Genomic DNA, 211,661 nt, shown 5'->3' with positions numbered 1-211,661 from the left:
CTCGGCCAGCGCCTCGGCGGCCGGATCCTGCCTGGGCTCACGGCAGGGCACGGCCTGGACAAAGCGGGCGATCATCCGGGCGTCCAGCTTGTCGTTCTTGGCCGCCACCCCACAGGCCTGGGCAAAGCGCCTCAACCGGTAACCGCTGACCATCCGCACCGGCAGACCCGCTGCCTGCAACCAGCGTACGACGCCCCGCTCATATCCAGCCGTCGGCTCGATGCCGATGGCTTTGACCGGCCGGCCGGTCAAAGCCCGCTCCAGCGCCGCCCAGCCCTCCGGACTGTTGGTGAAGGCGAGAACCTCGCCACTTTCCAGAACCACGACGTCCAGCCGATCAGCCGAGACATCAATACCGACAACAACGCCTGTCTGTGGCATCCTCTCATCCCTTCCTTGCACGTTCGCGGTCATGCCGCATGCAACTGTTCGGGTTTGGAAGAAGGCGACAGCGGCCCCTGCTCATCCACGGGATCACTCCTGAGGGCATACGGGCTTACTGCCGTCGCGGGCGGTCGCTGCTACGACCGCCCGCAATCGGCACAATGACAGATCGCAAACACACAAGGGCAGCGCCGGCTCATCCGATTACCCAGGTTCTGGCGCGGTTCGGCGCGATCGCTAATCTTCCTTGGCCGGCTCTGCCCTCATCCGTCGGCCTTCGGCCGCCACCTTCTCCCGACAAGCGGGAGAAGGAATTATAAGGTCGCCATGCAACCCCACATCGCCGCCCTCACCCTCGTCGTCAAAACCTACGACCACGCCATTGCCTGGTACCGCGACAAGCTCGGCTTCACGATCGAGGACATCGCCCTGGGCGGCGGCAAGCGCTGGGTCACCGCAACGCCGCCCGGCGGCGGCTGCGCCCTGCTGCTGGCCGAAGCCGCCAACCCAGAGCAGGCCAGCGCCATCGGCGCCCAGGCCGGCGGCCGGGTCTTCCTGTTCCTGCACACCGACGACTTCGCCCGCGACCATGCCGCCATGACCACCGCCGGCGTCACCTTCCTGGAAGCGCCGCGCCACGAGCCCTACGGAACCGTCGCCGTCTTCGAAGACCTCTACGGCAACCGCTGGGACCTGCTGCAGCCCCAGCCTTGATCGTTCGACGCGCGGCCGCCACAGGCCCCGGACGCCCCGAGCAAAAAATATAATTTAATTCAATGGCTTGCTGAATATGTCTAGACATATTCAGCCTGTCGAACGGCCGCCGCCACGGACCCACCGGGGGGCGTTGGTCGCGCCGGCGCGCTTTCGGCCAACAATCCCCGCGCATCGACCAACACCCCGACCAACGCCGCGGGCGACATCCGCGCAGCCCCGGCCCACGCCAAAACCAACAGGCCATGGGGTCTGGCCCGAATTCCGCGCCCTTCGGGCGGCGCCGGCTTATTTTGTTGGTCGCTCGGCTGGCGGTATAATGCCTGGCCGCTTCGATAACTGACCTAGAACGGCCAGTTGTTGCGCTCGCGGCTGTAGGACAGGTAGCCGAGGTTGGCGCCCAGCCGCAGGCCGACGCCGGTGCGGATCGGGGCCAGGACGATGCCGTCGGCGCGCTGGTAGTTCACGCCCAGGCCGCCGACCAGATAGGCCGAGCCATCGACCCCCGGATAACGGCGGAAGATCATGTCCGGGTAGTAGAGATTGTAGCAGAGGGTGAAGACGCGGGAGGCGTTGCCGCCCCAGTCGAAACCGACCGAAGGACCCTGCCAGAAGACCTCCATGGTCGGCTTGTCCTTCATGTACATCAGGCCGCGGCCGTAGCGCAGGCCGGCGACGACCGCGCCGCTGCCCTCTTCGCCGGCGATGTAGGCCGTCGGTTCGCCCTGGTCGCGGAACACCCGCTCGACCACCTGGCCAACGGATTCGGCGGCCACGCCGAGGAAGTCGCTGGTCTGGTTCTTGATCTCGCCGACCGTGTAGGTCTCGATGCTGCGGTCCTGGGTCACCCCCGGATCGGCCCCGTTGCCCGAGGTCGAGGCGCAGGCGGTGACGCCGACGGTGGCGAGGCCGGAAAGAATCAGGCTGCGGCGGTCCATGGGGGTCTCCTGCTGGCGAGGCGTTTCAAGTCCCACGCCTTTGGGACGGGTTTGGGGCGGAGAGGTAAACGCGCCGTTAACCATGTGGGCCTGAGGAGGAATCATGCGGCGATACCTGACCCGGCTGATCTTGAGCTTCCGCATCCTGCCGGACGCCGCCGGCTGGACCTTCACCGCCCTCGTCGGCCTGCCGGCCCTCCTGGCCATGGCCGCCATCGGCCTGACGACCGGCCTCTACGCCTTAAGCCCCGGCGACCTCGCCGCCCTGCCCATGACCCTGCTGACCGTCTTCTTCGTCCCGGCCATTGGCGAGGAGGCCGTCTTCCGGGGCCTGCTGCCCTCCCGCGCCGAGACCGCCAACCCGGCGCCGCCCATCACCGTCTCCACCCTGCTCTACGTCCTCTGGCACCCCCTCGAAGGCTTCACCTTCCTGCCCGGCGCCCGCGACCTGTTCGCCCGCCCCGACTTCCTGCTCGTCACCGGCCTGCTGGGCCTGGCCTGCGCCCTGACCCGCTGGCGCACCGGTTCAATCTGGCCGGCGGTTCTCCTCCACTGGGCCGCTGTGGTTGTCTGGAAGACCTGGCTCGGCGGGCCTTCGCTCGACTCTCTCGGATAGCGTCCGAATCCGCCTTGCCCGGATCGCTCCGCCCCCCTACAGACCCGGCAACATTCCTCCCGCGAAGAGTCGTCCGATGAAGCTGCTGGCTGGCAACTCCAACCGAAGGCTGGCGGGCGCTATCGCCCAGTACCTGGACATGCCCCTGACCAAGGCCCAGGTCCGCCGCTTCGCCGACAACGAGGTCTTCGTCACCATCGACGAAAACGTGCGGGGCGAGGACGTCTTCGTCATCCAGTCGACCAGCTACCCGGCCAACGACAACCTCATGGAACTGCTGATCTGCATCGATGCGCTGAAGCGCGCCTCGGGCCGGCGGATCACCGCGGTGCTGCCCTACTTCGGTTACGCCCGGCAGGACCGCAAGACCGGCGGCCGCACCCCGATCTCGGCCAAGCTGGTGGCCAACCTGATCACCCGGGCCGGCGCCGACCGGGTGCTGACCATGGATCTGCACGCCGGCCAGATCCAGGGCTTCTTCGACATCCCGACCGACAACCTGCTGCCCTCGCCGCTGATCGCCAATGACATCGTCAGCCAGTACGGCCGCAAGGCCAGCGAGCTGATGATCGTCTCGCCCGACGTCGGCGGCGTGGTCCGGGCCCGGGCCCTGGCCAACCGGCTGGGCTGCGACCTGGCCATCGTCGACAAGCGCCGCTCGGGCCCCGGCAAGAGCGAGGTGATGAACATCATCGGCGACGTCTCGGGCCGCGCCTGCATCCTGTTCGATGACATCGTCGATAGCGCCGGCACCCTGTGCAACGCCGCCAAGGCCCTGACCGAGCACGGAGCCACCGAGGTCAGCGCCTATGTCACCCACGGCGTCCTGTCCGACCCGGCCAACCAGCGCATCGCCGACAGCGTCATGCGCGAGGTGGTGGTCACCGACAGCATCGAGCAGCCCGACTTCATCCAGGGCAACAGCAAGATCCGCCAGCTGTCGAGCGCCTCGCTGATCGGCGAGGCCATTCGACGCATCGCCAACGAAGAGTCGGTTTCCAAACTGTTTGATTGATTTGAACAATCGGCCGCGTCGCTATTCACGGTCCGTCAAGCTATGGTTAACGCCCGGACGTCACATTCCCGCCCGGAGCGACATGCTATTGACCGCCCTGTAGGCTCCGGGGAAAGCTTTCGACCATGACCAACAGACATTCCGTGCTGGCCGGCCTTGCGGCCCTTGCCGCCACTTTCGTGCTCGCCGCCTGCTCGACGCCCGAACCGCCGCCCGCCCCTGTGCTGCCGCCGCCCCCGCCGCCGCCGCCGGCCATCAGCCTGTCGGCCTCGCTGTTCGAGGAAGCCAGCGCCTGGCGCGGCTACATGAGCCGGGCCGCCGCCACCCCGACCGACTTCGCCGACGCCACGGTGGTCGCCAGCTCCCTGCGGGCCGGCGCCGCCTATGAGCCCAAGCAGCTGCTGCGCGGCTCCATCGCCTACGCCGCCGTCATCGCCCTGCAGGACCAGGCCTACGTCGCCAACATCCGCACCTACGCCGTCGATCCCGCGCAGCGCCAGCGCATCGCCGCCCAGATCCTGGCCAATCCCTGGACCGTGACCAACTACCCCGGCGCCGACCGCGCCGCCGGCCTGATCGTCTCGGCCCTGGGCAATGACGGCACCAAGGTGCTGCTGACCGGCCGGGCCGTGAAGCAGTCGGCCTATGACGTGCAGCGCCAGAAATGGTCCAAGGAATTCGTGCCCAACCGCGAAGGCCGTCTGGCCGACGTGCGCGTCCTGTCCTCGACGCCGATCCGCGGCGACATTGAGGAGGTCGGCCGCATGCAGACCGCCAGCCTCGGCGGCGGCTCGCCGACCGGTCCCGACGGCATCGTCGGCCAGACCGCCAGCGCCCCCTATTCGCCCGTGGTCGTCCGCGGCCTGGCCCTGGCCGCCCTGGCCGCCCTGGGCGAAGCCGGCGACGACAAGCTGATCGGCCTGGGCCCGCTGTTCACCGACGAGCCCTCCATGTTCTGCCTGAACATGTCCAAGCTGATGCTCTACCAGTGCCTGGCCGCCGCCAAGCCGCACTACGAGGACGTCTTCTGCCTGGGCCAGCACGTGCTGATCGACACCGGCCAATGCACGCTGAAGAGCGCCGGTGCGCCGATGCCGATTGAACCGCCCAAGCCGGTGGTGGTGGTGGCGACCAAGGCCCCCGCGCCCAAGGCCCCGGCCAAGCCGGCCGCCAAGCCCAAGGCCAAGGGCGGCTAAACAGCCTGGGAATCCGACTCCGGGCCGTTGCACTCACAGTTCAAAGAGTGTATCGACCCGGACCCTAAATTCACCGACCGTCGCCGCGCGGAGACTTCGCGCGGCGGCTTCGTTTTGAGACTGCAAGAACAATGGCCGAGATCGTCCTCAACGTCGAAGTCCGCGACCGCACCGGTACCGGCGGCGCCCGTGAAGCCCGCCGCGGGGGCAAGGTCCCTGGCATCCTGTACGGCGGCGACAAGGCCCCCGTGGCCATCGCGGTCAAGGAAAACGAGTTCCGCAAGGCGCTCTACACCGGCAAGCTGCTGGGCCACCTGGTGACGCTGAAGTACGGCGACGAAAGCCAGCCGGTCATCGCCAAGGACGTCCAGTTCCACCCGGTCACCGACAACCCGCACCACTTCGACCTGATGCGCGTTGACGAAAAGGGCACCGTGAAGATCAACGTTCCGGTCCACTTCAAGGGCCAGGACGTCAGCCCCGGCCTGAAGAAGGGCGGCTCGCTGGAGATCGTCCGTCACGAAGTCGAGCTGAACTGCCCGGCCAACGCCATTCCCGAAGAACTGGTCGTCGACCTGTCGACCAAGGAAATGGGCGACACCATCCGCATGAGCGAGATCACCCTGCCCAAGGGCGTGACCTCGGCCATCGCCGACCGCGACTTCGTCATCGCCACCCTGAAGGTGTCGTCGGCGGCCCTGTCGGAAATCAACGACGAAGCCTCGGGCGAAACCGAAGCCTAAGAGCGCCTGGCGCCGAAGACTTTTGGAATGCGGTCAGGCGGCGACGCCTGGCCGCATTCTGCATAAGGGGACCCCGCCATGCTGCTGCTCGCCGGCCTCGGCAATCCGGGCGAACGCTATGCCCGCACCCGGCACAATGTCGGCTGGGTGGCCGTCGAGGCCATCGCGCGGTCGATCGGCGCCTCGCCCTGGCGGGCGCGATTCCAGGGTCTGGCCTGCGAGGGAACGGTCGGCGACCACCGCGTCCTGCTGCTCAAGCCCCAGCAGTTCTACAACGAGAGCGGCCGCTCGATCGGCGAGGCGGCCAAGTTCTTCAAGATCGCCCCGGCCGACGTCATCGTCTTCCACGACGAGATCGACCTGGCCCCGGGCCGCTTCCGGATGAAGACCGGCGGCGGCGCGGCCGGCAACAACGGCATCCGCTCGACCATCGCTTCCATCGGCCCCGACTTCCGCCGCGCCCGAATCGGCGTCGGCCACCCGGGCGACAAGGAACTGGTCCAGGGCCATGTGCTCAGCGACTTCCACAAGGTCGACCGCGACTGGCTGAACCCGATGCTGGAAGCGATCTGCGACGCTTTGCCCTTCGCCCTGGAGGGTGACGACGAGCGCTATCAGGCCGAGGTTCTGCGCCTGGCGCCGGCGGTGAAAGCCGATCCGCGCCGGGCCTTGCGCGACAACGATTGACAGGCGGGCCTTCCACCCCGAGGCTCGGTCTATGACGCATCGCCTGAGGATCATTGCCCGACGAAGCTAGCCGGCCTTCGTCCCTGCTCGCCGCCCGGCGCGCGTTCGGCATTCCATCCTCGACCTACGAGTTTCCACTCATGAGCGCAGAAGCCCTGCCTCCGATCCCGGCCCTGTCGCCACGCGGCGAAGGCTGCCAATTCGTCCTCTACGGCGACGCCTGTTCCGGCGTCGCCGGTGCGCCGCATGAGGCCACCTTCGCCCGCGTGAACAGCGTGGTGCGGCGGCTCGCCCCACCGCCGGAGTTCATCGTCTTCCCAGGCGACGAGGTCATCGGCCTGACTCTCGACGAGACCGAGTTGCGCGCCCAATGGCGCCACTGGCTGGAGGTCGAGACGGCCTGGCTGGACCGGGATGCGATCCCCGTCTGGCACGCCACCGGCAACCACACCGCCTATGACCCGATGAGCGAAAGGGTGTTCAGCGAGGTGCTGGGCATGCCGCGAAACGGTCCGCCGGGCCAGGAGGGGCTGTCCTATGTCGTCCGCCGCGGCGACCTTCTGATCGTTTTCGTCCACACCCTCTGGTCCGGCCTTGGCGGCGAGGGCTACATCGACGTGGCCTGGCTGGAAGCCGCCCTGGCCCAGCATGGCGACGCGCGGCGCAAGATTGTCGTCGGCCACCATCCGGTGCATTCGGTCAACGGCTTCTCCGGCGTCTGTCAACGCGACATCGATCCGGAATGCGGCCGCGCCCTGTGGGCGGCGCTCGTGCGGGCCGGCGTCCTGGCCTATGTCTGCAGCCACATCCTGGCCTTCGACGTCCAGGTCCGCGAAGGTGTCCTGCAGCTATGCACGGCCGGGGCCGGGACTGCTCACCGGATGCCGGAGGGGATCGAATACCTCCACTGTGTCCAGGCGGCGCTGGACGATGCCGGACTGCGCTACCAGGTGCTCGACGACACCGGCGAACGCCGCGAGCAGCTGGCCTGGCCGCTGCCGCCGCACCTCGCCAAGACCAGGCTCGCCCCCGGCCGCCAGATATCGCCAATCGAGACTCGCCCGAGTGACACGGCGGTGATCGATCTCTCGATCCAGGGGATCGCGGCCTTGGACGCCCCCGCGCCGCAGACTCTGTTCTGCACCCATGGTCCCGGCCATCTGCCCATGCTCTGGCTCGGCCTGCGCGGGCCCGAGCAACGTCTCACCGCCATTGTCGCCCGGACGCCGGGCCGCAGCCCCCACTTCTGGCATGGTCCCAGCTTGGTTGGCGGCGAGCTCTTCACGCTCGACCTGCGCCTCTGCCCCGCCATGGGCCCCGGTGGACTGCTCTGGCGGCGAGACAAAGAGCAGCCCTGGTCCTCGCTGGTCGGCGCCAGTCCGACGGGCCTCGAAGGCCTTTCCTGGCCGGGCCTGTGGAGCATCGGCGAGGGTCCGAGCGGCGACACCTTCCGGGGAGAGGCGCTTTGCGTGGACTGGGGCGTCAGCCAGTTCACCCTGGAGGATTCCCGCCTCTCGATGCGCGGCTCGGATTGAGCTAAGGACGGTCCCGGGGGATAGTTCAAACCATGCTTTTCGGTATCGGCTTCAGCCTCGTCTTCTCCATCCTGCTCTGCGTCCACGTCGTGAAGACGGGCAAGGAGATGTACTGGCTGTTCATCATCCTGGCCTTCCAGCCGCTGGGCGGCGTCGTCTACGCCGTGGTCTACATCCTGCCGGAGCTCACCGGCGGGGCGACCTCGCGCCGGCTGCAGCAGGCCGCCAAGCAGGCGCTGAACCCCGAGGGCGAGTACCGCGCCGCCCAGGCCCTGGTCGAGGACAGCCCCACCGTCGCCAACCGCATGCGCCTGGCCGCCGCCGCCTCCGGGCTGGGCCGCCATGACGAGGCCGAGCGGATGTACGCCGACGCCGCCCACGGTATCCACGCCGAGGACTCGGCCCTGCTGTTCGGCCGCGCCCGCGCCCTGATCGAGCTGGACCGTCCGGCCGAGGCCCTGCCCCTACTCGAGAAGCTCGGCGAGCTGGGCGAAGCCGGCCGCACGCCGCAGGCCGCCCTGCTGATGGGCCGCGCCCACCACATGCTGGGAAACGCCAGCGAGGCCGACACCGCCTACGGCTGGGCCGCCGGCCGGCTGCCGGGTCTTGAGGGTCTGGCCCGCTACGCCGCCTTCCTCGCCGAACAGGGCCGGACCGCCGAAGCCGATGAGGCCATGGTCGAGATCGAGAAACGCGCCAGCCGCGCCAACACTCAGTTCCGCAAGGAAGCCCGCCACTGGCGCGACTTCGCCGCCGAGGCGCTTGGCAAGGCGTAAAGCGAGCAGGGCCTGAAAGGTCGCCTTTACGGGCAGGGCGTGCTAGGTCGCCCGACCTTCTTCACCTGCCGGATTCCAAAGCCTAAGCCATGGCCCTGAAAGTCGCGATCGTCGGCCTGCCCAACGTCGGCAAATCGACCCTGTTCAACGCCCTCACCCAGACGGCGCAGGCCCAGGCGGCCAACTATCCCTTCTGCACCATCGAGCCGAACGTCGGCGACGTGGCGGTGCCGGAGGCGCGGCTCGACAAGTTGGCCGCCATCGCCGGGTCGAAGGAGATCATCCCCAGCCGCATCAACTTCGTCGACATCGCCGGCCTGGTGCGCGGCGCCAGCAAGGGCGAGGGCCTGGGCAACCAGTTCCTGGCCAACATCCGCGACTGCGACGCCGTGGCCTTCGTCGCCCGCTGCTTCGAAGACGACGACATCACCCACGTCGAGGGCCGCATCGATCCCTTGAGCGACCTCGACATCATCGAAACCGAGCTGATGCTGGCCGACCTCGAGAGCCTGGAAAAGCGCGTCCCCAACCTGGAGAAACGCGCCCGCCAGGACAAGGACAGCGCCAACACCCTGCGCCTCTGCAACCTGGCCCTGACCCAGCTGAACGCCGGCCGCCCGGCCCGCACCGCCGACATCTCCAAGGAGGACGAGAAGGCCTGGCACATGCTCCAGCTCCTGACCTCCCTGCCGGCCCTCTATGTCAGCAACGTCGACGAGGGCAGCGCCGACAAGGGCAACAAATATTCCGACCTGGTCGCCGAGCGCGCCGCCAAGGACGGCGCCAACAGCGTCGTCATCTCGGCCCAGATCGAGAGCGAGGTGGCCATGCTCGCCGCCGAGGAGCGCGAGGAGTTCCTCGGAGCCCTGGGTCTGGAAGAACCCGGCCTCAACCGCCTGATCCACGAGGCCTACAAGCTGCTCGGCCTGCAGACCTATTTCACGGTCGGCCCCAAGGAAGCCCGCGCCTGGACCATCCACGTCGGCGACACCGCCCCCCAGGCGGCCGGCGTCATCCACACCGACTTCGAAAAGGGCTTCATCCGCGCCGAGACCATCGCCTTCGACGACTTCGTGCGCCTGAACGGCGAGGCGGGGGCCAAGGAAGCCGGCAAGATGCGCTCCGAAGGCAAGGAGTATGTCGTCAAGGACGGCGACGTGATGCACTTCCGGTTCAACGTTTAGGGCCTACGCCCCACCCTTGGCTGTCATCCTTCGGTCGGCGAAGCCGATCCGGAGGACCCACCTGTCCGCCAGGCGCATGGATGGTCCGGGTTGGCTCTGGCGGTCGTGACGGATCGCAGCCTCCAGGCGGTTCCGCCTCCACGGTGGGTCCTCCGGATCGCGCTTCGCGCGACCGAAGGATGACAGGATGGGGTGTGGCTCCCTAAGTTAGCCCCATGTCCCCCGCCGACCGCCTCGCCCAGTTCATCGACGCCGCCACCCGCGTCGTCGTCTTCACCGGCGCCGGCATCTCCACCGAATCGGGCATCCCCGACTTCCGCAGCCCCGGCGGCGTCTGGTCGAAGATGAAGCCCATCTACTTCCAGGATTTCGTGGCCAGCGAGGCGCGCCGCCGCGAGGCCTGGACCCGCGCCTTCAACGGCACGGCCGGCTGGACCGGTCGCAGCCCCAACGCCGGCCATGACGCGGTCGCCCGGCTGGTCGCCCAGGGCAAGGTCTCCAGCGTCATCACCCAGAACGTCGACAACCTGCACCAGGACAGCGGCATTCCCGACGACCGGGTCATCGAGCTGCACGGCAACGCCTCCTACGCCACCTGTCTCGACTGCGGCCTGCGCCACGAGCTGCATCACCTGAAGCCCGCCTTCGTCGAGCGCGGCGAGATCCCCGCCTGCCGGTCCTGCGGCGGCCTGGTCAAGACGGCGACCATCTCCTTCGGCCAGCCTATGCCGCTGGGCCCCATGACCCTGGCCGAGGGCGAGACCATGGCCTGCGACCTGTTCCTGGTGCTCGGCTCCTCCCTGGTCGTCTACCCGGCCGCCGGCTTTCCGTTGATGGCCAAGCGCAACGGCGCCCGGCTGGTCATCGTCAATCGCGAGCCGACCGAGCAGGACCCCTACGCCGACCTGGTGCTGCATGAGGAGATCGGCCCGTTGATGAGCGGCATCGTGCCCTGACCTCGCCGCTAGACTTGGGCGAGAATTCTTGCACTCTGTCGCCTGGGGTGTGGGACGGGATCGTCCATGGGAAGTCACGCGGCGCTACCGCTCGTCCAGGCGTTCGGCGGCCCCATGGCCAAGGCGGATGTGCAGCGCGTCGCCGACGCCGGGGTCGCGCGCGCCCGGTCGCCCCTGCCCTATGCCGACCGCATCGGCCGCGCCTTCGGGGCCAACCACAACATCAGCGGCGTCCGCACGACAATCGGCGGCTCCGCCGCGACCGCCAGCCAGGCCATGGGGGCCGCCGGCTACGCCACCCGGGACCGCATCGCCTTCGCCAGTCCACCGAGCCTGAGAACGGCGGCCCACGAGGCGGCCCACATCATCCAGCAACGCGGCGGCCTTGCCCTGCCCGGCGGCGTCGGACGGCCCGGCGACGCCCATGAGCGCCACGCCGACGCGGTCGCCGACCGCGTGGTCGCCGGCCAGTCGGCCCACGACCTGCTGGCCCCCTATGCCGGACCGCAGGCCAAGCCCGGGACGTCGGAGCCGGCCGTCCAGATGCTGTGGATCGGGCTGAAGCGGTCGCCCTGGCTGCGGGGTTACGGCCAGTGGGAGATGGCCGGCGGCTCAAAGGGCCCAGCCACCAAGGTTTCGGCCAAGAACCTGAAGCTCAAGGCGGGCAAGAAGGTCGCCAAGACGAAGAACCCGGCCCGGGCCAATCCGGTCGGCTGGCTGGCGCTCAAGGCTGGCAACCTCACCCACGGGCGCGGTCCGCCGAACTATGTGCGGATGCATTTCCTGAACGGGCGGCTGGGCGGCAGCGGAACCTACAAGGGCAACCTCGCGCCAGGCTCCTCGACCATGAACAGCCGCCACAGCAATCAGTTCGAATCGCCGGTGATCACCGCCCTCAACAAGGGGGCCATCGTCCACAACTATATCGTCGACTCCACCTACCAGGCCGGGGTTTCACCGGTCGCCGCGACCGCCGCCCTGCAGAACACGACGCTCAAGGAGATGGACTGCTTCGCCGACTGGACGACGAGCAAGGGCGTCTGGAACAAGCTCGCCGTCACCATCAAGGAAGCCGCTGGGATCATGACCAAGCCGAACTGGTGAGACCGCCGGGCCGCGATTGATCTGCCGGCGGGGCGGGAATAGTCTTTTGGCTGCGTTTCCCGCGATGCGTCTTGGGGCTGTACTTTCGAATGTCCACGCGAAGCCGCCCGCCCCCCATCCTCCAGGCGCTCGGCGGCGTCACCTCCCTGGCGGATGTGCAGCGGATCGCCGACAGCGGCGTCAAGCACGCCGGCTCAACCCTGCCCCACGCCGAGCGCATCGCCCGCGCCTTCGGGGCCAACCACAACATCAGCGGCGTCCGCTCGGTGGTCGGCGGAGCCGCCGCCGCCGCCAGCCGGGCGATGGGAACCGAGGGCGGCTACGCCACGCGCGAGCGCATCGCCTTCGCCCGTCCGCCGTCCCTGCGGGTCGCGGCCCACGAGGCGGCCCACATCATCCAGCAACGGAGCGGCCTTGGCCTTGCGGGCGGCGTCGGCCGGCCCGGCGACGCCCATGAACGCCACGCCGACGCCGTCGCCGACCGCGTGGTGCGCGGCCAGCCGGCCGGCGACCTGCTGGCGCGCTACGCGGGGCCCATGGCCAAGACCGCTGAAGGCCCGGCCGCCATGCCAACCGGACCGGCGCCCGGCGCGGGGGCGCCGGCTGTGCAGATGTGGAGCGGGCTCAGCAACGCGCCCTGGATGCGAGGCGTGGGACGATGGAAGTCCAACATGATCGGCGGCGTGGTCCGGCACATGACGGCTGAAAACCTCGAACTCAAGGCCGGCAAGGCAGTGGGCGCCGGCGCCAACCCGCCGAGCGCCAAGCCCAGGTCCTGGGGAAGGCTGAAGGGCTGGAAGATGATCCATCCCAGCACCAAGCCCGGCTATGTGCGCATGCACATGCTGTCCGACCGGCTGGGCGGGCCGGGAGACGAGAAGGAAAACCTGGCGCCCGGCACCAACGCCATGAACCAGAAGCACTACAACCGGGCCGAAAAGAAGCTGATCAATATCCTCGATAACGGCGGTGAGATTTTCAAATACACGGTCAGGGCCGACTATCAGAACCCCTCGGCCAAGCTGAAAACCCCGACCGGCGATGAGGCCTGGGAAGAAACGCTCCGCCGGCTGGTCTGGCGCGCCAACTACCAGATGCCGGTGGGGCCCAAGAAGAGCACCTTCGGCGTCATCCGCGAGAAGGACGACCTGGACACCAAGGCGAACTGGACCAAGCACTGATGGCCCGTCCGCCCCGCTCGCCGCCGTCACGGCTCTCCGAAAGTGTCCTCTGGCCTCGCCTGCGGACCTTCTACGAGCAGCGGGGCCCGCGCGCCTGGAACGACGATGGCGTGCCCAACCATGTGACCATCAATCCCGGCATGGCCATGCGCTATGCCCATGTGGCGCTGCGCTACGCCCAGGACTGCCGCCGCCTGAAGCTGGCGACGGCGGCCCGGCCGTTCCCGGTGATCGAGCTGGGGGCCGGGTCGGGTGGCTTCGGCTACCGCCTGGCCCTGGCCCTGACCAGCCTGCGGCGCGACCTGGACCTGGGGACCCTGCGCCTCGCCCAGGTGATGAGCGATCTGGCCCAGGCCAACGTCGACAGCTGGCGCGAGCAGGCGGGCCTGGGGCCCCTGCTGGCCGCCGGCGAGGTCGAGGCGGCGCGGTTCGACGTCCTGGCCGGAACGGCGGTCGGGCCGGTCGGGCGCCAGGCGGTCAATCCGCCGGTCTTCCTGGCCAACTACCTCTTGGATTCCCTGCCCATGGACCTGTTCAAGGTCAGCGGCGGCAGGCTGTACGAGGGCCTGGTCAGCCTCACCGGTCTGCCGCAGGGCGAGGAACCGGCCGACCTGCAGGGGGTCGGAATGACCTGGACCTACCGGCCCGCGCCCCTGCCCTACTATGGCGACGCCGACTTCGACGCGACCCTGGCCGACTGTCTGGGACAGGGCGAGTTTGGGGGCGAGGGCGACTACTGGATCCTGTTCCCGGTCGGAGCCATGCGCTGCCTGCGCAATCTGCGCAGCCTCGTCACCGGCCCGATGCTGGTGGTCGCCGCCGACCTCGGCACCACCCGCTTCCCGGCCTTCGCGACCGTCGAGCCCGGGCTGATGATGCCGGGGGCCTTCCTCTATGGTTCGGTCGATTTCGGCCTGCTGGCCCGCTACGCCGCCAGGCTGGGCGGCGACTACATGCACCAGCCCCGCGACCGGTCGGTGAACATCGCCCTGTTCAGCTTCGGCCAGCCGTTCGCGGCGCTGAACGAGACCCGTGTCGCCGCCGACACCTTCTTCGGCCTGGTGTCGCATTCGGTGATCAGCGAGAGCATCCGCCACATGGCCGAGGCCGGCGTGCCGCCGCCCCTGCCGCTGTTCCTGGAACTGGCCGCGGCCGGCAGCTTCGACCCCTCGGTGTTCGACGCCATGGTCGGCCTGTTGATGGCCGAACACGCCGCCGGCCTCTATCCGCCGCAGCTGTGGGACGAGTTGATCGAGATGGTCGACCGCTTCGCCGACAATGTGTTCGCCACGCCCGGCGGACCGGACACCTTCTTCAACATCGCCAGCCTGCTGCAGCAGATGGGGCAATATGGGCGCGCCATCGACTATTACCGGCGGTCCGAAGCCCTGTTCGGCGAGACCAGCGCCGGCCTCTACAACATCGCCCTCTGCCGCTGGTTCACGGGCGACGAGGCGGGCGCGACGGCCGGCCTGGCGCGGGTGCTGGAGATGGACCCGTCCAATGTCATGGCCCGCGGCTGGCTGGCCCAGATGCGGCACGAGGCCGCCAAGGCCGCGCCGCCGGCCGAACCGGCGGCGCCGAAGCGACGGTCCCGCAAGGCCGACCCCATCCTGTCCGCGATCCAACCCGGCGACCACGGCGCCTTTCGCTAGAGCAGGGCGCGATTTGATGGAATCAAATCGCTTGCTCTAGCTTCTTCATGGTCGCGCGTTTGGTCCGATAACCGGTTCCCACCTATCGGAACGCGCTCTGAAGGCGCCGATCAGGTCCGCCCCTCCCCCCGCTTTGGGGGATGACCCTGACGGGCGGGATGTCACTCTGGCGCAAGACCGGAGTTTCCCGATGCGCCTGATCCTCTGCACCCTCGCCCTGGTCGCCGCCCTCGCCGGGCCGGCCATGGCCGCCGACCAGATCGTCCCGGCCACGGCGGCCGGCGCGCTGGAGCCGCATCGCGGCAAGCCCTGGACCACGCCCCTGAACACCTGCGCCGGCTTCCACGTCTTCAACGGCCGCCGATTGAGCGAGGCCGGCGACGACGATGGCGGCTGGGCCGCCTCCGGCAAGGCCGCGGAGTTCCTGGTCGCCTCGGCGACCCGCTACAGCACCGATCGCGGCATGACCTACGACCAGGGGATGGCGGCCGCGAAACCGAAGGTCGAGAACTACGCGACGGCGGTCGCCTTCAACGAGATCGACGATACCTTCGTCGCGGACTGGACCAAGGCCTGCGACCAGATCCTGGCCGGCTATCGCAAGGCGTTCGGCTAGCCGAGCCGACCAGACCTGGAGAACGCCCATGCGCCGCCTGATCCCCGCCCTCGTCCTGGCCGCCGCCTTGGCCGGTCCAGCCCTGGCCGGTCCAGCCCTGGCCGCCGACAAGGTGGTGCCCGCCGACGCCACAGGACAGCTGGAGGCCTACCGCGGCAAGCCCTGGTGGGAGCCGATGCTGTTCTGCGCGGCGATCTACATGGTCGAGGCCGACAAGGCCGCCGAAGCCGGCGAGACGGCCAAGGTCGATCCCGCCAGGACTCGGGCGGCCGGCTTCTTCGCCTCGGCGGCCACCCGCGTTTCGGAGGACCAGGGCAAGAGCTTCGACGAGGCCATGGTCTTCCTGCGCGGCGGCCTGACCAGCCGGATGATGGCCGTCACCTATTCCTGGCACACGCCGGCTCAGTTCGAGGGCTCGCACAAGGCCTGCGCCGAGATGGAAGCCGGTTACGAGAAGGCTTTCTGACGCCGCTAGCCAAGTCGGCGGGAGGGCAGCACAGTGTCGGCTTCCAAAGGGGGCGATCCATGCGGATGCTGATATTTGCCGCCGGGGCGATGGCGGCGATGGCCGGCCCGGCGGCGGCCGAGACCTTCGTGCAATGCGACGTCAGGCTGGCGCTGCCCGGCGGGCGGCTGGAGGCGCGGCTGTTCGGCGACGGCAAGAGCTTCCGCAACGACGGCGAGGCGACCCTGATCGTGCCGGTCAGCCGCGAGAACCTGGTCGCCGACCCGCCCCATGCCTTCGATCTCGCCGACCCGGCCGGCCAGACGGCGGAGTACCGGGTCCACCTGCGCTACGAATGGATTGGCCAGACGCCGCCGGCCCCGTTCAGTAAGGCCGGCGCGAAACACCCCTGGTGGCCGGTCGGCGACCTGTTCGTCGGCCCGCCGCTGCCGGCCAGCGCCACGCCCGACAAGGACTGGACCTACGTCGCCTGGGGCTCGAACGGCGTGGCGGTGAAGTCCGGAAACTACATCTACATGACCAGCAGCAGCACGCCGCACCGGGCCGAGGTCGGCCTGAGCTACGAGCGCTCCGACAACGAGGCCGAGGCCACCCGACACCTCGACACCCGCGTCGCCTTCATCGAGGCCCTGTCGGCCGGCGATACGTTCGTGCTGGTCTTCCTGAACCGCCAGAACGCCCGCCTCGGCGCCGCCCAGGTCGACACCACCCTCTTGAAGGCTCTCCCAGACCTCTCCGACCGCGCCTTCGAGGAGGCCGCGCGGATGCAGAAGGCGGGGCAGTGCATCGTGAAGAAAATCTAGGGTTTCTCCGTCGGCCGGTCGTGCGATTCTGAGGCCAACAAGAGGAACGCCGATGACCGACCGCATCACCCTGACCAGCCCGCACGACGGCTTTCAATTCGAGGCCCTGCATGCGGCGGCGCAAGGCGCACGGCGCGGCGGGGTGGTCGTCATCCAGGAGATCTTCGGCCTGGACCAATATGTCGAGGCCGACGTCGGCCGCTGGTCGGCCCTCGGCTTCGAGGTCATCGCCCCGTCGATGTTCGATCGCGGCCAGAAGGGCTTCACCGCCGAGCATGATCCCGACGGGGTCGCCGCCGGCGTCAAGCTGGCCACCGCCAACGGCCCCGACAACGCCATGAGCGACGTCCAGGCCTGCGTCGACGCCCTGAAGGACAAGGGCCCGGTGTTCATCGTCGGCTACTGCTACGGCGGCACCATGGTCTGGCTGGCCGCTTCGCGCGTCACGGGCCTGGCCGCCGGGGCCAGCTACTACGGCGGCCAGGTGGCCGGCATGGCGCGCCTGCCGCTGAGCTGCCCGGTGATCGTCCATCTCGGCCGCAAGGACGCCCACATCCCCGCCGACGAGGTGAAGGATAAGGTCACCGCCGCCCATCCGGACGTGCCGGTCTACATCTACGAAGCCAGCGGCCACGGCTTCAACAACGACGGCCGTCCGGACTCCGACCTCGACGATGCGAAGCTGGCCCGCCAGCGGACCCTGGCCCTGTTCGAGGCCAACGGAGCGGGCTGATGGGCGAGACCCTCAAACTGACCAGCAAGTTCGACGGCTTCAGCCTCGGCGCCTACCACGCGCCGCACCAGGACGCCCGGCGCGGCGGCCTGCTGCTGATCCAGGAGATCTTCGGGGTCACCGACCATATCCGCGAGCTGGCCGACGGTTTCGCCGCCGACGGCTACGAGGTCATCGCCCCCAGCTTCTACGACCGGCTGGAGCCTGGCTTCGAGGCCGACTACAGCCAGGAGGCGGTGGCCAGGGGCGTGCAGTATTCCAACGCCACCCCCTGGAACCAGGTGGCCGGCGACTGCCAGGCGGCCATCGACCAGCTGAAGGCTCGCGGCCCGGTGTTCGTCGCCGGCTACTGCTGGGGCGGGGCGGCGACCTGGCTGGCGGCCTGCCGCTGCGAGGGCGTCACGGCCGCCAGCGCCTTCTACGGCCGCCGGATCAGCGAGCTGAAGGACGAGACGCCGCGCTGTCCGACCATCCTGCACTTCGGCAAGACCGACGCCTCCATCCCGCCCGAGCGGATCGAGGAGATCCGCGCCCTGCACCCGGAGCTGCCGATCTACCTCTACGACGCCGGCCACGGCTTCTTCTCGGACCGCCGGGCCGACTACCATCCCGACAGCGCCAAACTGGCGCGCTTGCGGACCCTGCAGCTGTTCCACAGGTCCAGTGGGAACAAGGGGGAGGCGTAGGGCTACTTGGGTCCCAGACCGCCTTCGGCCGGCCATTTGGTGTCGCCGACCCGCTTGAGGTTGATTTCCATGAACTGCATGCCGGCGCCGCCGTTGGGCACATATTCGCCCTTCTCCACCCAGGTCCCGTCCTTGATTACGGCGGTGTAGCGGATCACCGCGTTCGGCCCGGCCGGAATGGTCCAGATGAAGCCGTCGGCCGTGGTCTCGAACGGGAAGTCGCCCTGATAGCCCCGTGTGTAGGAGCGCATGGTCAGGGTCTTCTTGTCCGGGTCATAACTGATCTGGGCAAAGGCGTTGAACACCTGCTTGCCGTCCTCGAAGCCGCGGCCCTCGATCACCTTCACCGTCCCGTCCAGCATGTCGCCGGCCCGCTCGGTCTGCACCAGCACGGTGCGTTTGCCGGTGCGGTCGGCGATCCAGGCCGTGCCGCGCCATTCCCCATCAATGCGGGACAAGGGCGCCAGAGCGGCCTTCTGGGCCGCCATCCGGGCGGTGATGGTCGCCTCGTCGGGCTGCTGAGCCAGGACGGTCCCGGCGGTCCCAAGGGCGGCACCGAACGCGATGACGAAGCTGACGGTAGCGAACAGACGGCGCATGGCGATCTCCCCAGATGATGAGAATGATACTTTGTCTTGCAAAGTTCTCTACGTCAAGCGGCCTTGCGGGATCGTTTCGGCTTCAGCCCTGCTTTCGGCTTCCCGCCTCCGGCCCGGCGGATCAGGGCGTAGCGCAGCCAGATGGCCAGGGGGATGATCCAGTAGCAGAAGCCTGGCAGGTAGGGCGCGGCCCGCAGCGGACCGAACGCCGCCACCAGGGCCGAGACCAGTCCGGAGATCAGGCAGAACAGCCAGATCACCGCCGAGTCGGCGGCGTCGGCCTGCCCCTCTGGCGTCGCGCCCAGCCGGTCGCCGACTTTGGCCGTATGCCGGAACAGCAGCACGAACAGCAGCGACAGGAAGGCGAAGCCGATGCCGTAGACGACATAGAGCAGCTTCAGGTCATCGAACGAATTGATCAGGGCCGAGCCGGGCAGCACCCCGCGGCTCATATAGTGGAAGCCGGAGCTGACCAGCATGCGCAGCGGAAACACATAGACCAGCACTGAGAACACCACGCCCAGGCTGAGCAGGGTCGACAGGGCGTCACGCGTCGGGGCCAGCCGGCCGTAGTTGCGATGCGCCTGCCAGAACACCGCCACCAGGGCGAAGCAGGCGGCGCTGGTCGGGATGTTCAGAAGCGCCGTCTGCAATCCGCCGATCGAGACGATCGGCTCGGCGCCGGCGATCAGCAGCAGGGTGACGGCGAAGGCGAAGGCCGCATCGACGAAGGCGTCGAGCCGCTTGCTCTCGGTGGTCTTGCTCTCAGTCGTCCGGGCGATGTCGGTCATGGCTGCCCCCTGCCTTGCCGGTGTCAGCCCTTGCGTAGCGCGCGACCGGCGATGGCGTCCAGCTTTGCGATCATCGCCGGGTCGCGGGCCGAGGGCGCGGTGATGATGGCCTGGTCGAGATTGCGGTCGATCGGGGAGGGCTCGCGGCTCGTCGGCAAGGCGCCAGCCAGAGCCACGACAAGGCCCTGGGCCCGGGCGGCGTTGGCGCTCAGCACGGCCAGCACGTCCGTCACCTCGACCCCGGCCTCGTCCTCCCGCCAGGCATCGTAGTCGGTGACCATGCCGACACAGGCGTAGGGCAGCTCGGCCTCGCGGGCCAGCTTGGCCTCCGGCATGCCGGTCATGCCGATCACCTGCGCCCCCCAGGACCGGTAGAGGCGGCTCTCGGCCCGGGTCGAGAACTGCGGGCCTTCCATGGCGAGGTAGGTGACGTCTTCGGTCACCCTGGCCCCGACCGCGCGGGCGGCCTCGGCGGCGAGCCGCGACAGGCGCGGACAGGTCGGCTCGGCCATCGACACATGGGCCACCAGGCCTTCGCCGAAGAAGGAGCTTTCGCGGGTGAAGGTGCGGTCGATGTACTGGGCCACGGTGACGAACGTTCCGGGCGACAGCGCCTCGGCCAGCGACCCGACGGCCGACAGAGCCAGCAGGTCGGTGCAACCCAGCCGCTTGAGGGCGTCGATGTTGGCCCGGGCGTTGACCTCGGTCGGCGACAGCCGGTGGCCGGGTCCATGGCGGGGCAGGAAGGCGAGGCTCACGGCGCCGAGGCGACCGGTGACGATGGGACCGGAGGGCTGGCCGAAGGGAGAGGCCACCTCCTGGGTCTGGCGGTCTTCAAGACCCGGCAGGTCATAGAGGCCCGAGCCGCCGATGATTCCCAAGGTCCAAGCGGTCATGATTTTCCCCGTAACCTCCCTCCCCGAATTGGGGAGGGCAGGCCGAAGGCCGGGTGGGGAAGTAGGTCACCGCATCCCAACAGCCTCTGCCGACAGCCCCACCCGACGCGCGTACCGCGCGTCTACCCTCCCCATTCGGGGAGGGAGGACTACCCCGTGATTGCCGCCGCGTCCTTCTCGCCCGTGCGGATGCGCAGGGCCTGTTCCAGGTCGAGCACGAACACCTTGCCGTCGCCGATCTTGCTGCTGTTGGCCGAGCGGACGATGGCCTCGATCACCGTGTCAACGATGTCGGCCGGCACAGCGATCTCCAGCTTCACCTTGGGCAGCAGCTTCACCTCGTACTCGGCGCCGCGATAGACCTCGGTCTTGCCCTTCTGGCGGCCATAGCCGCGCACCTCGGTCACCGTCAGGCCGGAGGCGCCGGCCTCGGTGACAGCGTCCAGCACCGCGTCGAGACGGCTGGGCTTGATGACGGCGACGATCATCTTCATGGCGCGGATCCTTTGCGACGCTCGCAATAGCTAGGCGCGCGGAGCCCCGCCGTCAAAGGGCTGATCTCGTGAAACGCGCCCCGACGGAACCGGCGCCAAAATTCCGGGCGCACGGCTGCGGATCCGCGCCCGCGAGCCGCGTGGCTTGACGGCGAAGGTCTGTTTCACCGCCTCCATCAGGATCACCCCGGCGAAACCCGGCCACAGCCGCGCCCCGACCTGCTCAAAGCCGTCGGCCCAGCGCGCCGCCCAGGCAAAGGGCGGCGCGTAGAGCGCGCGCGTATAGCCCGTCGGCTCCAGCCCCGCCTCGCGCAGCAGGTCCTCCAGCTGGCCGCGGGTGAACGGCCGGCCGTGGCCGAACGGCGTGCCCTCGGCGTTTGACCACAGGCCGTTGCGCGCCGCCGCCGCCACGATCACCCGGCCCGAGGGGGCCAGCACCCGGCAGACCTCGCTGAGCAGGGCGCCGGCGCTCTCGCTCTCCTCCAGGGCGTGGACGCAGAGGATGCGGTCGAACAGGGCGTTGGCCAGAGGCAGGGCGAATTCGTCGGCCAGCACGGTCAGGTTCCCGCGCCCGCCCGGCCAGACCTCCACCCCCTGCTGCGCCGGCATGGCGGCGATCACCCGCCGGGCGCGGGGCCGCAGCGGATCGAGGAAGGGCGTCGCATAGCCCAGGCCCAGCACATCGAGGCCGGCGGCGTCGCCCCAGGCCTCGACCACCTTGCGGCCGAGCATCTCACGCGCCGCGCCGCCCCGGGCCGAGGCGTAGAAGGCGCGAAGTTCCAGCACGTCGCGACGCATTGCGTCTCCCGCTTCACTTGTCAGGCAATGTAAGGTGCGCGACGCGGCGGCGTCACCCGCTGTCGTTTGAATCGCAGTTTGAGGCGAAGGCATGACCCTGACCGTCCGGCAGTTCCCCTGCCTGTCCGACAACTATGGCTTTCTCGTTCGCGACGACGCCACGGGCCAGGTCGCCTGTATCGATACGCCGGACGCGCAGGCCATCAAAGCCGAGCTGGCCAAGGCCGGCTGGGGCCTCGACCTGATCCTCAACACCCACTGGCACCCTGACCATGCCGGCGGCAACGAGGCGCTGAAGGCCGCCACCGGCTGCACCGTCGTCGGCCCCGCCGAGGTCGCCCGCATCGCCCCGCCCGACCGGGTGGTGGTTCACGGCGACCATGTCATGCTGGGCGAAACCCGCCTGGACGTCATCGACACCGGCGGCCATACGCTCGGCCACATCACCTATTTCGATGCGGCGGATCACATCGCCTTCGTCGGCGACACCCTGTTCGCCCTCGGCTGCGGCCGCTTGTTCGAAGGCGACGCGGCGCAGATGTGGGCCAGCCTGCAGCGCGTCGCCGCCCTGCCGGAGGACACCACCGTCTACTGCGCGCACGAGTACACCGCCGCCAACGCCCGCTTCGCCCTGTCGGTCGACAAGGGTCCGGCCCTGAAGGCCCGCGCCGAGCAGATCTTCGCCGCCCGCGAGCGGGGCGAGCCGACCGTGCCGACCAGCATCGCCCTGGAGAAGGCCACCAACCCCTTCCTGCGCGCGCCGCTGCTGCGCCCCGACATCGCCGACCCGGCGGAGGCCTTCGGGGCCGTGCGGGCGGCCAAGGACGCGTTCAAGGGGTGATCAGCGCTTCCGAGATCATCAGCCTGCTGGAGCTCGCCCCCCACCCCGAGGGCGGCTGGTTCAAGGAAACCTTCCGCGACGAGCCCGGCCCCGACGGCCGCGCCAAGTCGACCGCCATCTTCTTCCTGCTGCAGCCCGGGGAGGAGAGCGCTTGGCACCGGGTCGACGCGGTCGAGGTCTGGCATTTCTACGACGGCGCCCCGCTGGCCCTGAAGCTGGCGCGCGAGGGCGAGACGGCCATCACGGTCAAGCTGGGCAAGGACCTGGAAGCGGGCGAGAAGCCGCAGGTCTTCGTCCCGGCCGGCGTCTGGCAGAGCGCCGCCTCGACCGGCGACTGGACCCTGGTCGGCTGCACCGTGGCCCCGGGGTTCGACTTCTCGGGCTTCGAGATGGCCGTGCCCGGCTGGGAGCCTTACCCAAGGTCAGCATAGGGCGTGTTGTCGCAGCGACGGATCGCCTGATGGCGCGCAAGGTGCAAATCCTCGAAACGGGTCGTTCAACCGCGAGGCGACACGTTCCATGTCCGACTGGGGATCCGATCCCGAAGCCCGACGCGGCCTGCAGCGACTGATCTTCCGCTGCGCCTCCGACTATTTGCTCGACGAGATCGGCCTGCTGACCGCCCGCCATGACGGCGACTTCATCCGGGCGGTCACCTGGCTGGCCCTGGTCCAGGCCTCGGCCGATCCCGAGCGCGGCATCTCGGTCCGCGCCCTGGCCCGCTCCCTGAACCTGCCGTTCGAGACCGTGCGCCGCAAGGTGCGGGATCTTGAGGAAGCCGGCCTCTGCATCGCCGCCCGCGATGGCCGCCCGCTGGCCGCGCCGGTCGCCGAAGCCGTCGCCCGGACGGAGGCGGCGCGGGTCTGTGAGGGCTTTGGGCTGCTGCTGGGCAACCTGGCGGCGCTGGGCGTCACCGCGGCCACCTTCAACGGCGGCCCCCTGCCCGCCCCGTCCAGCGACCAACTGCAGGCCCAGCTCGCCGCCCACCGCCTGATCCACAACTACTTCCTGCGCACGCTCGAGGCCGGCGTCGGGCCGCATGAGACGATGTTCAACGCCCTGGTCTTCGTCGCCGCCATGTCGGCCAACGCCGAGCGGATCACCTACGACCCGGCCCTGGCCCAGCGCTACGCCGGGGCCGATACCCCGCCGCCGGACAATCTGCGCCGCGCCGCCAAGCCGCGCGAGATCGCCGAGCGGCTGAACCTGCCCTACGAGGTGGTGCGCCGGCGGCTGGTCGAATTCCTGGAACGCGGCTGGGTGGTCAAGTCAGGCTCGGGCTATCTGTGCACGGTCGAGCGGATGCAGGAACCGGCCCTGCTGGCCGGCGCCTACATGATCGTCCAGCGGCTGGGCCAGCTGGTCCAGTCGGTGGCGCAGACGGGCCTGGCCCTGGAGGCGCGGGCCGACGCGGCCTGAAGATTCTGGGAAAAGGCTGGGGGGTCGCCCTGGTCAAGCCTCGAGCTGCCGAGCTCGGCGGGCCTGACCAGGGCCTTTGCCCTCCCCCCGAAGGACGGCCGCAAAATGTAGCCAGTTCCGTTGGGGTCCAAGGGCCATGTGACCCGAAATAGGGAACGCCCGCTCAATATGGGCGAGGTGTTACCCGCGGGACACTTTTGTGGCGCAAGGCCGGATCGTTTAGCGCGCGGCCGCGAAGACGATGCGTTCCGACGACGGCCGACCGCTGACCCCCAGGCGCGGCGTGACCACCACGATCAGCACCCCCTGGCGCAGGATGACGCCCGGGCGCGGGCCCTCGGTCAGGAACACCAGGTTGACCCGGCGCAGCTGGGCCTGGCCTTCCGGGGTCCTGGACATCCGCACCAGGCCGTCGGTCGTCACCACGGCGGCGTCGGCGATCAGCGCCGAAGAGGCGGTCGAGGCCTCGGCCTGAAAGGGAATCTGCCGCCGCGCCGCCTTGCTGACCACGGTGCTGGCCACGAGCAGCCGGCGCATCAGCGACTTGTAGTCCACCGGCGCCAGGCGGATCGGCCGAGTCTCCCCCGACAGGGCGGCGGCGGCCCCCTCGCGGCGCTCGGGAGTGAACAGGATCAGCCCGCCGACCTTGGTGTCGCGCAACACCACCCGGCCGGCGTCGTTCTTGTAGAGGGTGTCGCCCCGCGCCCCGGTGTGCGGCTCCAGCACCCAGATCTCGTTGCTGCCCTCGAAGCGCAGCATCGGCTTGGCGGTCGAGCGGTCGAGGGTGAAGGCCTGGCCGGTTTCGGAGACGTAGCGGGCCACCGGCGGCGCGGCGGGGCGGTTCTCCGGCTTGCCCGGGAACAGCATGTCCCCCAGCGACCCGAACGGCGAGCCGCCGCCCTTTGGCTGCGCATGCACCGCGGGCGCGGACAAACCGGCGATCACCGCCGCCAGCGCCAATGCGGCGGCTGGATATCTCGCACCTCTTACGGCCATGCCCCGGTGTCTGCACTCCGACTGGGGCGAATCTTGGACTGGGAAACGGCGCCGATCAAGGCGCCGTAGGGTGTGGCAGCGCAAGCACACCCCTCCGCCGGCAAGCGTAAATCCGGGGACACTATATAGATTTCCCGATTTCGCCTGGCGGAAGTCGCATCGCTGGTCGTCCAGGAAATCTATATAGTGTCCCCGGATTTACGGACACCGACGGCGAGTGGTGTCGCACCGCCGGCCTGCCGTATCAAGCCGCCAGATACTGCCCGCCGTTCAGCGTGAACGTCGCGCCGGTGACGAAGCCCGCCCGTTCGCCCGCCAGGTAGGAGACCATGTCGGCGATCTCCTCGCCCTTGCCCAGGCGCCCGACCGGGATGCCGGCGATGATGCCGTCCAGCACGTTCTGCGGCACCGCCGAGACCATCTCGGTGTCGATATAGCCCGGGCAGATGACGTTGACCGTGATGCCCTTCTTGGCGTTCTCCAGCGCCAGCGCCTTGGTGAAGCCGATCAGCCCGGCCTTGGCGGCGCTGTAGTTGGTCTGGCCGACCTGGCCCTTCTGGCCGTTGATCGAGGAGATGTTGACCACCCGGCCCCAGCCCTGGTTCCGCATGCCGTCGATCACTTGGCGGGTCATGTTGAAGGCCGAGTCCATGTTGACCCGGATGACCTCGCTCCACTGCTCGTAGGTCATCTTGTGGAAGAAGCCGTCGCGGGTGATGCCGGCGTTGTTGACCAGCACGTCGATAGGCCCCAGCTCCGCGGCCACCAGATCGGCCGCCCGCTTGCAGTCGTCGAAACTTCCCACATTCCCTTTCACCACCATCACGCCCAGCTCGTCGGCGCAGGCCTTGGCGGCCTCCTCGTTGCCGCTGTAGCCGGCGGCCACCTTCATGCCGTCGGAGACCAGCCGTTCGACGATGGCCCGGCCGATGCCGCGCGTGCCGCCGGTGACGAATGCAACCCTGCTCATGATGTTCCCTCGCGCTTCGTTGATTGGCCCCACCTTAGGCGAGGCTGTGGCCGTGGTCTCTGTGGAGTTGTGGTGGTCAGAGCGCTTCCAGGCACATGGCCACGCCCATCCCCCCGCCAACGCACAACGTCGCGGCGCCCTTCTTGGCTCCCGACCGCTGCATCTCATGCAGCAGGGTGGTCAGGATGCGCGCGCCGCTGGCCCCGATCGGGTGGCCGATGGCGATGGCGCCGCCGTTGACGTTGGTCTTGGCCGGGTCGAGGCCCAGCTCGCGCACCACGCTCAGCGACTGGGCCGCGAAGGCCTCGTTGCTTTCGACCAGGTCGAGGTCGCTGACCTTCCAGCCGGCCTTTTCCAGCGCCTTCTTCATGGCCGGGATCGGCCCGGTGCCCATGATCTCCGGCTCGACCCCGGCGTGGGCCCAGCTGGCGATGCGGGCCAGGGGCTTGAGGCCCCGCTTCCTGGCCTCCTCGGCCGTCATCAGCACCAGGGCGGCGGCCCCGTCGTTGAGGCCCGAGGCGTTGGCGGCGGTGACCGAGCCTTCCTTGGTGAAGGCCGGCTTCAGGCCCGAGACGCTGTCCAGCGTCGCGCCGTGGCGGATGTACTCGTCCTTGTCGACGATGGTGTCGCCCTTCCGGCCCTTGATGGTGACGGGGGCGATCTCGGCGTCGAACTTGCCAGCCTTCTGGGCGGCCTCGGCGCGGTTCTGGCTGGTGACCGCGAAGTTGTCCTGGTCGGCGCGGGTGATCTGCCAGCGGGCGGCGATGTTCTCGGCCGTCTGACCCATGTGGTAGCCGTGGAAGGCGTCGATCAGCCCGTCCTTGATCATGGTGTCGACCATGCCCAGGTCGCCCATCTTGGTGCCGTTGCGCAGCTGCGCCGCGTGCGGGCTCTGGCTCATGCTTTCCTGGCCGCCGGCGACGACGATGCTGGCGTCGCCCGAGGAGATCTGCTGCGCGGCGAGCGCCACGGCGCGAAGACCCGAACCACACAGCTGGTTGACGCTCCAGGCCGGGCTTTCGACCGGGATGCCGGCGTTGACCGCGGCCTGCCGCGCCGGACCCTGCCCGGCGCCGGCCTGCAGCACCTGGCCCATGATCACCTCGTCGACATCGGCCAGCGCGATGCCGGCCCGTTCCACGGCCGCCTGGATGGCGATCTTGCCCAGCTCATGGGCCGGCAGGCTGGACAACGCCCCGTTGAACGAGCCGACAGGGGTGCGGGCGGCGGAAACGATGACGATGTCGGTCATGGCGGGGCTCCGGTCAGCGCTGTGGGCGGTCGCATGTTGCGCCGCCGCATTTTTTGGGCGAGCGCACCATGCCCAAACCCTCTGCCTGAGTCATCCGGTCACGGCGATTTGGTTGGCTTTTTCGCAAATGCGAGCAAGGGTGGCGCAAAGCTTTCGCTTACGCGATAGTGCGGCGCAAGATACGCGGCCTGACCGCACAAGAACGGGAACGAAATGTCCGACAAGTCCGACGCCGGCAGGGAGGCCGGCGACAAGGTGGTGATCAAGAAGTACGCCAACCGGCGCCTCTACAACACCGCTTCCAGCTCCTACGTCACCCTCGAACACCTGGCCGAAATGACCCGCGAGGGCACCGACTTCGTGGTCTTCGACGCCAAGACCGGCGAGGACATCACCCGCTCGGTCCTGACCCAGATCATCTTCGACGAAGAGAACCGCGGCGACGGCAAGAACCTCTTGCCCATCCAGTTCCTGCGCCAGCTGATCGGCTTCTACGGCAACCAGATGCAGGCCTTCCTGCCCAGCTACCTGGAGATGAGTCTGCAGACCTTCGCCCAGCAGCAGGAGCGCATGCGCGCCCAGTTCGGCGGACCCTTCGGCCAGGCCACCGGCATAGCCGGCTTCGAAGACCAGGTGCGCCAGAACATGGTCCTGTTCGAGCGGGCCATGAAGATGTTCTCGCCCTTCGCCTACGGCCGCGGCGAGGACCCCGCCGCCGGCGCCGCCCCGGCCCCCGCCGCCGCGCCGCCCAGCGATGACGACAGCCTCAATGAGCTGAAAAAGCAGGTCGAGGCGATGCGGGCCCAGATCGACAAGCTGGCGTCGAAGTCTTAACCCGTCTGACCCATACTGAGGGCCATGACCGAACGGCTCGACCCGACCAGGCCCTACGGTGACCGTCGCCAGTACGAGCGTCGGCGCGAGGACCGTGACGCGCCGGAGGCTTCGGCGACGGAAGCGGCCTCCAACCTGCCCGTCCCGGTCTCCGCTCCCCACGCCCATGAACATACTTCGCCGCCGCCGCTCGACGGTCAGGCGGCGTTCGCGGCGCAGCTGCTCGGCCAACCGGGCGTGAAGCGCGGGCTGAAGGCGCCGGGCACGGTGGAAACGGCGCGATCGGCGTATCTTGAGACCGAATACTCCGGCCCGGCCGACCGCCGGCCCCCAAAGGGCCTGATCAAGAAGACGGCGATCTAGACACAGGGGTAAGGCGCTGACGCGCCTCCCTCCCCTTTTTGGGGAGGGACAGACGGCGAAGCCGTCAGGGTGGGGAAGTCGGATGCCCGCCCACCCAGAGCCAACCGTCCAGGCCCCCCAGACCCCTCACCGTCCCAACTTGAACCTGAGTTCCCCACCCTGCGAGGCTTCGCCTCGCTGTCCCTCCCCATAAAGGGGAGGGAGGAACCACGGCGCGTTACCGCGCCAGCTTGGCCTCCAGCGCCGCCACGCGCCGTTCCAGCTCGGCAATCCTTGCCAGGGGGTCACTTCCCGGCACGGGCGTCGACACCCCGGCGCGCACCGCCGCCTCCACCGGCGACACCCCCAGCAGCTCGGCAAACGCCGCCACCTCGGCCGCCGACAGCTCGCGCTGATCCTTGAACACCAGGGCCAGATCGGCCTCGCTCATGCCGGAAACCGCCGCCAGCACGGCCCTGGACAGGCCGCGCTCGGCCAACCGCGCCTCGTACCAGTCGACGTCGAAGAACAGGGCCAAAGGGGAACACTCCAACTGGCGCCGGTCTTGCTTAACCGGGTGATAACCCTGTTTCGGAGCCCAAAGTGACCAGCATCCTGATCAAAGCCATGGACGTCGCCGTCGTCGCCCTGATCTTCACCATCCTCACCTAGCCGACATCGCCCCCAGGCCCGAAGTCGATGTCGCGACGGGCGGCGACGATGGTGACGATGAAGCCGGCCAGCACATCGAGCAGCACCATCACCGTCATCAGGAAGAAGGTGGAGGTCGCGAAGGCCGGGGCCAGCAGGAACTCCACCAGGCAGATGATGAACAGCAGCATCGACAGTGAGTGGTTGATGATGGCGATGCGCCGGCTGGTCGTCGATTTCAGAAGCTCGATGAACAGCACCACCAGGCTGCCGGCCAGCAACAGGTCCGACAGGCTGACCGCCCAGGGCGAGCCCGACGTCATGGTGATGGTGAACAAGGGCCCGGTCAGCTGAAGCTGGGCGTCCTGCGATCCGAACCCGCCCGGCAGGGTCAGGACGATCAGGTTGTAGACGACCACCGGAATGGCCAGCAGCGGAAACGCGGCGAACATGGCAAAGCCCCCTTCTCGCATCCGGCCCGGCCGGCGCTGAGCTCCAACAGTTAACGCGTTTTTAGGGGCGGGTGAAGCAACCTCGCGGGGCCGGGGAAACAACCATATGGTGCGCTGGAACCCTGGACGTTGATTCGCGTTGTCGTCGGTTGAACCCGGGGTGCGTCGCGAACCGGCGGCGAAACCCGAGGTCGGGGGGCGGCATTGAGCAGCAAGGTCGGCGGAGGGGGTTTAGTCGGAGGGGTCGTGCTCCTCCTCGCCTGCATCCTGGCCGGCGCGGCCCAGGCGGCGACCACGGACGCCGTCGGCGACACCCCCGATCTCAGCCGGCTGAGCCTGGAGGAACTGACCGACCTGCAGATCACCTCGGTCTCGAAGCGCACCGAATCGATCAGCGAGGCGGCGGCGGCGATCTACGTCGTCTCCGGCCTGGACATCGATCGCTCCGGCGCGGTCAGCCTGCCCGAGGCCCTGCGGCTGGCCCCCAACCTGCAGGTCCAGCAGATCGACTCGGCCAACTACGCCATCACCGCCCGCGGCTTCAATTCCAAGGAAACCGCCAACAAGCTGCTGGTTATGATCGACGGCCGCAGCATCTACTCGCCGCTGGCCTCCGGCGTGCAGTGGGACGCGCACGACACCCCGCTCAGCGAGATCGACCGCATCGAGGTGATCAGCGGCCCGGGCGGCGCCCTCTACGGCGCCAACGCCGTCAACGGCGTGATCAACGTCGTCAGCAAGAGCGCCTTCGACAGCCAGGGGCTGCTGGTCGATGTCTTCGGCGGCGAGGACGAAGGCCAGGCCACCGTCCGCCACGGCGGCCTGATCGGCCAGGCCGGCGCCTACCGCGTCTATGCCAGCCGGTTCGTCCGCCGCTCCAGCTACCTGCCGTCGGGGGCCGAGACCGGTGACGACTTCGAAGGGGCCCAGTTCGGCTTCCGCACCGACTGGCGCCTCGGCGACGACACCCTCACCGTCCAGGGCGACGCCTATGACCGACAGGTCGATGGGCTCACGGTCGGCGGCGACTTCACCGGCGGCAACCTGCTGGGCCGCTGGACGCACGCCTTCGGGGACAGCAACCACCTCGAGCTCCAGGCCTACTACGACCGCAACATCCGGGATGACCTCTCCGGCCTGAACAGCGACACCCAGACCTGGGACATCGCCCTGCAGCACGCCCTGACGCCGTTCGCCGGCCACGACATCGTCTGGGGCGCCGGCTACCGCTTCATCGACGACGAGGTCATCAGCCCGCCGACCTTCTTCGCCTTCCTCGATCCCGAGCAGCGCGACCTCTACCAGGCCAACCTGTTCGTGCAGGACCAGTGGCGGCTCAACGACGCCCTCACCGTCACCCTTGGCCTGAAACTCGAAACCGGGTCCTTCCGTGACATCGAACCCCTGCCCTCCGTGCGCCTCGGCTGGCGGCTGGGCGACAAGGCCTTTCTGTGGGCGGCGGCCTCCCGCGCCGTGCGGGTGCCCTCGCGCATCGACCGCAACCTCACCGCCCCGGGCTTCCTCGAGGGCGGCTCCTTCCAGCGCGAGGAGCTGTGGGCCTATGAACTGGGCTACCGCGGCCAGCCCACGGCCACCACCACCCTGTCGGTGTCGCTGTTCTACAACGACTACGACGACCTGCGGACGGCCGACTACACACCCGTGACCTTCGTGCCGTTCCGCCTGGCCAATTCCGCCCGCGGCACGACCTGGGGGACCGAAATCTGGGCGACCTGGGACGTCACCCCGATGTGGCGGCTCAGCGCCGGCCTGTTCGCCATGCAGACCGACTTCGAGCTCAAACCGGGCAGCCGCGACATCACCTCCATCGCCTCGCAGGGCGACGATCCCGATTTCCAGGCCACCCTGCGATCGCAGGCCGACCTGACCGAGACCGTCGCCTTCGACGTCTCCCTGCGGGCGGTCGATGACCTGCGCCTGGGCACGCCGTCCTACGTCGAGGCCGACGCCCGCCTGGGCTGGCGGCTGAATGAGAACCTGGAGCTGTCCCTGGCCGGTCACAATCTCCTCGAAGAGATGCACTACGAATCGGACAACGCCGGCACGCGCCGGCAGATCGGCCGGACGGTCCACCTTGGTCTGCGCTGGAGATATTGATTGTCCGTCGGCGCGCGTCAGTTGGGATGGAGGGGGGCCTGGGCCGGTGCGCTGATCGCCTCCCTGTGTCTGGCTGTGCCCCTTTCCCTTCTCGGCGACGTCGCCAGCGCCCGCAGCCAGTCGCTCGAATACCCGGTCAAGGCCGCCTACCTGCCCAAGTTCGCCCCCTTCGTGGACTGGCCGCCGCGCAGCTTCGCCGCCTCTGACAGCGCCTTCGTCATCTGCGTCGTCGGTCCCGATCCCTTCGGCGCCCTGCTCGACAAGGCCGTGGTCGGCCAGAAGATCGGCGAGCATCCGGTGGTGGTCCGCCGCATCGCCGCCGCCAGCCGCGACTGCCACGTCCTCTACCTCGGCCAGCTGAACGGCCAGCAGGTCAAGGACGCCCTCAAGGTGGTGCGCGGCGCCCCGGTGCTGACCGTCACCGACGGGGCCAGGCAACCGACCCACGGCGTCGTCCACTTCACGATCAAGGACAACCGGGTGCGGTTCGCCATCGACGACCAGGCGGCGGCCGACAACGGCCTGACCATCAGCTCCAAACTGATGAGCCTGGCCCTCAGCGTGCGGAGACGGGCATGAGCCGGACCCGGCCGATCATCCGTCGCTGGAAACAGGCCCTGACCTTGATCAGCGCCGTGGCGCTGCTGGCCGCCGGGGTGCTGATCGCCCTTTACTCCGAGAGCATCTACCGCGACCGCCTGCGCAGTGACCTGGCCTCGCAGGCCCGGGTGCTGGCCGCCACGGTCAGCGCCGCCGTGGTCTTCGACGACCGCAGCGCGGCCCAGGAATACGCCAACGCCATGGGCTCCAACGCCGACATCGAGGCGGCCAGCATCTTCGACGCCCAGGGCCAGCGGATCGCCCGCTTCGCCCTGCCGGGCGGCTACCTGGCCAGCTACGGCGAGGTGGTCTCCGGCCGCCGGCCCTTCGACGGCCGCATGGCGGTTACCGCCCCGATCACCCAGGACGGCAAGAGGATCGGCCTCGTCTACCTGCGCACCCAGCCGGAACCCATGCTGGCCATCCTGGCCCGCCACGGCGGCACCGCCATGCTGGTGCTGATGGCCAGCCTGCTGGTCATGGTGCTGGGCTCGGCCCAGGCCGCCGCCCTGCGGGCCAACCGCCTGCTGCAGGCCAAGAACGAGGACCTCGCCGTCGAAATCGCCGAGCGCGAAAAGGCCGAGGAGGCTCTGCGACAGAGCCAGAAGATGGAGGCCATGGGCCAGCTGACCGGCGGCGTCGCCCACGACTTCAACAACTTGCTGATGGTCGCCTCGGGCGGCATGGACCTCTTGGACCGGACCACCGACGAGACCCGCCGCACCCGCCTGCGCGAAGGTATCCGCCAGGCCCTGGACCGCGGCGCCAGCCTGACCCGCCAGCTGCTGGCCTTTGCCCGCCGCACGCCGCTGCACCCCGAGGTCGTCGATGTCGCCGAGCGGCTGGAGGGCATGCGCCTGCTGCTCGAACGCTCCCTGCGCGAAGACATCAAGGTCCGCATGAAGCTGCCGGACGACCTGTGGCCGGTGGAGATCGACCCCGGCCAGCTGGAGGTCGCCGTGCTCAACATGGCGGTCAACGCGCGGGACGCCATGCCCCAGGGCGGCGAGATCACCATCACTGCCGAGAACCAGCAGGCCGCGAGCCCGGAAGAGGGCGGCGAGGAGGGCCACGACTTCGTCAAGCTGGGCATCTCCGACACCGGCGGCGGCATGTCGCCCGAGGTCATGGCCCGCGTCTTCGAGCCTTTCTTCACCACCAAGGAGGTCGGCAAGGGCACCGGCCTGGGCCTCAGCCAGGTCTATGGCTTCATCCGCGCCTCCGGCGGCGCCATCCGGATCGAGAGCGCGCCGGGCAAGGGCGCCCAGGTCTTCCTCTATCTGCCGAGGTCCGACAAGCCCCTGCCCCGCCGCCCCGCCGCCAACCGGCCGCTGGTCGCCCGGCCGGGCGATGGCCGGGTGCTGGTGGTCGAGGACGACGAGGGCGTCGCCGCCTTCGTCTGCCAGATGTTCGAGGAACTGGGCTGGAGCGTGCGCCGCGCCCCGACGGCCGGCAGCGCCCTGGACCTGATCGAGGCCGAGGAGCGGTTCGACCTGCTGTTCTCCGACATGGTCATGCCGGGCGAACTGGACGGCATCGGCCTGGCCCGCAAGGTCGCCGTGCTGCGGCCGCAGCTGCCGATCCTGCTGACCACCGGCTACAGCGAGGCGGCCATCGCCGCCTCGAACGAGGGCCTGCGCCTGCTGGCCAAGCCCTATCGGCTGGAAGATCTGGCGGCGGAGCTGGACATGCTGCGCGGAACGGACAGGGCGGCCTAGGGACCGTCACAGCAACGACCTTGCATAGGGGTTGCTTTTAAGCACGCATCGAAGATGAACTATTAGTAATAATGCAGATGGCGTTGAGATTCCGCTCTGATTGCCATCATGACCAAGAAGTAACTTCCGCAAGACCGGCGACAGCTATAGCCAATCTCCCCAGTTTCGGGGCGTCGTCCCCGCTGTGTTGGGGGATACGCTGGTGACTTCGCTTCGGTCCGGTCTGCTTGTCGGCGCCGCGCTCGCGGCCATGGCGGGATCCGCCTTCGCCCAGACCTCCGCCTCGCCCCCCGCCCCGCCCCCGCAGGGCGAGCCGAAGCCGGCCGCCCAGGCCGCGCCCGCCAAGGAAGGCGAGACCTCGAAGGAGGTCGAGGGCGTCGTCGTCAGCGGCCAGGCCAACGAGGTCCGCACCTCGATCGACTCCACCAGCTACAGCCTGGCCAAGGACTTGCAGGCCACCACCGGCACCCTCGCCGACGCCCTCCGCAACGTCCCCAGCGTCGATGTCGACCCCCAGGGCAACGTCTCCCTGCGCGGCGATTCCAACGTCACCATCCTGGTCGATGGCCGCCCCTCCGGCATGCTGTCCGGCGACGGCCGGGCCCAGGCCATCTTGTCGCTGCCGGCCGACCAGTACAGCCGCATCGAGGTGATGACCAACCCCAGCGCCGCCTACAGCCCGGAAGGTTCCGGCGGCGTCATCAACCTGATCACCAAGCCCACCGCCCCCAAGCCCGGCGTGGTCGCCACCGGCAACGTCCGCGCCAACCTCGGCGACGAAGGGCGCTGGAACCTCGGCGCCGGCGGCTCCTGGCAGAAGGACAAGCTGACCCTCAGCGGCGACGTCAGCTACCGCCACGACCGCGGCCAGCAGACCAGCGACCGCACCCGCGACCGGCTCGATCCCCTGACCGGCGACGTCCTGTCCACCACCCGCCAGACCCAGGCCTTCGGCGGCCCGGCCAATGTCGCCATCGGCCGGCTCGGCGTCGAGTACCGCCTGGGCAAGGTGATCCAGCTGTCGGCCGAACTGCGCGGCAACGACATCGACAACGTCGGCGAGGGTCCCGAGACCCTGGAGACCGTCGACGCCCTCGGCGTCACCACCGCCGCCTACGGCCGCGACCTGAAGTTCGGCTTCCAGGGCGACAATCTTGGCGCGACGGGGCGGATTCTCAGCCGCTTCGCCGAGGGCCACGAGTGGACCAACGAGCTGCGCCTCGACCGCAGCCGCGGCCACGTCGCCTTCGATTCCGTCTACGACTTCGACATCCCGGCCGCCCCTGACCTCTACGAGGCGACCGACAACCGCTTCAACCTGTTCATCGTCGGCTTCACCAGCGCCTACGTCCGGCCGATGCCGGGCGAGGGCAAGCTGCGGGCCGGCTACGAGCTGGAGACCCGGGACGTCACCTTCCGCCAGGCCACCTCCCGCGGCCCGGCCCCGAACGCCATGGTCCCCGACCCCTTCGTCACCAACCGCTTCGAGGTCGACCAGCAGGTCCACGCCCTCTACACCACCTACGAACGCCCCTTCGGCAAGCTGTCGACCCAGCTGGGCCTGCGGGTCGAGTACGCCGACCTCGAACTGCGCTCGGTGACCGGCGGCGTCACCGAGACCCAGGACTATCTGCGCCTCTACCCGACCCTGCACCTGAACTACCAGCTGACCGACGCCCAGTCGCTGAAGGCCAGCTACAGCCGCCGCATCCAGCGCCCGCCGCCCTTCCTGCTCAACCCCTTCACCAGCTACCAGGACCCGCTGAACCTGCGCTCGGGCAACCCGGACCTGAAGCCGCAGGAGACCGACGCCTACGAGCTGATGTACCAGCTGCGGCACAAGGGCGCCTTCTACCAGGCCACCCTCTACTTCCGCGACACCGACAAGGCCTTCACCGAGGTGGCGACCGACGTCGGCGGCGGCGTCCTCCTCACCCGGCCGGAGAACCTCGGCTCGCGGCGCGACCTGGGCGTCGAGCTGGTCGCCAACGGCCCGTTGACCAAGACCCTGAAGTACAACGCCAGCCTCAACCTCTACCGCCAGGAGATCGACGCCGCCGGCATCCCCGGGTCGAGCGACCGCTCCGGTACGGTGGTCAGCGGCCGCGCCAGCCTCAACTGGCAGCCGACCCCTGAGGACTTCCTGCAGATCTCCGGCTTCTGGCAGGGCGAGAGCCTGCTGGCCCAGGGCAAGCGCGAGGCCGGCGGCATGCTGAACCTCGGCTACCGCCGCAAGCTGAACGACAAATGGGCCTTCCAGGCCACCGTCCGCGACCTGCTGGACGACTTCGGCGACGTCACCCGGTCCGAAACCGCCACCTACGCCGACCGCACCGAACGCACCTTCGGCGGCCGGGCGATGTTCATCGGCTTTACCTACAGCTTCGGCGCCGGCCCGAAGCGGGAACAGCCCCCGCAGTTCGACTTCTCGGCGCCTCCGACAGGGGGCTGAGCCGGGGCGCGACATGCGGGTCGGCTGGGCGTCGGAGGAGGTCGGCCAGCTGCGGTGTCACCGCGGCGCCGGGCGGCTGAATCCCGTCAGTCGACCCCAACCCGCCCGCCAGCCGGCGGCCCAGTCGATCCGCTTGCCGGCCGGCGCGGCCGCGGGGTCCCGCCCGGCGCCGAACCAAAGGGCGTACAGGGCGGGCAGGAAGAACAGCGTCAGCGCCGTGCCCACCAGGGTGCCGCCGATCAGCACGACCGCCAGCGTTCCCCAGAAGGTCGACAAGGTGAGCGGCAGGAAGGCCAGCACAGCCGCCAGGGCGGTCAGCAGCACCGGCCGGGCGCGGCGGACGGTCGCCTCCACCACGGCGTCCCCCTGGTCCAGTCCCCGGGCCCGCTCGGCCTCGATCTGGTCGACGAGGATGAGGGTGTTGCGCATCAGGATGCCGGCCAGGCCGATCAGGCCGAGGATGGCGTTGAAGCCGAACGGCATGCCCATGATGGCCAGCGCCGGCGCCGCCCCGATCAGGCCCAAGGGCGCCGTGGCGAAGACCAGGCCGGTCATCTTGAAGGACCGGGTCTGGAGCATGATGACGGTCAGCATCAGCAGGATCATCACCGGGAAGATCGGGGCCAGCGCCGCGTTGGCCCTGCCGGACTCCTCGACCGTGCCGGCCGTGGCGATGGCGTAGCCGGGCGGAAGCGAGGCCTTCAGGGCCGCGAGCTTGGGCAGCAGCGCGGCCGTGACGACGGGCGGCTGAACCCCCTGCGCGACGTCCGCCCGCACCGTGATGGTGGGCTGGCGGTCCCGGCGGAGCAGGATGGGATCTTCCCATTCGGTGACCAGGCTGGCCACGCCGGAGAGCGGCACGGAGCGGCCGTCCGCGGTGGTGATGACCAGATTGCCCAGGTCCGCGAGATCTTCGCGTTCGTCCTTGGCGGCCCGCACGACGACGTCCACCGTCCGCTCGCCGACCCGCATCTGGGAGACCGTCGCGCCGGAAACCAGGGCGCCGACCTGCTGCGACACGCTGGCCGGATCGAGGCCGAGGAGCCGCAGCCGGGCTTCGTCGAACCGCAGCCGGACGATGGGCGCGCGCTGGCCCCAGTCCAGATTGACCTCATGAGCGCGCGGTTCGGCCCGGACGATCTCGGCGGTGCGCGCCGCGATCGACCGCACCCGGTCCAGGTCCGGGCCAGAGACCCGGAAGGCGACGGGATAGGCGACGGGAGGCCCGAACAGCAGGGTGTTCGCCCGGACGCGGGCTTCCGGATAGGCCCCCGCCTCGATGCGGGCGTTCAGGGCGCGGCGCAGGGCGTCGCGGTCCTTGTGCCCGTCGGTGAGGATGATCAGCTTGGCGAAGGAGGGGTCGGGAAGCTCGGGGTTGAGCGACAGGAAGAAGCGCGGGGCGCCGGCGCCGATGTAGGAATCGACGAACCGGGTCTGCGGCAGCTTGCGGACGTCCGCCTCGATCCGCTCGACCAGGGCCTGGGTGGCGCCGATGCTCGTGCCCTTGGGCATCGACACCTCGACCAGAAGCTCCGGCCGATCCGAGACCGGGAAGAACTGCTTGGGCACGACGAGCGCGAGCAGGACGCCGGCCAGCAGGAGGGCGGCGACCACGACCAGGGTCACGCGGCCACGGGCGTTCACCGCGCCGCGCACCCAGGACCGCAGCCGTTCGTAGCGCGGGGTCGCGTAGATGGCGTCATGGCCGCCCGGCTTCGGTTCGATGCGGGGCAGCATCTTCAGGCCGAGGTAGGGGGTGAAGTAGACGGCGACGATCCACGACACGAGCAGGGCGAACGCCACGATCCAGAAGATGTTGCCGGCGTACTCCCCGGCGGCGGATTGGGCGAAACCAACCGGCAGGAAGCCGATGACCGTGACCAGGGTGCCGGCCAGCATCGGACCGGCGGTCGCCCCCCAGGCAAAGGTCGCGGCGGCGACGCGGTCGAGGCCCTCCTGCATTTTGACCACCATCATCTCGATGGCGATGATGGCGTCGTCGACCAGCAGGCCGAGCGACAGGATCAGCGCCCCCAGGGTGATGCGGTCGAAGTCCCGGCCGGTCACCAGCATGATGACGAAGACGGCCGCAAGCGTCAGGGGCACGGCGGCGGCGACCACCAGCCCCACCCGGAAGCCCAGCGCGATCAGGCTGACGATCATGACGACCGACAGCGCGACCGCGAACTTCATCATGAACTCGCCATAGGCCTCCTCGATGTTCTTCGACTGGTCGGCCACCTGGGTGAAGGTCAGCCCGGCCGGAAGCTCCTCGCGCAGGGTCTCGACGGTCTCCGCCAGGGCCTCGCCCAGCTTGGTGCCGTTCCAGCGCTCGCGCATGACGACACCCAGGACGACGGCCGGCGCGCCGTTGTGGCGGACCAGGTAGGAGGCCGGATCCTCGTAGCCGCGACGCACCTCAGCGATATCGCCGAGCCTGAAGCTGCGGCCATCGATGACGATCGGCGTGTTCCGCACCGCCTCGACGCCGTCGAAGGCGCCCGACACGCGGATGTTGACCGATTGCGCGCCGGTCTGGACGGCGGCGTCGCCGGTCAGCAGGTTCTGTTGCGACAGCGCTCCGATAAGGCGGTCCGGCGCGATCCCCAGGGTCGCCAGCCGCCGGTACGACAGCTCGACATAGATGCGCTGGCCCTGCTCGCCGATGATATTGACCTTCTTGACGCCGTCGACCTGCAGCAGCCTTTCGCGCAGGTCTTCGGCCTCCTGCACGAGCTCGCGATGCGGCATGCCCGCGGCCTGCAGGGCGAAGAGGCTGAAGTAGACGTCGGAAAATTCGTCGTTGACGATCGGACCGATGACGCCGCGGGGCAGGCGGATCGCCTCGTCCTGCAGCTTCTTCCTGGCCTGGTAGAACTCCTCCGGAACCGCCGCGGGCGGGGTGGTGTCCAGCAGGGTCACGGTCATGTTGACCACGCCGGGACGGGCCGAGGTCTCGACGCGGTCATAGTAGCGAAGTTCCTGCAGCCGCTTTTCGAGGCGGTCGGCGACCTGCTCCTGCATCTCCTTGGCCGTGGCTCCAGGCCAGACGGCGGTGACGGTCATGACCTTGACCGTGAACCCCGGATCCTCGGCGCGACCGAGGTTGAAGAAGGCGAAGATGCCGGCGGCGAGCACCGCGATGATCAGGAACAGGGTGACGGAGGGGTGGCGGACGGCGACCGCCGAGAGGTTCGGAAACTTCACGACCGCACCGCCGCGCCGGAGGTCAGACGCACCCGCTGGCCCTGGCGCAGCAGCTGCGCGCCGAGGGTCACGATACGCTCGCCCTGAGCCAGGGAGCCGGCGGCGATGGCGGCCTGCTCCTCGCCCAGCGCCATCACCTTCACAGGCCGCAAGCTCACCCGCCCGTCCCGGACCACCCAGACGCCCGGGCCATGCCCGTTGTCGAACAGGGCGGAGAGGGGGACCTGAACCTGCGCGGTCGTCGGTCGCTGCAAGGCCACCGTGACCGTGGCGCCCAGCGGAATGTCGGTCCGGTTCAGGACGAAACGGGCGTCGAAGGTGCGCGACAGCGGATCGGCGGCGCCGGAAAGCTCGCGCAGCTGCGCCTGCATGGGCTCGTTGGATCCGTACAGCCAGGCCTGCCCCTGGCGGGGCAGGTCCCTGACCTGGGTCTCGGGGATGGACAGCGCCGCCTCCCGGCTTCCCGACCGGGCCAGGCGGGCCACGATCATGCCGGCGGCGACCACCTGCCCCGGCTGGGCCATGACCTCGGTCACGACCCCGTCGGCGTCGGCGTAGAGGGTGGCGTAGCCGGCCTGGTTCCTCGCCTGGCTGGCGCCGGCCCGGGCGGCGGCCAGCGCGGCGCGGGCCGACCGGGCGTTGGCGAGCGCCAGGTCATAGGACGACCGCGACACCGCGCCGGCCTCCAGCAACCGGCGCTGGCGCTCCTCCTCGGCGACGGTCTGCGCCAGCCGGGCCTCTGACGCCTGGACCTCCTGGCCGGCGGCGCCGGCCGTCAGCTGCAGGTCGGACGGATCGAGCCGCATGAGGGCCTGCCCCCGACGGACCGTCTGGCCGGGATCGACCAGCCGCTGCACCACCTTGCCGCCGACCCGGAAGCCGAGGTCGCTCTCGGTGCGCGCCCGGACCACCCCGGTGTAGCGCAGGGCGCCCGCCTGGGCGTCGCCGACCAGCGCAGTGCGGACGAACAGCGCCGGCTCTTCCTTCGGGGCGTGAGGGCTGCAGGCGGCTAGGGCGAACGCCAGCAGCAGGGGCGCGGCGCGGGATGGGGAGACGACCATGAGGGAGCTCGCATGAGGTTACCCGCCGCTCCTAGCGCCTGCCGCTCCCAAAATAAAGATGAAAAATGTTGTTATCTGTCATTTTATATCGACATGCCTTTAGATAACAGCGTGCAGATCCGGTCGCTGGTATCCGCCAGGTCCTCTTTGGAGAACATCTGGATCATGAGCGGATTCCACACGCGCGAGAGGGCGGCGCAGACCGTGTCGGCCAGCTCTTCCGGATCGGACTTGGCGAAGGCGCCGGCCCTCTGTCCGTCCATGATGATGTGGCGCACCGCGCCGCGAAGCCCGTCGAGATAGGCATCGATGACCGGCCATCGCTCACGCGCCGCGGTGGCGCAGAGTTGGTTCATGCGATTCTCGCTCAGCGTCAGCCGCTTGGTGTCCTCAAGCACGCCGCGACTAAGCGTTTTCAGCACCTCCCCGGCATCGCCTCCGGCCCGCGCCGTCGTCCAGGCGCGGTCCTCGATGACCGACAGCTTGCGCTCGGCGATCGCCTCGTCGAGGGCCTGGCGGTTGGGAAAGCTGCGGTAGAGGTTGGCCGGCGACATCCCCAGCTCGTGCGCCACGTCGCCCAGCGTCGTCTTCTCATACCCGATCGCGTCATAGAGCCGCTCGGCGACCTCGAGGATCTCCTCGCGCCGATCGACCGTCGGCCGGCCAGGGCGCTTTGGGGCGCTTGCGGAAGGCGGGCTATTGCTTTTCATGAAAAACGTTCTATTCCATCATTCTATATCAAACAAGGTGCATGGCCATGATCGCCCGCGTCACTCTGGTTCTGCTTGGCTCAATAGCCCTTTCCGCCTGCGCGGGCCATCCGTCCCCGCCCCCCGAGGTGGCCGTGGCGCCGAGCTTCCGCGCCGCCACGCTGGAGACGGCCGGCCTGAAGACGGCGGAGGTGGAGCGCAACTGGTGGCGCGCCTTCGGCGATCCGACCCTCAACCGGGTCGTCGAGCAGGCCCTGCTGGGCAATCTCGACATCGAGGCGGCCGCGGCCCGGCTGCAGCAGGCGGCCGGCGCCTCCCGCATCGCCCGCTCCAACCAGCTGCCCTCGGGGACGCTCGGCGCCTCGGCCTCCACCCAGCGGCAATCGCTGAACGACCCGCTGGCCCGGATCGCCTCGGCCTTTCCCGACTACGATCGCACCAGCAGCCTCTATGGCCTCAGCGCCGCCGCCTCCTGGGAGCTGGACCTGTTCGGCAGGGTGGCGGCCGGCCGGCGCGCCGCGGTCGCCGACCAGGAGGCCGCCGCGGCGCAGCTTGACGACGCCCGGCTGACCGTGGCCGCCGAGATCGCCACCGCCTACATCACCGCCCGCGAGCTGCAGGCCCGCCGCCAGATCGCCCGGGCGCGCATCGACACCAACGGCCAGATCCAGGCCCTGGTCGCCCGGCGGTTCACCGAAGGCTCGGCCTCCCGCTTCGAACGCGACCAGGCCGACGCCGACCTGGCGGGTTCGCGGGCCGGGCTCACGCCGATCGAGGCGGCCCTGGACGAGACCTACAATCGTATCGACCTGCTTTCGGGACGCTCGCCCGGCCATGCCGCCGCCCTGCTCGGCGAGGGGGCGATCCCCTCGGCGCTGGCGGTCACCACCCAGGACGGCCCCGCCGGCCTGCTCGTCCGCCGGCCGGACATCCATGCGGCGCAACGCCGTCTGGCGGCCGCGGACGCGCGCGTGGCCGAGGCGCTGACCGCCTACTACCCCCGCCTGTCGATCCAGGGCCTGGTCGGCCTGCTGTCCTCGGACTGGTCGGACCTGTTTTCCGACGACTCCGTTCAGTCCGCCGGGTCCGCGACCGTGTCGGGCCGACTGTTCGACTTCGGCGCCGCCCGCGGCGGGGTGGAGGGCGCGCGCGGGCGAACCCGCGAAGCCGCCGCCCTCTACAAGGCCACGGTGCTGCGGGCCGCCGGCGAGGCCGAGGACGCCTTCTCGAGCGTGTCGCGCGGCAACCGGCATGCGATCGACCTCGCGCAAAGCCGCTCGGCGCTGACCAGCGCCCGGGACACCGCCCTGACCGCCTACAACCTCGGCGGCCTCAGCCTGAAGGACGCCCTCGACGTCCAGCGGCGGCTTCTGGACGTCGAGGAGGCCAGCGCGACAGCCCAGGCCGACGCCACCCGGGCGTCGGTCACCCTCTTCCGGGTTCTCGGCGGCGGCTGGTCCGGCAGCCTGGCCTGGACCGGCTGACGGCCCCCAGGGGCCACGGTTTTCGGGGACTGCAGCCCCATCCGGGCCCCAGTGACGACCGCACCGAACGCACCTTCGGCGGCCGGGCGGTGTTCATCGGCGTCGAGGGGCTGAGGGACCGCGAGAAAAAGTTCACGGGGCTGTCGTGAGGCGCCCGGGTCGTTCGTCCTCTAGGGTGTGAACAGTCCGGAGAGCGACCATGGCCAAGACCGTCCCGACCATCACCGCCTTCAAGGCCTCGCCCGACCGCGGCCAGGGCCTGGCCCGCGACATGCGGGTGCGCTGGGCGCTGGAGGAGGTCGGCCAGCCCTACGAGGTCCGCCTTCTGACCTTCCCCGAAATGAAGGAGCCCGCCCACAAGGCGCTGCATCCCTTCGGCCAGATCCCCACCTATGAGGACGGCGACCTGACCCTGTTCGAGTCGGGCGGCATCATCCTCCACATCGCCGAACGCCATCCGGGCCTGCTGCCCGACGCGCCGAACGCCCGGGCCCGGGCAATCACCTGGATGTTCGCCGCCCTCAACACGGTGGAGCCGCCGATCTTCGACCGCAGCCTCGCCACCATCCTGGAGCGGGACCAGCCCTGGTACGAGCACCGCCTGCGCGCCCTCGACGAGATCATCCGCAAACGGCTGGACGACCTTGCCCGCCACCTTGGCGACGCCGACTGGCTGGACGGCGCCTTCAGCGGCGCCGATCTGTTGATGGTGACGGTCCTGCGCCGGCTGATCAGTTCGGGCATTCTGGAGGACTACCCCAGCCTCGCCGCCTACATCGCCCGCGGCGAAGCCCGCCCCGCCTATCGGCGCGCCTTCGACGACCAGCTGGCGGTCTTCACCGCCGCATCGCGCGGCTGAACCCCACCAGCCGGCCCTGGCGCTCGTCCCACAGGGCCAGCCGCAGCGCCCGCCAGCCGCCGGCCAGATCGACCCCCTTGCCGGTCAGGCCCGGGTGATCGCGCAGCACCTCCGGCAGCCGGTAGAAGGGGATGCGGCTGGCCAGATGGTGGATGTGGTGGACCCCGATGTTGGCGGTCAGCCAGCGCAGGGGCGCGGGCAGGGCCAGGTGGGAACTGCCCTGCAGGGCGGCGTCGAGGGCGGTCCAGTCGGGGTGGCGCCGCCAGGAGGCGCCTTCGAACTGATGCTGCACATAGAACAGCCAGACGCCGATGGTGGCCCCGACGATGACGATGGCCAGATGGGCCAGCAGCGCCGCCGGCGAGCCGGTCAGGGCCACCTCGCCGCCGATCAGCGCCGCCAGCCCCAGGCTGTTGCCGATCACGCTGCGCCAGGCGGCGGCGTCCTTCATCAGGCCGATGGGAATGCGGTGCTGCAGGGCGAACAGATAGACGGGACCCAGGCCCAGGATGACCAGCGGGTTGCGGTAGAAGCGATAGGCCGCCCGCCGCCGCCGCGACAGGGCGCGGTACTCCTCGACGGTGAGGGTCTCCACCCCGCCCAGCGAGCGCCGGTCCAGGTCGCCAGAGGTGGCGTGATGGATGGCATGGGTGCGCCGCCAATAGTCGTAGGGGGTCATGGTCAGGACGCCGATGGCCCGGCCGGTCCAGTCGTTGGCGACGGCGGACCGGAACCAGGAGCGGTGGCCGCAGTCATGCTGGATCATGAACAGCCGGACCAGAAAGGCCCCGGCCGGCAGGGCCAGCAGCAGCCCCCACCAATGACCTTCGGCGACGCTGGTCGCGGCCAGGATCCAGAGGATGGCCAGCGGCAGCACCGTTATCCAAAGTTCCCAAAGGCTACGGCGCGGGTCGGGCGATTGATAGGCGGCGAGGGCATGGCGAACCCCTCGGTCGTCTGGAAATGGGGGCATGGGGGCTCTGGCTGCGCGCCGCAAAGGGCGCGCCATGCAGGAGGTAAGGCGTGGGGTGGGGGTTGGTTCCAGGCGACCTAGGCGCGCCGCACATAGGCGACGAACATCCGAACGAGCTCTTCCTCGAATTCGGCCGATTGGGGCAACGGGGAATCCGCCAGGAAGGCGCATTGGATGGCGCCGAGCATGGCGCTGACCAGCACATAGCCCCCGGTCGGGCCGAGATCGCGGATTTCGCCCGGGGCGAACTCGGCGAGCACCTCGCGGACGAAGTCGCCGAACACGTCGTGCCGTTCCTTGACGTGCTCGAACTCCCGCCGGTCGAAGCGGCTCAGCAGCATGGCCTTGACCTTGTCGCGGTAGGCGCAGTTGCACTGAACCGTGCCCCGCACAATGATTCGGGCCACGGTCTCCAGACCGCAGGGCGCGGCTGCGCGCACCGCCGCCAGCATGTCGTCCTGGGCGATCTTCTGGCCGTGATCGGCCAGCGCCGACAGGATCGCGCGCTTGTCGGGAAAGTACTGGTAGACCGTTCCGACGGAAAATCCCGCCCGCTCGGCGATGTGGTTGGTCGTCAGCCGCGGGGCGCCCTCCCGTTCCAGGATATGCATCACCGCCGTCAGGATGGTCCCGACCGTTTGCTGCGCCCGCACCTGCGTCGGCCGCTTGCGCATCTGTGGTGAAACCAGCGCCAAAGTCCTGCTCCCAAAGTTGAACCCCGACGCCAGGAAACCTGGCGCCTAGGTCGGGATGGAAGAAATTTATCTCACGATTTCCGATAGATACGCCTTCGTTCGGGTCGCCATGCCGGGCCAGGGAAAAGCGAGTTGAGGGCGCCCGGATATCCCCGATAGTTCCTGCAGATAATAGGAATGATCCTCTCACCCAGGCGCGTCAAGCGCGGCGGGCGGGGGCGTTCCGACAAGCACGACAGAGACCGCGAACCATCGCGGCGTATCGGGAAACAGGGGGAGGACTTGACCATGAACACCTCGATCGAAGGCTCGCGCCAGCTGCGCGGGAATGACCCGGCTCGCCTGCGCCGGCGGCTGCTCGCCGCCTCCGCCATCGCCCTGGCCCTCACCGGCGGCGCCGTCGCCGGGGAGGCCCAGGCGGCGCCCGGCGACGGCAATGAGCTGGAGGAGGTGATCGTCACCGCCCGCAAGCGTGAAGAGAGCATCCAGGACATCCCAGTGGCGATCACCGCCATCTCGGCCAAGCAGCTCGACCGCTACGCCATGCGCTCCATCGAGGAAATCTCGGCCGGCACGCCGCAGCTCACCGTCACCCGCGGCAGCAGCGGCAGCGGCGCGACCATCAGCCTGCGCGGCATCGGTTCGACCTTCACCAGCATCGGCGTCGAGCAGTCCGTCGCCGTCATCGTCGACGGCGTCTATTACGGCCAGGGACGGATCATCAACGAAGGCTTCTTCGACATGAAGCAGGTCGAGATCCTCAAAGGTCCCCAGGCTCTGTTCTTCGGCAAGAACGCCACCTCGGGGGTCTTGTCCTTCACCTCGGCCGATCCGGGTAACCAGTTCGAGGCCCTGGGCCGGGTGGGCTATGAGTTCACCTCCCGCACCCCCTCGGTCGAGGCGGTGGTCTCAGGGCCTATCAGCGACACCGTCGGCCTGCGGCTGGCCGTGCGCGGCGCCCGCATGGAGGGCGGCTACGTCGAAAACCTGGCGACCGCGACCTCGGTCACCACGCTTGATGTGGGCACCTTCGCGACCACCACCCACGCCGTGCCGAAGCCCCGGAAGGACGTTCCGGCCGAACGCGACCTGCTGGCGCGGCTGACGCTGCAGTGGACGCCCACCGAGACATTCGACCTGACGCTCAAGGCCTCGGCCGACCGCTACCGGGTCACCAACGCCACCTGGAACAACGAGATCATCGCCTGCCCGGTCGGCGGCCACTCGCAGGTCAGCCCCACGGAAGTCTGTTCCGCCGACTGGAAGATCCGGCAGAACGACGTGCCGGCCGACATCGCCAGGACCAACCCGATCCTCGGCCGCCAGGGCGGCCAGCTGTACCAGGACTACGATTCCTACGGCCTGACGGCGACGGCCAACTATTCGCTCGGCGACGTCGATCTGACCTCGGTCACCGGCTTCCACCACTTCGTGAACTACTTCCTCGGCGACTACGACAGCACCGGCATGGCCGACGGCGGCACCTGGGGCGCCGAACGGTCGGCCTATCGCGCCTTTTCCGAAGAGGTCCGGGCCCAGACCCGCTTCGACGGCCCGCTCAACCTGCTGGTCGGCGGCTACTACCAGACCACCCGGCTGGACTTCCACCAGCTGGTGATCTTCTCCGGCGCGCTCGAAGACCCGCAGGCGCCCGACTCGGCCCTGCGCTACATAACGCTGGAGAAACTGGGCCGGACCGACGGCGAGACCTTCGCCGCTTTCGGCCAGCTGATCTGGACCTTCCATCCGCAATGGGAGCTCACCGCCGGCGCCCGCTACACCCATGAGACCAAGGAGTCGGTCTTCAACCAGCCCTATGTGATCTCCCTCTACCAGCCGGTCTTCGCCCAGAACGCGCCGCTGCTCGGCGACCAAAGCTTCAACAACCTCTCGCCGGAGGCCACCCTCACCTGGCGGCCCACCGAGGACTGGACCCTCTACGCCGCCTACAAGCGCGGCTTCAAATCGGGCGGTTTCTCGATCAGCGCCCTCAACAGCAAGATCGGCAACACCACGGCGGCCGACCTGACCTTCGGTCCTGAAAAGCCGGAGGGCTTCGAGGGCGGCGTGCGGGCGACCCTGCTGGGGGGCGACGTGCGGGTCTCGCTCGACGCCTTCCACTACCGGTATTCCGATTTCCAGATCGACTACTTCGACGCCATCAACGTCCAGTACATCACCACCAACGCCGGGGCGGTGGTGACCCAGGGCCTCGAAATCCAGGGCGAATGGGCCCCGCCCGCCATCCCGGGGCTGAAGCTGCGCTCGACGGTGGCCTACAACCGGGCCCGCTACGAGGACTTCGGCGGCGCCCCCTGCTACGGCGGCCAGTCGATCGCCGAGGGCTGCGTGACCCTGCCGAGCGGCCGCACGGTGCAGGACCTCAGCGGCAAGGCCCCGGCGGCCGCGCCTCGATGGACGGGCGCGGTGCTGGCCGACTACGAGAGCGCCCCGGTGGGCGACCTGGTCTTCGGGGCCTCGGCCAACCTGCGCTTCTCCAGCAGCTATCTCGGCGGCCCGTTCGGCAATCCGAACGGCCGGCAGGAGGCCTATTCGGTCTTCGACCTCGCCCTGCGCCTTGGCGGCGAGGACGGGCGCTGGGAACTGGCCCTGGTCGGCAAGAACCTCGGCGACGAATACGTCGCCACCTCGATCAGCGACGCGCCCACCTCGGGCAGCGGCACGGGAACGGCGGTGTCGGTGCATTCCGACCTGCTGGCCACCCCCAACCCGCCGCGCACCGTCGCCGTCCAGTTCAGCCTCCGATACTAGCCCCCAGGATGGACCCCAGCCCCCAGCCCGTCGTCCTGCAGACGCCGCAAATCCGCCTCTCGGGCCGTCTGGCCAGCCCGAACCGGCGCCCGCCGCGCGGGCTCGTCATCGCCCTGCCGGGCGGCGGCTACACGGCCGGCTACTGGGACAGTCCCGTGGAGGGCCAGTCCCTTCTGGCCCTGGCGGCCGACCTGGGGTTCCTGGCCCTGGCCCTGGACCGGCCTGGCTATGGCGCCTCCCAGGGCCACCCGCCCGACCGCCTGCGCGTCCTCGACCAGGTCGGCTATCTCTACGAAGCGATCGAGGCCTGGCTGGCGAGGCAGGCCTTCGAGGGCCCCGTCTTCCTCATCGGCCATTCGCTGGGCGGCATCGTCGCCCTGATGATGGCGGCCGATCCACGGGCCTCGCGGCTGGCCGGCGTCGATGTCCTGGGCGTGCCCTTCCGCTACCGGCAGGACGCCGCCGGCGAGGCGACCCAAAATCTGCCCCGGGCGGAGGCCCATGTCCCCACCCCTTCCGAGGATCTCCAGCGCCTTTTGCTGTTCGGCCCGGACGGGACCTATCCGGCCGCGGCCTTCGCCCACCACAAGACCTGCCTGCAGCCCATGCCCTGGGCCGAGTATGAGGACGGCATCGCCGCCCCCGCCTGGTGGCCGACCGTGCTGCCGACCATCACCATCCCCGTGCAGTTCACCGTCGCCGAGCATGAGACCATGCAGCAGACCGGCTGGCCGATCCTGAACGAGGTCCAGGCCCTCCTCAGCGCCAGCCCGAACGCCCGCGTCGACCTCCTGCCCGGCGCCGGCCACAACGCCAGCCTGCACCACCCGGCCCGTGCCTATCACCTGCGGGCGCTGGCGTTTTTCGAGCAGTGCCTGGCTTCATCAAGGCCATGATCGACTGGTGGCGATCATGACTTCGGCGTGCTCCAGTACGGCGTCGACATTCGTGAGAGTGAGCCGCTGAGCCGCCGGTGCGAACTCATCGACTAAATTGGTCACGTGTCGGCTTACTGCCTGGCGGAAGTCCTGGTCTCGATCGCGTCCCGCCCCAAGAGCGACGGATGGGTCGAGTATCGTCATGACCACCAAGTCGTAGTCGTTCATATGCGCCCTGGCGATCGTGCGCAGTTGATCCATGCGCCGGGTATCGATGGTGCGATGCGAAATCTCGAGGGCCGCTAGTAAATAGCTGAACGGGTCCAAGATCGGACGATCAACAAGGATGACGTCGCAGGTGAGAGAAAGCTCTGCTTCTCGCCGCAAGCCTTCGGCCATGATCCACTGGGTGCACTCGACCGTTTGGGCGGTCAGGATGGGAAAGCCCAATGAACGCGCCTGAACTGCCAAGTCCCCGACCCGACCTATCGTCAAGCAATGCTTGGCGAGTCGGGCCTCCAACGCGTTGAGAAACGTAGATTTGCCGGTGGAGTGAGTTCCGGTGATCGCAAGCTTGAATGGCGTGCTCATAGGAGTTGCGGCTGACCCGATCCAAGAATATTTGCGGCTGCGATAAGGTCTACACGTCCGCCCGCCTGGGCCCGCCCAACCAGATCGACAAACACTAGTGCGGTCAGCGTTGCATCGAACAGCGCCGAATGGTGGCTTTGCCCGGACCTGCGGGTGGCCACGGCGGTGTGGCCCAGCGTCTCCCCCAGGGCCTTCAGGCTATGGGACGGGAGGTTGGGCAACACAGCTCGCGAAAGGCGCAGAGTGTCAATCGCCATCGCCGGCGACCAGTCAGGCAAGCCGCGAGACAGGATGTCGACCTCGACCTTGACGTTGTGGCCGACGATGGCGGCGTTGTCCAACCAACCCATGAGATCGTCTTCGATGTCGGCGAGCAACGGCGCATCGCTCACATCTTCGTCGGTCAAACCATGGATGCGCGAAGCGTGGGGCAAGATCGGAGAAGTTGGCTGAATCCGCCAATGCCGGACGGCTTCCGTCACCTGAAGGTCCACCACTTGGACCATAGCTAGTTCGACAATTTCGGGCGGACTGCCGCCGTTTCCCTCTACATCGATCACCCAAAATCGCGTGCGCTCTAGTCCCATCCTACCTCCGCTCGGCCGTGACGACGGGGCAAATGCGGCTGACTGCGATCGTGCACCTGATAGTTCAAGGCGTGCTGGATAAAATAGCGCTGTTGCTCGCGGCTAGCACCTACTTCGATCCTTCGCTCGTCGATGGATATGTCGTCTGGGTCCAGTCCAGCAAGAGCAGCCAGCTTTGCGACCGAGCCCATATCCGGCCGTCGGTGAGCGGCCGCACAAATCGCCGCCTGATTTGCCGGACAGATGTCGCAAACGTCCGGCAGACCGTAGTGCCCGTTGAAGTCGGTCACCCCGTGCGCATAGCCGACGCCACAGGACGTCTTTCGAAACAAAGCCACGCCATCTAGCGCGCGCAGTACCCGCTGCTCCAACACCTTCGGCAGGATTTTCCGGCGGGGGACATCATCGTAGAGGTCGGGCACGCCCAGTCCGCGAAAGTGTGCTCGGATTTGTTCGCGATGGAATAGGCCGGTGAACACCGTCGCGTCGGCAAACGAAGCCAATAGGCGGGCACGGGAAAGATGTGTTTCGCTGTCGTTCACTCCAGCGATCAAAGGCCGCCAATAGAAAATCTTCCGCGTTCGAGCGGCGTGCAGCGCGAGAGTCTTTAGCGACGCCTCGGCGTGGGTACTGCGGACTGGCTCAATCCGAGGGTCGTCAATACCTGACCAAGTGACGAGGACCGTCAGCTTGAGATTCCGAAGTCGTTCAAGGCGGAGTATGTCGGCCGGCAATACCCGCCAACGCGTGATTACCAAAACGTGGTTAGTTAGCGCGCGAGCGTCGAGAAGGTCGAGGGTTTCGAACAGGTGCTCCTTGACCCCCGGCAAGAAGGGGTCCGTAGCTTTGTTGAATATTTGAATTGGCGTGACGTGAGCTCGAAACGCCCAATGGTCGGTGATCGCATCGACCGCACTGCGGTCATCCATAACCAAGTGCGGTCGTTTCATCTCATAGTTGTCATACAGATGGCGAATGCAGTATCCACAGTCCAGCGGGCACCCGATCACATGATTCAAGCTAAGACCAGATTTCCGGTATTCTACGACATCCTGAAGTGAGGCCGGGAGATTGTCAGGTGCTCGGCGCAAAGTGGTAGGCATGAGGGCGAACCTAGAGGCCCGAACTGCAGCAGAGGCTCGCAGCCGGATGGCTATCTTGGACCCCATCAGCCGAAAGGGCCATGGGTCGTGGTCGCGCAAAGCACACTCCATGAGGGCGCCCCCACTCGACTGGTTTCGATAACGATCTCAGGTCATCCGCGAGCGCGGCGGCTCCGAACCTTCTCTTCAGAGGGTGGCGTGTGTCCCATTTTCAGGCCCGGCCAAACCGATCTTTGCTCCGCCGGCTTCAAGGTCTAATCTTCCCCCTGCAGCCGTGGATGGAAGCCATGAGTGACGCCGTTGGCCCTGGCGACCTGGTTCTGTGCGTCAACGCCGCCCCGAACCATGTCACCGGAATGCCCGTGCCCCTGGTGGCCGGGGAAACCTATCGTGTTGTCGAGGTCATGGGCTTTGCCTGCCCCTGCGGACGGTCCGACGCCCTGCTGGACGTCGGCGTCGATTTCGCCTGGTGCGAGACCCGCTTCCGGCTCCTGCCCAAGCCGAAGGCCCGGGAAAAGCCGCGCCGCGTTTCGGCGCCCAGGGACAAGGAGACGGTTCGCTGAACCGCCGGCCCTACCCCGCGATCATCGCCAGTAGCCCCTGTTGCCCCTTCACCTTGCGCCCCTGCTGGTCGGTGCTGTCGCCGACGTTCCAGCCCTCCGGGCAGTCGCCCAGCAGCCGGTAGCGCCGGGTCTGGCGATAGCCCTCTGCCCCGCTGACCGGCTCGGCCGACTGCACGGCGGTGAAGTCGCGGGTCAGGTCGCCGCTGACCGCCGCCGTCGTCACCCAGGTCTCGCCGTTCATGTCGCAGCGCTGGATGCGCACGCCGTTCGACACCACCTCGGCGCCGAGCGGCCGGCAATAGGCGTCGCCGGCCGTCACCGCCGGCCGCGCCAGCCCCTCGTGGATGCGGCTGTCGGCGCAGACCTTCACCGCCACCACGCCCTCGCGGGCCGGCACCACCTCGACAGACCAGAGGTGCGGCGGATCGATCGCCGCCTGCCGGGCGCGGTACTTGGCGGCCGAGGCCTTGCCGTCGCAGGCGGCCAGCAGGACGCCGAACAGGAGGGGCGGCAGGAGAAGGACGGCGGGGCGCATGGAAGAGCTCCAAACTACATATATAATTCAATGAAGTTACATTTGTAGACCGCCGTCAAGCCTGTCGAGCCATCGAGGGCCGCCAATATGTCTAGACTTATTCATCCGCGGAAACGGGGACACATTGAATTGCCGCGGGCGCCGTCGACAGAGCCCATCCAACGGTGCGCGGCAATTCAATGTGTCCCCTCTCACCATCGGTCAAAGGGAGGTCTTCGATGGGTTGGGTCGGCGTCAAATGCCGTCCTAAGAAGGGTGTCCGGTAGGCCCTATGCGCCCCTTCAACCTGTTGAATAACCACAATAAACACCGAAGCGCCGGCCCGACGTCCGTGCTATGATCGCTTCGATCCGACAAACCACCCCGAGAGGAGGCCCTAGACCTCGTCCACACCCAGCGGATTGCGCGCCCGGGTGTTGAGCCACATGACGCCCAGCAGGTCGCTGACCGAGGCCTTGAGCCGGCCCCAGTTGTTGTACTTCGAGACCCCGGTCTCGCGGTGGCGGTGGTTGACCGGCTCGAACGCCACCTCATAGCCCTCGCGCAGCATCAGGGCGGGCAGGTAGCGATGGATGTGGTCGAAGTAGGGAAGCCGCAGGAAGGCCTCGCGGCGGAAGGCCTTCAGCCCGCAGCCGGTGTCGTTGGCATGGTCCTTCAGCAGGCCCCGGCGGATGCGGTTGGCCCAACGGCTGGCCCAGCGCTTGGCCTCAGAGTCCTGGCGCTTGACCCGCTCGCCGCCGACCAGCGCGAGTTCGATGGGCGAGGCCTTCAGCCGCTCGGCCAGGCGCGGGGCGTCGGCCGGGTCGTTCTGGCCGTCGCCGTCGAGGGTGACGATGATCGGGCCCCGGGCCTCCAGGATGCCCGAGCGGATGGCCCGGCTCTGGCCGCTGTTCTTGCGGTGGCTGAGCACCCGCAGCTGCGGGATCTCGGCCTTCAGCGCCGTCAGCCGGGCCTGGGTGTCGTCCTTGCTGGCGTCATTTACAAAGATAAGCTCGTAGGATCGGTCGCCGAAGGCGGCGGCGATCTCGCGGGCCAGAAGCGGGGCGGCCTCGCCCTCGTCATAGACGGGCACGACGATCGAATAGTCGGGGGTGCTCATAAGCCCCTAATAGAGCGGGTTTGGCGGAAGTGGAAATTCCCCGTCTTCCGATCATCCCGACGCAAGTCGGGGCCCAGTGTCCACAGGCGGACGGGGCTCGGCTCTGATCAGCGCCAGCCTGTCTTCTGGTTTGCCAGCTGGGTCCCGACTTTGGCTGGCGCCGGACTTCGTTTCGTCGGGATGATCGGAGATTGAGAGTGCGGAGTTATGCGAGGCCAATCGCCAGTGCTATCAACCACGCCATGAGCCTCGAATCCCGTCTGGACATGCTGGCCAAGGGCTGGCGCGGCCCGCTGGTCGCGGCCTTTGTCGCCTTTCTCGCCGGCCTGCCCGGCCTGATGGCCATGCCGCCGATCGACCGCGACGAGGCCCGCTTCAGCCAGGCCACCGCCCAGATGCTGGAGAGCGACGACTATGTCGCCATCAACTTCCAGGACCGGCCGCGCGACAAGAAGCCGGTCGGCATTCACTGGATGCAGGCGATCAGCGTCGCCCTGTTTTCGGACGTCGAGAACCGCGACATCTGGCCCTACCGCCTGCCCTCGCTGATCGGGGCCATGCTGGCCGCCGCCGCCTGTGTCTGGGGGGCGAGGGCCTTCTGGAACGAGCGCACGGCCCTGCTGGCCGGGGCCATGTTCGGCTCGAGCTTCCTGCTCAGCACCGAGGCCTTCATCGCCAAGACCGACTCGGTCCTGGCCGCCTGCGCCACCATCGCCCTCGCCGCCCTGGCCCGGATGTACGCCGCCCATCGCAGCGGCGCGCCGCCCCCAAGCTGGCGAACCAAGCTGATCCTCTGGCTGGCCATAGCCATCGGCATGCTGGTCAAGGGGCCGGTGGTGCTGATGGTCCTGCTGCTGACCCTGGCGGCGCTGTGGGCCTGGGACCGCAAGGCCGGCTGGATGAAGGACATCGGCTGGGGCTGGGGGCTGGTGCTGATCCTCGGCATCTGCGGCCCCTGGGCCCTGGCCATCAGCGTCGCCACCGACGGGGCCTTCTGGGGCTCGGCCATCGGCGGCGACCTGGCCCCCAAGCTGGTCGGCGGCCACGAGCGGCACGGCGGCCCGATCGGCTACCACCTGCTGATCTCACCCCTGATCCTGTTCCCCTGGATCCTGCTGGTCCCGGCCGCCGTCATGCTGGCCTGGAAGCAGCGGACCGATCCGGGCGTCCGCTTCGCCCTCTGCTGGCTGATCCCCACCTGGCTGCTGTTCGAGATTCTCCCCACCAAGCTGCCGCACTACACCCTGCCGACCCACGCCGCCGCCTACTGGCTGATCGCCGCCGCCATCATGGCCGCGCCGCAGCGCTGGAGCCGCATCGCCGGGGTCGCCCTGCTGGGCCTGGCCAGCGTCGTGCTGGCCGGCGTCGCCATCTACGGCATGACCGAATTCGGCGACGGCCCGGACCTCCTCTGGGCCATCGCCACGGCCGCCGTCTTCCTGGCCACGGCTATCGTCGGCGGCGTGATGCTCTACCGCAGGTCCAACCTGCAAACGGTGTTGGCCGTCGGCGTCATCGGCGCCCTCGGCCACGCCCTGCTGGTCGGCCAGCTGATGCCCCGGCTGGAGCCTCTGTGGCTGGCCCCGCGCCTGGCCATGGCGCTGAAGCGCACCGGTCTCGACCCCCAGGTCGGCCGCACGCCCGGGCCCATCGAGACGGCCGGCTATTCCGAGCCCAGCCTGGTCTTCGCGCTCGGCACCCGCGCCGGCCTCGGCGGCCCCGAGGACGCCGTCCGCGCCCTGGCCGAGGGCCGCCCCGCAATCGTCGAAAAGCGGGAGCAGAAGGAATTCCTGGCCTTGATGAAGGCGCAGGGCGTGCCCATTGATCCGATCACCCGCCTGAAGGGGTTCAACTACGCCAAGGGCGACGAGATGGACCTGACCATCTATCGGGGCCTGCCGCGCGCCACCGACCTGGCCCGCCAGCCGGCCGCCGCCACCCCCGCCTCGCGGGGCCCGGTGGCGCCGGACGTGAACCGTGATGCGTTGAAGGAAGAGACAGCCGAATGACCCGCCTGATCGAAATCGTCGAAGTGGGCGCCCGCGATGGCCTGCAGAACGAGAAGGCGATCCTGGAGGTCGCCGACAAGGTGGAGCTGATCACCCGGCTGGAGGCCTGCGGCGTCAAACGCCAGGAGGTGGTCAGCTTCGTGAACCCCAAGCGCGTGCCGCAGATGGCCGGCGCCGAGGAGATCATGGCCGCCCTGCCCGTCGATCCCACCCGCAGCCGCATCGGCCTGGTGCTCAACGAACGCGGCTGGGACCGCTGCGTCGCCGCCGCCTGCGACGAGGCCAACGTCGTGGTCTGCGCCAGCGACGGCTTCGGCATCCGCAACCAGGGCGCCTCGGTCGCCGAGCAACTCGACACCCTGGCCGCCATCGCCGCCAGCAAGGCGGCCAATGGCGGGCCGCCGATCACCCTGACCGTCTCGGTCGCCTTCGGCTGTCCGTTCGATGGCGAAGTGCCGCTGGACACCGTCGTCTCCATCGCCCGGGCCGGGGCCGCCTTGAACGTCGATGAGATCGCCCTGGCCGACACCATCGGGGTGGCCGACCCCTGGACCGTCCGGCGCGCCGTCGAGGCCGTCCGCGCCGTCACCGGCGACACCAAGCTGCGCCTGCATTTCCACGACACCCGCAACACCGGCCTGGCCAACGCCTTCGCCGGCGTCGAGGCCGGGGTTGATGTGCTGGACGCCTCGGTCGGCGGCCTGGGCGGCTGCCCCTTCGCTCCCAACGCCACGGGCAACATCGGGACCGAGGACCTGGTCTACATGCTGGAGCGCGCCGGCTTCGAAACCGGCCTCGATCTTAACGGCCTGATCGAAACCGCCGGCTGGATCGGCGAAAAGATCGGCAAGAAACCGGCCTCCTCGCTCTGGCGGGCCGGCGTTTTCCCCCGGGCGGCCGCCTGACCCCTTAATTTGGCCGCGACATCCCGTCGCCGGCCGGCTTGAGTCAAAGCGTCGCGCCCACATTGTGAGTCATTGCCGCCACAACCTCGCCCAACCCCTGTGCCGTAAGGCTTTCGAGACCCCCGGACGACCGATCACGAAAGAGTCAACTCAAGCAGGACTCGTGTTGCGGAATCACCCGCTTGCCCCCGATTCGCAAATCGGCTTAACGATTCTTTCCAACGGGCCGTTCACCATTAACCAGTCTTAAACCGACCCCGCCGGAAGTTAACGGCGGGCAGGGGCGGCGGATTCCGCCCGGTGCAAGATTTTTACGGGCCGCTGGGCGCGGGGAGAGATATTGATGCGGGTTCTGCTGATCGAGGACGACAGCGCCACGGCGCAGACGATCGAACTCATGCTCAAGTCCGAAGGGTTCAACGTCTACACGACGGACCTGGGCGAGGAAGGCGTCGATCTGGGCAAGATCTACGACTACGACCTCATCCTCTTGGACCTCAACCTGCCCGACATGAGCGGCATGGACGTCCTGCGGACCCTGCGCAACGGCAAGATCAACACCCCGATCATGATCCTGTCGGGCACGGCGGAGATCGACACCAAGGTCAAGACGCTCGGCGGCGGCGCCGACGACTACATGACCAAGCCCTTCCACAAGGACGAGATGGTCGCCCGCATCCATGCGGTGGTCCGTCGCTCCAAAGGCCACGCCCAGGCGGTCATCAACACCGGCGAGATCGCCGTGAACCTGGACGCCAAGACGGTCGAAGTCGCGGGCGCCCGCGTCCACCTGACCGGCAAGGAATACCAGATGCTGGAGCTGCTCTCCCTGCGCAAGGGCACGACCCTGACCAAGGAGATGTTCCTCAACCACCTGTACGGCGGCATGGACGAGCCGGAGCTGAAGATCATCGACGTCTTCATCTGCAAGCTGCGCAAGAAGCTGGCCACGGCCAGCGGCGGCCAGCACCACATCGAGACGGTCTGGGGCCGCGGCTACGTGCTGCGCGACCCGCAGGACGGCGTCGTCGCCGCCTGAGTTTTCTGAGTTTCGACGACGGAGACGCCCGCCCTCACCGGCGGGCGTTTTCGGTTTTCAGGGTATCCGGACGGTCGGCGGGAACGCCTTCTCGCAGACGGCCCGGGCCGCCTCCCCGCCGCCGGCCTCCCGCCGCGCCTTTGCGATCCTCAGCAGGGCCCGCTGGCGGCGAACGATCTCTTCGGACGGGGCGCCCCGCTCCAGCATGTCCGAGAAATGGGCGCTCAACAGGGAGCTGACCGCCGCGCCACGCCGGGCCCGATTGCCGTCATCGGCCCCTTCAAGCTCGGCCATGCTCCAGGCAAGGCAGTCCTCCAGCGATCCCGGGGCCAGCTGTTCCCCCGCGGCGCCAGCCGGCGCGCTGGACCAGAGGAGGAGACCGACGGCGAGCGCGATCATGGACGCGACGCCCCAAGGGCCGGCCGCATCGCCTCGATCAGCGCCGCGCAGCTCTGGCGCTGCCGGACCTGGGCGGGATCGCCGCGCAGCCGGGCCGCCCGGTTCCGGGCCTGGTCAACCTCGCCCAGGAAGTCGCCAACGCCTGTCTGGCCCTCGATGAGTTCGGTGCTGGCCATGCTGTACCAGAAGTCAGCGAAGGCCCGGGCGCGGCGACCAGGATTGGCCTCCAGGTCGTCGAGCGCCAAGCCGAGACAGGCCAACCTTTCCTCCCAACCGGGCATCGAGATCGCCTCCTGATAGGGGCCTTCCGGCAGGGTGAAACTCATCGGCACCAGCTCCTCGGTCTCGACCGGCTTGCCGTCGATGGTCTTGGGCCTGATCCTGGCGTTGGCCAGGATGCGCAGCGACGCCGCGCCGAACCCGTAACCGGCCGGCGTCTCTTCGGTGACGACGCATTTGGTCAGCCGGCCCTCGACCGTGATCGTACAGCGAATCTTGGCCGTGCCTCCGACCCCGGCCTTCAGCGCCGCTTCGGGATAGAACCGATCAACGTCCGCGCCGCTGGGCGGGACCGCCCAATCGGCTTCGACGACGACCGGCTTGGCGCGAGGCGCGGCGGCGCCTGCCAGCACGGCGACAAGCAGAATCGAAAGGACGGACGCCAGGCGCATGGCCGCATGTGAGATGGCCGGCGGCCCCAATGCAACCTTCGCCCCGGCCGAGCCCAACCCGCCCCTTGCGCCAGGCCGGGCGTCATGGCCCCCTGCGCGCCAAGGGGAGACGTCATGAGCAAGGACTGGATGCGGAGCGGCTGGCTGGCGCTGGCGCTGCTGGGAGCGGCCCTGCTGGCCTGGCAGGGGACCATCACGCCGAAGCCCGCGCCGGCCGGCGCGCCAGCCGGCGCCTTCTCCGCCGGGCGGGCCCTGCGCGACATCGCCGTCATCGCCCGCGAGCCGCACCCGATCGCCTCGCCCGCCAACGCCAAGGTCCGCGACTACCTGCTGGGCCGGCTGACCGAGCTGGACCTGTCGCCGACCGTCCAGGAGACCAACGCCCTCAGTTCTTCGCCCGACTATCCGCAATGGCTGGCCGGGGCCCATGTCCAGAACCTGATCGGCGTGCTGCCCGGCAGGGACCGCAGCCTCCCGGCCCTGATCCTGATGAGCCACTACGACAGCGTGCCCGGCTCGCCCGGCGCCGCCGACGACGCAACCGGCGTCGGCGTCACGCTCGAAGTCATCCGCGCCCTCAAGGCCAAGGGAACACCGGCCCGCGACGTCATCGTCCTGATCACCGACGGCGAGGAGTGGGGCCTCAGCGGCGCCGAGGCCTTCTTCGGCCAGCACCCGTTGGCCAAGCACACGGGCCTGATCATCAACATGGAGGCGCGCGGCGGCGGCGGCCGGGCCAACATGTTCGAGACCGGGGCCGACAACGGCGCCCTGATCGACCGCTTCAAGGCCGGCGCCAAGGGGCCGATCAGCAGCGCCCTGGCCGTCTTCCTCTATGAGAAGATGCCCAACGACACCGACTTCTCCGTGCCCAAGCGGATGGGCCTCAGCGGCCTGAACTTCGCCTTCATCGGCCGCCAGTTCGACTACCACTCGCCGACCTCGACGGTGGCCAATCTCGATCCGGGCTCGGTGCAGTCGATGGGCGAGCAGGTGCTGGCCGCCTCGGGCGACCTGGCCTTCGCCCCCAAGCTGCCCGGCAAGGCCCCCAGCGCCGTCTACAGCCAGACCTTCGGCGACCATGTGCTGGCCTATCCGCCGGTCATGGGCTGGCTGGTGCTGGCCCTGTGCGGCGGCCTGTTGATCCTGGCCGGGCGGCGGGCGCGCGCTGCCGGCGAGCGGCTGGACTGGCGTGACGGCCTGAAAGGCGCGGCCGGCGGCCTGCTGGTGCTGGTCGAGGTGGCGCTGGCGCTGAACCTGGTCCGGCGCGCCACCGGCGTCGGCTTCGGCTTCATGGAGCAGCGCGCCATCCTCGCCGGCTGGCCGCTGTGGGAGGCGGCCATCTTCGTCATCGGCCTGGGGCTGACCCTGATCGTTCCGATGAGCATCGGCCTGCCCGCCAAGCGGCGCTGGCTCCTGTTGCCGGCCGGCGCGATCATCGGCGCGGCCAGCAGCCTGTTCGGCGGCTTCGATCCGATCGGGCTGGGGCTGGGCGTCGCCGCCGGCCTGCTCGCCATGGCGGTGGTCGGACGGCCCGTGCCGCGCAACACCGCCTGGGCCGGCGTGCTGTGCCTCGGCCTTGTCCTCGCCGTGGCGCTGCAGGTCTTCGCGCCGCAGACCGCCTTCCTGGTCGCCTGGCCCCTGACCCTGGCGGCGTTCGGGGCGATGGCCAGCCGGTGGGGCGCCGATGGGCGCTGGACTTCGCTGCTGGCGGTGATCGCCGCCATCGTCTGCGGCTGGCTGGGGGTCTATGTCCACCTGACGGCGCAGGGGCTCGACTTCCCGGCCCTGCTCGGGGTTTTCGCCCTGCTGGCCAGCTTCGTGCTGTGGCCGCTGGCCCTGCCGGCCCAGCACGGCGAGGCAGGCTGGAACGAGAAGGCCCGGCCGATGGTCTACGCCATCACCCTCGTGGCCGTCGTCATCGGCTATGGCCTGGCCATGGCCGGGTCCGCGAATCCCTGGAGCGGGCGCTATCCCCGTGCCTACAGCGTCACCCATGCGACCGACAGCCATGCGGGCAAGGCCTGGCTGGCCTTCATGGACGACAAGCCACTCGGCCGGCCGTTCACGGACATCGCCGCCAAGGACATGGTCAAGGCCAGCCTGCCGCCGCTCTACGACCAACCCGCCTTCATGGTTCCGGCCCCGACCACGCCGGTCGCCGCCCCCACCCTGGCGAGCCGCATCGAACCGGACGGCCGGGTGACCGTCGTGCTGACCCCGCCGCCGGGAGCCCGGATCGCGCGGATGAACCTCAAGCTGAGCGCCGCCGTGAAGGACGTCACCCTGCAGGGCCAGCCGACAACATGGCTCGCCAAGCCCGGGGAAACCTATCACCTGCGCTGGGTCGGCCCCAGCCTGCCGATCACCCTTTCCTTCCGGCCGGTGAAGCCGGACGCGGGGCTGGCGGAGGTCGACTACGGCACGGTGCTGGAAAGCTGGCCCGCCGGCGCCCGGCCCCTGCCCGGCCCGATCATTCCGCTGATGCCCTGGGGCACGAGCGGTTCGACCGGGGTGACCGGCAAGGCGATCGTGCGGTGGTGATCGGCCCGGCTTGACACCCTTCATATAATTCCATATTTCCTGAATTATCGAAATATGGAGAGCCCCATGAAACGCCTGCACCTGCACATCGCCGTCGATGACCTCAGCCGGTCGATCGGCTTCTATTCCACCCTGTTCGGCGCCCAGCCGGCGGTGGTGAAGGACGACTACGCCAAGTGGATGCTCGATGATCCGAGCGTGAACTTGGCGATCTCACGGCGCGGCCGGCTGGCCGGCATCGACCACGTCGGGGTCCAGGCGGACAACACCGCCGAACTGGCGCAGATCGCCACCCGCCTGAAGGCGGCCGGCGAAACGACCTTCGACCAGGAAGCCACCACCTGCTGCTACGCCAAGTCGGACAAGAGCTGGGTAGTCGATCCTTCCGGCGTGCGCTGGGAGACCTTCCACACTTTCGGCGAAGCCACTCGCTACGGCGAGGATGAGCCCCGCGACGAGGCGGCCGCCGCCCCAACCGCCGGCGCCTGCTGTGGGTGAAGCGAACAGCGAGTCCGGTCTCGCCGGACTCGCTTCTTTCGGCTATTCCGGAAGCATGGAACAAACCGACGCCGTGTCCGCCCTTTCCGCCCTGGCCCATCCGGGGCGGCTGGCCATCTTTCGGCTGCTGGTCCGGGCCGGGCCGGCGGGCATGGCGGCCGGGGAGATCGGCCGGGCGGCCGGCATGCTGGCCAACACCCTGTCGTCCAACCTCGGCATCCTGACCCAGGCCGGCCTGGCCGCCTCGCGCCGCGATGGCCGCTCGATCATCTACCGCGCCGACTATGAGGCCATGGGATCCCTGCTGGCCTTCCTGATGGAGGACTGTTGCGGCGGGGAGCCGGCCATCTGCGCCCCGGCCATCGCCGCCGCGCAAGGCAGCGCCTGCGCCGCCAAATCCTGCTGAGCCGATGACAAGCACCCGACGCCTGGCCGCCGAGGCCCTGGGAACCGCCCTGCTGCTGGCCGCCGTGGTCGGCTCCGGCGTCATGGCCGAACGCCTGGCCGGCGGAAACGTCGCCCTGGCCCTGCTGGCCAACGCCATCGCCACCGGGGCGGCGCTGGTCGTCCTCATCACCGCCTTCGGCCCGATCTCCGGGGCCCATTTCAACCCCGTCGTGACCCTGGTGATGGCCCTGCGGCGTGAGATCTCGCCCGGGGACGCCCTCTCCTACGTCCTCGTCCAGCTTCTCGGCGCCGTCGCCGGTGTCTGGGTCGCCCACGCCATGTTCGACCTGCCGGTCTGGCAGGTCTCCCAGCATGTCCGGGCCGGCCCGGGCCAGTGGTTCAGCGAGGCGGTCGCCGCCTTCGGGCTGGTGGTCGCCATCCTGGGCGCCGCGCGATGGCGCCCCGATCAGGTGGCGATGATCGTCGGGCTGTACATCACCGCCGCCTACTGGTTCACCGCCTCCACATCGTTCGCCAACCCCGCGGTGACCCTGGCCCGCAGCCTGAGCGACAGCTTCGCCGGCATCGCGCCGGCGTCCGCCCCGGCCTTCATCGCCGCCCAGGTCCTGGGCGCCCTGGCCGCCTGGGCGCTGATGGGCTGGCTGATCCCCAAGGAGAGACCCGCATGACCGTCACCGTCTTCCACAACCCCGCCTGCGGCACCTCGCGCAAGACCCTCGAACTGCTGCGCGAGCGCGGCATCGAACCAACCGTCGTCGAGTACCTGAAGGCCGGCTGGAGCAAGCCTCAGCTGAAGGACCTGCTGACGACCATGGGCGCCTCGGCGAAGGACATACTGCGGGTTCGCGGCACCGAGGCCGAGGCGCTGGGCCTCACCGCGCCGGACGCGGCCGAGGACGACATCCTCGAGGCCATGGTCCGCGATCCCATCCTGGTAAACCGCCCGATCGTCGTCACGCTCAAGGGGGCGGCGCTTTGCCGGCCGCAGGAGAAGGTGCTGGACCTGCTCTGAAAGCCGTCCGCATTCGGCCGTTTGTTAACCTCTAGCGTGACAAATGGACCGAAGCACTGAATATTGCTTGCCTTTCTATGGGCCAACCGGGCAAAAACCGGCCCGTGAATTGCTGGGGGGCGTCTCAGCCGTACCATTCTGAAGCGACAGACCGATCCTTATCGAGAGGCCCGGTCCGCGACGGGGGAATGAATGCAAGAATTTGATCCGCGACGCCCGACCACCCGCATCGCGCCCAAACTGTTTGTCGGCGTCGCCGGCTTTGCCGTCCTGGCCTTGGCCTGGCGCATGGGCGAGCCCGCGCAGACCACCATCACCCCGCCGATGGACCCCGCCGCCTTCGCGGCCCTGCAACACATGGCCTTCGCCCAGGCCGAGGCCCTGCCCGGCTTCAATCGCGGTGAGAGCATCGCCGTCGAGGTCCGCCCCGGCGAGACCCTGGAAGACGCCGTGCAGCGCACCGGGGTCGGCGAGGCCGACGCCCGCGCCGTGATCAAGTCGCTGTCGGGGGTCGTCGACACGGTCAACATCCGCGCCGGCATGGACTTCATCGCCTCCGTCGCCCGGCCCGAGAACAAGCGTGGCCCGGCCCGGCTGATCGGCCTTTCCATGCGCACCGGCCAGGCCAAGACCATCACCGTCTCGCGCACCTTCGACGGCGCCCTGCGCCTGCGCGAAATGGCCGAGGAGGTCCGCGAGGAAACCACTGTCGCCTGCGGCGAGATGAAGGGCAGCTTCCATGAGAGCGCCAGCGTCGTCGGGGCCAACTCGGCCATCGTCAGCCAGGCCGCCAAGCTGTTCAGCCACAAGATCGACTTCAGCCGCGACATCAAGGAAGGCGACGAATTCTGCCTGGTGTTCGACCGTAAGGTCACCGACAGCGGCCGCACCATCGAAGCCGGCGACCTGCAGTACGCCCAGGTGAAGGGCATGAAGTTCTACGGCTTCACCCGCACCGACGGTAAGGTCCAGTTCTTCGACGACCTGGGCAAGAACATCAAATCGGCCCTGCTGCGCACGCCGGTCGACGGGGCCCGCATCACCAGCAAGTTCGGCATGCGCCGCCACCCGATCCTCGGCTACAGCCGCATGCACCAGGGTATCGACTTCGGGGCCGGCAGCGGCACCCCGATCCTGGCGGCCGGCGACGGCACCATCGAGATGGCCGGCCGCTATGGCGGCTACGGCAACTGGGTGAAGATCAAGCACGGTGGCGGCTATTCGACCGGCTACGGCCACATGTCGCGCTACGCCAAGGGCATCCGTCCGGGCGTGCACGTCAGCCAGGGCCAGGTGATCGGCTACGTCGGCTCGACCGGCGCCTCGACCGGCCCGCACCTGCACTACGAGATCTTCTTCAAGAACGCCCGGGTCAATCCGATCGGGGCCAAGGTGCCGACCGGCTCGATCCTCAGCGGCGCCGACGTCGCCCGCTTCAAGGCTTCCAAGGCCCGTCTCGACGGCTTGTTGGCCGCCCAGGGACACGACACCAGCAGCCCGACCAAGAAGCTGGCCACCGCCGACTTCACCGACGCCAAGTCGGCGGGTCTGCGTAAGGCCCAGGGCAACGCTCGGGGTCAGCACTGAGCCCGTCAGGCGGAAGTGGGTACCGGTTCCGCCGCCCGGACGGGCTCACACGCTAAGCCCAGCCTGTGGATGGCGGGCGAATTGCCCTGACATTTCATCCCTCTGCAGGGTTGTTCGCCCCTTGACTCAAGAGGGCCGGACCGCCATTTGCCCGATTGTGGATTTGCACAGGTTGTGACCGACATCGACCGGGCCGCCGTAGCGCGCGCCCTCAGCTCGAAAATGATGTCTTCAGTCGCCGCCCGTCTGGTCCCTGGGAACGCTGAACTTTCGGCCTCAAAGCCGTTGCATAGGCGCCCGGAAAGCCATCGACTCCGACGGGGACATCCTCGCGGGGCGTTTTCGCATGGCGGACCTGGCGCGAAACTTGCGACGTTTTGACACGGCCTTGTGCGGCGCTTGCGGGAACCTTTCGGCCCGGTCGGACCCTGAAAGATCGACGTACAGGAAATTCTTAAGCGGCGCGGCCCACTCCCCGGGTCCTGCGACGCTATCGGAGACATTTGATGAGCAACACCACCGCCGAGCCGCAAGAGCCCGCCGAAGCCCCCACCGCTGACGGCCCGCTGCTCGACCTGACCGATGCTGGGGTCAAGAAGTTCATCAAGCAGGCCAAGGCCCGCGGCTACGTCACCATGGACGAGCTGAACAAGGTGCTGCCCTCGGAAGAGGTCAGCCCCGACGCCATCGAAGACACCCTGGCCATGCTGTCGGAAATGGGCGTCAACGTCGTTGAAGCCGAGGAAGACGCCGGCGAGGGCGAAGGCGGCGCGGTGGCCAACCGCGAAGAGACCTCGATCACCACCGAGGCCGAGACCAAGGCCGCCTACGACCGCACCGACGACCCGGTGCGCATGTACCTGCGCGAGATGGGCAGTGTCGAACTGCTCAGCCGCGAGGGCGAGATCGCCATCGCCAAGCGTATCGAGGCTGGCCGCGACGCCATGATCCGCGGCCTGTGCGAAAGCGCCCTGACCTTCGAAGCCATCATGGTCTGGCGCGAGGAGCTCGGTAGCGGCCGTATCCTGCTGCGCGAGGTCATCGACCTGGAAGGCACCTACGGCGTCATGTTCCCGGCCGCCCCGCCCATCGTCCCGTCGGAAGACGGCGAGGCCGCCGAGCCTGAGGAAAAGGCCGAGGGCGAAGAGAAGGCCGAAGGCGAAGAGGACGACGACGACTTCGACGACGGCGCCGGCCCGACCGTCAGCGCCATGGAAGGCGAACTGCGCGAGAGCGTCATGGAGACGCTGGACGCCATCGCCACCGAGTTCGAGGGCTTCCGTCCGCTGCAGGAAAAGCTGGTCGAGCGCCGGCTGCGCGGTGAGGACCTCACCGAGGCGGACCGCAAGGCCTACCTGGAAGCCTCCAGCGCCATCGTCGGCAAGCTGAAGACCCTGAAGCTGAACAACAATCGCATCGAGGCGCTGGTCGAGCAGCTGTATGCGATCAACAAGCGTCTGATGGCCCTGGAAGGCCGTCTGCTGCGCCTGGCCGACAGCTACGGCATCAGCCGCGGCGAGTTCCTCAAAGCCTACTTCGGCCAGGAGCTGAACCCCAAGTGGCAGGAGACGGTCAAGCTGCTGGGCGTGCGCTGGACCAAGTTCGTCGAGAACGACGTCAATTCGGTCAGCGACATCCGTCAGGAAGTGGCCGCCCTGGCCACCGAGACCGGCGTGCCGATCGACGACTACCGCCGCATCGTCCAGACCGTGCAGAAGGGCGAGCGCGAGGCCCGCCAGGCCAAGAAGGAAATGGTCGAGGCCAACCTGCGCCTCGTGATCTCCATCGCCAAGAAGTACACCAACCGCGGCCTGCAGTTCCTGGACCTGATCCAGGAGGGCAACATCGGCCTGATGAAGGCGGTCGACAAGTTCGAGTACCGCCGCGGCTACAAGTTCTCGACCTACGCCACCTGGTGGATCCGCCAGGCCATCACCCGCTCGATCGCCGACCAGGCGCGGACCATCCGCATCCCGGTCCACATGATCGAGACGATCAACAAGATCGTCCGCACCAGCCGCCAGATGCTGCACGAGATCGGCCGCGAGCCGACCCCGGAAGAGCTGGCCGAAAAGCTGGCCATGCCGCTGGAGAAGGTGCGCAAGGTCCTGAAGATCGCCAAGGAGCCGATCTCGCTCGAAACCCCGATCGGCGACGAGGAAGACAGCCACCTGGGCGACTTCATCGAGGACAAGAACGCCGTCCTGCCGATCGACGCCGCCATCCAGAGCAACCTGCGCGAGACCACCACCCGCGTGCTGGCGTCCCTGACGCCGCGCGAGGAACGCGTCCTGCGGATGCGCTTCGGCATCGGCATGAACACCGACCACACCCTTGAGGAAGTCGGCCAGCAGTTCAGCGTGACGCGCGAACGGATCCGGCAGATCGAGGCCAAAGCGCTGCGGAAGCTGAAGCATCCGTCGCGGAGCCGGAAGCTGCGCAGCTTCCTGGACAGCTAGAGACGAAGACGCCCCGGATGACCTCCGGGGCGTTTTTCTTGACGGCCCAGGCGGACGGGATCAACCTTCGATCATGGCGGACGGCTTCGACATTCACGTGGACAAGGACCGCGCCGAAAAGCTGGCGGAGGCCGCGAAGTCGGCCGGGTTGACGCCCGAGGCTTTCGTTCTGTCACTGGTTGATAGGGCTTTAACGCCTGAGGACGACGGCTGGGGGGAAGATATGGCGCGGCTCGCTGAATATGACCGCACCGGCATTTCCTATTCGGTCGATGAGGTCTTTGACCGGATGGAGGCGAAGATTGAGGCGAAACGGGCTGAGCGCCGTTGATCTATCGTGTTCGAGCGCTACTGGCGGTCGATGCCGATATCGATCGACTGGTAGGCTTTCTGCTCGAACGCGATGTCGCGGCCGCATCAAAAGCCAACGACCTCATCCGACGTGGGATCAGATCACTGGATCAGTTGCCCGGCCGCGGCAGGCCGACCCGTCATCCGGACGTTCGTGAACTGGTGCTGTGGTTCGGGCGGGCGGCGTATGTCGTGCGTTATCGCATTGGTATTGATGAGGTGGTCGTGATGTCGGTCCGCCACAGCTTGGAAAGACCGCCAGAGTAGCTCAAGCCGCCTGCAGGTGGCCCCGCACCCAATCCGCCGCCTCGTCCGACGGGGTGCGCAACTCGGCGCCGGTAATCCCGCATCGCAGTTCCGCGCCGTCCCGCAAAGCCGAGGGCAGGCTCTCGTACAGGGCCCGGGCGGCGGCGGTTTCGGCCAGCCAGAACACCCAGGTGTCCATCATGTGCAGTTCGGTCACGGAAGCGGTCATGGGACTTACGCTTTCACTCCTTTGAGGAGCCCACCCTTGCACGGCAAGTCTGAACATCAGCTGAGCAAGCCGTGCAGGTTCGGCGGTATTCTCAGGGCGATTTCTTGACCGCCGTTCCGGCCCGGCCGATGCTTGCGCCCATGGCCAAGCTTCCCGCCGGCGAGCGCTATCGCACCTTTCACGACTTCTACCCCTTCTACATGACCGAGCACGCCAACCCGGTCAGCCGGCGGCTGCATGTGGTCGGCACGGGACTGGTGATCGCCGCCCTGGTCGCCGGCGTGCTGGTCAATCCCTGGTTCTTCCTCGCCGCCCCGCTGGTCGGCTACGGCTTCGCCTGGGTCGGCCATTTCGTGTTCGAGAAGAACCGACCGGCCACCTTCCAGTACCCGCTGTTCAGCCTGATGGGCGACTTTCGCCTGTTCTTCGAAACCGTCAGCGGCAAGCGCCGCTGGTAGACGCATCGAAGTTCGCCTGTCGGGTGTTATTCTTGCCTGAGTGGAGGAACGCCCCATGCGCAGCCTGATCATCGCCGCCGCCGCCCTGCTGGCCATCGGCGCCAGTTCGACCGTCAACGCCTCGCCGGACTCGGCCACCCATCCCAAGATGGGCGTCATGTGCCTGGATGTCGGCGGCGAGTCCCGTCCGCCGGTCTGTCGCGGCTCGTCCAGCCGTATCGACCAGGGTTACGACATCTGCCTGTGTGAACACGCCCAGCGGGTCGAGACGCCGGTGTGCGGCAAGGGCGAGCGCCCGATCACCGAGAACCGCGCCTACGAACTGGCCCGCAAGGACGCCGCCCGCGACGGCTCTCTGGTCGGCGACCGCTACGAAGGTCGCCAGATGTGCGTGCGGGCCCGCAACGGCTAGGTTGCGAGCCCGACGGACGCGCGGCCATCGCCGCTAGTTGGCCCAGGTGGTGTAGCCCATCTCCAGGGTCTTCACGGAGAGGCCGGTGATGGCGTTCATCCGGAACTGGCTGGTGCGGCCCTGGTTGGTCTTCATGCAGATGTAGCTGCCGACCGGCACGGCGGCGAGCGGCACCCGGGCGGAGGAGTAGCTGGCCACGCGGCAGCCGTCGCGGCCCCGGTTGGAGCGGTCGCCGACGGCGATCTTGGCGCCGTTGATCGGAGTCAGGTAGCGCTCGGACGCGGTCACCGCCTGGAACCACAGGTCGGCCCCGCCACCGCCGCCGACAGCGCCGTTGTCGAAGTTGACCTCATAGGTCTGCGGCACGACCACGCCGCCCGTCGAGAAGGTGATCGGCGGGGCGGGCGGCGGGACCGGCGGCAGGATGATGATCGGCGGGGTGCAGCGGAAACCGGTCGGCCGGGTCGAGCACAGCATGCCGCTCGGAGCGTTGCGCTGGATCGAGCCGGAGTCGCCGTAGACGCACATCAAGGCCCGCTGGCCGCCGATGGTGACAATGCGGGTGTCCGACAGGCTGTTGACCTGCGGCGTGGTCCACCAACCGCCCGGCAGCGGGTCGACTATGGTCCGCCGGGCCTGACTGAGCGGACAGTCGATGTCGGCGGCCGAGGCGGCGCCGGCGGCGGCGCAGACGAGGGCCGCAACCGCGGACCCGGCGAGGTAGGTGATGGTCTTGTTCATGGTAGCCTCCCAAACGGAGCGGTGTTGCTCCATGGGCCCACCATGAATCAGCGCATCTGAACGCCATCTCGGACGACAGCGTTATCCGGCGTTCAGAAAGCTAGCGCCAACCGTAGTTGAAGCTGATCGACACCCGATCGGTCCTGCCCGCATTGACCGGCACCTCGTGTCGCAGCCAGCTTTCCCACATCAGCACCGTACCGGCCTGGGGCGTCACATAGACGAACGGCTGCTGGTCGGCCGGCGCCTCGGCCAGGCGCATCGGCGCGGCCATCATCATCGCCAGCCTGGGGTCCTCCAGCTTCAGCCCCAAGGCGCCGGGCGGCACGTCGACATAGGTGGTGCCGCTGATGACGCTGTGAGGATGGATGTGACCGCTGTGGCCGCCGCCGGGCTTGAGGACATTCACCCAAAGGCTGTCGAGCCGCAGCTTGCCGCCGGCCAGGTCGAGGCCGAGCTCCAGGGCGAAAGCGCGGACGTGGCGGTCCAGCCTGGTCTTCAGGTCGCCAAAGGCGCTGGCCCGCGTCCACAGAGGGCCCGGCGAGGAATAGGAGGTGTAGCCCGGATAGCGGTTGGCCTTCGACCAGGCGCGGCCGGCCTCGTCCTCCGCCGCCATCATGGCGCAGGCGTCGGCCAGGTCCTCGAGAAACGGTTCGAAGCCGCGCTCATCGCTGAGCTCGGCGCGGTACAGGCGGGTGGCGAACAGGCTCTGGCTGGGCATACGGCCGGGTTAGGCCCGGCCGCGCCGCAAGTCAAAACCGTCGTCAGGACAGGATCAATCGGCCTTGGGCCAATCGACGTCGTCCAGCGACCGGTCGCCGTCCACCGGAGCACGGGCGGATGGCCAGCGGGCCGGACCGGCGTCCCGCGCCGGCGACGCGGGCTGGCCGTAGCCGTCCACCTCGGCCGGCTCGTCGATCACCGGGCCACCGGCCAGGTCGTCATCCATGGCCGCCTGATCGACCGGCTCGGGCTCGTCGGCGAAGGCCGGCTCGTCGGGCCCGTAGGCCGCCTCATCGGCGGGCGGCTCGTCGCCGTAGACGGCGTCCACCTCGGGGCCCCTGTCGGCGGCGTCCAAAGGCGGCGGCGCTGCCGGCTCGAAAGCCTCCCGCTCGCGCGGCTCGCCCAGCATCGGTCCCGGCTCACGGCCAGGCGCCCAGGCCAGGTCGGCCCGCTGAGCGGCCTCGCCGCAGCCCTTGGTGTCGGCGACGCGCCAGATGGCCTCCAGTTCGCCCTTCAGCTGCGAAACCTCGCCCTCGGAGCGGCGGACGATCGTCGGCGGCGCCCCGAAGCGGTGGCGGACCAGCATCTCCTGGCGGTCCCAGGCCCGGGCCAGGTCGCCATCGACCGTCTCGGCGGCCTGCATCAGGCCGGCGCAGTCCAGGCCCTGGTAGGCGGTGGCTGGGACGGGCGCGGGCGGAATGTGCTCGGGCGGCGTCACACCCCCCAGGCTGGCCATGGCAAAGGCCAGCATCGTAAACGAGCCGTTCATGAAAACCCCGACATTACAAACGCTTGTCCCTCACCCGCAGTACGCGCCGGGGCCCACTCGCCCGTCAAGAGGCAGCATGGTCGCGCATTGGGCGAACGGCCCCTTAAGCGGTTTTCAGGTCACAGCCCGTCGGCCGCCCCCGGCGCCCGGCGCCCAGATTTCCCCTACGTCCCCCTTCCGCTCGCAGCGGTGAACAGCGATAACGTGCCTCAAACAATCGTTCGGGAGAGCACTCATGAAGGCGGCGGTACTGCGCGAGGTGGGCAAGGCCCTCCTCATCGAGGATGTGTCCATCGGCAAGCCCGGCCCGCACGAGGTGCTGATCCGCACCAAGGCCGCCGGCGTCTGCCACTCCGACCTGCACTTCGTCGAGGGCAAGTACCCCTTCCCGCTGCCCACGGTGCTGGGTCACGAGAGCGCCGGCATCGTCGAGGCGGTCGGCAGCGAGGTCCGCACCTGCAAGCCGGGCGACCACGTCATCACCTGCCTGAGCGCCTACTGCGGCCACTGCAACCACTGCCTGACCGGCCACATGTCGCGCTGCATCAGCCCCGACACCAAGCGCGGCAAGGGCGATGAGCCCCGCATCTTCCGTGAAGACGCCGCCGCCCCGGTGATGAACCAGTTCCTCAACCTCAGCTCGTTCGCCGAGCAGATGCTGATCCACGAGCACGCCTGCGTCGCCATTCGCAAGGACATGCCCTTCGACGTCGCCGCCCTGATCGGCTGCAGCGTCACCACCGGCGTCGGCGCGGTGATCCACACCTCCAACGTCCGTCCGGGCGACACCGTGGCCGTCATCGGCTGCGGCGGCGTCGGCCTGGCGGCGGTCAACGGCGCGGCCATCGCCGGGGCCGGCCGCATCATCGCCATCGACATGCAGGGCTCGAAGCTCAACCTGGCCAAGGAATTCGGGGCCACCGACGTGGTCGACGCCAGCCAGGGCGACCCCGTCGGCCAGGTGCTGGAGATGACCGGCGGCGGCGTGCAGCACAGCTTCGAGGCCATCGGCCTGAAAGCCACCACCGAACAGGCCTTCAAGATGCTGGCCCGCGGCGGCACCGCCAACGTCATCGGCATGATCCCGGTCGGCGTGAACATCGAGCTGCACGGCGCCGACTTCCTGGCCGAGAAGCGCATCCAGGGCAGCCTGATGGGCTCCAACCGCTTCCCGGTCGACATGCCCCGCTTCGTCGACTTCTACATGGCCGGCAAGCTGAAGCTGGACCAGATGATCAGCCGGCGCATCCGCCTCGACCAGGTCAACGAGGCCTTCGAGGAACTCAAGCGCGGCGAACTGGCCCGCTCGGTCATCGTTTTCGACTGATGGTGAACGGCGGCGGCGGCGGGAATTTTCTCGCCGCCGCAAGACGTTGATTTTCCCGGCCTACGACCAGCCCCTACCGTTAATCCCCAAAATCGTCCCCAACTGCCGGGCAACCGTGCGTTTGGCGGCCGCGTTGCAGCCCCTAATATCCGTCGTCAGGGGACGTCACATGGCCGGCCGAGCTCGCAAGTTGAAGACCATCGAGCGCCGCTGGCGCGAGCGCTTCGGCGAACCGCCGTGCCTGCGGACGGATCCGGATTTGATGCTGCGGATCCTCGAGTCCAGCGGCCCCAAGCCGGTTCCGACCAAGGCCAGCGGCTAGTTCAACCAAGGCGCGGCTTCCGCCTCGTCCGACCAGCCACCGCTGTCGACCAGCCGCTTGAGCAGGTCACGCTCGGTCTTCAGCCGCATCAGGGTCGAGGAGTCGTTGTCGCGCTCGAGGTCCTGCTTGGCCCCCTCGACGGCCCGCTCCAGCGTCTCCAGCTTGACCAGCAGGTCGAAGGCCATCGACCACAGCCGCCGGGCCTTGACCGGATCCATGTCGGCGCTCAGGAAGGCCGCCCCCGCCGCCTTGGCGGTGCGGGCCAGCTGCAGGAAGATGTCCTCGCCGAACCCGCGCGCCTCCAGCCGGCGGCGCACCGACACCGCGTCGACCGCGTCGCTCTCGAAGCGGAACTCGACCAGCTCGTCGGCGAGGGCGCTCAGGCGGTCGTCGAGGAAGCCGCGGGCGCTGAGCTGCTCGACCTTGTCGTCCAGCACATGCGGGTCCTGCAACGCCGCATAGGCCAGGGCCGCCGACAGCGGCCGGGGCTGGTTGCGCATGCGGCGGACCTGTTCTGTGGTCTCGGCGTTGGGGCCGATCGGGCCGCCGCCGAACCTGCCGCCCTTCTTGCCGTCCCAGCGCTGCCGGGCCATCACCCGCGCCGCCGCCCCGACCTCGAAGCGCTGCGGCCCGGACGGCATCAGCTGCTCGTAGCGGCCCAGCAGGTCCTCGCGATAGGCCTGGGCCAGGTCGCCATCGGCAATGGTCGCCGCCAGCTTGCGCAGGCGCACCTTCAGGCCGGCCCGGCGCTCGGGCGTGTCCAGCGGCTCCAGGTCGCGCTCGCGGTGGAACAGCTGCTCGACGAAGGGGGTGGTGTCGGTCAGCTGGGCCTTCAGCGCCGCCGGCCCCTGTTCGCGCAGCACGTCGTCGGGGTCCTTGCCGCCGACCACGATGGCGAAGCGGAAGCTCTTGCCCGGCTTGATCAGCGGCAGGGCCCGGTCGATGGCGCTGTTGGCCGCCCGGCGGCCGGCCGCATCGCCGTCGAAGCTGAGGGTCGGCTCGGGGTGCAGCCGCCACAGCACCTCCATCTGGTCCTCGGTCAGGGCGGTGCCCAGCGGGGCGACGGCGGCGATGCCGGCCCGCTGGCAGGCGATGGCGTCCATATAGCCCTCGACCACCACCAGCGGCGCGTCGGCCCCGCCGCTGTGCATCAGCTTGCGGGCCTCGGGCAGGCCATAGAGCAGCCGGCCCTTGTGAAAGAGGCTGGTCTCCGGCCCGTTCAGGTACTTGGCCCGGGCGTTGGGATCGAGCGCCCGGCCGCCGAACGACACCACCCGCCCCCGCGCGTCGGCGATCGGGAAGATGATCCGGTTGCGATAGCGGTCGTAGGGCGCGCCGCCGTCCTCCGGCGCGATCAGCAGGCCGGCCTCGACCAGCTCGCCCGGCTTGGCGCCCTTGGCGATCAGATAGTCCTTCAGCCCCGTGCGGCTCTCCGGCGCGAAGCCGAGCCCGAACCGCTTCCATTCGGTGTCTGGCAGCGCCCGGCGTTCGAGATAGGCCCGCGCCTCGCGCCCGGACGGCCGGCGCAGCTCGCCCTCAAACCAGGCGGCGGCCAGGTCCATCCAGTCGGTCAGGCCCTGGCGCTTCTTCTCCTGCTCGGCCGCCTGCGGGTCCGGGGCCGGCAACGGCACCCCCGCTTCCGAGGCCAGCCGCTCGACGGCCTCCATGAAGCTGAGCCGCTCGGTCTCCTGGAAGAAGCTGATCAGGTCGCCGTGCTTGCCGGAGCTGAAGTCGTGGTAGAAACCCTTGTCATCGTTGACGAAGAAGCTGGGCGACCGCTCCTTGGTGAACGGCGAGAGGCCGACGAACTCACGGCCCTGGCGCTTCAGCTTCACGGTCTTGCCGATCACGTCCGACAGCCGGACGCGACTCTTGATTTCCTCCAGGAAGCGGTCGTCGAAACGCATGGTCCAATTAGATGGGGCCGAGTCGGCTGGAAACCATAAGCGCCGCAACAACCCCCGCCCCTCGCGGACTTGTCCACAGCCACGCCGCCGCAGGCCAGGGCCGGCCAACTCGCCTGTGGAGCCTTCCCGGCTGGCGCCCGTTGCATACCCGTGATCATATTAACCTTCGGGCGTCCCGTCCGGGGGCAAGGGAGTTCGTTCCATGGTTTGGTGGTGGTGGATTCTGCCGGCGGCCTCGGCGCTGCTGGGGGCGATCGTGCTGTTACGCGGTCTGGGCGGTCTCTTCGGCGGACGCTTCGTCGGCGGCCTGTTCGGCACGGCGGTCGGCGGCGGCCTCTTGGCGGCCGGCGCCGTCGTGGCCCTGGCCGGGCTGGACGTGCAGACCTACCAGCGCCTGACCTACGAGCGCCCCGTCGCCACCATCGAGACCCGCCAGCTGGGACCCCAGCTGTTCGAGGCCACCCTGACCACCCCGCCGACCGCCGCCGAGACGGCCCCGGCCGTCAAACGCTACCAGATCCACGGCGACCAATGGCGCATCGAGGCGCGCATGCTGAAATGGAAGTCCTGGGCCAACGTCCTGGGCCTCGACACCCAGTACCGGCTCGACCGGCTGTCCGGCCGCTACGAGACCACCGCCGACGAACTCAGCGCCCCGCGCAGCGTCTACGACCTGGGCCCCGAGCCCGGCAACATCGACCTGTGGACCATGGCCCGCAAGTCGAAGCGCTACGCCCCGATGGTCGACAGCTTCTACGGCGGCGGGGCCTTCATGCCGATGGCCAACAACGCCCGCTACGAGGTCTGGCTGACCCAGGGCGGCCTGGTCGCCCGGCCGATGAACCCGGCGGCCCTTGAGGCCGGCGGCGAGGGCTGGCACTAGGGCGCTCCAACCGGAGGGCTCAAGCCATGGACGTCAGAGACAGCAACGGAACCCTCCTGGCCGATGGCGACAACGTCATCCTGGTCAAGGATCTGAAGGTGAAGGGCTCCGGCGGGGTGACGCTCAAGCGCGGCACGCTGATCAAGGGCATCCGCCTGACGGATGATCCGGCCGAGATCGAATGCCGGGCCGAGAAGGTGCGCGACCTGGTGCTGCGGACGGAGTTCGTGAAGAAGGCTTGACGGGGCGGTGGACCTCCCTCCCCTTCGGGGAGGGCAGACGCGCGGTTACGCGCGTCGGGTGGGGAAGTCGGTCACTGACTTTCGAGACTATGCGCTGAGAGGCCAAACCGGCGGGAAGTGGTGACCCAGTGCCCCACCCGGCGCGCAACGCGCGCCTACCCTCCCCAATTCGGGGAGGGAGGTTATTCGCTCGCCGCCATCGTCGCCCGCACCTCCGCCAACGTCCGGTCGACCAGCAGCTCCCCATTCCGGAACACCGGAACCAGCAGGTTCTCGCCGCCCTCCAGCGGCGCGAACCGCTCCCCATCGACCGCCACGGTCTTCCAGCCGGCGTCATCACGCCCCAGCCCCAACAGCCCCTTCTTCGACCGCTTGCCGGTGTCGGTGACCGGGTCCTTGAAGACGTCGCGCCATGCCCCGCCGACCTGCGCCGCCGAGGTCTTGTAGGCGAACTTCTGGGTGTCGCGGTTGAGCTGCTGCAAGAGCGCCCCGCCCATGCCGAAGGCGATGTTGCTGGCGCTGAACCCGTCCCCCGTGATCCGCTCCAGGATGGCGGCGATGCTGACCGGGTTGACCCCGTCGCCCTGGATCACCCGCACGGTGTTGAGCACCTTGAAGCCCTTGCTGTTCACCGTCGTCCCGAACCGCTCGGCCAGCAGCCGCAGGGTCTTGGCCACCACCGTCACCGGATCGCCGCTGTCGGGCCGCACCACCAGGGTGGCGCCGCTGTCGATGACCTGCTGCTTCAGGGCCTCGCCCCAGAGCTGTTCGATGGCCGCGTAGAGGTCGTAGCTGTCCGATACGACAGCGTATATTCCGCCTGGCTTGCCGAACGCGGCGACCATGTTGGCGTAGGCGTCGGCCTCGTGCTCGCGGCCCCAGCTGGTGATGGTGCTGTGCTCGGCGGCCGGGATCGAGAAGCCGGCCATCGGCTCGTGGTACCAGCGCCGCGCCCCGACGATGGCCGACAGGGTGTCGCTGCCCTGGAAGCTGACCAGGTGGGCGAGGCCGCCGATCGCCGCCGACTGCTCGCTCGACACGCCGCGCGCCCCGAAGTCGTGCAGCTTGAAGGGCAGCTCGGCCATGGGATCGTCGGCCGTCCGTTCCAGCGCCGCCTTGATGATCTGGCGCACGTGGTAGCTGATCGTCGCCACCGTGATCGGGTACCAGACCCGCAGCAGGGCGGTCTCGGCATAGCTGGTGATCCACGGAAGCGACGGGTCGGTGTTGACCACCGTCATCAAGGGTTGATGCACCGGCACGACCGAACCCTCGGCCACGGCCCGCACCTCCAGCGGCAGGTAGCCGCCATGGACATCGACGATCCGCTCCCAGCCGGCCCGGTTGAACGGCATGCCGTGGGTCCTAAGCAACTCCTCGGCCTCATCGATATCCGCCGCTGTAATGGCGGTCTGGAACTCAGCCTTCAGGATCGCCTGCAGGCCGAAGAAGACCGTGCTCGGATAGTCGCCGCCGCGGCTTTCGACGTACGAGAACACCCGCTCCGTACCCGGCGGATACTGCAGGTAGTGGCTGGTCTTGTAGCTGTCGGTGTTGAGGATCGGATTGATCATGACGGGAAGCTCCTTCGCGTCGTTGAAGGCCGCGGGGGTCTATCCCCCTGGCCGGTGAAGCCCCGGCGTCAGCTGGCGCCGAGGAAGCGTTCGAGGATGAAGTAGTGGTCCTCGAAGAGGTGGCCGCGCATGCCCATCACCTCGGCGACCGGCAGCCAGCGGGCCCGCGCCGCGTCGTCCGAGCCGCGCACGGCCGGCAGCGGGCCGGTGGGGAAGTCGAAGTGGAAGGCGTGGGTGATGGTCCGCCCCCGCATCGAGCGGTCGGGATAGTCGAACACCGCCTGGCCCTTGAGGCCGCCGCGCAGCACGGGCTCGGGCAGCTTCAGCCGGGTCTCCTCGCGCAGCTCGCGGATGGCGGCGGCCAGCAGGGTCTCGTCCTGGTTCACGAAGCCGCCGGGCAGGGCCCACAGCCCCTTGCCAGGCTGCGAGCGGCGCTTGATCAGCAGCACATGGCCCGAGTGGACGACCACGGCGTCGGCGGTGACGAAGGTCGGCGGATAGGGCGCGACGGCCCAGATCTTCTTGTAGTCGATGACATGGCGCCACTCGTCGGCGATCTGGGAAAAGGCGGCGGTGCGGCGGAAGGCCTGCAGGGTCTCGAACACCGCCGGCGGCACATTGGCCTCCAGCAGCCGCCCGCCGCCGGCGTCATCGGCGAAGACATGCTCGCGCAGCTCGGTCGCCGACAGCATGGCCACCTGGTCGACGTCGACCAGGTCCCATTGCGGAAAGGCGTGCAGGTAGTAGCTGGAGGCGTCCTTCTCATGACCGATCAACCCAACCGTCGCAGGCCCCTCATGGCCGGTCTCGGCGATCGCGGCGGCGACCTGGGCCTGCACCTCGGCGACCCAGGCGGTCTCGTTGTAGAGGTGGTCGATCAGGGGACGGATCGTAAGGCGGTCGGCGTCCTCGCCCATGGCGGCGCGAATCATCACCGCCCGCTCCTGATAGGTCCAGGGATTGCGGGCGCTGCGCGGCGCGTCGGCCGAGCCGATCAGCACGATGGCCCGCCGGCCCAGTTCCAGCGCCCGGCGCAGGACGGCGTGATGGCCAAGATGGAAGGGTTCGAACCGCCCGATGTAGGCGATGAAATCACGGTGCGGCATGAGGCTCCCTCAGCGCTGGCGTTGGCGTCCGGTCTCCCCGGACGAAGGGAGGCTAGACCCGGCTGGGTGAACGAACAATGGAGGCGGCGCGAAAAATGTCGCGGCTCGCGCGGTTGCGGGGACAGGGCGGCTGGCCGTATCGTCCCGTCCTTGTTCCGGGGGATTTCCGATATGCGCGCTGTCCTGTTGCTGGCGGCCGGCTTGGCCGGTCTGACCACGCCGGTCTCGGCCCAGACCAATCTCACCCAGGCCAGCCGCGGCTACACCTATTTCCATCGCGCCGGCGCGGACATCGACAGCCACGACGCGGCCGTGAAGGCCTGCGTCGACAGCGCCTCGCGCGCCGCCCAGACCGACCCCCATTCGATGGGCTCGGGCGACTGGGTCATCGACGCGGTGACCCCGGCGCTGGTCAGCGGCATCGCCAAGGGCGTCAACACCAACGCCGACGCCGCCAATGTCGAGAATTGCATGGTCGTGCGCGGCTGGAACGTGGTCGGCCTCGACGCCAACGAGGGCGCGGCGCTCGCCAAACTGCCGGCCGACCAGCAGCGGGCCGGGCTGGCGCCGTGGGTGGGCGCCGCCCAGCCACACGGGACGGTGTTACGGCGGTACGGCAATGACCTGGTGAGGGCGGCCACGAAGTTCGAAGGCCGTCCCGGCGGTCTCGACAAGCTGTCGCTCAGCATCACCACGGTGGGCCAGATGCCCGACGCCGGCCGGCCCCGCGTACCGCGCCCCGGCGTCGCACGGTTGATTCAGGCCGGCCGGGTCGCCGACGCCATCCCTGCCGCCGACATCGGTAATGTCGGCCCGGGCGAGACGGTGATTGTCTTCCGAATGACGTCCGTGGGCGGCATCGAGTTCACCGGCATCCACCTGACCCTCGGCGACGGCATGTTCACCCAGGGCGGCAGCCGCATCGCCATCCACCAGCCGATCAGCACCATCTGGGAGAAGAAGACCGAGGAGTTGCTGGTCTTCCGAGTGCCGGCTGGCCGCTGGCGGATGGAAAAACTCTATTCGCGGGTCGACATTCAATCCTCCCTCACCCTCTGCCTCGGTTCGCCGGCCTTCGAGTTGGCCGAGGGCGAGGCGGTGTTCGGCGGATCAATCGCCATCAAGGGCGATGGCCGCTTCACGCCCCTCATGGACATGGAACCTGCGCGCCGGTTGCTGACCGCCAATCCCGCCCTCGCTGGGCGCCTGAAGCCCGCCGCCTGGGTCAACGGCACGACGGCGCCCTGCGGCAACGACAGCTATCAGTATGCGCTGGAAGTTCCCGGCGCCCCGGCTGCCCCGGCCCCCTGAGCGGCCGTTGGCGGCTTAGGAAGAATCGGCCGCTAGTCTTCCCGCCATGACCGCCCTGGACGCCCGCCCGGCCAGCGACCGCCGCCCCGCCCTCGCCGCCCTGGCGCTCGGCTCGCTGGCGATGATCGTCACCGGCCTGCAGCCGCTGCTGCTCAGCGAACTGGCTGGCGCCGGGCGGCTGTCCCCGGATCTGGTTCATCCGGTGGCGATCGGCGAACTCCTCGCCATGGCGCTCAGCGTCGCGGTCTGCGCCCTGGTCCTGAAGCCCGAGCGCCTGCGGCTGTGGGCGGCCGGCGGGGCGCTGGTCTGCGTTCTGGCCGGGATCGGCGCCCTCTTTGCCCGCGACGGCCAGTTCTTCGCCCTGCGCGGCCTCGGCGGCCTGGCCGGCGGGGTGCTGATCTGGATCACCGTCGGGATGATCGCCCGGAAGCCAAAGCCCGAGCCCTGGGCGGCCGCCTTCTTCCTCATTCAGTCGGCCGGGCAGGTGTTCGCGGCCGCCCTGGCCTCAGCGCTGGGTCCTGCCGGCGGCGTCTTCTTCGCGGCCGTCCTGTCGGGTCTCTGCCTGCTGGTCGCGCCGCTGCTCAATCGGTCCATGGAAGACCTGGCGCAGGCCGGCGACCGACGGCCGGACCGCCGGGGACTGCTGGGCCTGACAGCCCTGTTCCTCTACTTCGCGGCCAATTCCGCCCTCTGGTTCAAGATGCGCGACCTCGCCGCCGCCCAGGGGCTGGAGGCGGTCAGCGGCCTGGTGGTGCTGACCACGCTCGGGGCCCAGATGCTGGGAGCCATGGCGGCGGTGTCGCTGGCCGGGCGGATGAGCCTGCGGCGACTGTTTGGCCTCGTGGTCCTGTGCCTGCTGCTGGCCTGCCTGGCCCTGGCCTTCAGGCCGCCGGCCCCGCTGTTCGTCGCCGCCTTCGGCCTGCTGGCCTTCGCCGCCCTGCTGCTGGGCGCCAGCCTGTTCGGCGTCCTGCACGGGGCCGACTCCAGCCGCCGCGCCGGGGCGGTCAGCCCGACGGCGCAGTTCCTGGCGGCGGCGCTTGGACCCTTGGCCGGGATGGCGGTCGCCAGCCTCGGCGGCCTGTCGGCCGTGCTGGCGCTGAGCCCGGTCTTGGCCCTGGCGGCGCTGGCCTGCGCCCACCTCAGCCTGCCGAAAGGTGCGCCAGCTTCTCCGGATTGCGGATGATGTAGATGGCCCCGAGCAGGCCCTCGGCGTTGCACTCGAAGGCCATGGTGGTCAGGCCGTCGGAGTTCTTCATGATCAGGCCGGGCAGGCCGTTGATGCGGGCCGGCCGCATGTTCTCGACCGTCGGCAGGGCGCCGCGCCAGGCCAGCCCCTTGAGCAGGGCCAGCACATCCTCGCGCCCGACCATCGGCCGCAGGGCGGCGGGCCGCTTGCCGCCGCCGTCGGAGATCAGCACCGCGTCCTCGGCCAGCAGCTCGCCCAGCGCCGTGAAGTCCTGGCTGGCCGAGGCGTCCATGAAGGCGGCGGCCAGGCGCATGGCCTGGTCCTGCGGCACGCTGTAGCGCGGCCGGGCCTCCTTCAGGTGACCGCGGGCCCGCGAGGCCAGCTGCCGGCAGGCGGCCTCGTCGCGGCCAAGCGTCGTCGCCACCTCGCCATAGTCCTGGTCGAAGACGTCGTGCAGCAGGAACACCGCCCGCTCCAGGGGCGAGAGGCGCTCCAGGGCCAGCAGGAAGGCGACCGAGACGTCCTCGGCCCGCTCCAGCGGATCGCTGAGCTCCTCCTCGATCAGCGGCTCGGGCAGCCAGGGGCCGACATAGGTCTCCCGCCGGGCGCGGGCCGACTTCAGCCGGTCCAGGCACAGCCGGGTGGTGGTCTGGGTCAGCCAGGCGCCGGCGTCGAGCGCCGTGTCGCCGGAGCGGTCCCAGCGCAGCCAGGCGTCCTGCACCACATCCTCCGCCTCGCTGACCGAGCCGAGCATGCGGTAGGCCAGCCGCTTGAGGCGGGGGCGCTGGGCTTCGAAGGCGGCGACGTCACTCATGCAGCCAGAACTTCCGGACGGTGGAACGGAACGGGGGCGCCGGAGACGGTGACCCGCGAGCAGGTTTTCGCATGTCCCAGGCCGAATTTCACGGTCGGATAGATGCGGCCGACGGTGATGGCCAGCGACAGGTCGACGACGGCCTTCTTGCCCCACAGCGTCTCGATGACCTCGCGGATCTCGTCGGCGGCCGGGCCGTCGTGGTCGAGCACGGCGCGGGCGAAGCGGTAGCCGAGCGCCGCCGCCTCGCTCATCGACGCGCAGTCGCCGGCCAGGATGGCGCGCAGCACGGCCGGATCGACGCCGCTCTTCTCGGCGATGTCGACGCCGATCTGGGTGCAGGGGCCGCAGTCCTCGCGCAGGGTGGCCAGGATGCCGGCGGCGCTGAGGGCGTCGCGCGGGGCGGCGTCGCCGTGGCCCAGGCTGGCGACGAAGCCGAAGCGCATGAAGCGCCACCAGCCGGCGTCGAGCAGGTCGCGCATATAGCTTGCGTCGTAGCCCCACTGCTTCTCGAAGCGGGAAATGTAGCGGGCGAAATAGGCCTTGAGCATGATCAGACTCCTTTGGCGGGACGGTTGAGGAAGGCGATGGCGCCGGCGATCAGCGGCGGCAGGTAGACGCCCGGCAGGTCGCGCAGAAAGGCCTGCAGCGGGCCGGGCCCGCAGGCGTTGTCGACCACATGGATGCCGGCGTGGAGGGCGAGGAAGGTCGCGCCGAGCACCAGGGCCGGCCAGCCCTGGACCGGGCGCCAGGCGAACCAAGCCAGGCCGCCGGCCACGGTCAGGTAGGCCATGCCGATGTCGCGGACGAAGTGCGGGTTGAAGAGGCCAGTCAGCGGCACGCCCGGCACGGCGTCGTACCAGGCCTGCGGGAAGCTGAGCATCCACAGGCCATTGGCGGCCAGCAGCAGGGCGAGGATGGCGGCGATCCAGCGGGTCATGAGCAGCTCCGTTTGTGATGTGACGAGGCGACGGCCACGACTGTGACACGGCCGCCAAAATTCCAAGCTCTCCCCCCGCGTCGCGGGGGGGACAGTCGCGATGGCGACCGCCGGCCAAGACAAGGTCAGCCGCCGTGAGAGGTCCCTTCTCCCCTTGCGGGAGAAGGTGGCCCGAAGGGCCGGATGAGGGGTCGATAGCTCTTTCAGCCGCTATGAGGCGGCGACGACAGGCTGTGTCGAAGGCCGGTGAGCCCCCTCAACCGGCGCTTCGCGCCACCTTCTCCCGCGAGGGGAGAAGGGAGACCCGAGGCGAACTCACCAACCTCCCGTCGCGGCCATACGCGCTTGGCCGCCCCGCAAGCGAGGGGAGAGTTTCGGAGCGGGCCGCCCAACATGAATATGTCTAGACATATTCCAAACGCCCGAATCTGGGCCCTTGCAATCTGCGGCGCCGCGTAGCCCGGGGCGGGCGCATTCCGGGCCACGTTCGCAGACGGTCGACCCACACTCCGGGCTACGCTCCAGGCCACATTCGCCGACACCCGATCAACCCGAAAGGCACATGAAAACAATCGGCTAGGCGCCGCCCCGCGGTGGACGCCCGGAAACGCGCTATAATGGTAGCCCGCTTCGATAAGCGGCGCGGCCCGCCCCGTTGACCCCCGATCGTCGAAATGCGGAACTCCCGCCATGAGCCAGCCAGAACCCCGCCGCATCGGCCCCCTGCTCGCGACCCTGCTGGTCGCGGGCAACATGATCGGGTCGGGACTCTATCTGCTGCCCGCTTCGCTCGCCGATGTCGGCAGCTCCAGCCTGCTGGCCTGGCTGATCGCCGCCGGCGGGGCGCTGGCCATCGCCGGGGTGTTCGCCATCCTCGGCCGCTTGAGGCCCGAGGCCGACGGGGTGCTCGACTATCCCCGCGCCGCCCTGCATCCGGCCACCGGGCCGGTGGCCTGGGCCGCCTACTGGGTCAGCGGCTGGGCCGGCAACGTCGCCATCGCCCTGGCGGCGGTGGGCTATCTGGCCAGCCTGTTCCCGGTGCTCGGCGGCCTGACGCTGGTCACCCTGCTCGCCGTCATGTGGCTGTTCGTGGCCTTGAACATGCTGGGCGCGCGGGGCGTCGCCGGGTTCGGCGGCATCAGCCTGGCGCTGGGCCTGATCCCGGTCCTCGCCGCCACCGTCCTGGGTCTCCTCCATTTCAATCCCGACCTCTTCGTCCAGGCCTGGAACCCCTCGGCCAAGCCGCTGACCCAGACCCTGCCGCCGACCGTGGTGCTGGTCTTCTGGGCCTTCCTGGGCCTGGAGAGCGCCAACGCCGCCGCCGCCAAGGTGCGCGATCCGGCCCGCGACCTGCCCCGGGCGGCCCTGCTCGGCGTCGGGCTGGCGGCGCTCGTCTACGTCCTGGCCTGCGTCGCCGTGCAGGGGGTGCTGAGCCCCGCCGAGCTGAAGGCCTCCTCCGCCCCCTTCGCCGACGTCGTCACCCGATTGGCCGGGCCGATCGCCGGGGCCGTCATCGCCGCCTGCGCGGCCCTGAAGGCCAGCGGCACCCTGGCCGGCTGGATCCTGGTCACCGCCGAGACCGGCCGGGCCGGGGGGGCGGCGGGCTATCTGCCCAAGATCCTCTCCGAGGCCGATCCGGCCGTCACCCCGCGCCGGGGCCTGATCCTGACCGGGGTGCTGATGACCCTGGCCGCCTTGGCCACCATCTCCCCGGCCATCAGCGCCCAGTTCAACCTGCTGATCGGCCTGTCGGTGGCCCTGTTCATGCTGGTCTACGGCCTGGCCGCCCTGGCCCTGATCCGCGAAGCCCGGGCCATCGCCGATCCGAAAAAGCGCCTCGCCGCCCGCGCCGTCGCCGTGCTCGCCCTGGTCTTCAGCGCCTGGATCGTCGTCGTCTGGGTGGGGACCTTCTAGCGACACCAAGCGCTGTCATCCTCCGGCCGCGCAGCGGACCGGGGGACCCATGGCGGCTCTGGAAGGACTCCCAGGAGTCTTCACGCGGAAGGATGGGTCCCCCGGTCCGCCCTTCGGGCGGCCGGAGGATGACAGGGGAAGGAGGGTTACCAGCTCCAGGCCTTGGCGCTCTTGCGGCAGCCGCCGTCGGCCCAACCCTTCCAGGCCCGGCCGCGCACGAAGCGGCCGCCCAGCGCCCCCGTCGGCTCGCCATCAGCCAACGACACCACGCCGTTGACCACCACCTCGGAGACGCCGGTCGCGTACTGGCGCGGCCTGTCATAGGTGGCGTGGTCGCCGACCGTGGCCGGATCGAAGACCACCACATCGGCGTGGTAGCCGACCTTCAACAGCCCCCGGTCGTGGAGGCCAAGGTTGTGGGCCGGCAGGGCGGCCAGCCGGCGCACCGCCTCGGGCAGGGTCAGGCTCTTCTCCTCGCGCGCGTACTTGCCCAGCACCCGGGCGAAGTTGCCGTAGGCGCGCGGGTGGGTGGAAGACTTGAGGAACACCCCCTCGGGGGCCAGGGCGGCGGCGTCGGAGCCGAAGCTCATCCACGGCAGGGCCGTCTGGCGTTTGACGTTCTCCTCGCTCATCAGGAAGTAGACCACCTGCACCCGGCTGCCGTCAGCGATGACCAGGTCGATCATGGCGTCCTCGGGCGAGACGCCCTTCTCCCTGGCGTAGTCGGCCAGGGTGCGGCCCGTCAGGGGCTTCAATGCCTCGGTGCGGAAGCCGACCATGATGGTCCCCTCGGCCCCGGCGTGGCGGTAGAGGTTCTCGTAGGGGCTCTTCGGATCGCGCATCTCGGCGATGACCCTGGCCCGGGTGGCCGGCTCCTTCAGCCGGGCGATCCAGGCCTCGCGGCCGCCGGCCTGGACCCAGGGCGGCATGGCGGCGTCGAAGCCGGTCGAGCCCGCCGTGTAGGTGTACATGTTGGCGCTGATCCGCAGGCCGGCGGCGCGGGCCGCCTCGATGTGGGCGATGGCGGGGTCCAGCTTGTCCCAGTTGGTCTTGCCGGCCGCCTTCAGGTGCCAGATCTCGCCCGGCGCGCCGGAGCGGCGGGAGATGTCGATCAGCTCGTCGACACCGTCGAGCAGCCGGTCGCTCTCATAGCGCATGTGGCTGACGTAGATGCCGCCGCAGCGGCCGGCCTCGGAAGCCAGGGCGACCAGCTCGTCGGTCTCGGCATAGCTTCCGGGCGCGTAGATCAGCGACGAGCCGACCCCCAGCGCCCCCTCCTCCATGGCCTGGACGACCAGGCCGCGCATGGCGACCAGCTGCGCCGCGTTGGGGTCGACATCGCCCTCGCCGAGCACATAGGTCCGCGCCGTCTCGGCCCCGATCATCGAGGCGACGTTGGGCCCGACGCCCTTCTTTTCCAGCATCTCCAGATAGCCGCCGAGCGTCTTCCAGCTGACCGGATATTTGATGTCGCCCTGCCGCTCGACTTCCTGGGCGATCATGGCTTCGTTCCACGGCCCCATCGAGGAGCCCTCGCCCATCACCTCCAGGGTCACCCCCTGCTTGAGGTCCGACAGGCCCCGGCCGTCGGCGATCAGGCTTTCGGTGGCCCAGGACAGCATGTTGATGAAGCCCGGCGACACCGCCTTGCCGCTGGCGTCGATCTCCCGGGTTCCGCGCCCGGAGACCTTGCCGACTTTGACGATGCGATCGCCGTCGATGGCGACGTCACCCCGATAGGGCGCCCCGCCGGAGCCATCGTAGATCGTCCCGCCGCGCACGACGAGGTCGTAGGTCGGGCCGGCTGACGGGCTGGCGCAGGACAGCAGCAGCAGGGCGGCAAGCGGGATCAGGCGTTTCAAGGCGACCTCCGGGGAAGGCGGCCAGCTTACAGACCTAGCTGATCTCCGCCAGCCAGCCCGGCAGGTCGGCCAGGGTCCCCAGTTCGCGGTAGCGGGGATGGTCCTTGGGCGCCGTCGCCGCCTCATGGGCCCAGACCAGCGGATAGGGAATCAGCGCCGCCCAGGCGCCGGCCTCCAGCGCCGGGATGATGTCGGACTTCACCGAGTTGCCGGCCATGACCGCCTCGGCGGCGCCGGTGCCATGGCGGGAGAAGACCCGCTCGTAGGTGCCGCGGTCCTTCTCGCTGACGATCTCGACGGCGGCGAACAGGTCGCCGAGGCCGGAGGCCGCCAGCTTCTGTTCCTGGTGCAGCAGGTCGCCCTTGGTGATCAGCACCAGGCGGTATTGCTCCGACAGCTGGGCCAGGGCGGTCTCGACCCCGGGCAGAGGCTCGACCGGCTCGGTCAGCATCTCGCGGCCGGCGGCGAGGAGTTCGCGGATCACCCGGGTGGGGACCTCGCCGTCGGTGATCTCGATGGCCGTCTCGATCATCGACAGGGTGAAGCCCTTCACGCCATAGCCGTAGAGGCGAAGGTTGCGCTGCTCGGCTTCGGCCAGGCGGGACTGCAGCGTCTCTTCGTCGGCATGGGGCTCGAGCAGGGCCACGAACCGCGCGTGGGTCAGGCGGAACAGGGTCTCGTTGTGCCAGAGGGTGTCGTCGGCATCGAGGCCGACCGTGGTGATGCGCATGGGGTGTTACTACCCGATTCCCTTAAGCGCAGGCCGCGTGGCCCTTGAGCACCCGCTCCGTCGATCCCGGCGCCTTCACCAGCAGCGCCGTCGGCCGCACCGGACGCGCCACCAGCCCGCCGCCGCAGTTGGGGCAGACGCCGCCGAAACGGTCCGCCGCGCAGGCTTCGCAGAAGGTGCATTCGAAGGTGCAGATCATCGCGCCGGGGCCGTCCGGGGCCAGATCACCATCACAGCATTCGCAGTTTGGCCGAAGTTGGAGCATACCGCCCTCCGATAGCGTTTGACCCGAGGGGTTCGACTCACTACCAACGCGCCCGTTTGTCCAGCCACCCCGGAGCACCACGCCCATGACCGACCTTCTTCCCGGCGTCACCGGCGTTCTGGTTCTCGCCGACGGCACGGTCCTGCAGGGGATCGGGGTCGGGGCCACGGGCGACGCGGTCGGCGAGGTCTGCTTCAACACCGCCATGACCGGCTACCAGGAGATCCTCACCGATCCCTCCTACATGGCCCAGATCGTCGCCTTCACCTTCCCCCACATGGGCAACACCGGGACCAACAGCGAAGACCTGGAACAGATCAGCGGCGCGTCCGAGACCGCCGCCCGCGGGGCCATCTTCCGCGATACGCCGACCGAGCCGGCGAACTGGCGGGCCAACGCCACCCTGAACGACTGGATGACGCGGCGCGGCGTCATCGGCCTGGCCGGGGTCGACACCCGCAGCCTGACCAAGCTGATCCGCGAGAAGGGCATGCCGCACGCGGTCATCGCCCACAGCCCGACCGGCGACTTCGACATCCCCGCCCTGCAGGCCAAGGCCGCCGAATGGTCGGGGCTGGTCGGCCTGGACCTGGCCAAGGACGCCACCACCCGCCAGACCTTCACCTGGGACGAGACCCGCTGGGACTGGGAAGGCGGCTACGACAAACTCGAGACCCCAAAGTACGAGGTCGTGGTCGTCGACTATGGGGTCAAGCGCAACATCCTGCGCAGCCTGGCCTCCATCGGGGCCCGCGCCACCGTCGTGCCGGCCGACACCAGCGCCGAGGACATCCTGGCCCGCAAACCGGACGGGGTGCTGCTGTCCAACGGTCCGGGCGACCCGGCGGCGACCGGCGTCTATGCCGTGCCGGAGATCCAGAAGCTGGTGAACAGCGGCACGCCGGTGTTCGGCATCTGCCTGGGCCACCAGATGCTGGCCCGGGCGCTGGGCGCGAGCACGGTGAAGATGGACCAGGGCCACCACGGGGCCAACCACCCCGTGAAGGACCTGACCACCGGCAAGGTCGAGATCGTCTCGATGAACCACGGCTTCACCGTCGACCGCGACAGCCTGCCGGCCGCCGTCACCGAGACCCACGTCTCCCTGTTCGACGGCACCAACGCCGGCCTCGCCCTGACCGACAAGCCGGTGTTCAGCGTGCAACACCACCCGGAAGCCTCGCCGGGGCCGACGGACAGCCTGTATCTGTTCGAGCGCTTCGCCGGGCTGATGGACAAGGCGAAGTAGAGTTCCAGGTTCCTCCCCCTCTTGGGGGAGGTGGCAGCGGCGAAGCCGCTGACGGAGGGGGTCACCGCGGACGTTCGCGACGACGCTGACCCAACCGCCAGTGGGGACCCCCTCCACCCCGCGCTTCGCGCGCGGTCCCCCTCCCCCGAAAGGGGGAGGAACTCTATTGCCCGACCTCACGCGCATGGCCAAAATCACCGTTCTCTGGGGAGAGGGCGGACCATGACCGAACCCGTGACCACCGGCGAACCGCCCGCCAAGCAACGCCTCGCCTCCATCGACATGCTGCGCGGGGCGGTCATCGTGCTGATGGCCCTCGACCATGTGCGGGACTTCTTTCACGACAAGGCCTGGATCATGGACCCGCTGGATCCGGCGAAGACCGATCTGGCCCTCTATCTGACCCGCTGGGTGACACACTTCTGCGCCCCGACCTTTGTCCTGCTGGCCGGAATGAGCGCCTTCCTGCAGGGCTACAACGGCCGGGACACCAAGGCCCTGTCCTGGTTCCTGGTTTCGCGGGGCCTGTGGCTGATCCTGCTGGAGCTGACGCTGATCAACTTCGGCTGGAACTTCAACATTCCGGGGTTCGCCCTGATCATCATCTGGGCCATCGGCGTCTCGATGATCGTGCTGGCCGGCCTGGTCTGGCTGCCGACGCGCGCCGTGCTGGCCATCGGGGCGGCGATGATCCTGCTGCACAACCTGCTCGACCCGATCAAGGCCCAGCAGCTGGGGGACCTCGGCCCCTGGTGGATGATCCTGCACCAGCCGGGGTGGAACGGCTTCGTCTTCGTCTCCTATCCGCTGATCCCGTGGATTGGGGTGATGGCCTTCGGCTACGGCCTGGGTCCGATGTTCCAGATGGAACCGGACAGGCGGGCTCGCCTGCTGACCCTGCTGGGTCTGGGCATGATCGTCGCCTTCGCGGTGCTGCGAGGCTTCAACCTCTATGGCAATCCCGGTCTCTGGAGCGATCAGCCAGGTGTGCTGCGCGACGGGTTCTCACTGTTCAACGTCTCCAAATACCCGCCCTCGCTCGACTATCTGCTGATCACCCTGGGCCCGGCGCTGATGCTGCTGCCGCATCTGGAGAAGGCCAAAGGCTGGTTCGCCGACGTGCTGCTGGTCTACGGCCGCGCCCCGCTGGCCTTCTATGTGCTGCACATCTTCCTCGGCCACGCCCTGATGCTGGGCGTGGGGTTGGCGACCGGCTACCCGGCCGACATCTTCCTCGGCTTCATGGCCAACCCCGGAGCGCTGATCGAGAGCGGCTGGGGCCATCCGTTGTGGGTGGTCTATCTGGTCTGGGCCATCGTCCTGGTGGCCCTCTATCCGGTCTGCCGCTGGTGGGGCGAGCTCAAGCGTCGGCGGCGCGACTGGTGGCTCAGCTACCTCTGACCGACTTCGGGCTGGTCCCCGTCCAGCGCTTGAACGCCCGTGAAAAAGCCGCCGGGTCTGAAAACCCCAGCAGGTAGGCGGTCTCGTTGACCGAGGCGCCCTGCTCCCTGAGGTATTCCAGCGCCAGGCGGTGGCGCAGGCCGTCGAGCACCTGCTCGAAGCGGGTCCCCTCGGCGCGCAGCTGGCGGTAGAGCCGCTGGCGGCTGATCTTCAGGGCGTCGGCGACCGCGTCCATGCCGGGCTGGCCGGCGCGGATCATCGACGTGAGCACGCCCTCGACCCGGCCCCGAGCCGACTTGGAGCTGTCGAGATCGGCCAGCTGGGCCTGGGCCCGCTCGGTGAGCAGGTCGCCGGCGTAGTCAGGCAGCAGGCCGACCGGGAGGCCCAGCATGCGGCCGTCGACCAGGAAGCCGTTGCGGCGGCTGCCAAACACCACCGGAACCTTGAAAACACGCTCGAACTCGGCGGCATAGGCCGGGGCCGGGAAGGTGAAGTGAGCCTCCTTCAGGGTGTCGGGCTGGCCGTGGCGACGCGGGCCGCAGACCAGCTGGGCGAGGGCCGACTCGGTCAGCTCCGGGAAGGTGTCGGGGTTCAGGCGGGCGTCGACCACCCAGATTCCCTGGCGATCGCGGACCAGCTGGAAGCGTTCGCCGTTGCCGCCGTTGCGGGTCTCGACGATCAGCCGCACGAACTGGTTCAGCCGGGTGAAGCCGCCGATCATGTCCGGCGCCGCCTGGCTGATCAGCCCGACGATGGAGACCTTCGAGATGTCGACCTGCTCGCCGTAATGCAGGGCCAGGGCCGGATCGCCGGTCAGGGCCTTGGCGGCGCGGACCAGGGCGACATAGCCGCTGAACGGCGCCCGGCCGGCCGGATCGCTCAGCACGGCCGGATCCAGACCGCTGGCGGCCAGCAGCGCCTCGCGATCGGCGCCCTTGGCGACCGCGAAGTCCAGCAGACCGCGCGCGAAGCCGGCGCCGACGGTGAATTCCGCGGTCATGCTTTTGATGCCTGGCGTCATGTCCAAGTGCGGCCCGATGGATAGCCTCGCGAAGAGTAGAGGACCATAGTCTTGACCCTTGCCATTGCCGTTCCGCGTTCCCGCGTCTCCCCCGACCAACTCCTGGTCCGCACCGCCGGCGTCTGGCTGGCCGTCGCCCTGGTTGGCCAGTGGGCCTTCCTGACCTACATCGCCGGCTTCTACGGGCCCACGACGCTCAGCGGCGACTTCGAGGCCTGGACCCGCAACAAGATGCTGGATAACGCCTACCGGCCGGACGATCTGATCGGCAACCTGACCTTCGGGGCCCACGCCCTGCTGGCCGGAGTGATCGCCTTTGGCGGGGCGCTGCAGGTGATGCCCCAGGTCCGGGCCCGCTGGCCAAGGTTCCACCGCTGGAACGGGCGGCTGTTCCTGGTTACGGCCGTGTCGCTGAGCCTGACGGGGTTGGGGCTGATCTGGCTGCGGTCGCCCGAGCCGGCGAAGCTGGGCAGCTGGGCGATCACCGGCAACGCGGTGCTGATCCTGGCCTTCGCGGGCCTCGCCTACAGGACCGCGCGGGGCCGGGATTTCGTCAGCCATCGGCGCTGGGCGCTGCGGCTCTACCTGGTCTCCAACGCCCAGTGGTTCACCCGGGTCGGCTTCGTGGTCTGGATGATGTTCAGCCGGGGGATCGGGCTGAAAGGCGTCAACGGCACGGCCTTCCTGATCTGGACCTTCGGCTGCTACCTGCTGCCGCTGGCGGTGCTGGAGCTCTATCTGCGGGCCCGCGACAGCGGCAGCGGCGCGGTCAAGCTGACGGCCGCCTGGGTGCTGGGATTCTTTACCCTGCTGATGGCCATCGGTGCAGTGATCTTTTCGTTCGTCTCGATCCGCATCGCCAACGGCGGGACGATCTAAAGCCGATCGACCAGCTTGCGCGGCGCCAGGGCCCGGTAGCTGGCCTCGATCAGCCCCGCGACCTCGTCCCAGTCGGTGGCCGCCTCCAGCCGCAACCCGACGATGTCGGCGAACCAGACCGGCCGGAAGAAGGGCGCCTGCGCATAGTGCAGCGGATCGAAGCCGGCGATCGTCGAGCGGAAGGTCAGCACGGTCAGCGGCCCCGCCGAGCCCGCCGCCTTGGCGTAGGCCGGCGGCCAGCCGTCCTCGATGCGCACCACATGGGCGAAGGTTTCCTTGCGGATGCGCCAGCGCGTCCCGGTCCAGGCGGGTTCCTCATGCGCCTCGGGCAAGCCCAGGCAGATGGCGCGCAGGGCGGAGACGATCTCCGGTTCCGGCTGGGGCCGGCTCACGCGACGAACCTTGCCAGGTTCTCCAGGCTGGAGGCGATGCCCTCCTGGTGATCGGCCTCGCTGATCGCCGGCGAGACGTTCTCGCAGACCGAGGTCACCCGCGTCGCGTCGCCTTCGGGCGTGAAGGTGGTGGTGACGGTCATCGGCTCGGCGAAGGCCGGATCGGCGGACTCGAAGGTCACCCGCTCGACGATACGGCGGTTCGGGACCAGTTCGAGGTAGGTGGCTTCGAAGATGTCGGCCGCGCCGCCGGACTTTCCGGCGACCGAGGCGTCCTCGTAGACGAAGGCCATGCGGTAGCCACCGCCTTCACGTGGGTCGAAGCGATAAATCTCGGCCCGCATGCCTTGCGGCGGGCGCCAGGCGGCGACGGCCTCGGCGTTCAGGTGGGCGGCGTAGAGGCGCCCGGGCGGCGCCGCGATCAGCCGCTCGCCCCGGTCCGTCCGCCCGGTCACGGCTCCTTCCGCACCGTGTTCGCCTTCCCCTCCGGCGTCTGGTCGATGACCAGCAGCACCACCGGCTGCTTTCCCAGCGCCGTGCCCGTATGCCACTGGTCGCGGGCCTCGACGATGGTGGCGCCGGGCTTGAACTCGACGGCCGTGCCGGTGTCGAGGTTGCGGACCTGGATGCTGCCGGACTCGACGTAGGCATAGCGCTGGAAGGGATGCTTATGGACCGGCAGGCTGGCGCCGGCGGGAATCGTCACCCGGCTGACGGTCAGGGTCAGCGGACCCTCCGCCAGCAGAATCGGCTGTCCGGTGTTGGTCGTCGTGTAGGTCCCCAGCACATGCGCCTCGGGGGCCTGGGCGACCGCCGGCAGCGCCGCGGCAAGGGTCAGGACGGCGGCGAAGGCGGCGGTTTTCATGGTGTTGTCTCCTGTCCCGATCCTCCCCCAGGGCCACGGGCCCGACAAGGGGGAGGAATGGGGTTGCCCTACCCCCCTCCCCTCTCTAAACGGGCGCCTTAGCCTGAATAAGAAACCACAGGGGGACGGGCGCGCATCGGCGCGACCGCCCCTGTGCGCGACTGGAACAAAAGAACCGCAATGCCCAAACGCACCGACATCAAGTCCATCCTGATCATCGGCGCCGGCCCCATCGTCATCGGCCAGGCCTGCGAGTTCGACTATTCGGGGGTGCAGGCCTGCAAGGCGCTGCGGGCCGAGGGCTACCGGATCATCCTGGTCAACTCCAACCCCGCCACCATCATGACCGATCCGGACGTGGCGGATGCGACCTACATCGAGCCCATCACGCCCCAGATGGTCGCCAAGATCATCGAGAAGGAGCGGCCTGACGCCCTGCTGCCGACCATGGGCGGCCAGACGGCGCTGAACACCGCCCTCGCCCTCGAATCCATGGGGGTGCTGGAAAAGTTCGGGGTCGAGATGATCGGCGCGAAAGCCGACGTCATCGACAAGGCCGAGGACCGCCAGAAATTCCGCGACGCCATGGACCACCTGGGTCTGGAATCGCCCAAGTCCCACGCCGCCCATACCATGGATGAAGCGCTGGCCGGCCTCGACTTCGTCGGCCTGCCGGCCATCATCCGGCCGAGCTTCACCCTGGCCGGCACCGGCGGCGGCATCGCCTACAATGTCGAGGAATTCCGCGAGATCGTCGAGCGCGGCCTCGACCTGTCCCCCACCACCGAGGTCCTCATCGAGGAGAGCGTGCTGGGCTGGAAGGAGTATGAGATGGAGGTCGTCCGCGACAAGGCGGACAACTGCATCATCGTCTGCTCCATCGAGAACATCGACCCGATGGGCGTCCATACCGGCGATTCAATTACGGTCGCCCCGGCCCTGACCCTGACCGACAAGGAATACCAGCGCATGCGGGCGGCCAGCATCGCCGTGCTGCGCGAGATCGGGGTGGAGACCGGCGGCTCGAACGTGCAGTTCGCCGTCAACCCCGCCGACGGCCGGATGGTCGTCATCGAGATGAACCCGCGGGTCTCGCGCTCTTCGGCGCTGGCCTCGAAGGCCACCGGTTTCCCGATCGCCAAAATCGCCGCCAAGCTGGCGGTCGGCTATACCCTCGACGAGCTGGACAATGACATCACCGGCGGGGCGATGCCGGCCAGTTTCGAGCCCAGCATCGACTATGTGGTCACCAAGATCCCGCGCTTCGCCTTCGAGAAGTACCCGGGGTCGGAGCCGCATCTGACCACCAGCATGAAGTCGGTCGGCGAGGTCATGGCCATCGGCCGCACCTTCGCCGAGAGCCTGCAGAAGGCCCTGCGCGGGCTGGAGACGGGCCTGACCGGCCTCGATGAGATCGACATCCCCGGAACCGACGATCCGGACAACGCCCACGCCGCCGTCCTGCGCGCCCTGGCCAAGCCGACGCCCGAGCGGCTGCTGGTCATCGCCCAGGCCTTCCGCCACGGCCTGACGGTGGAAGAGGTCAACCTCGCCTGTTCCTACGAGCCCTGGTTCCTGCGCCAGATCCAGGATCTGGTCCGCGAAGAGGGCCTGGTCCGGGCCGGCGGCCTGCCGGCCGCGCAAGGCCTGCGCCGCCTCAAGGCCAAGGGCTTCTCCGACGCCCGCCTGGCCAAGCTGACCGACATGACCGAGATGGAGGTGCGGGCCCGCCGCCACGCCCTCGACGTGCGGCCGGTGTTCAAGCGCATCGACACCTGCGCCGGCGAGTTCGCCGCCACCACCCCCTACATGTACTCGACCTACGAGACCGGGGCGCTGGGCCAGGCGCCGGACTGCGAGTCCGCCCCCTCTGACCGGAAGAAGGCGATTATCCTCGGCGGCGGTCCCAACCGCATCGGCCAGGGCATCGAGTTCGACTACTGCTGCTGCCACGCCGCCTTCGCGCTGGACGAGATCGGCGTCGAGTCGATCATGGTCAACTGCAACCCCGAGACCGTCTCGACCGACTACGACACCTCCGACCGCCTCTACTTCGAGCCGCTGACGGCCGAGGACGTGCTGGAGCTGATCGCCGTCGAGCAATCGAACGGCACCCTGCTCGGCGTCATCGTCCAGTTCGGCGGCCAGACGCCGCTGAAGCTGGCCCATCCGCTGGAGCAGGCCGGGGTGCCGATCCTCGGCACCAGCCCCGACGCCATCGACCTGGCCGAAGACCGCGAGCGCTTCCAGCAGCTGCTCCACAAGCTCAACATCGCCCAGCCGCGCAATTCGCTGGCCCGCAGCGCCGAACAGGCCATCGCCGCCGCCGACGAGGTCGGCTTCCCGGTGGTCATCCGGCCGTCCTACGTGCTCGGCGGCCGGGGCATGGAGATCGTCCACGACCACGCCCAGCTGGAGCGCTACATCGCCACCGCCGTGCAGGTCAGCGGCGACAGCCCGGTGCTGATCGACCAGTACCTGAGCCGCGCCACCGAGGTCGATGTCGACGCCCTGTGCGACGGCAAGGACGTCTTCGTCGCCGGGGTGATGGAGCATATCGAGGAGGCCGGGGTGCACTCTGGCGACTCGGCCTGCTCCCTGCCGCCCTTCTCGCTGACCAAGGAAACCATCGCTGAGCTCAAGCGCCAGACCACGGAAATGGCATTGGCCCTCAACGTCCGCGGCCTGATGAACGTGCAGTTCGCCATCGAGGAGCCGCTGGGCCCGAGCCCGCGCATCTACGTCCTGGAAGTGAACCCCCGGGCCAGCCGCACCGTGCCCTTCGTCGCCAAGGCCGTCGGCTTCCCGGTCGCCGCCATCGCCGCCAAGCTGATGGCCGGCGTGCCGCTGGCCAGCTTCGGCCTCGTCCAGGGCGAGCCCGACCACATCGCCGTCAAGGAAGCGGTCTTCCCGTTCGCGCGGTTCCCGGGCGTCGACACCATCCTCGGCCCCGAGATGCGCTCGACCGGCGAGGTCATGGGCCTCGACTGGAAGCGCGACGGCGAGGCCGACCTGGCGCCGGCGTTTGCACGTGCGTTCGCCAAGAGCCAGCTGGGCGGCGGCGTCGAGCTGCCGCGGGCCGGCTGCGCCTTCGTCTCGGTGCGCGACGCCGACAAGGGCATGATCCTCGAGCCGGTGAAGACCTTGCTGGCCTCCGGCTTCCGGGTGCTGGCGACGAGCGGCACCTGCGCCTGGCTCAAGGAGCAGGGCGTCGAGGTCGAGTTCGTCCGCAAGGTTCTGGAGGGCCGGCCGCACATCGTCGACGCCATGAAGAACGGCGAGGTGCAGCTGGTCATCAACACCACCGAGGGCAAGCAGTCCCTGGCCGACAGCTTCGAGATCCGCCGCACCGCCCTGATGATGAAGATCCCCTACTACACCACCGCCGCCGGCGCGGCGGCGGCGGCCCAGGCCATCGCCACGGCCCCAACCGAAGCGCTGGATGTGCGGCCGCTGCAGAGCTACGCGTAGCCCATGCCCACCCCCGCCCGCTTCGCCGAGTTCGTCGCCACCGTCGAGGCCGGCCGTTATGTCGAGGCCATCGAGCGATTCTACGCCCCGCACGCCTCGATGCAGGAGAACATGGGCCGCTCGATCATCGGCCGCGACGCCCTGGCCGACAACGAAGAGGCCGCCCTGCGCCGCAGCAAGATCGTCTGCGTGCCGGGCTCGGTGGCGCTGCTCGGCGGCGACCGCAGCGCCGTCAACTGGGTGTTCGAGATCACCCCCCACGGCGGCGAACCCCGCACCCTCAACGAGATCGCCTGGCAGCGCTGGGAGGGCGAGTTCATCGTCGAGGAGCGGTTCTACTACGACCCGGCGCAGATGGCCGGCTGAACCCCTTGCTTACGCCGTAAAACACCCTAGGTTCCCGACCACACCCAGGAACCCGCCATGCTGACCGTCCACCACCTCAACAACTCCCGCTCCCAGCGCGTGCTGTGGCTGCTGGAGGAACTTGGCCTGCCCTACGAGATCGTCCACCATCAACGCGATCCCAAGACCATGCTGGCGCCGGCCTCGCTGAAGGCCATCCATCCGCTCGGCAAGTCGCCGGTGGTGGTCGACGGCAACTACGTGCTGGCCGAGACCGGGGCGATCATCGAGTACCTGGTCGAGAAGGCCGGCGGCAAGCTGCGGCCCGCCGCCGGCACGCCCGAACGGCTGGCCTGGACCTACTGGCTGCACTACGCCGAGGGCTCGGCCATGTCGCCGCTGCTGCTCAAGCTGATCTTCTCCAACCTGCCGGCCCGGGCGCCGGCGCTGATGAAGCCCTTCGTGGGGGCCATCTCCGGCCGGGCGATCCGCACCTTCGTCGACCCGCAGCTGAAGAGCCACTTCGACTACTGGGAAAGCGTCCTGGCCCAGGTCCCCTGGTTCGCCGGCCAGGCGTTCAGCGCCGCCGACATCATGATGAGCTTCCCCCTGGAAGCCGGCGCCCAGCGCGGCGAGGTCAGGACCGGCCGGCCGCACGTCGCCAAGTTCCTGGAAGCCATCCACGCCCGCCCGGCCTATCGCGTGGCGCTGGAAAAGGGCGGACCGTACGCGTTCGCGGACTAGGCCGTAGCCAGAGCGTCGCGCAGGGCCCGGACCTGCCGGTTCAGGGCCAGGATCTCGTCCGGCGTCATCCCCGAGCGGGCCATCAGGGTGTCGCCCAGGCAGCTTGAGCGCTCCAGCAGGGCCCGGCCGGCGGCGGTCAGCCGGACCTGGACCTGGCGTTCGTCGACCTTGCTGCGCTGGCGCTCGACCAGGCCGGCCTGCTCCAGCCGCTTCACCGGCGGGGTGACCGTGCTCGATTCCAGGGCAAGCCGGCCGGCAATCGCTCCGATTGTCATGCCGTCCTCTTCACCCAGCACGCTAAGCATCAGATACTGCGGATAGGTGATCCCCATGGCGTCCAGCATCGGCTTGTAGGTGCGGGTGATGGCCATGCTGGCGCTGTAGAGGGTGAAGCAGATCTGGTTGTCCAACGGGACAGGCACGGGGTGTTCCTTCTGGCGGCGGCCGATAGCATCCCATACCACAAAAAATGATATCGCGATAAATATTACGCTGGACAGCCATTCCATGACGCTCTAGGCATATCGTTATCGCGATATTGAATATCGCCGCATCAACCAGAGGAGATCGAGATGAGCCCGTCGAACACCCAAGCATCCCGCCGGGGCCTGATGACCGCCGGCCTGGGCCTGGCCGCCGCGACCGCCCTGCCCCTGGCGACGCAGGCCGCCCCGGCCGCCTCGCCGAAGCCGTCCAAGGGCGCCGGCGGCGGCTTCATCACCCTCAAGGACGGCGCGCAGCTGTTCTACAAGGACTGGGGAACAGGCCAGCCGATCGTCTTCCATCACGGCTGGCCGCTGAGCAGCGACGACTGGGACGCCCAGATGCTGTTCTTCCTGTCCCAGGGCTACCGGGTCATCGCCCATGACCGCCGCGGCCACGGCCGCTCCAGCCAGACCGACACCGGCAACGAGATGGACACCTACGCCGCCGACGTCGCCGCCCTGGCCGCCCATCTGAACCTGAAGGACGCCATCCACGTCGGCCATTCGACGGGCGGCGGCGAGGTCGCCCACTATGTCGCCCGCCACGGCGGCGGCGGCCGCGTCGCCAAGGCCGTGCTGATCGGGGCGGTGCCGCCGATCATGCTGAAGACCGCGGCCAATCCCGGCGGCTTGCCGATCGAGGTCTTCGACGGCCTCCGCGCCGCCCTGGTCGCCAACCGGGCCCAGTTCTATCGCGACCTTCCCTCGGGCCCCTTCTACGGTTTCAACCGGCCCGGCGCGAAGGTGTCCCAGGGCCTCATCGACAACTGGTGGCGCCAGGGGATGATGGGCGGGGCCAAGGCCCACTACGACTGCATCAAGGCCTTCTCGGAGACCGACTTCACCGAGGACCTCAAGGCCATCGACGTGCCGGTGCTGCTGATGCACGGCGATGACGACCAGATCGTGCCGATCGCCGATTCGGCCCTGCTGGGGATCAAGCTGCTCAAGAAGGGCGAGCTGAAGGTTTACAAGGGCCTGCCCCATGGCATGGCTTCGACCCATGCCGAGACCATCAACCAGGACCTGCTGGCCTTCATCAAAGCCTAGGCTGCGAGGCCGGCGTCCGCTTCGGCGGGCGCCGGCCGACGCGCGGGAGTCTGGCGGGATGCGAACACCGCTCCCAGGGCTTTAGACCCCCAGGGGCTGGCGGAAGACCACCGGCTTCAGGCCGCCCTCAAGCAGGGCCTCTGGCGCGTCATCCCAGTCGGCGACGCGGCTGACCACCCGTTCGGGATGGATGTGGCCACAGGCCAGTAGCTGGACCACCTCTCCGGCCCGTTCGCGGGTGACGCTGGGCCGTCCCGTCGAGAAGGTGACGTCGCGCATATACATCTCCCAGAGCGGCATCGGTGCGTCGGAAAAGAAGATCGAGACGCTGTGGATGTGGGCGCCCGGAGCGGCGGCGCAGATGGCGTCGCGGAACTCGTCCGGCCTCAGGGTGGCGACGATGACGACCGCGAATTGCCTGACGAAATCCCGCGAGAAGGCCTCATGGACGCTGGCCCCCAGGGACGCGGCGACGGCCCGGCGTGAGGGATCGGGATCGACGTAGTCGACGCTGCTGGCCCCGGCGGCCAGGGCCAGGTCGACGGCGTAGCAGCCCAGGCTGCCCGTCCCGCCGTAGATCAGCACCGCTTCGCCCGGGTGTTTGCGAAGCCCGTGGGTCACCCCGATCCAGGCGTCCATCACATTGTCGCTGATCCCCGCCGCCGCGACCGGATCGACCCCGGCCGGCAGGGGGATGAGCATGCCGTCGGCGAAGGGCGCGAGGACCAGCTCCGAGAAGAGCCCACCGTGGTGGCCGCCGATCGGAATGCCGAAACAGGCGTCGCGCGGGGCCGTCTCGCAACTGGCGGTGAGGCCGGCCCGGCAGCGCCGGCACTCGCCGCAGCTGATGTGCCAGGGCACGATCACCAAGTCGCCGGGCCGGACGTTCTTCACCTGGTCGCCGACGTCGATGACCTGCGCCACCGCCTCGTGGCCGATCGCGAAGGGCGGCTCGAAGGGGGTCTTGCCGCCGATGATGAAGCGGTCGAGGTCGCAGGTGGTGGCGGCGACGGGACGCAGCAGCGCGTGCTGGCCGCCGGCCACCCTGGGGTCGGGCGCCTCGCGCCACTCCAGCTGCCGCCGCCCGGCGTAGATCAACGCCCTCATGATGCTGCTCCCATGTTCGCCGACGAGCATAGGCAAGCCGGATCATTTAGGTCAATACTATTGACCTAATGCCGTCGGGCGGCGGGCGCGGCGCCCCATGGTACAGTCGCCCCCGGCCAAGAATCGCCAGTGCTGGACACCCCATGAGCCGCAGTCCGAGAGTGAACCGCGTCGAGCTGGCCTCGTTGGAACCCCAGGACTGGGCTCTGGAGCTGATGTTCTTCGGCCTGAAGGGCATGACGCGGGAGGCCGACGAATACCTGGCCGGCCTTGGCCTGTCGCGCGTCCACCACCGCATCCTCTTCGTCCTGGCGCGCCGCGAGGCGGTGGTGATGGGCGAGCTGGTGGCGACGCTCGGGGTCACCAAACAGGCGATGCACCGGCCGATGCGCCAGCTTCTCGAGGCCGGTCTGGTCCGCGCCGACCGCGACCCGGCCCGGCGCCGGTTCAAGGTCGTCGCCCTGACCGAGCAGGGCCGGCAGGTGGAGCGCAACGCCTCGGACCTGGAGCGGCGGGTGATGCGGGCGGCCTTCGACAGCGCCGGCGAGGACTCCATCGGCGGCTGGGAGCGGGTGATGCGCGAGGTCGCGAAAAGCGCCTGAATCCCAGCCCCGGCGCCGACTGCTGCCAGCATGCTGGCGGCAGGGGTCTGGCAGGGTGCGATCTCACCCTCGCCCCGGAGCCCGCCATGCTGTCCTCATCCCTGGTCCTGCTGATCAGCGCGGTCGCCGGCGAGCAACGCGCCCGGCTAGAGGTCCGCCGCCAGCACGACGTCGTCGTAGAAGTTTTCCCCGACGTGGAACACGCGCGTCCCGACCTGCACGAAGCCGTGTTTCCGATAGAAGGCGATGGCGCGGTGGTTCTCGCCATAGGCGCCCAGCAGTAGTCGCCTGGCCCCCCGCGCCCGGGCCGCCGCCATCGCCGCCTCCATCAGCCGCAGGCCAAGGCCGCCGCCATGAAAGCGGTGCAGGGCGTAGATGCGCTTGAGCTCCAGGTCGCCCTCGGCGATCTCGACCGGCAGGTCCGGCTTGCAGACCATCGCATAGCCGACCGGCGCCTCGCCCGGCTCCAGGGTGGCCAGGAAGAGGTCGACGCCGGGGTCGGCCAGCAGGCCGGCGTAGGCGCCCGGGCTGTGGGTCCCCTCACCGAACAGCAGCATGTCGCCGCCCGCGACGATGCCGGCATAGGTTTCCAGGAAGGTGGCCCGGGCCACCATCGACAGGCGGTGCTCGTCGCCCGGCGCGCAGGGGCGGATGACAATCGACATGAAATCTCCTGCGGCGGCCTGTCGCGGGCGCGGCGCGTTAAGGGGTTGGCCAACCCGAGCCGCTAGGGTCGCGCCGACAGGGAGCTTCAGTAGTTGCGCGCGATGTTCAAGCCAAGGCTGGCCGATCTGGACACGATCGCCCAGGATTCGAGCCGGATGGCGCCGGTGCGCCTCGGCGCGGCCGTGATCCTGATCCTGGCCTCGGGCCCGGCCCTTGGCTGGACGCTGGCCCTCGCCTGGGGCGCCGCGGTGCTGGCGATGGAGGCGATCGACTGGCCGCTGTCGCACAACCTCGGCCGCCACGGCGAACCGACCCGGGGCGAGCGCCTGCGGATGCTGGCGGTTTCCATGACCGGCAACCTCCTCTGGCTGTCGTTCGGCGTCCTGTACTGGCTGCACCCGCCCATGGGGTCGGCCTTCATCGCCGCCCTGATGTGGAGCGCCCTGCTGCTCAACGCCGTCGGCTACGCCTTCCGCTCGGCGACGGCCCTGTGGGTCTACGCCACGCCGACGGTGGCGACCATCATCCTGGCGCCGATGCTGTGGCCTCGGGCGTCGGGACCGGAACTGACCATGACCCTGGTCGGGTCGCTGCTCTGCTGTGGCTTCGCCCTCTTGGCCGGCTGGCAGAACATCCAGGCGGCGCGGGTCCTGGCCCAGAGCCAGCTTGACCTGGAAGCCGAGCGCGGCCGGGCCGAACAGGCCAACGCCGCCAAGTCCGCCTTCCTGGCCTTCATGAGCCACGAGATTCGCACGCCCCTCAACGGCGTGCTGGGCATGGTTCAGGCCATGGATCGCGACGATCTCAGCCCCGCCCAGCGCGAACGGCTGGCCGTCGTCGCCGGCTCCGGCGAGACCCTGCTGCTGCTGCTCAACGACCTCCTCGACCTGTCACGCATCGAGGCCGGCCGGCTCGACCTCGAGGAGGGGGTCGTCGACCTGGCCGCCATGGCCGAGACCACCCGCCGCGCCTTCGGCCCGCTGGCCGCCGAGAAGGACGTGGCCCTGCGACTGGAGGCGCCGCCCGAGACCCTGGGCTGGTGGGCCGGCGACCCGGCGCGCCTCAAGCAGATCCTGGTCAACCTGATCGCCAATGCCGTGAAGTTCACCGACCAGGGGGAGGTGCTCATCCGCCTGGCGCGGGAGGCCGGCGGCGTCGCCCTGACGGTTCGCGACACCGGCGCCGGCATCGCCCCCGACCGCCTGGCCCACCTTTTCGACCGCTTCGTCCAGGCCGAAACCACCACCAGCCGCCAGTACGGCGGCTCGGGCCTGGGCCTGGCCATCTGCCGGCAGCTGGCCGAGCTGATGGGCGGCTCGATCGGCGCGGAAAGCACCCTGGGCGAAGGCTCCTGCTTCACCGTCCGCCTGCCGCTGGTCCGGGCGCAGGCCCCGCCGCAGACCGAGGCGCCGGCCTCCGAGGCGCAGCAGTGCGCCGATCTGCGCCTGCTGGTCGCCGACGACAACGCCACCAACCGCCTGGTGCTCTCCACCCTGCTGGGCCAGGTGGGCCTCACCGCCCACATGGTCGAGAATGGCCATGAGGCGGTGCTGGCCTATGCCAGGGCGCCCTGGGACCTGGTGCTGATGGATATCCAGATGCCGGTCATGGACGGCGTCACCGCCGTCTGCGCCATCCGGGCGATGGAGGCCGCCGAAGGCCGTCCCCGTGTCCCGGTCATCGCCCTGACCGCCAACGCCATGGCCCATCACCGCGCCGAATACCTGGCCGCCGGCATGGACACCATGGTCGCCAAACCCATCCAGCTGGGAGAACTGCTGGCGGCGATGGACAAGGCGCTGTCCACCGAAGAGATGCGGAAGACGGCTTAGCCCCCCGCGATCAACAGCCCGGCCCCCGCCGCGATGGCCACGATCCCGACGATCCGCCCCCGGGTCAGCCGCTCCTTGAGGAAGACCACGGCGATCAGCACGGCGAACAGGATCGAGGTCTCGCGCAGCGCCGCCAGCCGGGGCGTGTCGCCCAGCCTAAGGGCCCACAGCGCCAGGCCGTAGGTAAGGATCGACAGCGCGCCCGCCGTCAGCCCGGCCTTCCACTCGGCCCGCGCCGAGACCACGAAGGCCGGCCCGCGCCAGATCGCGAAGATGCTGGCGATACCCAATCCCAGGGAAAGAAACACCCAGACGATGTAGCTGGGCGCGCTGGGCGCCGCCCGCACCCCCTGCGCGTCGATCACCGTGTAGATGGCGATGGTCGCCCCCGTGGCCAGCGCCCAGCCGAGCGCCCGCCGGTCGACGTGCCGCCCCAGGCCCACGGTCAGGACCCCGGCCGAGACCAGTCCGATACCGCAGGCGGTCAGCAGCCCGACCGGCTCGTCGAACACCGCCACCGCCACGATGGCCGCCAGCAGGGGCGCGATGCCGCGCAGGATCGGATAGGCCACCGTCATGTCGGCCCGCTCGAAGGCCTTGATCAGGCAGATCAGGTAGACGAGGTGCGTCACCCAGCTGCCGGCCAGCCAGCCCCAGGCCCCGGTCGGCAGCGGCACGAAGAAGGCCGCCGGCAGGATCAGCAGCCCCGAGAAGCCGTCGATCAGCGCCCGGCTCGACATCTTGTCCTGGCCGGACTTGAGGATGGCGTTGACCACCGCATGGATCGCCCCGCTGGCCAGCATCATCAGGGCGGCGAGGGGAAGGGCGGTCATGGGTCTTGCCTTAAGCCCCCTGCCCCGCCGTCAGGCAAGTCCTCAGGCGTCGCCCGGCGGGTCCGGCCGCGCCGCCAGCCAGTCGGCGGCCTCCAGCCGCCAGATCTGCCGCGTCCCCAGGCCGCGCACGTAGACGGCCGGTTCGGTGACGACCAGGCGGGCGCCCTGGCGTTCCTTGACCCGCGCCGAGGGCCGGTTGTCGAGGCTGTTGGTCAGCCACAGGCCCGGCCAGCCCAGCGTCCGGAAGGCGTAGTCGGTGACGCGGTCGGCGGCCTCGGTCATCAGGCCCTGGCCCTGGAAGTCGGGATCGAGCCAGAAGCCGCGCTGGTCGCGCTGCGGCGGCCGCTCGGGCCACAGGCTGATGATGCCGATCAGCTCCTCAGGTCCGGCCTTGGCTTGCAGCGCCCAGTGAGACTTCTCGCCGGCGCGCATCTCCTCGGTGGAGCCGGCGACGAAGGTCTCGGCCCCGTCGGCGGGATAGGGCCAGGGAACGGTGACCAGGTGCTCGACGATCTCCCAGCGTGGAAAGCGACGCTGCACGACCGGCGCGTCGGTCAGGGCCAGCGGTCTCAGCACGAGGCGGTCGGTGACCAGCACCGGGGTTGGGGGCATGAGGTCGTTCATCGGCGCCAGCCTAGCAAGCGGACGGCGCTCGCCCAAAGCCATCAGCGGCAGGTGGACGCCGCGCCGCCTGCGCGGCATGCTGGGGCCTCACTGGAGGCGGGGGCCGACCATGAACACCGTCCTGATCAAGCGCCGCCTCGGCTGGTATGGCCTGGCCTGGCTCGGCGGCTTCCTGCTGGTGCTCCTCATCGTGCTCGCCGGCCGCTACCTGTTCGGCGCCGACGTCATCGACCTGGCCGACATGGCCATCCCCATCGGCCTGGGCGTCATGTCGCTGGCCCTCATCGGGGTCGTCATCCGGGACCTGGTGTCGGCCGAGACCATCGGCACCCGTGTCGTCATCGTCCTGCTTGCGGCGCTGTTGCTGCTGCCCCTGCTATGGTCGCCGGTCTCGGCCACCGTGGCCGCCGCCTGGATCGCCGATCGGTCGATCGAATACTCCAGCGCCTACGCCGAGTTCCGCATCACCATCAGCCGGCTGCTCTATCCTCTGGTCGAGATGGTCAGTTCCGGCGCGGCCTTCGAGTTCGCTTGGCAGGTCTTCCAGTTCGTCGCCTCGGCGGTGGGCTTCCTCTCCTCTCTGCTGCAGGTGATCGCCTTCCTGCGCCGGCTGTTCGCCGCCCGGTCGGTGGACGACTTCGTCGAGGACATGACCGCGCCGGACGACACCGCTTCGGAACCCGCCCCCTTGCCCTGAACGCACGGGAGTGGTGAAACCCCGGCCTCTCCCCGGGGTTCGCGTTGAAGCATCGTACCGACATCGACGGCCTGCGCGGCCTGGCCGTTCTGGCGGTGTTCGCCGGCCATCTGGGCCTGCCGTTGGCGCCCGGCGGCTTTGTCGGCGTCGACGTCTTCTTCGTCATCTCCGGCTTCGTCATCGCCGGGGTGGTCACCCGCAGGCAGGCGGCGGGCAAATTCTCGCTGATCGATTTCTGGGAGCGCCGCACCCGCCGGCTGCTGCCGGCCGTGCTGCTGATGATCCTGGCCACCACGGCGCTGGCCTGCTTCCACATGTTCCCCGAGGAACTGGTGCGCTACGCCGGCTCCAGCCTGGCGACCCTGGGCTTCGCCGCCAACCTCTGGTTCTGGCAGACCATCGACTACTTCGCCGCCCCGCCGGACATGCACCCGCTGCTGCACGCCTGGTCGCTGGGGGTGGAGGAGCAGTTCTACATCCTTTTCCCGCTGGTCATGCTGGCCCTGTGGCGCTGGTTCCCCAAGGCCATCAAGCCGGTGCTGGGCCTGCTCGCCCTGGCCTCGTTCGCGGTCGGAGTGTGGTGGGCCAAGGACCATCCCTCGGCCGGCTTCTACCTGCCGGTCAGCCGGGCCTGGGAGCTGCTGCTCGGCGTGCTGCTGGCCAAGGGCGCGATCCCCGTCCCCAGCGACCGCCGCATCCGCTCGGCCCTCGGCCTGGCCGGCCTCGGACTCGTCCTCTGGTCGATGGCGACCTTCCAGCCCTGGACGGCCATGCCGGGCGTCGCCGCCCTCGCCCCCTGCCTGGGAACCCTGATGCTGCTGGCGGCCGGCGAGGACACCCCGACCGGGGCCCTGCTGTCGATCCCGACGATGCGGTTCTACGGCTTCATCTCCTACAGCCTCTACCTGTGGCACTGGCCGCTGATCTCCTTCCAGCGGATGCTCTACGGCGAGCAGGCCGGCCCCGTGGCCCCCTTCGTCGTCTTCGCCCTGGCCGTGGCCCTGGCGACCCTGAGCTGGAAGCTGGTCGAGACCCCGATCCGCGATCGCCGCGACGGCCTCTCCACCGGCCGCTTCTACCTCGCCGCCCTGGCCGCCACCTTGGCTGTCGCCGCGCCCAGCCTGGTCATCCTGGCGACCGGCGGCCTGCCCGGCCGCTTCAGCCCCAAGGTCCACGCCATCGCCAATAGCGCCGAGCGTACCGCCCGCCGCAATGAGGCCTGCCTGCCGATGCCGGACGGCACGCTGACCGCCTGGCCGGCCGGCTGTATCGACCCCATGCCCGGCAAGCCCAACGACCTGCTGATGGGCGACAGCCACGCCAACCACCTGTGGTACGGCCTCAGCCAGGCCCACCCCGACGTCGCCCTGCTGCAGGCCACCGTCTCCAACTGCCGCATGACCCGCCTGCCGGCGGACGGCGCCACCGCCCAGTGCCGCCGCCTGGCCGACGCCCTGTTCAACGACGTCCTGACCCACCGCCCGCCCGCCAAGGTCTACCTCGCCGGCCTCTGGCGGCCCGGCGACGAGGCCGCCGTCGCCGACACGCTTGCCTGGTTCAAGGCCCACCACATCGACGTGGTCCTCATCGGGCCGGCCCCGACGTACGAACAGAGCATGCCCCGCCTGCTGGCCCTGGCCGAGCACATGGGCCAGCCGGACCTGCCCGGCCGCCGGCGCAACCACGAGCGCGACGGCCTGGAGCCGGCGATGGCCGCCGTCGCGGCCCGGGCCGGCGTCCCCTACCTGTCGGTCATGCAGGCTGTCTGCCCAGGCGGCGTCTGCCTGACCACGACCCCCGAAGGCTCGCCCATGCAGTGGGACGAGGGCCATTTTTCCAAGGCCGGTTCGCGGTTTGTCGGCCAGGCCCTGGCGGCCCAGGAAGCCCGGCTGCAACGCCAACGTTAGCCGAACCCGGACCGCCGAATGCGGCGCCGCAGCATCACTCTTGCTTTTCAACGCCCCCGCGACTAGTTTTTGCGCCCCCGGACGCTTCCGCCCGCGGCCGGCATTTCTTATCTTCGACAACTCTCCCAGGGCGAACCGAGCGAATTTTCCCATATGGAAAAGGTACCGATGACCGCCGGGGGCTATAGCGCCCTCGACGAGGAACTGAAGCGTTTGAAGACTTTGGAGCGTCCGGCGGTAATCGCCGCGATCTCCGAAGCGCGCGCCCATGGCGACTTGAGCGAGAACGCCGAATACCATGCCGCCAAGGAGCGGCAGGGCTGGATCGAAGGCCGCATCGCCGAGATCGAGGACAAGATCGCCCGCGCCCAGGTCATCGACGTCTCCAAGCTGTCCGGCGCCCAGGTGAAGTTCGGGGCCACGGTCAGCGTGGTCGACGAGGACACCGAGGAAGAGGCCCGCTACCAGATCGTCGGCGAACACGAAGCCGACGTGAAGGGTGGCCGCGTCTCCATCTCCTCGCCCATCGCCCGCGCGATGATCGGCAAGGAAATGGGCGACGTGGTCGAGGTCAACACCCCCGGCGGCGTCAAGGCCTACGAGATCCTCAAGGTCGAGTGGCTCTAAAGCCGCTCGGCTGCACGGAAGCATAACAGGGCGGCCTCACGGTCGCCCTTCTGCTTGCCTAAAGGCCTGACAAGGTCTTGAAGGTCCCCCCATGCCGCCCCGTGCGAAAGCCGTCAAAATCCCGTCGCCACCACCCATCACCATCTGGGCGGTTTCCGACGGCCGCGCCGGCATCGAGGCCCAGGCCGTCGGTCTGGCCGACGCCGTCGCCCGCCAGCGTCCCGCCCAGGTCGTCGTCAAGCGCATCTCCTGGACCGGCTGGACCGGCCGCCTGCCCTGGTGGCTGAACCTGATGCCCCGCCGCTGGCTGCGCGGCAACGACTTCGCCCCGCCCTGGCCCGACGTCATGATCGCCGCCGGCCGCGCCACCCTGCCGCTGTCGATCCGCATGCGCCGCTGGACCGGGGGCAAGACCTTCGTCGTCCAGATCCAGGACCCGCGCACCCCGCTGCACTTCTTCGACCTGGTCGCCCCGCCTAACCACGACCGGGTCAAGGGCGACAACGTCGTCTCCATCACCGGCTCGCCGCACCGCCTGTCGCCTGAGCGCCTGAAGGCCGACTACGCCACCTTCGCCGGCCAGATCGACCCCCTGCCCCACCCGCGCGTGGCGGTGCTGGTCGGCGGCAAGTCCAAGGCCTTCGACCTCAGCCAGGAACGCGCCGCCGCCATCGCCAACAGCCTGGTCCTGCCGCTGGAGCAGGAGGGCGGCAGCCTCTTGATGACCTTCTCCCGCCGCACGCCGCAGAAGGCCCGCGACCTGCTGGCCGCGCGCCTGGGCGACCTGCCCGGCATCGTCTGGGACGGCGAGGGGCCCAACCCCTACTTCGCCTTCCTCGAAGCCGCCGACTTCATCCTGGTCACCGAGGACAGCGCCAACATGGCCACCGAGGCGGCCAGCACCGGCAAGCCCGTCTTCATCGTCAAGATGGACGGCCAGAGCCTGAAGTTCCGCCTGCTGCACGACGAACTGGAAGCCAAGGGCGCCGCCCGCCCCTGGGGCGGCGCCTTCCACGGCTGGACCTACGAGCCGCTGCGGGAAACCGACCGGCTGGCCGGGGAAATCCTCCAGCGCATGGACGCCCGCGCCGACGCGCCCTAGCTTCGGCCGGATGATCCTCGCCATCCTCCAGGCCCGCATGAGTTCCACCCGGCTGCCGGGCAAGGTGCTGATGCCGCTGGCCGGGGCGCCGATGATGGTGCGGCAGATCGAGCGCATCGCCCGCTCCCGCAGGATCGACCGCATCGTCGTCGCCACCAGCGCCAATCCCGGCGACGACGTCATCGAGAAATGCGCCCGCCGCGAGGGCATCGACGTCCACCGCGGCCCGCTCGACGACGTGCTGGCCCGCTTCCTCGGCGCCCTCGCCGCCTGGCCCGCCGACACCGTCGTGCGGCTGACCGCCGACTGCCCGTTCGCCGATCCGGACGTCATCGACGAGACCATTGCCGTCTTCCAGGACAGCGGCGCCGACTACGCCAGCAACACCCCGCCGCACCGCACCTTCCCCAAGGGCCTGGACGTCGAGGTGATGACCGCCGCCGCCCTGCGCCGGGCCGGCGAACTGGCCAGCAGCAACGAGGACCGCGAGCACGTCACCTGGGGCATCTACAATCGGCCCGATGAGTTCCGCATCGCCTACCACAGCCAGCCCGCCGACGAGGGCGAGGTGCGCTGGACGGTCGATCGGCCGGACGACTACGCCTTCACCGCCGCCGTCTATGACGCCCTCTATCCCAAGAACCACGCCTTCACCTCCGACGCCGTCCGCGCCTTCGTGCGGTCGCGGCCGGAGCTGATGACCTACGGCGGCGACCGACGGGCATGAGCGTCCTGTTCGTCTGCAATGCGGGCCCGGAGGTCGGCGGCGGCCATGTGATGCGGTCCCTGACCCTGGCCCGGGCCCTGCAGGCGCGGGGCGTGGCCGTCAGCTTCCTCTGCCCGCCGGCCGTCACCGCCGTGCTGGAGGCCTTCGCCCCCGACCTCCACCGCGTCTGGGCCGCCTCGACGGAGCCGGCCCGCATCGTCGCCGCCGTCCGCAACGCCCCCGCCGACCTCGTCGTCTTCGACCACTACGGCCTCGACGCCGACGACCATCGCGCCGCCGCCGGGGCGCGGCCGGTGCTGGTCATCGACGACCTGGCAGACCGGCCGCTGGGCGCCGACCTGGTGCTCGACAGCGGCCCGTCGCGGACCCCTGAGGACTACGCCGGCCTGCTGCCGGCCCATGCGAAGCTGCTGCTCGGCCCGGCCAACGCGCCCGTACGCCCCGAGTTCGCCGTCCTGCGCCCGGCCGCCCTGGCCCGCCGTCTGGCCGCCGAGCCGCCCCGCCGCCTGCTGGTCTCGCTGGGGCTGGGAGACCTGGGCGGGATCACCGCCAGGGTGCTGGAGCTGCTGCTGCCGATGTCCGGCGAGCTGGCCATCGACGCGGTGATGGGGGCCGGCGCGCCCAGCCTGTCCAAGGTTCGGGCCCTGGCGCTCGTCTATCCGCGGCTCAGCCTGCACATCGACAGCCAGGACATGGCCGCCCTCACCGCCCAGGCCGACCTCGCGGTCGGCGGCGGCGGCTCGTCGAGTTGGGAGCGCTGCGTGCTGGCCCTGCCGACCCTGCTGCTGATCCTGGCCGACAACCAGCGGCCCGCCGCCCGGGCCCTGGAGACGGCCGGCGCCGTGCTGGCGCTGGAAACCAACGCGCCGGGGTTCGCGGGCGCCTTCGAGGAGGACCTCACCCGACTGCTGACCGACGGCCGCCTGCGCACTGGCATGGCCCTGGCCGCCGCCGACGTCTGCGATGGCGAGGGCGCGGCCCGGGTCGCCGAGGCGGTGATGGGCCTGTTGCCGGGCTAGCCCTTTTCACATCCGCTCATCCCGGCGAATGCCGGGACCCAGCCGCCTGAGCACGAGCTGTTCAGGATAGAACGCTGATCCGGGCGGATGAATCTGGGTCCCGGCATTCGCCGGGATGAGCGGGAGCGGAGGAAGAGAGGGCCCGGCCCTAGCTGGCCAGAGCCCTGTCCTCGTCCACCGATTCCAACGCCGCCGCCAGGGCCGCGAACAGCTCGCCGGTCTGGATCGGCTTGGCGACATGGCCGTCCATGCCGGCGGCGCGGTACTGGGCCACCTGGTCGCTCATCACATTGGCGGTCAGGGCGATGATTGGGGTGCGCGGCAGGCCGCCGGTTCGCTCGGCGGCGCGGATGGCGGCGGCCGCCTCCAGCCCGCTCATCACCGGCATCTGGATGTCGGCCAGGATGACGTCGGCCCCGGTCCGGCTCCAGGCCTCGACCAGCTTGCGGCCATCCTCGACCAGGGTCAGCTCGACGCCGAGCGGCTCCAGCAGGGCGGTCAGCACCCGGCGGTTGGCGGCGTTGTCCTCGGCGGCGAGCACGCGCACGGCCCCCCGCAGGCTCGGCTCCGGCGCCTCGGCCGGGGCGGACGGCGCGGCGGCGACCCGCACCAGCGGCAGTTCGAGGGTGAAGCAGCTGCCCTCGCCCAGGACGCTGGTGGCGGTCAGCCGCCCGTCCATCAGCTCGGCGAACTCCCGGCTGATCGCCAGGCCCAGGCCCGTGCCGCCATGGCGGCGGGTGACCGAGGCGTCGGCCTGGGCGAAGCGGGCGAACAGGCCGGCCAGGATGTCGGGCGCGATGCCCGGACCGGTGTCCTCGACGCTGAACCGCAGGCCTTCGGCGGTCGCCGCCACGATCAGCCGCACCTCGCCGGCCTCGGTGAACTTGACGGCGTTGGAGATCAGGTTGCTGACGATCTGGCGGATGCGCTGGGCGTCGCCCTTCCACCAGCCGTGGGCCGACAGCTCCAGCTCGAGCGCCACCCCCTTGGCCTCCGCCTGGCCGTCGAAACCGCCGAGCACGCCGCGGGCCAGGGCGCCGAGCTCGAACGGCGCGGGCGTGATGGTCATCTGGCCCGCCTCGATGCGCGACAGGTCCAGCACATCGTTGAGCACCCCCAGCAGGGTGTGGCCGGCGTCGCGGATCAGGCCCAGCCGGTCGCGCTGGCGCGGGACCAGCTCGTCGCCCTCCATCACCTGGGCCATGCCCAGCACGGCGTTGAGCGGCGTGCGGATCTCATGGCTCATGTTGGCCAGGAAGACGCTCTTGGCGTGGTCGGCGGCGCGGGCGGCGCGGGCCGAGGTCTTCAGGTCTTCGGCCACCGCCCGGATGCGCAGCATCAGCAGGGTGATCAGCAGCGCCAGCAGCAGGCCGACCGCCGCGAAGGCGCCGCCGGCCTTGCCCAGCACCGCCCGGCGCGGGGTCAGCGGCGTCCAGCCGAGCGCGGCCGCCGGCTTGCCGTCGATGTCCTTGAGCAGGATGCCGGCCTTGGCCTTGCCGCCGACCGACAGCAGGGTCAGCCCCGTCAGGTCGTAGTCCTGCTGCAAGTCCTTGAGATAGGCGCTGTCCAGCTGGATGGCCGAGACCACCACCGGCTCGCGCCCGGGCAACAGTTTGCCGCGCCAGTCACCCTGCGGCGCCACCGAACCGGCGGCGACCAGCCAGGCCTTGCCACCCGTGGCCACCACCCCCTCGGCATGACGATAGCGGGCCATGTCGAGCGCCCCGCCCTGGTGGCCGGTCTGGCCCCACACCCGGTCGAACAGCGGCTCCGCCGCCCGGGTGAAGGCCGCCAGCCGCGTCGGCGTGACGACCTTGCCGCCCTCGGACGCGTAGATGACCTCACCGTCCGGTCCGACCATCAGGGTCAGGTCGTGATGCATGTGTTCAGCGAAGTAGGCGCCGTAGTTCTCGTGGCTCCAGGCCGGGTCGAACCTCAGGGCCGAGCGCTCATAGGCCTCGTTCCAGACCGAGACGTAGGCGACGTCCTCGTTCAGCTGCGCCAGCCGTCGGGCGACGCCCTGGGTCAGCACCTTCTGCTCACGGGCCTCGATGATGTCGTTGATGGTCTGGCCGCCCTGGCGGAAGACGAAGGCGGCGCACAGCAGGATGACCAGGGCAGTGATGATGGCCAGGGGAAGGATGCCGAGGCGGCCCGCGCCAAGGCTGCCGCTGGACGGGGCCCGCGCCCTCCACTGTCTGATACCGACCATGACTGTAGAATAACGGCGATCTGTTAAAGAACCTGCGCGCGCGGGGTCTTCAACCCTGTGGTGAGCTTGGCCAATACCTCGCGCCGCACCCGCGCCGCCACCTCGTGACTGATGAGGAAGGCCTCGACGGCGGATCTGTCGCGCTTGCTGAGTTCGCGCAGCGCCCAGGACATCGCCTTGACCACCATGTCGTCGCGGTCGCCGGCCAGCCGCGCGCACAGGGCCAGCGTCCGCGCCGTTCCACCGGCCTTGACCGTCGAGACCAGCGACAGTCGCCGCAGCCAGCGATCGGGCGAGCGGGACCAGGCTTCGATGAGGGCGTCATCGATCCGTCCCGCCGCCCAGGCCGGTCCCGACAGGATCGTCCCGAAGGCGTCGACGGCGTACCAGCTCGACAGGCCGCCGGTCATCCGCTCCGCCTGCACGCCGCCGAAGCTGGCGAAGGCCTCGCGGTGGAAGCGGATCAGCTCATGCGCCAGCCAGCGGGTCTCCTGAGGCAGGCGGTCGTGGAACGCCAGCGCCAGGGCCAGCACTTCGGCGGCGGAGGAGCCCTTCAGCATCGCCGACCAGCCGCGCCGCAGGTCGCGCAAAGCGGGCGTCGCCGCCGGCCCGAGCCTGGCGATGTCGGCCAGCAGGCCGTCGACCATCAGCTTCACCCGACCATGTCCCGGCTGAGGGGTTCGCCCCGTTTCAAGGCCCGCGTCGCCGGCCGGCCCAGCACCGTCTCCAGCTCGGCCGGCGGCAGGCCGGCCCCCGGCCGCACCGAGCGGATGTTGGCGCGGCTGAGCGCCTCGCCGGCCGCGACGTCGGCGGTCACGTACAGAGAGCGGCGGAACTGGATGTTGGCCCGTTCCGAGCCCAGCACGTCGTAATGGGCCCGGCCCAGCGCCGCCCAGCCGTCCTTGCAGTCGCGCACCAGGGCGGCGAACTCGCCCGGCTCCAGGCTGAAGGCGGCGTCCGGCCCGCCGTCGGACCGGGCCAGGGTGAAGTGTTTCTCGATCACGCAGGCGCCCATGGCCACCGCCGCCACCGACGCCGCCGTGCCCGGCGTGTGGTCCGACAGCCCGATCGGACAGTCGAACTTCGCGGCCATGTCGGCGACGGTGCGGACATTGGCGTCGGCGAAGGTGGCCGGATAGCTGGAGACGCAGTGCAGCAGCACCACGCCCGCCGCCCCCGCCTCCAGCGCCGCGTCGCGCGCCGCCGCCATCTCGGCGGCGTTGGCCATTCCGGTGGAGATGATCAGCGGCTTGCCCCGCGAGGCCGCGTAACGGATCAGCGGCAGGTCGACGGCCTCGAAGCTGGCGATCTTGTAGGCCGGCGCATCGAGGCTCGCGAGCAGGTCCACCGCCGTCTCGTCGAACGGACTGGAGAACAGGATGACGCCCCGCTTGGCCGCCCGCTCGAACAGGGCCGGGTGCCATTCGTAGGGCGTCTGGGCCTCGCGGTAGAGCTCATGCAGGCTGCGGCCGTCCCACAGCCCGCCCTTGATCTTGAACTCCGGCCGGTCGACGTCGAGGGTGATGGTGTCGGCCGTGTAGGTCTGGATCTTGATGGCGTCGGCGCCGGTCTCGGCGGCCGCGTCGATCATCGTCAGGGCCCGGTCGAGGCTGCCGTTGTGGTTGCCCGACAGCTCGCAGATGACGAACGGCGGATGCTCCGGCCCGATGGGCCGCCCCGCAATTTCAATACTGCCGATCTCGATGCTTGGCGACGTCGCCATCAAACTCCTCCACACCCCCAGATTTTGGGGAGGCCTTGCGGGCCGATCGGTGGCGTAGTGGGAGCCATCGAATCCCGCCGGAGCGTTTTACCATGCTGAGTCTTGCCGTTGCCCTACTTCTCGGCGCCCCGGCCCAGCCGGCCGACACCTGGAAGGGCGTGATCTGCGTCCACGACATCGCCCACAACACCCTGGTCGGCTCCGACACCTTCTACAGCTATGGCGCCGCCCAGGTCTGGATCGTCGGCCCGGACGCCCTGACGCCCGTCAACCAGGACAGGTTGGTCCAGGCCAAGGGCCGGCCCTTCTACGTCAACGGCGAGCCGGTCATGCTCGGCGACCGGAGCTTCAAGAAGTACGGCCTGCCCCGGGTGCTGAAAGCCGCCGAGCTGGAACCCCGGCCGGTGGCGGTGAAGAACGGCGTCCCCTTCTACGCCGCCAAGGGCGATGACGGGACCACGCTGGTCTATGCGCTCAGCCAGGCCGTCGGCTGCGAGTTCCAGCCCTACGTGGCGGGCTAGGGCTAATCGACATTCACAGCTTCCCTTTACATCCGCTCATCCCGGCGAATGCCGGGACCCATTTCGTAGGGCTCGATGTCAAGTGAACGTGCCCTTGGGCACGGCTATGATTGCTCCAGCCCGAACCTCGCCGTGCCTGAAGGCACGAATCCTGGCCAATGGCGCTCTATGAAATGGGTCCCGGCATTCGCCGGGATGAGCGGAAATTGGGGAAAGGGCCTGATTGTCGATCAGCCCTTCTCAGTCGCCACCACCGCCACCCCCGTCGCACGATCCACCGCCGTCGCTGGAGCAGCTGTCGCCGCCGCTGTCGGAGGACATCCATCCGCCGCTGCCGGCGTCACCGCCGCTGTCGCCGCCGCCGTCCTTCTTCTTCCGGTTGGCGGTCATCGCCACGCCAAAGGCGGCGCCCAGCGCCACCCCCAGGCCCATGCCGAGGGCGAGGTTGTTCATCGCCAAGCCGAACGCCGCGCCCAGCGCGACGCCGACCCCCATGCCGACCGGCAGATAGTTCGCAGCCTTGTCGTTGCTCATGTCTTGCCTTCCCGCGCCCGGTCCTCGAGCGCCGCTTTGACTTTGGGAACCACTTCCTCCGCCGCCGCCAGCGCCCCTTGGACCAGGGCGACACTCAGGTCGCCGCCGACCGGGTGCGTGGAGGGTTCAGGCATGTCGACCCAGCGGCCGTCAACAAAACGGCCGCCTTTCACGCGGGTCTTCTTTCTGGAAGCAGCGATGCGCAGGCCGATGGCCACGGATACGGCGGTGACGATCCCCAGAAGGGCCAGCACCGGTTCGCGGAAAATCACGCCGAGCGTCATCCCCGCCAGGATAGGGCCGCCGTACGACAGAACCGTGACAATCCGTCCGGACACGTCGCCCCTCCCTGCCCCATCGCGCGAATGCGGAATCGACCCTATATCAGGCCCCATGTCGAGCCCCGCCTCCCCCCGCACCACCCGCTGCCTGATCATCGGTTCAGGCCCCGCCGGCTACACCGCCGCCATCTACGCCGCCCGCGCGCTGCTCAAGCCCGTGCTGATCGCCGGCATCCAGCCGGGCGGCCAGCTGACCATCACCACGGATGTCGAGAACTATCCGGGCTTCGCCGACGTCATCCAGGGCCCCTGGCTGATGGACCAGATGAAGGCCCAGGCCGAGCATGTCGGCACCGAGTTCGTCAGCGACATCGTCCTTTCCGCCGACCTCTCCAAACGCCCCTTCCACATCAAGTGCGACAGCGGCGAGGAATGGCTGGCCGAGACTCTGATCATTGCGACGGGCGCCCAGGCCAAGTGGCTGGGGATCGAGACCGAGGCCAAGTTCCAGGGCTTCGGCGTCAGCGCCTGCGCCACCTGCGACGGCTTCTTCTACCGCGGCAAGGAGGTGGTGGTGGTCGGCGGCGGCAACACGGCGGTCGAGGAAGCCCTCTTCCTCACCAACTTCGCCTCCAAGGTCACGCTGGTGCACCGCAAGGACGAGCTGCGGGCCGAGAAGATCCTGCAGGAGCGGCTGTTCTCCCACCCGAAGATCGAGGTGGTCTGGGACCATGTCATCGACGAGGTGACCGGCGAGACCGACCCGATGGGCGTGACCGGCGTGCGTCTGAAATCGGTGAAGACCGGCGAGACGCGTGATCTCGCCTGCGACGGCGTCTTCATCGCCATCGGCCACGCGCCGTCGTCGGAGCTGTTCGCCGGTCAGCTGGAGATGCATTCCGGCAATTACCTGAAGGTCCAGCCCGGCACCGCCTCGACCGCCATCCCCGGCGTCTACGCGGCCGGCGACGTCACCGACGACATCTACCGCCAGGCCGTCACCGCCGCCGGCATGGGCTGCATGGCCGCCCTCGAGGCCGTCCGCTTCCTGGCCGAACAGGACCACGAAAAGGCCCACCACCCGATCAGCCACCACGAAGCCCAGAAAATCGGGGTGTGGTGACGATCCGGCCGGTCGTTCCGGGGGCGCTCGCGGAGCCGGTCACCGTCACCTACGCCAAAGCCTTCGGGCTCTGATCCTCCCTCCCCGAATTGGGGAGGGCAGACGCGCGGTACGCGCGTCGGGTGGGGAATCCGGCTGGACTGTCGAAGGATGGGCTGGATCAGCGCCGGCGCCCTATCGTCAAGCCCGGCGCTCGCCACTTCCCCACCTGGCACGCTGCGCGCGCCTGCCCTCCCCAATTCGGGGAGGGAGGGCGCAGACTCGTCCCTACTCCTGCCGCCGCCCGATCGGCAGATCGCCGGGCTGCGGCGTTCCCGGGTCCGTCTTCGGGGCCGGCGGCGGCTTCGGGGCCGTGCTCATCGGCGCATCGGGGTCTTCCTCGATGGCCTTCAGCTTGGCGTTGATGTCGGCGATCTCCTCCGCCGTCGGCGGCCGCCGCGCCGGCGTCAGGACGCCGGGCGTATGCAGCGTCTCCTGGCCCGGAGCCGGCGGGGCGGCCATGGTGTAGGTCTGTTCCATGCCGTCGACCGACAGCACCACCGTGCGGGTGGCGGCGTTGATCAGGCTGACCCCGGCGACGCTGTCCGGCGTCAGGCCCTCACCCTGGATACGCGAATCCAACCCCTCCAGGATAGCCGCCGTCAGGTTGGCCTCCCCGCCGGCGTACCTGCCGTTGAAGGCCGGCGGCAGGCCCCAGGGGCCGGTCCAGCGGTAGAAGATGTGCCGGCCGATCTGGACGATCTTGTAGAGGGTCGGCGCCCAGTAAGGGGCCACGTAATCGGCATGATAATGGGTGGCGGTGCCGACGGATTTCTCGACGTAGCCGCCCAGCGCCTCGATCGCCAGCCGCTCGGCCCGGCTCCAGATCACCGGGTTGGGCTCGCGCGCCAGGGAGCCGTCGCAGGTGAAGCTGAACTGGCAGCCAGTGAGGCGCAGAGCCCCCTGATAGACCACCCCGCAGACGCTCTTGGGATAGCCCGGATGGCGCACCCGGTTGAGCACGGTCTGGGCCACCGCCCTTTGCCCCTCCAGCGGCTCGACGGCCGCCTCGTAATAGATGGCCTGGGTCAGGCATTTGATGGCGGCGGCGCGGTCCTCGGCATTGGCCTTGAGGATGAAGGGTTTGGCCGGCGGCGGCGGTTCGGCGGCCGCCTGCTGCAGGGCGTTGACGGCCCGCGCCTCCTCCTCGGTCAGGGTTCCCACCCCCAGCACCGGCAGGCGGGCGAGGTTGTAGCTTTCCCAGCCCGGCACCCGGCCCCAGTAGTCGGTGCTGGCCTGCCCGTCGTGGCGGCGGGCCAGGGCCAGCATGGCCCCGTCCATGTCGGCGGTCAGCCGGCGGAAGGCGACCTGGCCATAGCCCTGGGTCAGGGCCGCCGTGCCGCGCTCGCGGCCCGTCCCCTCCCGCACCGAGAAGTCGCTGGCGCAGGCGGCGACGAACAGCGCGAGGACCGCAAGGGCCGCCAAGGTCCCAGAACGCAGGGTGAAGGGTCCGGTCAGCCGCAACTGCGCTCAGCCGCCGCGTCGGCAACCGGCCGGGGCGCGGGCCCGGGACGCGGCGCAAGGGTCGAACTGGACGGCCATCATGGTCCTCTCTTGCGCCCCATAGTTATGGTCGTCCATCATTGTGACAAGCCGTCGCGCGTGTCGGGGCGGGCGCGACGGGCCATTGTCGCGTATATCGGAGCCGCATGGGCCGTTTCGCCATCAACCTGTTTGGACCGGACGCCGAGCCGATCCTGTGGCGGGTCATCCCGCTGAAGCCGCCGTCGATCGCCAGCGCCTTGGCCGTCACCGCGCTGGCCGTCCTCATCGCCTTCGGGCTGCGGCTGGTGCTGGTCGGCTCGCACAACGCCTTCAACGCCTCCTCCTCCTACTTCCCGGTCTTCATCATCGCCACCCTCTACGCCGGCCAGCGCTGGGGCTGGGGAACGCTGGCCCTGGCCCTGGCCTTCGGCGTGTGGGCCCCGTTCGGGGCGACCCGGGCCCCGAACGGCACGCTGATCCTGTTTGGCCTGTCGGGCGCGGTGACCATCCTGGTCGCCGCCCTGGCCCGCGTCGCCCTGGTGCGGATGCGGCTCGAGACCCAGGCCCGCACCGAGGCCGAGGGCCGGCTCAGACTGGCCGAGGCGGCCGGGGGCCTGGGCCTGTGGGACTGGGACCTGGAGACCGGCCAGGCCAACTGGTCGCAAGGCGTCTACCAGAACCTCGGCATCGCGCCGCGCAGCACGCCGCCGGTCTATGACGACCTGTTGAAGACGGTCCATCCCCTGGACCGGCAGCGGCTGATCGACGCCAACGCCCACGCCATCGCCCATGAGCGGTTCTACCATATCGACTACCGCAGCGTCGGCTCGGACGGCGAGGAGCGCTGGATCCACGCCCGCGGGCAGGTCTATCGCGACGGCGCGGGCAAGGCCGTGCGGCTGGTGGGCTACAACCTCGATGTCACCGAACGCCACCGCGCCGCCGAGCGCATCCGCGAGAGCGAGGCCCGCTTCCGGGCCCTGGCCGACAGCGCCCCGGCCCTGCTGTGGGTGTCGCAGCCGGGCGGAGCGCGGGAGTTCGTCAACGTCGCCTACAGCGACTTCGTCGGCGACGGCTACGACGCGGCCCTGACCCTGGACTGGCGCACCCGGCTGCACCCCGAGGACCTCAACCGGGTGCTGCGCGAACAGATGGCCGGAGAGGCCAGCCGCAAGGCCTTCGAGCTGGAGGCTCGCTATCGCCGGGCCGACGGCGACTGGCGCTGGCTGCGCAGCTTCTCCCAACCGCGCCTGTCGCCGCAGGGTGACTTCGCGGGCTTCGCCGGCATCGCCTTCGACGTCACCGAGGCCAAGCAGGTCGAGGCCGACCTGCAGCGGCTCAACGACCTGCTCACCGAGCGGGTCGAGGAGGCCATGGCCCAGCGCGACCTGGCCCAGGCCGCCCTCATCCAGTCGCAGAAGCTGGAGGCGCTGGGCCAGCTGACCGGCGGCGTCGCCCACGATTTCAACAACCTGCTGACCGTGATCATCGGCGCCCTCGACATCGTCCAGCGCCATCCCGACGACCAGGCCCGCACCGAACGCCTGGCCAAGGCCGCCCTCGACGCCGCCCAGCGCGGCGAGCGGCTGACCCGCCAGTTGCTGGCCTTCTCGCGCCGCCAGCCGCTGCGCACCGAGGTGCTGGCTATCGACGCGGCGATCAAGGACAGCGCCCAGCTCTACGGCCGGGCGCTCGGCGAGCGCTACATGCTGGACCTCGACCTGGGCGCGCCGGACGCCCGGGTGCTGATCGACCCGGCCCAGCTGGACGCGGCCCTGATGAACCTGCTGGTCAACGCCCGCGACGCCATGGACGGCGGCGGGGTGATTACCCTGTCCAGCCGCATCGCCGAGAACGGCATCGGCGAGACGACGCCCGGACCCTGCCTGTGCATCAGCGTGCGCGACCGCGGCGTGGGCATGGACGCCGCCACCGTGGCGCGGGTGTTCGAACCCTTCTTCAGCACCAAACCGGTCGGCAAGGGCACGGGCCTGGGCCTCAGCCAGGTCTATGGTTTCGCCAGCCAGAGCGGCGGCGGGGCCGAGATCGAGAGCCAGCCGGGCGCCGGCACGACGGTCTCCATCTTCCTGCCCCTGACCAGCGACGCCGAAAGCCGGCCCGAGCCGGAGATGTCGCCGGCCGACGCCCGGCCGCTGCATGTGCTGCTGGTCGAGGACGATCCCGACGTCGCCGAGCTGGCCCAGGCCATGCTGCGGGAGCTGGGCCACCGCATCACCTTCGCCGACACCGTCGAGATGGCCCTGAACGCCCTGCGCGCCGAGCCCGGCCTCGATCTGCTGATCACCGACGTGGTCATGCCGGGCCCGCGCAACGGCGTCGACCTGGCCCGCGAGGCCAGCGCCCTCAAGCCCGACCTGCCGATCCTGCTGACCAGCGGCTACACCGGCGAGGCCCTGGACGACGCCGAGGAGGCGCCCTGGCCGCTGCTGCGCAAGCCCTACACCCTGGACGTCCTGGCCCGCACCCTGGCGACCCACGCGCGGCCGGCGGAGGTTTCGCCGCCATGAAGATCGACGGCGCCTGCCACTGCGGCGAAATCAGCTATGAGGCAGTGGTCGATCCGGCCCGGACCATCGTCTGCCACTGCAGCGACTGCCAGACCATCTCCGGCGGCCCCTGCCGGGTGAACGTGCCGGTGCTGAGCGGCAACCTGCGGCTGACCGGCGAGCCGACCACCTACGTCAAGATCGGCGGCAGCGGCGAGCCGGTGACGACCGCCTTCTGCGGGACCTGCGGCGCGGCCCTCTATTCCTGCAAGGGCGAGACGCCGGCCTTCTACTTCCTGCGCACCGGCGTCATCCGCCAGCGGGCCGAGCTGATCCCGACGGCCCAGGGCTTCTGCGAGTCGGGCCAGCCCTGGGCGATGGAGATGTCGCGCATTCCGGTCGCGGGGGCCGGAAAACCCTAACCCCGTCAAAGACTTCCGGAATATGTCTAGACATATTCATCCTGTTTGCAGGGTCAGGGCGCCGCCGGGGCGGGTGTGGCGGCGGCCGGCCGGCGGTTCAGGGTGGTCTTCGGCCGTCAAAAGGGTGGTCCGTCATGGGTCGAAACGGCGCCCGGCGCCGCCCGGCGAGTGGCTGTTGGTTGGCCCTTTTGCATTGAATTATTTGATCATTTTTGACACACCCCGGCCTGACTTTCCGCCAATTGCGGTATAATGGTCGCCGCTTCGCCAACCACCGCCGCATCGCTCCATGCCCTGGGGCCTGGAGACCCCGATGACCAAACCCCGTCTGATCCTTCCCCTGGCCGTCCTCGCCTGCGCCGTGCTGTTGCAGGGCTGTATCGTCGGCTCCGTGGTCGGCGGCGTCACCGGGGCGGCGGTGAAGACCACCGGCGCTGTGGCCAGCGCCGTCATCCCCGGCGAAAGCAAGAAACAGCGGCTCGAACGCCTCGACCGCGAGGACAAGGCTCGCCGCAAGGCCGAGAAAAAAGCCCGCGAGGCCGAGAAGCGCCGCCAGCGCGAAGAGCGCGATTAAACTCTTCATGTCCGCTCATCCCGGCGAATGCCGGGACCCATCCGCGTGATCTCGATGTGGGAAGAGCGTGCCCTTGGGCACGGCCGTAACCCTTCGCAACTTCGCCCTCGCCGTGCCTGACGGCACGAACCCTAGCCACCGGCGCCTTATGAAATGGATCCCGGCATTCGCCGGGATGAGCGGAAAATTAGGAAGAGGGGCGGAATGTCGATTGGAGCTAGAGGAGCCCCTATGGTCCTGCGCTCTGCCCTATTGATGCTCGCGGCCCTTTCGATCACCGGCTGCGGCCCGGCCGCGCCGAGCGGACCGCCGGTGGAGATCCAACCCTCCCAGGCCGAAGCCTTGCTGCACCAGGCCACCGACCTCGACAGCAAGCGGGTCGGGCTGGAGGGCTATATCTACTTCGACAATGGCCGAAGCGGCGAAGCCATCGCCATGGGGCCCGAACTGCGCAGCAGCCCCGCCGGCGGGGGCGAACCGCTGGCCCGTTTCGAACTCGCCTATGGCTCCGGCCCCAACCAGCTGGACCTGCATGAGGTCAGCAAGGAGAAGCCGAAGGGTTTTCCCGGCGCGCCGGAGATCATGACCTTCGATCCGACCAAGGCGACCTGGCAGGACGCGGCCGGAGCCAGTCATCCCCTGTCCCAGAAGGTCCGGCTGACAGGGACGGTGCGGTACTTCGGCTTCAAAAGGACCGGACCGATTGGCGAAGACGACGCAGGCTCGCCGTCGGGCAAGCGGTTCAAGCCGATGCTGACCAAGGTGACACTGGACGTCCCCGCCCACTGAGAGTCCCGTCCTCTGACGATTCCCCTTGTGCCCGGATTGGCGCGGGCCTATATGTGATCCGTCACTTATGCTCACTTTCAGCAAAAGGTGACGACCAAGACCGGCCGGCGCTGCTTCAGCCCGGCCTTTTAGAGGCGCCAGTAATGCTCACCTTGAGCAAAAGGAGTGCGCGGATGGCCTACGACGTTGAGTTCACCCCCGAGGTGGAAGCCCTGACCGCCCCCGCGTGGGACAAGGTCAAGACCCAGGTCACGCCCCTGGAATGGCGCGTCCACGCCCCGCTGATCGCTCAGATCAACCGGATCAAGCGCGAAAAGAACGCCGTCATCCTGGCCCACAACTACATGACGCCCGAGATCTTCCACGGGGTCGGCGACTATGTCGGCGACAGCCTGGGCCTGGCCCGCGAGGCCGCGCGGTCGGATGCGAAGATCATCGTCCAGGCCGGCGTGCACTTCATGGCCGAGACCAGCAAGGTGCTGTGCCCGGACAAGACGGTGCTGATCCCCGACCTTAGGGCCGGCTGCAGCCTGGCCAGCTCGATCACCGGCGCCGATGTGCGGCTGATCAAGCAGCGCTACCCAGGCCTGCCGGTCGTCACCTACGTCAACACCACGGCCGACGTGAAGGCCGAGACCGACATCTGCTGCACCAGCGCCAACGCCGTGCAGGTGGTGGAATGGGCGGCGAAGGAATGGGGCGTCGACAAGGTCATCCTGATCCCCGACGAATACCTGGCCCGCAACGTCGCCGCCCAGACCGACATCAAGATCGTCGCCTGGGCCGGCAGCTGCGAGGTGCACCAGCGCTTCACGGTCGAGGACATCGCCGAGATGCGCCTCGCCTACCCCGGCGCCGAGATCCTGGCCCACCCCGAATGCCCCGAGGACGTGCTCAACGCCGCCGACTTCGCCGGCTCGACCGCCGCCATGAGCGACTATGTCGAGAAGCGCCGGCCCAAGCAGGTGGTGCTGATCACCGAATGCAGCATGGCCAGCAACGTCGCCGGCGATGTGCCCGGGGTGCAGTTCATCGGCCCCTGCAACATGTGCCCGCACATGAAGCGGATCACCCTGCAGAACATCCTCGACGCCCTGGTGAAGGAGCAGTTCGAGGTGACGGTCGACCCCGCCATCGCCGAGCGCGCCCGCCTGGCGGTGCAGCGGATGATCGACCTGCCGCCGCCCGCCATCCCGGCCCGCTACGACCTCGTGAAAGCACGGGGCCACCATGTCGATGTCGAGATGATCTGAGCCAGAAGGAGGCTCCCCCCAAGGGAGGCAAGGACGTGATCAAGGTCACCAAGTTCGGACCCGTCTACCGCGTCAAGGCCACCCGGCCGGACGTTCCCAAGGACTGGTCCAGCCTGATGCCGCTCGGCGCCCGCGAGGTCGTCGAGGAACTGATCCGCCACGGCGCCAGCCTCTACGACGCCTACGACGCCATGTTCGAGGCCGACCCCCTGCGGGCGGCCCAGGAGCTCCGGTAATGGTTCCCCAAAGCAAAAATGGACGTATCAAACACGATGGCGTCCTGATCCTCGGCGCCGGTCTGGCCGGCCTCACCGCCGCCCTGGCCGCCGCGCCGCGCAAGGTGCTGCTGCTCAGCCCCACGCCGCTGGGCGAAGGCTGCTCGAGCGCCTGGGCCCAGGGCGGCATGGCCGCGGCCCTGGCCGACGACGACAGCCCGGCGCTGCACGCCCAGGACACCATCGCCGCCGGCGCCGGTCTCTGCGATCCGGAAGCGGTGGCGGTGCTGACCCGCGAAGGGCCGGACGCCGTGCGCCATCTGGCCGACCTCGGCGCCCCCTTCGACCGCACGCCGGACGGCGGTTTCTCGCAAGGCCTGGAAGCGGCTCACGGCCGCGCCCGCGTCGCCCGGGTCGGCGGCGACGGGGCCGGCCGGGCCATCCACAATGCGGTGATCGCCGCCGTTCTGGCCGCCCCGCACATCGAGGTCCGCACCGGCCTTCGCGCCCGCAGCCTGCTGCAGGACGCCGCCGGCCGCGTGCGCGGCGCCCTGGTGGAAGACGAGGCCGGCGCCCTGACCGAGATCGTCGCCGCCGCCACGCTGCTGGCCACCGGCGGCCTCGGCGGCCTCTACGCCGTCACCACCACCCCGCGTGAGGTCCGCGGCGAAGGCCTGGGCCTGGCCGCCCTGGCCGGAGCCGTCATCGCCGATCCGGAGTTCGTGCAGTTCCACCCGACGGCCCTCGATGTCGGCGCCGACCCCGCGCCGCTGGCCACCGAGGCCCTGCGCGGCGAGGGCGCGATCCTGCGCAACACCGACGGCCGGGCCTTCATGAAGAGCTACCACCCGGCCGCCGAACTGGCCCCGCGTGACGTGGTGGCCCGCGCCATCCAGTCGGAACTGGTCGCCGGCCACGGAGCCTTCCTCGACGCCACCGCCGCCGTCGGCGAGGCCTTCCCGCACGAATTCCCGGCCGTCTTCGCCGCCGCCCAGGCCGCCGGCCTCGACCCGCGCGTCCAGCCGATGCCGGTCGCCCCGGCCTGCCACTACCACATGGGCGGCGTCGCCACCAACCTGGACGGCCGCACCAGCCTGCCGGGCCTGCTGGCCGCCGGCGAATGCGCCAGCACGGGCGTCCATGGGGCCAACCGCCTGGCCAGCAACTCGCTGCTGGAGGCGGCCGTGTTCGGGGCCCGGGCCGGCGCCGTCCTGCGGGATGCCGTCGACCCAGCCACCGTCCCCCTGCCTGCCGCCCCCTGGGCCGACCTGCCCGACGGCGCCCTGGCCGGCCTGCGCCAGGCCATGAGCCACGACGCCGGGGTGGTGCGCGACGGCGAGGGCCTGACCCGGCTGCTGGGCCGCATCGAGACCCTGCGCGACCTCTACGGCGAAGGGCCGGTGCTGGCCGCCGCCCGGCTGGTCGCCGCCTGCGCGCTGGAGCGGCGCGAAAGCCGGGGCGGCCACTTCCGCCGCGACTTCCCGGCCCCGCGCCCGGCCCTGCGCACCTTCGTCACCCTCGCCGCCCTGGCCGCCCGGCGTCAGGCCGCCTGAGCGCGCCGATGCCGCTTGATCCAGGTGGCGGCCCGCAGCAGCAGGGCCAGTGCGATCAAGGTCACGGCCGGGATCGCCAGCCACGGCTTCTCGCCGACGCGGCCGACATAGCTGTTGGTGAACACCAGCAGCACCGCCCAGCCGCCGACCGCGTGCAGCAGCTTCCACCGCGAAGCCCCCATCCAGCGGACCGCCGCGTCGCTGGAGGTCGCCGCCATCAGGGCGATGAGCACATAGACCGTGCCGCCCGCCCCGATGGTGATCGCCGCCACCTCATGCCCGAAGACCAGGGTAGCGATCAGGATGCAGACCAGATGGACCCCGTGGTTGGCCGCGAAGGCCAGCCCCACCGCCCGCCGCCGACGCAGCAGCGCCGTGCGCCAGCCGCCCGGCCACAGGGCAGCGACCGAAGAGGCCGTCCAGGCGGCCAGGAACCAGGGGAAGGACCATCGGGCGGTCAGCCGCGTCGCCGCCAGGGCCCCCTCCTGCGTCCAGCCGCCCTGCAGCAGGAAGCCGGCGGCGGCGATCAGCACCGCCACGCCGGCGGCGGTGAGAACGATCATCCAGGTCGGCGGCTTCATGGCGGTTTTCCCTTGCATACTGAGAGTATGATCGAACATACCGCCAGTATGTTGTCAAGCGCCGCGTCCCCCCTGACCAACCGTGAGCGCTTGATCCAACAGGCCCGCCGGCTGTTTTCCGAGCAGGGGTATGCTGACGTCTCCGTCGACCAGGTGGCCGCCGCCGCCGGCCTGACCAAGGGGGCCGTCTACTACCAGTTCAAGGACAAGACCGACCTGTTCCGCGCCGCCTGCGAGGCGGTGGTCGCCGACGTCGGGGCCTATGTGGACCAGGCGACCATGGGCATGCATCCCCACGCCATCGACGAGATCGTCACCGGCGGCGACAAGTGGCTGGACGCCTATGAGTCGCCCGAGGCGCGGCGCATGCTGCTGATCGATGGGCCTTCGGTGCTCGGCGTCGAAGCCTGGATCGCCCTGCAGGAGCCGATGGGGGTCGCCCTCATCGCCCACGCCCTGGGCCATCTCGTCGACGAGGGCCTGCTGGAGGCGGCGGTCATGCCGGCCCTGGCCAACATGATCTTCGGCGCCTTCGTGCAGGGCGCCCTGCGCATCGCCGTCTCCGCCGACCCCGACACGACCAGCGCCGAGGTCCGCCGCGCCGCCCGCGCGCTGACCGAAGGCCTGCTTTCCCGGACCCGCAAATGATCGCCCCCCTGCCCGACCTGCTGATCGAACCCATCGTCCGCGCCAGCCTGGCCGAGGACCTCGGCCGGGCCGGCGACATCACCGCCCTGGCCTGCATCGACGAGGACGCCCGACTGACCGCCACCTTCGGGGCCCGCAAGGAAGGCCGCATCGCCGGCCTGGCCTGCGTGCGCCTGGCCGTGCTGGCCCTCGACCCGACCGCCAGCTTCGAGAGCTGGGGCGTCGACGGCGACGATGCGCCGGCCAGCGCCGTGCTGGTCCGTGTCGAGGCCAACGCCCGCGCCCTGCTCTCGGCCGAACGCACGGCGCTCAACCTGCTGGGCCGTCTCAGCGGCATCGCCACCCTGACCCGCGCCTACGTCCGCGCCGTCGAGGGCACGAACGCCCGCATCACCGACACCCGCAAGACCACCCCCGGCCTGCGCGCCCTGGAGAAGTATGCCGTGCGCTGCGGCGGCGGGGTCAACCACCGCTTCGGCCTCGACGACGCCATCCTCATCAAGGACAACCACGTCGCCGCCTGCGGCGGGGTCAGGCCAGCCATCGAGCGGGCCCGCGCCTTCGCCGGCCATCTGGTCAAGGTCGAGTGCGAGGTCGACAGCCTGGAGCAGTTCGACGAGGCCCTGGCCGCCGGGCCGGACGTCATCATGCTGGACAACTTCGCCCTCGAGGACCTGCGCACGGCCGTCGCCCGCAACGCCGGCCGCCTGGTGCTGGAAGCCAGCGGCGGCGTCAGCCTGGACACCGTCGCCGCCATCGCCGCCACGGGGGTGAACGTCATCAGCGTCGGGGCCCTGACCCACTCGGCCCCGGTCCTCGATATCGGGCTGGACGTCTAGGCGGTCGCCGCCCGCGGCCGCTTGAGCCGCTGGGCCAGCCAGGCCTGCAGCGGCGCGTCCACCCAGCGGTGGAAGACAAAAGCCACGACCAGGGCGGCCGGGATCGATCCGGCCCACAGCACCCACTGCACCCCCGGCGGCAGGTCGAGGCGGCCGTTCAGCACATGCAGGGCCCCAAACCAGATCATGCCGGTCAGGCCATGGCTGATGAACAGGGCGAAGGACAGCTTGGCCCCCTCCTCGATCAGCTTCGAGGGCCGGGCCACCGGCGTGCGGCCGCAGGACAGCACCACGGCGGCGATGGCGACGATGCTGGCCAGGTCGAAGCGACCGGCCACCTGCAACAGCACCAGGGTCGCCGCCGCCAGCCAGCCGAGCAGCGGGGCGACGATCAGGCTGGGCTTGTTCTGCTCCACCACCCTGGCGATGCACAGGCCGAGCAGGAACAGCGGCATGGCGCGGATCAGGCCGAAGTGGAAGTCGAGGTCGTAGATCGGCCGCCCCAGCAGCGTCACGCACATGAGGTCGCCGCCAATGACCGCCAGCATGCCCAGCGACAGCATCGCCACCAAACTCTTCATGCGGCTGATCCAGGTCCACAGCAGCGGGAAGGCGCCGTAGCAGACGACCAGGGCCGACAGCGACCAGCTCTGGTGGTTCCAGCCGCCGCCGCCCGGAATGCCCCAGGCCTGGGCGAAGACCAGCTGCATGGCGAAGGCCTGCGGCGTGAAGTTCTCGGGATGCTCGGGGGCGACGCCGACCAGGCCGGAGGCCATGACCACCAGGGCCAGCAGGGCCAGTACGATCAGCTGCGCCGGCCACAGCCGCTGGATCCGCTTGCCGAGGAACCGCGCCGGCCCGACCCGGCCCGACAGCACCTGGCCGCCATAGGCCCGGCCCAGCACATAGCCGGACAGGATGAGGAAGAAGTCGGTGGCCAGGTACCCCCGGCCGAACACCGGATGCAGGCCGTCCAGCGCCACCGGCGCGCTCTGGCCGAAGTGGTAGAGCACGATCAGCACCGCCGCCAGGAAGCGCAGCAGATCGAGCGCCCCGCCTCGTCCCGGGACAACGCCGGAGCCCGTGGGCGCGACAGGCGTATCATTCTGGCTCAGAGCGGACATGATTCCGGCCTTCCGAGGCCCAGAAGCGGGCCCTTCGAGACCAGGGTTGCAACCCGCGCGCCGGTTCTTATCTGTATCTCATCTTGTTACGGAATAACCCATGACCCGCATGCCCGCCCTGTTCCTCGGCCACGGCTCGCCGATGAACGCCATCGAAAACAACGCCTGGACACAAGGCTGGGCCCACGCCGGCCAGGTCCTGCCCAGGCCCCGGGCGATCCTGATCATCTCGGCCCATTGGGAGACGCACGGCGCGGCCGTCACCGCCGGCGCGGCGCCGCGGACGATCCACGACTTCGGCGGCTTCCCCCAGGCCCTGTTCGACGTCCGCTACAACGCCCCCGGCGACATCGCCCTGGCCCGGCGGGTGGTCGAGCTGCTCAGTCCCGACACGGTCGCCCTCGATCCCGAACGCGGCTTCGACCACGGCGTCTGGAGCGTGCTGGCCCCCATGTACCCGGACGCCGACGTCCCCATCGTCCAGCTGTCCATCGACCGCTCGCGGCCCGACCGCTGGCACTACGAGGCCGGCCGGCGCCTGGCGGCCCTGCGCGATGAGGGCGTGATGATCGTCGGCAGCGGCGACATCGTCCACAACCTGCGGGCCGTGAGCTTCCGCGGCGGCGTCACGCCCGACTGGTCGCCGCGCTTCAACGACACGGCCAAGCGGCTGATCCTGGCCCGCGACCACGACCCGCTGATCGACTGGGCCAGCCTCGGCCCCGACGCCGACCTGGCCATCAACAGCGCCGAACACTACCTGCCGCTGCTCTACGTCCTGGGCGCCAGCCACCCGGACGAGCCGGTGGGCTTCTTCAACGACGACGTCTTCGCCGCCATCTCGATGACCTCGGTCGCCTACGGCGCGCCGCAACTCTAGAGATTGCGCCCCGCCCCCGTTAGTCTGGGGCCAAGGGGTGAGCGTTGCATCACGACGAGAAACAGGCGGGGCCGAAACCGGCGCCAAACCCGACGGACGACGATCCGACCGACCTCATCGTCGCCTTCGTCCGCTCGCTCGGCCTGCGGATCGAGGCCCGGACGCTCGAAGACGCCGGCCCCCTGCCCGGCATGGCTATCCGCGCCGGCGTCATCGTCTACGATCCGGACCAGCCCTATGCTCCCGGCGACCTGCTGCACGAGGCCGGCCACCTGGCGGTCATCCCGGCCGACCTGCGCGACCGCGAACCGTTCGAGGCCACCCCCGCCGAGGAGATCATGTCCACCGCCTGGTCCTATGCGGCAGGCCGCCACCTCGGCCTGCCGACCAGCGTGGTCTTCCACCCGCCGTCCTTCCAGGGCTGGGGCGACACCCTGCGCGAGAACTTTGACGAGGGCCGCTACGTCGGCGTCCCCGGCCTGCACCGCTACGGCATGAGCATCGAGCCGCGGCAGGCCAAGCCGGACGGTCCGCCGCCCTTTCCCCACATGCTGCGCTGGCTTCGCTGAACGGCGTCCTGCAACAAGGCCGGCGCGAGGTCGTTATCTGACGGTCGGGGGAGCCAGTTGAGGAGCGCCCCATGTCCAAAGCCCCGCCCATCCCCAAGGAACAGCGCAGCTTCCGCGGCCAGCGTCCCGACATCGACCTGGCCCACGGCGACCGCCGCGACATGCGCACCGGCCTGCAGTCCGGCCAGCCCGGCGACGCCGACGCCAACCTCAAGAGCCAGGGGCGCTACGGCAACCTGCACCAGAACGTCGAGACGGTGCACGCCAAGACGCAGGACCGCTGACGTTCAGACAGCGGCCGCGGCCTTTTCCGCCGCCGCCAGCCGTTCGGGCATGGCCGCGCCGTACATCGCCTGCACCCGCGCCAGAATGGCCGGCGGCGCCGTCTCCGGCCGGCCGGAATTGAACGGCGGGGCCGGGGCGTATTCCAGCCCCAGCTGCAGGGCCTGGGCGAACTCATCGCCGGCCACCTCGGCGGCCAGCACCAGGGCGAAGTCGATGCCGGCCGTCACCCCGCCGCCGGTGAAGACGTTGCCGTCGCGGACCACCCTGGCTGGATCGGGGATGGCCCCGAACAGGGCGAGCTGGTCGCGCCAGGCCCAGTGGCAGGCCGCCCGCTTGCCGTTCAAGAGCCCGGCCGCCGCCAGGATCAGCGAGCCGGTGCAGACGCTGGTCACGTAGCGCGCCATCCCGGCCAGCCGGCGGATCTCCTCGAGGAAATCCTCGTCCAGCATCGCCGCCGTGGTCCCGAAGCCGCCGGGGATGCAGAGGATGTCGCATTGCTCGATCGCCTCCAGCCGCGCCAGGCCGGCGAAGGTCAGGCCGTCGGCCTCCAGTTCGCCGCCGTCCATCCAGGCCACCGTCACTCGCGCACCGGGCAGGCGGCTGAGGAACTGGTGCGGGCCGGTGAAGTCGAGATGGGTGACTCCGGGATAAAGCGCGAAAATGATGTGCAGCGGGGCGGCGGGCATGGGCTTATCTCCTGGAAGGCCTTGACCCGCCCACCTTGCCCGACCTAGCGTCTGGCTGAAATGACATTGATCCCTCAATTTACGCCAACCCCGACATGAAGCGCATAGGCGTCCTGGTCTTCCCCGACTTCCAGCTGCTCGACGCGGCCGGCCCGATGTCGGCGTTCGAGATCGCCGCCCGCTATCGGCCCGGCGCCTACGCCATCGAGACCCTCAGCCGCCATGGCGGCCTGGTCCGCTCCTCGGCCGGCGTCGCCATCGACAGCCGGCCGTTCGATGCCGCCGATCGCTTCGACACCCTGCTGCTCAGCGGTGGTGAGGGCACGCGCGGCCCGGCCATCTGCGAGACCACCCTGGCCTTCGTGCGGGCGGCGGCGGTCAATGCCCGGCGCGTCGCCTCGGTCTGTTCGGGGGCCTACATCCTGGCCGAGGCCGGGCTGCTGGAGGGCCGCCGGGCGACCACCCACTGGAACCGCACCGACCATTTCCGCCGCGCCTATCCGGGCGTGAGGCTGGAGCCAGACCGCATCTTCGTCCGCGACGGCCCCATCTGGACCAGCGCCGGCATCACCGCCGGCATCGACCTGGCCCTGGCCCTGATCGGCGAGGACCTGGGCGAGGACATCGCCCGCAAGACCGCCCAGCAGCTGGTCGTCTACCACCGCCGGCCCGGCGGCCAGTCGCAGTTCTCGGCCCTGCTGGAGATGGAGGCCGGCGGCCGCTTCGATCCCCTGCTGGCCTGGATGCGCGAGAACCTGCGCCGGCCGCTGACGGTGCCGGACCTGGCCGAACAGGCGATGATGAGCGAACGCACCTTCCTGCGCGCCTTCTCCGCCGAACTGGGCCTGACCCCCGCCAAGGCCGTCGAACGCCTGCGCCTAGAAGCAGCCCGCGCCCTACTGGAAAGCCAGCCCCTGCAGGTCGAGGACGTCGCCATGGAGGTGGGCTTCGGCGACAGCGAACGCATGCGCCGGGCGTTTCTCCGGGCGTTCGGGCAGCCGCCCCAGGCGTTGCGCAGGTCATCGGGCGTCGCGACCGTAAACTAGTGTATCCTCACGCCCCTGTGTGGTGACGCGCCTCCCGCCGCCGGGTCAATGTCGGCCTCCCCACAAACGGAGACGCCCCCATGGCCCACAAGTTCGAGATCTATAAGGACAAGGCCGGCGAGTACCGGGTCCGCTTCAAGTACAACAGCGAGGTCATCTTCTCGACCGAGGGCTACAGCTCCAAGGCCTCCGCCCAGAACGCCATCGACTCCATCAAGAAGAACGGGCCTGACGCCCCGACGGAAGACAACAGCTGAGCTTGACCTTCGACCGCCTCCCGCATCTGATCGGCGATAACCAATAATCAGACGGGAGACGGCCATGGCCACGGCCAGCGCCAACGGGCGCAGAAGCATCTTCATCACCGGCGGGGCGAGCGGCATCGGCCTGGGCGCCGCCAGGCGGTTCGTCAGGGAAGGCTGGTTCGTCGGCCTGGCCGATATCGACAAGGCCGGGCTGAAGGCGGCCCTGGCCGAGATCGGCCCCGGCAACGGCGTCACCCTCGATCTCGACGTGCGCGACCTGAAGCAGTGGGAAAAGGCCATGGCGACCTTCGCCAAGGCCAGCGGCGGGCGGCTGGATATCCTGCTCAACAACGCCGGCATCGCCCGCTACGGCTACCTCGAGGAGCAGAGCCCCGAGGAGGGCGACCTGCAGATCGATATTAATGTGAAGGGCGTGGTCAACGGCGCCCGCGCCGGCCTGGAGCTGTTGAAAGCCACGCCGGGCTCGACCTTGATCAACGTCGCCAGCTGCGCCGGCCTGTTCGGGGCCCCGCGGATGGCCATCTACGCGGCCACCAAGTTCGCCGTGCGCGGCCTGTCGGAAGCGCTGGAGGCGGAGTTCGCCCGCTTCGGCGTGGCGGTGCGCTGCATCATGCCCTGGTTCGTCGACACCCCGATCCTCAACGCCGGCGCCTCCGGCACCAACATGAAGATCACCGACGCCATCCGCGAGGGCGGCTCGCCGGTCTACACGGTCGAGGAGGCGGCGCAGGTGATCTGGGACGCGGCCCAGGGCAAGGGCGGCAAGCTCAACTACATCGTCGGCAAGGCGGGGCGCGACCTGGCGCTGACCTTGCGGTTCATGCCGAACGCGGTGCGCAAGCGGCTGAAGGCGCTGGCGACGGCCAGCTGAATCCTTCTCCCGCTTGTCGGGAGAAGGTGGGCCCCGAAGGGGCTCGGATGAGGGCAGCGCCGCCGCCAGCCTTTCGAGCAATGAAAAGGGCAGTCACCGGAGGCCGGTGCTGCCCTCATCCGGCCGCTGCGCGGCCACCTTCTCCCGACAAGCGGGAGAAGGGAATCTCACATCGCGCTCGCCGACGGAGCCGCCGCTTCGGGCGCCTTCGGCGCCGAGGCCGGCTCCTTGGGCTTTTCCGCCGGACCGCCGACGCCGGCGGCCGGCGTCTCGGTGACGGCCGAGGCCAGGATCACCTTGGCGCCGGATGGCGTCACGACCTCATAGGGCTGCGGGCCGGCCGGCAGGCCGGTGGCCGCGACGACCTGGAAGTCGCCATCCGGGCTCGACAGGCGCGGGCGGCCGTCAAAGGCACCCGGCGCGCCGCGTCCGCCGCCGAAGCGGTAGAAGACATGCATCCCGACCTGCTGCACCCGCACCATGCGGGGGCCCCAGCCGGGCGAGACGTTGATGGTGTGGAAGTGGGTTGCGTTGCCGACGCTGGCCATCACCTCGCCGGCGATGGCGCGGCTGGCGACCTTGCGGGCCCGGTTCCAGGCCCCGGCCTCACGGCCGCGGCGCATCGAGCCGTCGCAGGCGAAGCTGAACTGGCAGACGCCGAAGGCGCGCTGGAAGACCACCGAGCAGACGCTCTTGGGAAAGGCCGGGTGACGCACGCGGTTGAGCACCACCTGGGCGACGGCCGCCTGGCCGGCCGGGGTCTCGCCGCGGGCTTCGTAGTAGACGGCCTGGGTCAGGCACTCCAGATCGCGCGAGGCGTCGAGGGCGCCGGTCAGGCGGAAGGGCTCGGCGGCGGGGTTGAACGGCCCGCCGAAGCTGGCGCGCAGCACCAGGCCCTCGGCCGGCTTCGCGCCGTTGACGAAGCTGGCGGTGGCGGGGGCCGGAGCGGCCCGGTCCATGCGGGCGACTTCCAGCGCCGTCTGGCGATCGCGCTGGGCGCCGCCGGTGGTCAGCATGGGATCGTAGCGGCGGGCCAGGGCCAGGGCGGCCGGGTCCATGTCGAGCACCCGGTCGCGAAGGGCGACCTCCGAATAGCCGCCGCCCGCGGCCTGGGCCATGTCGGCCATACGGACGTTCTGCTCGCGTGCATCAGCGGTGCCCGCCACATAGGCGGCCGCGACGATGAGGCCCATGGCGGCGCCTGTCGATGCGCCAACGGCCAGGGCCCGCGCGCCAGCGCGGCTCCGTTCAAACAAAAACAAAGGTCTCAAGTCCTGTGCGACGAGGGCAGGATGCGCCCCCCAGATCGGCGCCGGTCAGGTCCAAAATACGCTACGCGGACGATCAACCGGTCGATTCGGCCAGGTTCAGGAAGTGGCCGAGGTCGTCCTTATCCCAGACTTTATGGCTCAAATGTGGCTGATTCGCAAGCCGGTGCTGCAGTGCAGCATGAAGCAGGCCGTCAGATTTCGCGGACCGGATGGTTAACACCCTCAAGTTCTTGCAGATTCCCGAAGACTCCGGCGCATCCCCGCAGTGCGGCAAATTTCGCCTGTTCCGCGAAGATTACTCTGTGACATCTCACGCCGCCCGGCCTCTATCCATTGCGCAAAGCCGCATTGCGAGTCACCATGTTCAACGTCCACCCGTGACGTATTGGAGACGTCCATGAAGAAGCTCATAGCCGGCGCCGCCGCCCTGGCCCTCGCCGCCGCCGCGATGCCCGCGCTCGCGGGCGATCTGCTGTACGAGGCCGCGCCCGACAGCCTGACCGAGAACCTCGACGGCCAGCCCTACTGGTCGGCTCAGGCGCAATGCGCCGGGCTGTTCGGGGCCGCCGCCCAATACCTCACCGACAAGGGCGACAGCGCCGGCGCCGGCGAGTCGGGCAAGCTGGCCATGACCTTCGCCAACGACGCCATCAAGCGCCTGACCAAGGATCGCGGCCTGACCCGCAAGGAAGCCCTGCTGGTCATCGAGCCGGCGGTGCTCAAGGCCCGCGACGAAAGCATGGGCCTGGTCTCCGGCGACACCAGCGCCAAGTCGACCTGGAACTTCGCCCGCAGCTCCTGCCTCGACGTCGCCGAGGCCTACACCCAGGTCAGCTGGTAAGATGATCGTTCGGGGGATTTCCGCGGGCCTGGCCGCCCTTGCCCTTCTCGCTTCGGCGGCGCCGGTCGCCGCCGCTGACCTGACCATGAGCAAGGGCGGCGCCAGCGCCTTGACCGAGGCCGACGTCGGCAAGCCCTACTGGGTGCTGCACGCCCAATGCGCCGGCATCTTCAGCGCCGGCTTCGCCTATCGCGGCGAGGAGGCCGACAAGGCGACCGGCATCGCCATGTTCAACGCCTCCATCGACCGGCTGGTCCGCGACCGGGGCCTCGACCGCAAGGCGGCCCTGGCCCTGGCCTCCGAGCAGCTGGCCAACGGTCGCGAGATGGGCAACGAGATGCTGTCGCGCGGCGGCGACAAACGCAGTGGCCCCTGGAACCTGCAGCGCAGCGCCTGCCTGGACATCTACGAAGGCTACACCGGCAAGTACGGCTGACGGGCGCTACTGCTTGTCGACAGCGAAGTTGGTGCAGCCGCTGCCGCCGAGGATGTCGCCGAACAGGTTCAAGGGATCGCCCGGGCTCTTGCCGCGGTACATCCGGCCCCGGATGCCGATCATGCTGTAATTGTACGGCTGCTCGATCCACTGAACGCCGTTGAGGGTGAAGGTCTGATCGGCGGCCACCGAGCCCTCGATCCGGAAGCTGCCGGCGGCGAGATACGGATTGTTGTGCCGCGGCCCGAACGCGAAGACGCCCGTGACCCGGCCGTCGGCGTGACCATCCAGGCTCAGGGTCAGGCGAGTCGGGCCCTGGCCGCAGACATAGACCCCCTCCCAGGTTCCATCGAGCGGATTGGCGTCGATGGCCAGGGCCGGGCCCGCCACGGCGGAAAGACCGGCGACGGCGGCGAGGACGGCAAGGCGGCGCATGGCAAACTCCGGTTCGCCGCCAGCACACCACGGCTCCGCCCGGCCGGCATCCTCGCATTGGGGGGTTAGCCGGCCTTCTGCCGCTCCACCCTGAACCTGCCGCAGCCGGCGGCGACGATGTCGCCGCTCAGGACATCCGGCCTGCCCTCGCCGCTGTTGTTGTAGGCCTGGCCGGTCAGGCCGACCATCTCATAGCCCTCCGGCCTGGTGATCCAGATGGTCGGGTTGAACTTCAGCGCCCCGTCCTCGGTGAACACGCCGCGCATGCGGAAGCTGCCATAGACATCGCCGATCCAGAACTGAAAGCCGGCCTGAAACCCGCCCTGCTGGTCGCGGTGGATGGACAGGGTCAGGGCGGTGGTCCCCTGGCCGCAGTCATAGCTGCCCTTCCATTTGCCCTCGACCCAGGCGGCGGCCTGCGCCGATCCCCCGAACCAGAACGGGGCGATCAGGGCCAGGGCGATAAGGACGGCGATGCGCATGGCCCACTCTCGCCGCGCGTCGCCGGCCCGTCATGCTCCAAAACGGGGGACCGCTTCACTGCTGCCAACCCCTGTCACCAGCCCCTCTGGCCCAGCGCGCCCGCGAGACCTACATTCGTCCCATGCCCAGCAACGGTGTTTCAGACGTCTCCGCCCAGTTCGTCCACGACCTCGCGGACGCTCACGCTCCCATGCTGTGGAAGCCCCACCGCCCGGCCCGGCCGGAGAAGTCCGAGGGCGGCCGCCGCTTCAACCTGGTCGCCGACTACGAACCCGCCGGCGACCAGCCGACCGCCATCAAGGAGCTGGTCGCCGGCATCAAGGAGCGCGAGCACGACCAGGTCCTGCTCGGCGTCACCGGCTCGGGCAAGACCTTCACCATGGCCAGCATCATCGCCGAGACCCAGCGTCCGGCCCTGATCCTCGCCCCCAACAAGACCCTGGCCGCCCAGCTCTACAGCGAGTTCAAGTCCTTCTTCCCGGACAACGCCGTCGAGTACTTCGTCAGCTACTACGACTACTACCAGCCGGAAGCCTACGTCGCCCGCACCGACACCTACATCGAGAAGGACTCATCCCGGAACGAACAGATCGACCGCATGCGCCACAGCGCCACCCGGGCGATCCTCGAGCGGGACGACGTCATCGTCGTCGCCTCGGTCAGCTGCATCTACGGCATCGGCTCGGTCGAGACCTACACGGCCATGACCTTCACCCTGTCGGTCGGCGACAGGATCGACGAGAAGCAGCTGATGGCCGACCTGGTGGCCCAGCAGTACAAGCGCAACGACGCCGCCTTCGAGCGCGGCATGTTCCGCCGCCGCGGCGACACCATCGAGATCTTCCCCGCCCACTACGAGGACCGCGCCTGGCGCATCGGCCTGTTCGGCGACGAGGTCGAGGCCATCCAGGAGTTCGATCCCCTGACCGGTCGCAAGACCGCCGACCTGGAGACGGTGAAGATCTACGCCAACAGCCACTACGTCACCCCGCGCCCGACGCTCCGCCAGGCGGTCAACCAGATCAAGGCGGAGCTCAAGCAGCGCCTCGACTGGATGGTCGCCAACGGCAAGCTCCTGGAGGCCCAGCGCCTCGAACAGCGCACCACCTTCGACATCGAGATGATCGAGGCCACCGGCAGCTGCGCCGGCATCGAAAACTACAGCCGCTACCTGACGGGCCGCCGCCCGGGCGAGCCGCCGCCGACCTTCTTCGAATACATCCCCGACAACGCCCTCCTCTTCACCGACGAGAGCCACCAGACCATCCCGCAGATCGGGGCCATGTACAAAGGCGACTACAGTCGCAAATGGAACCTGGCGGAGTACGGCTTCCGCCTGCCCAGCTGCATCGACAACCGCCCCCTGAAGTTCGAGGAGTGGGAGGCCATGCGGCCGCAGACGGTGCATGTCTCGGCCACCCCCGGCTCCTGGGAAATGGACAAGACCGGCGGCGTCTTCGCCGAACAGGTGATCCGCCCCACCGGCCTGATCGACCCGCCGGTCGAGGTCCGCCCGGTGGCGAAGAACAACGCCAGCCAGGTCGACGACGTCATCGCCGAGGCCCGCGACTGCGCCGCCCGCGGCTACCGCACCCTGGTCACCGTCCTGACCAAGAAGATGGCCGAGGACCTCACCGAATACATGCATGAGCAGGGCCTGCGTGTCCGCTACATGCACAGCGACGTCGACACCCTCGAGCGCATCGAGATCATCCGCGACCTGCGCCTGGGCGCCTTCGACATCCTGGTCGGCATCAACCTGCTCAGGGAGGGCCTCGACATCCCCGAGTGCGGCCTGGTCGCCATCCTCGACGCCGACAAGGAGGGTTTCCTGCGCTCGGAGACCAGCCTGATCCAGACCATCGGCCGCGCCGCGCGCAACGTCGACGGCAAGGTCATCCTCTACGCCGACACCATCACCGGCTCGATGGAGCGGGCGATGGGCGAGACCAAGCGCCGGCGCGAGAAGCAGCACGAGTGGAACCAGGCCAACGGCATCACGCCGGAGAGCATCAAGTCCAGCATCAAGGACATCCTGGCCAGCCCCTACGAACGCGACCACGTCCGCATCGACGCCGGCGTGGCGGAGGACGCCAAGCCGTTCCTGGGCAACAACTTCCAGGCCACCCTGCGCGACCTGGAAACCCGCATGCGCGACGCGGCCAGCAACCTGGAATTCGAGACGGCGGCGCGGCTGCGCGACGAGATCAAGCGCCTGAAACTGCTCGACCTGGAGTTCGCCAACGAGGCGCTGACCGGGGCGGGCGAGACGGTGGACGCCAGCGTGCCGAAGGCGCTGCGCAAGCAGGCGCGAGTGGAGGCGGCGGAGGCGTTTCGGAAGGGGAAGCGGTAGGGGGCAGCGGTAGGGGAAATGCCCCATCTCTAGTTGTCTTGATTGACCGCTCTCTCGCGCAGCAAGTAATCACCTTGCGTCATGCACCCATAAGATGCACCATACCTATGCACGCCGCCTAGGGGGAGGATGACGCTTGCTTGCAGACGAGTTCGTTGCCGTCCCGCCTCGTGAAGTATCCGGGGCCCGCACGTTTTCCAGATATGTATTTCAAGCGAACGTATCGCTTTCCTACATTCTTGAGCTGCATCAGACCGATACTGACTATAGAGCAATATTCGAATACCATGACGATCTTATTATTTTGAACTCCAGCGAAACGCCTACGGAGGCTCGCTCCTACCAGATCAAGGGAAAAGACGGGGCAAAATGGACGACGAAAGCCCTGACTTCCCGGGCGACCAAAGGCGACAAGCCACGGTCCATCGCCGGCAAACTTTACTGGGTCATTGATGCACTTGGCGACAAGATCACTACCGCAAGTTTCGTTTCCAACGCGCCGTTCGAGTTCACCTTACCTGACGGCTCCAAGACTACGCCGGACAATACCCTGATAAGGTGTGCCGATTTGTCGTTGGGCGACAAGCGACTGATCCGGGAGGCACTGGACGACGACTTCGCTCCGGTAAGGCAACACGATCATGTTGATATCTTTAGGTTTGAGCGAACGCCGCTTGGCACAAAGGGCTACGATGATCAGATTCGCGGTCGACTAAGCGCCGACCTAGAAAAGGCGGGCGAGATCCTTCCAGTCCACGCCATCCACGAAAGCCTCGTTGGCGAAATTATCAGGCGTTGCTGCAATACGGACGCCGTCGTCGATAACGACCAGTTCTTTCGAGCCAAATCGCTGGGCCGTAACGACGTCGAGGAAATTTTCAATCGCGCCCGAAAAGTATCGCGGTCCGTGATTGATGATTGGGCCACAGTGCAAGCTGACTTCGGTGCCTTGGGTGTCGGCACGGCAGACCAGATTCGTCTTAAAAGCGCCGCAATTCGCTACCTCACGCGGCGTCAAAAGGGCGACCCCAGCGTCGTCAAGTTTGCTCAAGAGGCAAGCTTAGCTCGGATTTCCAACACCGACGCAATAAATTTGGCCGGCTCGTTGCATGAAATCGTCGAACTTCTCCGACCGTCACTTAGCAAAATACAGGGCGTTCTTCCGGTCGGTGATTTTGAAGGTGCCCTTCTGGCGGAGGCTTATGACAGCACATGACACTCCAGGACGTCCAAGGACTTCGCCGCCTACTAACCAGGGGGAAGCGCAGTGGCGCAAAATCTCAAATTCACAAAGCTCTCTCTGCTCTCCGACAAGGAGTCGGCCGGGTTCACGCTGGCGATACAGCCACGGATCACAATAGTCCAAGCGATGAACGGGTACGGCAAGTCGGCCGTAATGAAGAGCCTCTACGAGACCCTGGGAGCGACGCCACACAAAATTGACGACAGTTGGAAAGGGGGACAGATAGCGAGTTTTTTGGAATTCACGTTGGGTACGAGAACGTATACTGCGGCGTACGCCTACGACCAATATGCTCTCTTCGATGAGAACCGCGCCTTATTATTTCGAACCAACAGCAAGACTAAGGAGCTAGGGCCGGCACTAGCGCGCATGTTTGATTTCGGGTTGTTGATGGCAACACGAGACGAAGAAACAATAGTCCCCCCGCCGTCTTACATTTTCGCGCCGTTCTACATCGACCAAGATCATGGGTGGGTCAAACCTTGGACCTCTTTCAAGGACCTATTTCTCCCACGGTCCGCTCCGACGCTCGCCGAGTATCATATCGGCATCAAGTCGAATGCCTATTACCGCGCCCAAGCTGAGCGGGACCGTCTAAACATCGAGCTAAGAGAGGTAGAAAACTCACGACAAGGGCTGGATCAGGCCATCAAGGAAATCGGTATCGCAGATGAAGCCGACGTCCATTTCAGCCTGTCCGATTTTGTCGCTGAGCGCGATCAGCTGGTTGAGGCCGCCGATCAACTCCTTGTTCGGCAAGATCAAAATCGATCGTCCGTGATCTCACTGGCGGAAGAACATCGCCTTTGGCACGAGCAACAGCAACTTCTCGTAGCCGCATTGTCGGAGATCGACGCTGACTTGTCGGCCGCCGGATTCGCACCCGACGATGTCGAATGCCCGACGTGTGGCGCACACTACCAGAACTCGTTCATCGAACGATTTCAGATAGTTGAAAACAAGGACAGCTTGATTTCAGCATTAGTTATTGCTCGTGGAAACGTCTCCTCTACAGCAGTTGCCCTTGAAGAAGCACGCGGTGCCTTAGCAGATGTGGAAATTTCACTCAGTAGAGTTCGTGAAATACTGCACATTGAGAGGGATGGCCTGACTTTCGGCGAAATTTTGAAAGCCGAGGGCCGTAATGAGGCATCGAGGCTACTCCGAGAGAGGATTTCCGCCCTAGACGCGGCAGCTGGCCTGCTACAACGAAAAATTGCTGATCAAACCGATCTAATGAAGGAGGCGGCCGATCCGAAGCGCGCCAGAACAATTCGTTCAGAGTTCGCAGATCGAATGCACAGGTACTGTGCTCAGCTTGACGTTCGCATAGGAGATCGAAAGCGAACCCCCCTGCATTCGGCAGGAAAGGCTCGGGGTAGCGAAGGTACTCGGGAGATTTTGGCATATAGTTTTGCATTCTTGGAAACATCAAAACTCTATGGGTCATCGTCCTTTTGCCCAATAGTCATTGACGCGCCAAATCAGCAGGGTCAGGATGAATACCATCTTCCCCAAATATTGAATTTCATGATAGATAACCTTCCGGATGGTGCCCAGTTGATTTGCGCTGTGGAAGACGCAACGCCGATTGCTCATTTAGATTTGAAGATTGAAAGCGTCGGATTTGAAAAACGGCAGATTTTGAGGTCAGAGAACTACGAAGAGGTAGAATCTTACGCTCGACCGTTCTTGGATTTACTTCTGTTCGGCGAGCCCATGACAGACATCTAACTCGTGGCGGCCGGCACGAGAACGAGAATCCGGTGACAGGATTAGTATTCCCCGGAACCTAAGCTAGTTATGGCCAGCAGCATGGGCGGCAGCCAACGCTTCGGGCGTGGGCGGAACTAGGTTGAACCAATCATAGTTGAAGATCGCCTCCCGTTGCTTGTGGAGTGCGACCGGTGTGATCAATCCCTGCCCAGGAAGTCCGCTGTCCGCATTCACCACGAGAATCGTAAGCGGTTCCAGGCCCTCTTGGTCACACCAGTTCATAATATGACCCAATTGGGCTGCAAATACTCCTGCGCCAGCATAGCCCAGCGTTTCGGCCAAAATGCCGTACGTGATTGTTTGTCGATTGTACGCTAAGCCGATCAGTATTTGATAAATCTGTAGTGCTCTGTAGGGGTTGGTGCGAATTTTGTCGAAGTATTGAAGCGCCATATTTTCCTCCGCTGCCGAGTCTTCAACCGTAAGCCGAGGAACTCGACGTGCGCAAGCGTGCAATGAATATCCATGGACGCTATATCGATTTTCCGATCCGCGGCCCCGCCGGGGCCAACCGACGGCTGAGCCGGAGACAAGATTCGACCCTCCCCATGATCGGGCCTAGGGTGCCTGTCAGGTTTGGGGACCAACATGCGGGGCATTCGAACGACGCTTAGCGTCCTGGCGATCTCGGCCTTGGCGGCCTGCGCGAGTAGCGGTCCGCAATCCATCGGCGGTGGCAAGTTCATGGCCTCGGCCCGAGTGCCGTTCAACGGCCAGACCGGCGCCAAGACCAAGGCGCTCGAAACCGCCAACAGGCACTGCGCATCCCTCGGCAAAGAGGCGCTGGTCGAGGATGTCAAAGCGAGCGAATGCGCCCTGCACGGCGGCTGCGGCGAGGCGGAAGTCGTCTACCGTTGCGTCGATAAGGGCCCGGCGGCGAACTAGCGTTGTCCGGTAGAGAGCGGAAAGCCGGTCTCGTCATAACACCTGATCGAGGTCGTCCTCGACTACCCCGCCGAGGACAGCCTGAAGGTGCTTGAGGGCGACCGTGACTTCGTCGCCAAAGTGCCGCCCGCTGATGTCGGCCTGAATGTAGGGCCGGCCCGGATCGTTGTTCCCGTCCGGCGGCTCGCTTTGCGGCCAGGCATTGTTCGGGTCCGAGTAGATATCGAAGTAGCCGATGGGATCGCCGGTTTCGTCCGCGAGAATCCACGGCTCTCTCTGCCCCGGCAGCAGTTGGTCCAAAGCGACTTCGGCCGCTTCCACGCTCGGCAGGAAGAACAGAAACCGCGACCTCACACATCCTCCTCACACCGCTTCGCCGGGCACACTGGAATTACGGTGGGAATTACGGTGACAGTGCACTAATTTTCACCTTCCGCCCTCGCTTTGCGGGCGCGAGCACCCGACCCGCTTCGGCCTCCAGCCTCGCCAGAAACTCGGCCGCGCCGATCGGGCGTCCAATCGTCTCGGCCCGGCAAAGGCTTCGCGACAGCGCCTCGTCCTCACCGGCGCCGATCATCGCCAGGATGTCGGGATAGCGTGACGGGACCGGCCCGGTCAGGGTCAGCCCGTCGCCGCGATCCGGCGCCAGCAAGGCGTGGATGCTCGACCAACGCCAGTCCACGGCCCGCTCGACCAGGCGGGCTCTCACCACCGTATTGCGGCTACTTCCCCCACACACTGTAGCTGACCTTCACCACGGCCTTGCCGCCGGCGACGCTGACGGCGTCGATGTGGAACTCGGCGACGTGGCCGCCGGTGGTCTTCACGCAGTACCAGCCGTTCTGGACGACGATCTTCGCCCCGGCGGGATAGTCGGCGGCCTTGCAGCCGGCGGCGCCGCGTGGGGCCCCCTTGGGCATCGAGACGTCGGCGCCGTACTGGGTGTTGAAGGCGATGGCGTTGCTCTCGCCGCCGGGCTTGTACTCGTGCAGGCCCAGGTCCGGCTTGCCGTCGCCGTCGAGATCGACCGGGCCGCCGTAGGCCACGGGAACGCCGGCGCCCTGCTTGACCACCTTGGGCGCCACGGTGCGCCCGCCGCCGGCCGGCGGGCGGTTGGGCGGCAGGGGCAAGGCCATGGCCAGCTTCTGCGGATCGACCTTGGGCGACACGGTCGGCGGGCCGGCGGCGCCGATCGAGGCCAGGGTCTGGCTGACCATGCGCCCCTGTTCGGCGGTGACGTCCTTGCCGTTGGCCAGCAGGGTGGCGCGGCAGACGATGGTCTTGGCGTCCGGCGCCGCCTCGGCCGGGTAGAACAGGGTGTTGAAGCCGTCGTCGTTGCTGTTGGGCAGATAGGAGCCGTCCGGCTGGGCGAAGCCGGGGTTGAACACCGGCGCGGTCGCCTTGCCGCCGCCCCGAATGAGGCTCGGGCTGACCGGCCAGGCGGTCGAGGGGGTGGGCGAGGCCGAATAGACGCACTCGCCCGACTTCTGGAAGGTGACGCCCGGATGGGCTTTCCACACCGGGTCGGCGGCGCCGGGCTGGACATTGAAACGCAGCTGGGCCGCGAACGGCGCGGCCCAGGCGGACAGGGCGAGCCCGGCCCAGGCGAGGGCGCCGCCGGCTGCGGCGGCGAGCGCGACACGGCCGACGCGGCCGGCGATCAGGCGGTTCATGGCAGGGTCCCCAGGCGATGCGCCGCCGTGCGAGGCCCCATCACCGCACGCTGCCTTGAGCCGGTCAAGGCGCGGAAATCTGGGGACGCCATATCGATTTCCAGACATCGCTCGCTGCGGCTTCGGAGACGCTTGGGGACGTGCGGCCGCTCGTCCTTCCCCGCCGATGAGGCCTTGCGCCTCTAGGAAAAAGCGGCGTGTCTCCTCACTCCGGATGCGCCTTGGCCCAGTCCAACGCACCCTGCAGGGTGGTCACCCAGATCTCGCCGCGGTGGGCGGCCAGCCAGGCGATCAGTTCGCGGTGCGCGGAGTCGGAGACCTGCAGATAGTCGCCGCCAACGCCGTGGAACAGATAGACCGCCATGCCTCCGCCGGCTCGCGCTTCCTTGGCGATTTCGATCAGCTGCGCGCCCGTGACCCCCTCGGGAAAACCGCGCGCGGGCATGCGCATCGGATCCATCCGGCCGACATCGGCGCGGAGGTCGTCTGGCGAGGTGTAGACCCCGCGCACATAGGTCACCAGGTTCGCGGTCCTGAGGGCCTCAAGATAGTCGCGGCCACCCGCCAGGGTCTGGCCGCATGGCGAGGCAAATCCGTGGGCCGGCTTGCCGTCCAGCGAGGTCAGGAAAACATTCTGCGCCTCGATCTCCTTCAGCATTCTGTCGGTCGTATAGGCGTCCGAAGTGTTGCTGCGGTCGGCGGAAGGGCCGGAGGCGGGGCAGGCGTGCAGGACGGTGTGATTGCCCAGTTCGTGGCCCCCGGCGGCCAAGGCGCGCCAACGCGGAACGGCCGCCGGCCTCAGGCCGGTGATGAAGAAGGTCCCTTTGAATCCGGCGGCGTCCAGCGCCGGGACGGCATGGTCGAGCTGGGAGTCCAGCGCATCGTCGTAGGTCAGCACCACCGCCGCCTTGGCGCCGCCCGGCCATGTCGTCGCCGATGCGGCCGACACGCCGCAAACCAGGCTCATGGCGAGCGCCAGAAGCATCCTCATCGTCATTTCCCCCTCCGCCAATCTCGCATGATTTACACTATGATAGCGCTACCGTGAGGGGCGGGCGAATGCGCCCTGCACGGCGGATGCGGCGAGGCGGAAGTCGTCTACCGCTGCGTCGACAAGGGCTAGCAGGCCGGGGGGCTGCCGCCGACTGTCCCCCACACCGATCATGCTCGCGAAGGCGGGCATCCATGCAGGTTCGGCGGCTTCGGAGGTGCTTGGAGACTCGCGCCTGTCATCCGGTCTCCACAGATGCGGCCGGCCTCGCATGGATGCCCGCCTTCGCGAGCATGATCGGTGGATGGGTGAATTACGATGTCCCCGCCCCGCCGAACCCAGCCCCGCAACCGACGGTAACAGGGTTTGACCGCTCAAACCGCCCACCCCACCTGACTCGCCGCCGCGCCGACGCCAGTATCGGCCGATGGCCCAGCACCCCCCGCTCACCGCCGACCTCGTCGCGCGCATCAACCGCGAACACCTGATCGCCACCCCGCTCGAACCCGCCGACCTATTGTTCGTGTTCGGAACCCGTCACGGCGTCCCCCAGTTCGTCGAGGCCGCCGCCGACCTCTGGCGCCGCGGCTATTTCCGCTGGGCGCTGGTCAGCGGCGGGCCGACCCTGGACGATCCGGAGGACGAAGCCGCCGTCCTGGCGCGCCTGATGGTCGAGGCCGGCGTGCCGCGCGAGGTCATCCTGACCGAGCACCGGGCCATGAACACCGGCGAGAACGTCATCCTCTCCCTGCCGGTCATCGAGGCGCGGATCGGCCTGGCCAACGTCGCCTCGGTGATCGCGCTGGGCAAGGTCTGCACCTCGCGCCGCTACCTGATGACCCTGCAGCGCCATTGGCCGCAGGTGCGCAAGATGCTCCTGGCCATCAACTGGTTCGACCACCCGCTGGAGGCCTGGCCGGGGCACCCGGAATTCCGCGACCGGGTGCTGTCCGAATGGCGCAAGATCGAGCCCTACCGGGCGGCCGGCTATATCGCCGACCTGCCGTGATTGACGGTGACCGTCACGCTTCGCGAGACGGCTGCCGAAGGCGCCGCGCCACCCCACGCGGCGACGGGCCAGTCCGCCACCAAGGGTTGACCCCGGATCAAGGGCGGGCGAGCGTCGCCACGCCTGCAACCCGGAGTCCGCCATGGCCCGCCTCCTGCTGACCGCCGCTCTCAGCCTCATCCTGGCCGGGCCGGCGGCCGCCCAGACCTCCGACGCCGTGAAAATCCTCTGGCAGCGCTGCCGCGCCGAGGCGACCGTCGAGGGCGAGCGGCGCAGCTACTGGAGCCAGACGCTCGGCATGTCGCAAGGCATGTCGATCACGCCGGAATACTGGGCCGCCTATCTGACACAGGTCCATGGCGTGCCGGCCGCCGCGCTGAAGGCGGTGACCTGCCAGGCCTTCCCCACCCCCGAGGCGGCCTTCGCCTGGTCGGCGACCGAGACCGGCCTGCGGCAGATCCAGACGGACTACGCCTCGACGCCGCCAACCATCAGCCTCGCCCCCGCGCCGAAATAGGGCCACCCCACGACATCCCCGGCCCTCGCAAGCGCCCCTCAGGCCCCCCCCACCACAAGCCCGGGGCATTCGCATATGACCGCGGCGGGATGCGTGTGAGTTCGCCTCTGGGCTCCCTTCTCCCCTCGCGGGAGAAGGTGCCGGCGAAGCCGGCGGATGAGGGGGCTCCCCGGCTTCTGACACTGCCTGTCGCCACCGCCTCATCGCGGCTGAAAGACCTATCGACCCCTCAACCGGCGCTTCGCGCCACCTTCTCCCACAAGGGGAGAAGGGACCTCTCACGGCGGCTGACCCAGTCTTGGCCAGCTGTTTTCATACGCGATTGCCCTGCCCACAAGCCGGGGTGAGCGACCCCCCATCAATCCGTCCAGCCCAGCTCCCGCTTCCTCCGCGCCGCCATCTCCAGCAGCGCCATCGGCTTCTGCAGCAGCAGCACCCCCTGCCCCTGCCTGACCCCCTCCAGGCGGCCCTCCAGGCGCAGCGGCCCACCCCCACGACATACCGCAAATGGGTATTCACCGGCTCCGCCTACCCATTTTAAGCAGGCCCGGGTCCAAGCGTTCGCAGGGGTGTATCCGTGCCTGATTTTGCCGCCGTCGTCGAAACCTCGGCGCTCAACGGAGCCAACGGCTTCCAGATTTCCGGCGAGGCGGCCAACGCCCTGACCGGCTTCTCGGTCTCCAACGCCGGAGACGTCAACGGCGACGGTATCGACGACCTGATCGTCGGGGCGCGGGGCTTCACCGGCGGCGCCTATGTCGTCTTCGGGCGCACCGGCGCCTTCCCGGCCGACCTCGGCCTCGCCACCCTGAACGGGACCAACGGCTTCCAGCTGCTCCAGACGGGCAGCGAAGCGGTCGGCTTCTCGGTCTCCAACGCCGGCGACATCAACGGCGACGGCTACGGCGACATCATCGTCGGGGCGCCGTTCGGGAACGCCGCCTATGTGGTGCTCGGCCACGCCGGCCCCTTCGCCGCCAACCTCGACCCGACCACCCTGACCGGGGCCGCCGGCTTCAAGATCACCGGCAACGCCTTCGCCGCCTACTCGGCCCAGACCGGCCTCAGCGTCGCCACCGCCGGCGACGTCAACGGCGACGGCTTCGACGACCTGATCGTCGGCACGCCCTATGGCGACACCCAGGCGGTCGGCGGCTCCCAGGCCCGCGGCCTGGCCCATGTCATCTTCGGCCACGCCGGCGACTTCGGAGCCGGCCTGACCACCGGCAGTCTCAACGGCGCCAACGGCTTCACCCTCGTCGGCGGGACGACCGGCGGCTATGCCGGCCAGCGGGTCGGGGGCGCCGGCGACCTCAACGGCGACGGCTTCGCCGATGTCGCCCTGAGCGACCGGGCGGGCAACGGCTTCGTGGTCATGGGCAAGGCCGGCGGCTTCACCGCCACCCAGAGCCTCGCCGCTCTGAGCGGCGCCAACGGCTTCCGCCTCGCCGTCGAGACGGCCGGAGACATCATCACCGCCATCGACAGCGCCGGCGACGTCAACGGCGATGGCTATGACGACCTGATCGTCGGGGTCGGCAACTCCAGCGCCACCCAGTCGGCGGCCGGCTCGACCTATGTGGTCTTCGGCCATGCCGCCGCCTTCGCCGCCACCGTCAGCCTGGCCTCGCTGAACGGGACCAACGGCTTCGCCCTGCGCGGGGTCTCCATGCTGGACGGGTCCGGGTCCAGCGCCCGCGGGGCCGGCGACGTCAATGGCGACGGCTTCGACGACATCGTCATCGGCGCCCTGCAGGCCGACCCCCACGGCGCCAGCAGCGGGTCGGCCTATGTCGTGCTCGGCCATGGGGGGAGCTTCGCGGCCAGCCTCTTCCTGGCCACCCTGAGCGGGACCGACGGCTTCGTCATCAACGGCGGGGCGGCCAGCAACTTCCTCGGCGTCTCGGTCGACACGGCCGGCGACCTCAACGACGACGGCGTCGCCGACATCGTCGTCGGCGCCCATCAGGCCAGCCCGAACGGGTTCAGCTCGGCCGGCGCCGCCTATGTCATCTACGGCATCGACGTGGCCATCACCCTGGTCGGCACGGCGGCCGACGACAGCTACCAGGGCACGGCCGGCGGCGACACGCTGAGCGGCGGCGGCGGGCGCGACACCCTGCGGGGCCTGGGCGGGGCCGACAGCCTCGACGGCGGCGAGATGAGCGACCTGCTGTATGGCGGCGGCGGCGGCGACGACCTGACCGGCGGCAACGGCGGCGACATCCTCTACGGCGAGGCCGGGACCGACGCCCTCGACGGGGGCCTGGGCAATGACAAGCTGTTCGGCGGCGACGACAACGACACCCTGACCGGGGCCGACGGCAACGACCGCTTGGTCGGCGACGCCGGCGACGACGTCCTCACCGGCGGCGACGGCAACGACCAGCTCGACGGCGGCAGCGGGACCAACAGCCTGACCGGCGGCCTGGGCAACGACATCTACTATGTGCGCAACGCCGGCGACACAGTGGTCGAGCTGGCCGGCGAGGGCCAGGACATCGTCCGGGCCACCCGCTCCTACGTCCTGGGCGACAACCTCGAGGCCCTGGAGCTGCTGGGCGGAAACTGGTCGGGCACGGGCAATGCGCTGGGCAACCGCATCACCGGCAGCGCCGGGGCCAACGTCCTGTCGGGCGAGGCGGGCAATGACCTGCTGTTCGGCGGGGCCGGCGACGACACCCTGCTGGGCGGCACGGGCCGCGACCAGCTGACCGGCGGCGCGGGGGCCGACAGCTTCGTCGTCCGCGACGAGAGCGTCGCCCTGCCCGCCCTGGAGATCGACCAGATCCTCGACTTCAACATCGGCGAGGGCGATCGCCTGAACCTGATGGCCGTCGACGCCGACACCACGGCGGCCGGCGACCAGGCCTTCGAGATCGTCGCCGCCCTCAGCGGCGAGGCCGGCCAGCTGTTCATGTTCTACACCGCCGGCCAGGACGTCACGACCGTGCGGCTGGACGTCGATGGCGACGGCCGGGCGGACTACCAGCTACGGATCAACGGCGATGTGACGGGGGAGACGGGGTGGTTGCTGCTGTAGGGGCGGAACCCTGCGCATCCTGACCAGGGGTTGCGCTTTGCCCTCGCTCGCGCCAACTTCGAAGCCTACTGCGAGCGGGGGAATATCTGGTGGGCGGGAAACAGAGTAAGGACGATGTCCCCGAAGTCGCGGCTGAAGCCAATGAAAATCTTGCCGCGGTACTGGAGGATCTGAAACAGGGAAAGCACGTGCCCCCTGTAACTCTCCGCACGTTCTTGGAATGGTTTGGAGCTCGCAGGCGAGGCCTTTGGATTGTTCAGAAAATTCATGAGCAACTTGAGGCCTACGGCGTTGGTACTGTTCCGGATTTCGAAGAAGTTTGGGCCGGTGGCCGCCTGGGATTTTACCTTCTTAGTGAAGGCGCGCCTGTCCAAGAGGAGCCTCACAAACAAGAAGCCTCCCTCTCTGCGGAGGAGCCAACTGAGGCTCAGGACGGAGGCCAAAACCAATCACCGTTGCGCCCGCCCCGCGAAGCCACATTCAGATTAAGTCGGTTGGAAGCTGCTAATCGCACAGTTGTGTCTGTAAATCCCAGTGACAGTCTCGAACACGCCCGAACGTTGATGATGCTGAATAGCTATTCGCAGCTCCCCGTCATGACCAACGAACGCTCCGTTGTTGGCATAGTAAGCTGGCGCTCCATCGGAGTGAGGCTTTCCATGAATCGAGCGGTCAAGATCGCTTCTGACTGCATGGAGCCTCACTATGAACTCCCAGACTGGGCGTCGATCTTTGATGCCATCCCGTTTATAGTCAAGAATGACTATGTTCTTGTTCGAAGCGACAAAGATAGGAAAATCTCTGGAATTCTTACTGGCAGCGATCTTAGCATCCAATTCCAATCTTTAACCGAACCCTTCCTTCTTCTAAGTGAGATTGAAAATCTAATTAGAAATCTCATCGACGAACGGTTCACGTCTGCCGATCTCTCGGGTGCCCTGGACCGCCAAGCAGCTCCGCAGGAGATCGTCACAGTCGATTCTCTGGCGTTCGGCGAGTATGTCCGGCTCCTACAGAATCCCGCCAACTGGAAGAAATTGGACCTTCCAATAGACCGATCTGCATTTTGCAGCTTCTTGGATAAGGTTCGAATCATTCGGAATGATATTATGCATTTTGATCCTGACGGGATTACTCCAGAGGACGTCGAAACCATCCGGTCATTCGCTAATTTCCTTTCTGAGATTGAAAAATTGCGAAAAAATTGATAGTAATACGTGGCAGAACGGAAAGTATATCTACTTCAGTATATTTCAATCACCTTCCCGCTACGGCTTCGCCTTCATCCGCTTGAACGCCTCCACCGAGGTGTGCGCCAGCACCTCCTCCTTCCCCGTCTCATAGCCGTCGTTGAACGCCCCCTCCGACAGCTTCAGCCCGGCGATCAGCTTGACCAGGGCGTCCTTGCGGTCGGCCATGCGCAGCCGCACCTGGCGGTGGATGTCGCCGGTGGCCTTGTCGACCCGCTCGTCGATGACCAGCTCGCGCACCCCCGCCGTCCGGCGGCGGTCAAGGCGGGCGGGGTCCAGCTCTATGCGGCCGTCCGGCCTCACCCTGACCACGTCCATGACGCTGGAAAAGGCCAGATGGCTCAGTTCCCGCAAGGCCTCCCCCAGCTCCGGCTCGTCGGGATCGGGCTGGTAGCGGATCTGCTGCAGGACCCGGTGATCCTTGAGCAGCCGGTAGCTGTTGCGCCTGGCGAAGGCCAGCGTATAGCCGGCCCGCAGGGCGGCCTGAACGGCGTTGCCGTCGTGGCGGAACTCCTCGGCGAAACGCTGCATGCGCGGCGTCAGCGCCCGCACGCGCCGGCGGCGGGGCGTCGGCGTGGGGGCGGCCAGGGTCTGGTCCGGCGCGGGCGACGGGGTTTCTTCCATCGGGGTCTCCTTATCGAAGCGGCAGACCCATTATCCCACGTTCGCGGCTGTCCAGCCTCCGCGCTGGCGGGCCAGCCCAGGTCCAATCGATATTCAGCGATCTTTTCTTGATCCGCTCATCCCGGCGAATGCCGGGACCCAGCCGCCTGAGCACCGGCTGTTCAGGACAAAACTCTGCTCCGAGTGGGTGAACCTGGGTCCCGGCATTCGCCGGGATGAGCGGTAGAAACTGGGGCAATGGGCCTGAATGTCGATGACCCTAGCTCGGCTCGACCGCCTCACCCGGCGTGGCGCATAAGGCGTCCAGCCCCAGCTTCATGGCGATGCCGATGACCAGCACCGCCACCGTCGCCGACAGGTCCAGGGCCGCGGCGATGGCGGCGGCGGCCTTGGCGATCCAGCCCTTCTTGTCGCTCTTGCCGCCGTCCTCGGCGTAGAGGGCGCAGACCTTGGCCTGGGCGATGGGCCAGTATTTGTCGAACAGGGCCTTGCCCTTGCTGGCCAGGCCCGACAGCGCATCCGGGTCGGCCTTGCGGGCGGCGGCGTGCAGGGCGGTCAGGGAGTCGGAGACCACCTCGGGCTGCGCCGCCCCATCGGCCCCGCCGAGGTGGCCATAGAGGTCGTCGAGGCTGGCGCCGTCCAGAAGGTCTGTGTCGGCGTCGGTGATGGTGATCGGCATGGCGGGCCCCGTGATTTTCGGCGTCGAAAAGATCGGAGCCCAACTATGGACGCATCCCTGTCGGGAGCAATCTTGATTTCGTCCTTAAGTCGCATTTCGGCGGGCGCCTGGCGCAGGTATCAATCCCCTGGGGCGGCAAGCATGCGCCGCCCCAGGGGACCGACCAGGTTCAGGAACGGACCTGGCCGCCGGGATTCAGGGCCGTCAGAAGACGACCTTGAGACCCCCAGTGATGGCATGGTCCCCGCTGTCGGCGCCCAGCACGCCGTCGTAGGCGAGGCCGAGGGTGACGTTCGGGGACAGGCGCCATTGCGCCTCGACATTGGCGAAGGCCGCATGCTCGGACTGCGCCGCGCCCAGCACCGTGAAGGTCGCGCCGCCGTCGAAGGCGTGCCGGCCGCTGGGGTCCAGGTCGCCGGCGGTGTAACGCCAGCCGGTGGAGCCGCGCACAGAGAAGGCGCCGACGCGGTTGGTCTCGAAGCGCAGGCCCAGGGTCGAGATCGCCGCATCCTCGCTGGCCGACTCGCCCGACAGGCCGGCCGGGCCGGTCTCCTCGGTGAAGCCGTCGGTCTTGACCCGCAGCAGCGTCAGGTTGGCGAAGGGCTCGACATGGCCGCCGCCGGCCAGCGGGATGCGATAGCCCGCCTCGACGAACCCCTGGGTGACCGAGCCGTCGTAGTCGGCCGTGAGCGCGGCGCTGAAGCCCGGGAAGGCGACCTCGCGCTCGGTTTCGGTCGTGGTCCGGGCGTAGCCGGCGCCGGCCTTGACGCTCCAGGCCCCAAAGCGGGCGCCCAGGTAGGCCAGGCCGTGCAGGCTCTCCACCGAACCGGTGCTGTCGCGACGCTCGACCTCGAGGTCGGTGTCGATCCAGCCGACCGCCGCGCCGACGGTGACATGGCCGCCCAGCGTCCGATCGAGGCCAAACACCAGCCCGCCGGTGTCGCGCTCCAGCCTGGCGGCGTTGAAGTCGCCGTCGTTGCGGCCCCAGCTGCCGAACACCCGGCCCCAGACGGCGCCGTCCGGCTCCTCGCTCAACCGGTCCAGCACCGCGTTGCGCGGCAGCCGGCTGTCCTCGACCGCCGCGGCGCGGGCCGACGGATGGATCTCGCCCGAAAGCTGGTCGAAGGCGTCGGCCGCCGTGGCGTCGTCGGCCAGCAGCAGCAGGGCGTCCTTGACCGCATTGCCGTCCGGCAGGCTGTCGGCCCCGGCCGCCGTTTCCTTCTGGTTCGGGGTGACCCCCGCCTCGGCCAGGGCCCGCAGCTGGGCGAACTCGACGAAGGCGGTGTTGGCCGTATAGCCGTCGCGCAGGCCGGCGAAGGCGGTCAGGAACTGGTCGGTGAAATCGAACTGGCCGGTCAGGCCGCCAGCGGCCTCGACGACCACATGCTTGCCGTGCAGGACCAGCGGCTGGGCGATGTTGACCAGCAGCTGGCTGCCGGGCTTGATCTCGACCGCGCCGGTCGCGCGGAAGACGTCGGCGCCGGCCGCGCCGCCGATGTCCACGGCCAGCCGCCCCGTGTCCTCGAAGGTCGCACCCCCCGAGGTCTGGATCACGTCCCCCGTCCCACCATCGACCAGCCGCACGAGGCCGCGGTTGGTGAAGGCTTCCAGGCCCGACCAGGTGGTCGTCTCGGCCACGCCGGCCAGGGCGCCGCCGAAGATGGTCGCGCCGTTCTGGTTGAACAGGCCGTCGTCGGCGCCGCCGAACAGGCTGGTCCCGCCGATGCTGTTCCAGGAGCCTTCGTTGACGGTGAGGCTGGCGTCCGCCAGCAGGTCGAGGCGGCCGATGATCGCGCCCTGGTTCCGCAGGATGATGAAGGCCCCGTCCGCGTCGATGGCGCGAGCCGAGGACAGGCCCGAGCTGTTCCGGACCACCCCCTGGTTGACGATGGTCACGCCGTTGCTGGCCGAGAAGGCGTCAATGCCCTCGTCGCCGCCCTGGACGAGACCATGGGTGGTGATCTCGACCGGGCCGAGGCCGAAGCTGACGGCGGAGATGCCGCTCTGGCCGCCGGAGGCGTTGTTGGCCTCGATGGCGATGTTGAAGCTGCCCGCGCCCGCGAAGGCGCGGATGCCGGCGTCGTCGGTCCCGACCACCGTCCCGGTCGAGGTGATGCGGGTGAAGCCGTCGCCATCGTTGTCGGCCAGGATGCCGACGCTGTCGCTGAAGACATCGACGGCGTCGACGTCGATATTGGTGTTGGTCGCCCCGGTCTCGGCGAAGATGCCGAAGTCCTCGCCCGACACCGGCCCGGTGGCGGTGATGTAGATGCCGCCCACGCCCTCGCTGGTCGCGGAGATGCCGCGACTGTCGCCCGAGACGACGGCGACCTGGATGTGGACGTCCGTCGTGGATAGGCCGCTGGTGACCAGGATGCCGCTGCCGAACTTGGCGAAGACCTGGCCCGTGGCGAATACCGCGCTGCCGCTGGTCCCCTGGTTCACGAGGACGATGCCGTTCTGATCCCCCTCGACGTTGACGACCTCGACCCCGACGCCCTGCGAGCCGGTGCCGGTCTCGACCTTGATGCCGTTGAATCCCCCGCCGACGACCGTGCCGGTCGACCGCACAGCGGTGAAGCCGGCGCCGAAGTTGACGACGTCGATGCCGGCCAGGCCGCCGGTCACATCGCCGACCTCGATCGTCATGTCGGTGGTGAGGGCCCCGCCGTCCGCCAGGATGCCGACGTCGCCGGCGATCACCGGACCGGTGACGTTGATGACGGTCGAGCCGAGCCCGTCGTTGTGCGTCGCGATGCCGGCGTAGCCGCCCGAAACGCTGGCCGCCTGGACCAAGATGTCCGTCGTGGTCGCCTCGCCCTCGACATAGATGCCGGTGCCCGAGCTGGCGCCGACGACACCGGTGGCGGTCACCGAAACGCCCGCCAATCCCTTGTTAAACACGGCAATGCCCCCGGACACGCCGATGGCGTCGACGGCCTCGACGACGACCCCCTGCGACCCCGTCCCGGTCGCGATCTCGATGGCGGCTTCGGTGGCGCCCGTGACCGTGCCGTTCGACCGGACGGTGGTGACGCCCGTACCCAGATTGTCGACGAGGATGCCCCAGGCGGCGCCGCTGACCTGGCCGACCTGGGTGTCGAGGTCGCCGCTCGCGGCCCCGACCTGGACGCGCAGTCCGGACCCGGTGAGGCCGGTCAGCGCCCCTTCCGCCGTGAAGGCCAGCGTCCCGCCGCCGTTGAGATCGAACCGGACGCCGTCGTCGCGGCCCTGGACGTCGCCGACCGTCAGGTTAACGGCCCCCGAACCCGCTTCGCTGCGCACGAAGACGCCGTTGCCGCCGTTGTTGAGGATCGAGCCGGACCAGATGGCGGTGATGTCGCCGCTGCCGGCGTTGTCGAGCCGCAGGCCGTTGGCGCCGACGGCGACGATGTCTCCGGTGGCGGAGAGGAACAGCGCGCCGTCCTCCAGGCCTTCATCGCCCGTCGAGGTGAAGCGCACGCCGCCGCCGGTCAGGGCGGCGCCCGCCAGGTCGAAGTAGCGGACCTGGCCTGTGCCGGTCACCGACAGCGCCAAGCCGTTGCCGTTGCCGCTGGTGTCCACGGCGAAGCCGGCCGAGGTTCCGACGGCCGGGCTGGGGCCGACGATGACCTGCGGGTCGTCGGTCTGGCCGTCGCAGGTGTAGACGGTCGGCGGGCCCTCGACGCATTGCGCCAGGGCGGGCGAGGCCAGGGCCGCGATGCCGAGCGAGCCGGCCAGCAGGGCCAGGGCGGAGGTGGTGCGGCGCAGGCCGGCCGCGCGACGAACGCGGGCCGACCCGACCCGGGGGCGGGTGTGCAGTGACATGGTGATGATCCTTGGGTTCCTGATTGATCGGCCTCCCGGGCCCCGCCCCACGCGGGCCCGCGAACAGCGGCGGCGCGGGACGGGTTTGGCAAACCACCGATCAACTAGGCGGCGAGGGCAGATGGGCGCAGTTGCATCGGCGGCCTCCGAACGGCGCCTCGAAATGCAACCCCCCACCAATACGGCTCGGGAGTTGGCTGATCGCCGCTTCCCCCTGTACGAAGAGCCGGAGGGAGATCCGCATTGATGTCAGGCGCGTTCGGGCAACGTCTCACGCTGGCGCTCAAAGCGCTGTCGATGAGCCGCGGGCGGTTGGCGTCCGAGTTGGGCATCGACAAGTCTCTGGTCGGACGATGGGCGTCCGGCGCGGTCCGGCCTTCGGGCCACAACCTGGAACGGTTGACCCACTTTCTGGCGGTCAGACGCCCCGGGCTGACGCTGCTGGACTGGGACCGGAATATCGCGGATTTCGCCCAGCTGTTCGGCGTCGACGCGACGGCCTTAGGTCCCACCGAACCACCCGACCTCAGCCTGTCGGCGGAGCTTCTGGAGACGGTCAGAAACTCGGTCGACGCCCAGGTCGAAGCCTATGAGGGATTCTGGCGGGCGACCCATGCGGCGGTCTTCGAGCCGGGGCGGTTCTGCCACCAGCACGGCATCATCCGCCGCGAGGCCGGCGGCGTGCTGCGCTTCGAACTTGGCGCCGAGGACGTGCGCTATGCGGGCCCGCTCTTTCCCGTCGAGGGGCAGGTCTTCGCCATCGCCACCGACAGCGTGCGCCACCTGCCGTCCTTCATGATCCTCAATGTCGTGACCTCTCCGAAGATCGTCCTTCTGGACGGCCTGCTGGTCGCGGCGGGCAACGCCCTGCGGACGCCCGCCGCCTACAGCATCATCTTCGAGCGCATCGGCGACCTGTCAGGCGACCGCGACGCCGACGACCGGCGCGCCGCCGCCCTGATGGCGCGCCCCGAGTTCGTCGAGGACAACGAGCAGATCCCCGCCGTCGTGCGCAGCCACCTGCTGCGCGACTTCGGACCCACGGCGGCGGCCATGGGCGGCGAGATGATGCTGACCGCGCCCCTGACCGCCCGCCTGGCGCAGATCATGGCGACGATGAACCGACCTGACTGACGTGATCGGTGGCCCCCGGCCCGAAGGCCAGGGGCCGTGGCCAACCGTCGCCCCGGAGGGTGAATCTGGGGTTGGGCGGCCGACCGGTGATCAAACACAGATTCCCCGGCTTGGCTCCGCCTTGGCATGAACTTTCTGCGCCTACGCCCCAAGCTGGGGATTTCCACCACCCGACAGGAGAATAGCGATCAATACATCCCTGGCTTGTGGCTTAATCCTGCGTTAACCACAACACCGTTCGCTGGCTTGCTGGGACGCGTAAGGGTTGAGACCCATGACGACTGCCGAGGACTATCGGGCCCATGCCGCCCGCTGCCGGTCGCTGACCCGCTGGATCGGCGACGACCAGGCCCGCGAGGCGTTGCAGCGGCTCGCCGAGGAGTGTGACGACAACGCCCGGCGGCTTGAGGCCGAGGACCGCAGCTGGGGAAATCCCCGGCCCTCCTGAGAGAACCGGGGATCCGTCGTCGGTGACGCCCTAGGCCGTCACCTCGGTGACGATGCCGGCCCCGACCGTGCGGCCACCCTCGCGGATGGCGAAGCGCACGCCCGGCTCGATGCCGACCGGCTTGGTCAGCTCGAAGCCGATGTCGGCCCGGTCGCCCGGATGCACGCTCGCGCCGTCGTCGGGGGTGAGGACGCCGGTGACGTCGGTGACCCCGAAGAACAGCTGCGGACGATAGCCGGCCGCGAACGGCGTGTGCCGCCCGCCTTCGTCCGGCGTCAGGACGAAGACCTGGGCCCGGCCGCGGGTGTGGGCGGTGACCGCGCCCGGGGCGCTGAGCACCTGGCCACGGGTCACCTCGTCACGCTTTAAGCCCCGCAGCAGCAGGCCGACGTTCATCCCGGCCCTGGCTTCCGGCACGTTCTTGCGGAACGCCTGGGTGCCCGTGACGATGACCTCGGCGCCGTCGTTGTCGAGACCGATGATCTCGACGGCGTCACCGACCTTCAGCACCCCACGCTCGACCCGGCCGGACACCACCGTGCCGCGGCCCGGGATGGTGTGCACCCCTTCGATCGGCATCAGGAACGGGCCGTCGAAGTCGCGCACCGGGTCGGGGATGGCCGCGTCCAGCGCCGCCACCAGCTCGCCGATGGCCCGGACGTCAGGATCGTCCAGGACGCCCCGCTTGATCGCGTCCAGCGCCTTGAGGGCGCTGCCGAACACGAAGACCGCCTCGTCGTAGCCTTGCGAGGCCAGCAGGTCGCCGGTCTCCAGCTGGATGATGGCCTTCATGTCCTCACGCTCGTCGTCGGCGAGCATGTCCATCTTGTTGACGAACACGACCATGTGCCGGACCCCCACCTGGCGAGCCAGGAGCACGTGCTCGATGGTCTGCCTGGCGGCGCCCTTGGTGGCGTCGACGAGCAGGATCGCGCCGTCCATCTGGGAGGCGCCCGTGATCATGTTCTTGACGTAGTCGGCGTGGCCCGGGCAGTCGATGTGGGCGTAGTGGCGGGCCTCGGACTCATACTCAACATGGGTGGTGTTGATGGTGATGCCGCGGGCCTTTTCTTCCGGCGCCTTGTCGATCTGGTCGAAGGACAGGGCCTGGCCGCCGAACCGGATGGCCTGCACCTGGGTGAGGGCCGCCGTCAGGGTGGTCTTGCCATGGTCGACGTGACCGATGGTGCCGACATTGACATGTACTTTGATAGGCATGGGTCTTTCTTTCTGCCTGTAGGTCGCCCCCCGGTGCGGCCAACACCGGAGGACTGGGAAATCCCGGCGTCCCGGGAAGGGGGATGGGCAATCGCCCAAAACGAAAAAGGCTCGCGAACCGGAGTCCGCGAGCCTGATGCGGCCCGGAACCCCAGTGGGGTCTCCGGGCGATGTCCGGAGACCGTCAGGTCGAGATGTCCTCCCGCGCAAACAGCGCGCAGGGGCCATCGACGCGCAGCGAGGTTTCGCGCGCGGCCGACGGGACGAGGATGATGTTGGCGAGACCCATGGGTCTGCTCCGTCGCTGCGGGCCGGTTTGGCCCAAGAAAAAACCCCGGAGGCGGGCGCCATCCGGGGTCTTTCGACGGGTCGGAGGGCGTTTCCGCCTGCCGACTATTGGCGAGGCGTCAGTTGTCGCGCGCGTACGAGGCCGCGCCGTCGGCTTTCGCCGTCGGTTCAACCACACAGAACTGGTCCAGGGACCGCGACATCTTTGGCTTCACTCCGTTTGAAGGCGGGGCAGGTAACACCGCTCATCCACCAGCGCAAGGGGCAGGCCCTGTCGTCGACAGGTCCAGGGACCTACTCCGCCGCGCCGCGATGCTCCACCCGGTGGGGCCACAGGATGTCGCCGACCTCGCTCCACAGCCGGCCGATCTCGGCGGCGGCCGGGCTACGCGGTTCGAATTCCAGCACGCCGAGGCCGCGCCACAGGCTTTCCTGGAAGGCGACGCGGGCCCGCAGGCCCACCGGAGCGATCGGGAAGCCCAGCGCCCGGGCCGCCTCGACGGCGCGGGCGATGACCGGGCTCTCCTGGCCGGCGCGGCGGCTGGGCGCCTGGTTGAACACGACGATCCCGGGGCAACCCGCCTCGCGCACCGCGACGGCGGCCGGCGCCAGGGCGGCGAGGTCGAAGTAGCTGGGCCGGCAGACCAGGATGGCCAGGTCGGCCAGGCGGATGGCGGCGCCGGAGATGGCGTCGCCGCCGGCCGGGGTGTCCATGATCAGGAGGTCGCGGCCGGCCCGCTCGGCGGCGTTGGCGACCGGGAACAGGGTGCCGCCGTTGGCGTGGCGGACGTCCGGCGCCGCGTCGTTGCGGCCGGCCGCCCAGGCGGTGGCCGAGCCCTGAAGGTCAAGGTCGGCGATGCTGACGCTGAGGCCGTCGCGCAGGGCCGCGACCGCGAGGTTGACCGACAAGGTGGTCTTCCCCGTTCCGCCCTTGCGCGACAGCAGCACCAGTTTGCGCAAATGAGGGCTCCGGGACTCAGAGAGGCGAGGTCACAGGGTAGACCTGTTTCCGCCCACGCCAAACAGGGTCTGGATGTGGCAGATTGACGGGTTTGTTTTCACACCGGAAATGTTCTGAAATGTGTGAAATATCATGAACTTAACCTGATGCTGCCCGTTCAGCTCCGGCTCAATCGGCGCAGGCGATAGTGGCCTCGTCATCAGGACCGGGACGCCTCCCCCGCGCCCCAAGCACAAGGAAAGATACGTCATGAAGAAGCTGCTGATTTCCGCCGTCGCCCTGTCCCTCCTGGCCGGCGGCGCCACCGCCGCCTCCGCGGCCCCGCGCGATGTGCGCGAGGCCCGCCAGGATGTCCGCGAAGCCAAGCAGGACCTGCGCCAGGCCAAACAGGAGAACCGGGCCGAGCGCCGCGCCGTCAAGCGCTACAGGGCGGCTCGCTATACCCCGCCGCGTGGCTATCAGGTGCGTCGCTTCCATCGCGGCCAGACCCTGCCGGCCGCCTATCGCAGCCGCGCCTACTATGTGGATTACCACCGCTACGGCCTGCGCGCCCCGCCGCGCGGCTACGAATACCGCCGGGTCGGCAATGACGTCGTGCTGACGGCCATCGCCAGCGGCGTCATCACCGCGGTGGTGCTGGACCTGTTCAACTAGGCCAGCCCCCCGCGCACCCTGGAAGCGCCCTCGCAGCCCTGGCTGCGGGGGCGTTTGCCGTTCAGCCTGCCGGGCGACGGCGAGCGCGAACGAAGCTCCACAGCCGCCAGAGTCCGAACAGCATCACCGCCAGCAATAGCGGGATCAGCACCGGCGCCAGCATGGCCAGCAGGGTCGTGAAGATGGCCGCCAGGTCCTCGCCCAGCGAGATGAAGGGGTTGGCCAGGCCCAGGGTCGTGCCCGTGCTGACCACCCGGGTGCCGGCCTGGGCGGCATGGAAGGCCAGCGCCGTCGGCGCGCCGATGATCAGGCCGGCGATGGCCGCGACCATGGGATCAAAATGGGCGAAGGCGGCGCCGGCCGCCACCGCCCCGGCGATCGGCCGGATGATGGTGCCGACGGCGCTCAGCGCATGGTCGACGGCGGGAATCTTGTCGGCCGCCAGCTCGACGACGGTGGCGATGCCGAGCGCGATCAGGGCGGGGGTGGAGTCCAGCCAGCTCATGGCGTCGGCCAGTTCCATGCCGAACACCTGGAATCGCGCCGCCAGGCCGAGCATCAGCAGCGGCAGAAAGGTGCGAAATCCGGTGGCGGCGGCCAGGCCGACGCCGAGCAGGGCCGGCAGGATCCAGGTTTCCATGCCTAGGAGCCTACCAGCCCGTACCGGTGTTGTCTCAGCGTGGTTTTAGGCGGCCTTACGGAAGCTGTCGTCGACGACGCGGCCGATGTGGTCACGGGCCTCGCCCAGCACCTGTTCACGCACGGCCGGGCCGAAGCCCAGCTTCTCGGCGCGGACGAAGGTCACGTCGGTGACGCCCATGAAGCCCAGCAGGGTCCGCAGGTGCGGCTCCTGGCTGTCGAAGGCGGCGGCCGGACCTTCGCTGTAGAGGCCGCCGCGCGACAGCACGACGATGGCCTTCTTGCCGGTGACCAGGCCTTCGGGACCGGCCTCGGAATAGCGGAAGGTCTCGCCGGCCCGCAACACATGGTCGAACCAGGCCTTCAGGCCGGTGGGAATGGCGAAATTGTACATCGGCGCGCCGATGACCAGGACGTCGGCGTCCTTCAGTTCGGCGATCAGGCTGTCGGACAGGGCGCGGGCTTCGACCTGGACCGGGGTGACCGGCGCGGCGCCGCGCACGGTGTCGACGGTTTCGGGGGTCAGGTGCGGAATGGGGTCGGCGCCCAGGTCGCGCTCGATGATCGCCACGCCGGGGCGGCTGAGGCGGTCGACGACCGACTGGACGAGGGCGCGGCTGGCGGAAGCGTCGCCGCTGAGGCTGCTGTTGAGGACGAGAACCTTGGTCATCTTAAAATCTCCCTGGCCGCTGTGGGGTGCGGCGGTGACGGACAGATGCGCCTGCGGAGGCCCGATCGGTAGCCGTCGAAGTTGCAGTTCTGTGTTGACGAAACTGGAACGCTGACCATCTGATAGGCTTTCATTGTTTCACTGGAGGAGCGGGCGAATGTCCGATCTCGAGTCCATCCGGGCCTTCGTCGAGGTGGTGGAGACCGGCGGCTTCAGCCGCGCCGCCGCCCGGTTGGGCGTCTCCAAGTCGATCCTGTCGCGGCGGGTGTCGGGGCTGGAGGCGGACCTTGGGGCCCGGCTGCTGTCGCGCACCACCCGGGGGATCAGCCCGACCGAGGCGGGGCTGGAGTTCAAGCTGCGGGCCGAGCGCATCCTGGCCGACCTGGAGGAGGCGCGCGAGGCGGTCGCCCAGAGCGGCGAGTCGCTGGGCGGCACGCTGCGCGTCGCCCTGCCCCTCTCCTTCGGCCTGCGCCATGTGCAGCCGATCCTGGCCGAACTGGCGCTGGAGCATCCCAGGCTGAAGATCGAGGCCGCCTACAGCGACGCCTTCGTCGACCTGGTGGCCGAGCGTTACGACGCCGCCGTGCGGCTGGGGGTGCTGGCCGACTCGACGCTGGTCGCGCGGCGGATCGCGCCGATCCTGGCGGGCGTGGTGGCCAGCCCGGACTACCTGGCGCGGCGCGGACGGCCGGCCACGCCCGCCGACCTCGCCGACCATGACGCGGTGGTGCAGAGCGGCATGCGGCAGGGCGACAGCTGGCGGTTCCAGGACGGCAAGCGGACCATCACCGTGCGGCCCGAGGCGCGCTTTCGGGCCGACAACGGCGAGGCGGCGGTGCAGGCGGCGGTGGCCGGTCTGGGCGTCGCCCTGCTGCCGACCTTCCTGACCTCGGAGTACATCGAGACCGGCCGGCTGGAGCCGCTGCTGCTGGACTATCCGACCGGGGAAGCCGGCCTCTATCTGGTGCGGCCGCCCGGCGCCCCGCCGGCCAAGGTGCGCATGCTGACCGACCGCATGGTCGAGCGGTTCGGCGGCGAACCCTACTGGGACAAATGCGCGCTACGGCGGATCGCCAGGGGACGTTAATCCGGCGGCGCTAGGCTGCCGCCATGCGCCTCGGACTGATGCTCGCCGCCGCCTTCTCCGTCCTCGCCGCCCCGGCCTTCGCCCAGGAGGCGCAAGAGGCCGGCTGGACGGTCGAATGGGAAGCCGGCGCGGTGTCCGACTACCGGTTCCGGGGCTATTCGCTGAGCGACGGAGGCCCGGCGCTGCAGGGCGGGGTGACCGTCTCGGCGCCGAACGGGCTCTATGCCTTCGGCTGGGCCTCGACCATCGACGAATACGGGGCCGGCGCCGACGGCGAAGGGGCCCCGGCCGAGGTCGATCTTGGCGTCGGCTACGCCACAAAGCTGGCCGGCTTCGACCTCGACGTCTCGGCCGTCCGCTACCTCTATCCGGGCGGCGAAGATGTCGATTTCTGGGAAATCCCCGCCAGCGCCGCCCGCACCTTCGGCGCCTGGACCTTCACCGTCGGGGGCGCCTACACGCCCGAGCAGGACAACACCGGCGGCGACAACCGCTACCTGTTCGCCGGCGCCGACTGGGCGATCGACGGCCCAAGGCCGTTCACCCTGAGCCTGATGGTCGGCCACGAGGACGGCGTCTTCGCCGACGACAAGACCGACTGGTCGCTGGGCGCCAGCTCGGACGTCGGGCCGGTGGCGCTGGGACTGAGCTGGGTCGACGCCGACGCGGCGGGCGTCGATGGCGGCCTGGTCGCCTCGATCAAGGCGACCTTCTAGCTGGAGCCAATCGAGCTTCAGGCATTACCCCAGTTTCTACCGCTCATCCCGGCGAATGCCGGGACCCAGCCGCCTGAGCGCCGGCTGTTCAGGGTGGAACTCTGATCCGAGTGGATGAATCTGGGTCCCGGCATTCGCCGGGATGAGCGGACCAAAAAGAAACCGTTGGATGCCGAATGGTTCTAGGCGGCGAGCACCGACGCCTCGCCGGCCAGGGCCGCGCCAACAGCGGCATACAGCTTGTCGATCTCGATCGGTTTGGCGACATGAGCGTCCATGCCGGCCGCCCGATAGTCCGCCAGCTGGTGAGCCATGACGTTGGCCGTCAGGGCGATGACCGGCGTGCGGGGCCAGCCGCGCTCGCGCTCGAGGCGACGGATCTCGCGGGTCGCCTCATCGCCGCTGAGTTCGGGCATCTGGATATCGGCCAGCACCAGGTCCGGGCGCAGGGTCCTGTAGGCTTCGACCAGGGCCGCCCCGTCATTGACCATGGTGATCTGCGCCCCCAACGGCGCCAGCATGGCGGTGATCACCAGCTGGTTGGTCGAATTGTCCTCGGCGATGAGGATATGAACCGCCCGCTCGGCGGCCAGGGGCTCGGCGCCGGCGGCGACGTCCTCAGGGGCGGCCGCGGCCGGGCCGAGGCGGGTCATCGACAGCCGGGCGCGGAACACCGACCCCTCGCCCTGCCGGCTCTCAGCCTCCAGGACGCCGCCCATCAGGGCGCAGATGTCGCGGCAGATGGCCAGGCCCAGCCCGGAGCCGCCGAACCGGCGGGTGGTGGTGGCGTCGGCCTGGGCGAAGCGGTCGAACAGGCGGTCGATATCGCCAGGCGCGATGCCAAGCCCGGTGTCCCGCACCTCCAGGACCAGGCCGTCGGCCGTGCGGTCGACGCAGACGGCGACCTCGCCCTCGGCGGTGAACTTGACGGCGTTGGAGATCAGGTTGGTCAGCACCTGGCGCAGGCGCAGGGCGTCGCCCCGCCACTCACCCTCGGCCTCGGGGGAAACGGTGAGCTCCAGCTTCAGGTCCTTGGCCGCGGCCTGGACCTCGAAGGCGCGGACGGTGGCGACGACCGTGCGGCGCAGATCGAACGGGGCCGGCGAAATCTCCAGCTTTCCGGCCTGGATCTTCGAGAGGTCCAACACATCGTTGAGCAGGGCCAGCAGGGTATGGCCGGACTCCCGGATCATCCGCAGCCGGTCGCGCTGGACCGCGTCGAGGTCGCCGCCCTCCATCACCTGGGTCATGCCGAGGACGGCGTTCAGCGGCGTGCGGATCTCGTGGCTCATATTGGCCAGGAACTCGCTCTTGGCGGTGTCGGCGGCTTCGGCGGCGCGGGCCGAGCTGATCAGGGCGTGGGAGATCGAGCGGATGCGCAGGGTCAGCAGGGCCAGGAGCAGCACCAGGCAAATGCCGGCCCCGGTCAGCGGCGCCCAGGCATGCGCCAGCACCTCAAGGCCCGGCTTGTCGGGTGTCCAGACGATGGCGCCAAGGCGGACGCCGCGACTGTCGAGGAGGGCGATGTTGGGGATGCCCGGATCGCCCGGCCCCAGCGCCAGCCTCGCCTTGTCCAGCCCGTAGTCGGCGGCGAGGCCCCGCATGAAGGCGGCGCCCAGCTCGACGCCGGTCAGCGCCATGGGGTCGGGCCCGTCGAGCGGGGCGCGGGTGTCCTCGATCTCCGGCGCCACGGTGGAGGCGGCCAGCAGGTAGATCTTGCCGTCCACGGCGACCAGGGCCTGGGCCTCGCCGATGCGGGCGAAGGCCTTGGCCCTGGGCGCGACCTTGCGCTTGGCGGCCTCGTCCGCGCGGGCCTTGGCGATCAGCGGGCGGGCGGCCCGGACCAGCGGTTCGAACGGCGCGCGATCGACGGCGACCTGGCCGCCGCGCGAGGCGTAGATCAGCCGGCCCCTGGCGTCGATCACGAAGCTGAGGTCGTGATGCATGTACTGGCTGTAGTACTGGCCGTAGTTGATGTCGGCCCAGGCCGGGTCGTAGGCGCGGGCGGTCTTGTCGTAGGCCTCGGTCCAGACGGTGACCGACGCCAGGTCCTCCTTCAGCCGCACCCGCTTGCGGTCGATCGCCCGCTCCATCAGCGCCGTCTCGCGGGCGGCGGTCAGGGTGTCGATGGAGGTCCAGGCATAGAGCACCGCGCCGCCGCCGATCGCCAGGATCAGGAAGGCGCCCAGCATGGCCAGGGGCAGGACGCCAAACCGGGCGAAGGCCCGGAACGACGCCGCCAAAGCCCTCAAGGCGCGCTGGAATGCGGACGGCTGCATGGCCCGACCCTTGGCCGATTACGATGAAGGAAGGTTTGTGCGCGGCGGCGCTGCGGCGCCTTGTCGCGTAAGCCCGTTGACTCACCCGACCTCCATACCCCAAATTCGAAACACAGCGGCCGCCAGAGCCGTCTCGTTGGGATGGAGACAGCATGACAGACGCCAGCAAGCCGCTTGGCCCGCGTCCACGCGTGGGTGTGGGCACCAAGATGCTCTACGGACTGGGCTCCGTGGCCTTCGGCATCAAGGACAACGGCTACCGCGTTTTCCTGCTGCTGTTCTACAATCAGGTGGTGGGGCTGAAGCCCCTGACCGTCACCTTCGCCATCATGGCGGCGCTGTTCATCGACTGCCTGATCGACCCCATCGTCGGCGAGATCTCCGACAACTGGAAGTCCCGCTGGGGCCGGCGGCATCCGTTCATGTACGCCTCGGCCATCCCGGTCGGCCTGGCCTTCCTGCTGCTGTGGAACCCGCCGCTCGGCTGGAGCGAGACGGCGATGTTCTTCTACCTGATCGCCGTGGCGGTGCTGGGACGCAGCCTGATCACCCTCTATGAGGTGCCCTCCTCCTCGCTCGCCGCCGAGCTGACCGAGGACTACGACCAGCGCACCGCCATCCTCGGCTGGCGCTATTTCTTCGCCTGGTGGGGCGGGCTGGCGCTGACCGTGACCATGTTCTGGGTCTTCCTGCAGCCCTCCGAGAAGTACCCGATCGGCCAGCTGAACCGCGACGGCTACGCCACCTACGGCTACGTCGGGGCGTTCTTCATGACCCTGTCGATCCTGGTCTCAGCGGCCGGCACCCACCGCTTCATCCCCTGGCTGCGCAAGGCGGCCGACATCCCCAAGCGCACCGTCATGGAAACGGCGCGGCAGATGTACGCCTCGCTGTCGAACCGCAACTTCGTGGTCATCACCGGGGTCGGGCTGTTCGCGGCCATGGCCCAGGGCATCAGCTTTTCGCTGGCCTTCTACTTCTCGACCTACTTCTGGGAGCTCAACTCCTTCTGGACGGGGGTGCTGGTCCTCGACAGCTTCTTCTCCTCGACCGTCGCCATGATGGCGGCGCCGATGATGTCCAAACGCTCGGGCAAGAAGTTCTCGGCCGCCCTGCTGCTCGGCAGCTCGGTGCTGATCGGCTTCATTCCGCTGATCCTGCGTCTCGTGGGCTGGTTCCCGGACAACGCCGACATGCTGGACGGCGGCAAGGTGCCGCTGATCGTGCCCTGGCTGTTCGTCGACGGCATCGCGCGCGGCGTCCTGGGCATCACGGCCGCCATCCTGATCACCGCCATGCTGGCCGACGTGGTCGAGGACGCCGAGGTCAAGACCGGGCGCCGGTCGGAGGGCCTGTTCTTCGCCTTCACCAGCCTGGTGCAGAAGGCGGTCGGCGGGGTCGGGGCGGTGGCGGCCGGCTTCGTGCTGGCGCTCGCCCAGTTCCCGCAGGGGGCCAAGCCCGGCGAGGTCGATCCGGAGATCATCTCCCGGCTGGCCATCGTCTACATGCCGGTGCTGGCCGTGCTGTACGGCACGGCGCTGGCCATCATGCAGCTCTACACCATCACCCGGGAGAGCCACGCCGAGAACCTGCGGATCATCGCCGCCAAGGCCGAAGCGGCCAAGGCGGCGGACATCATACCCTAGGCTTTGCCCGCCTCGGTGATGGCGCTGTAGACCAGGGTCCGCAGCTCCCGCCGCACGGCGTAGGCCGAGCTGGGCAGGACCTGGGTGAGGAAGACGACGGCCAGATCCTCGACCGGATCGACCCAGAAAAAGGTGCTGGCCGCGCCGCCCCAAAAATACTCGCCTTTCGAACCGGGGATCATGGTGGCGGCCGGATCGATGGTCACCCCGAAGCCGAGGCCGAAGCCGACCCCGGCGTAGGTCGCCTCGCTGAACAGGCTCTTGGACATCTGGGTGAGGTCCTTGCCGCCCGGCAGGTGGTTGGCGCTCATCAGCTGGATGGTCTTGGGGCCCAGCAGCCGCACCCCGTCCAGCTCGCCGCCGTTCAGCAGCATGCGGGCGAACTTCATGTAGTCGTTCGCCGTCGAAACCAGGCCGCCGCCGCCCGAGAGGAAGGTGGCGGGGGTCAGGTAGGGGCTCTTCTTCGGATCGTCCTGCAACTGGGGTTTCGGCGCGATCGGCTGCTTCGAGCCCAGCGCGCCGACGGCGTAGCAGGCGGTGAAACGGTCGGCCTTGTCCTTTGGCACCGTGAAGAAGGTGTCGGTCATGCCCAGCGGCTTGAAGATGCGCTCGTCGAAGAAGACGTCGAGGGTCTGGCCGCTGATGATCTCGACCAGCCGGCCGACCACGTCGGTGGAGACCGAGTAGTTCCAGGCGTCGCCGGGCGAGAACTGCAGCGGGACCTTGGAAAGGGCGGTCATGGTGTCAGTCAGGGTGCCGGCCCGCAGGTCCTCGACCAGCTTGAGCTTGCGGTAGGCGGCGTCGACGTTGCCCTGCTGCTGGAAGCCGTAGGTCAGGCCGGAGGTGTGGCGCAGCAGGTCGATAACCAGCATCGGCCGGTCGACCGGCTTGGACTGGAAGGTCTCCAGGTAGCCGCCGTTGAAGACCCCCAGGTCCTTCCATTCGGGAATGTATTTGGTCACCGGATCGTCGAGGGCGGCCAGGCCTTCCTCGACCAGCATCATGAAGGCCACCGAGGTGATCGGCTTGGTCATCGAATAGATGCGGAAGAGGTCGTCGCCCTTCAGCTTGCGGCCCCGTTCGCGGTCGGCGAGGCCCAGCACCGTCTCATAGGCCAGCTTACCGCGCCGCCAGACCTGCACCTGGGCGCAGGGCAGCTTGCCGGTCTGGATGTAGCGTTCGTCGAGGAAACGCTCGATGCGGCCGAGGCGTTCGGAAGACAGGCCGAGCTTTTCGGGTTTGGTCACGTCGGATTCCTTGAGAAGGCTGCGCTGCCCTGACCCTTATCGAAGGCCGGGTATGGGGCAACCCAAAGTTTACGGGATTGCGCGAACATGGGTCTACAACGGGAACGATAACGTCATGAGCCGCAACGACGGCCGGATCGAAGCGGAGGCCGCGCAATGGTTCTTCGCCAGCAGCGACGACATCTTCGTGGTGTTGCGCGACAGCGTCGTCGACCGCGTCAACCCGACCTGGACCAAGCTGACCGGCTGGACGCAGGCCGAGGTCACCGGCCAGCACTTCACCGATTTCGTCCATCCCGACGAACGGCGCCTGATGGAAGAGATTGTCCGCTCGCTGCTTGAGCGGGGGCACGCCCTGTGCGAGCACCGGCTGAAGCTGAAGTCCGGGCAGTGGCTGTGGGTGCGGGCCAAGAGCAAGCTGGGCGAGGACGGCGTCGCCCTGGTGGTGCTGCAGGACATCACCGAAAGCCGCCGGCTGGCCGAACAGGCCGCGCGGGCGATGCGGACCAACGACCTGCTGCGCGAGGAGGCCGGCATCTACGTCTGGCGCTTCGATCCGGCCGCCAACCGCTATGTCGTCGACGACGACCTGGCCAAGGCCGGCGCCCCGGGGACCAGCGGCCGGCGGGTGCTGACCGCCGATGAGATGACGGCGGAAATCCACCCGGACGACCAGGGCCGGGTGTCCGAGAACTTCATCCGCACCATCCTGACCGGCGAGCCCAGGGTGGTGGAGTACCGCCACTTCCGGGCCGAGGGCGGCTGGGCCCGCCTGAGGGCCGCCTGGCGCGGGGCCCATCAGCAGGAGAACGGCCACTGGGAGGTGGTCGGCATCACCCAGGATGTCACCCAGCTGGCCGAGGCGCGCGACGCGGCCCTGGAGGCCGCCGAGGTCAAGGCGCAGTTCCTGGCCAACATGAGCCACGAGATCCGCACGCCGATGAACGGGGTGCTGGGGGTGCTGCACCTGCTCAAGCACGAGACGCTGTCGGCCGACGGCCGGCGGCTGCTGGACGAGGCGCTGGGTTGCGGGGCCATGTTGAGCGAGTTGCTCAACGACGTCATCGACTTCTCGCGCATCGAGGCCGGCAAGCTGGACCTCTGCCCCGAAGCCATCCGGCCGGATGACCTGCTGGACAGCGTCGCCTCGCTGCTGACACAGGCGGCCCGCGACAAGAACCTCTATCTGAAGGTCGAGACACAAGACTGCGGCTGGGCGATGGTCGATCCGGTGCGGCTGCGGCAGGTGCTGTTCAACCTGATCGGCAACGCCGTGAAGTTCACCGCCCATGGCGGCGTCACCATCCGGCTGAAACCCGCCGGCCATGGCGCGGATCGCACCCTGGTCTTCGAGATCGCCGACACCGGCATCGGCATCGACGCGGGCGCCCAGGACCAGCTGTTCGAACGCTTCCGCCAGGCTGACGGCTCGGCCACCCGGCGCTTCGGCGGTTCGGGGCTGGGTCTGGCCATCGCCCGGGGGCTGGCCGAACAGATGGGCGGCTCCATCGGGGTGGACAGCACGCCCGGCGAGGGCTCGACCTTCCGGGTCGAGATCGCCGGCCCGGCCTGCGGGGCGCCCGCCGCCCAGGCGCCGGACGAGGACGACGCCCTGCTCGGGGGCCTGCGGGTGCTGGTCGTCGAGGACAACGCCACCAACCGGCTGATCGCCACCCGCATGCTGGAGCATCTGGGCGCCTGCGTGACCACCGCCGACGACGGGGCGCAGGGGCTGGAAGCGGCCAGCCATCAGGCCTTCGACCTGATCTTCATGGATATCCAGATGCCGGTGATGGACGGCCTGGCCGCCAGCGCCGCCATCCGCGCCCTGGACGGCCCGGCGGCCCAGACCCCGATCATCGCCATGACCGCCAACGCCCTGGCCCACCAGGTCGAGAGCTACATGGCCGGCGGCATGAACGGCTGGGTGGCCAAGCCGCTGTCGCCCGCCGCCCTGGTGCGGACCGTGGCCGAGGTGCTCGCCCAGGACTGGGTTGAAGTCGCCGCCTGATAGCGAGCTACCGATGGGTACAGCTTTTTCGAAAATGCGGTAGCGGATGACGCAACGGCGGTTCTAGAGTGGACGACCATGCCCAGTTTTGCCGCGCCCAACACCCCCTGATGACCGAGACCGCCCCTGACCAGCCCGCCTCCACCGCCCGCTATGCGGCGCGGCGAGAGGCCATCCTGGCGGCGGCCACTGGCATCCTCAACCGGCAGGGAGTCAAGGGCATGACCCTGGCCGGGGTGGCGGCCGAGGTCGGGCTGATCACCACCTCGGTGACCTACTATTTCCGCCGCAAGGAGGACCTGGCCGCCGCCTGCTTCCTGCGCGGCATCGAGGCCTTCGAAGACCTGGTCACCCGCTCGGCCGAGGCCCCCGACGCCCGCAGCCGGCTGGACCGGTTCCTGGAGCTGTTCTTCGAGCTGTCGCGCCGGGTGCGGTTGAAGGAGGCTCCGCCGCTGGTCAGCTTCAGCGAGATGCGCTCGCTGAAGGAGCCGCACCACGCCGAGGTCACCGGCGCCTTCACCGACATGTTCCGCCGGGTGCGCGGCTTCTTCGACGCCCCGGAGTTTGCCGGACTGTCGCGGGCCGAGGCCAACGCCCGCACCCATCTGCTGCTGGAACAGGCCTTCTGGACCTTCTCCTGGCTGCGCCGCTACGACGTCGAGGACTATCCGCGCCTGCGCGAGCGGATGAGCGACATCCTGACCGGCGGCCTGGCCTCGCGCAGCCGCAGCTGGGCCCCGCCGGCCCTGCCCCGGCTGACACAGGACGTCGCCTGCGAAACCGGGGGCGAGGTGTCGCGCCAGACCTTCCTGACCGCCGCCACCCGGCTGATCAACCAGCGCGGCTATCGCGGAGCCTCGGTGGAGGACATCTCGGCGGCGCTGAATGTCACCAAGGGCAGCTTCTACCATCACAACGAGGACAAGGACGAACTGGTGAAGGCCTGTTTCGACCGCACGTTCACCGTCCTGCGCGCCGCCCAGCTGGCCGCCCGTGACCTGAAGGCCGACCAGTGGACACGGCTGGCGGCGGCGGCCTCGGCCCTGACCGAATTCCAGCTGTCGGAGGACGGGCCGCTGCTGCGCGGCTCGGCGATGACCGCCCTGCCGATCGAGATCCGCCAGGATGTCTCCGACCGCTACGCCCGGGTCTCAGACCGCTTCGCCGGCATGATCGCCGACGGCATCGCCGAGGGCTCGATCCGGCCGGTCGATCCGCTGGTCGCCGCCCATATGCTGAACGCCCTGCTCAACGCCGCCGCCTCCATGGGGGCCTGGGTAACCGGGCTGGAGAAGGACGAGGCGGCCGGGCTGTTCGTGCGGCCGCTGCTGCTGGGGCTGTTCACCCGGTAGGGGGACCGGTTGCGCGCGCAAGCGCGCTACCTGTCCCCGGTCGGCGCCGGCCATCGATACACCACGGGTCCAGACCTCTGGGTAGAACGGCTGAAGTAGCACCGGTCAGCCCCGTCCTCCGCAAATCGGGGACAGGTAGCGCGCTAGGCGCGCAACCGGTCCCCACAAAAAAGGGGCGGCCTTAAAGACCGCCCCTTCCCGTCTTGCCGGTTGAATCCGGCCTAGAACTTCTTGGTCAGGCTGAACTTGATCTGCCGACCAATCGCATTGTGGGTGAAGGGGTCATAGTTGAGGTCTAGCCGGGCAAACGGGGGGTCCTCGTCGGTCAAGTTGGTCACGGCCAGCACCCCAGTCATGTCCCAAGGCAAGAACGCGCGGTAGGCAACATCGAGAACGGTCCAGGAGTCGATGGTTTCTCCCGCCGGCAAGGTTGCAAAGATTGCGCGCTGATCCTGGTACTCGTCCCAGTAACGGACGGTGGCCCGCAGGTTGTGCGGACCGCTATTCCACTCGACAAAGGCTTGCCCCTTGATCTGCGGCAGCGGCGTCGCCGACTGCTGGTAGTTCAGGTAGCCGACCGCGTCGAACGCGGGCTGGACCACGACACCTTCGACGGTGAAAGCGTCCTGGGCGTACTCGATGGTGTAGGTGCCGCCCAGGCCCAGGGTCAGGTTGCCGAGATCGCCAAGGTCGAACTCGTATTCGCCCATGAAGTCGACGCCCGAAGTCTTCACCCCTGCCCCGTTAACCGAGAAGGTCGAGACGCGGGCAATATTCGCCGAATTGCAGGCGCCCTGGAAGGTGAAGCGGGCCTGCAGGCCGGCATAGGCGGCGTTGCCGCAGTTGCCGACGCCCGCGGTCGGGAACATCGCCGACACCATCGGCCCGACAGGCTCGGCGGTGATCGGGTTCTCGAAGTCGAAGTTCCAGTAGTCGATGCTGCCCTTGAACCCGCCCGCCTCGACCAGCAGCCCGATGTTGTAGGTCTGGGCGCTTTCCGGCTCGAGGTTCGGGTTGCCGCCGATGTCCACCGCCCGGAAGGAGCCGAACAGGAACTGCAGCGAGGTGACCTGGCCAGGCGCCAGGCTGGTGATCGGCGGGGCGCGGAAGGTCGTGCCGACCGAGCCGCGGAGGGCCAGCCAGTCGACGATCTGCCAACGACCCGACAGCTTGGGATCGAAGGTCGATCCGACTTCACCGCCATAGTCCTCGAAACGAGCCGCCAGCTGGAACTGCAGGTTGTCGAGGGCCGGAATGCTCAGCTCCCCGAACACCGAGTAGTTATCGCCGGTCAGCTGCGACGGGGTGCCGCCGCCGAGGAACATGAAGGGCCCGTTGCGAATGGCGCAGGCCGTCGTTCCCGTGATCGGCGTATCGATGCAGGGGTTCTTGGTCAGGTCGCTGAGGTCGTTGTACTCGGCCGTGAAGCCGTTCTTGCGGTACTGCGCGCCGAACGCCCAGGCCAGGTCGCCGCCCGGCAGGGTGATGCCGGTCTTGCCGCTGGCCACGGCATCGACCACCCAGATGTACTGGCGCTGGTTGGTCTCCAGCTTCTGGAAGAACCACCGGGTCAGGTCCGCAGAGTTGGCCACCGAGGCGTTGAAGTTGGGGTTGGTGGCCCCCGTGAGGCTGTTCATCTGGGTGGAGTTGGAGAAGGGGTTGAACCAGGCGCAGGTCGATCCCGGATTGCCCGCCACGATGCCGTTGCAGTTGGCGCCGCCAAGGCCGCGCAGGGCCAGCTGGAAGCGGCTGACGACGGTGTCATAGCCGGTCCGCGTCGCGTCCTGCTCGGAGAACGTGTAGGCGATGTCGTAGTTGAAGTACTCGTTGAAGGTCCCTTTGAAGCCGGTACTGAAGCGGAAGGCGCGATAGTTGCGCTTGCCGGTCGAGGGGCCGTTGTCGAACATCGGGTTGCCGCCGACCGAATAGGGCCGGTAGAGCACGCCCGGAATATAGGCGCCGTTGGCGAAGGCCGGGAAAGCACCTGGATTCTGAGCAATGTAAAGTTGATAGCCCGGATTGCTCGACGGCACGAAGTAGCCGGCCTGAAGCGCCGCCGAAGACCCGCCGGCTCGCGTTGGGTTGGTCGTGGCTGTCGGCACTTGCAGCGCCAGATAGGACGGCGAGGTCTGCCACTCGGGAACGTCGGTGCTGGCATAAAGCACCTCAGCGTGGAAACTGTGATCGGCATTGAAATCGAAATCGAACGAGCTGAACAGCTGGAACCGGTCTTCCTTCTCCGTCAGGTTGTCATAGCCGGTGTAGTTCCAGTTGCAGGTGCCAGCCACGAGCGTGCCGCCGAGCGGCGTACAGCCGACGTCGGTATGGAGCGTGGCGGCGGCCGGCTGGAAATTGCCGGGCGCTGGACTGAAGGTGGGCAGGTAGCGGGTGATGGCGTTGCCGCCGGAGTAGCCGCCCTGCGGGTTTTCGGCGAATTCCCGAACCGCCCAGTCGCGCTCGAGCGTCGAGAGCACCGAGCGGTGCTGATAGCCGGCCGACAGCATCAGATTGTAGCGGTCGTCGCCAATCCCGTAGACGGCGTTGGCCGTCCAGTCGCCGTCCGAGCCGTCGATGGCCGTGTAGCTGGCCGAAAGCTCGCCGCCCTCGAAATTCTTGCGGGTGATGAAGTTGACGACGCCGGCGATGGCGTCGGAGCCGTAGATGGCCGCGGCGCCGTCTTTCAGCACCTCGATGCGGCCGATGGCGGCGACGGGAATGGTGTTGGTATCGACAATGCCGGTGCCGACCTGGCCGAACGGGTTGGGCGTCATCCGCCGGCCGTTGAGCAGGACCAGGGTCCGCGAGGCGCCGATGCCGCGCAGGTTGACCGAGCCGGAGCCTTCCGAGCCCTGGGCCCGGGCGTCGAACTGGTTGGTGTCGCCGAGCACGCCGGAACTGACCGACAGCGACTTAAGCAGCTCAACGGTGCTGGGCGAGCCCTGTTTGGAGAGTTCCTCGGCGCCGATGACGTCGACCGGCAGGGCCGCGTCTTCCGGCGTGCCGGCGATCATCGACCCGGTGATGACGACCTCTTCGACCGCCGTGGGTTCGTCCTGGGCCGCGGCGACGCCGCCAAACCCGATGGCCGCAGCCATTGCCAGCGCCGATCCGCCAGCCAGATACGCTATCCTACGCATAACTACCCTCCCTGTTGTTTCCTGGTGGCCCCGCGCTTCTTGTGGTCGAGCGTCGGTGACCGGTTTCGTTGTGAATTATCCGCTGTCGGGATTACCTCCCCGAGCAAGCAGGGCGTTGGGCGCGGACGGGACCGCGCCGATCTGGAAGGTGTGGGATGGAGAGGCAGAGACGCCTGCCGCCCGGACACCGGTCCGGGTTGTGTTCAGGCCGTACGGGTTTGGCGATCTCGCCAACGCGCCCCCTTGGAAGTGCCATCCGCTCGCCGGATCAGTCCGACGAACAACTGTTCGATGATGCGGTATGTTTTCACGCCACGTCAACCGGCGTAACGCCGTAACGTTTCATCTTTGAAACAGCTGTGGCCTTTATGGCCCGTGGCAGGATGACGCAGCTTCCCTTGACGTATGCGGAACGCCGGTCAGTCAGTTTTCGAAAAGGACGGATGCTCCGGCGTCGGCGGGGCCGGCCAGGGATCGCAGGGAGGCGAACAGCTCGCGGCCGTGGCCAATGCCCTCCTCCGGCGGGGCGGCCGGGGCCCGGGCGGCGAACGCGGCCGGGTCGACGGCGATCTCAAGCGTGCCGGCCTCGGCGTCGAGGGTTATGATGTCGCCGTCGCGGACCCGGGCCAGGGCGCCGCCGGTCAGGGCCTCGGGGGTGACGTGGATGGCGGCCGGCACCTTGCCCGAGGCGCCCGACATGCGGCCGTCGGTGACCAGGGCCACCTTGCGGCCGCGGTCCTGCAACACCGACAGCGGCGGGGTCAGGCTGTGCAGCTCCGGCATGCCGTTGGCGCGCGGGCCCTGGAAGCGGACAACGGCGACGCAGTCCTTGTCGAGCTCGCCGCGCTTGAAGGCGGCCAGGTAGTCATCCTGGCTGTCGAAGACCACGGCCGGGGCGGTGACGGTGCGGTGCTCAGGCTTGACGGCGCTGACCTTGATGACGGCGCGGCCGAGCGGGCCGCACAGCAGGCGCAGGCCCCCTTCCCGCTCGAACGGGTCGGAGGCCGGGCGCAGGACGGTGAGGTCGCCGCTTTCCGTGGCCCCCTCGCGCCAGACGACGGTATCGCCCTCCAGCATCGGCTCCTGGGTGTAGTGGCGCAGGCCCTTGCCGGCGACGGTGCGGACGTCCTCGTGCAGCAGGCCGGCGGCCAGCAGCTCGCGGGTGACGAAGGCCAGGCCGCCGGCGGCCTGGAAGTGGTTCACGTCGGCCTGGCCGTTGGGATAGACCCGGGCCATCAGCGGGGTGACGCGGCTCAGCGCATCCATGTCTTCCAGGGTCAGCTTGATGCCGGCCGCCGCCGCCATGGCCGGCAGGTGCAGGCAGTGGTTGGTCGAGCCGCCGGTGGCCATCAGCCCGACGACACCGTTGACGATCGCCTTCTCGTCGATGACGTGACCCATGGCCGTCCAGTCGTTGGACTTGACCCCGATCTGCGCCGCGCGGATGGCGGAATGGGCGACCAGGGCCTCGCGCAGCGGCGTGCCAGGGGTGACGAAGGCCGAGCCCGGCAGATGCAGGCCCATCAGCTCCATCAGCATTTGGTTGGAGTTGGCGGTGCCGTAGAAGGTGCAGGTGCCCGGGCCGTGGTAGCTGGCCTGTTCGGCCGCCAGCAGCTGGTCGCGGCCGATCTTGCCCTCGGCGTAGAGGGCGCGGATGCGGGCCTTCTCCTGGTTGGGCAGACCGCTGGTCATCGGGCCGGCCGGCATCAGGATGGTCGGCAGCCAGCCATAGGCCAGGCCGCCGATGACCAGGCCGGGGACGATCTTGTCGCAGACGCCCAGCATGATGACGGCGTCGAAGGCGTCGTGGCTCAGCGCCACGCCGGTGGCCAGGGCGATGACGTCGCGGGAGAAGAGGCTGAGCTCCATGCCGGGGCGGCCCTGGGTGACGCCGTCGCACATGGCCGGCACGCCGCCGGCGAACTGGGCGGTGGCCCCGGCCTTGCGGGCGGCGGCCTTGATGATGGCCGGGTAGTCCTCCAGCGGCTGGTGGGCCGAGAGCATGTCGTTATAGGCCGAGACGATGCCCAGGTTGGGGGCCTTGGGATCCAGGGCCCGCAGGCGATCCTCGCCGGGCGAGGCGGCGAAGGCGTGGGCCCAGTTGGCGCAGGAGAGCTTGCCCCGGCCGGGGCCCTCGGCCTGCATGGCCTCGATCATGGCGAGGTACTTGGTCCGGCTGTCCCGGCTGCGTTCGACGATGGCCGCGGTGACTTCGGCGACGACGGTATGCATGGGCAAGTCCTTCAGGCCGACCAGAGGAGGCGGACGTCGCCTCGCGCGGCGGCGCGGATCAGATGGTGGACCGGCTCGTGGCCGTCGCGCTCAAGGATGGCGCGTTTGGCGGGGCCCGTGACGTAGATGAGGATCAGGCTGGCGTAGATCAGGGCCGGCAGGGTGAGGGTGACGCGATCCTGGGCCGGGGCCGGCTGGCCGGCGGGCGTATGCAGCACCAGGCGGGCGCCGGCCGGGTCGAGGCCCTGCTCCAGCACCGGGTTGCCCGGGAAAAGGGAGGCGATGTGGCCGTCCTCGCCCATGCCCAGCAGGACGGCGTCGAAGGGCTCCAGCGGCGCGACCTTGAGGTCGGCGGCCCAGGCGCCGTGGACCGGATCGGTCTCCTCGCCCTTGAGGCAGACGAAGCGGGCGGCGGCGGCGCGGCCCTGCAGCAACCGCTCGCGGATCAGGCGGGCGTTGGAGTCGGGCGAAGCGGTGTCGACCCAGCGCTCGTCCGACAGGGTGACGGAGACGTGGCTCCAGTCGAGGTCAGCGTCCTTCAGGCGGTCGTAGACCGGGCCCGGCGTCGAGCCGCCGGTGACGCACAGGTTGGCGGCGCCGCGGTCTGCCAGGGCGGCCTTCAGGCGTTCGGCGATGGCCGTGCAGGCGGCGTCGGCGGCGTCTTCGACGCTGCCGAACACCTCGACGGCCGGGCGGTCAGTCATTCCAGGCGCGTCCCGAACGCTCGATCAGACCCGAGGCGCCGGCCGGGCCCCAGCTGCCGGCCGGATAGGGCTTGGGCTGGACGCCGGCCTGGGCCCAGGCCTCGGCGACGCCGTCGACGAAGCGCCAGGCTTCCTCGACCTCGTCGCGGCGCACGAACAGGGTGGGATCGCCGCGGATGACGTCGAGCAGCAGCCGCTCATAGGCGATGCGCCGCCGGCCGCCCTCCTCGCCCAGCGCCTTGGCCAGGCTCAGCGACAGCGGCAGGGGCTGGAGGCGCATGTGCTCGCCGTTGAGGCCCGGACGCTTGTTCATGATGGTGAGGGAAATGTCCTCGTCGGGCTGAAGTTCAATGACCAGGCGGTTGGCGGTGATGTCGCGGTCGCCGTAGGGGCCGAAGATGGAGTGCGGCACCGGCTTGAACTGGATGACGATCTCGGTGCGCCGCTCGGCCATCCGCTTGCCGGTGCGCAGGTAGAAGGGCACGCCCTTCCAGCGCCAGTTGTCGATCCAGGCGGTCAGGGCGACGAAGGTCTCGGTGCCCGACGGGCGGCCGACCTCGGCCTCGTAGGAGGCGACCGGGTGGCCCTCGGCCATGCCGGCGACGTACTGGCCGCGGACGCTGTCCTTCTCGGCCGCCTCCGGGGTGAAGCGGCGCAGGGAGCGCAGCACCTTGACCTTCTCATTGCGCACCGCGTCGGGCTCGAGGTCCGACGGCGGCTCCATGGCCACCAGGCAGAGGAGCTGCAGCATGTGGTTCTGCAGCATGTCGCGGATGGCGCCGTAGTCGTCGTAATAGCGCCACCGGTCCCCCACCTCCTGGGTCTCGGCGACGGTGATCTGGACGTGGTCGATGGCCAGGTTGTTCCACAGCGGCTCGAACAGGGCGTTGGCGAAGCGCAGAGCGATGAGGTTCTGCACCGTCTCCTTGCCCAGGTAGTGGTCGATGCGGAACACCTGCCGCTCCTCGGCGGCCTCGGCGATGACGGCGTTGATCTGGCGGCTGGTCTCCAGGTCGCGGCCGATCGGCTTTTCCAGCACCAGGCGGGTGTTCTCGCCGACCAGGCCGGCTTCGCTGAGGGCCTTGGTCACCGGGGCGAACAGGCTGGGCGAGAGGGCGAAGTAGAAGACGATCAGCCCGGCCTCGCCGATGCGCGCCTTCAGGGCCTGGGCGCCTTCGGGCTTGCCGGCGTCGGTGGAGATGTAGTCGAGGCGGGCGGAGAGTTGCGCCCAGGCCTCGCCGGCCTCTTCCTTGAGATGGGCCTCGACGTCCCGGCGGTAGCTGTCGGCGTCGCCCTCGGCGCGGCCAACGGCGATGACCCGCAGGCCCTTGGGCAACAGCGCGTCCATCTCCAGGTGGAGCAGGGAGGGAAGCAGCATACGCATGGACAGATCGCCCGCCCCGCCAAGCAGGACCAGAACCGGAGCGGTATTCGCCAATGGAATCTCCTTGCGACGACGCGAGGCTTCTCTTAGCCGCCGTGCCCCGGGGAGTCAGCGGTTCAGAGGCCCAAAGGGTTCAATTTGCCGGGAAGCGACCTCTCGGCTTTCCCCTACGCCATCTGAAATGTTAGCGCTACCATAAGTGCGAGGCGACGCGGTCAGTAGGCGGTCTGGCCGATCCAGTTGCCGGGCGGGCTGTAGCGGCAGACGAGGATTTCCTCGTCGCGGGTGCGGGCCGTGGCGCAGCCGACCTGGGTGGTCGTGCGCCAGACCATCTGGGTGTAGTGGCCGACCGCCTTGCCCTTGCGCGCGACATTGGGGAATTCGCCGTGGCGGTAGTCGGCCCGCTCGGCGGCCCATCCCCCCACCATCTCCTCGATCGAGAAGTAGTTGGCTGTCCCCATCCACAGGTTCTCGCCCTCGGTCCGCTGGCCGTCATGCTGCAGCCGACCCTTGCGAGCCAGATTGTCGGCCCAGGCCTTCGCGTCGGCGGCCAGGCGCTTGCTCCAGCTGAGCGGCGGCGTGCCGACCTGCGCGCGGACGGCGTTGTGGGCGGCCAGGACGCGGGCCTGAAAGTCGTCCTGGGCGAAGGCCGGGGTGGCGAGGAGGAGGAGGATGGCCGCGAGGCGAAGCATGGCGAGGATTATAGCAGAGGATTGGGTCACTTCCGTCCCGAATTGGGGAGGGAGGAAACCGGCCCACTTCCAGATTTTACAACAAAACCTCCCTCCCCTTGCGGGGAGGGAGGCGCTCTACACCACGCCGATCTGAGGGCTCAGGCCGCCGGTGGGGGCGTCCATTTCGAACTGACGGCGGCTTTCGCCCTTGGCGCGGAGGTAGAAGACGAGGCCGACGGACAGCAGCACGCCGACGATCAGGCAGAGGCCGTAGATCTTTCCGAACGCCAGGCCGCCGGCGAAGAGGGCCACGTTGAGGGCGAGCAGGATCCAGATCAGCTTGACGTTGATGAAGTAGCGGTAGGCGGCCACGCCATCGTCCAGGCGGACGGCGTGGACGCCCGACTGGTCGAGTGACTTGGTCAGGTAGAAGCGGCCGCTGGCCCCCGGCTGCAGGGCCTTGGCGACGTCGCCGGCCGCCTGCAGCTTGGTCAGGGTCTGTTCCGCCCCGCCCCGTTCACGTAGGCGGACGCGATCGTAATAGATCCAGTCGCCCCGGGTCCGCTTGGGCGTGACCTCTTCGACGACGCCTTCGATCATCCATACGGTCATGGTTTCGTCCTCACGATTGGGTCCTTTCAGAACCGCCAGCGGGCGGTCAGCGCCAGGCCGTGGTCCTCGACGCCGTCGCCGACCTGGCCCGAGTAGGACACCCCGATGCTGACCCGGTCCGAGGCGGTGTAGGCCAGCTCAGCGTCGATGCGGGCTGAGTCCTCGGCCCCTGGCGGGCCGGAGACGGTGAAGGGGTCGCCGCCGGCAAAGGCGGCGGTGGCCGTCGACGTCGTGTCGCCCATGGCGTGGCGCCAGCCAAGGCTGCCGCTCAGGGTCAGGGTGGCGTCGGCGCCGACGGTCCATTCGGTCTGGGCCCGCAGGCCCAGGGTCGAGACGGTGACGCCGCCATTGCCGCCGCGCAGGGCCAGGGCCGCGGCCCCACCTTTTTCGGCGGCGTTCTCGCCGTCGACGGCGACATAGGCCAGGTTGACGAAGGGCTCGGCGTGGGCCCGGCCGAGGTCGAAGCGGTAGGCGAACTCACCGAAGACCTGGGCGACCTTGATGTCGTAGTCGGACGACAGGCTGTCGCTGAAGCCGGCGAAGGCGACCGCGCGGTCGACCTCCATCCGCCGCCAGCTGTGGGCGCCGCCGATGCGCAGGCCGAGCGGTCCCCACTGGGCGCCGAGATAGGCGCCCAGATGGTAGTCGTCGCTGGTCGCCTCCGACGCCCGGTCGTCGACCTCGAACTCGCCGCGGCTATAGCCGCCCTCCAGCCCGAAGCGCCAGTTTTCGCCGCCGGCCACGTCGACGCCCAGCAGCACCCCGCCGATCGAGCGGCTCAGTTCGGCGGCGTTGCCGTCGCTGTCGGTGTCGGCCCAGGAGCCGAAGGCGCGGGCCCAGCCGGCGGTCTGGCGGGCCTGCGGTTCGCCGATCTCGCGCAGGCGGTCCAGGGCCGCGTCGCGGACGAAGCGGCTGTCCTCCAGGCTGGCGCCGCGCACCGAGGCGTGGATCTCGCCGGAGATCTGGTCAAAGGCGGCTCGCGCCTCACCGAAGGTCGGCAGGTAGACGATGGCGTCGAACAGCGGATTGCCGGAGCCCAAACTGTCGGCCCCGCCGCCGGCGGCGATCTGGTTGGGGGTCAGGCCGGCCTCGACGAAGGCGTGGGTCTGGGAGACATCGACGTAGACGTGGGTGGGGTCGTAAGACGCGACCAGGTCGATGAAGGCCGAGATGTTGGTCGCCCCGCTGACCGTATAGGTCCCGGTGACGCCGCCGGCGGCGGTGAGCACCGTGTAGCGCGTGCCAAGCGCATAGGACGCCGCCGGACCGGTGCGGATGACCTGCAGCCCGGCCCCGGGAGCCAGGGTCGCCGCGCCGGTGACGTTGATCAGGTCTGAGGTCCCGTTCGGGGCCAGCTCGGCCTGGTAGATGGAGCCGGAGGCCTGGGCGTAGGGGCCGATGACGTTGAGCGTGCCGATCGAATTACCGGGGGCGATGGTCGATCCGGCCAGGGCGTTGACCCCGCCGACGCTGCCATTGCCGGCCAGGGTGGCGGTCGAGCGGAGGGTGACGAGCGACTGGGCCAGCGAACCGTTGACCACCAGCCGGCCGCTCCAGACCTCGGTCGCGCCGCTGAAGTCGCTCTCGCCGGTCAGGGTCAGGATCCCGGCCCCGCTCTTGGCGAACAGGCCGTCGCCGTGGAGGGCGTTGGCCAGCACGCCCGGCGCCTCGGCGTCGATGACCAGCATGGCGTTGTTGGTGATGTCGCCGGAGCCGAAGCTGGTCGCCCGGCCGATCAGCACCCCGTCGGTGACGGTGGTGCCGCCGGTGTAGGTGTTGAGGCCGGTCAGGAACAGGGTTCCCAGGTCGGTCTTGTTGACGCCGCCGGCCCCGGCCAGGACCGAGCCGATGGTGGCCGCGTAGTCGGCGCCGTCGGCCGTGCCGTCGCCGACCCGGATGGCGGTCAGCGGGTCGGTGACGGTGAGGGCGTCGCCCCGCACCCAGTAGCCGTCGACGGCGAACTGCAGGCCGCCGACGACGATGTCGCCATCGCTGTCATCGACAACGACCGTCCCGGGCGCGCCGGTGAAGATCATCAGGCCCGATTGCTGCGGCGGGCCGTTGGCCGAGCCGGTTTCGTCGGTCCAGCTTGGGTCGGCGGCGTTCCAGGTCCCCGAGCCGCCGCTGATCTCGCCGTCGGCCGGGGTCCCGGGGTCCCAGAAGTTGAAGGTCAGCGGCGGGGCGGCGCCGTAGACCAGGTTGACCTGGCCGGCCACCGAGGTCTGGATCGAGAAGTCGGCGGGATCGGTCCCGCCGGGGGTGGCGCCGATATCCAGGCCATTGTTGGTCAGGTCGCCGCCGTAGTCGATGATCCGGTAGAGGCCTTCGCCGAACGCGCCGGGGGAACTGATCGACAATTCGCCGTCCAGGACGAGGTCGCCGTCAACGTCGAACAATACCGCCCCCCCAGGCGCGGTGAGGGTGACGTCGACAAGGCTGCCGGCGGCGAGATTCAGTTCCGCCATGGTCAGGGTCTGGCCCTGCACGCCGGCCAGCGTGCCGCCGTCGAGCACCTGGACCGTACCGAACAACTGGCCCGAGCCCGTCAAGGTCCCGCCTGGGCCGACCGTCATGCCCTCGCCGCCGAGAATGCCATCCACCTGCAGGGTTCCACCGCCCTCCACGAGGGCGACCGCGCCCAGCGCGCCCTCGATCACCAGCCTGCCGCCGCGAACCTCGAGCAGGCCGGTGAACGCGCTCGAATCGGCGGTCAGGACCGTCGTGCCGGCGATATTCATGATCCTGCCGGGCGCGAACTCCGACCGGATCACCGCCCCGAACTGATAGTCGGCGTCGGTGTGGTTGAATGTCAGGAAGCTGTCCCCGCCCCGGAAGGCGATCAGGTCGGTCTCCAGGAAGCCGGCCGCATCGGCAGGGCTGAGGCCGTCGGCGCCGATGTTGAGCGAGCTGTTCTGGTACAGATAGATGGCGTTGGCCGAGATGGCCGCGCCATCGCTGACCGTGACGATGCCGGCGCCATCGCCGGTCAGCGAGATGTAAAGGTCGCCGCCAATGTCCCAGCGCGAGCCGGCCCCGTCGACGGTCGCCAGGCCGAGGTCGTTCTCGCCGACAAAGGCGTCGTAGGTGCCCAGGACGGTGACGACGCCTCCGTTGGTGATAGCCAGGGAGCCGTCGCCGTCGCTGGCGACATGCATCGTGGCCTCGACCGACAGGCTGGAGCCCGCGCCGTCCACCTGCGCGGTGGCGGACGCGCCGCCGCCGACATCGAAGAAGCCGGCGCCGTTGGCGGTGAAGACGCTGACCGCGCCGCCGTTGGTGATCTGCAGCGCACCGTCGCCGCCGGCCGCCCCGCCGCCGACCGACATGGCGCCGTAGTGGACCAGGCTCGATCCGGCCCCGTTGACCACCAGCTGGCCGGTGGCGCCGGCCTGGACGCCGAGGCGGACATAGCTGGGCCATTGCTGGGCGCCGTTGCTGATGATCGAGCCGCCATTGGTGATGAGCACCGAACCGATGCCGCGCCGGCCGATGATGAGGTCCGCCCCACCGTCGTTGTCGTCGATCAGCCAGCGGGAGCCGGCGCCGGTGACCATCGCCGTGCCCAGGCCGGTGTCATTGTAACCGAGGGCGGCGTTGGCGCTGCTCAGGGTGCGGCCGTTGGCGATCGTCAGGGAGCCGTTGGCGTCCCAGCCGATGCGGATGTTGCCCGCCGCGGCGTCCGCGGCGTCGATCAGGGTGGGGTTCGGCAGGGTGGTGTCGATGAAGACGCTCGTCGTGGCGTTCGGAAGGGCGCCCGTGTCCCAGTTGGCGCTGATGTGCCAGTTGGTAGAGTTGGAGCCGTCCCATTCCCGGTCCTGGGCCAGGGCCGGGGCGCCGACCGCCAGCCCGATCGTCAGCGCCGAGGACGCCAGCAGGAAGGCCCGGCCGTCCAAGGCCCGGCCAGTGTAAGCGCGCATGACCCGCGCGCCGCTCCGGTTCATCATCATCAACCCTCCACACAGCAACTGTTGGAGGGATAGGGGGCGCGGCGGGGCGCCGCATCGGACGTTCGTCCGATGACGTCGCGGGTTAGACGGTCTCGCCGAGAATCAGCCGCACCAGCTCGGCCTGGCGATGCACGCCGGTCTTGTCGAAAATCCGCGACAGGTGGGTGCGGGCGGTGGCGAAGGTGATGCCGCGTCGCTCGGCGGCGGCCGGCTTGCCGTCGCCCTTGGCGATCTCCAGGGCGAAAGCGGCCTCGGCGGCGGTCAGGCCGTAGCGGGCCTGCAGGCGCAGGGTCGGATCGTCCGGCGGGTGCTCGGTGGCGTCGAACAGGATGGCCGAGGGCTGGCCGGAGGTGAGCACCGGCATCCGCCGCAAGAGGGGCGTCGCCTGCAGGGTCAGCGGCCGGCTGGAGGTCCCGCGGAGGTGGGCCGACGGCGGCGCGAAGGCCCGGCCGTCGCCGATGCAGGAGGTCACCAGCCGCCGCAGATGGGCGGCGTCCTCCTCGCGCTCAGAAGCCAGGAAGCCGCCCTTCAGCCGCAGGCCGCGGCCGGCCTTGAACAGCAGCTCCGCCGGCGGATTGGCGAACAGCAGCCGGCCGTCGGGGTCGACGACCAGGGCGGCGACGGACAGCTCCTGCAGCAGGCCCGCCGACAGGGCGCTGTCGGCCTCGCCCTGGGCGAGGCGGATGTTTAGCCGCACGGCCCGGGCCATGTGCGGCGACAGGGTGCGGAACAGGCGCAGCGCCTCGGGCCCGAAGTCCTCCCGTCCGGACAGGGCGAAGACGGTGCGCCAGCCGCTCTCCTCGAGCAGGGTGCCGCCCAGCTTGGTGCGGTAGCCCTGCGGCAGGGACCATTCGTTGTGGAAGGCGCTCTTCAGCAGCGCCTCGCGCGGCATGACCATCTCGTCGGTGGCCGCGGCCCCGGGACCGAGCGCCGTCATCCGGTGCCAGACGTCGTTGAGGGCATGGTAGTTCTCGGCGTAGGTCCGCATGTAGTCGGGATCGGTGCGCGGCGCGAACAGCCAGGGCAGGCTGTCGGCGGCCATGGTCCCGAGGGCGGCCTCGCGGGCCCCGAAGGCGTCGGCGATCCGCTCAAGCGTCCGCGGCCACAGGTCGAACGACGCCGCCGCTGCGTAGATGTCGTCGACCAGGCCCAGCACGGCGGTGTCGTCGATGGCTCTCAAAGGCGCCTCCAGACCAGAAGTGCCCCCCAACGGCTCAGCCTAACACCGGTGTGCGAAAAAGTTCCCCCCAAAATGAGTGCGGTGGCGATCCGGGAGCCAGCAGCAAAAAGCCCCGGGTTTCCCCGGGGCTTCCGCGGTCAGGCGGCGTTGGCCAGCTTGCCGGCCAGGGCGGTGAACTCGGTCGGCATGGCCAGCACGATGGTGCTGTTATGCTCCACACCGATCTCGGTCAGGGTCTGCAATCGGCGCAGTTCCAGGGCCGCGGGGACGGAAGAGATGGCCCGGGCGGCTTCCACCAGGGTCTCGGCGGCGGCCTGTTCGCCCTGGGCCTTGATCAGCCGGGCCTTGGCCTCTCGGGTGGCCTCGGCCTCGCGGGCCAGGGCGCGCTGCATCTGCTCGGGGATGTCGAGGTCCTGCATCTCGACCGCGTCGATATGCAGGCCCCAGCCGTGGGCCGGCGGCTCCAGCAGGTCCTTGAGCAGGGCGTTCACCTGGATGCGGTTCTTCAAGAGGTTGTCGAGGTCGTGCTGGCCGATGACGTCGCGCAGGGCGGTCTCGGCGGCCTTGATCACCGCCTCGTCGCGATAGCGGACGGCGTTCACGGCCAGCGACGGATCGGCGACCTTGTACCAGATGACGGCGTTGACCCGCACCGGGACGCCGTCACGGCTGACAGTTTCCTGGGTGTCGAGGGTCTGGGTGATGACCCGGATGTCGATGCGGACCGAGCGCTCGATGAAGGGGACCAGCCAGTAGAGACCGGGCCCGCGGGTCTCGCGCAATCGCCCCAGACGGTAGACAACGGCGCGTTCGTATTCCTGATTGATGCGAAGTCCGAGGAGGGAAACGAGGCCGGCAAAGGCGGCCATGAGCAGAACGCCGGAGAAGACTCCGGCCGTGATCGAATCCACGAGGGATGCGCTCCATTGAGACGGCGTCCGTGTTTGGACGACACCGTTATTCTACATCTGATGAATTTCTGAAGTGAGGGGATCACGCCGAGTTGTTGAGTACAAAAAGGGTCCAACCTCCCTCCCCGAATGGGGAGGGCAGACGCGCGGTTACGCGCGTCGGGTGGGGAAGTCGGTCACAGGCTTTGGGTGGGGCTGCCCACTGCCCCACCCGGCCTGTCGGCCTGCCCTCCCCATTCGGGGAGGGACGGAGCCCAGCCTTCGCCCAATAGCAAAAGGGCCCGGATTGCTCCGGGCCCTTCGCTGTCTCAGCCGTGAAGCTGAAAGCTTATTCGACGATCTTCGACACGACGCCAGCGCCGACGGTGCGGCCGCCTTCGCGGATGGCGAAGCGCAGGCCCTGGTCCATGGCGATCGGGGTGATCAGCTCGACGTCCAGCTCGGCGTTGTCGCCCGGCATGATCATTTCCACGCCTTCGCGCAGCTTGATGATCCCGGTCACGTCCGTGGTCCGGAAGTAGAACTGCGGACGGTAGTTGGTGAAGAACGGGGTGTGACGGCCGCCCTCTTCCTTGGTCAGGATGTAGGCTTCGGCCACGAACTTGGTGTGCGGGGTGATCGAGCCGGGCTTGCAGAGAACCTGGCCACGCTCGACGTCTTCACGCTTGGTGCCGCGCAGCAGCACGCCGACGTTGTCGCCGGCCTGACCTTGGTCGAGCAGCTTGCGGAACATTTCCACACCGGTGCAGGTCGTCTTCTGGACGGCGCGGATGCCGACGATCTCGACTTCCTCGCCAACCTTGACGATGCCCTTTTCGATACGGCCGGTGACCACGGTGCCGCGGCCCGAGATCGAGAACACGTCTTCGACCGGCATCAGGAACGGCAGGTCCAGCGGACGGGCCGGCTGCGGGATGTAGGCGTCAACCGAGGCCATCAGGGCCAGGATGGCGTCTTCGCCGATCGCCGGGGTCTTGCCCTCGACGGCGGCCAGGGCCGAACCCTTGGTGATCGGGATGTCGTCGCCCGGGAACTGGTAGCTCGACAGAAGCTCACGAACTTCCATCTCGACCAGCTCGAGCAGCTCTTCGTCGTCGACCATGTCGACCTTGTTCATGAACACCACCAGGGCCGGCACGCCGACCTGACGGGCCAGCAGGATGTGCTCGCGGGTCTGGGGCATCGGGCCGTCGGCGGCCGAGACCACCAGGATCGCGCCGTCCATCTGGGCGGCGCCGGTGATCATGTTCTTCACGTAGTCGGCGTGGCCGGGGCAGTCGACGTGGGCGTAGTGACGGTTGGCCGTCTCATATTCCACGTGCGCGGTGTTGATGGTGATGCCGCGGGCCTTCTCTTCCGGCGCCGCGTCGATGTCGGCGTAGGACTTGGCCACGCCGCCGCTGGTCTTGGCCAGCACCATGGTGATCGCGGCCGTCAGCGTCGTCTTGCCATGGTCAACGTGACCGATGGTGCCGATGTTGCAATGCGGCTTGTTGCGTTCGAACTTTTCTTTAGCCATTTCAAGCTCCAGCCCTAATGGGCCTGTCCTCTAAAACTAGGGTTGGAAGGGTTAGGCGTACTTCTTGATCACTTCGTCGGCGACGTGTTGCGGCACCGGATCGTAGTGGTCGTACTGCATCGTGAAGGCGGCGCGGCCCTGCGACATCCCGCGAAGGGTGTTCACATAGCCGAACATGTTGGCCAGCGGCACGAAAGCGTTGACGACGATGGCGTTGCCGCGCGTGTCCTGGCCCTGGATCATGCCACGACGGCTGTTCAGATCGCCGATGACCGAGCCCAGGTAGTCTTCCGGGGTGACGACCTCGACGGCCATGATCGGCTCGAGCAGCTTGGGGGCGCCCTTTTCACGGAGCTCCTTGAAGGCGGCGCGGGCGGCGATTTCGAAGGCCAGGACCGAGGAGTCGACGTCGTGGTAAGCGCCGTCGATCAGGGTCGCCTTGAAGTCGATCAGCGGGAAGCCAGCCAGCAGGCCGTTTTCCTTCGAGGACTCCAGGCCCTTCTGGACGCCGGGGATGTATTCCTTCGGCACGTTGCCGCCGACGATGGCGCTTTCGAACACGAAGCCCGTGCCGGGTTCGCCCGGCTCGAAGACCACCTTGATGCGGGCGAACTGGCCCGTACCGCCGGTCTGCTTCTTGTGCGTGTAGTCGATCTCCGCCTTGCGGCCGAGCGATTCACGGTAGGCCACCTGCGGCGCGCCGATGTTGGCCTCGACCTTGTAGGTGCGCTTCAGGATGTCGATCTTGATGTCGAGGTGCAGCTCGCCCATGCCCTTCAGGATCGTCTGGCCCGACTCATGGTCGGTCGAGACGGTGAAGGACGGATCTTCCGAGGCCAGCTTGGCCAGGGCGACGCCCAGCTTTTCCTGGTCGGCCTTGGACTTGGGCTCGACGGCGATCTCGATGACCGGGGCCGGGAATTCCATGCGCTCAAGGATGACCGGCGACTTGTTGGGATCGCACAGGGTGTCGCCGGTGCGGGTGTCCTTCAGGCCGGCCAGGGCGACGATGTCGCCGGCGTAGGCTTCCTTGATGTCCTGGCGGTCGTTGGAGTGCATCAGCAGCATGCGCCCGACGCGTTCCTTGCGGTCGCGGGTCGAGTTCAAGAGGCCCATGCCGGTTTCCAGCTTGCCCGAGTAGATGCGGCAGAAGGTCAGCGAGCCGACGAAGGGGTCGTCCATGATCTTGAACGCCAGAACCGACAGCGGCTCGTCGTCCGAGGCGCGGCGCACGACTTCTTCTTCCGTACGGAAGTCGATGCCCTTGGTCGGCGGGATGTCCACCGGCGAGGGCAGGTAGTCGACAACGGCGTCGAGCAGGGGCTGGACGCCCTTGTTCTTGAAGGCCGAGCCGCAGAGGATCGGATAGAAGGCGCCGGTCAGCACGGCCTTGCGGATGCACTTCTTGATGATGTCGATCGAGGGCTCTTCACCGCCGAGGTAGGCTTCCATGGCCTCGTCGTCCATCTCGACGGCGTTCTCGATCATGTAGTGACGGGCGGCTTCAGCCTCGTCCTTCATGTCGGCCGGGATTTCCTCGTCGTGGAAGGTGGCGCCGACGGCGTCGTTGTCCCAGACAACGGCCTTCATGCGGACCAGGTCGACAAGGCCCTTGAGGTTGGTTTCGGAACCGATCGGCAGCTGGATCGGCACGGCCTTGGCGCCCAGGCGGTCGCGGATGCTCTCGACCGACTTGACGAAGTCGGCGCCCAGCTTGTCCATCTTGTTGACGAACACGATGCGGGGCACGCGGTACTTGTCGGCCTGGCGCCAGACGGTTTCGGTCTGCGGCTCAACGCCGGCGTTGCCGTCGAGAACGGTGACCGCGCCGTCGAGGACGCGCAGCGAGCGTTCGACTTCGATGGTGAAGTCGACGTGCCCGGGGGTGTCGATGATGTTCAGGCGCTTTTCGTTCCAGAAAGCGGTCGTCGCGGCCGACGTGATGGTGATGCCGCGTTCCTGCTCCTGGTCCATCCAGTCCATGGTGGCCGCGCCATCGTGGACTTCGCCCATCTTATGGTTCTTGCCGGTGTAGTACAGGATCCGCTCGGTCGTCGTCGTCTTGCCCGCATCGATGTGGGCCATGATTCCGAAGTTGCGGTAGTCTTCAATCTTGCTGGCGCGGGCCATGGGATATGCCTGGTGTTAGAATGAGCGGAACGGGCGGTTTGAGGTTTCAAACCGCCCGTCCCTGTAAGACCTGACGGCTGGGTGGTTACCAGCGGTAGTGGGAGAACGCTCGGTTGGCCTCGGCCATCTTGTGCGTGTCTTCGCGCTTCTTGACCGCGGTGCCGCGGTTGTTCGAAGCGTCCAGCAGTTCGCCGGCCAGCTTTTCGGTCATGGTGTTCTCGCCACGCTTGCGCGCGGCGGTGACCAGCCAGCGGATGGCCAGGGCGCGACGACGGTCCGGACGGACCTCGACCGGCACCTGGTAGGTGGCGCCGCCGACGCGGCGCGACCGGACTTCGATCGCCGGGGCGACGTTGTCGAGGGCGCCGTGGAAGGTTTCCAGGGGACCCTGGTCCTTGCGCTTGGCTTCCAGGATGTCGAAGGCGCCGTAGATGATGTTTTCGGCGACGGCTTTTTTGCCTTCGTACATAACGTAGTTCATGAATTTCGTGACGACGAGGTCACCGAACTTGGGGTCCGGCAGAACCTGGCGCTTCTCTGCGCGACGACGACGGGACATGCTATCTCTTCCTTACTTCGGGCGCTTGGCGCCGTAGTGCGAACGGCGCTGCTTGCGGTCCTTGACCCCTTGGGTATCGAGGACGCCACGCAGGATGTGGTAGCGAACGCCGGGAAGGTCCTTCACGCGGCCCCCGCGGATGAGCACGACGCTGTGCTCCTGAAGGTTGTGACCTTCACCGGGGATGTAGCAAACGGCTTCGACGCCAGTGGTCAGGCGGACCTTGGCCACCTTCCGCAGAGCCGAGTTCGGCTTCTTGGGGGTGGTGGTGTAGACGCGGGTGCAAACACCACGGCGCTGCGGGCAGCCCTTGAGGGCGGGAACCTTGTTGCGCACGGGCTTGGGTTGCCGCGGCTTACGGATCAGCTGGTTGACTGTAGGCATCTAATCTCTGTGCTCGTGGAAGCGTGTGCCTTTCGGCCGAAGCGCTTCAGGGTCCTATAGGGTTCGTCGTTCGAGACCGTTGAACGCGCAAACTCACCGGCTGCGCTGAGGCGGCCGGCGGGTCCTTGGAGTTCCTCGGGTGAGGATCCGTTAAGACCCTGCCTCGAAAGAGCGGGCTAGATACTCGCGAGACCCCCAAAGGTCAAGGGTTTGCCGACTCTTAGCCGGGCGCCCGGATTCACGGCGCGACCGGCAGATACCGGGCCAGGAACGCCTCCGTGGCCTCCAGAATCTGCAGGCGGCTGCGGGTGCTGGAAAAATAGTGGTCGTCGCCCTCCAGCACCACCGTCTGGTGCGGCACGCCGGCGTCCTTCAGAGCCTCCTGCATCAGCAGGGATTGCCTGGCGGGCACCGTGGTGTCCTGCGAGGCGTAGATCAGGAGAACCGGAGCGGTGCGCGCGCCGGCGCGACGGGCCGGGGAGGCTTCGTTGATCCGCCGCCCCTCCACCCGCGAGTCGCCGATCACGTCGCGCCAGTAGCGCAGGGTGGCGGATTCGCCGCCCGAGTAGATCTTGGCGTGGCCGAGCATGGTCTGCAGGTCGGAAACGCCGTTGGCCGAAATGGCGCAGCGGTAGCGTTCGGGCCGCATGGTGGCGCCATGCAGGGCCGCGAAGCCGCCGTAGCTGGCGCCGGCGATGCAGACGCGGGTCTTGTCCACCGCCGGATCGCTGATCGCGTCTACCGCGTCGGTCAGGTCCGACTGCATCTTGCCGCCCCATTCGTTGAAGCCGGCGGCCTGGAAGTCATAGCCGAAGCCGGTCGAGCCGCGGAACTGGGGCTTGAGCACGGCATAGCCTCTGGAGACCAGGAACTGCTCCCACCAGTCGAAGGCGAACTCGTCCCGCGCCGCCGGCCCGCCGTGCGGCATGACGATCAGCGGCGCCTTGCGGCCCGGCGGCAGGTTGGCGGGCACGGTGAGATAGGCGTTCATCGCCAGGCCGTCGGCGGCGTTGAAACTCATCCAGCTGGTCTTGCCGAGCTGGACGCCCGCCAGCTCGGGGTATTCCTCGCCCAGCGGCGAAGCCTGGTTGGTCGCCGGTTCGAACAGGAACCACATGGGCGCGGCGCCGACGGCGTCGATGCGCAGCACAATGCGGCTCATGTCGGCCGACCAGCTTTCGAAGCGGACCTCCCGGCCCTTGAAGCTGCGCGACAGCTTGGCGTGGATGGCGCCAAGCCTGGCGTCCAACCACTGATAGGCTGGCCGCTCGCCGCCACCGCTCAGGATCGCCACCGGCTGGCCCGTGCGGTCGTCCCACAGCAGATCGGCGTCGACCGCCGGCCTGGCGGGGCCAACCTCCGTCTCTGTCCCGTCGGCAAGGCGGCGGCGGACAATCCGCACGCCGGCCTCGGCGGGGCGCTGCAGATAGATGGCGTCTTCCGGGTCCGAATAGCCGAGGAAGGCGACGGCCGGGCTGATGGAGGGAGACTTGTCGATCAGGGTCCAGAGGGCGCCCCCCTTGCGGCGGGCAAAAAGGCTGGTGAAGCCCTTCTCGGCATCGAGCCTGACCCGCGATTCCCCGGCCCGGTCGACCGCAAAGGCGTAGGTGAAGACATTGCCGCGCTCGACCATCCGGCCGCTGCCGGTGGCGACATCGACCTTGTAGAGGGCGGCCACGAAGTCGTCGCCCTTGGGATTGAGACGGGTGTGGTTGTTCTGGGTGGCTTCCTGATAGTCGACGCCGAGCATGATGACGGTCGGCTTGGGCCCCTCGATGACGCCCAGGATCGGCCGGGTGGTCGCCAGGCTCGCCCAGGTGACGCCGTCCAGCAGCAGGCCCGCCATCTCGCCCTTCATGTCGAAGACGATGTCGCGCTGGAGGTTGTAGCTGTAGGTGCGGCCGTCGCTGAAGTTGGTCTTGCTGTCGAAGATCCGCACCGTGGCCACGACGTAGTCGTCGCCGGTCCAGCGGATGGACCCCACGTCGACGTCGCCGAGCGGAATCTTGACGGCGACGGCCCCGTCGATGGGGTTGATGGTGATGCTGCGGTCCGTGGCCGTACCGCCGAGAATGGCGATCTTCTGGCCGTTGGGCGAGATTTCCGCCTGCTGCACCGCCGGCAGGCGGGCGAAGGCGGCGACCGGCGGCGGGGCCGGCGCCTGGGCCAGGACCGCCGGCGGCGCGGCGAGGGCAAGGCTCAGGGCGCAGAGGCCCACGACGGCGCGAAACATTGGAAATCCCCCGGGTACGCGAACAGGCGCGGATGCGCCCGCGCCTGTCGCAACCTAGGGGGCTCAGTCGAAGATGTCGAACAGGTCGAAGCCGCCCTTCTTCTTTTTGCGGTAGTTGTAGTCCTCGTCGTAGCGGTGGCGCTTCTCGCGGTCGTCGTAGGGGTGGCTGCGGCGCCAGGCTTCCGGGTCGCGGTGGAAGGCATCCACTTCGCGACCCAGCCGCTCGCGGTCCTGGCTCAGGTCCTGCTGCTGCTCACGGCCGCCGCTGAGGATCTTCTCCAGCTCGCCGCGGTCCAGCCAGACGCCCCGGCAGGTCGGGCACATGTCGAGTTCGACGCCCTCGCGGACGACCTTCTGCATGGCGCTATTGTCGTTCGGGCACATCAACAGGGGCACGGGCTACTCCTTGAGCTCCACACTATGGGTCACCTGCAGATAGGCGCCCGCCGCACGACCGCCAGAGCAGGGACACGTTTTAGCCGCCACGACCGATCAGCGTTCATCTCGGACGAGAGGGGACGTGATCTTGGCGCAGGCGCGCAATCGAGGGCGAGACCGGCGGCGCGTGGCCGTCGTCACCACCCTGTCGGTGCTGGTCCACGTCGGCGTCTTCGCGCTGATCGGCCTGAACAGCCCAGGCGTGCGCGAGCGGCCGCCGCTGCCGGAAGAGACCATCGACATCAGCCTGTTTCCACCGATGCCGCGGCCGCGCGAACGGGCGCCCGCCGAGGCCGGTGGTTCCCCGGCCAGCGGCATCCCCCGGCGCGAGACGACCGCGCCGATGCTGCACATTCCGGCCGTCGAACCACCGTCGGAGGTCGCCCCTTCTCCCCTGCCCGCCCCGGCCCCGGCCGGCCCGGCCCCGGGCAGCGGGACCAAGGGCGGATCCGGCCGGGCGGGGACGATCTTCCCCTCGCCTGGCGAAGGGACGCGGCGGGCGTTGCGGGGGAGCTATGGCTGCGCCTATCCCGACGCGGCCGGGCTGAACCGGCGTGAGCGCGAGGCCTGCCAGGAGCGAGGCGGCAAATGGGCCCAGCAGCCCGCTGAAATCGACGCGCCGATGAGCGCCGCCAAGCGCCAGCGGTTCGACCTGGTCGCGGCCAAGCAGAGGCGGGATCGCGACTGGCGGGAGAACCCGACCATTCCAACCGGCACCAGCGAGGAGCAGGGCGCGGGCCATCCGGCCGGCGTTGGACCAGGCTCGCCGATCCACGCGCCGATCAAGACGCCGTTCTAACCCCAGGGAAGGACCGCGCGCAGGCGGGCGATCTCCGTGGCGTCGCCGGCCTGTTCGGCCCGCCACAGCCGCTCGGCCAGCACGGCGCGCTGTTCGGCCCCGAGGCGGTTCCAGTCCCAGCCGGTCTCGGGGACATCGTAGGTCCAGTCGTGCGGATGCAGGGCGTAGGAGAGCCAGCTCATCCGGCCGGTGGCGTAGTCGAGGACATGCTGCAGTTCGTGCTGCAGCAGAGCCATTGCGGCGGGTTGCGCTGAGCAATCGCGCGGGGCGCGGCCCCAGAAGATGCGGTCCCCGAGGGTGAGGACCGGCGTGTGGCCGCGCCAGAGCCACGCCAGGCGGGCGAGCGGGTACGGGGCGGCGACGATGCGCGGGAAGGCCCCGGCGGCGGTGAGGGCGTCCCACAGGCCGCCGGAGAGGGCGGCGCGCTCGGAAGTGGTCAGGGATCGGGTGACGCCGGGGGTCATGATCGAGACATAGCGCAAGACCAACGGTTTCAACCTCCCTCCCCTTTATGGGGAGGGACAGCGGGGCGAAGCCCCGCAGGGTGGGGAAGTCAGGTTCAAGCAGAGACGGCGGAAGGTCTTGGGTTCCAGGACGGTTGGCTCTGGGTGGGCTGCATCCGACTTCCCCACCCTGACGGCTTCGCCGTCTGTCCCTCCCCATAAAGGGGAGGGAGCGCGCTCCAGCGGGTCATCGCCCCCAAACGAAAACGGCCCGGGATTGCTCCCGGGCCGTCTCGATACTCCTGGTCCGTCCGATTACTCGGCCGGGACCTCGTCGGCGATCTCGACGGGCAGCGGCTCCATGGCCGCTTCACGCGAGGCGGCCAGCTGTTCGTCACGCTTGGTGGCGATCTTCTGCAGGTTCCGCAGGTAGGAGCCCGTACCCGCCGGGATGAGCCGGCCGACGATGACGTTTTCCTTGAGGCCTTCGAGGGTGTCGACCTTGCCGTGGACCGAGGCGTCCGTGAGCACCCGGGTCGTTTCCTGGAAGGAAGCGGCCGAGATGAACGAACGGGTCTGCAGCGAGGCCTTGGTGATGCCCAGCAGAACCGGCTGGGTGATCGCCGGGCGGCCGCCGCGGGCTTCGGTCTTGGCGTTCTCGATGTCGAATTCCGACTTGTCGAGGTGGTCGCCCTTGATGAGGCCGGTGTCGCCGGGCTCGAGGATTTCCACCTTCTGCAGCATCTGGCGAACGATCACCTCGATGTGCTTGTCGTTAATCGGCACGCCCTGCAGGCGGTAGACTTCCTGGATTTCGTTGACCAGGAAGTTGGCCAGCTCCTCGATGCCCAGGATGCGCAGGATGTCGTGCGGATCGGGGTTGCCATCGATGATGTACTCGCCCTTGCGCACCACGTCGCCGTCATGGACCGCAATGTGCTTGCCCTTGGGGATGAGGAACTCGACGGGTTCGCCGCCATCCTCCGGCGTGATCTTGATCCGGCGCTTGTTCTTGTAGTCGCGCCCGAACTCGACCCGGCCGTCCATCTCGGCGATGACCGCGCAATCCTTCGGACGGCGGGCTTCGAACAGCTCGGCAACACGCGGCAGACCGCCGGTGATGTCGCGCGTCTTGGCGCCTTCCGTGGGGATGCGGGCGATGATTTCGCCAGGCTTCACCTCGTCGCCGTCAGCCACCGACAGAATGGCGCCGACCGACAGCAGGTAGCGGGACTCACCGCCGGCGGCGAGGCGCTTGTAGGCGCCGTCTTCGCCGAGCACCGCGAGCGCCGGACGCAGGTCCGTGCCCTTGGAGCCGGTGCGCCAGTCGCTGACGACGCGCTGGGCGATACCCGTCGCTTCGTCGGTTTCCTCGCGGACCGAGAAGCCCTCGACCAGATCCTCGGCGCGGATCTTGCCGCCGACCTCGGTGATGATCGGGGTGGTGTAGGGGTCCCATTCAGCGAGGCGTTGGCCGCGCTTGATCTTGTCGCCGTCCTTGACCTTCAGACGCGCGCCGTACGGCGGCTTGTAGGACTCGCGGTCCTTGCCGTCGACCAGCACGGTCAGGGCGACGTTGCGGCTCATGACCACGAACTCGCCGTCGGCGGCCTTAACGATCGGGCCCGCCACGCGAACGACACCGTCGGTGCCGGCCTCGAAGAAGGACTGCTCGGCCACCTGGGCCGTGCCGCCGATGTGGAAGGTCCGCATGGTCAGCTGGGTGCCGGGCTCGCCGATGGATTGGGCGGCGATGACGCCGACCGCTTCACCGATGTTGACCGGAGTCCCGCGGGCCAGGTCGCGGCCGTAGCAGGCCCCGCAGGCGCCGATCTTGGCTTCACAGGTCAGGGCCGAACGCACCTTCACCGATTGCACGCCGGCCTTTTCGATCAGGTCGGCCATGTCCTCGACGAGGTAGGTGTCGGCGGGGATGATGACCTCGCCGCTGTTCGGGTCCTTGATGTCCTCGGCCGAGAAGCGGCCCAGGACACGCAGGCCGAGCGAGACCAGCACGTCGCCGCCGTCGACCACGGCCCGCAGGGTGATGCCCCGGGTGGTGCCGCAGTCTTCTTCGGTGATGATGCTGTCCTGCGCGACGTCGACCAGACGACGGGTCAGGTAACCCGAGTTGGCGGTCTTCAGCGCGGTGTCGGCCAGGCCCTTACGGGCGCCGTGGGTGGAGTTGAAGTACTCCTGGACGGTCAGGCCTTCCTTGAAGTTCGAGATGATCGGCGTCTCGATGATCTCGCCGGAGGGCTTGGCCATAAGCCCGCGCATCCCGCCCAGCTGCTTCATCTGGGCCTGCGAGCCACGGGCGCCGGAGTGGGCCATCATGTAGATGGAGTTGATCTCCAGCTCGCGGCCGTCAGGACCCTTCTTGGCGGTCGAGATCTCGCCCATCATGGCGTCGGCCACCAGGTCGGTGGACTTGGCCCAGGCGTCGACGACCTTGTTGTACTTCTCGCCCTTGGTGATCAGGCCGTCAGCGTACTGCTGCTCGTATTCTTCGACGAGCTTGCGGGTGTCGTTGACGATGGTGACCTTGGAGGCCGGGATGATGATGTCGTCCTTGCCGAAGGAGATGCCGGCCTTGGCCGCTTCCTTGAAGCCCAGACCCATCATCTGGTCGGCGAAGATGACCGTCGCCTTCTGGCCGCAGTGGCGATAGACCACGTCGATCAGGTTGCCGATCTCCTTCTTGGTCAGCGCCTTGGCGATGAGCCGGTGGCCGATGGCCGGGTGATGCGGCAGCAGGGCGGCGATCTTCATCCGGCCCGGGGTGGTTTCGATCAGGCTGCGGACCACGACGCCGTCGGCGTTGGATTCGCTGAAGCGGGCCTTGATCTTGGAGTGCAGCGTCACGACGCCGGCCCCGAGGGCGGCTTCGATTTCGCCGAGGTCAGCGAAGATCTTGCCTTCGCCCGGCTCCCCTTCCCGCGATTGCGAGAGGTAGTAGAGGCCCAGCACGATATCCTGCGACGGCACGATGATCGGGCGGCCGTTGGCGGGGCTGAGGATGTTGTTGGTCGACATCATCAGCACGCGCGCTTCCAGCTGGGCTTCCAGCGAGAGCGGGACGTGCACGGCCATCTGGTCGCCGTCGAAGTCGGCGTTGAAGGCGGCACAGACCAGCGGGTGCAGCTGGATGGCCTTGCCTTCGATCAGCTTGGGCTCGAACGCCTGGATGCCCAGACGGTGAAGGGTGGGCGCGCGGTTCAGGAGAACCGGGTGCTCACGGATCACTTCTTCCAGGATGTCCCAGACCTGCGGCTGTTCGCGCTCGACCATGCGCTTGGACTGCTTGACGGTGCCCGAAAGGCCCTTGGCGTCCAGACGCGAGTAGATGAACGGCTTGAACAGCTCCAGCGCCATCTTCTTGGGCAGGCCGCACTCGTGCAGCTTCAGCTCGGGACCGACGACGATGACCGAACGGCCCGAGTAGTCGACGCGCTTGCCCAGCAGGTTCTGGCGGAAGCGGCCCTGCTTGCCCTTCAGCATGTCGGCGAGGGACTTCAGCGGGCGCTTGTTGGCGCCGGTGATGACCCGGCCGCGGCGGCCGTTGTCGAACAGGGCGTCCACCGACTCCTGCAGCATCCGCTTTTCGTTGCGGATGATGATGTCGGGGGCGCGCAGCTCGATGAGGCGCTTCAGGCGGTTGTTACGGTTGATGACCCGGCGGTAGAGGTCGTTCAGGTCGGAGGTCGCGAAACGACCACCGTCCAGCGGCACCAGCGGGCGCAGTTCCGGCGGAATGACCGGCACGACCGTCAGGATCATCCACTCCGGCTTGTTGCCGGACTCGATGAAGGCCTCGATGATCTTCAGGCGCTTGGAGGCCTTCTTCTGCTTGATCTCGGAGGTGGCTACGGCCAGCTCCTCGCGCAGACGCTCGGCTTCCTTGGGCAGGTCGATGCCCTTGAGCAGGCCGAAGATGGCCTCGGCGCCGATCTCGGCGCTGAAGCTGTCGTCGCCGAACTCGTCCTGGAAGCGCATGAACTCGTCCTCGCTGAGCAGCTGGTGCTGCTTCAGCGGGGTGAGGCCCGGCTCGGTGATGATGTAGTGCTCGAAGTAGAGGACCCGCTCGATGTCCTTCAGCGGCATGTCCAGCATCATGGCGATGCGGCTGGGCAGCGACTTCAGGAACCAGATGTGGGCGACCGGGCTGGCCAGTTCGATGTGGCCCATCCGCTCGCGACGGACGCGGGCCAGGGTGACCTCGACGCCGCACTTTTCGCAGATGATGCCCTTGTACTTCATGCGCTTGTACTTGCCGCACAGGCATTCGTAGTCCTTGGTCGGGCCAAAGATACGGGCGCAGAACAGGCCGTCACGCTCGGGCTTGAACGTGCGGTAGTTGATGGTTTCCGGCTTCTTGATCTCGCCGAACGACCAGCTGCGGATCTTCTCCGGGCTGGCGAGCGCGATACGGATCTGGTCGAAGGTCGGAGCGGCCTGGACCGGATTGAAGATGTTCAGGACTTCCTGGTTCATCATTGCCTCATTGCGGGGCGAACCCGCGAAAAATTTGAAGGGGATCAGGGAAGAGCCGGGCGGCGATCACGCCGCCCGGAATGTTCCGATCACCCGTTCTCCAGCTCGACGTTGAGGCCGAGCGACCGCATTTCCTTGACCAGCACGTTGAAGCTTTCCGGAATGCCGGCCTCGAAGGTGTCGTCGCCGCGGACGATGCTTTCGTAGACCTTGGTCCGTCCGGCCACGTCGTCGGACTTCACCGTCAGCATTTCCTGCAGGGTGTAGGCGGCGCCGTAGGCTTCGAGCGCCCACACCTCCATTTCCCCGAAGCGCTGACCGCCGAACTGGGCCTTGCCGCCCAGCGGCTGCTGGGTGACCAGGCTGTAGGGGCCGATCGAGCGGGCGTGGATCTTGTCGTCGACCAGGTGGTGCAGCTTCAGCATGTAGATGTAGCCGACCGTGACCGGACGCTTGAACTGGTCGCCGGTCTGGCCGTCGAACAGGATCGACTGACCCGAACGCGCCAGGCCCGCCGATTCCAGCAGGTCCTCGATATCGCCGATGTGGGCGCCGTCGAAGACCGGGGTGGCGAACGGCACGCCCTTGGAGAGGTTGCGGGCCAGTTCGACCAGCTCTTCCTCTTCCTCGGGCAGCGGCACGTCGGGGCCGTAGATCTCGCCCAGGCGTTCCTGCAGGGCCTTCTTCTGACCGCCCTGTTGCCAGGCCTCCAGAAGCGCGGCGATCTGCTTGCCGAGGCCGGCCGAAGCCCAGCCCAGGTGGGTCTCGAAGATCTGACCGACGTTCATGCGCGAGGGCACGCCCAGCGGGTTCAGCACCACGTCGACGGCGGTGCCGTCGGCCAGGTGAGGCATGTCCTCGATCGGCAGGATCTTGGAGATGACCCCCTTGTTGCCGTGACGGCCGGCCATCTTGTCGCCGGGCTGAAGCTTGCGCTTCACGGCCACGAAGACCTTGACCATCTTCATCACGCCCGGGGGCAGTTCGTCGCCGCGCTGCAGCTTGTCGACCTTGTCCTCGAAGCGACGGTCGAGACGCTTGCGAGCCTCGTCGAACTGGCGGCGCAGGGCCTCCAGCTCGCCCATGGCCTTCTCGTCGTCGAGCGCGATCTGCCACCACAGGCCGGGCGCGATTTCGCCCAGCTTGTCGGCGGTGACTTCGCCGCGGCCCAGGCCCTTGGGACCGGAGACGGCGACCTTGCCGGTGATCAGCTCGCGCAGACGCGCGGTCATGTTGCGGTTCAGGATGGCGAACTCGTCGTCGCGGTCCTTGCCCAGGCGGTCGATTTCCGACCGCTCGATGGCCAGGGCGCGTTCGTCCTTGTCGACGCCGTGCCGGTTGAACACGCGGACCTCGACGACCGTGCCGGCGACGCCCGGGGGCAGGCGCAGGCTGGTGTCGCGAACATCGGAGGCCTTTTCACCGAAGATGGCGCGGAGGAGCTTTTCTTCCGGCGTCATCGGGCTCTCGCCCTTCGGGGTCACCTTGCCGACCAGGATGTCGCCCGGCATGACCTCGGCGCCGATGGCCACGATGCCCGCTTCGTCCATGTTGCGAAGGGCTTCTTCGCCGACGTTGGGGATGTCGCGGGTGATCTCTTCCGGGCCCAGCTTGGTGTCGCGGGCCATGACTTCGAACTCCTCGATGTGGATCGAGGTGAAGACGTCATCGCGCACGATGCGCTCGGAGATCAGGATCGAGTCTTCGAAGTTGTAGCCGTTCCAGGGCATGAAGGCGACGAGGGCGTTGCGGCCCAGAGCCAGTTCACCAAGGTCGGTGGACGGGCCGTCGGCGATGATGTCGCCGGCGTTGATCTTGTCGCCCACCCGCACCAGCGGACGCTGGTTGATGCAGGTGTTCTGGTTGGAACGCTGGAACTTCGACAGGCGGTAGATGTCGACGCCCGGCTTGGTGGGGTCGGTTTCGTTGGTGGCGCGCAGGACGATACGCGTGCCGTCGATCTGTTCGACCACGCCGGTGCGGCGGGCGATGACCACGGCGCCGGAATCGCGGGCCACGACGTCTTCCATGCCGGTGCCCACCAGCGGGGCGTCGGACTGGACGAGCGGCACGGCCTGACGCTGCATGTTCGAACCCATCAGGGCGCGGTTGGCGTCATCGTTTTCCAGGAAGGGGATCAGGGCGGCGGCGACCGAGACGACCTGCTTGGGCGAAACGTCCATCAGGTCGACGTCGGCCCGTTGCAGCAGGCCCGGTTCGCCGTTGGTCCGGCCGGGGACCAGGTCATCGGTGATGGCCCCATCGGTGATGCCGATGTTGGCCTGGGCGATGACATGCTTGGCCTCTTCCATGGCCGACATGTAGACGACCTCTTCCTGAGGCCGACCGTCGAGCACGCGGCGGTAGGGGCTTTCGATGAAGCCGTACTTGTTGATCCGCGCGTGGGTGGCAAGCGAGTTGATCAGGCCGATGTTCGGGCCTTCCGGCGTTTCAATCGGGCAGATGCGGCCGTAGTGGGTCGGGTGAACGTCGCGGACTTCGAAGCCGGCGCGTTCCCGCGTCAGACCACCCGGGCCAAGCGCCGAGAGACGGCGCTTGTGGGTGATTTCCGACAGCGGGTTGGTCTGGTCCATGAACTGCGACAGCTGCGAGGAGCCGAAGAATTCACGCACCGCCGCCGCGGCCGGCTTGGCGTTGATCAGGTCGTGCGGCATGACCGTGTCGATATCGACGCTGCTCATGCGCTCCTTGATGGCGCGTTCCATGCGCAGCAGGCCGACGCGGTACTGGTTTTCCAAGAGTTCGCCGACCGAACGGACCCGGCGGTTGCCGAGGTTGTCGATGTCGTCGATTTCGCCGCGGCCATCGCGCAGGCCGACCAGGACCTTGAGGACTTCCAGGACGTCTTCCTTGCGCAGCACACGCAGGTCGTCCTCGGTCTGTTGCTCCAGGCGCATGTTCATCTTCACGCGGCCGACCGAGGAGAGGTCGTAGCGTTCCGAATCGAAGAACAGCGACTTGAACATCGCCTCGGCGGCTTCCACCGTCGGCGGCTCACCCGGGCGCATGACCCGGTAGATGTCGAACAGGGCGTCCTCGCGGGTGACGTTCTTGTCGACCCGGACGGTGTTGCGCATGTAGGCGCCGACCGTGATGTGGTCGATGTCGAGCACGTCGATGGTGGCCAGGCCCTGGGCTTCCAGGACTTCGATCACGGTCGGGTCCAGCTCGTCGCCGGCCTCGGCGTAGATCTCGCCGGTTTCGTAGTTGACGGCGTCACGGGCCAGGTAGCGGCCGGTCAGGGCCTCCGGACCGAGCAGCAGGGTCTTCAGACCGCCGTCGGCCAGCTTCTTGGCGTTACGGGCGGAGATCTTGGTGCCGGCCGGAGCCACTTCCTCGCCGGTGTCGGCGTCGATCAGCGGGAATTCCGGCTTCACACCGCGCCAGCGCTCGGCCTTGTACGGGGTGGCCCAGCCTTCGGCGGCGCCGGTGCGCTTTTCGAAGGGGACGACGTCGTAGAAGGTGGTGAGGATCTCTTCCCCATCCATGCCCAGCGCCATCAGGAAGGTGGAGGCGGGCAGCTTACGGCGGCGGTCGATACGGACGTAGACGATGTCCTTGGCGTCGAACTCGAAGTCGAGCCAGGAGCCGCGGTACGGGATCACCCGGGCGGCGAACAGCAGCTTGCCGGACGAGTGGGTCTTGCCCTTGTCGTGGTCGAAGAACACGCCGGGCGAACGGTGCATCTGCGAGACGATGACCCGCTCGGTGCCGTTGACGATGAACGTGCCCTTGTCCGTCATGAGCGGGATGTCGCCCATGTAGACGTCTTGTTCCTTGATGTCCTTGACCGACTTGGCGCCGGTCTCTTCTTCCATCTCGAACACGATCAGGCGCAGCTTGACCTTCAGCGGCGCGGCGAAGGTCATGTCGCGCTGGATGCATTCCTCGACGTCGTACTTGGGCTCTTCGAACTCGTACGAGACGTACTCGAGCACGGCGCGCTCGTTGAAGTCCTTGATCGGGAAGACCGACTTGAAGACGGCCTCGACGCCCTGGTCGCGGCGGTCCGCGTGGCGGACTTCGCGCTGGAGGAACTGTTCGTAGGAAGACCGCTGAACCTCGATGAGGTTCGGCATCTGCACGGCTTCGGGGATACGACCGAACGACTTGCGGATCCGCTTCTTGCCGGTGAAGGAGTGCGCCATGTTTTTCCCTGCGGGCGCGGGGAGGTCCCCACGCGTAGAATGTCCTTCGCGTCCACCCTCGGCGCGATGCGCCGGACGCTGACAGGCCCCGTATCGCCGGGACCGCCCTTCGCATCGGTCCGCAGGGTGGGCGGTCCGGCCATCGGGCATAGGCGCGCGCGAGATCGCATCTCAAATAAAGACGGAAATTTCGCGAGACGGGCGAGATAAGGCAAATCCACAGCGAATGGAAGGGGGAAGCGGAAGTTAATTTGACTTTTTCAAACGCCGGGGTTCCAGCCGCTTCGATAGCGGCCCGACGACCGACCTTGCCTGCCGGGCGCGGTCGTCTTCATATGCCGTCCCAGTCTGGTTGTTACAGAGTTCCTCTCCCTATGCGCAGCGCCCTACTCGCCGCCGTCGCCGCCGTCGCCGCCGTCGTGATGGCCGGCCCGGTCTTCGCCCAGCCCCAGCTTCTGCCCTTCGAAACCACCGTCCCGGTCGCCAGGGACGTCCCCTACCCCGGGACCATGAAGCTGGTCGTCGACGCCACCGATCTGGACCGCCGGATCATGACGGTGAAGCAGACCATTCCCGTGGCCGGGCCCGGGCCGATGGTGCTGCTCTATCCCGAATGGCTGCCGGGCAAGCACGGGCCGCGCGGCGAGCTGGAGAAGGTGGCGGGCCTGAAGATCACCGCCGGGGGCAAGACCCTGGCCTGGCGGCGCGACCCGGTCGAGGTCTTCGCCCTGCACATCGATGTGCCGGCCGGGGCCAAGCAGGTCGAGCTCAGCTTCCAGTTCCTGTCGGCCACCGCCGCCGACCAGGGCCGCATCGTCATGACGCGCGAGATGCTGAACCTGCAGTGGAATTCGACCGCCTTCTATCCGGCCGGCTGGTTCACCCGGCAGATCCCCGTCGAGGCCACCGCCATCCTGCCCGAAGGCTGGGGCTACGGCGTGGCGCTCGATACGGCCTCGAGCAAGGGCGGCACCCACGTCTTCAAAACCGTCAGCTTCGAGACCCTGGTCGATTCGCCGATGTTCGCCGGCCGCTACTATCGTCAGTTCGACCTCGATCCGGGCGGCCGCAGCCCGGTGAAGCTGAACATCGTCGCCGACCGGCCCGAGCTCCTGGAGGCCAGCGAAGAGCAGCTGAAGCTGCACCGCAATCTGGTGGTCCAGGCCGATCGGCTGTTCGGGGCCCGCCACTATGACCGCTACGACTTCCTGCTGGCCCTGACCGACCGGATGGGCGGCATCGGGCTGGAGCATCATCGCTCCAGCGAGAACAGCCGCGATCCGGAATACTTCACCGGCTGGGACAAGAATGTCGCGGGCCGGGGGCTGCTGCCCCACGAGTACACTCACAGCTGGAACGGCAAGTTCCGGCGCGGCGCCGATCTGTGGACCCCCGACTACGCCACCCCGATGCGCGACAGCCTGATGTGGGTCTATGAGGGCCAGACCCAGTTCTGGGGCGTGATCCTCACGGCCCGTTCGGGCCTGGTCACCCGCGAGCAGGCGCTCGACGACCTGGCGATGACGGCGGCGGCCTATGACGCCCGGGTCGGCCGCCAGTGGCGCGACATCGCCGACACCACCAACGATCCGATCATCAGCGCCCGCAAGCCCAAGGGCTGGCTCAGCTGGCAGCGCAATGAGGACTATTATACCGACGGCCTGCTGGTCTGGCTGGACGCCGACAGCCTGATCCGCGAGCGCACCGGCGGCAGGAAGTCGCTGGACGATTTCGCCAGGGCCTTCTTCGGCGGCGACGACGGCTCGTATGTGCCGAAGACCTATGTCTTTGAGGACGTAGTGGCGACACTCAACGCCGTCACCCCCTACGACTGGGCGACCTTCCTCAGGGAGCGCATCGAGGGCCGCGGCCGGCCGGCCCCGCTGGACGGTTTCAAACGCGGCGGCTGGAAGCTGGTCTATGCCGAGACCCCGTCCGCCTACCAGAAGGCGGCCGACACGGCGACCAAGCGCCACGACTTCACCTATTCGGTGGGCCTCAACCTCAAACCCACGGGCGAGATCCAGGGCGTGCAGTGGGACGGTCCGGCCTTCAAACAGGGCCTGGCCGTCGGCGGGGTCGTCGTCGCGGTCGATGGAGAGGCCTACAGCGACACCCGGCTGAAAGCGGCGATCACCGGGGCCAAGGGCGGCAAGAAGCCCATCCAGCTGATCGTCAAGGACGGCGACCGCTACCGCATCATCGACATCACCTGGAACGGCGGGCTGCGCTATCCGAAGCTGGAGCGGATCGAGGGGACGCCCGATCGGCTCGGCGACCTCCTCAGCGCCAAATAGAAAAAGGGCCCGCGGATCGCTCCGCGGGCCCTTCTCTTTTCGAACAGCAAGCGCTGGTTCGAAGCTTACTTCACCTGGACGGTGGCGCCGGCTTCGGTCAGCTTCTTGGCGATCTCTTCGGCGGTTTGCTTGGAGACGTTTTCGACGACGTTCTGCGGAGCGCCTTCGACCAGGTCCTTGGCTTCCTTCAGGCCGAGGTCCGGACGGACGCCGCGGACTTCCTTGATCACGTTGATTTTCTTGTCGCCACCGGCGGTCAGAACAACGGTGAACTCGGTTTGCTCTTCAACGGCTTCAACCGGGCCGGCGGCGACCGGGCCGGCGGCCATGGCGACCGGAGCGGCGGCGGAGACGCCCCACTTTTCTTCCAGCAGCTTGGAGAGCTCAGCGGCTTCCAGGACGGTCAGGGCCGACAGTTCGTCAGCGATCTTTTCAAGCTTCGACATTTTCAGTTCCTAAGGTGTGCCCTTGCGGGGATGAGAGGTTCTTGCGGAGATGACTTGCGGTTACGCGGCGTCTTTGGTGGCGTAGGCGTTGAACACCCGCGCCAGCTGACCAGCCGGGGCCGCCAGAACGCCGGCGACCTTGGTCGCGGGAGCCTGGATGAGCCCGATGATCTTGCCACGCAGCTGGTCGAGCGACGGCAGGGCGGCGAGCGCCTTGACCCCGGTCTCGTCCAGCATGGTCGCACCCATCATGCCGCCGATAACGACGAGCTTGTCGTTTTCCTTGGCGTACTGGGTGATGACCTTGGCGGCGGACACCGGATCGGCCGCATAGGCCACGGCGACCGGGCCGGTGAACAGGCTGACGCCCGCTTCCGAATCCGAACCCGCCAGGGCTTTGATGGCCAGGGTGTTCTTCACCACCTGAAACTTGGCGCCTTCTTCACGAAGGCGGCCACGCAGTGCAGTCATTTCCGCAACGGTCAGACCCTTGTTGTGGGTCACGACCACGGCGCCGGCGTCGGCGAACACGCCCTTGAGCGTGTCGATCGTCGCCTGCTTTTGAGCGCGGTCCATTGCGGTCTCCTACTCGGATGACGACCGGTTTCCCGGCCGCCGGTCATGGCTGTCGGCAAGGGCAAGCCCAGGCTCTCAACCGTCTAAAACTGTCCGAAGGAAGCAGCGGACCCGCTCGCGGCTCATCGCTGAGGCCGGCGCGAAATCTCGACTGTCATCCCCGTCTCCGAACGGTCAGGAAGGGCTCTTCCTGGATAAAGGCTGTGGTGACCCCACCGCCCCGCTGTTCACGGACAGGCGCCGCCCATGGACGAGTCCATCGACGGAAGCCGGCGCGTATAGGGGAAGATCGGCGCAAACGCAACAGGGCCGGCGGGTTTCAGCCCAGCTGGTCGATCCGCCGCTCAAGGTTCCGCATCACCTGGGCGAACCGCTCGCCGCCGGCGTCGTCCCAGCCCAGGTAGCGCAGGGCCACCGGCCGGGCGATGCTGAAGGCCGACAGGCTGGAGATCATCAGCAGGGCCTCGATGCGGGCCGCCTCGCGGTCCAGACCGCCGGCCAGGCCGATCAAGTAGCCGATCAGGTCGACGCCCGGGGCCCAGACCTGCTCATAGAGGATGGCGAAGGCGGGGCCCGGCTCGGCCATCTCGCGCAGGACAAAGCCGGTCCAGGCCTCGGCCTCGCGGGTCTCGACCATCTGGCCGGCCAGGGCCCCGACCACGATCTTCAGGGCGGCCCGCGCCTGGTCCGGCCGGTGACGGGCCTCCAGCAAGGCCTGGGCCTCACCGATGGGGCCCAGCATGCGGGCCCGGTAGCGTTCGACGATCTCCTCGGCGCAGGCGAGATAGAGCCCCTCCTTGCCGCCGAAATAGTATTTCAGGGCCGGCAGGTTGACCCCGGCCGCTTCAGCGATCTGGCGGGTGGTGGCGCCCTTGAAGCCGCCCTCGCCAAAGGCCGCCAGCGCCGCCTCGAGGATACGCAGGCGCGCGGCCTCGCCTTTGGCATAGCCGCTGGGGGCGTAGCCGCCCGGAATGTCCCTCAGCTGTCCCTCGATCCTCGACATGCGACCGGTATGCCATCGCCTTGCCAGCAAGGCTATCGGGCGATACTGAGATGAACCATATCAGACGATACATTTTCGCCTGGAGCGCCGCCATGCTGGACATGACCTCCTACCTCGGCTGGAAGATCGACTTCACCAGCCCGCCGGGCGAAGCGGCGCTGGCCCATCCGGGTTCGGTGCAGTGGCGCGTCTATAAGAACCCCATCGCCCTGGCCATCGGCGGGGTGGCCGCCGTGCTGCTGGAGTTCGCCGACGCCCGCATCCGCTCAGGCGTCTGGGACCACTCGACCTACAAGGCCGATCCGGTCGGCCGCTCCAAGCGCACCGGCGTCGCCGCCATGGTCGGCTGCTACGGCCCGGCCAGCGCTGCCCGGCGGGTGATTCAGGGGGTCAGCAACATGCACGCCCGGGTCAACGGCGAGACCCCAAGCGGCGAGGCCTACCGGGCGCTGGACCCCGAACTGCTCGACTGGGTGTCGGCGACGGCGGCTTACGGCTTCCTGACCGCCTATGACCGCTTCGTCTCGCCGGTCTCCGAGGCCGACAAGGGCCGCTACTACCGCGAGGGCGCGCCGATCGCCGCCCTCTATGGCGTCCAGAACCCGATCGGCTCGACCGAAGACTTCATGCTGATGATGGACAGGCTCAGCCCGCGCTTCGAGGCCCACCCCATCGTCGATGAGTTCCTGGCCATCATCACCTCGGGCCAGGCCGCGCCGTCCGTGCCGAAGTTCCTGCACCGCGCCCTGGCCCGCGCCTCGGTCTCCCTGCTGCCGCCGGTGGTGCGCAAGGCCCTGAAGCTGGGCCGTGAGTGGGACCTGGGGCCCGCCGACATCATCGCCCTGAAACTGGCCGGACGACTGGCCGAGAAGGTGGCGCCGCCCAACGCGCCGCACACCCAGGCCTGCGTGCGGATGGGGCTGCCGGCTGATTTTCTTTATCGCAAGCCAGAGGTGCAGCAGCGGCTGCTGCGCGAGGCGGGGCTGGCGGAACGAGAGGCCGCCTGAGGCCGTTAACCATCCAAGCCCTTAGTTTTTCCACATTTTATCCACAAGGTGCTGGAAGAGCTCGACTAGAGAGTGTATTTGAATATCAGTGGTCGGCGAATTCCGGTCACTTTTCAACCAGACGGCGCAAAAGCGGCAGCTCTGGTTCGATAGGTTCCACCATGTTCCACGATACCCGTGAACTCGAAGCTGCGGTCTGGCGGGCGTACGACGCCAAGCGCCTGCGCCGGTTCCGCCCCGAGCCCCTGCCCACCGCCCGCGGCGAGCATGCCCGCATGCTGGCCATCGCCGCCGCCCGCCGGCTGCGCGCCGTCGAGCGCGTCTGCGAAGCGCGTCCCGAGGACGCCGACTACTGGAAGGCCGTGGCCCCCTCCGCCCTTGGCCGGGCCCGCGACTGGCGGAACGCCGACGGCTTCGCCGGCCTGCCGGGTTAGGCCCAGGCCGGCGTCTTCATCGTCAGGGCCCGGCGCACTCGGCCGACCAGGTCCTGGCGCGACTGTTCCATCAGGATCACCGGCAACTGGGCCAGCCCCGGGACGGCCCGGATCATCCGCAGAAGTTCCTGTCCCGACAGGCCGGGCATGTCGGCGTCCAGCAGCACCACGTCGGGCCGGCCGCGGTCGATCAGGCCAAGGGCGCCGCGCGGATCGTCGGTGGCGCTGACGCGATAGCCGGCCTGTTCGAGGACGTCGGCCGCGGCCTCGGTCATCAGGGCGGAATCGTCGATCACCAGGACGTGGGACGCGGGCACTTCAGAGCCCTCCTCGAGCCAAAGATATCGCCGATATTTCGCGCCCGGGCTGGTTAACCGCGCCTTTCCGGACGCCCGACCGCGCCGCTTGGCCGCACCCCCGAACGCAGACGGGGGGGGGGGG

201 protein-coding genes are annotated in these 211,661 nt (G+C 68.6%); 107 read left to right on the top strand and 94 right to left on the bottom strand.

Annotated features, from left to right (window positions below; all coding sequences use genetic code 11):
• Window positions 1-381 (bottom strand): IS110 family transposase (locus AC1RSK_RS10285; RefSeq protein ID WP_492907417.1); only part of this gene is annotated, 381 nt, incomplete at its 3' end.
• 330 nt (window positions 382-711) lie between these two features.
• On the opposite strand from AC1RSK_RS10285, the gene AC1RSK_RS10280 reads away from it, so the two are divergent.
• Window positions 712-1,098, top strand: coding sequence for a VOC family protein (locus AC1RSK_RS10280; RefSeq protein WP_492907416.1), 387 nt, complete (start codon window positions 712-714; stop codon window positions 1,096-1,098).
• A gap of 344 nt (window positions 1,099-1,442) precedes the next feature.
• Here AC1RSK_RS10280 and AC1RSK_RS10275 read toward each other — a convergent pair whose 3' ends face one another.
• Window positions 1,443-2,036 carry a DUF1134 domain-containing protein gene (locus AC1RSK_RS10275; protein WP_492907414.1) on the bottom strand — a complete coding sequence of 198 codons (594 nt, stop codon included), beginning with the start codon at window positions 2,034-2,036 and terminating at the stop codon, window positions 1,443-1,445.
• A 103-nt stretch (window positions 2,037-2,139) separates the two neighbouring features.
• Between AC1RSK_RS10275 and AC1RSK_RS10270 the strand changes: the two genes are divergently transcribed.
• The 17 genes from AC1RSK_RS10270 (at window position 2,140) to AC1RSK_RS10190 (ending at window position 17,988) form a co-directional block, all read left to right on the top strand.
• On the top strand, window positions 2,140-2,652 hold the full coding sequence (locus tag AC1RSK_RS10270; RefSeq protein WP_492907413.1) for a CPBP family glutamic-type intramembrane protease: 513 nt from the start codon (window positions 2,140-2,142) through the stop codon (window positions 2,650-2,652).
• 76 nt (window positions 2,653-2,728) lie between these two features.
• Window positions 2,729-3,667, top strand: coding sequence for a ribose-phosphate pyrophosphokinase (locus AC1RSK_RS10265; RefSeq protein WP_492907412.1), 939 nt, complete (start codon window positions 2,729-2,731; stop codon window positions 3,665-3,667).
• 125 nt (window positions 3,668-3,792) lie between these two features.
• A complete protein-coding gene (locus AC1RSK_RS10260; RefSeq protein WP_492907411.1) occupies window positions 3,793-4,863 on the top strand; it encodes a hypothetical protein in 1,071 nt (356 codons plus the stop codon).
• A gap of 131 nt (window positions 4,864-4,994) precedes the next feature.
• Window positions 4,995-5,606, top strand: coding sequence for a 50S ribosomal protein L25/general stress protein Ctc (locus AC1RSK_RS10255; RefSeq protein ID WP_492907410.1), 612 nt, complete (start codon window positions 4,995-4,997; stop codon window positions 5,604-5,606).
• A gap of 78 nt (window positions 5,607-5,684) precedes the next feature.
• On the top strand, window positions 5,685-6,293 hold the full coding sequence (gene pth / locus AC1RSK_RS10250) for an aminoacyl-tRNA hydrolase (protein WP_492907409.1): 609 nt from the start codon (window positions 5,685-5,687) through the stop codon (window positions 6,291-6,293).
• A gap of 140 nt (window positions 6,294-6,433) precedes the next feature.
• The gene (locus AC1RSK_RS10245; RefSeq protein WP_492907408.1) at window positions 6,434-7,828 is read left to right on the top strand and encodes a metallophosphoesterase family protein; all 1,395 of its coding nucleotides are present in this window, start codon (window positions 6,434-6,436) and stop codon (window positions 7,826-7,828) included.
• 32 nt (window positions 7,829-7,860) lie between these two features.
• Window positions 7,861-8,604 (top strand): tetratricopeptide repeat protein, encoded by a 744-nt coding sequence (locus AC1RSK_RS10240; protein ID WP_492907407.1) that lies wholly within the window; start codon window positions 7,861-7,863, stop codon window positions 8,602-8,604.
• 89 nt (window positions 8,605-8,693) lie between these two features.
• Window positions 8,694-9,788, top strand: a complete 1,095-nt coding sequence (ychF, locus tag AC1RSK_RS10235) for a redox-regulated ATPase YchF (RefSeq protein ID WP_492907406.1) — start codon at window positions 8,694-8,696, stop codon at window positions 9,786-9,788.
• A gap of 215 nt (window positions 9,789-10,003) precedes the next feature.
• Window positions 10,004-10,744, top strand: a complete 741-nt coding sequence (locus AC1RSK_RS10230; protein WP_492907405.1) for an SIR2 family NAD-dependent protein deacylase — start codon at window positions 10,004-10,006, stop codon at window positions 10,742-10,744.
• A 66-nt stretch (window positions 10,745-10,810) separates the two neighbouring features.
• Window positions 10,811-11,848, top strand: a complete 1,038-nt coding sequence (locus AC1RSK_RS10225; RefSeq protein WP_492907404.1) for an eCIS core domain-containing protein — start codon at window positions 10,811-10,813, stop codon at window positions 11,846-11,848.
• Between the two features lie 89 nt (window positions 11,849-11,937).
• Window positions 11,938-13,029 carry a DNA/RNA non-specific endonuclease gene (locus AC1RSK_RS10220; RefSeq protein ID WP_492907402.1) on the top strand — a complete coding sequence of 364 codons (1,092 nt, stop codon included), beginning with the start codon at window positions 11,938-11,940 and terminating at the stop codon, window positions 13,027-13,029.
• Window positions 13,029-14,684, top strand: coding sequence for a tetratricopeptide repeat protein (locus AC1RSK_RS10215; protein WP_492907401.1), 1,656 nt, complete (start codon window positions 13,029-13,031; stop codon window positions 14,682-14,684). Before AC1RSK_RS10220 ends, AC1RSK_RS10215 begins: the two co-directional genes overlap by 1 nt.
• Before the next feature lie 190 nt (window positions 14,685-14,874).
• The gene (locus AC1RSK_RS10210; protein WP_492907400.1) at window positions 14,875-15,300 is read left to right on the top strand and encodes a hypothetical protein; all 426 of its coding nucleotides are present in this window, start codon (window positions 14,875-14,877) and stop codon (window positions 15,298-15,300) included.
• A gap of 28 nt (window positions 15,301-15,328) precedes the next feature.
• A complete protein-coding gene (locus AC1RSK_RS10205; protein ID WP_492907399.1) occupies window positions 15,329-15,766 on the top strand; it encodes a hypothetical protein in 438 nt (145 codons plus the stop codon).
• 59 nt (window positions 15,767-15,825) lie between these two features.
• The gene (locus AC1RSK_RS10200) at window positions 15,826-16,569 is read left to right on the top strand and encodes a hypothetical protein (RefSeq protein WP_492907398.1); all 744 of its coding nucleotides are present in this window, start codon (window positions 15,826-15,828) and stop codon (window positions 16,567-16,569) included.
• A 52-nt stretch (window positions 16,570-16,621) separates the two neighbouring features.
• Entirely contained in the window at window positions 16,622-17,302 is a 681-nt protein-coding gene (locus AC1RSK_RS10195) for a dienelactone hydrolase family protein (RefSeq protein ID WP_492907397.1), read from the top strand.
• The gene (locus AC1RSK_RS10190; protein WP_492907396.1) at window positions 17,302-17,988 is read left to right on the top strand and encodes a dienelactone hydrolase family protein; all 687 of its coding nucleotides are present in this window, start codon (window positions 17,302-17,304) and stop codon (window positions 17,986-17,988) included. The genes AC1RSK_RS10195 and AC1RSK_RS10190 overlap by 1 nt, the downstream gene beginning before the upstream one ends.
• Window positions 17,989-17,990: 2 nt before the next feature.
• On the opposite strand, the gene AC1RSK_RS10185 is transcribed toward AC1RSK_RS10190, so the two are convergent.
• The 5 genes from AC1RSK_RS10185 to AC1RSK_RS10165 form a co-directional block, all read right to left on the bottom strand.
• Complete coding sequence (locus tag AC1RSK_RS10185) at window positions 17,991-18,587, bottom strand: DUF1579 domain-containing protein (protein ID WP_492907395.1); 597 nt, start codon at window positions 18,585-18,587, stop codon at window positions 17,991-17,993.
• A gap of 53 nt (window positions 18,588-18,640) precedes the next feature.
• Window positions 18,641-19,378 carry a TMEM175 family protein gene (locus tag AC1RSK_RS10180; RefSeq protein WP_492907394.1) on the bottom strand — a complete coding sequence of 246 codons (738 nt, stop codon included), beginning with the start codon at window positions 19,376-19,378 and terminating at the stop codon, window positions 18,641-18,643.
• A 23-nt stretch (window positions 19,379-19,401) separates the two neighbouring features.
• Window positions 19,402-20,274, bottom strand: a complete 873-nt coding sequence (gene mtnP / locus AC1RSK_RS10175; protein ID WP_492907393.1) for an S-methyl-5'-thioadenosine phosphorylase — start codon at window positions 20,272-20,274, stop codon at window positions 19,402-19,404.
• Window positions 20,275-20,423: 149 nt separating this feature from the next.
• A complete protein-coding gene (locus AC1RSK_RS10170) occupies window positions 20,424-20,768 on the bottom strand; it encodes a P-II family nitrogen regulator (protein WP_492907392.1) in 345 nt (114 codons plus the stop codon).
• Between the two features lie 30 nt (window positions 20,769-20,798).
• A complete protein-coding gene (locus AC1RSK_RS10165; RefSeq protein WP_492907391.1) occupies window positions 20,799-21,566 on the bottom strand; it encodes a class I SAM-dependent methyltransferase in 768 nt (255 codons plus the stop codon).
• Between the two features lie 91 nt (window positions 21,567-21,657).
• Between AC1RSK_RS10165 and gloB the strand changes: the two genes are divergently transcribed.
• The 3 genes from gloB to AC1RSK_RS10150 all read left to right on the top strand — a co-directional run bounded on the left by gloB (window position 21,658) and on the right by AC1RSK_RS10150 (window position 23,826).
• Window positions 21,658-22,407 carry a hydroxyacylglutathione hydrolase gene (gene gloB, locus AC1RSK_RS10160; RefSeq protein ID WP_492907390.1) on the top strand — a complete coding sequence of 250 codons (750 nt, stop codon included), beginning with the start codon at window positions 21,658-21,660 and terminating at the stop codon, window positions 22,405-22,407.
• The gene (locus AC1RSK_RS10155; RefSeq protein WP_492907389.1) at window positions 22,404-22,838 is read left to right on the top strand and encodes a cupin domain-containing protein; all 435 of its coding nucleotides are present in this window, start codon (window positions 22,404-22,406) and stop codon (window positions 22,836-22,838) included. The genes gloB and AC1RSK_RS10155 overlap by 4 nt, the downstream gene beginning before the upstream one ends.
• A gap of 88 nt (window positions 22,839-22,926) precedes the next feature.
• Window positions 22,927-23,826: a hypothetical protein gene (locus AC1RSK_RS10150; protein ID WP_492907388.1), complete on the top strand. Its 900-nt coding sequence runs from the start codon at window positions 22,927-22,929 to the stop codon at window positions 23,824-23,826.
• Between the two features lie 219 nt (window positions 23,827-24,045).
• Here AC1RSK_RS10150 and AC1RSK_RS10145 read toward each other — a convergent pair whose 3' ends face one another.
• The 3 genes from AC1RSK_RS10145 to AC1RSK_RS10135 all read right to left on the bottom strand — a co-directional run bounded on the left by AC1RSK_RS10145 (window position 24,046) and on the right by AC1RSK_RS10135 (window position 27,044).
• A complete protein-coding gene (locus tag AC1RSK_RS10145) occupies window positions 24,046-24,822 on the bottom strand; it encodes a DUF4908 domain-containing protein (protein ID WP_492907386.1) in 777 nt (258 codons plus the stop codon).
• A gap of 244 nt (window positions 24,823-25,066) precedes the next feature.
• Window positions 25,067-25,792: a beta-ketoacyl-ACP reductase gene (locus AC1RSK_RS10140; protein WP_492907385.1), complete on the bottom strand. Its 726-nt coding sequence runs from the start codon at window positions 25,790-25,792 to the stop codon at window positions 25,067-25,069.
• A gap of 76 nt (window positions 25,793-25,868) precedes the next feature.
• Entirely contained in the window at window positions 25,869-27,044 is a 1,176-nt protein-coding gene (locus tag AC1RSK_RS10135; RefSeq protein ID WP_492907384.1) for an acetyl-CoA C-acetyltransferase, read from the bottom strand.
• A 213-nt stretch (window positions 27,045-27,257) separates the two neighbouring features.
• Here AC1RSK_RS10135 and phaR point away from each other — a divergent pair, with 213 nt between their 5' ends.
• Window positions 27,258-27,878 carry a polyhydroxyalkanoate synthesis repressor PhaR gene (phaR, locus tag AC1RSK_RS10130; RefSeq protein WP_492907383.1) on the top strand — a complete coding sequence of 207 codons (621 nt, stop codon included), beginning with the start codon at window positions 27,258-27,260 and terminating at the stop codon, window positions 27,876-27,878.
• A gap of 24 nt (window positions 27,879-27,902) precedes the next feature.
• Entirely contained in the window at window positions 27,903-28,241 is a 339-nt protein-coding gene (locus tag AC1RSK_RS10125) for a hypothetical protein (protein WP_492907382.1), read from the top strand.
• Between the two features lie 217 nt (window positions 28,242-28,458).
• Here AC1RSK_RS10125 and AC1RSK_RS10120 read toward each other — a convergent pair whose 3' ends face one another.
• Window positions 28,459-28,758: a helix-turn-helix domain-containing protein gene (locus AC1RSK_RS10120; protein ID WP_492907381.1), complete on the bottom strand. Its 300-nt coding sequence runs from the start codon at window positions 28,756-28,758 to the stop codon at window positions 28,459-28,461.
• A gap of 130 nt (window positions 28,759-28,888) precedes the next feature.
• Window positions 28,889-29,323 (bottom strand): hypothetical protein, encoded by a 435-nt coding sequence (locus tag AC1RSK_RS10115; RefSeq protein WP_492907380.1) that lies wholly within the window; start codon window positions 29,321-29,323, stop codon window positions 28,889-28,891.
• A gap of 246 nt (window positions 29,324-29,569) precedes the next feature.
• Between AC1RSK_RS10115 and AC1RSK_RS10110 the strand changes: the two genes are divergently transcribed.
• From AC1RSK_RS10110 to AC1RSK_RS10095, 4 genes are all read left to right on the top strand, one after another.
• Window positions 29,570-31,441 carry a TOL_0244 family TonB-dependent receptor gene (locus AC1RSK_RS10110; RefSeq protein ID WP_492907379.1) on the top strand — a complete coding sequence of 624 codons (1,872 nt, stop codon included), beginning with the start codon at window positions 29,570-29,572 and terminating at the stop codon, window positions 31,439-31,441.
• A gap of 75 nt (window positions 31,442-31,516) precedes the next feature.
• The gene (locus AC1RSK_RS10105) at window positions 31,517-32,020 is read left to right on the top strand and encodes a TOL_0243 family YfiR-like periplasmic protein (protein WP_492907378.1); all 504 of its coding nucleotides are present in this window, start codon (window positions 31,517-31,519) and stop codon (window positions 32,018-32,020) included.
• Window positions 32,017-33,759, top strand: a complete 1,743-nt coding sequence (locus tag AC1RSK_RS10100) for an ATP-binding protein (protein ID WP_492907377.1) — start codon at window positions 32,017-32,019, stop codon at window positions 33,757-33,759. The genes AC1RSK_RS10105 and AC1RSK_RS10100 overlap by 4 nt, the downstream gene beginning before the upstream one ends.
• A gap of 202 nt (window positions 33,760-33,961) precedes the next feature.
• Window positions 33,962-36,211, top strand: coding sequence for a TonB-dependent receptor domain-containing protein (locus AC1RSK_RS10095; RefSeq protein ID WP_492907376.1), 2,250 nt, complete (start codon window positions 33,962-33,964; stop codon window positions 36,209-36,211).
• Between the two features lie 57 nt (window positions 36,212-36,268).
• Here AC1RSK_RS10095 and AC1RSK_RS10090 read toward each other — a convergent pair whose 3' ends face one another.
• The 3 genes from AC1RSK_RS10090 to AC1RSK_RS10080 all read right to left on the bottom strand — a co-directional run bounded on the left by AC1RSK_RS10090 (window position 36,269) and on the right by AC1RSK_RS10080 (window position 41,189).
• Window positions 36,269-39,418, bottom strand: a complete 3,150-nt coding sequence (locus AC1RSK_RS10090) for an efflux RND transporter permease subunit (RefSeq protein WP_492907375.1) — start codon at window positions 39,416-39,418, stop codon at window positions 36,269-36,271.
• Window positions 39,415-40,479, bottom strand: coding sequence for an efflux RND transporter periplasmic adaptor subunit (locus tag AC1RSK_RS10085; RefSeq protein WP_492907374.1), 1,065 nt, complete (start codon window positions 40,477-40,479; stop codon window positions 39,415-39,417). The genes AC1RSK_RS10090 and AC1RSK_RS10085 overlap by 4 nt, the downstream gene beginning before the upstream one ends.
• Before the next feature lie 83 nt (window positions 40,480-40,562).
• The gene (locus AC1RSK_RS10080) at window positions 40,563-41,189 is read right to left on the bottom strand and encodes a TetR/AcrR family transcriptional regulator (protein ID WP_492907373.1); all 627 of its coding nucleotides are present in this window, start codon (window positions 41,187-41,189) and stop codon (window positions 40,563-40,565) included.
• Window positions 41,190-41,230: 41 nt separating this feature from the next.
• On the opposite strand from AC1RSK_RS10080, the gene AC1RSK_RS10075 reads away from it, so the two are divergent.
• Window positions 41,231-42,673, top strand: a complete 1,443-nt coding sequence (locus tag AC1RSK_RS10075; RefSeq protein ID WP_492907372.1) for an efflux transporter outer membrane subunit — start codon at window positions 41,231-41,233, stop codon at window positions 42,671-42,673.
• A gap of 199 nt (window positions 42,674-42,872) precedes the next feature.
• A complete protein-coding gene (locus AC1RSK_RS10070) occupies window positions 42,873-43,532 on the top strand; it encodes a glutathione S-transferase family protein (protein WP_492907371.1) in 660 nt (219 codons plus the stop codon).
• Here AC1RSK_RS10070 and AC1RSK_RS10065 read toward each other — a convergent pair.
• Complete coding sequence (locus tag AC1RSK_RS10065; RefSeq protein WP_492907370.1) at window positions 43,510-44,409, bottom strand: fatty acid desaturase; 900 nt, start codon at window positions 44,407-44,409, stop codon at window positions 43,510-43,512. The two genes, AC1RSK_RS10070 and AC1RSK_RS10065, sit on opposite strands and share 23 nt — an antisense overlap.
• A 173-nt stretch (window positions 44,410-44,582) precedes the next feature.
• Window positions 44,583-45,200, bottom strand: coding sequence for a TetR/AcrR family transcriptional regulator (locus AC1RSK_RS10060; protein ID WP_492907369.1), 618 nt, complete (start codon window positions 45,198-45,200; stop codon window positions 44,583-44,585).
• Between the two features lie 288 nt (window positions 45,201-45,488).
• On the opposite strand from AC1RSK_RS10060, the gene AC1RSK_RS10055 reads away from it, so the two are divergent.
• A complete protein-coding gene (locus AC1RSK_RS10055; protein ID WP_492907368.1) occupies window positions 45,489-47,972 on the top strand; it encodes a TonB-dependent receptor in 2,484 nt (827 codons plus the stop codon).
• 8 nt (window positions 47,973-47,980) lie between these two features.
• Entirely contained in the window at window positions 47,981-48,868 is an 888-nt protein-coding gene (locus tag AC1RSK_RS10050) for an alpha/beta fold hydrolase (protein ID WP_492907367.1), read from the top strand.
• Here the strand turns inward: AC1RSK_RS10050 and AC1RSK_RS10045 are convergent.
• Genes AC1RSK_RS10045 through AC1RSK_RS10035 form a run of 3 tightly spaced genes read right to left on the bottom strand, consistent with a single transcriptional unit; the run spans window position 48,857 to window position 50,978 of the window.
• On the bottom strand, window positions 48,857-49,441 hold the full coding sequence (locus tag AC1RSK_RS10045; RefSeq protein WP_492907366.1) for an AAA family ATPase: 585 nt from the start codon (window positions 49,439-49,441) through the stop codon (window positions 48,857-48,859). The two genes, AC1RSK_RS10050 and AC1RSK_RS10045, sit on opposite strands and share 12 nt — an antisense overlap.
• A complete protein-coding gene (locus AC1RSK_RS10040; protein WP_492907365.1) occupies window positions 49,438-50,001 on the bottom strand; it encodes a 3'-5' exonuclease in 564 nt (187 codons plus the stop codon). Before AC1RSK_RS10040 ends, AC1RSK_RS10045 begins: the two co-directional genes overlap by 4 nt.
• Before the next feature lie 17 nt (window positions 50,002-50,018).
• Window positions 50,019-50,978, bottom strand: coding sequence for a hypothetical protein (locus tag AC1RSK_RS10035; protein ID WP_492907364.1), 960 nt, complete (start codon window positions 50,976-50,978; stop codon window positions 50,019-50,021).
• Between the two features lie 440 nt (window positions 50,979-51,418).
• Here AC1RSK_RS10035 and AC1RSK_RS10030 point away from each other — a divergent pair, with 440 nt between their 5' ends.
• Complete coding sequence (locus tag AC1RSK_RS10030; protein WP_492907363.1) at window positions 51,419-51,694, top strand: hypothetical protein; 276 nt, start codon at window positions 51,419-51,421, stop codon at window positions 51,692-51,694.
• 10 nt (window positions 51,695-51,704) lie between these two features.
• Here the strand turns inward: AC1RSK_RS10030 and AC1RSK_RS10025 are convergent, their stop codons facing one another.
• Window positions 51,705-52,229 carry a hypothetical protein gene (locus AC1RSK_RS10025; protein WP_492907362.1) on the bottom strand — a complete coding sequence of 175 codons (525 nt, stop codon included), beginning with the start codon at window positions 52,227-52,229 and terminating at the stop codon, window positions 51,705-51,707.
• 376 nt (window positions 52,230-52,605) lie between these two features.
• Window positions 52,606-53,328, bottom strand: a complete 723-nt coding sequence (locus tag AC1RSK_RS10020; protein ID WP_492907361.1) for a glycosyltransferase family 2 protein — start codon at window positions 53,326-53,328, stop codon at window positions 52,606-52,608.
• Window positions 53,329-53,570: 242 nt separating this feature from the next.
• On the opposite strand from AC1RSK_RS10020, the gene AC1RSK_RS10015 reads away from it, so the two are divergent.
• From AC1RSK_RS10015 to ctrA, 3 genes are all read left to right on the top strand, one after another.
• Window positions 53,571-55,337, top strand: a complete 1,767-nt coding sequence (locus tag AC1RSK_RS10015) for an ArnT family glycosyltransferase (protein WP_492907360.1) — start codon at window positions 53,571-53,573, stop codon at window positions 55,335-55,337.
• The gene (locus AC1RSK_RS10010; RefSeq protein ID WP_492907359.1) at window positions 55,334-56,242 is read left to right on the top strand and encodes a hydroxymethylglutaryl-CoA lyase; all 909 of its coding nucleotides are present in this window, start codon (window positions 55,334-55,336) and stop codon (window positions 56,240-56,242) included. Before AC1RSK_RS10015 ends, AC1RSK_RS10010 begins: the two co-directional genes overlap by 4 nt.
• A gap of 343 nt (window positions 56,243-56,585) precedes the next feature.
• Window positions 56,586-57,281: a response regulator transcription factor CtrA gene (ctrA, locus tag AC1RSK_RS10005; protein WP_492907358.1), complete on the top strand. Its 696-nt coding sequence runs from the start codon at window positions 56,586-56,588 to the stop codon at window positions 57,279-57,281.
• Between the two features lie 57 nt (window positions 57,282-57,338).
• Here ctrA and AC1RSK_RS10000 read toward each other — a convergent pair whose 3' ends face one another.
• Together AC1RSK_RS10000 and AC1RSK_RS09995 are read right to left on the bottom strand one after the other, a co-directional pair.
• Window positions 57,339-57,680 (bottom strand): hypothetical protein, encoded by a 342-nt coding sequence (locus AC1RSK_RS10000; RefSeq protein WP_492907357.1) that lies wholly within the window; start codon window positions 57,678-57,680, stop codon window positions 57,339-57,341.
• A complete protein-coding gene (locus AC1RSK_RS09995) occupies window positions 57,677-58,351 on the bottom strand; it encodes an energy transducer TonB (protein WP_492907356.1) in 675 nt (224 codons plus the stop codon). The genes AC1RSK_RS10000 and AC1RSK_RS09995 overlap by 4 nt, the downstream gene beginning before the upstream one ends.
• 114 nt (window positions 58,352-58,465) lie before the next feature.
• On the opposite strand from AC1RSK_RS09995, the gene AC1RSK_RS09990 reads away from it, so the two are divergent.
• The 9 genes from AC1RSK_RS09990 (at window position 58,466) to AC1RSK_RS09950 (ending at window position 67,477) form a co-directional block, all read left to right on the top strand.
• Entirely contained in the window at window positions 58,466-60,895 is a 2,430-nt protein-coding gene (locus tag AC1RSK_RS09990) for a M20/M25/M40 family metallo-hydrolase (RefSeq protein ID WP_492907355.1), read from the top strand.
• A 66-nt stretch (window positions 60,896-60,961) separates the two neighbouring features.
• Window positions 60,962-61,393: an ArsI/CadI family heavy metal resistance metalloenzyme gene (locus AC1RSK_RS09985; protein WP_492907354.1), complete on the top strand. Its 432-nt coding sequence runs from the start codon at window positions 60,962-60,964 to the stop codon at window positions 61,391-61,393.
• Between the two features lie 55 nt (window positions 61,394-61,448).
• Window positions 61,449-61,799 (top strand): ArsR/SmtB family transcription factor, encoded by a 351-nt coding sequence (locus tag AC1RSK_RS09980; RefSeq protein WP_492907353.1) that lies wholly within the window; start codon window positions 61,449-61,451, stop codon window positions 61,797-61,799.
• Window positions 61,800-61,803: 4 nt separating this feature from the next.
• Window positions 61,804-62,469, top strand: coding sequence for an aquaporin (locus AC1RSK_RS09975; protein WP_492907352.1), 666 nt, complete (start codon window positions 61,804-61,806; stop codon window positions 62,467-62,469).
• On the top strand, window positions 62,466-62,813 hold the full coding sequence (gene arsC, locus AC1RSK_RS09970) for an arsenate reductase (glutaredoxin) (protein ID WP_492907351.1): 348 nt from the start codon (window positions 62,466-62,468) through the stop codon (window positions 62,811-62,813). Before AC1RSK_RS09975 ends, arsC begins: the two co-directional genes overlap by 4 nt.
• A gap of 192 nt (window positions 62,814-63,005) precedes the next feature.
• Complete coding sequence (locus tag AC1RSK_RS09965; protein ID WP_492907349.1) at window positions 63,006-64,400, top strand: M23 family metallopeptidase; 1,395 nt, start codon at window positions 63,006-63,008, stop codon at window positions 64,398-64,400.
• Between the two features lie 506 nt (window positions 64,401-64,906).
• Window positions 64,907-66,859, top strand: a complete 1,953-nt coding sequence (gene rpoD, locus AC1RSK_RS09960; RefSeq protein WP_492907348.1) for an RNA polymerase sigma factor RpoD — start codon at window positions 64,907-64,909, stop codon at window positions 66,857-66,859.
• 73 nt (window positions 66,860-66,932) lie between these two features.
• Window positions 66,933-67,190 (top strand): hypothetical protein, encoded by a 258-nt coding sequence (locus AC1RSK_RS09955; protein ID WP_492907347.1) that lies wholly within the window; start codon window positions 66,933-66,935, stop codon window positions 67,188-67,190.
• On the top strand, window positions 67,187-67,477 hold the full coding sequence (locus tag AC1RSK_RS09950; protein WP_492907346.1) for a type II toxin-antitoxin system RelE/ParE family toxin: 291 nt from the start codon (window positions 67,187-67,189) through the stop codon (window positions 67,475-67,477). Before AC1RSK_RS09955 ends, AC1RSK_RS09950 begins: the two co-directional genes overlap by 4 nt.
• Before the next feature lies 1 nt (window position 67,478).
• Here AC1RSK_RS09950 and AC1RSK_RS09945 read toward each other — a convergent pair whose 3' ends face one another.
• Window positions 67,479-67,685, bottom strand: coding sequence for a hypothetical protein (locus AC1RSK_RS09945; protein ID WP_492907345.1), 207 nt, complete (start codon window positions 67,683-67,685; stop codon window positions 67,479-67,481).
• Between the two features lie 140 nt (window positions 67,686-67,825).
• On the opposite strand from AC1RSK_RS09945, the gene AC1RSK_RS09940 reads away from it, so the two are divergent.
• Together AC1RSK_RS09940 and AC1RSK_RS09935 are read left to right on the top strand one after the other, a co-directional pair.
• A complete protein-coding gene (locus tag AC1RSK_RS09940) occupies window positions 67,826-68,143 on the top strand; it encodes an Mpo1-like protein (protein ID WP_492907344.1) in 318 nt (105 codons plus the stop codon).
• A 55-nt stretch (window positions 68,144-68,198) separates the two neighbouring features.
• Window positions 68,199-68,555, top strand: coding sequence for a hypothetical protein (locus AC1RSK_RS09935; protein ID WP_492907343.1), 357 nt, complete (start codon window positions 68,199-68,201; stop codon window positions 68,553-68,555).
• A gap of 33 nt (window positions 68,556-68,588) precedes the next feature.
• Here the strand turns inward: AC1RSK_RS09935 and AC1RSK_RS09930 are convergent, their stop codons facing one another.
• The 3 genes from AC1RSK_RS09930 to AC1RSK_RS09920 all read right to left on the bottom strand — a co-directional run bounded on the left by AC1RSK_RS09930 (window position 68,589) and on the right by AC1RSK_RS09920 (window position 70,788).
• Window positions 68,589-69,296, bottom strand: coding sequence for a hypothetical protein (locus tag AC1RSK_RS09930; protein ID WP_492907342.1), 708 nt, complete (start codon window positions 69,294-69,296; stop codon window positions 68,589-68,591).
• Window positions 69,297-69,396: 100 nt separating this feature from the next.
• Entirely contained in the window at window positions 69,397-70,017 is a 621-nt protein-coding gene (locus AC1RSK_RS09925; RefSeq protein ID WP_492907341.1) for a TIGR02466 family protein, read from the bottom strand.
• 54 nt (window positions 70,018-70,071) lie between these two features.
• Entirely contained in the window at window positions 70,072-70,788 is a 717-nt protein-coding gene (locus tag AC1RSK_RS09920) for a hypothetical protein (RefSeq protein ID WP_492907340.1), read from the bottom strand.
• A 235-nt stretch (window positions 70,789-71,023) separates the two neighbouring features.
• Between AC1RSK_RS09920 and AC1RSK_RS09915 the strand changes: the two genes are divergently transcribed.
• Entirely contained in the window at window positions 71,024-72,115 is a 1,092-nt protein-coding gene (locus AC1RSK_RS09915; RefSeq protein WP_492907339.1) for a Zn-dependent alcohol dehydrogenase, read from the top strand.
• A 169-nt stretch (window positions 72,116-72,284) separates the two neighbouring features.
• A complete protein-coding gene (locus AC1RSK_RS09910; RefSeq protein ID WP_492907338.1) occupies window positions 72,285-72,437 on the top strand; it encodes a hypothetical protein in 153 nt (50 codons plus the stop codon).
• Here the strand turns inward: AC1RSK_RS09910 and dnaG are convergent.
• Window positions 72,434-74,344, bottom strand: a complete 1,911-nt coding sequence (gene dnaG / locus AC1RSK_RS09905; protein WP_492907337.1) for a DNA primase — start codon at window positions 74,342-74,344, stop codon at window positions 72,434-72,436. The two genes, AC1RSK_RS09910 and dnaG, sit on opposite strands and share 4 nt — an antisense overlap.
• Before the next feature lie 202 nt (window positions 74,345-74,546).
• Between dnaG and AC1RSK_RS09900 the strand changes: the two genes are divergently transcribed.
• Both AC1RSK_RS09900 and AC1RSK_RS09895 read left to right on the top strand, forming a co-directional pair.
• On the top strand, window positions 74,547-75,227 hold the full coding sequence (locus AC1RSK_RS09900) for a hypothetical protein (RefSeq protein ID WP_492907336.1): 681 nt from the start codon (window positions 74,547-74,549) through the stop codon (window positions 75,225-75,227).
• 26 nt (window positions 75,228-75,253) lie between these two features.
• Complete coding sequence (locus AC1RSK_RS09895; protein WP_271067983.1) at window positions 75,254-75,469, top strand: alkylphosphonate utilization protein; 216 nt, start codon at window positions 75,254-75,256, stop codon at window positions 75,467-75,469.
• A gap of 182 nt (window positions 75,470-75,651) precedes the next feature.
• On the opposite strand, the gene AC1RSK_RS09890 is transcribed toward AC1RSK_RS09895, so the two are convergent.
• Window positions 75,652-77,043, bottom strand: a complete 1,392-nt coding sequence (locus AC1RSK_RS09890; RefSeq protein ID WP_492907335.1) for a nicotinate phosphoribosyltransferase — start codon at window positions 77,041-77,043, stop codon at window positions 75,652-75,654.
• A 68-nt stretch (window positions 77,044-77,111) separates the two neighbouring features.
• The gene (locus AC1RSK_RS09885; protein WP_492907334.1) at window positions 77,112-78,149 is read right to left on the bottom strand and encodes a bifunctional nicotinamide-nucleotide adenylyltransferase/Nudix hydroxylase; all 1,038 of its coding nucleotides are present in this window, start codon (window positions 78,147-78,149) and stop codon (window positions 77,112-77,114) included.
• Between the two features lie 171 nt (window positions 78,150-78,320).
• On the opposite strand from AC1RSK_RS09885, the gene AC1RSK_RS09880 reads away from it, so the two are divergent.
• Window positions 78,321-79,460: a hypothetical protein gene (locus AC1RSK_RS09880; protein ID WP_492907333.1), complete on the top strand. Its 1,140-nt coding sequence runs from the start codon at window positions 78,321-78,323 to the stop codon at window positions 79,458-79,460.
• 46 nt (window positions 79,461-79,506) lie between these two features.
• Window positions 79,507-80,643, top strand: a complete 1,137-nt coding sequence (locus AC1RSK_RS09875; RefSeq protein WP_492907332.1) for a hypothetical protein — start codon at window positions 79,507-79,509, stop codon at window positions 80,641-80,643.
• Here AC1RSK_RS09875 and AC1RSK_RS09870 read toward each other — a convergent pair.
• Genes AC1RSK_RS09870 through AC1RSK_RS09860 form a run of 3 tightly spaced genes read right to left on the bottom strand, consistent with a single transcriptional unit; the run spans window position 80,600 to window position 82,400 of the window.
• Window positions 80,600-81,460 carry a sigma-70 family RNA polymerase sigma factor gene (locus AC1RSK_RS09870; protein ID WP_492907331.1) on the bottom strand — a complete coding sequence of 287 codons (861 nt, stop codon included), beginning with the start codon at window positions 81,458-81,460 and terminating at the stop codon, window positions 80,600-80,602. The two genes, AC1RSK_RS09875 and AC1RSK_RS09870, sit on opposite strands and share 44 nt — an antisense overlap.
• On the bottom strand, window positions 81,457-82,011 hold the full coding sequence (locus tag AC1RSK_RS09865; RefSeq protein ID WP_492907330.1) for a carboxymuconolactone decarboxylase family protein: 555 nt from the start codon (window positions 82,009-82,011) through the stop codon (window positions 81,457-81,459). The genes AC1RSK_RS09870 and AC1RSK_RS09865 overlap by 4 nt, the downstream gene beginning before the upstream one ends.
• Window positions 82,012-82,013: 2 nt before the next feature.
• Window positions 82,014-82,400: a hypothetical protein gene (locus AC1RSK_RS09860; RefSeq protein WP_492907329.1), complete on the bottom strand. Its 387-nt coding sequence runs from the start codon at window positions 82,398-82,400 to the stop codon at window positions 82,014-82,016.
• 690 nt (window positions 82,401-83,090) lie between these two features.
• Between AC1RSK_RS09860 and AC1RSK_RS09855 the strand changes: the two genes are divergently transcribed.
• Window positions 83,091-84,314, top strand: coding sequence for an amino acid permease (locus tag AC1RSK_RS09855; RefSeq protein ID WP_492907328.1), 1,224 nt, complete (start codon window positions 83,091-83,093; stop codon window positions 84,312-84,314).
• Window positions 84,315-84,460: 146 nt separating this feature from the next.
• Here the strand turns inward: AC1RSK_RS09855 and AC1RSK_RS09850 are convergent, their stop codons facing one another.
• Genes AC1RSK_RS09850 through AC1RSK_RS09840 form a run of 3 tightly spaced genes read right to left on the bottom strand, consistent with a single transcriptional unit; the run spans window position 84,461 to window position 87,171 of the window.
• Complete coding sequence (locus AC1RSK_RS09850; protein ID WP_492907327.1) at window positions 84,461-86,176, bottom strand: N-acyl-D-amino-acid deacylase family protein; 1,716 nt, start codon at window positions 86,174-86,176, stop codon at window positions 84,461-84,463.
• A gap of 34 nt (window positions 86,177-86,210) precedes the next feature.
• Window positions 86,211-86,906 carry an HAD family hydrolase gene (locus AC1RSK_RS09845; protein WP_492907326.1) on the bottom strand — a complete coding sequence of 232 codons (696 nt, stop codon included), beginning with the start codon at window positions 86,904-86,906 and terminating at the stop codon, window positions 86,211-86,213.
• Between the two features lie 22 nt (window positions 86,907-86,928).
• Window positions 86,929-87,171 (bottom strand): DUF1272 domain-containing protein, encoded by a 243-nt coding sequence (locus AC1RSK_RS09840; protein WP_492907325.1) that lies wholly within the window; start codon window positions 87,169-87,171, stop codon window positions 86,929-86,931.
• An 85-nt stretch (window positions 87,172-87,256) separates the two neighbouring features.
• Here AC1RSK_RS09840 and carA point away from each other — a divergent pair, with 85 nt between their 5' ends.
• A complete protein-coding gene (carA, locus tag AC1RSK_RS09835; protein WP_492907324.1) occupies window positions 87,257-88,420 on the top strand; it encodes a glutamine-hydrolyzing carbamoyl-phosphate synthase small subunit in 1,164 nt (387 codons plus the stop codon).
• A gap of 222 nt (window positions 88,421-88,642) precedes the next feature.
• On the top strand, window positions 88,643-89,821 hold the full coding sequence (locus tag AC1RSK_RS09830; protein ID WP_492907323.1) for an acetyltransferase domain-containing protein: 1,179 nt from the start codon (window positions 88,643-88,645) through the stop codon (window positions 89,819-89,821).
• Here AC1RSK_RS09830 and AC1RSK_RS09825 read toward each other — a convergent pair.
• Entirely contained in the window at window positions 89,808-90,821 is a 1,014-nt protein-coding gene (locus AC1RSK_RS09825) for an AraC family transcriptional regulator (protein WP_492907322.1), read from the bottom strand. The genes AC1RSK_RS09830 and AC1RSK_RS09825 overlap by 14 nt on opposite strands.
• A gap of 72 nt (window positions 90,822-90,893) precedes the next feature.
• Here AC1RSK_RS09825 and AC1RSK_RS09820 point away from each other — a divergent pair, with 72 nt between their 5' ends.
• Window positions 90,894-91,721 carry a DUF2306 domain-containing protein gene (locus AC1RSK_RS09820; RefSeq protein ID WP_492907321.1) on the top strand — a complete coding sequence of 276 codons (828 nt, stop codon included), beginning with the start codon at window positions 90,894-90,896 and terminating at the stop codon, window positions 91,719-91,721.
• Here the strand turns inward: AC1RSK_RS09820 and AC1RSK_RS09815 are convergent.
• From AC1RSK_RS09815 to AC1RSK_RS09805, 3 genes are read right to left on the bottom strand one after another with little or no spacing between them, the layout of a single operon-like run.
• Window positions 91,718-92,113 (bottom strand): hypothetical protein, encoded by a 396-nt coding sequence (locus AC1RSK_RS09815; RefSeq protein ID WP_492907320.1) that lies wholly within the window; start codon window positions 92,111-92,113, stop codon window positions 91,718-91,720. The genes AC1RSK_RS09820 and AC1RSK_RS09815 overlap by 4 nt on opposite strands.
• Entirely contained in the window at window positions 92,110-92,568 is a 459-nt protein-coding gene (locus AC1RSK_RS09810) for an SRPBCC domain-containing protein (protein WP_492907319.1), read from the bottom strand. Before AC1RSK_RS09810 ends, AC1RSK_RS09815 begins: the two co-directional genes overlap by 4 nt.
• On the bottom strand, window positions 92,565-92,978 hold the full coding sequence (locus AC1RSK_RS09805; protein ID WP_492907318.1) for a cupin domain-containing protein: 414 nt from the start codon (window positions 92,976-92,978) through the stop codon (window positions 92,565-92,567). Before AC1RSK_RS09805 ends, AC1RSK_RS09810 begins: the two co-directional genes overlap by 4 nt.
• A 180-nt stretch (window positions 92,979-93,158) precedes the next feature.
• On the opposite strand from AC1RSK_RS09805, the gene carB reads away from it, so the two are divergent.
• From carB to AC1RSK_RS09790, 3 genes are read left to right on the top strand one after another with little or no spacing between them, the layout of a single operon-like run.
• Complete coding sequence (carB, locus tag AC1RSK_RS09800) at window positions 93,159-96,449, top strand: carbamoyl-phosphate synthase large subunit (protein ID WP_492907317.1); 3,291 nt, start codon at window positions 93,159-93,161, stop codon at window positions 96,447-96,449.
• A 3-nt stretch (window positions 96,450-96,452) separates the two neighbouring features.
• Window positions 96,453-96,815, top strand: a complete 363-nt coding sequence (locus AC1RSK_RS09795) for a nuclear transport factor 2-like protein (RefSeq protein WP_492907316.1) — start codon at window positions 96,453-96,455, stop codon at window positions 96,813-96,815.
• A 57-nt stretch (window positions 96,816-96,872) separates the two neighbouring features.
• On the top strand, window positions 96,873-97,538 hold the full coding sequence (locus tag AC1RSK_RS09790; RefSeq protein ID WP_492907315.1) for a glutathione S-transferase family protein: 666 nt from the start codon (window positions 96,873-96,875) through the stop codon (window positions 97,536-97,538).
• On the opposite strand, the gene AC1RSK_RS09785 is transcribed toward AC1RSK_RS09790, so the two are convergent.
• A complete protein-coding gene (locus AC1RSK_RS09785; protein WP_492907314.1) occupies window positions 97,535-97,960 on the bottom strand; it encodes a MarR family winged helix-turn-helix transcriptional regulator in 426 nt (141 codons plus the stop codon). The two genes, AC1RSK_RS09790 and AC1RSK_RS09785, sit on opposite strands and share 4 nt — an antisense overlap.
• Before the next feature lie 150 nt (window positions 97,961-98,110).
• On the opposite strand from AC1RSK_RS09785, the gene AC1RSK_RS09780 reads away from it, so the two are divergent.
• A complete protein-coding gene (locus AC1RSK_RS09780) occupies window positions 98,111-99,073 on the top strand; it encodes an alpha/beta fold hydrolase (RefSeq protein WP_492907313.1) in 963 nt (320 codons plus the stop codon).
• Window positions 99,074-99,154: 81 nt separating this feature from the next.
• Here the strand turns inward: AC1RSK_RS09780 and AC1RSK_RS09775 are convergent, their stop codons facing one another.
• Window positions 99,155-100,180 (bottom strand): zinc-dependent alcohol dehydrogenase, encoded by a 1,026-nt coding sequence (locus AC1RSK_RS09775; protein WP_492907312.1) that lies wholly within the window; start codon window positions 100,178-100,180, stop codon window positions 99,155-99,157.
• A gap of 143 nt (window positions 100,181-100,323) precedes the next feature.
• On the opposite strand from AC1RSK_RS09775, the gene AC1RSK_RS09770 reads away from it, so the two are divergent.
• Window positions 100,324-100,782 carry a MarR family winged helix-turn-helix transcriptional regulator gene (locus tag AC1RSK_RS09770; RefSeq protein WP_492907311.1) on the top strand — a complete coding sequence of 153 codons (459 nt, stop codon included), beginning with the start codon at window positions 100,324-100,326 and terminating at the stop codon, window positions 100,780-100,782.
• A 146-nt stretch (window positions 100,783-100,928) separates the two neighbouring features.
• Here AC1RSK_RS09770 and AC1RSK_RS09765 read toward each other — a convergent pair whose 3' ends face one another.
• On the bottom strand, window positions 100,929-101,447 hold the full coding sequence (locus AC1RSK_RS09765) for a GNAT family N-acetyltransferase (RefSeq protein WP_492907310.1): 519 nt from the start codon (window positions 101,445-101,447) through the stop codon (window positions 100,929-100,931).
• A 102-nt stretch (window positions 101,448-101,549) separates the two neighbouring features.
• On the opposite strand from AC1RSK_RS09765, the gene AC1RSK_RS09760 reads away from it, so the two are divergent.
• Complete coding sequence (locus AC1RSK_RS09760) at window positions 101,550-103,280, top strand: ATP-binding protein (RefSeq protein WP_492907420.1); 1,731 nt, start codon at window positions 101,550-101,552, stop codon at window positions 103,278-103,280.
• On the opposite strand, the gene AC1RSK_RS09755 is transcribed toward AC1RSK_RS09760, so the two are convergent.
• Window positions 103,277-104,113, bottom strand: a complete 837-nt coding sequence (locus tag AC1RSK_RS09755; protein WP_492907308.1) for an EamA family transporter — start codon at window positions 104,111-104,113, stop codon at window positions 103,277-103,279. The genes AC1RSK_RS09760 and AC1RSK_RS09755 overlap by 4 nt on opposite strands.
• 42 nt (window positions 104,114-104,155) lie before the next feature.
• Window positions 104,156-104,815, bottom strand: a complete 660-nt coding sequence (locus tag AC1RSK_RS09750; protein WP_492907307.1) for a GNAT family N-acetyltransferase — start codon at window positions 104,813-104,815, stop codon at window positions 104,156-104,158.
• 31 nt (window positions 104,816-104,846) lie between these two features.
• Between AC1RSK_RS09750 and AC1RSK_RS09745 the strand changes: the two genes are divergently transcribed.
• From AC1RSK_RS09745 to pseG, 6 genes are all read left to right on the top strand, one after another.
• Entirely contained in the window at window positions 104,847-105,434 is a 588-nt protein-coding gene (locus tag AC1RSK_RS09745) for a hypothetical protein (RefSeq protein ID WP_492907306.1), read from the top strand.
• 44 nt (window positions 105,435-105,478) lie between these two features.
• Complete coding sequence (locus AC1RSK_RS09740; protein ID WP_492907305.1) at window positions 105,479-107,341, top strand: acyltransferase family protein; 1,863 nt, start codon at window positions 105,479-105,481, stop codon at window positions 107,339-107,341.
• 153 nt (window positions 107,342-107,494) lie between these two features.
• A complete protein-coding gene (gene greA / locus AC1RSK_RS09735; RefSeq protein WP_492907304.1) occupies window positions 107,495-107,968 on the top strand; it encodes a transcription elongation factor GreA in 474 nt (157 codons plus the stop codon).
• Between the two features lie 91 nt (window positions 107,969-108,059).
• The gene (locus tag AC1RSK_RS09730) at window positions 108,060-109,070 is read left to right on the top strand and encodes a mitochondrial fission ELM1 family protein (protein ID WP_492907303.1); all 1,011 of its coding nucleotides are present in this window, start codon (window positions 108,060-108,062) and stop codon (window positions 109,068-109,070) included.
• Window positions 109,071-109,080: 10 nt separating this feature from the next.
• On the top strand, window positions 109,081-109,797 hold the full coding sequence (locus AC1RSK_RS09725; protein ID WP_492907302.1) for a cytidylyltransferase domain-containing protein: 717 nt from the start codon (window positions 109,081-109,083) through the stop codon (window positions 109,795-109,797).
• Entirely contained in the window at window positions 109,794-110,816 is a 1,023-nt protein-coding gene (pseG, locus tag AC1RSK_RS09720; protein ID WP_492907301.1) for a UDP-2,4-diacetamido-2,4,6-trideoxy-beta-L-altropyranose hydrolase, read from the top strand. Before AC1RSK_RS09725 ends, pseG begins: the two co-directional genes overlap by 4 nt.
• Window positions 110,817-110,964: 148 nt before the next feature.
• Here the strand turns inward: pseG and AC1RSK_RS09715 are convergent, their stop codons facing one another.
• The 3 genes from AC1RSK_RS09715 to pseI are packed head-to-tail and all read right to left on the bottom strand — an operon-like array spanning window position 110,965 to window position 114,751.
• Window positions 110,965-113,028, bottom strand: a complete 2,064-nt coding sequence (locus tag AC1RSK_RS09715) for an ATP-binding protein (RefSeq protein ID WP_492907300.1) — start codon at window positions 113,026-113,028, stop codon at window positions 110,965-110,967.
• Window positions 113,029-113,051: 23 nt separating this feature from the next.
• Window positions 113,052-113,675 carry a DNA alkylation repair protein gene (locus AC1RSK_RS09710; protein ID WP_492907419.1) on the bottom strand — a complete coding sequence of 208 codons (624 nt, stop codon included), beginning with the start codon at window positions 113,673-113,675 and terminating at the stop codon, window positions 113,052-113,054.
• 5 nt (window positions 113,676-113,680) lie between these two features.
• On the bottom strand, window positions 113,681-114,751 hold the full coding sequence (gene pseI, locus AC1RSK_RS09705; RefSeq protein WP_492907299.1) for a pseudaminic acid synthase: 1,071 nt from the start codon (window positions 114,749-114,751) through the stop codon (window positions 113,681-113,683).
• Window positions 114,752-114,843: 92 nt separating this feature from the next.
• On the opposite strand from pseI, the gene AC1RSK_RS09700 reads away from it, so the two are divergent.
• Window positions 114,844-115,272 (top strand): hypothetical protein, encoded by a 429-nt coding sequence (locus tag AC1RSK_RS09700; protein ID WP_492907298.1) that lies wholly within the window; start codon window positions 114,844-114,846, stop codon window positions 115,270-115,272.
• A 240-nt stretch (window positions 115,273-115,512) separates the two neighbouring features.
• On the opposite strand, the gene AC1RSK_RS09695 is transcribed toward AC1RSK_RS09700, so the two are convergent.
• Together AC1RSK_RS09695 and AC1RSK_RS09690 are read right to left on the bottom strand one after the other, a co-directional pair.
• Window positions 115,513-115,806 (bottom strand): glycine zipper domain-containing protein, encoded by a 294-nt coding sequence (locus AC1RSK_RS09695; RefSeq protein ID WP_492907297.1) that lies wholly within the window; start codon window positions 115,804-115,806, stop codon window positions 115,513-115,515.
• Window positions 115,803-116,144 (bottom strand): hypothetical protein, encoded by a 342-nt coding sequence (locus AC1RSK_RS09690; protein ID WP_492907296.1) that lies wholly within the window; start codon window positions 116,142-116,144, stop codon window positions 115,803-115,805. Before AC1RSK_RS09690 ends, AC1RSK_RS09695 begins: the two co-directional genes overlap by 4 nt.
• A gap of 55 nt (window positions 116,145-116,199) precedes the next feature.
• On the opposite strand from AC1RSK_RS09690, the gene trxB reads away from it, so the two are divergent.
• On the top strand, window positions 116,200-117,210 hold the full coding sequence (trxB, locus tag AC1RSK_RS09685; RefSeq protein WP_492907295.1) for a thioredoxin-disulfide reductase: 1,011 nt from the start codon (window positions 116,200-116,202) through the stop codon (window positions 117,208-117,210).
• Window positions 117,211-117,477: 267 nt separating this feature from the next.
• Here the strand turns inward: trxB and AC1RSK_RS09680 are convergent, their stop codons facing one another.
• Window positions 117,478-118,713: a cell wall hydrolase gene (locus tag AC1RSK_RS09680; protein ID WP_492907294.1), complete on the bottom strand. Its 1,236-nt coding sequence runs from the start codon at window positions 118,711-118,713 to the stop codon at window positions 117,478-117,480.
• Between the two features lie 185 nt (window positions 118,714-118,898).
• Between AC1RSK_RS09680 and AC1RSK_RS09675 the strand changes: the two genes are divergently transcribed.
• From AC1RSK_RS09675 to AC1RSK_RS09645, 7 genes are all read left to right on the top strand, one after another.
• Complete coding sequence (locus AC1RSK_RS09675) at window positions 118,899-121,262, top strand: hybrid sensor histidine kinase/response regulator (RefSeq protein WP_492907293.1); 2,364 nt, start codon at window positions 118,899-118,901, stop codon at window positions 121,260-121,262.
• Window positions 121,259-121,663 carry a GFA family protein gene (locus AC1RSK_RS09670; RefSeq protein ID WP_492907292.1) on the top strand — a complete coding sequence of 135 codons (405 nt, stop codon included), beginning with the start codon at window positions 121,259-121,261 and terminating at the stop codon, window positions 121,661-121,663. Before AC1RSK_RS09675 ends, AC1RSK_RS09670 begins: the two co-directional genes overlap by 4 nt.
• 313 nt (window positions 121,664-121,976) lie before the next feature.
• The gene (locus AC1RSK_RS09665) at window positions 121,977-122,237 is read left to right on the top strand and encodes a hypothetical protein (protein WP_492907291.1); all 261 of its coding nucleotides are present in this window, start codon (window positions 121,977-121,979) and stop codon (window positions 122,235-122,237) included.
• Window positions 122,238-122,468: 231 nt separating this feature from the next.
• Complete coding sequence (locus tag AC1RSK_RS09660; protein WP_492907289.1) at window positions 122,469-123,026, top strand: hypothetical protein; 558 nt, start codon at window positions 122,469-122,471, stop codon at window positions 123,024-123,026.
• 143 nt (window positions 123,027-123,169) lie between these two features.
• On the top strand, window positions 123,170-124,279 hold the full coding sequence (gene nadA, locus AC1RSK_RS09655) for a quinolinate synthase NadA (protein ID WP_492907288.1): 1,110 nt from the start codon (window positions 123,170-123,172) through the stop codon (window positions 124,277-124,279).
• Between the two features lie 35 nt (window positions 124,280-124,314).
• Window positions 124,315-124,515 carry a hypothetical protein gene (locus AC1RSK_RS09650; RefSeq protein WP_492907287.1) on the top strand — a complete coding sequence of 67 codons (201 nt, stop codon included), beginning with the start codon at window positions 124,315-124,317 and terminating at the stop codon, window positions 124,513-124,515.
• The gene (locus tag AC1RSK_RS09645; RefSeq protein WP_492907286.1) at window positions 124,515-126,047 is read left to right on the top strand and encodes an L-aspartate oxidase; all 1,533 of its coding nucleotides are present in this window, start codon (window positions 124,515-124,517) and stop codon (window positions 126,045-126,047) included. The genes AC1RSK_RS09650 and AC1RSK_RS09645 overlap by 1 nt, the downstream gene beginning before the upstream one ends.
• Here the strand turns inward: AC1RSK_RS09645 and AC1RSK_RS09640 are convergent.
• Window positions 126,035-126,628: a hypothetical protein gene (locus AC1RSK_RS09640; protein WP_492907285.1), complete on the bottom strand. Its 594-nt coding sequence runs from the start codon at window positions 126,626-126,628 to the stop codon at window positions 126,035-126,037. The genes AC1RSK_RS09645 and AC1RSK_RS09640 overlap by 13 nt on opposite strands.
• A gap of 90 nt (window positions 126,629-126,718) precedes the next feature.
• Between AC1RSK_RS09640 and AC1RSK_RS09635 the strand changes: the two genes are divergently transcribed.
• Together AC1RSK_RS09635 and nadC are read left to right on the top strand one after the other, a co-directional pair.
• Entirely contained in the window at window positions 126,719-127,276 is a 558-nt protein-coding gene (locus AC1RSK_RS09635) for a TetR/AcrR family transcriptional regulator (protein WP_492907284.1), read from the top strand.
• Window positions 127,273-128,115, top strand: a complete 843-nt coding sequence (gene nadC, locus AC1RSK_RS09630) for a carboxylating nicotinate-nucleotide diphosphorylase (RefSeq protein ID WP_492907283.1) — start codon at window positions 127,273-127,275, stop codon at window positions 128,113-128,115. Before AC1RSK_RS09635 ends, nadC begins: the two co-directional genes overlap by 4 nt.
• On the opposite strand, the gene AC1RSK_RS09625 is transcribed toward nadC, so the two are convergent.
• A complete protein-coding gene (locus tag AC1RSK_RS09625) occupies window positions 128,112-129,239 on the bottom strand; it encodes an acyltransferase family protein (protein WP_492907282.1) in 1,128 nt (375 codons plus the stop codon). The two genes, nadC and AC1RSK_RS09625, sit on opposite strands and share 4 nt — an antisense overlap.
• 100 nt (window positions 129,240-129,339) lie before the next feature.
• Between AC1RSK_RS09625 and ygiD the strand changes: the two genes are divergently transcribed.
• The 3 genes from ygiD (at window position 129,340) to AC1RSK_RS09610 (ending at window position 130,972) form a co-directional block, all read left to right on the top strand.
• Complete coding sequence (ygiD, locus tag AC1RSK_RS09620) at window positions 129,340-130,119, top strand: 4,5-DOPA-extradiol-dioxygenase (protein WP_492907281.1); 780 nt, start codon at window positions 129,340-129,342, stop codon at window positions 130,117-130,119.
• Between the two features lie 44 nt (window positions 130,120-130,163).
• The gene (locus AC1RSK_RS09615) at window positions 130,164-130,688 is read left to right on the top strand and encodes a hypothetical protein (protein WP_492907280.1); all 525 of its coding nucleotides are present in this window, start codon (window positions 130,164-130,166) and stop codon (window positions 130,686-130,688) included.
• 71 nt (window positions 130,689-130,759) lie between these two features.
• On the top strand, window positions 130,760-130,972 hold the full coding sequence (locus tag AC1RSK_RS09610; RefSeq protein WP_492907279.1) for a hypothetical protein: 213 nt from the start codon (window positions 130,760-130,762) through the stop codon (window positions 130,970-130,972).
• Window positions 130,973-130,975: 3 nt separating this feature from the next.
• Here AC1RSK_RS09610 and AC1RSK_RS09605 read toward each other — a convergent pair whose 3' ends face one another.
• On the bottom strand, window positions 130,976-131,659 hold the full coding sequence (locus tag AC1RSK_RS09605) for a DJ-1/PfpI family protein (RefSeq protein WP_492907278.1): 684 nt from the start codon (window positions 131,657-131,659) through the stop codon (window positions 130,976-130,978).
• A gap of 95 nt (window positions 131,660-131,754) precedes the next feature.
• Between AC1RSK_RS09605 and AC1RSK_RS09600 the strand changes: the two genes are divergently transcribed.
• The 3 genes from AC1RSK_RS09600 to AC1RSK_RS09590 all read left to right on the top strand — a co-directional run bounded on the left by AC1RSK_RS09600 (window position 131,755) and on the right by AC1RSK_RS09590 (window position 133,842).
• Window positions 131,755-132,705 (top strand): GlxA family transcriptional regulator, encoded by a 951-nt coding sequence (locus AC1RSK_RS09600; protein ID WP_492907277.1) that lies wholly within the window; start codon window positions 131,755-131,757, stop codon window positions 132,703-132,705.
• An 80-nt stretch (window positions 132,706-132,785) separates the two neighbouring features.
• On the top strand, window positions 132,786-132,962 hold the full coding sequence (locus tag AC1RSK_RS09595; RefSeq protein ID WP_492907276.1) for a YegP family protein: 177 nt from the start codon (window positions 132,786-132,788) through the stop codon (window positions 132,960-132,962).
• 64 nt (window positions 132,963-133,026) lie between these two features.
• On the top strand, window positions 133,027-133,842 hold the full coding sequence (locus tag AC1RSK_RS09590) for an SDR family oxidoreductase (RefSeq protein WP_492907275.1): 816 nt from the start codon (window positions 133,027-133,029) through the stop codon (window positions 133,840-133,842).
• Between the two features lie 167 nt (window positions 133,843-134,009).
• Here AC1RSK_RS09590 and AC1RSK_RS09585 read toward each other — a convergent pair whose 3' ends face one another.
• Window positions 134,010-135,035 carry a cell wall hydrolase gene (locus AC1RSK_RS09585; protein WP_492907274.1) on the bottom strand — a complete coding sequence of 342 codons (1,026 nt, stop codon included), beginning with the start codon at window positions 135,033-135,035 and terminating at the stop codon, window positions 134,010-134,012.
• A gap of 475 nt (window positions 135,036-135,510) precedes the next feature.
• On the opposite strand from AC1RSK_RS09585, the gene AC1RSK_RS09580 reads away from it, so the two are divergent.
• Window positions 135,511-135,954, top strand: a complete 444-nt coding sequence (locus AC1RSK_RS09580) for a hypothetical protein (RefSeq protein WP_492907273.1) — start codon at window positions 135,511-135,513, stop codon at window positions 135,952-135,954.
• Between the two features lies 1 nt (window position 135,955).
• Entirely contained in the window at window positions 135,956-136,390 is a 435-nt protein-coding gene (locus AC1RSK_RS09575) for a hypothetical protein (RefSeq protein WP_492907272.1), read from the top strand.
• A gap of 6 nt (window positions 136,391-136,396) precedes the next feature.
• Here AC1RSK_RS09575 and AC1RSK_RS09570 read toward each other — a convergent pair whose 3' ends face one another.
• Together AC1RSK_RS09570 and AC1RSK_RS09565 are read right to left on the bottom strand one after the other, a co-directional pair.
• Entirely contained in the window at window positions 136,397-136,825 is a 429-nt protein-coding gene (locus AC1RSK_RS09570) for a hypothetical protein (protein WP_492907271.1), read from the bottom strand.
• A gap of 65 nt (window positions 136,826-136,890) precedes the next feature.
• Window positions 136,891-137,307, bottom strand: coding sequence for a hypothetical protein (locus AC1RSK_RS09565; protein ID WP_492907270.1), 417 nt, complete (start codon window positions 137,305-137,307; stop codon window positions 136,891-136,893).
• A gap of 122 nt (window positions 137,308-137,429) precedes the next feature.
• Between AC1RSK_RS09565 and uvrB the strand changes: the two genes are divergently transcribed.
• From uvrB to AC1RSK_RS09550, 3 genes are all read left to right on the top strand, one after another.
• Window positions 137,430-139,661, top strand: a complete 2,232-nt coding sequence (uvrB, locus tag AC1RSK_RS09560; RefSeq protein WP_492907269.1) for an excinuclease ABC subunit UvrB — start codon at window positions 137,430-137,432, stop codon at window positions 139,659-139,661.
• Window positions 139,662-139,797: 136 nt separating this feature from the next.
• Window positions 139,798-140,877 (top strand): dsDNA nuclease domain-containing protein, encoded by a 1,080-nt coding sequence (locus AC1RSK_RS09555; protein ID WP_492907268.1) that lies wholly within the window; start codon window positions 139,798-139,800, stop codon window positions 140,875-140,877.
• A gap of 51 nt (window positions 140,878-140,928) precedes the next feature.
• Complete coding sequence (locus AC1RSK_RS09550; RefSeq protein ID WP_492907267.1) at window positions 140,929-142,638, top strand: hypothetical protein; 1,710 nt, start codon at window positions 140,929-140,931, stop codon at window positions 142,636-142,638.
• Between the two features lie 63 nt (window positions 142,639-142,701).
• On the opposite strand, the gene AC1RSK_RS09545 is transcribed toward AC1RSK_RS09550, so the two are convergent.
• The gene (locus AC1RSK_RS09545; RefSeq protein WP_492907266.1) at window positions 142,702-143,073 is read right to left on the bottom strand and encodes a hypothetical protein; all 372 of its coding nucleotides are present in this window, start codon (window positions 143,071-143,073) and stop codon (window positions 142,702-142,704) included.
• A 195-nt stretch (window positions 143,074-143,268) separates the two neighbouring features.
• On the opposite strand from AC1RSK_RS09545, the gene AC1RSK_RS09540 reads away from it, so the two are divergent.
• On the top strand, window positions 143,269-143,565 hold the full coding sequence (locus AC1RSK_RS09540) for a hypothetical protein (RefSeq protein ID WP_492907265.1): 297 nt from the start codon (window positions 143,269-143,271) through the stop codon (window positions 143,563-143,565).
• A gap of 33 nt (window positions 143,566-143,598) precedes the next feature.
• Here the strand turns inward: AC1RSK_RS09540 and AC1RSK_RS09535 are convergent, their stop codons facing one another.
• The 4 genes from AC1RSK_RS09535 to AC1RSK_RS09520 form a co-directional block, all read right to left on the bottom strand.
• A complete protein-coding gene (locus AC1RSK_RS09535; RefSeq protein ID WP_492907264.1) occupies window positions 143,599-143,919 on the bottom strand; it encodes a hypothetical protein in 321 nt (106 codons plus the stop codon).
• 49 nt (window positions 143,920-143,968) lie between these two features.
• Entirely contained in the window at window positions 143,969-144,274 is a 306-nt protein-coding gene (locus AC1RSK_RS09530; RefSeq protein ID WP_492907263.1) for a hypothetical protein, read from the bottom strand.
• Window positions 144,275-144,287: 13 nt separating this feature from the next.
• Window positions 144,288-145,238 carry a hypothetical protein gene (locus tag AC1RSK_RS09525; protein WP_492907262.1) on the bottom strand — a complete coding sequence of 317 codons (951 nt, stop codon included), beginning with the start codon at window positions 145,236-145,238 and terminating at the stop codon, window positions 144,288-144,290.
• A 205-nt stretch (window positions 145,239-145,443) separates the two neighbouring features.
• Complete coding sequence (locus AC1RSK_RS09520) at window positions 145,444-146,223, bottom strand: polysaccharide deacetylase family protein (RefSeq protein ID WP_492907261.1); 780 nt, start codon at window positions 146,221-146,223, stop codon at window positions 145,444-145,446.
• Window positions 146,224-146,656: 433 nt separating this feature from the next.
• Here AC1RSK_RS09520 and AC1RSK_RS09515 point away from each other — a divergent pair, with 433 nt between their 5' ends.
• From AC1RSK_RS09515 to AC1RSK_RS09500, 4 genes are all read left to right on the top strand, one after another.
• Entirely contained in the window at window positions 146,657-147,238 is a 582-nt protein-coding gene (locus AC1RSK_RS09515; protein ID WP_492907260.1) for a YdcF family protein, read from the top strand.
• A gap of 142 nt (window positions 147,239-147,380) precedes the next feature.
• Entirely contained in the window at window positions 147,381-147,755 is a 375-nt protein-coding gene (locus tag AC1RSK_RS09510; protein ID WP_492907259.1) for a hypothetical protein, read from the top strand.
• A gap of 577 nt (window positions 147,756-148,332) precedes the next feature.
• Entirely contained in the window at window positions 148,333-150,798 is a 2,466-nt protein-coding gene (locus tag AC1RSK_RS09505) for a M10 family metallopeptidase C-terminal domain-containing protein (protein ID WP_492907258.1), read from the top strand.
• A gap of 89 nt (window positions 150,799-150,887) precedes the next feature.
• A complete protein-coding gene (locus AC1RSK_RS09500) occupies window positions 150,888-152,006 on the top strand; it encodes a CBS domain-containing anti-phage protein (protein WP_492907257.1) in 1,119 nt (372 codons plus the stop codon).
• Window positions 152,007-152,066: 60 nt separating this feature from the next.
• On the opposite strand, the gene AC1RSK_RS09495 is transcribed toward AC1RSK_RS09500, so the two are convergent.
• The 3 genes from AC1RSK_RS09495 to AC1RSK_RS09485 all read right to left on the bottom strand — a co-directional run bounded on the left by AC1RSK_RS09495 (window position 152,067) and on the right by AC1RSK_RS09485 (window position 157,158).
• Window positions 152,067-152,672: a terminase small subunit gene (locus AC1RSK_RS09495; protein ID WP_492907256.1), complete on the bottom strand. Its 606-nt coding sequence runs from the start codon at window positions 152,670-152,672 to the stop codon at window positions 152,067-152,069.
• Window positions 152,673-152,931: 259 nt separating this feature from the next.
• Window positions 152,932-153,351 carry a hypothetical protein gene (locus AC1RSK_RS09490; RefSeq protein ID WP_492907255.1) on the bottom strand — a complete coding sequence of 140 codons (420 nt, stop codon included), beginning with the start codon at window positions 153,349-153,351 and terminating at the stop codon, window positions 152,932-152,934.
• A gap of 204 nt (window positions 153,352-153,555) precedes the next feature.
• Complete coding sequence (locus tag AC1RSK_RS09485) at window positions 153,556-157,158, bottom strand: autotransporter domain-containing protein (RefSeq protein ID WP_492907254.1); 3,603 nt, start codon at window positions 157,156-157,158, stop codon at window positions 153,556-153,558.
• A gap of 246 nt (window positions 157,159-157,404) precedes the next feature.
• Here AC1RSK_RS09485 and AC1RSK_RS09480 point away from each other — a divergent pair, with 246 nt between their 5' ends.
• Window positions 157,405-158,292 (top strand): helix-turn-helix domain-containing protein, encoded by an 888-nt coding sequence (locus AC1RSK_RS09480; protein ID WP_492907253.1) that lies wholly within the window; start codon window positions 157,405-157,407, stop codon window positions 158,290-158,292.
• A 274-nt stretch (window positions 158,293-158,566) separates the two neighbouring features.
• Entirely contained in the window at window positions 158,567-158,740 is a 174-nt protein-coding gene (locus AC1RSK_RS09475; RefSeq protein WP_492907252.1) for a hypothetical protein, read from the top strand.
• Window positions 158,741-158,770: 30 nt separating this feature from the next.
• On the opposite strand, the gene AC1RSK_RS09470 is transcribed toward AC1RSK_RS09475, so the two are convergent.
• Both AC1RSK_RS09470 and AC1RSK_RS09465 read right to left on the bottom strand, forming a co-directional pair.
• Window positions 158,771-159,958, bottom strand: a complete 1,188-nt coding sequence (locus AC1RSK_RS09470) for an elongation factor Tu (RefSeq protein ID WP_492907251.1) — start codon at window positions 159,956-159,958, stop codon at window positions 158,771-158,773.
• Between the two features lie 582 nt (window positions 159,959-160,540).
• Window positions 160,541-161,206: a division plane positioning ATPase MipZ gene (locus AC1RSK_RS09465; protein ID WP_492907250.1), complete on the bottom strand. Its 666-nt coding sequence runs from the start codon at window positions 161,204-161,206 to the stop codon at window positions 160,541-160,543.
• 250 nt (window positions 161,207-161,456) lie between these two features.
• Here AC1RSK_RS09465 and AC1RSK_RS09460 point away from each other — a divergent pair, with 250 nt between their 5' ends.
• The gene (locus tag AC1RSK_RS09460) at window positions 161,457-161,861 is read left to right on the top strand and encodes an RcnB family protein (RefSeq protein ID WP_492907249.1); all 405 of its coding nucleotides are present in this window, start codon (window positions 161,457-161,459) and stop codon (window positions 161,859-161,861) included.
• Between the two features lie 61 nt (window positions 161,862-161,922).
• Here the strand turns inward: AC1RSK_RS09460 and AC1RSK_RS09455 are convergent, their stop codons facing one another.
• Window positions 161,923-162,501: a DUF4126 domain-containing protein gene (locus AC1RSK_RS09455; RefSeq protein ID WP_492907248.1), complete on the bottom strand. Its 579-nt coding sequence runs from the start codon at window positions 162,499-162,501 to the stop codon at window positions 161,923-161,925.
• A 45-nt stretch (window positions 162,502-162,546) separates the two neighbouring features.
• Window positions 162,547-163,170: an FMN-dependent NADH-azoreductase gene (locus tag AC1RSK_RS09450; protein ID WP_492907247.1), complete on the bottom strand. Its 624-nt coding sequence runs from the start codon at window positions 163,168-163,170 to the stop codon at window positions 162,547-162,549.
• A 157-nt stretch (window positions 163,171-163,327) separates the two neighbouring features.
• On the opposite strand from AC1RSK_RS09450, the gene AC1RSK_RS09445 reads away from it, so the two are divergent.
• Both AC1RSK_RS09445 and AC1RSK_RS09440 read left to right on the top strand, forming a co-directional pair.
• A complete protein-coding gene (locus AC1RSK_RS09445; protein ID WP_492907246.1) occupies window positions 163,328-164,257 on the top strand; it encodes a LysR family transcriptional regulator in 930 nt (309 codons plus the stop codon).
• Between the two features lie 23 nt (window positions 164,258-164,280).
• Window positions 164,281-164,973, top strand: a complete 693-nt coding sequence (locus AC1RSK_RS09440; RefSeq protein WP_492907245.1) for a TorF family putative porin — start codon at window positions 164,281-164,283, stop codon at window positions 164,971-164,973.
• A 182-nt stretch (window positions 164,974-165,155) separates the two neighbouring features.
• Here AC1RSK_RS09440 and AC1RSK_RS09435 read toward each other — a convergent pair whose 3' ends face one another.
• On the bottom strand, window positions 165,156-167,252 hold the full coding sequence (locus AC1RSK_RS09435; RefSeq protein ID WP_492907244.1) for a hybrid sensor histidine kinase/response regulator: 2,097 nt from the start codon (window positions 167,250-167,252) through the stop codon (window positions 165,156-165,158).
• 152 nt (window positions 167,253-167,404) lie between these two features.
• Here AC1RSK_RS09435 and AC1RSK_RS09430 point away from each other — a divergent pair, with 152 nt between their 5' ends.
• Window positions 167,405-168,898, top strand: coding sequence for an MFS transporter (locus AC1RSK_RS09430; RefSeq protein ID WP_492907243.1), 1,494 nt, complete (start codon window positions 167,405-167,407; stop codon window positions 168,896-168,898).
• Here AC1RSK_RS09430 and AC1RSK_RS09425 read toward each other — a convergent pair.
• Complete coding sequence (locus tag AC1RSK_RS09425; RefSeq protein ID WP_492907242.1) at window positions 168,895-170,145, bottom strand: serine hydrolase domain-containing protein; 1,251 nt, start codon at window positions 170,143-170,145, stop codon at window positions 168,895-168,897. The genes AC1RSK_RS09430 and AC1RSK_RS09425 overlap by 4 nt on opposite strands.
• Before the next feature lie 115 nt (window positions 170,146-170,260).
• On the opposite strand from AC1RSK_RS09425, the gene AC1RSK_RS09420 reads away from it, so the two are divergent.
• Together AC1RSK_RS09420 and AC1RSK_RS09415 are read left to right on the top strand one after the other, a co-directional pair.
• Window positions 170,261-172,156, top strand: coding sequence for an ATP-binding protein (locus AC1RSK_RS09420; protein WP_492907241.1), 1,896 nt, complete (start codon window positions 170,261-170,263; stop codon window positions 172,154-172,156).
• A 110-nt stretch (window positions 172,157-172,266) separates the two neighbouring features.
• Window positions 172,267-173,508: a TetR/AcrR family transcriptional regulator gene (locus tag AC1RSK_RS09415; RefSeq protein WP_492907240.1), complete on the top strand. Its 1,242-nt coding sequence runs from the start codon at window positions 172,267-172,269 to the stop codon at window positions 173,506-173,508.
• A gap of 221 nt (window positions 173,509-173,729) precedes the next feature.
• On the opposite strand, the gene AC1RSK_RS09410 is transcribed toward AC1RSK_RS09415, so the two are convergent.
• From AC1RSK_RS09410 to AC1RSK_RS09340, 15 genes are all read right to left on the bottom strand, one after another.
• Window positions 173,730-176,645 (bottom strand): TonB-dependent receptor plug domain-containing protein, encoded by a 2,916-nt coding sequence (locus AC1RSK_RS09410; RefSeq protein ID WP_492907239.1) that lies wholly within the window; start codon window positions 176,643-176,645, stop codon window positions 173,730-173,732.
• A 423-nt stretch (window positions 176,646-177,068) separates the two neighbouring features.
• Complete coding sequence (gene edd, locus AC1RSK_RS09405; RefSeq protein ID WP_492907238.1) at window positions 177,069-178,877, bottom strand: phosphogluconate dehydratase; 1,809 nt, start codon at window positions 178,875-178,877, stop codon at window positions 177,069-177,071.
• Window positions 178,878-178,888: 11 nt separating this feature from the next.
• Window positions 178,889-179,581, bottom strand: coding sequence for a 6-phosphogluconolactonase (pgl, locus tag AC1RSK_RS09400; RefSeq protein ID WP_492907237.1), 693 nt, complete (start codon window positions 179,579-179,581; stop codon window positions 178,889-178,891).
• Window positions 179,574-181,025, bottom strand: a complete 1,452-nt coding sequence (gene zwf / locus AC1RSK_RS09395) for a glucose-6-phosphate dehydrogenase (RefSeq protein WP_492907418.1) — start codon at window positions 181,023-181,025, stop codon at window positions 179,574-179,576. The genes pgl and zwf overlap by 8 nt, the downstream gene beginning before the upstream one ends.
• A gap of 155 nt (window positions 181,026-181,180) precedes the next feature.
• Window positions 181,181-181,657, bottom strand: coding sequence for a CAP domain-containing protein (locus tag AC1RSK_RS09390; protein ID WP_492907236.1), 477 nt, complete (start codon window positions 181,655-181,657; stop codon window positions 181,181-181,183).
• 117 nt (window positions 181,658-181,774) lie between these two features.
• Window positions 181,775-182,251: a hypothetical protein gene (locus tag AC1RSK_RS09385; RefSeq protein ID WP_492907235.1), complete on the bottom strand. Its 477-nt coding sequence runs from the start codon at window positions 182,249-182,251 to the stop codon at window positions 181,775-181,777.
• Between the two features lie 26 nt (window positions 182,252-182,277).
• Window positions 182,278-186,168, bottom strand: coding sequence for an autotransporter domain-containing protein (locus AC1RSK_RS09380; RefSeq protein WP_492907234.1), 3,891 nt, complete (start codon window positions 186,166-186,168; stop codon window positions 182,278-182,280).
• 112 nt (window positions 186,169-186,280) lie between these two features.
• Window positions 186,281-187,378 (bottom strand): helix-turn-helix transcriptional regulator, encoded by a 1,098-nt coding sequence (locus AC1RSK_RS09375; RefSeq protein ID WP_492907233.1) that lies wholly within the window; start codon window positions 187,376-187,378, stop codon window positions 186,281-186,283.
• A gap of 137 nt (window positions 187,379-187,515) precedes the next feature.
• Window positions 187,516-188,289, bottom strand: coding sequence for an SPFH domain-containing protein (locus tag AC1RSK_RS09370; RefSeq protein ID WP_492907232.1), 774 nt, complete (start codon window positions 188,287-188,289; stop codon window positions 187,516-187,518).
• Between the two features lie 328 nt (window positions 188,290-188,617).
• On the bottom strand, window positions 188,618-189,808 hold the full coding sequence (gene tuf, locus AC1RSK_RS09365) for an elongation factor Tu (protein ID WP_492907231.1): 1,191 nt from the start codon (window positions 189,806-189,808) through the stop codon (window positions 188,618-188,620).
• A 51-nt stretch (window positions 189,809-189,859) separates the two neighbouring features.
• Window positions 189,860-191,938, bottom strand: a complete 2,079-nt coding sequence (gene fusA / locus AC1RSK_RS09360) for an elongation factor G (protein WP_492907230.1) — start codon at window positions 191,936-191,938, stop codon at window positions 189,860-189,862.
• 85 nt (window positions 191,939-192,023) lie between these two features.
• Window positions 192,024-192,497 carry a 30S ribosomal protein S7 gene (rpsG, locus tag AC1RSK_RS09355; RefSeq protein ID WP_271067894.1) on the bottom strand — a complete coding sequence of 158 codons (474 nt, stop codon included), beginning with the start codon at window positions 192,495-192,497 and terminating at the stop codon, window positions 192,024-192,026.
• 12 nt (window positions 192,498-192,509) lie between these two features.
• On the bottom strand, window positions 192,510-192,881 hold the full coding sequence (gene rpsL / locus AC1RSK_RS09350; RefSeq protein WP_166573533.1) for a 30S ribosomal protein S12: 372 nt from the start codon (window positions 192,879-192,881) through the stop codon (window positions 192,510-192,512).
• 238 nt (window positions 192,882-193,119) lie between these two features.
• Window positions 193,120-195,114 (bottom strand): alpha/beta hydrolase family protein, encoded by a 1,995-nt coding sequence (locus AC1RSK_RS09345; protein ID WP_492907229.1) that lies wholly within the window; start codon window positions 195,112-195,114, stop codon window positions 193,120-193,122.
• 63 nt (window positions 195,115-195,177) lie between these two features.
• Window positions 195,178-195,510, bottom strand: coding sequence for a TFIIB-type zinc ribbon-containing protein (locus AC1RSK_RS09340; RefSeq protein ID WP_492907228.1), 333 nt, complete (start codon window positions 195,508-195,510; stop codon window positions 195,178-195,180).
• A gap of 169 nt (window positions 195,511-195,679) precedes the next feature.
• Here AC1RSK_RS09340 and AC1RSK_RS09335 point away from each other — a divergent pair, with 169 nt between their 5' ends.
• The gene (locus AC1RSK_RS09335; protein ID WP_492907227.1) at window positions 195,680-196,351 is read left to right on the top strand and encodes a hypothetical protein; all 672 of its coding nucleotides are present in this window, start codon (window positions 195,680-195,682) and stop codon (window positions 196,349-196,351) included.
• On the opposite strand, the gene AC1RSK_RS09330 is transcribed toward AC1RSK_RS09335, so the two are convergent.
• The 3 genes from AC1RSK_RS09330 to rpoB all read right to left on the bottom strand — a co-directional run bounded on the left by AC1RSK_RS09330 (window position 196,348) and on the right by rpoB (window position 205,457).
• Entirely contained in the window at window positions 196,348-196,848 is a 501-nt protein-coding gene (locus tag AC1RSK_RS09330) for a hypothetical protein (RefSeq protein ID WP_492907226.1), read from the bottom strand. The genes AC1RSK_RS09335 and AC1RSK_RS09330 overlap by 4 nt on opposite strands.
• A gap of 261 nt (window positions 196,849-197,109) precedes the next feature.
• Complete coding sequence (rpoC, locus tag AC1RSK_RS09325) at window positions 197,110-201,288, bottom strand: DNA-directed RNA polymerase subunit beta' (protein WP_492907225.1); 4,179 nt, start codon at window positions 201,286-201,288, stop codon at window positions 197,110-197,112.
• An 89-nt stretch (window positions 201,289-201,377) separates the two neighbouring features.
• On the bottom strand, window positions 201,378-205,457 hold the full coding sequence (gene rpoB, locus AC1RSK_RS09320; RefSeq protein WP_492907224.1) for a DNA-directed RNA polymerase subunit beta: 4,080 nt from the start codon (window positions 205,455-205,457) through the stop codon (window positions 201,378-201,380).
• 374 nt (window positions 205,458-205,831) lie between these two features.
• Between rpoB and AC1RSK_RS09315 the strand changes: the two genes are divergently transcribed.
• The gene (locus AC1RSK_RS09315; protein WP_492907223.1) at window positions 205,832-207,754 is read left to right on the top strand and encodes a M61 family metallopeptidase; all 1,923 of its coding nucleotides are present in this window, start codon (window positions 205,832-205,834) and stop codon (window positions 207,752-207,754) included.
• A 65-nt stretch (window positions 207,755-207,819) separates the two neighbouring features.
• Here the strand turns inward: AC1RSK_RS09315 and rplL are convergent, their stop codons facing one another.
• From rplL to AC1RSK_RS09300, 3 genes are all read right to left on the bottom strand, one after another.
• Entirely contained in the window at window positions 207,820-208,200 is a 381-nt protein-coding gene (gene rplL / locus AC1RSK_RS09310) for a 50S ribosomal protein L7/L12 (RefSeq protein WP_492907222.1), read from the bottom strand.
• Between the two features lie 60 nt (window positions 208,201-208,260).
• Entirely contained in the window at window positions 208,261-208,776 is a 516-nt protein-coding gene (rplJ, locus tag AC1RSK_RS09305) for a 50S ribosomal protein L10 (RefSeq protein ID WP_492907221.1), read from the bottom strand.
• 319 nt (window positions 208,777-209,095) lie between these two features.
• Window positions 209,096-209,779: a CerR family C-terminal domain-containing protein gene (locus AC1RSK_RS09300; RefSeq protein ID WP_492907220.1), complete on the bottom strand. Its 684-nt coding sequence runs from the start codon at window positions 209,777-209,779 to the stop codon at window positions 209,096-209,098.
• A gap of 92 nt (window positions 209,780-209,871) precedes the next feature.
• Between AC1RSK_RS09300 and AC1RSK_RS09295 the strand changes: the two genes are divergently transcribed.
• Together AC1RSK_RS09295 and AC1RSK_RS09290 are read left to right on the top strand one after the other, a co-directional pair.
• Window positions 209,872-210,786, top strand: coding sequence for an oxygenase MpaB family protein (locus tag AC1RSK_RS09295; protein WP_492907219.1), 915 nt, complete (start codon window positions 209,872-209,874; stop codon window positions 210,784-210,786).
• Between the two features lie 161 nt (window positions 210,787-210,947).
• The gene (locus AC1RSK_RS09290) at window positions 210,948-211,220 is read left to right on the top strand and encodes a hypothetical protein (RefSeq protein WP_492907218.1); all 273 of its coding nucleotides are present in this window, start codon (window positions 210,948-210,950) and stop codon (window positions 211,218-211,220) included.
• Here AC1RSK_RS09290 and AC1RSK_RS09285 read toward each other — a convergent pair.
• Window positions 211,217-211,537, bottom strand: coding sequence for a response regulator (locus tag AC1RSK_RS09285; RefSeq protein WP_492907217.1), 321 nt, complete (start codon window positions 211,535-211,537; stop codon window positions 211,217-211,219). The genes AC1RSK_RS09290 and AC1RSK_RS09285 overlap by 4 nt on opposite strands.
• Between the last annotated feature and the right edge of the window lie 124 nt (window positions 211,538-211,661).

The organism is Caulobacter sp. GW821-FHT11A05, assembly GCF_058809015.1.
Note: the sequence above shows the minus strand (reverse complement) of the source record. Positions and strands in the feature narration are given on the sequence as shown.

What these genes read in the sequence shown, in the direction of transcription:
- AC1RSK_RS10280 (WP_492907416.1), top strand. Translation starts at nt 712, where the DNA reads ATGCAACCCCACATCGCCGCCCTCACCCTCGTCGTCAAAACCTACGAC.
- AC1RSK_RS10275 (WP_492907414.1), bottom strand. Translation starts at nt 2,036, where the DNA reads ATGGACCGCCGCAGCCTGATTCTTTCCGGCCTCGCCACCGTCGGCGTC.
- AC1RSK_RS10270 (WP_492907413.1), top strand. Translation starts at nt 2,140, where the DNA reads ATGCGGCGATACCTGACCCGGCTGATCTTGAGCTTCCGCATCCTGCCG.
- AC1RSK_RS10265 (WP_492907412.1), top strand. Translation starts at nt 2,729, where the DNA reads ATGAAGCTGCTGGCTGGCAACTCCAACCGAAGGCTGGCGGGCGCTATC.
- AC1RSK_RS10260 (WP_492907411.1), top strand. Translation starts at nt 3,793, where the DNA reads ATGACCAACAGACATTCCGTGCTGGCCGGCCTTGCGGCCCTTGCCGCC.
- AC1RSK_RS10255 (WP_492907410.1), top strand. Translation starts at nt 4,995, where the DNA reads ATGGCCGAGATCGTCCTCAACGTCGAAGTCCGCGACCGCACCGGTACC.
- pth (WP_492907409.1), top strand. Translation starts at nt 5,685, where the DNA reads ATGCTGCTGCTCGCCGGCCTCGGCAATCCGGGCGAACGCTATGCCCGC.
- AC1RSK_RS10245 (WP_492907408.1), top strand. Translation starts at nt 6,434, where the DNA reads ATGAGCGCAGAAGCCCTGCCTCCGATCCCGGCCCTGTCGCCACGCGGC.
- AC1RSK_RS10240 (WP_492907407.1), top strand. Translation starts at nt 7,861, where the DNA reads ATGCTTTTCGGTATCGGCTTCAGCCTCGTCTTCTCCATCCTGCTCTGC.
- ychF (WP_492907406.1), top strand. Translation starts at nt 8,694, where the DNA reads ATGGCCCTGAAAGTCGCGATCGTCGGCCTGCCCAACGTCGGCAAATCG.
- AC1RSK_RS10230 (WP_492907405.1), top strand. Translation starts at nt 10,004, where the DNA reads ATGTCCCCCGCCGACCGCCTCGCCCAGTTCATCGACGCCGCCACCCGC.
- AC1RSK_RS10225 (WP_492907404.1), top strand. Translation starts at nt 10,811, where the DNA reads ATGGGAAGTCACGCGGCGCTACCGCTCGTCCAGGCGTTCGGCGGCCCC.
- AC1RSK_RS10220 (WP_492907402.1), top strand. Translation starts at nt 11,938, where the DNA reads ATGTCCACGCGAAGCCGCCCGCCCCCCATCCTCCAGGCGCTCGGCGGC.
- AC1RSK_RS10215 (WP_492907401.1), top strand. Translation starts at nt 13,029, where the DNA reads ATGGCCCGTCCGCCCCGCTCGCCGCCGTCACGGCTCTCCGAAAGTGTC.
- AC1RSK_RS10210 (WP_492907400.1), top strand. Translation starts at nt 14,875, where the DNA reads ATGCGCCTGATCCTCTGCACCCTCGCCCTGGTCGCCGCCCTCGCCGGG.
- AC1RSK_RS10205 (WP_492907399.1), top strand. Translation starts at nt 15,329, where the DNA reads ATGCGCCGCCTGATCCCCGCCCTCGTCCTGGCCGCCGCCTTGGCCGGT.
- AC1RSK_RS10200 (WP_492907398.1), top strand. Translation starts at nt 15,826, where the DNA reads ATGCGGATGCTGATATTTGCCGCCGGGGCGATGGCGGCGATGGCCGGC.
- AC1RSK_RS10195 (WP_492907397.1), top strand. Translation starts at nt 16,622, where the DNA reads ATGACCGACCGCATCACCCTGACCAGCCCGCACGACGGCTTTCAATTC.
- AC1RSK_RS10190 (WP_492907396.1), top strand. Translation starts at nt 17,302, where the DNA reads ATGGGCGAGACCCTCAAACTGACCAGCAAGTTCGACGGCTTCAGCCTC.
- AC1RSK_RS10185 (WP_492907395.1), bottom strand. Translation starts at nt 18,587, where the DNA reads ATGCGCCGTCTGTTCGCTACCGTCAGCTTCGTCATCGCGTTCGGTGCC.
- AC1RSK_RS10180 (WP_492907394.1), bottom strand. Translation starts at nt 19,378, where the DNA reads ATGACCGACATCGCCCGGACGACTGAGAGCAAGACCACCGAGAGCAAG.
- mtnP (WP_492907393.1), bottom strand. Translation starts at nt 20,274, where the DNA reads ATGACCGCTTGGACCTTGGGAATCATCGGCGGCTCGGGCCTCTATGAC.
- AC1RSK_RS10170 (WP_492907392.1), bottom strand. Translation starts at nt 20,768, where the DNA reads ATGAAGATGATCGTCGCCGTCATCAAGCCCAGCCGTCTCGACGCGGTG.
- AC1RSK_RS10165 (WP_492907391.1), bottom strand. Translation starts at nt 21,566, where the DNA reads ATGCGTCGCGACGTGCTGGAACTTCGCGCCTTCTACGCCTCGGCCCGG.
- gloB (WP_492907390.1), top strand. Translation starts at nt 21,658, where the DNA reads ATGACCCTGACCGTCCGGCAGTTCCCCTGCCTGTCCGACAACTATGGC.
- AC1RSK_RS10150 (WP_492907388.1), top strand. Translation starts at nt 22,927, where the DNA reads ATGTCCGACTGGGGATCCGATCCCGAAGCCCGACGCGGCCTGCAGCGA.
- AC1RSK_RS10145 (WP_492907386.1), bottom strand. Translation starts at nt 24,822, where the DNA reads ATGGCCGTAAGAGGTGCGAGATATCCAGCCGCCGCATTGGCGCTGGCG.
- AC1RSK_RS10140 (WP_492907385.1), bottom strand. Translation starts at nt 25,792, where the DNA reads ATGAGCAGGGTTGCATTCGTCACCGGCGGCACGCGCGGCATCGGCCGG.
- AC1RSK_RS10135 (WP_492907384.1), bottom strand. Translation starts at nt 27,044, where the DNA reads ATGACCGACATCGTCATCGTTTCCGCCGCCCGCACCCCTGTCGGCTCG.
- phaR (WP_492907383.1), top strand. Translation starts at nt 27,258, where the DNA reads ATGTCCGACAAGTCCGACGCCGGCAGGGAGGCCGGCGACAAGGTGGTG.
- AC1RSK_RS10125 (WP_492907382.1), top strand. Translation starts at nt 27,903, where the DNA reads ATGACCGAACGGCTCGACCCGACCAGGCCCTACGGTGACCGTCGCCAG.
- AC1RSK_RS10115 (WP_492907380.1), bottom strand. Translation starts at nt 29,323, where the DNA reads ATGTTCGCCGCGTTTCCGCTGCTGGCCATTCCGGTGGTCGTCTACAAC.
- AC1RSK_RS10100 (WP_492907377.1), top strand. Translation starts at nt 32,017, where the DNA reads ATGAGCCGGACCCGGCCGATCATCCGTCGCTGGAAACAGGCCCTGACC.
- AC1RSK_RS10085 (WP_492907374.1), bottom strand. Translation starts at nt 40,479, where the DNA reads ATGGTCGTCTCCCCATCCCGCGCCGCGCCCCTGCTGCTGGCGTTCGCC.
- AC1RSK_RS10080 (WP_492907373.1), bottom strand. Translation starts at nt 41,189, where the DNA reads ATGAAAAGCAATAGCCCGCCTTCCGCAAGCGCCCCAAAGCGCCCTGGC.
- AC1RSK_RS10075 (WP_492907372.1), top strand. Translation starts at nt 41,231, where the DNA reads ATGGCCATGATCGCCCGCGTCACTCTGGTTCTGCTTGGCTCAATAGCC.
- AC1RSK_RS10070 (WP_492907371.1), top strand. Translation starts at nt 42,873, where the DNA reads ATGGCCAAGACCGTCCCGACCATCACCGCCTTCAAGGCCTCGCCCGAC.
- AC1RSK_RS10055 (WP_492907368.1), top strand. Translation starts at nt 45,489, where the DNA reads ATGAACACCTCGATCGAAGGCTCGCGCCAGCTGCGCGGGAATGACCCG.
- AC1RSK_RS10050 (WP_492907367.1), top strand. Translation starts at nt 47,981, where the DNA reads ATGGACCCCAGCCCCCAGCCCGTCGTCCTGCAGACGCCGCAAATCCGC.
- AC1RSK_RS10045 (WP_492907366.1), bottom strand. Translation starts at nt 49,441, where the DNA reads ATGAGCACGCCATTCAAGCTTGCGATCACCGGAACTCACTCCACCGGC.
- AC1RSK_RS10035 (WP_492907364.1), bottom strand. Translation starts at nt 50,978, where the DNA reads ATGAAACGACCGCACTTGGTTATGGATGACCGCAGTGCGGTCGATGCG.
- AC1RSK_RS10030 (WP_492907363.1), top strand. Translation starts at nt 51,419, where the DNA reads ATGAGTGACGCCGTTGGCCCTGGCGACCTGGTTCTGTGCGTCAACGCC.
- AC1RSK_RS10025 (WP_492907362.1), bottom strand. Translation starts at nt 52,229, where the DNA reads ATGCGCCCCGCCGTCCTTCTCCTGCCGCCCCTCCTGTTCGGCGTCCTG.
- AC1RSK_RS10020 (WP_492907361.1), bottom strand. Translation starts at nt 53,328, where the DNA reads ATGAGCACCCCCGACTATTCGATCGTCGTGCCCGTCTATGACGAGGGC.
- AC1RSK_RS10015 (WP_492907360.1), top strand. Translation starts at nt 53,571, where the DNA reads ATGAGCCTCGAATCCCGTCTGGACATGCTGGCCAAGGGCTGGCGCGGC.
- AC1RSK_RS10010 (WP_492907359.1), top strand. Translation starts at nt 55,334, where the DNA reads ATGACCCGCCTGATCGAAATCGTCGAAGTGGGCGCCCGCGATGGCCTG.
- ctrA (WP_492907358.1), top strand. Translation starts at nt 56,586, where the DNA reads ATGCGGGTTCTGCTGATCGAGGACGACAGCGCCACGGCGCAGACGATC.
- AC1RSK_RS10000 (WP_492907357.1), bottom strand. Translation starts at nt 57,680, where the DNA reads ATGATCGCGCTCGCCGTCGGTCTCCTCCTCTGGTCCAGCGCGCCGGCT.
- AC1RSK_RS09995 (WP_492907356.1), bottom strand. Translation starts at nt 58,351, where the DNA reads ATGCGCCTGGCGTCCGTCCTTTCGATTCTGCTTGTCGCCGTGCTGGCA.
- AC1RSK_RS09990 (WP_492907355.1), top strand. Translation starts at nt 58,466, where the DNA reads ATGAGCAAGGACTGGATGCGGAGCGGCTGGCTGGCGCTGGCGCTGCTG.
- AC1RSK_RS09985 (WP_492907354.1), top strand. Translation starts at nt 60,962, where the DNA reads ATGAAACGCCTGCACCTGCACATCGCCGTCGATGACCTCAGCCGGTCG.
- AC1RSK_RS09980 (WP_492907353.1), top strand. Translation starts at nt 61,449, where the DNA reads ATGGAACAAACCGACGCCGTGTCCGCCCTTTCCGCCCTGGCCCATCCG.
- AC1RSK_RS09975 (WP_492907352.1), top strand. Translation starts at nt 61,804, where the DNA reads ATGACAAGCACCCGACGCCTGGCCGCCGAGGCCCTGGGAACCGCCCTG.
- arsC (WP_492907351.1), top strand. Translation starts at nt 62,466, where the DNA reads ATGACCGTCACCGTCTTCCACAACCCCGCCTGCGGCACCTCGCGCAAG.
- AC1RSK_RS09965 (WP_492907349.1), top strand. Translation starts at nt 63,006, where the DNA reads ATGCAAGAATTTGATCCGCGACGCCCGACCACCCGCATCGCGCCCAAA.
- rpoD (WP_492907348.1), top strand. Translation starts at nt 64,907, where the DNA reads ATGAGCAACACCACCGCCGAGCCGCAAGAGCCCGCCGAAGCCCCCACC.
- AC1RSK_RS09955 (WP_492907347.1), top strand. Translation starts at nt 66,933, where the DNA reads ATGGCGGACGGCTTCGACATTCACGTGGACAAGGACCGCGCCGAAAAG.
- AC1RSK_RS09945 (WP_492907345.1), bottom strand. Translation starts at nt 67,685, where the DNA reads ATGACCGCTTCCGTGACCGAACTGCACATGATGGACACCTGGGTGTTC.
- AC1RSK_RS09940 (WP_492907344.1), top strand. Translation starts at nt 67,826, where the DNA reads ATGGCCAAGCTTCCCGCCGGCGAGCGCTATCGCACCTTTCACGACTTC.
- AC1RSK_RS09935 (WP_492907343.1), top strand. Translation starts at nt 68,199, where the DNA reads ATGCGCAGCCTGATCATCGCCGCCGCCGCCCTGCTGGCCATCGGCGCC.
- AC1RSK_RS09930 (WP_492907342.1), bottom strand. Translation starts at nt 69,296, where the DNA reads ATGAACAAGACCATCACCTACCTCGCCGGGTCCGCGGTTGCGGCCCTC.
- AC1RSK_RS09925 (WP_492907341.1), bottom strand. Translation starts at nt 70,017, where the DNA reads ATGCCCAGCCAGAGCCTGTTCGCCACCCGCCTGTACCGCGCCGAGCTC.
- AC1RSK_RS09920 (WP_492907340.1), bottom strand. Translation starts at nt 70,788, where the DNA reads ATGAACGGCTCGTTTACGATGCTGGCCTTTGCCATGGCCAGCCTGGGG.
- AC1RSK_RS09915 (WP_492907339.1), top strand. Translation starts at nt 71,024, where the DNA reads ATGAAGGCGGCGGTACTGCGCGAGGTGGGCAAGGCCCTCCTCATCGAG.
- AC1RSK_RS09910 (WP_492907338.1), top strand. Translation starts at nt 72,285, where the DNA reads ATGGCCGGCCGAGCTCGCAAGTTGAAGACCATCGAGCGCCGCTGGCGC.
- dnaG (WP_492907337.1), bottom strand. Translation starts at nt 74,344, where the DNA reads ATGCGTTTCGACGACCGCTTCCTGGAGGAAATCAAGAGTCGCGTCCGG.
- AC1RSK_RS09900 (WP_492907336.1), top strand. Translation starts at nt 74,547, where the DNA reads ATGGTTTGGTGGTGGTGGATTCTGCCGGCGGCCTCGGCGCTGCTGGGG.
- AC1RSK_RS09895 (WP_271067983.1), top strand. Translation starts at nt 75,254, where the DNA reads ATGGACGTCAGAGACAGCAACGGAACCCTCCTGGCCGATGGCGACAAC.
- AC1RSK_RS09890 (WP_492907335.1), bottom strand. Translation starts at nt 77,043, where the DNA reads ATGATCAATCCGATCCTCAACACCGACAGCTACAAGACCAGCCACTAC.
- AC1RSK_RS09885 (WP_492907334.1), bottom strand. Translation starts at nt 78,149, where the DNA reads ATGCCGCACCGTGATTTCATCGCCTACATCGGGCGGTTCGAACCCTTC.
- AC1RSK_RS09880 (WP_492907333.1), top strand. Translation starts at nt 78,321, where the DNA reads ATGCGCGCTGTCCTGTTGCTGGCGGCCGGCTTGGCCGGTCTGACCACG.
- AC1RSK_RS09875 (WP_492907332.1), top strand. Translation starts at nt 79,507, where the DNA reads ATGACCGCCCTGGACGCCCGCCCGGCCAGCGACCGCCGCCCCGCCCTC.
- AC1RSK_RS09870 (WP_492907331.1), bottom strand. Translation starts at nt 81,460, where the DNA reads ATGAGTGACGTCGCCGCCTTCGAAGCCCAGCGCCCCCGCCTCAAGCGG.
- AC1RSK_RS09865 (WP_492907330.1), bottom strand. Translation starts at nt 82,011, where the DNA reads ATGCTCAAGGCCTATTTCGCCCGCTACATTTCCCGCTTCGAGAAGCAG.
- AC1RSK_RS09860 (WP_492907329.1), bottom strand. Translation starts at nt 82,400, where the DNA reads ATGACCCGCTGGATCGCCGCCATCCTCGCCCTGCTGCTGGCCGCCAAT.
- AC1RSK_RS09855 (WP_492907328.1), top strand. Translation starts at nt 83,091, where the DNA reads ATGAGCCAGCCAGAACCCCGCCGCATCGGCCCCCTGCTCGCGACCCTG.
- AC1RSK_RS09845 (WP_492907326.1), bottom strand. Translation starts at nt 86,906, where the DNA reads ATGCGCATCACCACGGTCGGCCTCGATGCCGACGACACCCTCTGGCAC.
- AC1RSK_RS09840 (WP_492907325.1), bottom strand. Translation starts at nt 87,171, where the DNA reads ATGCTCCAACTTCGGCCAAACTGCGAATGCTGTGATGGTGATCTGGCC.
- carA (WP_492907324.1), top strand. Translation starts at nt 87,257, where the DNA reads ATGACCGACCTTCTTCCCGGCGTCACCGGCGTTCTGGTTCTCGCCGAC.
- AC1RSK_RS09830 (WP_492907323.1), top strand. Translation starts at nt 88,643, where the DNA reads ATGACCGAACCCGTGACCACCGGCGAACCGCCCGCCAAGCAACGCCTC.
- AC1RSK_RS09825 (WP_492907322.1), bottom strand. Translation starts at nt 90,821, where the DNA reads ATGACCGCGGAATTCACCGTCGGCGCCGGCTTCGCGCGCGGTCTGCTG.
- AC1RSK_RS09805 (WP_492907318.1), bottom strand. Translation starts at nt 92,978, where the DNA reads ATGAAAACCGCCGCCTTCGCCGCCGTCCTGACCCTTGCCGCGGCGCTG.
- carB (WP_492907317.1), top strand. Translation starts at nt 93,159, where the DNA reads ATGCCCAAACGCACCGACATCAAGTCCATCCTGATCATCGGCGCCGGC.
- AC1RSK_RS09795 (WP_492907316.1), top strand. Translation starts at nt 96,453, where the DNA reads ATGCCCACCCCCGCCCGCTTCGCCGAGTTCGTCGCCACCGTCGAGGCC.
- AC1RSK_RS09790 (WP_492907315.1), top strand. Translation starts at nt 96,873, where the DNA reads ATGCTGACCGTCCACCACCTCAACAACTCCCGCTCCCAGCGCGTGCTG.
- AC1RSK_RS09780 (WP_492907313.1), top strand. Translation starts at nt 98,111, where the DNA reads ATGAGCCCGTCGAACACCCAAGCATCCCGCCGGGGCCTGATGACCGCC.
- AC1RSK_RS09775 (WP_492907312.1), bottom strand. Translation starts at nt 100,180, where the DNA reads ATGAGGGCGTTGATCTACGCCGGGCGGCGGCAGCTGGAGTGGCGCGAG.
- AC1RSK_RS09770 (WP_492907311.1), top strand. Translation starts at nt 100,324, where the DNA reads ATGAGCCGCAGTCCGAGAGTGAACCGCGTCGAGCTGGCCTCGTTGGAA.
- AC1RSK_RS09765 (WP_492907310.1), bottom strand. Translation starts at nt 101,447, where the DNA reads ATGTCGATTGTCATCCGCCCCTGCGCGCCGGGCGACGAGCACCGCCTG.
- AC1RSK_RS09760 (WP_492907420.1), top strand. Translation starts at nt 101,550, where the DNA reads ATGTTCAAGCCAAGGCTGGCCGATCTGGACACGATCGCCCAGGATTCG.
- AC1RSK_RS09755 (WP_492907308.1), bottom strand. Translation starts at nt 104,113, where the DNA reads ATGACCGCCCTTCCCCTCGCCGCCCTGATGATGCTGGCCAGCGGGGCG.
- AC1RSK_RS09750 (WP_492907307.1), bottom strand. Translation starts at nt 104,815, where the DNA reads ATGCCGCGCAGGCGGCGCGGCGTCCACCTGCCGCTGATGGCTTTGGGC.
- AC1RSK_RS09745 (WP_492907306.1), top strand. Translation starts at nt 104,847, where the DNA reads ATGAACACCGTCCTGATCAAGCGCCGCCTCGGCTGGTATGGCCTGGCC.
- greA (WP_492907304.1), top strand. Translation starts at nt 107,495, where the DNA reads ATGGAAAAGGTACCGATGACCGCCGGGGGCTATAGCGCCCTCGACGAG.
- AC1RSK_RS09730 (WP_492907303.1), top strand. Translation starts at nt 108,060, where the DNA reads ATGCCGCCCCGTGCGAAAGCCGTCAAAATCCCGTCGCCACCACCCATC.
- AC1RSK_RS09725 (WP_492907302.1), top strand. Translation starts at nt 109,081, where the DNA reads ATGATCCTCGCCATCCTCCAGGCCCGCATGAGTTCCACCCGGCTGCCG.
- pseG (WP_492907301.1), top strand. Translation starts at nt 109,794, where the DNA reads ATGAGCGTCCTGTTCGTCTGCAATGCGGGCCCGGAGGTCGGCGGCGGC.
- AC1RSK_RS09715 (WP_492907300.1), bottom strand. Translation starts at nt 113,028, where the DNA reads ATGGTCGGTATCAGACAGTGGAGGGCGCGGGCCCCGTCCAGCGGCAGC.
- AC1RSK_RS09710 (WP_492907419.1), bottom strand. Translation starts at nt 113,675, where the DNA reads ATGGTCGACGGCCTGCTGGCCGACATCGCCAGGCTCGGGCCGGCGGCG.
- pseI (WP_492907299.1), bottom strand. Translation starts at nt 114,751, where the DNA reads ATGGCGACGTCGCCAAGCATCGAGATCGGCAGTATTGAAATTGCGGGG.
- AC1RSK_RS09700 (WP_492907298.1), top strand. Translation starts at nt 114,844, where the DNA reads ATGCTGAGTCTTGCCGTTGCCCTACTTCTCGGCGCCCCGGCCCAGCCG.
- AC1RSK_RS09695 (WP_492907297.1), bottom strand. Translation starts at nt 115,806, where the DNA reads ATGAGCAACGACAAGGCTGCGAACTATCTGCCGGTCGGCATGGGGGTC.
- trxB (WP_492907295.1), top strand. Translation starts at nt 116,200, where the DNA reads ATGTCGAGCCCCGCCTCCCCCCGCACCACCCGCTGCCTGATCATCGGT.
- AC1RSK_RS09675 (WP_492907293.1), top strand. Translation starts at nt 118,899, where the DNA reads ATGGGCCGTTTCGCCATCAACCTGTTTGGACCGGACGCCGAGCCGATC.
- AC1RSK_RS09670 (WP_492907292.1), top strand. Translation starts at nt 121,259, where the DNA reads ATGAAGATCGACGGCGCCTGCCACTGCGGCGAAATCAGCTATGAGGCA.
- AC1RSK_RS09665 (WP_492907291.1), top strand. Translation starts at nt 121,977, where the DNA reads ATGACCAAACCCCGTCTGATCCTTCCCCTGGCCGTCCTCGCCTGCGCC.
- AC1RSK_RS09660 (WP_492907289.1), top strand. Translation starts at nt 122,469, where the DNA reads ATGGTCCTGCGCTCTGCCCTATTGATGCTCGCGGCCCTTTCGATCACC.
- nadA (WP_492907288.1), top strand. Translation starts at nt 123,170, where the DNA reads ATGCTCACCTTGAGCAAAAGGAGTGCGCGGATGGCCTACGACGTTGAG.
- AC1RSK_RS09645 (WP_492907286.1), top strand. Translation starts at nt 124,515, where the DNA reads ATGGTTCCCCAAAGCAAAAATGGACGTATCAAACACGATGGCGTCCTG.
- AC1RSK_RS09640 (WP_492907285.1), bottom strand. Translation starts at nt 126,628, where the DNA reads ATGAAGCCGCCGACCTGGATGATCGTTCTCACCGCCGCCGGCGTGGCG.
- nadC (WP_492907283.1), top strand. Translation starts at nt 127,273, where the DNA reads ATGATCGCCCCCCTGCCCGACCTGCTGATCGAACCCATCGTCCGCGCC.
- AC1RSK_RS09625 (WP_492907282.1), bottom strand. Translation starts at nt 129,239, where the DNA reads ATGTCCGCTCTGAGCCAGAATGATACGCCTGTCGCGCCCACGGGCTCC.
- ygiD (WP_492907281.1), top strand. Translation starts at nt 129,340, where the DNA reads ATGACCCGCATGCCCGCCCTGTTCCTCGGCCACGGCTCGCCGATGAAC.
- AC1RSK_RS09610 (WP_492907279.1), top strand. Translation starts at nt 130,760, where the DNA reads ATGTCCAAAGCCCCGCCCATCCCCAAGGAACAGCGCAGCTTCCGCGGC.
- AC1RSK_RS09605 (WP_492907278.1), bottom strand. Translation starts at nt 131,659, where the DNA reads ATGCCCGCCGCCCCGCTGCACATCATTTTCGCGCTTTATCCCGGAGTC.
- AC1RSK_RS09600 (WP_492907277.1), top strand. Translation starts at nt 131,755, where the DNA reads ATGAAGCGCATAGGCGTCCTGGTCTTCCCCGACTTCCAGCTGCTCGAC.
- AC1RSK_RS09595 (WP_492907276.1), top strand. Translation starts at nt 132,786, where the DNA reads ATGGCCCACAAGTTCGAGATCTATAAGGACAAGGCCGGCGAGTACCGG.
- AC1RSK_RS09590 (WP_492907275.1), top strand. Translation starts at nt 133,027, where the DNA reads ATGGCCACGGCCAGCGCCAACGGGCGCAGAAGCATCTTCATCACCGGC.
- AC1RSK_RS09585 (WP_492907274.1), bottom strand. Translation starts at nt 135,035, where the DNA reads ATGGGCCTCATCGTCGCGGCCGCCTATGTGGCGGGCACCGCTGATGCA.
- AC1RSK_RS09580 (WP_492907273.1), top strand. Translation starts at nt 135,511, where the DNA reads ATGAAGAAGCTCATAGCCGGCGCCGCCGCCCTGGCCCTCGCCGCCGCC.
- AC1RSK_RS09575 (WP_492907272.1), top strand. Translation starts at nt 135,956, where the DNA reads ATGATCGTTCGGGGGATTTCCGCGGGCCTGGCCGCCCTTGCCCTTCTC.
- AC1RSK_RS09570 (WP_492907271.1), bottom strand. Translation starts at nt 136,825, where the DNA reads ATGCGCCGCCTTGCCGTCCTCGCCGCCGTCGCCGGTCTTTCCGCCGTG.
- AC1RSK_RS09565 (WP_492907270.1), bottom strand. Translation starts at nt 137,307, where the DNA reads ATGCGCATCGCCGTCCTTATCGCCCTGGCCCTGATCGCCCCGTTCTGG.
- uvrB (WP_492907269.1), top strand. Translation starts at nt 137,430, where the DNA reads ATGCCCAGCAACGGTGTTTCAGACGTCTCCGCCCAGTTCGTCCACGAC.
- AC1RSK_RS09545 (WP_492907266.1), bottom strand. Translation starts at nt 143,073, where the DNA reads ATGGCGCTTCAATACTTCGACAAAATTCGCACCAACCCCTACAGAGCA.
- AC1RSK_RS09540 (WP_492907265.1), top strand. Translation starts at nt 143,269, where the DNA reads ATGCGGGGCATTCGAACGACGCTTAGCGTCCTGGCGATCTCGGCCTTG.
- AC1RSK_RS09525 (WP_492907262.1), bottom strand. Translation starts at nt 145,238, where the DNA reads ATGAACCGCCTGATCGCCGGCCGCGTCGGCCGTGTCGCGCTCGCCGCC.
- AC1RSK_RS09520 (WP_492907261.1), bottom strand. Translation starts at nt 146,223, where the DNA reads ATGCTTCTGGCGCTCGCCATGAGCCTGGTTTGCGGCGTGTCGGCCGCA.
- AC1RSK_RS09515 (WP_492907260.1), top strand. Translation starts at nt 146,657, where the DNA reads ATGGCCCAGCACCCCCCGCTCACCGCCGACCTCGTCGCGCGCATCAAC.
- AC1RSK_RS09510 (WP_492907259.1), top strand. Translation starts at nt 147,381, where the DNA reads ATGGCCCGCCTCCTGCTGACCGCCGCTCTCAGCCTCATCCTGGCCGGG.
- AC1RSK_RS09495 (WP_492907256.1), bottom strand. Translation starts at nt 152,672, where the DNA reads ATGGAAGAAACCCCGTCGCCCGCGCCGGACCAGACCCTGGCCGCCCCC.
- AC1RSK_RS09490 (WP_492907255.1), bottom strand. Translation starts at nt 153,351, where the DNA reads ATGCCGATCACCATCACCGACGCCGACACAGACCTTCTGGACGGCGCC.
- AC1RSK_RS09485 (WP_492907254.1), bottom strand. Translation starts at nt 157,158, where the DNA reads ATGTCACTGCACACCCGCCCCCGGGTCGGGTCGGCCCGCGTTCGTCGC.
- AC1RSK_RS09480 (WP_492907253.1), top strand. Translation starts at nt 157,405, where the DNA reads ATGTCAGGCGCGTTCGGGCAACGTCTCACGCTGGCGCTCAAAGCGCTG.
- AC1RSK_RS09475 (WP_492907252.1), top strand. Translation starts at nt 158,567, where the DNA reads ATGACGACTGCCGAGGACTATCGGGCCCATGCCGCCCGCTGCCGGTCG.
- AC1RSK_RS09470 (WP_492907251.1), bottom strand. Translation starts at nt 159,958, where the DNA reads ATGCCTATCAAAGTACATGTCAATGTCGGCACCATCGGTCACGTCGAC.
- AC1RSK_RS09460 (WP_492907249.1), top strand. Translation starts at nt 161,457, where the DNA reads ATGAAGAAGCTGCTGATTTCCGCCGTCGCCCTGTCCCTCCTGGCCGGC.
- AC1RSK_RS09455 (WP_492907248.1), bottom strand. Translation starts at nt 162,501, where the DNA reads ATGGAAACCTGGATCCTGCCGGCCCTGCTCGGCGTCGGCCTGGCCGCC.
- AC1RSK_RS09450 (WP_492907247.1), bottom strand. Translation starts at nt 163,170, where the DNA reads ATGACCAAGGTTCTCGTCCTCAACAGCAGCCTCAGCGGCGACGCTTCC.
- AC1RSK_RS09445 (WP_492907246.1), top strand. Translation starts at nt 163,328, where the DNA reads ATGTCCGATCTCGAGTCCATCCGGGCCTTCGTCGAGGTGGTGGAGACC.
- AC1RSK_RS09440 (WP_492907245.1), top strand. Translation starts at nt 164,281, where the DNA reads ATGCGCCTCGGACTGATGCTCGCCGCCGCCTTCTCCGTCCTCGCCGCC.
- AC1RSK_RS09435 (WP_492907244.1), bottom strand. Translation starts at nt 167,252, where the DNA reads ATGCAGCCGTCCGCATTCCAGCGCGCCTTGAGGGCTTTGGCGGCGTCG.
- AC1RSK_RS09430 (WP_492907243.1), top strand. Translation starts at nt 167,405, where the DNA reads ATGACAGACGCCAGCAAGCCGCTTGGCCCGCGTCCACGCGTGGGTGTG.
- AC1RSK_RS09420 (WP_492907241.1), top strand. Translation starts at nt 170,261, where the DNA reads ATGAGCCGCAACGACGGCCGGATCGAAGCGGAGGCCGCGCAATGGTTC.
- AC1RSK_RS09415 (WP_492907240.1), top strand. Translation starts at nt 172,267, where the DNA reads ATGACCGAGACCGCCCCTGACCAGCCCGCCTCCACCGCCCGCTATGCG.
- AC1RSK_RS09410 (WP_492907239.1), bottom strand. Translation starts at nt 176,645, where the DNA reads ATGCGTAGGATAGCGTATCTGGCTGGCGGATCGGCGCTGGCAATGGCT.
- edd (WP_492907238.1), bottom strand. Translation starts at nt 178,877, where the DNA reads ATGCATACCGTCGTCGCCGAAGTCACCGCGGCCATCGTCGAACGCAGC.
- pgl (WP_492907237.1), bottom strand. Translation starts at nt 179,581, where the DNA reads ATGACTGACCGCCCGGCCGTCGAGGTGTTCGGCAGCGTCGAAGACGCC.
- AC1RSK_RS09390 (WP_492907236.1), bottom strand. Translation starts at nt 181,657, where the DNA reads ATGCTTCGCCTCGCGGCCATCCTCCTCCTCCTCGCCACCCCGGCCTTC.
- AC1RSK_RS09385 (WP_492907235.1), bottom strand. Translation starts at nt 182,251, where the DNA reads ATGACCGTATGGATGATCGAAGGCGTCGTCGAAGAGGTCACGCCCAAG.
- AC1RSK_RS09380 (WP_492907234.1), bottom strand. Translation starts at nt 186,168, where the DNA reads ATGCGCGCTTACACTGGCCGGGCCTTGGACGGCCGGGCCTTCCTGCTG.
- tuf (WP_492907231.1), bottom strand. Translation starts at nt 189,808, where the DNA reads ATGGCTAAAGAAAAGTTCGAACGCAACAAGCCGCATTGCAACATCGGC.
- fusA (WP_492907230.1), bottom strand. Translation starts at nt 191,938, where the DNA reads ATGGCCCGCGCCAGCAAGATTGAAGACTACCGCAACTTCGGAATCATG.
- rpsG (WP_271067894.1), bottom strand. Translation starts at nt 192,497, where the DNA reads ATGTCCCGTCGTCGTCGCGCAGAGAAGCGCCAGGTTCTGCCGGACCCC.
- rpsL (WP_166573533.1), bottom strand. Translation starts at nt 192,881, where the DNA reads ATGCCTACAGTCAACCAGCTGATCCGTAAGCCGCGGCAACCCAAGCCC.
- AC1RSK_RS09345 (WP_492907229.1), bottom strand. Translation starts at nt 195,114, where the DNA reads ATGTTTCGCGCCGTCGTGGGCCTCTGCGCCCTGAGCCTTGCCCTCGCC.
- rpoC (WP_492907225.1), bottom strand. Translation starts at nt 201,288, where the DNA reads ATGAACCAGGAAGTCCTGAACATCTTCAATCCGGTCCAGGCCGCTCCG.
- rpoB (WP_492907224.1), bottom strand. Translation starts at nt 205,457, where the DNA reads ATGGCGCACTCCTTCACCGGCAAGAAGCGGATCCGCAAGTCGTTCGGT.
- AC1RSK_RS09315 (WP_492907223.1), top strand. Translation starts at nt 205,832, where the DNA reads ATGCGCAGCGCCCTACTCGCCGCCGTCGCCGCCGTCGCCGCCGTCGTG.
- rplL (WP_492907222.1), bottom strand. Translation starts at nt 208,200, where the DNA reads ATGTCGAAGCTTGAAAAGATCGCTGACGAACTGTCGGCCCTGACCGTC.
- rplJ (WP_492907221.1), bottom strand. Translation starts at nt 208,776, where the DNA reads ATGGACCGCGCTCAAAAGCAGGCGACGATCGACACGCTCAAGGGCGTG.
- AC1RSK_RS09300 (WP_492907220.1), bottom strand. Translation starts at nt 209,779, where the DNA reads ATGTCGAGGATCGAGGGACAGCTGAGGGACATTCCGGGCGGCTACGCC.
- AC1RSK_RS09295 (WP_492907219.1), top strand. Translation starts at nt 209,872, where the DNA reads ATGCTGGACATGACCTCCTACCTCGGCTGGAAGATCGACTTCACCAGC.
- AC1RSK_RS09290 (WP_492907218.1), top strand. Translation starts at nt 210,948, where the DNA reads ATGTTCCACGATACCCGTGAACTCGAAGCTGCGGTCTGGCGGGCGTAC.